Here is a 230,686-nt window from a genome sequence, read left to right on the forward strand (position 1 = left end):
TGCCAATACGGACATTAGCTATCTTACGGGAATCCTGGAGAATCTGGTCGCCAACGCGCTTAAGTTCTCTCCCGCTGGTAAAACCGTATGGGTCATTGTTCAAACCAAAGAGTCAGCCTTGCAAATCATAGTGGCTGATGAAGGACCAGGTATACCCCTAACGGAACAACCCCTGCTGTTTAAACGGTTTGTCAGCCTTAGTCCCAAGCCAACCGCGGATGAATCATCAGCCGGATTAGGTCTATCGATTGCCAAAGACTATGCCGATCAGATTGGGGCTACACTGCAGTATGAGCACCGACCTGAGGCTGGAGCAACCTTTGTCCTTCGTTTGCCATTACAATCACAATTAATTACCCAGGCGAGCTAGTTAGTACTAGTTGTAGCACAGATCGTGTTATTGCCTTAACTGTTCAAGTTTGTCCCAATCGGTGATGACGATCTTACCGGCCTGCAAATCAATCATTCCCTCTTTGTGAAAATCGCTCAGCGTGCGGATTAGCGATTCGGTGGCTGTACCCGACAGCGTTGCCATTTGTTGCCGGGTGAGTTTAACCGTAATAGCCGTATCTGGTTCGGTCTGAAATCGGTGAGCGTATTGCAGTAAGCCACTGGCAATCCGTTTGCGTAACGAATTATAGGCTAGACCAAGCAATTGCCGATCCTGACCAACAATCGTATTGGCCATCAGATTCAGAAATGAATGTGTGATATCGGTCTGGCTATACAGCAGACTCAGGAAGTCTTTTCGGGAAATGTAACTCACCAGAGAATCTTCCAGAGCCGTTGCGGTATCTTCGTAAGAGAGGTTTGCGAGTAGCATCGGATAACCAAACAAATCGCCAGGACCAAAAAGACCCGTCGTTAGTACTTTCCCACTATCATTTTCGCGAAAGACTCGGATTTTTCCTTCCTGAACTAAATAGACCCTAGTTGGCTCATCGCCTGCGGCATAGATGACACGTTTCTTTTTATACCGAACGACTTTGCGATTAGCCCCCAGCAAAGCCAGGGCTTTTGTAGTATCCTCATTGGTTAGCCATTTTTGAAGCGTTTCTGGTTTAGTAAGCGAATCCCGTTGCTCAGCTAAACGCAACCGGGCTTCGATGGCTCCTAATAATTCGGTTTCACCAAAGGGCTTCGCTAGGTAATCATCGGCTCCCAGTTCCATCCCTTTTCGTAGGTCGGTCCGCTTGGCTTTGGCTGTCAGAAAAATAAACGGAATGGACTTTAAATCAGGGTGGCTCTTGATAATTTGTAAGACACCATAGCCATCCAATCCCGTCATCGTAATATCACAAAGGATCAGATCGGGCTTAGAGGTTAGGGCTAGCTGCACTCCTTCTCTACCCGACTGGGCCGTTTGAATTGCATAGCCTGACAATTCGAGTAGATCAGCTGTGTTGCGAAGCAGATGGGGCTCGTCGTCGATGAGTAATAATTTACTTTTCTTCATTAGTGGGTGCCCTGTACGTTTGTGGCCGATAGGAATGAGCCTCCCTGAAGGATTTGGTTCGTTATCTTTTCGAGTAAGGCGTTCGTCTGTCTCGAAGTGAATATGAAAATCAGTGGCGAATGAGGGTTTATTCCCGAATCCGATGGGATAAAGCGCCGGGTAATCGTCCAGTAATTGACTGTCAAAAATAGCCAGGCCTGCCGGAGTATCAAACTGAAGCAGAAAGGCCTGATGATCAATGATGCTGAAAAAAAACGGGCTTCTTCGAGATGAACAGCTAGTAAACGTCCTAATAGCGTATCGGTCATAAGCTTACGTGATAACAAAACCAGACCTGTCGGCAAGTGTAGCGGTAACGATGACTTTAAGTATTGAATCAACTAGATAATACCCATAACCTCCTTAAAAGTATCGCTAATTTAGCTGTTATACAAACCGACTTTTATCAAGCTATTCTTTATGAGACATTTTAGTTTCTGGATAAGCCAAATAGGCGGCCTTGATGCGTTAAGCGAACTGATCTGGCTGTTGAACTGACATAAATCAGCCAAAATACTGACGACAATCAGTAAAAAAGCCTACTCGTAAACAGAATTGAAGACAAGTCTACGCCCGACCTTTGTCTAGGTAACCAATTCAGACAACGATTGCTTCACTGGCAGCGAAATTGATTGATAAAGCTACTCATCTATCCACACTTATTTCTCTTCGTTTTAGTGGCCTGTAAATTGAGACCAAATAACCTAAAGATTCAACCCATTGTCAGGCTAACAACGTATGCCGGTTTTAGAACGCTGCCCCGAGCAGCCAAGAGGCATGTCCCTTTGCGAAAGCCATAGAAGCCACGGCTGCCCAAAGGGGTAAATTGATCAGTAAGAAGTAGGATTGGTAGCAAGAGCCGCCTGCCATGTAGTGGAATACCCCGTTTTGCAACGTTAAATACAGAATCATACCTACTATATGATGGACTTTCTTAGCCAGCCGCCCTATTTGATGAAGCAGATTGTCATGGCCTCGCCAAACGGCGTGTTGATTCTTCAGCCTGTCTTTAAGATCGACGTAGGAAAACTAGACCTAGTATTGACTGACGTGAATGCCATAGCCTGTCAGGAACTGAGTTGTCCCCGCAAGCAGGTCTTGGGCCAACCTTTTCACCGCTATTTTCCTTTGCTGGCTACTCAGAAAACAATCGAGCGCTACTGGCAGGTCATTAGCACAGGGAAGCCAATTCAGTTTTTACTGAATGAGCTAGACCCCCTTTCGCTGGTAGCCACTGCCGTTTCGGTATCGGTATCGGTCATTCCCCTGTTTCCTACCCTACTCGTTATGTACCAACTGAACAGGTCTTGACAGTTAATACGCCCTTCCTGATTAACATGAAACGAACCAATCAAATTATTCTCGTTGATGATGAACCTACTTTTATCGAATTAATAAAGGAAATAATCAAGACCACTAATCCGGCCTGTAGGCTGAAAATAGTACTGAGTGGGTCTGAATTACTGACCTATTTAGAAATCAGTTCACGCCCTAATCTTATCTTGCTCGATATTCAGATGCCGGGTTTGAGTGGATTTGATGTACTGAAAATCCTAAAGGCGGTTGATCGATATAAATCTATTCCGGTAGTAATGTTAAGCGTGTCTGAGCAGAAACAGGATATTGTCAAATCGTATGATCTGGGAGCCAATGGGTATATCGTTAAGCCCGGACAGTATACGGACCTATCCTTGACGATGAATCTGTTAAACCAGTATTGGTTTGATATTGCCAGTACCCCCGATTCGTCCTGGCCTATGCCGGACGATACTTACTAAGCCACTCAGACACGAATTTTCGTGTACACTAACGCCTTGAGTGTTAATAGTCAGAAATGTTGAGGCTAACCTTAACACCCGTCACGATCTAGTTTTTTAACCGCTCTCCGTTGATGTGTCTTCCTATTTGTACCCTCTGTAACGATGAACTTAAGCAATCTCTCCGCATCCGACGTACTGCAGAGCGTTCTGACAGCTACGCACCATAAGGTACTTCTCCTGCAGCCGATCTACCAGTCGAATGGCTCCTTATTGGATTTAAGGCTGACTATGCTTAACGCGCTGGCTGAGCAGGAACTAGGTCAACCCGCGTCGCAATTCATAGGGCAGTCCATCATGCCACTCTTTCCCCATTTGACGGTCCCTGATTCATTAGTTTGCTACGAGCGGGTCCTGCGCACCGGAAAAGCGGATCGCTTGGAGTATCATTTTGAGCAGGCTGATAAGGAAACCTCTTCTTTGTATGAGGTGTCAATGGTATGCCTGGGAGGAGGGCTGTTACTGTCTTATACCGATAAGACAAAAGCAAAGACAGAAACCCAGACAGCCCGTTTGCTAAACGTGCTTCAAGAGTCGTTCGATAAGAGCGAGAATGGTATCACCATTTATGAACCGGTATTTGATCAGAAAAGGCGAATCAGCGATTTTCGGTTTCTGATGATTAACCAGATCGGTCAGCGGATTAGTGGGTATACAAAGGATGAATTGATCAACAAAACGCTTTGGGAAATCTACCCCGCAACGCGCATCAATGGTCTGTTTGACCGGTACGTGAGCGTATACCAAACGGGGGAGCCTTTCACGGGCGAGCATTACTATCCTGAATACGATACCTGGCGAAAGGTCAATATTACCAGAGTGACGCTTGGCATACTGGTTTCGTATAGTGATATCACCCCTCAGAAAAACCTCCAGCAAACCGTCCGCCAGCAAGCCCTGCAGTGGCAGCATAGTCTGGAGGGGGTACCCGTCGGGGTGGCTGTATTAACGGCCATTCGAACGCGTACCGATTCAGGCCGACGAATTACAGACTTTCGTCTGGGGCTCTTAAATCAGCTGCTTATTACCCTGGTTGGCCCTTCAATTGCCGGCCTTATCGGCCAGGGGATACGGGCGGCCTTTACCGACCCGTTAGCCACTGAACTGCTGGAACGCGCCATTGCTTGCGTGGAAAATACTGAAAGTCAGACCTTTGGATTGCCCTATTCTAATCAGGGCCGGGCTGAATGGTACCAGGTGTCGATGGCCCCGCAGGGCGATCAACTCACGCTGGCCGTGACCAACATCACTGAAGCCAAACATATACAACTCGCATACCAGCAACAGGCTGAACTCCTGCGATCTACTCTGGATAGTTCGCAAAACGCCATTATGGCCCTGGATGCTCTGCGAAATCCAGCCGGACAGATCATCGACTTTCGCTACATTCTCCAGAATGAAACCAACCGTGGGCGAACAGGCTTTTCCGACGAGCAGCTACTACAGAAAACGTTACTGAGCAATTTGCCGGGCATGCTGGCGAACGGACTTTTTGAAGAGTATAGTAAGGTGGTCGATTCAGGTGAAAATTTTCAGCGGGATTTAGCCTGTGATACGGGTAGTGCCATCCGGTTTGCCAACCTGTCGGCGGTGAAGCGGGGGGATGGGTTTGTCCTCACCATCTTAGATAAAACGGCCGAAGAAGAAGCCCGAAAGCAACTACAGCAACAAATCGAGATCCTGCAGGCCATCAGCGACACGGTGCCACTAGGGTTAGTCCTTTGGGAGGCCGTTCGGGATGCCTCACCCGAGCGGAATCTAATTGATTTTTGCTACCGGCTAAGCAATCCGCTAAATACCTATATAACGGGTCACCAGCCCGAAATGCTGATTGGCCAGCAGTTACTAACCCTATTCCCCCGTTTTCGGGGCGGGCACCTGGAAACTGCCCTACGGGAGACCGTCGAAACCGGTCGTCGGCAGGGCATGATTTTTACCGACTATCTCGACCACCGACCCGGTTGGTTCGAGGCCCAATTCACGCGCGTGGGCGATGCCGTGCTGATGACTTTTGTCGATGTAACCGAATCTCACCAGGTTCAGATTGTCCAAAAGCAGCAGGCCGACCTGTTCGAAACGATTCTGAATGCGCAACCATCAGGCATTGTGCTCTTTGACCCGATACGGGCTGAATCAACCGATGGCCAAGCGGGCCAAATCGTTGATTTTACATACCTCCTTGTCAATGACACGGAATTGAAATCAACCGGCCTTACCGCCGATAAACTGCTAGGTTCAACCTTGTTATCAACTTTCCCCAACGTTGCTGATCATGACTTATTTCCCTACATGATTGAGGTTATAGAGACAGGCCGAACGAAAGAATGGTTGATGAAGTATGAAGAAGATACGATCAGCCGTTGGTTTCAGTCGTCCCTTATCCGCCAGGGTAATCAGGTACTCTGGACGTTTTTAGAGGTGACCGAACTACAGAACCAAAGACTGGGGCTGGAAGTGGCGAATCGTAACCTGCGAAGAAGCAACGAAAATTTGCAAAAATTTGCCTTTGTGGCCAGCCATGATCTTCAGGAGCCCTTGCGGAAAATACAATCCTTTGGTGATTTGCTGGTGACCAATTACGCTACGGTTCTCGACTCCGATGGTCTGGACATGATTCATCGGATGCGGAAAGGGGCTGATCGGATGTCACTGCTGATCAAAGATCTGCTCACCTACTCACGGCTGTCGACGCTACGGGCCCCTTACCATCGACTCTCCATGACGGCCCTTGTCGAGCGGGTACTTGGTTATTTAGAACCGTCTATTCAACAAGCGGGCGCCCTGATTGAACTGGGTGACCTGCCAGCCGTGAACGGCGATAGCAAGCAACTGGAACTGTTACTGGAAAATCTGCTCAGCAACGCCCTTAAATTCCACCGTCCAGCTGCCGTTCCTGTCATTCGAATCAATGGTCAACGGGTTCCCTATTCTGCTATACCTTTTGGCGTCATCGCTCCCGAAGAAACCAGCCGTTTCTACGCGGAGATTACGGTGAGCGATAACGGGATTGGTTTTGATGAGAAATACCTGGACCGGATTTTTCAGGTTTTTCAGCGGCTACATGGGAAGGATAAATTCACTGGGGCGGGCGTGGGCCTGGCGATCTGTTTAAAAATAGCCCAGAATCACGACGGTGGCCTGACGGCTACTAGCCAACCGGGTTTAGGGGCCACCTTTCGGGTTTATCTGCCCGTAAAATGATTCGTTCTCACGCACTAAATTAACAAGCTCTATTGACGATGGAACCTACACCCCAAAGCCTGAGTCCAGCCTTTTCAGCACCCAATCTGCTCGACTGGCTGGATAAACAAACCCCTGATCAACTAGACGAGGCCCCCTATGTTATTGTTCGCATGAACCGCGATGGCCTGGTGGTAGCCTATTCCAAAACAGAATCGCACATCACGGGTATCACGCCCGAGTACGCCCACGGCAAATACTACTTCACCCAAATCGCCCCTTGCGCCAACAACCGAATGGTGGCGGGCAAGTATGCTAAGCCCGTACTTGATGAGGAACTAGACTACATCCTGACGTATGTATGTGAACCCACGAAGGTCCGACTCCGGCTACTCAAATCCCCCCAGAGTCACTACCAGTATTTTCTGGTTCATGTAAAGCATTTTTGAGGATGAACCACACCATTCCAGCGCATTTGCAACGGGCCTGGATGCTGTTGCATCAGTCACCCGTAGGCATGGCCGAGACCGATGGGCAGGGGGAAATTCGCCAGCTAAACCCAAAAGCGGTTCAGTTGATGATGCCCATGGTGGCCCACCTAGGGCTCGCCGGGGATAATTTACTGGATACACTAATCGGCTTTCTGCCCTCCCTTCAGCGAATTATTACTGCTTTTGAGCCTAACTCGGGTACTATTCTGGCGCAGGAACCTTACCGTATCCGGTTTCGGGTCGATTCGCAGAGGATTGAGCGGCAATTTAGTCTGACCATCGAGAAAATGACACCGGATTGCCTGCTAATCTTTTTTGAGGATGTAACAGATTTGCTTCTTAAAGCCAAAGCCAGTCGGTTATAGGCTGGATGCCCGCCCCTGTGCCGTAGATTAGTTTGAACAGAAAAGCGGAAGTACGTACCAAATAGATAAGTAATTAGCTACTCTTTACACCTTTTTGCATGAAACCTGGTGAGCGGTTAAACAGTAATTTCAGGCAGGCCAGCCTGCTACTGATTGAGGACAACCCCGATCAGAGCCTGCTGCTGCAAAAACTCCTGCAGGCCACCCTTCCCGAGATCAGGCTCACCCAGGTGGCATCAGCCGATCAGGCGATAGCCCTGCTTGGCGAGTGGCAGGGTCAGGAATGGGAACTCCCCAAACTAATCTTATTGGATCTTTACCTACCCGATCGGCCGGCCGGCTGGCAGGTATTGAGAGCGATCAAAGCCATGGCCGAGCCGATCAATCAGATTCCCGTTGTCATGCTGAGTAGCTCCAGCATTAATCAGGATATCTGCATGGCGTACCAGTTGGGGGCCTCAGCCTATCTGGTCAAACCGCTTGATCAGTCGGATTGGCTACAGTTGGTCCAGCAAATTCGGACTTACTGGTGGGAGACCGCTCGTTTACCGCCCTTAATGTATGGCTTTTAACCGGTAAACGGACGGGTAACCTGCCAGCCTATCTGAGTGCAACACCAACTCCATTTACCACAACCTGAAATCGTCCCGGTAGCCCTATAAGGGTTGTCTGATGAACAGCCGGGTCAACACTAAAAAAGCCAGTTAACGACCCCAGACTGGGATTGAATAGAAATTTTACGCGTCTTTGTGCTGCCTCTAGCCGACTTTGGCTGAATAGCACACCATCACAGAAACCATTCAATCGACAAAATCTATGGCTTTACGCATACTTGTAGTGGATGATGAGGAGACAGATCGTCACCTGATCTATGGAGCGTTACAAAGTGCTATGCCCGACAGCCTAATTGAGGAAATGAGTAGTGGTCCACAGTTGATTGCCTGGGTCGATAAGGAACGAAGCCGAATGTTAAGCGATCCTGCCGGGCCGGATACGCTCGTAACCATTGTTTTGCTGGATATGCATATGCCCATTTTGACGGGCCTTCAAACCATCCACGTGTTGGGAGATCGGCGGGATCTGGGGTATATGCCGATCGTGATGCTGACGGCTTCCCTAGATAGCCATCTCAAGCAGCAAGCTTATGAACAAGGTGTTCACTTAGTTCTGGGTAAACCCGCTGGACCTTATGGATTTTACCGGGTTGTCGAAGCGGTCAAGCAGTGCTATCGGGATACGCTGCACATGCGCAATCAGCTTGAATGGGGCTAGCTGTGCTTTGGAAAATACGTCGCGGTCGAGAGCGGGGCGTTAATCTGGGACAAGGCAACTCGTTGTTGACAGCTTAACGCAAGCAGAGAAAAATTTATTCTCTTAATAGGAACGTGTTGCCTTTTATTAGCGGTGGGAATAGGGATATAGTCATTACACGTATTAACACGCGATGAGCTTGTCTATGGACGGAACACAGTTTGCTCACACCATACAGAGGTTAATTCAGCATCATCAAATCCGACAGATTTGTATCTATCGGCTTGATCCATTAAAACTGTATGACCAGCAGCGAGAGTGGTCATTTGGGCATGAGTTCATACAAGTCGGGCCGTATTCCTACAATCTAAATCGAGTTCGTACCTACCGGATCGCAGAAAATCGCTTGTTCCTTTACTTCTAGGATTAGCTTTTAGAGGGGGACACAACAGTCGTATCATTGAACTACCCCACCCGACAAGCAGCACGGCAGAGATTCTGAAGTACGCGCTTGAATCGCTGAAGGCCATCTTCGCGTTTGGCTACAATTATCAGAAGGGGGGAATCATCCTGTCGGATCTGGTACCCGCCGACTATCGACAGAAAGGCATCTTCGTAGAGGGCCCAGACGAGCGGTTAATCAAACTAGCCGGAGTGATTGACAAACTCAATGCTCAGTTCGGGCAGGATAAGTTACGATTGGCCTCGCAGATGTATAATCCGGACTGGCCCATGAAGCAGCAGTACCTTTCGCCCCGCTACACGACCCAGTGGAAAGACATTCTGGTTGCCCATTGATTGTCTGCTTGGGTGAGGGAGACGAAGTATTGACCGTCTTGAAGGACATACTTCTTTGGAATTTTATCTCTTCCTCATTAAAACATTTCTGTACTGCATCTAGTGGACTTTTGTACACCAAAATGTACACCAACAAAAAAGCACTTACAATTTTTACATCGTAAGTGCTTGATTTTCACTGGTGGGAGTTGAGGGGTTCGAACCCCCGACCCTCTGCTTGTAAGGCAGATGCTCTGAACCAGCTGAGCTAAACTCCCTTTTTTTCTTTTTCCTTTACGATTGTTGTCGTTTGGGAGTGCAAATATACGAGGCTAAATGGCCTTTATGCAAGCCTGAGGGTAAAAATAATTTAAATAATTTGTAACCTCTTGATTCATAAGGTCGTTTTCTACTCAAAATTCAGATATAAGGTAATCGAGTGTGTCGTGAGCCTGTTGATACCAATACCAGCGGCATTATTGGTTGGCCGATACAGGTTGACCAGCCCGTGGGAGAACCGAAGTTCGGGGGCAAATTTGAAATACTCAAAAAACTGTTCGAACCCAATGCCGTATTCAACCGCGAAATCCATAGTGCCCGTGCTTAGCTTGCTTACGCCCTGAGCCTCTTTCCGGCGTACGTTACTTTCAATACTAAACGCCCCGCCTGCCAGCAAATACATCCGGCTGTTGTTGCGTCGTTCCGATTTGTACTTTACCAAAAGAGGAAGGTCAATCCAGGTCGATTCACGGGTTTCGGTTTTTGAGGTGCCGCCCGGATAATCGTATTGGACCTCGCGGCTAAGGAGCGAGACGGATGGCGTCAGCCGTAAATCAAAATGCTTGCTCAGGTACGTGTTGACCACAAAACCAACCCGAAAGGCCGGTTTATTAGGCGAGTAAATTCGGTAAGCCGAGTCGGCGGTCAGGAATTCCGGGCTGTACTTCACGCTGAAGCGCGTAATGGGTGCGGCAAAGAAAAAGCCGTAGTGAATCGTCTTGTCTTCGTACCGTTCAAGATGCTTGCGGACGTACTTGTAGTTGGACTGGGCCTCCGTACTGACAGAAGCAAGGCTGATCAAAAGCATAACAAACCCGATCTGCACCGAAAAACGGGCAAAACGATTTGTCGAAGTTTGGTCCGGCCTTGATGGGTCCGGCCAGGATTGTCCTGAACGGATTAGGCCAGCTTGTGGCCGATGTAAATTGACGCAACGCCGAAGGTGAGCGGTATCCATTTGGTATTTTTGAATCCGGCCGCTTCGTAGATGCGCAGAAAGTCGGGACCGTCGGGGAACGCCTGCACCGATTCGGGCAGGTACGTATAAGCCGATGTGTCTTTGCTTACTACGCGCCCAATGAGCGGCAGGATGGCACGGGAGTAAAAACTATATAGCTGCTTAAACGGAAATTGACGCGGATTCGAGAACTCCAGCACTACGCACACACCGCCGGGGCGGGTAACGCGGTGCATATCAGTTAAGCCTTTCAGCAGTGTTTCGAAGTTACGTACACCAAATGCAACGATGACAGCGTCGAAATCATTGTCTGGCAGGGGCAATCCTTCTGAATCACCCTGGCGCATTTCGATGATCTGATCGACGCCCCGCTTTTTCATCTTCTCGCGTCCAACAGACAGCATACCTTCCGAAATATCCATGCCAACGATCTTCTCAGGCTTGAGAACCAGAGCTTCGAGCGCAAAATCGCCGGTTCCGGTAGCAATATCAAGGATGCGTTTGGGCGATTGAGCGGCTGCTTTACGCAGTTCACGAATAGCCCGCTTGCGCCATAAAATGTCGATGCCACCACTCAGGACGTGATTGAGCAGGTCATATTTCGGCGAAATACTATCGAACATCTCCGCGACCTGTTCGCGTTTGGAGGTGTCTTTATCTTTATAGGGAACGACGGACATAAGTGAATGAGTGAATGATAGAGTGAGTGAATGATTGAATATTACTTGCGTCAGCTATTCAATCATTCGCTCACTCTATCATTCTAAATTGAGAGTACAAAGGTAGTGCCATAACAGTGCGTTTCTACCGAAAGTTTGATATTGAACCGGGCAATGTGTAGTTTCGAAGCAATGTCTTTTTTCGCTACAACCTGATTCACTATGCTCTCTCTAATTCTGTCAACCCTGCTTGCGTTGAGTCCTTTAACGACCCACTCGCCCGGCGATGACGGTAAATTGACTAAAAAGGCCCGTAAGATTCACCTGCATGTCGTAACGCTCGACACCCATGCCGATGCACCGATCATGCTGCAGAAGCCCGGCTTCGATGTAGGCGCTTCGCACGATACCAAACGGGATGGGTCGCAGATCGACTTTCCGCGTATGAAGAAAGGGAGCATGGACGCTATGTTTTTTGCGGTGTACACCTCACAGGGGCCACGCACCGACGAAGGTCATGCCGAAGCCAAACGTAACGCCCTGAACCAGTTCGATCTGATTCATCAGGCACTGAAAAAATACCCGAATCTGGCCGAACTCGCTACGACACCTGCCGATGCGTACCGGATCAAGAAAGCAGGAAAACGGGCTGTATTTATCGGTATGGAAAACGGGTATCCGGTCGGTAAGGATTTGTCGATGCTGAAAACATATTACGACCTGGGGTGCCGATACATGACGCTTACCCACTTCGCCAACAACCTCATTGGCGACTCCTCAACGGACCCCGATGGTCCGATTTATGGCGGTTTAAGTGATTTCGGGAAGCAAGTCGTACCGGAAATGAATCGGCTGGGTATCCTGATCGACGTGTCGCACGTGGCCGATAATACGTTCTACGATGCGCTGGCGCTCTCGAAAGCACCCGTTATTGCGTCGCACTCCAACTGCCGGGCCATCTGCGATTTCCCGCGTAACATGACCGACGATATGATTCGGGCCATTGCCGCCAAGGGGGGCGTGGTGCAGGTGAATTTTGTGAGCGATTACCTCAAAAAACCATCTGCCGAGCACCGGGCTGCCAAAACCAAGATACGGATGGCGCAGGTAGGAAAGGTGTCAACGCCCGAAATGGACGCGCTTATGGCGGCAAAAAGTGATTCAGTCGCTAAGACATACGCGTCGGAGCGGGCCAGCTTGTCGGACATTGTCGATCACATTGATCACATCGTTAAAATTGCCGGTATCGACCACGTGGGTATTGGGTCTGATTTCGATGGGGGCGGGGGCGTCAATGGTCTCGAAGATGTCAGTGAAATCGAAAACCTGACCGTTGAACTTGTCCGCCGGAACTATTCAGAAGCTGATATCGCCAAAATTTGGGGCGGCAATCTGCTCCGGGTATTGGCTCAGGCTAAGGTAGTGAAGTAGTGAAGTAGTGGAGTGGTGGAGTGGTGCGCCTGGCGCGGGCATTCGCCCGTGCCTGTTTATATCGCAAGCCGGTCCGGCGTCCCGGTTCGCTTGCGTCAGTGAATACTGACTTAATTAAAGACACGGGCGAATGCCCGCGCCAGAAGCCAGAGTACGTAACTAACCAATTTTTCCATGACACCCGAAGCCGTTTTTAGTCTCGCGAGTACGCTTGTCTTGCCGCAATGGTTGCTCATGATTTTTGCACCCCGCTGGGCAGTTACGAAATGGTTGATGCAGTCTTACCTGATTCCGGTATGCCTGGCGGTCATCTACATCATTTATCTGTTCAGCGGTGGCCCGGTCGACTTTGGTGCGTTTGGCACATTAGCGGGCGTGAAAGGCTTGTTTTCGAAAGGGGGCGATGGGGTTATGCTGGCGGGTTGGGTGCATTATCTGGCCTTCGATCTGGTGGCGGGAACGGCTGTTGTGCGCGATGCGCAGGAGAAAGCGATTCCGCATTGGCTCGTTGTTGTTCCGTTGTTTTTCTGTTTCATGCTGGGTCCGGTGGGTCTGCTATTGTATTGGCTGATTCGTACAGTACGGACTCGAACAGTTTAGTTAATTCACGTTTTGTCAGGCATTCAGGCAAATCCACCAATTCTTATGAACGATCTGTTAACCTCTTTACAGTCACGAAATGCCACGCTTTACCAGTTAGGCTGGTTATGTGTGGCGGCTATGCTCATCTGTGCGGTGCTGGCTCTCAGCACCTCAACGCAGGTGCTGGGCATCAACGCCTACATAAAACCCATTAAGTTTTTGGCGTCTACGGTTATTCTGTGCTGGACAATGGCCTGGTATATGGCTGAACTTCCCCAAAAGGGCAGCGTACGAGCCTACTCCTGGATGGTTGTCGGCATCTTTATTTTTGAACTGGGCATTGTTATCTGGCAGGCCAGTCGGGGTAAACTATCGCATTTTAATATCTCGACCCCAACAGACGGTATTTTGTTTGGCCTGATGGGTATAGCCATTACGGTGTTTACCGGGTGGACAGCCTATATTGGTTTCCTGTTTTTCCGACTCGATACAACGACGATTAGCCCGACCTACCTATGGGGTATTCGTTTGGGCATTCTGCTATTTGTTATTTTTGCTTTCCAGGGATTTATGATGGCCTCCCGGCTGTCGCATACAGTGGGTGCGCCTGATGGCGGCCCTGGGTTGGCTGTTACTAACTGGAGTACCCGCTATGGTGATTTGCGAGTTGCCCATTTCTTTGGGATGCACGCCTTGCAGTTGATACCGCTGTTTGGCTACTACATCGCCCGCCAACCGCGCCATGTTATTATCCTGTCGGCAGTCTATTTTGTACTTGTTACTGCACTGCTCATGCAGGCGTTAGCCGGTAAACCCCTGCTCGCTAATCTGGATAACTGATGGTAAAAAAAGGGTAGGTTATTCTTTGATTGTGTAAAGACTGATAACAGGTCTGTTTCAACGTCATAACGTCTACTCATTCTTACCTGATGAACCGTACTGATTTCCTTAAAACGTCTGTTCTTGCTGGCGCTTCGTTGATTACCGATCCCGCTGAGGTGCGGGCGTTTATTACCCGGAAAGCTCCTCAGAAATACCGCACGGCTGTTGTTGGCGCGGGCTGGTGGGGCGGCAATATTCTACGAGCCGCTGTGCAGGCGGGCGAATCGAAAATTGTTGCGCTTTGCGATGTCGACACACGCCAGCTCAAAAGGACCGGCGAGGAACTCAGTAAGCTAACGTCCGATCAGCCAAAGTTATACCGGGACTACCGCGAGATGATCGCGACCGAGAAACCCGAAATTGTCATTGTCGCCACGCCCGACCATTGGCACCCACTCATCGCCATTGCGGCCATGCAGGCCGGGGCACACGTATATGTCGAAAAGCCCATCAGCCATACCATCAACGAAGGGAAAGCGATGGTTAAAACCGCCCGGCAAACGGGACGTATCTGCCAGGTTGGGATGCACCGGCGCGTATCGCCCCACAATGTGTCGGGCAGAGAGTTTATCCGGTCGGGTAAAGTTGGGAAAATTGGTATGGCGCGGGCGTTTGTGCATTATGCCGGTGGCGCGGGTCAGCCGACACCCGATAGCGAAGCACCGCCAGAAATGGACTGGAATATGTGGTGTGGACCGGCTCCACTCCGGGCGTTCAATCCAGCCATGCACCCCCGAGGCTGGCGTAATTTTCTGAATTACGCCAATGGTACCCTTGGTGACTGGGGTGTTCACTGGATGGATCAAATTCTGTGGATAACGGAGCAAAATCATCCGCGCAAGGTGTACACAACTGGCGGGCGTGCCATCAAGCAGGACAGTACCGACGCGCCCGACCATCAGGTGTCTACCTTCGAATTTGATAATGACTTCACGGCCGTGTGGGAACACCGAACCTTTGGCGGGAACATGGCCGAAAAAACGCATCCCCAACAGGCCGTTGGTGTCTATTTCTATGGAACCGAAGGCACGTTTCACCAGGGCTGGCTCGACGGCTGGACATTCTATCCGTCGGACCCGAAAAAGCCAACCATTCACCAGGACGCCCAACTCGACAAACCCGATGATCAGAATATCGCGCTTCTCTGGGCTAATTTTCTGGATAGTATCAAAACCAAAAAGCTACCCGTTTGCGACATCGAAATCGGCCATCGCTCCACTAATATGGCGTTGCTGGGCATGTTATCGTTGAAACTGGGCCGAAGCGTGGAGTGGGATGGCAGCCAGATTCCCAACGACCCCGAAGCCAATAAGCTCCTAAGTCGTGCCTATCGGGGCGAGTGGCAATATCCAGTGTAAAAACCAAAAAACCTCCATAACATTTCGCTATGGAGGTTTTTTGTGGGCCAGCCTGGGCTCGAACCAGGGACTTACTGATTATGAGTCAGGCACTCTAACCAACTGAGTTACAAGCCCGTTGCTGATTGATTGCTCAGGTTCAGCGATGCAAATTTACGAATTTTTTGACAGGATTGCAGGATTCGCACGATTATAGACCGAAATTCCTGTCAATCCTGCAATCCTGTCCGGTATCTTTGCTGAATGTCAGCGTCTAACAAGAAGAAAATTCTTAATGACCCCGTATACGGGTTTATTACGATTCCGACCGAGTTACTTTTCGATTTGGTTGAGCATCCCTACTTTCAGCGACTTCGGCGGATTAAGCAGTTAGGCTTGTCGGAGTACGTGTATCCGGGTGCCTTGCATACCCGCTTTCATCATGCACTGGGGGCCATGCACCTGATGGGACAGGCCATGAGTACGCTGCAAAGTAAAGGCCATGCCATTAGCAGTGACGAATGCGAAGCAGCTCAGATCGCCATTCTGCTTCATGATATTGGGCACGGGCCGTTTTCGCACGTGCTGGAATGTTGCCTGCTGGACAGTGTGCCGCATGAGCAGATTTCGCTGTTGCTCATGCACGAACTCAACCGGCAATTCAACGGCGCCTTATCGCTGGCTATTCAGATGTTTGAGGGAACCTACGAGCGCACGTTCTTCCATCAACTCATTTCCAGTCAGCTGGATATGGATCGTATGGATTACCTCAATCGCGACGGGTATTATACTGGTGTTGCCGAAGGGGCCATTGGTGCCGAACGGATCATTAAAATGCTCGATCTGGTGGGCGATCAACTGGTGGTCGAAGCCAAAGGGATTTTGAGCGTCGAGAATTTCCTGAACGCACGTCGATTAATGTACTGGCAGGTTTATCTGCATAAAACGTCCATTTGCGCCGAGTCGATGCTTATTCAGACGTTACGCCGGGCGCGGTTTCTTATACGACAGGCAGGAGCCGAGCCGGTTTTTGCGTCGGCTTCATTTCGCTTGTTTTTGCATGATAGTGTGTCGTTAACCGATTTTCAGACAAACCGGGCTTACCTCACTGCCTTTACAATGCTGGACGACTTCGATGTGTGGGCTTGTATTAAGGAGTGGGCGCTGCACCCCGATTTTGTTCTGTCGTCACTTAGCCAGATGTTGCTCGACCGAAAACTGTTTAAAATCATGTTATCGACAGAGCCGTTTGCGGGAGAATTCCTGACCGAACTCGAAAGTCAACTTCATCGAACGGGCCTGCCAGACGATATGCTGTCTTATTTCTTGGTAGAAGGGCAGGCAACCAACGCGGCCTATTTACCCTCTGAAGACCGCATCCGAATCAAGCTTAAAAGTGGCAAAGTGATCGACATTGCCGACGCATCGGATTTATCGAATATACAGGTGCTGACCAACATTGTGCGCCGGTATTATGTGTGTTGGGCAAAGGAGTTGAGCGGTGTTCGTCAGTCGGTAAATCCATACCTGAATAAGTCGACTGAGCTTACTGACTTATAAGCGTAGAGAGCGGATGGGTTCCCGAACTATTTCCTGGCGGTTTTATCCGAAAAATGCAATTTGTTAGTTACCTTAGCGGCCCAATCGCTCACAAAAATCGAGTGTTTTGCGACGGTATTTATACGCATATGGAGTTTACAGTCAAGCAGATTGCCACACTGCTGGGGGGCGAAGTTGCCGGGAATGATGCTCTGGCAATCACCGGATTAGCCAAGATAGAAGAAGGGAAGCCAGGCGATATTTCGTTCCTGTCGAATCTCAAATATGAACCGTTTCTGTATACCACTCAGGCATCGGCGGTGATTGTTGACCAATCTTTCGAGCCTAAAAAGCCGGTTTTGGCTGCCTTGATCTTTGTGGAAAATTCCTACTCAGCCTTTACCCGGCTACTGGAGGAATATTACAAGCAGTTAAGTTTATCGCGAATTGGTGTCGAACAGCCATCGTATGTTGGCGAAGGCAGCCAATTTGGTGACCAAATTTACCGGGGCGCCTTTTCGTACGTTGGGAAAAACTGCCAGATCGGGCAAAACGTCAAAATTTATCCCCACGCCTACATTGGTAACAATGTTCGCATTGGTAACAACACAATCATCCATCCGGGTGCCCGTGTGCTGGACAACTGTATTATTGGGCAGCATTGTGTTGTTCACCCCAATGCTGTTGTTGGCAGCGAAGGCTTTGGATTCGCACCACAGCCCGATGGTACGTATAAAACCATTCCTCAACTCGGCAACGTTATTCTGGAAGACTTCGTGAATGTGGGCTCTGGTACCACCATTGACTGCGCCACGATGGGTTCAACCATTATTCGCAAAGGAGCTAAGCTGGACAACCTGATTCAGATTGGGCATAATGTCGATATTGGTAGAAATACCGTCATTGCTGCTCAAACCGGCGTGGCAGGCTCAACCAAACTAGGCGAAAATTGTGTCATTGCGGGGCAGGTTGGTTTTGCCGGTCACCTGACGATTGCTAATGGTACTAAAGTCGGAGCGCAATCGGGAGTGGGTAAAAACGTTGACGAAGAAGGTATATCGCTTAATGGCTCCCATGCATTTCTGATGCGTGATAATATGCGCTCACAGGCTATTTTTCGAAAATTGCCAGCCCTGGAGCAACGCATAACAAAACTGGAAAAGAAACACGAAAAATAGTTTACGGGTACTGGTTTATGGTTCTTCAATTTATAGTTTACGGTTGGTCGACACGAACAGAAACGCTGTGTTAGCCAACCGTAAACCATAAATCATAAACCGTAAAACCATAACCTGAAGCTGAAAACGAATGAATACCAAACAACAGACGATTCAGAAATCCGTATCGGTATCGGGTGTGGGCTTACACACGGGTGTCTCGGCAACGATGACCTTCCTGCCTGCGCCAACGAATCACGGGTATAAATTCCAGCGTATCGACTTGCCGGGAAATCCTATCGTGGATGCCGATGTCGATAACGTTGTAGACCTCTCGCGGGGTACAACAATCGAGCAAAGTGGTGCCCGAATTCACACCGTTGAGCATACACTGGCCGCCCTGGTTGGTTTGCAGATAGACAACGTCCTGATTCAGCTAGACGGCCCGGAGCCTCCTATTATGGACGGATCATCGATTCAGTTTATCAACGCCCTGCGCGAAGCAGGTATTGAAGAACAGAATGCTACCCGAAATTATTTTGAGGTAACTGAATCTGTCCATTACCGCAATCCCGAAAAAGATATTGAACTGGCGGCTCTGCCTCTGAACGACTACCGGCTCACGGTGATGGTCGATTATAACTCACGGGTTATCAGCAGCCAGCATGCTTACCTGAACGACATCAGCCAGTTTCCTGAGCAGATTGCCAATTGCCGGACGTTTGTTTTCCTTCACGAACTGGAAGCATTGTATAAGCAGAACCTTATAAAAGGGGGTGACCTGACCAATGCCATTGTGATTGTTGATCGCGAGGTGAAAGACGGCGAACTGGATTACCTGGCCGATTTGCTGAAGAAGCCAAAGGTAAGTGTGAACAAACAGGAGGGGATTCTGAATAATATTCAGCTGCATTACCCCAACGAGATGGCTCGCCACAAATTGCTGGATATGGTGGGTGATCTGGCCCTGATTGGCCGACCTATCAAAGCGCAGATTCTGGCAGCCCGCCCTGGCCACGCAGCCAATGTCGCCTTTGCTAAAAAAATCAAGAAACTGATTCAGAAAAACGCGGCTAACCAGGTGCCGCAATATGATCCGACACAACCGCCCGTGTTGGACATCAACCGGGTTTCGCAGCTGTTGCCTCACCGCTACCCGTTCCAGATGATCGACAAAATCATCGCCCTGGACGAAAACAGTGTGGTAGGTATCAAGAACGTGACCATGAACGAGCCGTATTTTCCAGGGCACTTTCCCGGAAATCCGGTAATGCCCGGTGTTATGCAGCTTGAAGCAATGGCACAAACGGGTGGTATTCTGGTGCTTAGCACAGTGCCTGACCCAGAAAACTACTGGCCGTTTTTAGTTGGTATTGAGAACTGTCGGTTCCGGCGTAACGTCTTGCCGGGCGACACTGTCATATTTCGGTGTGAGTTTACCTCGCCAATGAAGCGCGGAATTGTGAAAATGCAGGGCCGGGGCTATGTGGCCAACCTGCTGGTGTGCGAAGCTGATATGATCGCCAGTCTGGTTAAAAAGAAATGATAAATGATAAATGATGACTGATAAACAATGAATCACGACGAGTGCTATTCATTGTTCCGTCTGGAAAGACAACTCATTCATCATCAAGCGGGCAGTTCCGCCATCATTCATCATTTATCATTCATCATTAAAAAACATGATTCAACCCTTAGCTTATATTCACCCAGAAGCGAAAATAGCGCAGAATGTGGTGATTGAACCCTTTGCCATTATCCATAAAGACGTTGAAATTGCTGAAGGAACATGGATTGGTTCGCACGCAGTGATCAACGAGGGCGCCCGTATTGGCCGGAACTGTAAAATTTATCCGGGAGCTGTTATTTCGTCGACTCCGCAGGATTTGAAGTTCAACAACGAATATACCCGGACCTATATTGGTGATAATACAACCATTCGCGAGTACGCTACCATTAGCCGGGGAACGGAAGAGCATTGGAAAACGGAGATTGGCTCCGATTGTCTGGTGATGGCGTATGCACACGTAGCCCACGATTGCCGAATTGGCAACCATTGCCTGATTATTAATAATGTGCAAATGGGCGGCCACGTTCATATGGGCGATTGGGCCATCATTGGTGGTTCCAGTTCAGTTCACCAGTGGGTGAAAATTGGTGCTCATGCCATGATTTCGGGTGGCTCACTGGTTCGTAAGGATGTACCGCCATTTACGAAAGCTGCCCGCGAACCGCTTTCCTATACAGGCATAAATTCCATTGGCCTTCGTCGGCGGGGTTTTGAAAATGATAAGATCAACCAGATTCAGGAAATCTATCGCTACATCTACATGCGCGGACTGAATAATGCTGATGCCCTGACACAGATTGAACTTGAATTGCCTCCATCCGATGAACGCGACGAAATCGTAAACTTCATCCGTACATCAGAACGGGGTATCATGAAAGGCCCGTCAACCAGCAGCGCAGAGCGGGAATAAATTTTGTGGTAGTCTGATGGATGGCGCAAGGCTCCAGCCTTGTGCCTGTTATTCTCCGGCCTCTGGCCGGTCTTTAAAATCTCACTGTTTGAAATCGGCCAGAGGCCGGAGGATAACAGGCACAAGGCTGGAGCCTTGCGCCATCAGCGCCATCAGGCTATCACAAGATGCTGACAATCACTACCGAGAACATCGGCAAAAAATACCGAAGGGAGTGGATTTTTCGGCGTGTAAACCTGACGCTTGCTGCTGGTGCGAGTTACACGTTTGTAGGTCCTAATGGCAGCGGAAAATCTACATTACTACAACTGTTAGCCGGGAATTTACCCGCTACAGAGGGAACACTAACCTATTCAATGGTTGACAAACTCATTGATTCCGATGACTGGTTTCGGCAGGTGAGTATTGCCGCCCCTTATCTTGAGTTGGTGGAAGAGTTGACGCTTGACGAACTGCTGACGTTTCATCAGACCTTTAAACCCTTCCGAAACGGTCTTACATCCGAATCTGTAGCCGACCGCCTGTTACTGACACACGCTCGGAATAAAGAAATCAAGTACTTTTCGTCGGGCATGAAGCAGCGCGTAAAACTCGGGCTGGCTTTTTTCTCCAATTCCCCAATCGTCATTCTGGACGAGCCTACGTCAAACCTCGACCAGCAGGGCGCTGCCTGGTATCATGAGCAGGTGCGCCAACTTGGTGCTGACCAACTCCTGTTGATCGGCTCCAACCAACCCGAGGAATATGATTTCTGCCCCAATGTGATTGATGTGATGCAGTGGAAATGAGGTGATAATTGGATTAGCTACTTATACCTGATTTACCCCTCAGCCCGAAGCACATCCAGCGGTGGTCTGACCAGTACTTCACGACTGTTGAAAACGCCGATCAGGACAGTCATGGCCGTTACCGAAAAAGAGATGATGAGCAATGGCAATAGGTTGGGCTGATAGGGCACTTCGAAAACAAACCGCGCTAACGCCCAGGTGCCCACTACGGAAAGCAGAATACCCGAAAGAGCAGCCAGGAGACCCAGTAACCCATATTCGAGTGCAGTAATACGTAGAATCTGAGCGCGGCTCGCCCCGAGGGTGCGGAGAAGGACGCTTTCGCGGAGCCGCTGGTATTTGCTGATAACCACCGAACTGGCCAATACCAGCAAACCTGTCAGAATACTAAACAAGGCCATAAACTGGATAACGAACGAGATCTGGCCCAGAATATCGTCTACCGTTTTCAAAATCAGGCCCAGATCAATGGCTGAAACGTTCGGGAAATTGCTGACTAAGGCCCGTTGTAGCGTGGCCGATGCCTGATTGTTGGGCACACGGGTCATGAGCACATGAAACTGGGGTGCCTGCTCCAAAACTCCGGATGGAAAAACAACCAGAAAATTGGTTTGTACCCGATTCCATTCAACTTCACGGGTGCCGCCAACAATGGTTTGAATAGGCGCACCCTGCACATTGAAATCGAGCGTGTCGCCAAGTTTGATGTGCATTCGATCCAGAAAGTCTTTCTCAATGGATACATAAATAGCGCCGTTCTCCTGATAAGGCGCTTTGCCCGATGTTAACTTCTCCGACGAAATCAGCGTGTCGCGGTAGGTAACCCGGTATTCGCGGGTGAAAGCCCATTTGGGTGTTTTCGCCGTCGTATCTTTCGTGTCTTTACGGAGAGATTCGGTGGTTCCATTGATGTCTGACAGGCGCATCGTTACAACCGGCACTTCCTGTACAATGGGTAAACGTTGCTTTTTAACGAGCGACCGGATACCTGCAATTTGCTCATTCTGAATGTCGAAAAGCACCATGTTTGGCTGATTGCCACTGGATGATAATTCGACCCGACCGAGCAAAAGTCCTTGTGTTAAGTAAAGAGTAGCGATAAGAAAAGCCCCCAGGCCAATGGATGTGACGAGGATAAGCGTCTGGTTATTGGGCCGGTATAAGTTTGCCAGACTCTGTCGCCAGATATAACTCCACGATGCTGGAAAAAATCGGCGTACCAGCCAGATCAGCCCAAGGCCAAGGGCCGTTAAAATGCCGAAGGCCAGTGCAAGCCCACCTGTAAAGCCAAGGGCCAGCATGAAGTTGTGCGTTTGCAGATAGGCAAAGCCAACAATAAACCCAATGACCAGAAAATACACCAGCCACCGCAATGGGTCGCGGTTGCTCAAATCGTCTTCATAGGAACTACGCAGCGTACGCAGGGGCGACACATTCCGAATCGCCAGCAGGGGAAGCAACGCAAACAGGACCGAAATAAGTAAACCTGTGCCAATACCGCCAAGAATGGCCGATCCGGATAAAGTTGTTTCGACCGTAATAGGCAGGAAATTGCCAAAAACGCGGGGTAGCACCAATTGCACCACCGAGCCTATCAACGCACCAATAATGGCACCCATGAGGCCCATCAAAGCGGTCTGAATAAGATAAATCAAGAACGCCTGCCGCCCGCTGGCACCAAGTGTTCGCAAAATCGCTACCGACGTAACCTTTTCTTTCACATACAGTTGGACCGCACTGGCAACACCAACACAACCCAGCAGCAAGGCAACAAAAGCAACCAAGCTAAGGTATTTGGTCAGGTCGGCAAAGGAGCGACCGGTTTGCTTTTTTCGTGCGGTAACCGTGTCGTAATTAAGCCCGGCTTTTTCCAATTTAGGCCCGACCTGCTTAATGATCTTTTCGATATCTGTACCATCCGCGAATCGGAAATAGTACTTATAATTTACTCTGCTGCCACGCTGTATTAAGCCCTCCGCCACAAACGGCAGAAAGACGGTTGGAGCTACAGTGCTCGTCACAGCCGACTGTCCCGGGGTTTTTAATACGCGGCCAATAATTTTATAGGAAACACCTCCAACTTGTATAGAATCGCCTACCTGCGCCCCAAACTGAATCATAAGCGCATCATCAACCAGCGCATAGGGCTGCTTTACAGCGTTGTGAAACTGAGATAGCCAACGCTTTTGGGCTGATTGTGGAACAATCTGCCATTGGCCATAGTAAGGATAGTCGTTGCCCCCCCCAGAATCGCCGTAACTTAAATGCTTGATCTGAGCAAGCCTTACACCCCGACTTTTCGGAAATGCAACCATCGAAGCAAACGAGATTTCACGGGTATATTCGTAAGGACTACTAATTAGTATATTTTTATCAGTATACTTATTGGTATACCTGCGGGATATATCAGGGGCAACTCTCTTTAGAAGCGGATAAAAAAGCTTCTCTTTATTGGGTTCGTTAGACGACAGTACCAAATCGGCACCGAGTAGCTCGCGGGCCTGATCGTCGATACTCCGGGAGAGGTTGTCGCCAAAGGAGTTGATGGCTACCAGCGCGGCAATGCCCAGCACAATGGCCGACATAAATAACAGTAATCGTTGTCGGCTTCGGCGGCTATCGCGCCAGGCCATTCGGAAAAGCCAGGAGGTGTTCATTGAATTTTGACTGAGTGAATGATAAAATGGGTGAATGATTATACAGATTATTCCCCCATTCGATCACTCGCCGAGACGCCAGCCCGGTCATTCACTAATTGTTCTACAACCGTTCCGCCCTTGATACGGATAACGCGCTGGGTGCGGGAGGCCAGTTCCATATCGTGCGTAACGAGAACGAGGGTTGTTCCGGCTTCGCGGTTGAGCTCGAAGAGTAAGTCTACTACGGTGGCACTGGTATCGGCGTCGAGGTTCCCCGTGGGCTCATCGGCAAAAAGGAGCTTGGGCCGATTGGCAAAAGCTCGTGCCAGCGAAACCCGTTGCTGCTCACCACCCGAGAGCTGAGTAGGGTAGTGGTGCCCGCGTTTGCCTAAACCAACGCGTTCCAGCAGGGCCTGTGCCGCTTTTTCGGCTCCTTTCTCGCCCCGCAGTTCGAGCGGAACCATCACGTTTTCCAGGGCGGTAAGGGTAGGCAGGAGCTGAAAGTTCTGGAAAATAAAGCCGACGTATTGATTTCGTATCGCTGCCCGCTGGTCTTCGTTGAGTGTATCCAGCCGAACATCATTGAGGTAAACGCTGCCCGACGAAGCCCGATCCAAACCGGCACACAAGCCCAGCAGCGTAGTTTTGCCGCTACCCGATGGGCCAACGATGGAGAACGTATCGCCCGGTTCGAGGGTAAAGTTGACGCCGTGCAAAACCGTCAGGTCCTGACCCCCGCTCGAATAGGTTTTCGTTAGATTTTCAACGTGAAGAATACTCATGGAACAAAAAAGGGTTGTTGCGACTTTCTTAAACGCAAAGACGCAAGGATAACGCAATAGGCACAAAGTAATCTTAGCGTACTTTGCGTTTAATTAACTGATGTACTCTTTATGAAGTTCTGCCTGAATCGCAAAACACCTTATTCTGTGATAAGCGGGTTGTTGCTGGTCTTAACGGTCTGGGGCTGTGGCTCATCCGATACCAAAACGAACACCACAACGACACCCGCCGAACAAGCGGCCTCAAAACCTGACAGTCCGGCTAAAAAGCAAACGATTCTATTTTACGGCAATAGCCTGACCGCCGGTTATGGCGTTGAGCCATCGCAGGCGTTTTCGGCCCTGATCGGCAAAAAGGTTGACTCTTTGGGCTTAAACTATAGGGTTGTAAACGCCGGGTTAAGTGGCGAAACGACTGCTGGGGGCAAGAGCCGTATTGGTTGGGTGCTGCGCCAGCCTGTTGCCATTTTCGTGCTGGAATTGGGCGGCAACGACGGTTTGCGGGGACTCCCGCTTGCCGACACCCGGAAAAACCTGCAAGCGATTATGGATACCGTTCGGCAAAAAAGCCCGCAGGCAACAATTGTGCTGGCCGGGATGCAGATTCCACCCAATATGGGCACGTCCTACACGAAAGAGTTTCGAGGTATGTTCAAGGAGTTAGCCGACAAAAATAAAGCCGTTCTTATTCCGTTCCTGCTCGAAAACGTGGGGGGGATTCCCAAACTGAACCAGCCCGATGGCATTCACCCAACCCCCGCCGGGCATAAAATTGTTGCCAACACAGTCTGGAAGGTAATTCGGCCTTTGCTGAAATAAGGGTCTAAACACGGAGTCACGGAGGACACAAAAAAAAGCCCCAACACGTGTCGGGGCTTTTTTTTGTAGTGCCGACCGGGACGGTCGGGTGTGTTCCTGCACTTATCACCCGACCGGGACAGTCGGTACTACAATTAAAACGGATAGCCGACGGCTATGTTGAAGACCAGGTTTTGCTTGCGCCAATCGCTGCTTCCGAAAGCAATCTGGTTAATGACCCACTCACTGCCATTGGTTTTATAAGGTTTTCGCAATGGTGTTGCCAGATCGAAACGCACTAGAAAATAAGACAAGTCGATGCGAATACCGACACCTGCGCCAATGGCAATCTGTTTGTAAAAGTCTGAGCTGAATTTAGCCTGAGCCTCTGCGCCAAAAATGTCATTGTCGGAGTACGTCCAGATGTTTCCCGCATCGACAAAAACCGCTCCTTCGATGTATTTCGTGAATTTCGCCCGGATTTCTGTATTGGCTTCCAGCTTGATGTCACCACCGCCATCCTGGAACAGCAAGGCGTTTCGAATAGTATCGCGCGTGAATAGACCTGGCCCGATGGCCCGTGGCCGGAAGGCGCGTATGCTGTTGCTACCCCCTACAAAATACTGTTTTGTTAAGGGCAACTGGAGCCCTTTGGAATTGCCATAGGTGATACCCAAACCGCCAAATAACCGGTTGGCCCAGGTTATTTTTGGCGTTAGTTTTGTGTATAGACGGGCGTCGGCATCAAGCCGTAGATATTGAGCGAATGGAACTTTAAAAATGATCTTGTCGCCATTGTCATCCCGTTTTTTAGCAAACAGATTAATTATATTTCCCGCAATTTCTGCGTTCGTCGCTAAGCGAAATGTGGTTGCAGAAGCAGACCGGAGCGATGTGTTGTAATTGAATGAATATAAGGAGCTTAAGATTAACTGCTTTGCGTTTTTAACCGTTAGTAATTGACGGAAAATGAACGGATTGTTACTTGCCGAGTCAATAAAAGCCGTGCTAATGTTAGAAGGTAGAACGTATGTAATATTAAATGGTTGAAAAACATGTTCTACCTGCTGGTTTTGCCGCCATGCATAGCCAAATGTTGTCTGGAATGAATTGAGGTCGTATAGCCCCCCCCGAATTATTTTTTGATAACTGAGAGTGGCATTTGTTTTGGGTAATGCCTGACGGCGCTCGTCATATTTGAATCGAATTGGACTCACAAGGCGGGGGAAGCTCAATAGAGCATCGGCACCAAAGCGGTAGTTCGTAATGCTCTGCTGACCCCCACCTATCTGAAATTCAATCCCGACGTTGGTATTGATCGTTAATAATTCGGCACGTCTGAGCGCATTGCGATCTCTCCAACTAAGCACCACCTGCGAACCATTAAAGTTGTTCGAGCGTGAGGTACCGTCAAGTTCAGCCCGCACCGATTTCGTTGGGTAAGGAGTCAGGTAATAATGTACATCAAGTGCCGCCGAGTCGCCTTGTTGGTAGGGCTCGAATCTGTTGCGGACAAACTTGAACGCCCCAACGTTAATAAACCGCGAAAGAGTTAAGTCCTGTGTCCGGCTATTATAGCGCTTTCCGGGCTGTACCGTTACTATATCGCGGAAAAGTTTGGGGTTAAATCGTTTTGTTGAGTCGACAATCGTATACCGTTCTTCGCTTTTATAGGCTTTACTTAAGTTTGTGTCGGCCTGTGCAGTTGACAGACTGTAGTTTGGGTAAAGAAACACATTTCGAATGCCATAAGGTAAACCGGCCGCTTCGGGCATATCGGGCTTAATGGCAAAATAGAGGGTTGTGCGATGTCGGGCGGTATCGTTATCGGCCAGAATAGCCAGATAGTCTGGCAGAAAGTAGTAGAACCCCCGTTGTTTAATGGCCTGACTGACACGCTCTCGTTCGAGCTTAAGGTTATCGAAGCGGTAGGGGTCGCCTTTTTTTATGATCGTTCGCCGGGCTGCAAACCGAAGAGCCGATTTCATAGACTGCCGAATGTTGGTAGTGTCGATAAATACGATGGTATCTATGGAAAAACGCTGTTTAACCCCTACCGTATAAACCCCTCTCGCTTTGTAGCCGATTTCTTTCAGTACGCCCGTTACGTTGGAGCCAAAATAGCCTTCGTTTTGTAAGGTAGCTTTCCAGACGGGTGTATTCGATGAAATGGCTTTGGCACTGGCCAGTACCGGCTCTTCGCCAAACTTGCGCCGGAACCACGCCCGGAAGCCATTTTTGCGTGGCTCGCCGAACAGGTAATACAAACCAACTTTATAGGGAAAGCCAAATAATTGCTTGTTGGGTCTTGGCCGGGCCAATGCCCCTAATTGCTCTTTCAGGTTATCCTGCTCGTCTTTAGATACGGCCGAATCGGCATTCATAACAATGTCGGTCCCGGCATAAAGTCGCTCATTGGCGGGCAGATGCTTGGCAATATTACAGGCGTTAAGAGAGAGAATAAACAGGAACAGGAGTAACTGTATTGCCGGACGTAGTGGCCCGGCAATGCGTTGCTTTAACCCGTTTGGGGCACGCTGGATAGCTATAAAATGGTACAGACGAACAATCATAGTTAATTCAGGGAGGGGCCTGGCGACCGACGAAGGATGTCGGACAGCGTGTTATAATCTAGCGTAATGACAAAACCAACGCCCGTTTCAACAATATACCCATCCAATACAGCCTGGTAATCATTACGGCGGTAAGCCCGGAGTACATAGCGCCCATCGCGGCTGAGGCTGTAGTTCAGCGATACGTTATCGAATACCTCATTCGGGTTTCGGGTAGCACTTTGAGCCGCATTTTCGAGTACAAAATTACGCCCGACAGCTACTGTAAGCCGTCCCGATAGAAAACTTTTCGACAGGCCAACGTTCAGATCTGTGCGGGCGCCGTTTGTTGTGCCGCCAGTATTGCCGCTACCCGTTTGTGATAATAAGTTGAAATCGACGTCGAAGCCTTTCAGAATACCCGATGCCAGTTTGCCCAACTGTTCGGATATAAGCTTGCTTACACTATTTCGGGCAACCCCTTCTGCCTGCGTATCCAAGCCGCCGTTGTTCGACGACGAGAAAAAGTCCGATGTGTTTTCAGGTAAGAACCGATTCAAAATCAACAAAGCAAACACCTGCTTGTTCACCTGCGACTGGTCTTGCCGGAGCGTTTTTAGCTTGTTCTCAATATTTGTCGCAAACTCGCTGGAGGCCGAAGCGCCCCCGTCATCAGCTTCTGGCATGCGAATGTCGAAGTCCAATTTTGGCGCGGCCAGGTTGTTGCCAATCGTGAGCGCCACATTGAATGGCAATTTACGATTGAGTGCAGCGGCATCAACCGTGGTCGATTCATTTCCAATCAGGTCAGCCGGTGAAGTCGATACTTGGTAGATAGCGGTAATGTTGATATCCGCTTTGAGGGGGTCTCCGGAAAACTGAATATAGCCGCCTTTCTGAATCTTGAACTGACGTTTCAGTACCTGATAGGTGAGCGAGTATTCGCCTTCGGTCACATCATAGCGGCCTAATACGGTTACCTCACCGGAGGCATTTACACCCACATTTAGCTGGGCATTACCCCGTGCCCGCAGGTAGTCGCCGTTGAGTTCATCCACCACAATGGTCAATTCCGATTTCTCATCGGCCTCCAGATCGAGCGAAATGTTGGCGTTGCTGAGTTGATCGAAGGCCAGTCGGGGAGCCAGACTATCCCGTTTAGGACGGTATAAGTATTTTGTTAATGCCAGCGAATCGCCGTGATTGATAAACGTAACAATCTTACTCGACTCATTAACGTCCAATTGCTGGTCGGGCAATACGACCGATACCTTACTGCCATCGTCGAGTTTTATATTTCCGTTGACCGACGGGCTGGTGCCCGCCCCTTTTATACGCAGGTCGGCAGTGATGGCGGCCTGTCCGTAAGCATAATCATTGTCTTTTCGTGCTGCGTTCAGTACCTGAAAATGGTCGGCCCGAAGGCGAAGGTTATAAGCCACATCAGGCAGGTTTTTCAACACAACGGTGCCATCGGTTGTTAACGTGCGGTTTTGGTCATCGCGTAGTTTAAAGCCATTCAGGCTGATGGTTTGGCCGGAGAAAGCCAGTTTCTCCTGGTCGATGTGATACGTAGCATTAAGTTGCTTTATGTTAAAGGCAACTGAATCAAACGCGACGCTACCATCTATTTTTGGATTGTCGGCAGCTCCTTGTACAGTAAATCCACCCGTAAGGTTACCCTTCGCCTGCCGTAATTCGCCGAAGCTGAATGCTTCAATGGTGCGGGCGTCCAGCCGATTTAGTTTAATGGCCAGATCGAGAGCCTGTTTGGCATCTTCCGGATTGTAGAAACCCGTAACTGTTGCGTCGTTATAAGGACCGGCGAGGGCTGTGTTAACGCTAATGCGGCCTTCACTTGTGTTGTTAAATCGGGCGGTGAGGTTGCCTATAGGTTTGTCCATCACCTTCAGACTATCGACATAAACAGATCCAATAAAGGCTAGTTTGCTATCGGTTCCCATATAGTCGCGCACAATCACAGTGCCATTAAGCTGACCACTGGCGAGCGTAGTATCCTGATTGGCCAGACGGGCCAGATTGCCCAGTTCGATAGCGCGGGCTGTTACCCGAATGGGCGCATTTCCGTATTGTTCGGTACTGCTAATTTCCAGTGATTGCTGCTCTGCCTTAATATGCAGTCGATTGATAAGCACGCCATCTTTCCCGTACTGGGCAAAACCTGCGGTATCTGTTTGCCAGCGTTGATAGTTGGTCAGCAATCCGTTGGGCGCAAACTGGAATCGGTAGCTGGAATCGACAATACTCAACGTTCCCGAAACGCCGTGTAAATCCTGGTTGATCGAATCTTTGTTGACAACGGCAAACCGGAACTTGTTATTAGCCGCTATACCGTTCAGGTCTGTTTGGCGGATAGTCATGCCATTATACAATACCCCGTCGATGCGGCCATCGACTTTCAACTGGTTGTTCGCTCCCCGAATAGCCATTGTACTCCCCTGTAGCGTCGTTGTATCATACACAACGACACCCGTACGCAATGTAGCCGACAAGGTAGTGTCGCGGGTGTTGTCCAGATAGGCATTAAAACGCACAGTATCCAGCCGTGTCAGCGAGGGGACGAATGCCTGAAAAAGTGGATTCTGATAGGCTTTTAAATTCAGTGTAAAAGCGTGCGGGGGCGGAATTCGCTTGTAAGTAAACGATGGTAGGGCGATATACTGGCTGATCTCGCCCGCAATGATGTCATATAATTGAGCATACTCAAACTGTCCGTTCAGAGCCAGGTTTGCTCCCGGCAGTCGGGCAACTACTTTTTTGTTTGCCCCATCTGCCGACAGTTTGGCGTAGAGCGAGTCGATAGGGTAGTTTTTGCCACTCAGACTCAATACCGCATCACTTGCCGAAACGGTGCCAATGGGCTTGGCCGGATCGGTAGAGGTCATATCGAGATTGATTTTCCCCTTCAGCGAAAGCGGGTCTTTGTATAGTTTGAGTTGCTGGAGGTTAAGTTCGTTGATTACGGTTTGCCCCGTAACACTGGGGAAATCTCCTTTCAGACCGGCTTTGATGTCGAGGGCCAGATTGGCGTTCGGGTCTTTCAATGACCCTAACAGGTCAAGATTGCCATTGGCCAATTTACCTTCAGCATCGAGATTCTGATACCGATAACCGTTTAAATCGGCTGATTGTATGGCCAGATCAAATCGGGTGGTCAGCGTATTTACATCAATGCCTCGTCCGTCAACTGTGGCGCGTCCGGTTACTTTTCCAACCGTTCCGGTTTGTTTTAACCATTTACCCGCGTCAAAATCAGTCAGGTTCAGAGTGCCTTTATAGGTCTGGTTTTTGCCCGCGACAAAGCCCGCGAGTTTGCCGTCAAATGCTGCCGCACCCCAGGCTGTATTCAATTTGGCGTCCAGAATAAGGTCGTTTAACTGGCCTTTAAGTCTTCCGGTCAATTTGATTGCTGGCGGCAGCGCTATCGACGAAGGTATCGAGCCTTTGGGAGCCAGCTTATTAATATCGGCCAGGGTTGTGCTGGCGTCCTGTATAGTTATGTCAGTACCAATATGATCGGGGTCAGTCACGTTTGTCAGGCGACCGCTGGCGCGTATGCGAGTGCCCGACAACATATCGAATTCCAAACGCGGTATGTTTAGTGAAGCCAGAGTCCCCACTGCCTGTGCATTGGCTTTGAAGACCCCCCCGCTATTTCCGGCGAAAGGTGGCGTGTCGGCCAGAAATGGAGCCAGTTGCAACACATCTTCAACGGATAATTTACTCTGACGAAGATTCACCCGAACGCCCACACGCCTGGCAAAACGCGGGTTGCTCAACTGCCCCAATGAATCGTAACGCAGCACAAGCTGATCGCGCAGTACGCTTGTCGGGGTTTGAACGTAGAGTTTGTTGATAGTAGTGGTGGTGTCGGTATACAAGAGATTACCTTCCAGTTTCTGAAGAACGAACCCACTGGTTGCCCGGAACCGACCGTTACGCAGTTGACCACTGATTTTCTGACCCCGTTTGCCTAAGTCCTGATACACCAGAAACCGCCCGTCGATACCCAGATTCTGTAAATCGAGGTGGCCATAATCCAGCCCTTTTTTCTGACGCGGAGCTGTTTCGTCGTCGTATCGAATGCGGTTGTTTGCAAAGCGGACATTGGTCAGTTTAGCCTGCCAGCCGGGCGTAACTGCCGAAGCGGCTGTTGGCGGAGTCGTCGTTGTTTTCTTTGTCGGTTTGGTAAGTATAGCGGCTACATCGGCGTTACTCAAGTCGAGTGATTTGATCCCGATCTTTTCGCCTTCCAGGTAAAGGTAATCCGATTCCATCGCCAGCCGCTCGGCGGTTCCCTTCGTTTTGAAGTCGGCGGTTTCAACGCGTATGTCCCATTTGGCGCGATTTATCTGCCATTTTCCCAGTGCCAGGTCGAGTGTATCGCCGGGTTTGTCGGGGGCGCTGGGGGGCGTTGGCAAGCCTTCGTATAATCGGGTATACACATCGAGGCCGTTTACCGCTACAGTCGACAGATGGTATTTTGACTTATCGACGTCCGTTTCGCTAAAACCGGCCCGAAGGCTATCCATATAGGCATTGACATCGGCCCCGGTAACGTCGTCTTTGTACTTGATCCGCACATCCCGAAGGGCAATACCCGTCAGGTTAATGGCTAGTGGGGTCGATACGGTATCGGAAGGTTCGGGACGGTCCGACGCATCGGCGGTGCCGGTATCGAAGGCATCGAGAATGTATTGAAAATTAAAGGTCGTATCGGGCAGGGTTCGGCTGATGTTCAGGCGAATATGCTCCAGTTCTATCTGGTTCAGCGACACACGGTTATTAAGCAGTCCCCACATGTCGAGGTCTACCCTCATGCGGCCACCGTTGATCAACGTGTCGCCTTTGGGTGTTTTAAAATAGACATCGTTGAGTTCAATCCAGTCGGGAATGGAGTAACTGATTCGCCCAATGCGAAAGGGAGATTGCAGTTTTTGAGATAAATATGAGTTTACCTGGTTCGTTACCAGTTGCTGGCCCCAGGGTGTCGTGGCAATAACGACCACAAACCCTACCAGTAACAGAACAATGGCAAGTATACCAAGAAGAATACGAACAAACAGTTTCGACACAAGGCGTTAGGTTTTGACAGGAAACTAACCCATCTAGGATTGTATCATCAGAATCATAGTCAAGTTTAATAACTCGTCAAGGTTATAATATGTTACTGATTAACATCAAAGCTACTAAATGTCCTTAAAAAACTCCTATTTATTAGGTTGAACTGTAGCCAGAGTTCCCAGCCTCATTTTTTGGTGTAAGCGATGTATTTATACACTATACGCTGCCAAGTGGTCAATTGTTGCTTTGACCCGTTTTCATCCAATTAACCAGTGGTCCAATCCAGTAACCTTTTGTCCAGTCCGGGGTTCTTTCTTGAACAAGTTGTTGCACACCCGGCCTGCAGGGGGTAATTTTGGCTTTCACTTTTGTTCAACTATGAGCGATCTTTTTACGGCTGAGTCAATTATCAGCATGCTTACCCTGACATTTCTGGAAATTGTTCTGGGTATCGATAATATTATTTTCATCTCCATTGCGGCCAATAAGCTCGCTCGAAACGACCAACCTAAAGCACGGAACATCGGTTTAATTCTGGCTATGGGATTCCGGTTGGTTTTGCTGATGGGTATTTCGTTTGTTATTTCGCTTAGCAAGCCCTTTACGCATATTGATGCTGGCTGGTTTAGAGCGGCCTTTACGGGTCAAAGTCTGATTCTGTTTGGTGGCGGCCTGTTTCTGCTTTATAAAGCCACCTCCGAAATTCACCATAAATTAGAGGGTGGTGGCGATGAGGAAATAGAAGGTGGTAGCACCAAAGGGAAAGCGACAATTTCGAGTGTGGTCACGCAAATTGCCATTACGAATATTGTGTTCTCTATCGACTCTATTTTAACGGCTATCGGCCTGACACAGAACGTGACCATTATGATGATCGCCGTTGTGCTGTCTATCCTGATCATGATGTTTTTTGCCGGTCCTGTCGGTTCATTTGTCAATGAACACCCAACTATTCAGATGCTGGGCCTGGCGTTCCTGATCATGATCGGGTTCATGCTGGTGGCAGAGGGAGCTCATCTATCGGAGGTCGTTTTCTTCGATCAGGAAGTCGGCACCGTGCCAAAGGGGTATTTGTACTTCGCTATTGCCTTCTCTCTTTTAGTCGAATTTCTGAATATTCGCCTTCGTAAGAAACAGGCACCGATTAAGTTGCGAAACTACGAAGGCCAGCCTGAACGCGATGGTATGATTTGATTTTAGTAATTGGTGGAGTGAGTGGAGTTCGTGGTGTAGGATAGCCCTCTTCAACTACTTCACCTACTTCACCCACTCCACCCACTTCACCATTTTGTCTCTCACCGATCAACTCACTGACATTCTTAAAAGCCTTGGCGGTTTCGGACCGGAAATCTGGCTGTCAGCGTCTTTTTGCCTATTGCTGGTGGCCGAACTGGTTTTTGTTCGAGTCGTGGCGTTGCCGAACGTACGTCGGTATCTGGCGGGGTTGAGCGTTCTTATTCTGGTAATTGCAGGCGTTTGGGCGGTACTAGTACCCGTGCGGGGTTTCCTGTTCATGCACCTGTTGTTTGTGGATAAGCAGGCTATTTTCACACAGGCTATTATTGCCATTGGGGCTATAGTGGTCGTTTTGTATGAATTTTTGTCCGTTCAACAAGATGCTTCTCAACAACCTCAGGGGAGTCAACTGCCCGCTTTTGTCAAACGGTCGAGTCTGCCTTTTGAATGGTATTCCCTGCTGATTGCCATGACATTGGGCCTTTTCCTGATGACCTTATCGGTCAATATGCTCAGTATTTATCTGAGTATCGAACTGGTTTCTATTTGCTCCTATTTACTCACCGCCCTTACTGCCGACCGCAAGGCCTCGGAAGGTGGCATCAAATACCTGCTTTTTGGGGCGATAAGCTCGGCGATCATGCTGTATGGAATGTCGTTGCTGTATGGCATGACGGGTACGCTCGATCTTACTGCCGATGCCTTTGGTACTGAACTGGCGCAGCAGAATGGGGCGGTGGTGGCCGTGGCTATGCTGCTGACAATGGCTGGTTTACTGTTCAAACTCGCGGGTGTGCCGTTTCATGTCTGGACACCCGATGCCTATGAAGCGGCCCCGGTGCCGGTAGCCGCATTTTTTTCTGTAGCGCCCAAAGCCGCTGCCGTACTGGTGCTGATGCGGGTCATCACGGCCTTGCCCGCCGAAGCAGCCGCAGGTGGCACGACAGCGATGGTGTTGCAAACGCCACTGGCGGTACTCGCGCTGGCCGGTATTTTGATTGGTAACCTGTCGGCACTTCGGCAAACGGATGCTAAACGGTTGCTGGCCTACTCCACCATTGCCCATGCCGGTTTCCTGCTGGTGGGCGTAGTGGCATTGAGTGACGCCGGTTTTGAGGCTGTTTTGTTTTATATGGGTACCTATCTGTTTATATCCCTGGCGGCTTTTTTCCTGGTCGATCTACTGGCACGCAGCAATGGAAATACACAAGACGAGCCCTTAACGATTCGTAATTTTGCTGGTTTAGGACTAAAGCAGCCGTTGTTGTCGATAGCCCTCACTGTTGTGATGCTGGCCCTGACGGGTTTGCCGCCTACCGCTGGCTTTACGGCTAAACTCTTATCATTTTCAGCGTTGTACGAAGCCTATCAGCATACGGGCGACGGTTGGCTGCTGGCTTTGTTCGCACTGGGTTTACTGAATGCACTTGTATCGCTGGTCTATTATCTTAAAATTCCTTTCCTCCTTTTCTTCCGGCCAGAACCTGTTCACACACAGCAATCAACCCCGGTTGTTTTACCCAAAACAATGGTCTGGCTGGCGGTAAGTCTGGTTATTCCGGTTGTTCTTTTATTTCTAAAACCTGACCTGTTGCTTCAATTTATTGGGGAGTAACGCTTGTTACGTTCACTCAAAGGAGCGGCAGCGTTTCGGAAAAGGCAGCTATGTTTTGTTTCTTTGCAGCTAAAATAAGCTTTTCTGTGCCTATGAATCTGGCTCACGACCTGATGGTCCTGGATATGTCTCTCGACGAATTGTTCGATCAGTTCGATAAACTCCGTGTACTGATTATTGGCGACGTAATGCTCGACTCCTACGTTTGGGGGCGTGTTGAGCGGATTTCGCCCGAAGCACCCGTGCCCGTTGTTACGGTTGATCGGCGTGAATTACGCTTAGGTGGCGCTGGTAATGTGTTGCTGAATGTGCAAGCTCTAGGAGCCGAAGCCATCATTTGCTCGGTTATCGGTACCGACGGGCCGGGCGATCAACTCGAACAGGAACTCTGCAATCGGGGTCTGAATTGCAATGGCCTTATCCGAAGCAAAGCGCGTATTACGACTATTAAGGAACGGATCATTGCGGGTTCGCAACAAGTCGTTCGTGTCGATACCGAAACAGATAAATACATCACCGCCGACGAACGGGCGCAGTTGGTTGCCAAAGCGAAAGAGCTTATACCGACCTGCCATGTCGTTATTTTTGAAGATTATGATAAAGGTGTTTTAAGTAAAGAAGCAATCGCCGAAATAACTGATTTTGCTAATGAGCAGCAGATACCAACGGTAGTCGATCCCAAAAAGCGCAACTTCCTGTCGTATCAAAATACAACCCTCTTCAAACCAAATCTGAAAGAACTGCGAGAAGGCTTAAAAGTAGATTTTGACGTTGATAAGCCTGAGGAATTACAAGCTGCCGTTGATCAGCTAAAGGAAACCCTAAACCTGAAAGGTGCCCTAATTACACTATCGGAGCGGGGCGCGTTTATCGACTACAACAACGAAAAACTGAAATTGCCCGCCCACATTCGCAAAATTGCTGATGTATCGGGCGCGGGCGATACCGTTATTAGTATTGCCGCCTGTTGTGTGGCCCTGAAACAATCGCCCGGTATTATTGCCGGACTATCCAACCTCGGCGGGGGCCTGGTTTGCGAATCGGTTGGGGTTGTGCCCATCGACAAGGCGCAGTTAAAGCAGGAAGCTAAAGAAAGTTTGTAAAAAAGTAGCGCGGACGTCCCGTCCGCACAGCTTAATGTGATGCCGGGCCGGATAGCCGACCCCGTCCGGAGCATCACATTAAGCTGTGCGGACGGGACGTCCGCGTTACACTACCTACATTTCCTTCACTGCATCGACAAAGCACCGGGCTTTGTCGGGGTCAGTATCGGGGTAGATGCCGTGGCCGAGGTTGGCAATGTAATGTTGATGACCGAAGTCGCTGAACATTTGTTTTACCTCCGCCCGAATCTGGGCAAAATCAGCGTATAACACACAAGGGTCCAGGTTGCCCTGTAAGACCCGGTCGGGAATTAACTCGCGCGATTCTTTGGGGCTCATGTTCCAGTCCAGTCCCACTACGTCGCAACTCAGTTGGCCAATTTCGTGCCGGGCGAAGAAGGCGCCTTTTGCGAAAACCGTTACGGGTACATCCGTGATGACGTCACAAATTTGCTTGATGTAGGGTAAGGAGAATGTCCGGTACTGCTCCGGTGAGAGGATACCCGCCCACGAGTCGAAAATCTGCACCAGATCAACACCCGCCCGTATCTGCGCCTGTAAATAGGCAATGGTGCTATCCGTTATTTGCTGTAGCAGTGCGTGAGCAAAATTTGGATCGGTGTACAGCAATTTTTTGGCAACCGAAAAGGTTTTCGAGCCTTTGCCTTCTGTCATGTAACAGAAAATGGTGAACGGAGCACCCGCGAAACCAATGAGCGGCACCCGGTTGTTGAGTTCTTTCTTTGTCAGTTTGATGGCATCCAGCACATAGCCCAGATCGCTTTCGGCGTCGGCAATGCGCAGACGGCTCATATCAGCCTGATTTCGTACCGTTGAGGGGAAAACGGGTCCCCGACTTTCGATCATTTCATACGGAAGGCCCATCGCTTCGGGCACCACCAGAATATCGGAGAAAATAATGGCGGCATCCACATCGAACGCATCGACGGGTTGAATCGTCACTTCGGCGGCTAATTCAGGGGTTTTTGCCAGCGTAATAAAACTTCCGGCCCGCTCCCGAACGGCTCTGTATTGAGGCAGCACACGTCCCGCCTGACGCATCATCCAGACCGGTACTCGCTCGGTCAATTCGCCCCGTGCGGTGCGGAGTAACAAGTCATTTTGTAAAGTCATGGTGCAAATATCCGAACAAACAGGGTCTTTATTGCTCACTATTAATGAATGTTGCTCTTTTCGCAAGAATTTTCTAGATTTCACAATATTTCAAAATTTTGGAAATATTGTGAAATAATATGGGGAAAGTAGAACCTGTGCCTGCTTATAAATCGTATAGAGAGTTCATTCGACAGTTTATCGAAAAAGGCATGATGGATATACACAACAACTTGTATCAGCGTGGGCTCATTCGAAAAATTAATAAAGATTACGCTTACTGGAGTGAGGTAAAATATAAAGTGCCAACCGAATTTAAACATGTGTTAACGCCTGTTGACCTTTGGTCTATTGTAAAAGAAGATCGTTTACACGACCGACGGTATTTTGAGATAGGTAATCAAGGGTTTTATTTCACCAGGGCCGACTCACTGGAGCAACAGCTTCATGAATTTGACTTGCATCTGGCAGGGGCGCCAGGTGAACAGGCTACTGCTACAAATGAGGGCGATAAATATCAGTATCTGATTGGCTCCATAATGGAAGAATCTATCGCGTCGAGCCAGATTGAAGGCGCTGTAACATCACGGTTGGTGGCTAAAGAAATGCTTCGGAAGAATCGTCCACCCAGAAACACGTCGGAGCGTATGATCGTCAATAATTATTCGACAATACAGCACATTGTTCAAATTAAAAAAGAGCCATTGACTAAAGCAGGTTTACTAAAGTTACACCAGCTAATTACAAACGACACGCTGGATAGGCCCGATGAAGCCGGTCTCCTGCGGTCTAACGACGATATTTATGTAATTGACGCCGTCAATGGGGATGTCATTCACACTCCCCCTTCGCACTCAACTCTGCCAACATTTGTGAGTGATCTGTGTCGATTTTTCAACGATGAGACGCCTGATTTTTTTGTACACCCCATAGTTAAAGCTAGTATTATTCATTTTCTGATTGGCTACTTTCATCCATTCACCGATGGAAATGGGCGTACTGCGCGCGCCTTATTTTATTGGTACTTACTGCGTAAAGGGTATTGGTTAACCGAATATTTGTCAATATCCAGAATAATAATGAAGTCAAGAGGACAATATTACAAGGCTTTTCAGCACACCGAAGCCGATGAAAATGACTTGACCTACTTTGTTCTCTATCAGGTTAAAACCCTTAGTCAAGCGTATGATGGACTAAAGAAATATATTGACCGGAAGAATCAGGAAAAACGCCAGTTACTAGACCTGCAACGCACTGAAAAATTATCGCCCCGTCAGGCGCAAATAACGGAGTGGCTATGGCGAAGCCCCAGCGGCACGTTGTCTATAAAGGAGGTTGAAACGAGAATGGGCGTTTCAAACCAAACCGCCCGAAATGATATTCGAGCCCTTGTTAAAGCGGGTTTTCTGGAGGAATTGCCAATTAATGGCAAAGAGAGACATTATATTCAGGGCGAACGTATGGTTCGTAAACCGTAGTTTTGTGCTTTATACCTTTTCTTATGCCTTCTCTCTTTATTGATACCGAACGTCTGCGCGATCTCAACAGTGGTTTGGGGCAGGTTTGCCTTCACCTCGGCCATGAACTGGTTCGGCAACGCCCCAGCGATTGGATCCTTACTTTTCTGGTGCCAAAAGGGAAAACGGGCGTTTTTGGCGATTCTGTAGCCTATATCGAAGCATCATGGCAACGCAAGCTGTTGATTCCCGGCCAATATGACGTCTGGCATTGCCTGCATCAGGATTCTGTTTATCTGCCTAACCCCCTAGTGAATAAGTCGGCGAAGTTGATGCTGACAATTTACGACCTGAATTTTTTGGAACGGGCCGATTATTCAGCCGCCAAAAAGGAGCGCAAACTGGCCCGGCTACAGCGTAAAATCAATAAGGCGTCGTTGCTGACGGCGGGTTCGGGGTTTACGGCTTCGGTAGTAAAATCGCATTTGCACATACCAGATACTACGCCGTTTGATGTGGTATACACCGGTGTGGCCGTCGATCCGAAGAATACACCTTCGGCGTTACCCGCCACGTCGCCACTTCACGACTTCACTCAATCTCCTTTTCTTCTGTTCGTTGGCGTTATTCACCCAAAGAAGAACGTTCACACGTTGCTGCCCCTGCTGGAAGCCTTTCCCGATTATCGGCTCGTACTGGCCGGTCCCGACCGCCATCCATACGCCCAGCACATCCGCGAACAAGCCGAAAAACTTGGTGTCGCCGACCGTTTATTAGTACCCGGCTCGGTCGATGAAGCTACTAAATTGTGGCTCTATGCTCGTTGTGAAGCGTTTTTGTTCCCGTCTCTTACCGAAGGCTTCGGCCTGCCCGTAGCCGAAGCCATGACGTTTGGCAAGCCGGTGTTCATCTCTAACCTCACAAGCCTGCCCGAAGTTGGGGGTAAGGAAGCGTATTATTTCGAGAATTTCGAGCCTGAAACTATGGCTAAGGTTCTTCACGATGGCCTTCACGATTTTGGGCAAAATTCCTTGCGCCAGGAGCGGCTACGCAAACGAGCCGCCAGCTTTAGCTGGCCAAGCGTGGCGGGTGAGTACTGGAAGTTGTATGAAGGGTTGGCTAAAAAATAGTAGTTTTATCGGTTTGGGAAAACTTCATAAAGCGATTCATACATGATGTTGCCGGTGCGCATATACAAACCAACGGCTACCAGATACAGCGAAATTAACAGGGGTTGAAGTGGATATGGAAGGAGAGATAGTATTCCGAAAAAGCCCATTGCGCCTGTTCCGTAAAGGATAGGAAGTAAGACGGAGTGGCGCGTTATCAGATACAGGGCTTCAGTAGGAACGTTGTGCACTCCATACGTAAACACAGTTTTTAGATAAGGCAATACTAGCCCTGCAAGCAGGACTACAAACCCTATGAGGGCGCCTGTTGCAAAACCAATGTAGAAATCGTTATCTAATTCTAGTTCATGTGTTGAATTGGGAGAGTAACCGACAAAAGATAGGTAAATTAAAACAGTACATACTGGTAGAGTCTGCCGATACAATAATGGCTTTTGAAGTTGGGTCACAACTGTCTGCCGCCAGCGTTCGTCATAATGCCGGAAGGTGACGCGGTTGTATTGGCGTTCCATTTTCTGCAAACCTTTACTGCCCCCAAAAGCTTTTTGTGTGGCTGTTAAGGCTGTTTCAAACGTCATGCCTTCCGTCATGCGTTCGAGAAGGGCCGTAGTGTAATGGTCTGTCAGTTCGAGAATAAGCTCTTCATTAGTGAGCAAATTAGTGTCGCGCAGGTGATAATCAAGGGTGGCTTTTTGTGCAGGAGTTAGCATGGGAAAAGGGTGGTTAGGTGTGTTTTTGTCATTCTGGCCTTTGTCATCCCGAGGAACGAGGGATCTTCGGTAGGAACTGAAAAATTGTCTATTACCGAAGATCCCTCCTTTGTCGGGCCGGGTGGCCGGAGCCATGACAAAAAGATGCTCGAAAAAACTAAAAAATTCCATTTACTCGCTTGCCGCAAGTCGTTTCAGGATTGGATTTTGTTGGAAGGTGAGCTCCGCAACGATGACAAAACTCAGCAGGCTTACCGTGAAACACACCGCCGAAAAAAAGACAAAAAAGCGCTCATGCGTATGCTCACTGAATAACGTAGGCAGTACAGACAAAAATAGTGGGACGTTAAAGCCGATGCCCAGTAGCACATTGCTTACCCATTCCAGTCCGGCCGTGCGCCGACGATAAATCCAATACGGCCTGTTATCCCACTCATGGATATAGTTTGTTTTGCTGGACGGAAACCTGAAAAAAGGACGGCCAACAATAATGTATAAGGTAATTGTCAGAATGACCAGCCCACAAAAGGTGGCCTGCCAAAAATTGGAAAGTAAGTAGTATAGTATGCCGGTAAGACTGAATAGACCAATCAGCCGGGGCAACGCGGTGTAGTCTTTCAATTTGTGAAGAACAGTTTGCCAAAACGCCAGATTGCTAGCGTTGGTATAGTGCTTCTCAAGGCTCAGCAAGCCCGGCTGGTTACCAAATCCCGCATCTGCTGTAGCCAACGCTGTATCGAACGTTGTTCCCTGTGCTAGTTGATCCTCAATCGCTAGTGAATAATGGTCCGTCAGTTCGAGAATGAGTTCCTCGTTAGAGAGCAAATTTGTTTCGCGTAAGTGTTGCTTAATGGCGGTAAGTTGGGCGGGAGTAAGCATGGGGAGGTTGATTAAGTAGCTTTGGGAAGACGATTGTTCCGTTCTTTTAGTAAAATTTGTCTCGTAGCCAGCGCGATGGCTGCATAATAAACGAGGCATAACGTCTCCAATAAGGTTTCCAGCAACAGGACCGCTGAGTTTGGGAAGCTGGAGCCGTATTTTGCAAAACCATACTTATTCAGAAGCAACAAGGACATACCAAGCAAGTATGTAGTAATGTAAACCGGCGAGCTGGGTTGCCCAACTGCCTGATTAACCTCATTCCGATTCCAGTAAAAGAAGTACAGGCTTTGGGCAACATTAACGAGAACGGAGACCGTAACGAGCACAAAGCCAAAACTCAATCCAGTTCTTACTATATCCTCTTCGCCGGTATAGACATTTACGGCATACAAGCTAACGAACAGACAGACGGTAAAGGGCCATTTTGCCCCATGCATGAACGAACGGACAAACTTCCACTCCAGTTGACCGATTTTTCGATGGTTGTGAACCTGAAAATCCTCTTCCATCTTCAGCAGGCCCTTACGCCCACCAAAGCCAGCTTGAATCTCCCTTAGAGCTACATCAAAGGCCATTCCCTGCGAAAGACGCTCTTCAATTCCCTCGGTGTAATGGTCTTTCAGTTCATCAATCAACTCTTCATTGAGCAGCCAGTTTTCCTTGCGCAGATGCTGGTCAATGGCGGTGAGTTGGGTGGGTGTGAGCATAGTGGTTAAGCTAGTTTCAAGCTGAAATTCTCCTTGAAAAGTTGAATGAAACTGACTGCATAGAGTAACGTGAGGAGGCATAAGATAAGGCCAACTGTCGAATGAACCTGAAACAGCCAAATTTTGCTCTTCTCTTCAAATAATGAATTAAGGACGTTTATGCCAAAAACATAAAACAGATTAAAAATGATGCTTCCTGATTCACGTAGATAGGTCCAAACAATTTTTCGGCCATTTGTTTGTTGGTCTAGGTGCTTCCAATGACCATAGAACAACACAGCTAATGGAGACAGACCACAAACGTAGAAAACCGTAAACATGCCGTTAGCGGTAATAAATGGTGCTGTAAAGTACATCAATACAGCAACCAGTGCTGTTGTCACAAAGGCAGGCCAGCGGAAATAGCTTTTCAGGATTTCCAGATGCCGCACTCGTACCTGTTTTTTGATACTTTTTTCATAGTCAGTCTGAATTTGCTGTAGCCCGTCGCCACTGCCTAGCTCGGCCCAAGCCCATTTGCTGGCCTCATCGAACGGCATATCGGCGGTCATTTTTCGTTCGGTCAAGCTGGCGTAGTGGTCGAGCAGTTCGGTCATTACTTCGTCGTATTCAATGTTGACCAGACCAGATAAATCTTGCCGGAGAAAGTTAAGTTCGGTAGGGGTGAGCATGGTTTTAACTGGCTAAAACGGTACTACGACGGGGCTGAATCCAAACAAAATCAATAATAATCGTACCGATGAACAGATAAGCAAAAATGATCACTGTCTGGTGAAGAATTGAATAGGTCATTATTGACTTGAAGGTAGAGTGTCCCCACAAAAAATTAAGGATGTTTAGCAAATTGACAGCCAGAATATATCGGTAGAACACAGCCATGAATTCCTTCATTGACTCCCTTTTCCCAGCTACATATAAGAAACCGTTACGAATACCAAGGGTAATGATTGGTATAGTCGAAACAAGGAAAAAAGAAATATGAGCCCATTCTAACCAGTTACCAACCAATTCCTTGCCGGCACACCAATAGGCAACTCCCATTAATAGTAGGGTCACACTCAACCGGGGCGGCCTAAAATAACTGCCAATTAGCTGTCTTAGCTGCCTGGCTATAATGGGTGTACGGCTCCTATTCTTCTCCTCTTCCAGGGCCAGTAATCCTGACCGCCCACCAAACCCTCTTTGTATCTCCCGCATGGCTACCTCAAAGGCCATTCCCTGCGCCAGCCGCTCCTCAAGGCCATTAATATAATGGTCTTTTAATTCGGCAATCAAATCCTCATTAAGCAGCCAGTTTTCCTTGCGCAGGTGCTGGTCAATGGCGGTAAGTTGGGTGGCGGATAAGCTCATTAGAATGAATGGCTAAGTGGTTTGTCAGTCGACTTGCTGTAGCTTACAATCAGATTTACCTGAGCAAAACATAGGAAAGCGATGAAGCATGACATCACAAAATATATACCTTGCTCGACAGAATTCATTGCCGTGTTTTTGGGTGTCATCATGCCTAGGTAAACGAACAGGTTCGGATAAACGAACATCATGGCTGTGCTCAGCGATTTGGAAAGTAGGGTAAACCCATCCAGTGACCAGGCCAATTGACGCTCCCTCCGAAAAAATTGCCAGAGATGCTTTCCCGTTAACGTGAGCATAACTAAAAAGGGAATGGCAGCAACCACCATAAGGCTGTAAGCTACGGTCATCATGTTCGGAGCCAGATCAATAAGGGTGTAAAGCAACCATACGACCGCCAGGGTTTGCAATACGTTTGGCCACTGAACACATACGGAGAAGTAATGGCGAAGGCGTTGACGGTACTGTCGATTCATCGCCTGACTCTGGGTTGTCTGGATATATTTCAAGCCAACAGGACCGCCAAACTGTCGACTAACGTCCAATAGTGCGTTCTCAAAAGTTATTTTATTCGTGATCTGTGCATCGACTGCGTTAGCGAAGTGGTCCAGTAACTCGTGGTGAACTTCCTCGTAAATAATGCCAGACTTTTTTAAATGCTGACTAATGGCAGTAAGTTGGGTGGGGGTAAGCATGGTTATAAGCTCGGTTTGAGTTTGAGCACCAGATTCAAATTCTCCAGAAAAGCGGCCAGTTCGGCGATGCGCCCGGTGGCTTCGGTGTGGCCGGTTTTCGTGAGGGAGTAGTATTTGCGGGCGCGACCGTCAACCACCTGGGTTTCGGTGGTGAGCAGGCCGTCGGCTTCGAGCTTGTGCAGGGCAGGGTAGAGGGCGCCCTCTGTAATGGACATCTCGCCCGCCGTCAGCTCTTTTACTTTTTGCGTAATCTCATAGCCATACATTTTCTCGCGATCTTCCAGCAATCGCAGAATCATTATGGATAGGCTACCTTTCAATAAGGAGGAAGTATTGGGCGTATTCATGCCCAAACGTACAAAAGAAAAATATATACCTACAAATCTTAGGTATATATTTTTTTTAACTATTAAAAAGGTGTTTCGCCGGGCGTTCACTAACGCGTTAAGCCTGTGCTTTATGCAGGATACTACCAATCAGGCTACCGGCAAATGTCAGACCCACAGAGCCGTACAGACTAAATAATTCTACTTCCCGATGGGTGCTGAGTGGGTCTGGCCCAACCACAATATAGTACGTGAACAGGAGTGTCAGAACCTGTAAAATAGCGAGTGCCCAGCCTTTTCGAGGCTCAAGAAAACCGATGCCAACTGCCGACGAAGTAGCCCACAAATAAGGCCAGTGAATGACAGTACTCTTCTTGATAATGTACATCAACACCATACTGGCTAGTATTGTCAGGCCAGCATTTAGAAACAGTTGCCTGTTGAAAAAAACGTTTTGCTTCGTCGCAGGAACTTGTGGCCTGTTTTTTATAGCCAGATCAATCTGCGCTGCTTTCGCCAGATCCTGTTCGGCCTGATCGGATTGGTGGAGTTTCTGACGCACTAAGCCACGCCAGTGGTAAGGTTCGGCCGCGTCGCCGTGGGTGTGAAAAATCGCTTTGTCGAAATCCTGAAAAGCTCGTTCATACGCCTGCTTCTGGTAGTTAATCTGCCCGCTCTCCAGATGAAGCTCGGCGATACTGTCATCATAGCTTTTGCCCTGATTCAGATCGACCAGCGCAGCCTCTTGATCGCCCAAATCCCGGTAAATTCGGGCGCGGTATAGATAGGCCACCGCCGATCCGGGCCGTGTGCTGATTGCCTTGTTGAAGTAGGTAATCGACTTGGCAAGCTGTCCCGTTTCGTACAGGTCAATACCCTCTCGTAGCTGCTCGGCTTCTTTCTGGGCGGCCGTCCGTTGATCGGCGTAGTAGCGTAGGTAAATCAGATAGCCAACAAAGGCAGACACTAAAAGAAATTCGAGCATGATGGATATTGGCCAACTTTCGGTTCGGACGCGTTCGTTTACTGTAAACGTTTATTCCCTACTGAACTAACATTTGTAAAGCCATAAGAATCCCTGAACAGCGCTATTTTATGTACCACAAGCCTGTCAGGGCCATAACTTTTTTGTCGATATCCGACTCCAGACCAGAAATCAGCTCGATCCCGAAATCGGGCGGTTCGTCGATGCGAAAATCCCGGTTAACTTTGCAGCATCAATGAAAACATACCTTCGATTACTCTCGTTTGCCAAACCGCTGGGCCGCTTCCTGACGCCATTCGTATTCACGTCATTGCTGGCCAGCGTTTTTGGTGTGTTGAATTTTGCGTTGCTCATTCCACTCCTCAGCACCTTGTTCAATCAGGTAGATACCGGCCAAATGAAGCAACTGTTGAGCCAGCCTGTGCCCACGTTTGCCTCCTTCTTTACGTCGCCTACCAAAGTCTTCAATTATTATTTTGCCCAGGTGTTTCAGCAATATGGCGAAGTTGGAACACTTAAGTTCGTCTGCTCGATAATCATTCTGTCGGTACTGCTTAACAACTTATTTAAATATTTATCCGTCAGGCAGTTGGAGTCGTTCAAGGCACGGATGGTAGCGAAACTTCGGGAAAGGGTTTTTGCGAAAACGCTGCAACTTCACCTCGGTTTCTTCTCGAATGAACGCAAGGGAAACCTCATTTCCCGCACCACTACCGACGTTCAGGAAGTCGAAAATTCCATTGCCAACACGCTTTCAGCGGCATCGAAAGAAGTGTTTCTTTTGATTGGTTACATCGTGGCACTGCTCAGTATTTCGGTTAAGCTGACGCTGTTCGCTATTATCGTAATCCCCATCTCGGGTGTTTTTATTGCTACGCTGGTTCGTCGGATGAAACGCGACGCGCAGGAAGGCCAGCAACGGCTGAGTGGTTTGGTGAGCCTGTTAGATGAAACTTTTGGCGGCATGCGCGTGGTGAAAGGTTTCGTGGCTGAAGGCTTTATTCTGGACAAATTCAGACGCGAAAACGACGGTTATCGAAACGCTATTCGCTCGCTGGCTAATCGGCGGGAACTGGCGTCTCCGTTCTCGGAAGTTATGGGTGTAGCTGTTGTCGCGGGCATTTTATATTATGGCGGGTCGCTGGTGTTAAGCGGCCAGTCGGATTTGACGGCTTCCGAATTCATTGCGTACATCGCTATTTTTTCGCAGGTGACGCGTCCGGCCAAGGACATTTCGAATGCGTTTAGCGGGTCGCAGCGAGGACTGGCTTCGGGTGAGCGGGTACTTGAACTCATTGACACACCGCCAACTATTCAGGACAAACCCAATGCCGTGGTGCTAAGTGAATTTCGGGATAAAATCTCGGTGCAGCAGGTATCCTTCTCTTATCAGGTCGATACGCCCGTGCTGCGCGAGATCAACTTCGATCTGCAAAAAGGGAAAACCATTGCGCTCGTTGGCTCGTCGGGTGGCGGCAAATCGACCATCGCCGACCTGATTCCGCGCTTTTATGACCCTACGGCAGGTCGTATTCTCATTGATGGCATCGACATGCGCGAGTGTACAATGGCCTCCCTACGGACACTGATGGGCATTGTAACTCAAGAGAGTATTCTGTTCAACGACACCATTTCTAATAACATTGCATTCGGCACCCCGGCAACAGAAGCTCAAATAATGGAAGCGGCCCGGATTGCCAACGCGCACGATTTTATTGTAGCACAGCCCGACGGTTATCAGACTATCATTGGCGACCGGGGCGGTAAACTGTCGGGCGGGCAACGGCAGCGCATCAGTATTGCCCGCGCCATTCTGAAAAATCCACCCATTCTGATCCTGGATGAAGCGACCTCGGCCCTCGATACCGAGTCGGAAAAGCTGGTGCAGGAAGCTTTAACGCGCCTGATGGCAAACCGCACAACGCTCGTGATTGCGCACCGGCTCAGCACGATTCAACACGCCGACGAGATTCTGGTCGTGAACCAGGGGCGCATTGTGGAGCGTGGTCGTCACGATGAACTGCTCACGCTCGACGAAGGTTTTTACCGGAAATTAAGCACAATGCAGAGCGTTTGATCCTGTAGTACCGATCGTCCCGGTCGGTACTACTATTTTCTACTCACCCTAATCGTCCAGTCCGGCCCGCTGAATACCTTGTATTTTTCCGAGAAGTTGCCCTGATTGATCGCAATCGAGAAGTTCAACAAACTATTGACATAGGCCGCATCGTCGCCAACAGGGACTTCGCCAAACGTGTTGACGAAACGAACACGCTTATCAAACAGCACTTTATCATTCTGGACAATCTGTATATGCAGCGTTTCGCCCGGTTTCGTGCCAATCTGATCGAGCATGGCTTTCGGGATATTACTCCAAACGTTGCCATATTGGATATCGAGCACAGGAATATTCCCTTTCACGGCATCCTTTTCTAACTTCGCTTTTTGATAGGGTAAACGAACGACTTCGTTGGGCAGCCTGGGGCCTACCTGCGCAAACGTGATCGTGCGTGAAGCCAGTCGGGCGGCCGTGTAAGCATACACATCCCGGCCGTGAAAGGTATAGGACGCCCCTGAGTTTTTGCGTCGGTTAAGTACTTCGTCAATTTGCCGTATTTCCAGAATGCCCAGGTGTTCGGCCAGTAACGTGAGGGTGCCGTTATCGGGTGTTACAACGTAGTGTCCGGATTTTGTGAGCATCACAACTGAATGCCGTTCGGTGCCCACACCGGGATCGCAAACAGAAACAAAAACGGTTCCTTTTGGGTAATAGGGAACCGTTTGGTAAAGTCGGTACGAAGCCTCCCAGATATTATATGCTGGAATCTCATGGGTGAGGTCCATCAATGTAAGCGTCGGCGAAACCCCCAAGGCAACCCCTTTCATAGCCGACACGGCCCCGTCTTTCAAGCCGAAATCGGACTGGAACACCACAATACCGTTTTGCCCCTTTACCTGGGATGCGCCAAACAAAATCAGCCATAAACTATAGCCGTAAATAAATTTCATGTAGTTGGTTTTCAGGTGGATATCAGGTGATTTTTCTACTTTACAAACTAGTTGACCAACGATTTGTGCTGAATAAATAGAGGATTAAGCTTACCCCAAGTATACTAGCCATGTCGGCGAGTGTAAAGACAAGTTGAATCCAGTTGGCATCAATAGGAGCGAGCGTCAGGAAATAGCCCAGGAAATAAATTGTCCAGCAGGCGGCAAGGATCAGGGCTGAGAACCGGAAAGCTGAGCGGGTTACCCCGCCCAATTCTTTCCAGAGACGATTGACCGTAACGACAAGAAATCCGAAGATAATTAGTGCAACGAAGGCCCATACTGCGAATGGACCAGCCTGAATTTCATTGTCGAACGTGAGTTGCTGATGACCAATATAACAGGCAAAGACCATTAGCGAGCTACCTGCCAGTAGCTTCATAAATGGGCGTTTGTATTGGCCGGGTTGAATCTGGAGGAGGGGAAGTAGCTGGAATGCCAGCAAGGGCGTTATGATAAACAGAGCCATATAGCGGTATTGACTTATGGCATTGTACGACTCACGAATGAGGGTTTGGCGGTCATTTCCATCAGGTACAGTGACTAAATCAGCCAGCACATCGTGATAATGGACCTGGATCAAATAGTAGGTAAGTCCGGCTACAGCGGCAATGACAGGAGTTACGAGGAATACCGGGCGATCCTGCTCTGAAGAGACAGGTTTTCTTGCCGCCAGCGAAAAGACGAACAGCCCTATGAAGACAAACATGGCTACGACCAGGAAGAAGTACGTAACCATCGGTAAAAGGCCAACGACACCGGCCGTTGGAACAAACGAATCAGCTATTTCCATGAATGCAATAACGTTAATCACATCAAAACTAACGCTACTGCATTCATGGTGCAATTTTAGTCGTTATTTAGGGGTAGCAGGCGTTGCCTTAAGGGCAGACATTTGCTGTTTAGACTTGTCGACCAGTTGCTGGGCGAAGTTTTTCAGCGTGCTGTTTTTGCCATACTGCAAATAAAGGGTAGCCATGTCGATAGCATCCTGGCGTTGGTCGAGCAGGAGCGTTGAGAAATTTTTATCTATATCACTCGTCAACTTATCGCTTGCACCGGTCTGTTGCAATTTCAGGCTCATAGCTTCGACATTACGGCTTTGCTGCTGTACGAATGCCTGATTAGGGCGCGTTGGCTTGATCTCAGTAAGCGTACCATTCAGCATAGCAACATCTGCATCTGAAGCCGCCAGCATGGTTTTCGCCATTTGTTTTAGCGCCGTATCCTTCCCGTTCTGAATTTCCTGCTTTAGTAAATCCTGTGCTCCCTGCGTGTGAATTTTTGCCTGGAAAGCATAGTCAAAGTCAGGATCGCCGGTTGCCTGTAATTTTTTCATTTTGGCAATCATTTGCTGTAGCGGTTGCAGCAGTGTTGTTTTGGCTGGATCGCTGGCTGGTTGGGCACTCGCCGTAGCGGCTCCCGTTGTCGCTTGTGCACAGGCTATCATACTGCCACTTGACAGAAGGGCTGCCAGCGCCCAGACGGTAAGGTTGGATTGTAGCGTTTTCATTTGGTACAGGTATTTTGCTGTTAAACTAATCCTATTCTTTACTAAAGACAAAAATCAAGCCAGAAGGTTTAATGAGTCAGGGGTCGTTATCAGCACATTAATAAATTTATTTCCTTCGTACTGAGCATAAAAAAAGGGCAGATGACTGCCCTTTTTAAAACAAATTAATTAGCGTGGTCTTACTCTGCAAGACTTTGCGAAAGAAGTGATGAAATGACTCTAGTAGTGGAAGTATCCTTAAATATTTGACTAAGTATACTTAGGAACTCTTGCTGGTTTTCAATTTTTATCTCTGATAGACCTCCTTGTACTTCATTCCAAGTAACTACCAGAGGGTAAAAAAGTACTTCATGTGAAACCGTAAAAATCCTATAACGGTAATTATTTAAAGCAGGGGCAACAACAAAAAATTGATGTATTATTTGCCCATTACCCTGAACAGTTTCTACGTCTGCCGAAAGTACATTATTAGTTTTAGCCATTAAATAACCCGCTTGTTCCTTCAGGATAGCTCTGGGACTTTTTGTGACTTCGACGGGGAAATCAGGCCAAAGATTTTTCGTTTCCATATTCCTTAGAATTTCAATGTAAAAAACAACGGCAAATGGTCGGAGTACGTTTTCTGATTCGGTAGATTCCGTTTTGTTACCAGTGAAGATACACCATCAGTCTTTATAATTTCTAAACTATTCTTCACAAAATTAGTCACTAGGCTAGGTCGTATCAATACTTGGTCAAATAGGTTCCACTCATAACACACGTGTTCAGCGTGTTTGTAATAGTAGGTGCCTGAAACATCTTTATTCAAATCACCAAACAAGCTCCAGGTTGGATTGTAAAAGTATGGGTACTCCCTTGTTTGTACAATCCTAGATACATTACTAGCTACTTCACTTGACATAGTGCCGTGAAACCCATTGGCTTTAATCATACCGATCTCAAATGGATTCATATTAAAATCGCCTACTACAATATGGCGGTTAATCCGAAATCTATTTTCTATCTTAAGAAGTTGGTCAGCTACCAAGGATGCGGCTTCGTTCTGACTTTCTGTTGTAAAACTCCCTTTATCTACTAAATGGAGTCCGGTGAGCAAGAAGTCTTCGCCTGTTGGCAAATGTACATGTCTGGTAGTAAGACGAGAGGTCTCTTCGAGTGGTGTAATCGAGTCATAATGAAATTTACTCACAACGGTAATCTTTCTACACTGAGATAGAGGATTATTCTGAAAGTAGTATGGCCCCTTTGTATTCAACGCCTGAACAAGTTGAGTAGAACTAACTGGATTTTCAGCCAGTATCAGAATATCAACATCCTTATTATGTGCAATATTGATAATCTGAGCAGTCAGATCTTTCTTTTGAACATTCCAGAATAAGATGTTGAGTGTGGACATGTAAAAATGAAAAAGCCCGATCTACATTTTGCAGATCAGGCTCAAAAATAAATAAATTTTGGTTACATCCGAACGATCTCAGCACCGATGGCATTCAACCGGGTGTCGATGTTCTGGTAGCCCCTGTCAATCTGTTCGATGTTATCGATAATGCTCGTTCCCTGTGCCGACATGGCCGCAATGAGCAACGCAACCCCCGCCCGAATATCCGGTGATGACATGCGGATGCCTTTCAATGAAACTTGCCGGTTCAGCCCAACCACCGTTGCGCGGTGCGGGTCGCACAGGATAATCTGAGCCCCCATGTCGATGAGTTTATCGACAAAAAACAGCCGACTCTCAAACATCTTCTGGTGAATCAGCAGGGTGCCCTGCGCCTGAATGGCTGTAACGAGCACAATACTCAACAAATCGGGGGTGAAGCCGGGCCAGGGAGAATCGGCCACAGTCATCATACCGCCGTCCAGAAAACTTTCGATCTGGTAACGCTCCTGTGCAGGAATGAAAATATCATCGCCCCGAAACTCCATCTGGATACCCAGCCGTTTGAACTGATCGGGAATAATTCCCAATTCCGGAATCCGGCAGTTTTTGATCGTGATCTCCGACTGTGTCATGGCGGCAAGGCCAATGAACGAGCCAATCTCAATCATGTCGGGGAGCATGGTATGTTCGGTACCTTTTAACTCCGATACCCCTTCGATGGTCAGTAGATTAGAGCCTACGCCCGTAATTTTGGCCCCCATAGAGTTGAGCATCTTGCTCAATTGCTGTAAATAGGGCTCACAGGCGGCATTGTAAATCTGGGTTGTACCCTCGGCCATAACAGCCGCCATCAGAACGTTGGCTGTACCTGTTACAGAAGCTTCGTCGAGCAGCATATAGGTGCCGCGCAGGTTGCTGGCATCAACCTGATAGTAACCGCCGTCGTTGGGGTCATAATTGAATTGGGCGCCGAGTTTTTCGAAACCCAAAAAGTGGGTATCTAACCGACGACGGCCAATTTTATCGCCACCGGGCCGGGGAATACGCCCCTTTTTGAAACGGGCGAGCATGGGCCCAAGCAGCATAACCGACCCGCGAAGGGCTGCCGCTTTGCGCTTGTATGTATCCGTTTCGAGGTAATCAAGATTAACATCACTGGCCTGAAACCGGTATGAGCTCTCGCCGGTTTTGGTCACCCACACGCCTAAATCACCAAGCAGATCGATGAGCTGGTTCACATCCCGGATACCCGGAATATTATGAATTGTAACGGGTTCTTTGGTTAGTAATACGGCGCAGAGAATTTGAAGGGCTTCGTTTTTAGCGCCTTGCGGATTCAGTTCGCCTTTTAGTTTGCGCCCGCCTGTAATTTGAAAAGATGCCATTTAGGAAATAATAAATAATGAAAAAATGGAGGTTGGTGAATGACGTGTGTTGTACAAGACATGCTTCACGCTCATTAACCAACCTCCATAAAAAAATCTACCGGCGTCTGCGTGGCGGTCCGTCATTACGTGGCCCATCGTTGCGTGGTCCGTCATTACGCGGTCCGTCGTTACGTGGTCCGTCATTACGGTCGTTGCGGTTCCGGTTGCCAAAATTGCGTTGTGAGCCGTCGTTTCTATCGTTGCGGTTATTCGTGCGGCCCTGTCCACCTGATCCGCCATCATTACGATTGCGGTTATTGACATTGCGTGGTCCGTCGTTACGATTATTGGGGCGGCCCTGCTGACCTATTCCACCTTCGGTCCGGTTACGGTCGTTGCGGTAATTATTGCCGCTAATGCGTTGCGGCTGATCGCCGGTGCGCTCGCGGGGCGTTGCTTCAACGAGACCTTCCTCCCGAATTAATTTGATATCATCGGCGAGTTTACCCTTCGAGAGTTCGATCAGGCTCTGATAAATGGTTTCATCTTCAACAGATTCTTTATTCCATACCTGATAAAAGGAGCGCATCAGGCGCGTCAGGTAAGAAACAAAGGCACGCCGTTCGTCGGGCTCTTCCAGGGCAATAGCTTTTGCGATCAACAAATCTACATTTCGGCCAAAATGCTTGAAGCGTAGATTATGGGTATTATATGGAACCCGCTGTGGCTTTTTGCCCAGTGCTTCCTCCGATGGCGGTGGATAAGGGCTGTCAACATCCAGCGTAAAATTGGACATGATATAGAGGTCGTCCCACAATTTATTATAGTAGTCCTGACCATCCTTCATGTTCGGATGGATTTGCCGCATCAACTCAATCAGGATATGTGCATACCGAGTTCGGGTTGAGCGATCTTCGATGTTGACCATGTTGTCAACTAACTTTTGGATACTACTGCCGTATTCTTTCAAGGGCTTGCCCGATAGGTTATAAAGAAACAAAAGTACGAAGGAATGGGCCAAGGGGCAAGGGGTAATGAGCGTAGGGTTCCGGGCAGGTAATATGGGCACCGCGAGGGGAGAAATACTATCTTTGTGGCCCGATATGTTCTCATTAATACGCTATGTCTATTGCCATCCGCCCATTGCTGACCACCTACCGCGCTGAATTTTCCGATACGCTTCGGCTCAGTATCCCTATTATTATTGCTCAGTTAGGCGTCGTATTGATGGGTGTTACCGACAACCTGTTCGTTGGACGCTTGCTGGGTGCGTTGCCATTGGGTGCCGCCGGACTGGCCAATTCTCTTTCGTTTCTGATGTCGAGCATTGGTGTTGGTGGCCTCTCGGTTGTAGCCGCTCTGGTTTCCAAAGCAAATAGTCAGGATGAGCCAGCGGCTGTAAACCGCCTTTTTCGGGCTGGCCTGCGCGTGGCGCTTCTGCTGAGCGTACTTGTTGGGGGGCTGTCGGTGCTATTGGCCTACAATTTCGACCTGTTTGGGCAAACGCCCGAAGTGACACGACTAGCGCGCAATTTCATGTTGATTCTCAGTGCTTCGCTACTGCCCTTGCTGGTCTTTGTGGCAACGCGACAATTGTGTGATGGCCTTCGTTATCCACGGGTCGCGATGGCCATTACGCTTTCCGCATTGGCCGTAAATGCACTGTTCAATTACCTGCTCATTAAAGGATTTGGTCCAATTCCAGCTTTAGGGCTAATGGGGTCGGCTATGGCTACGTTGTTGTCGCGGTTGTTTATGGCGGGGGCCATGCTGGCTTATGTGTATCGAACGTCGCATTTTCGACCCTATTTGAAAAAAGAGTTTAACGCACTACCAACCGCCAGTGAAGCCTGGATTATACTTCGGCTCGGAATTCCTGGCGGACTGACGTTTTTCTTCGAAGTAGCTACCTTTTCATTAGCAGTCGTTATCGTTGGCTGGCTTGGCGAAGCACAGTTGGCAGCTCACCAGATTGCGATTAATATGGCGTCTGTCACCTACATGATGGCAACGGGGATTTCATCGGCAGCGGCCATTCGAGTTAGTGCGGCTGTGGGTCAGTTCAGCCGCGACGGTGTCTGGCGGGCAGGGGTAGCGGCCTTTCTGTTATCCATAAGTTTTATGAGCATAACCGCTGTTGTATTTCTTACGGCAAATGACTGGCTGGTATCGCTCTACATTCGCGACAGCCCGGAGGTGATGACTATTGCTGCCTCATTGGTCATTATGGCGGGGTTTTTTCAACTGTCAGATGGCGTACAGGTGGTAGCATTGGGTGGTTTGCGTGGTTTGTCGGACGTAAATATACCGACGCTGATTACCCTGTTTTCCTATTGGGTAGTTGCCTTGCCGTTGAGTTACGTCCTGGCCTTTCCGTTTGGTATGGATGCCGTTGGCGTTTGGGTCGGCCTACTGGCGGGTCTGAGTATTGCCGCTGTACTGTTGACCTGGCGGTTTTTCCGGAGGGCAACGTTATTCTTTGAGACTGGCGTCCCGGTACTATCAGCAAACCAAGTCGCGAAATAATGGATAAGCTAAGTCCCTCAGCGCATTGATGCCAGCATCTCATCGCGGGTTGGTCGGGTAGCGGTTAGGTCATACGCAATGCCCTCCCGGTCGAGGTAGTCCATGAAGGCGGTATAGGCGTCTTTTTCAACAGAGAACACAAGCCAGTTTTCGAACGGTTCGTTAAAAATTTCTACTTCGGTTAAAGTAGCTGCCTTTTGAAGGTACTGGAGTTGAGTTCTTTCGAGCGTTCGTTGCTTAATGAGAAAATACCACACGTAGAAACGGATAAATTAATAAATATAAGATGACTACTAACAGGAAACGAGCATCGGTCTGATGCTCGTTTCCTGTTTACTCTGGATGCTACGTTCAGCTTATTTATTGACAGCCAGATGCGCGGCCATGATATAATCGGCTAAAACCAGCCCTGCTTCATTCAGATACAGGTCTTTTTTCTTCTTGGGCGTTGCACCGGCAACTGTTGTTCCGCTTGATGGTGTTCCAGTGGCTGGCGCTCCTGTTTCATCTACCGGGGCTGATACCTGCGATACTTTATTGGCTGCTGCGCGTTTGCGTTCAGCTTCATCACGTTCTTTCCGGCGTTTCGATTCCTGCAATGAGACAACTGTGTTTGCTTTCGCCTTTTTGAAATCGGCTAAGTCCTGCGACAATTGTTTCAATTCCGGGTCTGACTTAAGCCGCTGGTCAAAACGATCTCGCAGGCGAGTCAGGATCTTGTCGTCCAAACCACGTGATAGGTCGTAGCGGGTCGAGTTGATCTGATCCCAGGGCAACGCGCTTGGCTGGGAGCTTTCACCATATTCTTCTGCTGAAAACGCCGACGGTAACTGCACATCCGGCGTTACACCTTTGTGCTGTGTGCTGCTGCCATTGATGCGGTAGAACTTCTGGATGGTCATTTTTACCTGACCTACTTTCTCTGGTTCTTTTGGCAACCACTGGTTCAGATCGATCAATGTCTGCACCGTTCCTTTGCCAAACGTTTGACCGCCTACAATGATACCACGCTTGTAATCCTGAATGGCAGCCGCAAAAATTTCTGAAGCGGAGGCACTGAATCGGTTAACCAGTACGGCCAATGGACCGTCGTATGCCACCATACCACCATCTTTATCAGAATAGACTTCCGTCTCGCCGGTTGATTCTTTTACCTGAACGACCGGGCCTTTTGGAATGAATATACCGGTCAAGTCAATAGCTTCGGTCAGCGATCCACCACCGTTATCGCGAAGGTCAATAACAATGCCATCCACTTTCTCTTCTTTTAGTTCTTCAACGAACTTCTTTACATCACTTGTTGTGCTGCTGAAACCTTCTTCACGTTTACGAGCGCCTTCAAAATCACGGTAGAACATAGGCACGTTAATGACCCCGATCTTGAATGGCTTGCCATTGTCTGTTACTTCAATGACTTCTTTCTTGGCCCGTTGTTCTTCGAGTTTGATTTTTTCCCGCACCAACCGGATTTCTTTTGGTGGAGCCCCTGCCAGTGCATTCGGCGATATGATCTGCAGACGAACAACGGTACCTTTAGGCCCTTTGATCAGCTTGACAACCTCATCGACTTGCCAGTTCATGGTATTAACCATCGGGCCGTTATCGCCCTGAGCTACCCCCGCAATTTTGTCTTCCTTATTGAGTAATTTGCTTTTGAAGGCTGGTCCACCGGGCAGCACATCGGTAATACGGATATAATCACCGTCTTCGCGCAGCATGGCACCAATGCCTTCCAGTGACTGACTCATTTCCTGATTGAAACGGTCGGCATTCGTAGGCGATAAATAGTTAGTGTGCGGGTCAAGCGCTTCGGCAAACGAGTTCATATACATTTGAAACACGTCGGCACTTTTATAGCGATTGATTGCTTTGTCAAGATTGGTATACCGTTGAGTCATCAGGGCCACCACAGCGCTGTCTTTCCGATTGCCCAGCCGTAACTCCAGCTCCTGATTTTTCAGGATTTTTGCCCATAAATCGTTCTGCTCTTCTACCGTTTTCGGCCAGGCCGCTTTCTCCCGATCTGTGTTGAAACTTTCATCGGCAGTGAACGTGAACGGCTTCTTGATTTGCTCTTTTATGAACTCACTGCGTTCCTGATACCGCTTGCGGAACACATTGTAGAGATCATAAGCGGCTGTTAGATCGCCGTTAATAAGGGCATCATCAATCTGGTACCGATATTTCTCAAACGAAGCCACATCCGACGCCAGCAAATAAGCTTTGTTACCATCTACTTCCTTCAGGTAATTGTCCCATACTACCGATGACAGTGAGTCATTTAACGGCACCTTACGGTAGTGGTACTGCGTTAAAAGCTTAGCGACGAGTGCTTCGACTTTCTCCTGAGAAATAGACGGCTTCAGGTCAACGCCTACCGACACGGAAGTTGGGGAAGACAACGTGCTCCCCTGACTTTTACTAATTGACATGCCGTTCGAATCGACATTAGGTGCGCCATTCGATGGCGAATCCGGCTGAAAACTGAGCATCAGCACGGGCACTAGGGTTACCAGATACTTTTTCATCTACATTACCCAGGGTTAATTGAGAATGAGTGAATGAGACAATGAATGAATAATTGTGGTTGCCCTATTTTATTCGCTCATTCTCTCATTCACAATTCACTTATTGTTTTACAATATCAAGCAACTCCACGTCGAAGACTAATGTTGAGCCGGGTTTGATATCGGCGCCAGCTCCACGGTCTCCGTAAGCTAAATCAGCCGGGATATAAAGCTTCCATTTCGATCCTATAGGCATCAATTGGAGGGCTTCAGTCCAGCCTTTAATCACTTCATTCACACCGAATTCGGCGGGTTGACCACGCTCTACTGAACTGTCAAATACCTTACCATCCAGCGTTTTGCCGGTGTAATGTACCTTAACCCGGTCGGTAGCTGCCGGTTTAGCGCCAGTACCCTCTTTCTCAATGGAATATTGCAGACCGCTCTTGGTAGTAACCACACCTGACTTGGCTTTGTTCTCAGTTAAAAATGCATCACCAATCTTTTTGTTTTCGGCCGAGGCCTTAATGCCCTCCGCATTGCGAACAGCCATCTGCTTTTGCATATAGCTATTCATTACCTGCCCGGCCTGGGTTTGTGTTAACTGCGTTGCCTGACCACTTAACGCATCGTTAAGGCCGCGCATCAACAAGGCGTTGTTCAGATCAGATATGCCTTGCTGTTTCAGATTCTGGGCCATAAATAACCCAATGCTATAACTAACAGAGTCTTGTGTGGAGGTTATCGCCATTCCTGCCGAAGCTGGTTTAGCGGCTGAGGCTGACTTGGCTGGAACAGCCTTTTTTACCGGTGCTTTTTTTACTTGGGCAGTCGCGCTACCGGCGACAAAAACGGCTGACGCAATACCGGTCAGCATCCATTGGTTGAACTTCATGCGAAAAAACGAAACGGGGGTGTAATATGAAGGAAATGAAATACACTACTAAAACGTGAATGAGTAGGATAAAAGTTTAATAAGAGGTGAGTTTGATAAAAAACAGCAAAAAACAGACCGTTTTTCGGGGACTGATTCTTTGTACGGTTAGATGAATAAAAGTAGTTTAAAAGTTGGCGTATATCAATTTTAACGGCTTAAACTACGGTTAATTTGGATGAACGGTTTATGGACTTCGGTTAGTGGTCGAAAGAGAGAGACCGGATTATCGGAAAAGTCTAACATTCAGCCGTTATTTCTCCGTTTCATCGCAGTTTTATCGAATTTTAATCATACCTTTGCGGCCGAAAAACCAACATTAAATTTTCATTATACACATATGGAATCCGTAAGACCCGACGAGATATCAGCCATCCTTCGCCAACAACTGGCCGGAACACAAACCGAGGCTGAACTCGAAGAAGTCGGTACGGTGCTGCAAATCGGCGACGGCGTAGCGCGTATCTACGGCCTCTCGAAAGTGCAGGCCGGCGAGTTGCTGTCTTTTGACAATGGTCTTCAGGCAATGGCCCTGAACCTCGAAGAAGATAACGTTGGAGCTGTTTTGCTCGGCGATTACTCAGAAATCAAAGAAGGTGATACCGTAAAACGTACCGATCAAATTGCCTACGTAAACGTTGGCGATGGCATTCTGGGACGTGTGGTAAACACCCTCGGCTTACCGATTGATGGTCTGGGTCCTATTCAGGGTGAATTGTACCAAATGCCGCTGGAGCGTAAAGCACCGGGCGTAATTTTCCGCCAACCCGTTACCGAACCACTACAGACAGGTATCAAGGCTATCGACGCCATGATCCCCATTGGCCGGGGCCAGCGTGAATTGATTATCGGTGACCGTCAGACAGGTAAAACTGCGGTGGCTATCGACACCATCATTAACCAGAAAGAATTTTACGACAAAGGAGAACCGGTGTTCTGTATTTACGTAGCCTGCGGTCAGAAAGCATCGACCGTGAAGCAAGTAGAGCAAACACTGCGTAGGGCCGGTGCTATGGACTACACGGTAGTCGTTGCCGCCAACGCATCGGACCCATCACCTATGCAGTTCTTTGCACCGTTTACGGGTGCCGCCATTGGTGAGTTCTTCCGCGATACAGGTCGTCCGGCACTGGTTGTTTATGACGATTTGTCGAAACAGGCTGTTGCTTACCGTGAAGTGTCTCTGCTGTTGCGTCGTCCACCAGGACGTGAAGCGTATCCGGGAGACGTGTTCTACCTGCACAGCCGTTTATTAGAGCGGGCAGCCAAAATCAACCAGAATGACGATATCGCCAAGACGATGAACGACCTTCCCCCAAGCCTGAAAGACCGGGTTAAAGGTGGTGGTTCGCTAACGGCTCTGCCAATTATCGAAACCCAGGCGGGTGACGTATCGGCTTACATCCCAACAAACGTAATTTCGATTACGGATGGTCAGATCTTCCTGGAATCGAACTTGTTTAACTCGGGTATCCGTCCGGCCATCAACGTAGGTATTTCGGTATCGCGGGTGGGTGGTAACGCTCAGATCAAGTCGATGAAGAAAGTGGCTGGTACATTGAAACTGGATCAGGCTCAGTTCCGCGAGCTGGAAGCCTTTGCCAAGTTCGGTTCTGACCTCGATGCATCGACTAAACTGACTATCGAACGCGGTCGTCGGAATCAGGAGATGCTGAAACAACCTCAGTATTCGCCGGTGCCGGTTGAACAGCAAGTGGCTATTATCTATGCGTCGGTAAATGGGTTGCTCGACAAAGTGCCTGTTAACAAAGTGAAAACGTTTGAAAGCGAATTCGCTATGATTCTGAGCGCCCAGTATCCAACCGTGTTGAACGATCTTCGTGCCGGTAAACTGACCGACGAAAGCACGGCAGCATTGAAGAAAGTAGCGGCTGACCTGTCTGCAAATTATTAAAATGGTTTTCGGTTTTCGGCTTATGGTAAGCTGACGCAGGATTTGCTGGTGCGTCGACCCACTGTAAACCGAAAACCACAAACCGAAAACTACACATGGCATCTCTAAAAGAAGTACGCGCTCGGATTACGTCGATTAATTCGACTCAGCAGATCACTAAAGCCATGAAAATGGTGGCGGCTGCCAAGTTGCGCCGGGCGCAGGATAATATTACACAACTGCGGCCTTACGCTCAGAAATTGAGCCAGATGCTCGGTACTGTTTCGGCCGGTGCAGAAAGTGCGTCGGAGAATCCCTACAGACAGGCTCGCCCGGTTGAGCGTGTCCTGTTGATTGTGGTTACCTCAGACCGCGGCTTGTGTGGTGCTTTTAACACAAACGTGGTGAAAGGCGCCCTGAGCGTAATGGATGAGAAATATTCGGCGCAGGCTCGCTCGGGTAACGTTGAGATTATGGCCATTGGCAAAAAGGGCGCTGAAGCGTTCCAGCGCCGGGGCTTTAAGGTCAACACCTCACACGTGGATGCGTTTACCAAGTTGAGTTTTGCTTCAGTTCGAACGGCTGCAGAAGAAGCGATGGATGGCTTTGCCAACGGTCGCTACGATATAGTCGAAGTAATCTACAACGAGTTTAAGAATGCCGCCATGCAGATTGTACGGACGGAGCAAATGCTGCCAATCGTTTCGGCAGATACCGCCGGTTCGTCGAAGGCAGGTGTTACAACAGCCTCTGTTAATTACATATTCGAACCATCGGAGATTGAGATTATTACGGAATTAATTCCTAAAACGATTAAGATTCAGTTATACAAAGCCGTTCTGGACTCGAACGCATCGGAGCACGGTGCACGGATGACGGCGATGGATAAAGCGACTGAAAACGCGGGCGAACTTCTGAAAGAACTTCGTTTGGTGTACAACCGGACGCGTCAGGCGGCCATTACGACCGAGATTCTCGAAATCGTGGGTGGTGCCGAAGCACTGGCCAGCGCCTAAATCGACAGACTCTTAATCCGTTATAAAAAAAGCCACTGCCCAGCCGGGTAGTGGCTTTTTTTATAACGGATTAAGAGTCTGTTAAAAATCCTTAACGGCCAAAATGGTGCTGATTAGTAAGGCATTGCGCCCCTATATTTACGCCTGTTCTACGATGGAAATCCGAACGAATGAAGCTCGTTTTTAGTTATTAAGTTGGGATATACGAACGGCTTTTTTTTAACGTTTACTAATCGGTTCGATACCAACTAACGATTCAAAAAAATGAAAATCAACCGCATAATCACCAGTTTGTTAGTCGCCGGCACGCTGGCGTCCTGCGCTCCGGCCATTACGGTCAAATACGACTACGATCCTAAAGTGAACGTTCGGCAGTTTGCCACTTATCGTATCGAGGCCGACCGCCAACGTAATGCTGACCCCATTGTGGGTAGTAACCTGAACCAGCGTCGTATTTCCGATGCGCTCGATCAATCGCTGAAAGCACGCGGCTACAAACCCGTAACCCAGGGCGAAGCTGATTTGGTGATCCGGTTCTTTATGGACTCTAAAGACAAACAGCAAATTCAATCCAACGGCATGTACTCACCTTATTCAATGTGGGGATATGGTGGTATGAACAACGGCGTTTACTCCCGGCAGTATGAAGAGAACCGGGTTGTTATTAACGTACTCGATGCTCGCACAAACGATATTATCTGGCAGGGTTGGGCTACGGGCCAATTGAACACCCGAAATAAAGAGCGTGACCGGGATCAGGCCTTCCGCGAAACGGTTACCAGCATCATGAAAAACTTCCCGGAAAGTGCCGGGCAGGATTACGGTGCCGCTCGCTAAGTAGTTAAAGCATATAGTGCCAAACCTGCTAATCAACGGTTAGCAGGTTTTTTTATGGGCATTGGTTTTTTTAATTTGCGCCTTTTACACCTTACTATGCGTGCTGTAAGTCGAGGAGTAGTGTTTTCTCTCATAGCAATAGTATTTGTACTACTAATTGGCATTATGGCTTTGCTTAGTGTTGCCAATCACCGACACCAGCAGTTGAAAGATACAACAATTGATCTCCAGCGGAACCTCAGTCAGCAGGAAAGGAAAATACGGGATCTTCAGCAACGACTTGAAAACTGTGATACAATGCAGGCAGCACCCCCCGCCGATTCAGGTTGGTGTACGTCGGCGACAATAGAATCAACGAGCGTTGCAAAGAAAGCCGTTCGCCCTCGGTTACCTCTTCAATAATGCGATAGGCTACCTATCTAGGGTTTTCCCTAAATTTAGTTGAAATCGGGTTTTCACTATTCTATGTGTAGTGAACTTAGTCCTACTTTTGCTAAACAAAATTCTATTTATTTCTATCGTACAATTAAATAGGTAATCGATTAAATTTTATGAGTACGATTTTAGTATGTCAGCAAGAAAATTTAGTAATAAAGAGTGCTTGTGCGTACTGTACGAAATGATGAACTTATATGATACGGGTGCTGATTGCGGATGATCATAATGTATTTGTTGAGGGTATCGATTCGCTTATTTCGGGGGCACTGGATATCAAAGTAACCGAGCGCTGTTATACCGTTGGTTCGGTCGTTGATCGGTTAAGTCAGATATCAGTTGATGTGGTTTTGCTGGATATTTCATTTCCGCAAATCGAAGATGGATTGAACCTGTGTGAACATATTACCCGTACCTATCCGAAAACAAAAGTTGTTGCCCTAACCATGCACGACGATGCCAGCCTGATAAAACGGGTGGTGAAAAAAGGCGCAAAAGGGTACTTACTGAAAAATACAACCAAAACCGAGCTATTACAGGCTATTAAGACGGTACATAACGAGAAACAATATTTCAATGAAACGATTACGCACATCCTGCTAAACGAAGGCCCAAAGACCCGTAAATCGGCCGCTGGCGTAGGGGTGAAACCGAACCTTACCCCCCGTGAATCGGAGGTGCTTATGCTCATGGCGCAGGGCTTGACAACCCAGCAAATGGCCACCCAACTGTTTGTGAGTGCTAAAGCGGTTGAGTTTCATCGGAGCAGCTTGCTCATGAAGTTTGGTGTGCCCAACACGGCCTTGCTGATTAAGACCGCAATGGAGATGCAATACATTGATTGATGGTTGATTGTTATTCTGGCACAATGTCGTCGTATTTTAAATTCTTCCGGCTTCCCAAAAAATGGGTATTGGTTAGTCTCTTCCTTGGGGCGAGTGGCTGGTATGGGGAAGGGTGGGCATTGTCGGAACCGGCGTCTATAGATAGCCTGAAAAAACAAATCGGTCAGTTGGTGCTGGACAAAAAATACGGACAGGCGGCTAAATCATACGAATCGTTAGGCTGGCTTTACCATCAGCACTATGGCTACAATAAATACACGATGGATGCCTATTTCAACGGGCTGAAATATTATAGTTTGACGGGCGATTCGGCGGGCTATTATAACGAGCATATTGTCATTGGCGATTATTACACGCATGATTACTTCATGCAGCCATACGCCGAAAAGTACCTTACTAAAGCGCGTCAGTATTTTGAGCGGACTAAAAATATACCAAAAGTGATTGAGTGCCGCCTGGGTCTGGCAGACATAGCTCAACAGAAAAACCCTATCCCTAAGGGACTATTGACTGAGTTACGTGAAACGGAGCAGATGAGTGTACGGTATAAACAGGCTTATTCGCAGGCTTTTGCCCTGAATTTGCTGGCTAATACGTACTCTCGTATCAAACAGCCTGATTCGGCTCAATACTTCGCCATCCGAAGTCTGGCAATTGCTGAGCGTCTGAACGTTAAGTGGTTAATTTCGCTGAATCACTTTTATCTGGGCATCGTCGAACAGTTCAGGAACCATTCGAAAGAAGCACTGGCCGCTTATGATAAAAGTTATCAGTTAGCTGAACTGGAAAATAACCTGTCGATGCTGCGGGAATTATCGAAGCACAAAGCAGATAGTTATTCGCGGGTGGGGGACTACAAAAACGCTTACTCGGCTTCGTTGAAAGCGCAGGATTTTATAACGCAGTTCTACACGTCCGAACAGACAAAAAGCATTCGATTGCAGGAGCTGGATAGCCAGATCAAGACACTGGCCGTTGAGAAGCAACTGGTTGAAGAGCAAAGCCATAACCAACACGTATTAAATTCAATGTTGGCCATTGGGTTGCTTATCAGCGTATTGGGTGTGGGCGCGTTGATCTTTTTACGTCGTCAGCAAAAGTTGATTGCGCATCAGGAAACGGTTATTGCCCGGCAGCAAATTCGGCAGTTGGAGCTTAAATCGTTGCGGGCCATGATTGAAGGACAGGAAGGAGAACGTAGTCGTATTGCCCGCGATCTGCACGATGGACTGGGTATTCAACTGTCGCGAATAAAGTTGTTTGTCGAAGCACATCAGGAACAGTTACCCTTATCCGTAAAAGAACCATTGAACCAGTTTTTAGATGAAGCCTGTACCGAAACCCGGCTGATTTCCAACAATTTGCGCCCGTATGCGCTCTCGACTTTTGGACTGATGCCCGCCCTTGAAGATCTGGTGCAAAAGCTAAATCTGGTTAACCAGACGAAGCTGATTCTGGAACACTACGGAGAAGTGCCTGCACTGGACGACGAATCGTCGGTTATGCTTTACCGGGTTGTTCAGGAGTTACTCAACAATGCCCTTAAACATGCTAATGCTCAGACGGTTACTGTGCAGCTTATGGCTAGTGACGAAACAACCCTTATTAGTGTCGATGACGATGGGCGCGGAGCTGATTTCGACAACATGATGTCTAGGGGAAATGGTATCGCCAATATCAAGTCACGCATTGCCTACCTCGGCGGGCAGGTTATGTGGCAAAGCGAAATCGGGAAAGGAACGTCCGTTATGATTTCACTGCCCATAAAAAAACAAACACCAACCATACCGGCTATCGCATAGAATTTCCGGCAGTTGATTAACCGGTTAGGTGTGGTACAATTTTAATTCCCTACTTGCTCTATATCCTTAGTTCACAATTATCTACCTTATGAATAAACATATGCTTTCAGGCATGTTCGTCCTGAGTAGCTGGCTGGCTGTCCACGCTCAGGATCGAACAATTTCCAGACTTGCCCAGGCTCAACAACCTGCTGTTCTGGCTACAACAAAAGGTGCCGGAACAGGCGTCGATAAACAATCGGATGTTAAGGCTCTGATTAAAGGAGTCGTATCCGACGAAAAAGGCGGTACGCTTCCGGGTGCAACAGTATCCGTAAAAGGTACGCAACTCGGAACGACAACGGATGTCAACGGGGCTTTCTCGATCAATATGCCTGCCGGGTCGAAAGTGCTGGTTATCTCGTTTATCGGGATGAAAACGCAGGAAGTTGAGGTGGGCACGCGCACAACGCTCAACATCACCATGCAGTCGGGCGATCAGTCGCTGGACGAAGTCGTCGTTATTGGCTACGGTACGGCCAAACGGTCGGACGTAACATCGTCGATTACCACCGTGAAAGCCGCCGATTTGAAAGACATTCCTGCGGCTGGTATCGATCAGCTGTTGCAGGGGAAAGCTGCCGGTGTAACCGTAACCAGCAATGGTGGTCAGCCGGGTGGTGGTGTTTCGGTGAAGGTTCGTGGGGTAACGTCCATCAATAGCAACGACCCTTTGTTTGTGATCGACGGCGTACCGTTTATTGGCGGTAATACATCGAACAGCACGGGTTATGCCGGTCTGGGCGGTGGCGATGGCCAAACCGGAAACAGCGTAATGGCCATGCTGAACCCCAACGATATTGAGTCGATCGACGTCCTGAAAGATGCTTCAGCGCAGGCTATCTACGGTTCGCAGGCGGCCAACGGGGTAATCATGGTAACCACCAAAAAAGGCAAACAGGGCGAAGGGAAAATCAATTACGAAATGTATACGGGCGTTTCGGAAGTGGCTCGCCGGCTGAATCTGATGAAGCTGCCTGATTTTGCCCGCTACCAGAATGAGGTACTACCCATCATTGGTAACCCGGTTGCCGATGAGTTTAAAAACCCTGATCTGCTCGGGCCAGGTACCGATTGGCAGGAGGCTATGTTCCAGCGCGGTGCGATCAACAACCACCAGTTGAGTTTTTCGGGTGGCCGCGATAAAACGACCTATTACCTGTCGCTGAACTACTTCGACAATAAGGGGATTCTGCTGGGTTCTGATTTCAAGCGGTATTCGTCGCGCTTCAGCCTCGATACACAGCTAAAAAGCTGGGTCAAAGTAGGTATTAGTGCCAACGTATCGCGCAGTATCCAGAATGTGTCCCTGGCCGATGCCGCCGAAGGAACGATCTGGAATGGCGCATCGACCAGCCCATTGGTTCCCGTAAAAAATATTGATGGTTCGTGGGGCGGTGGCCAAACGGTAGGTGGGGTACAATACAACAACGCCAACCTGGTCGGTAATAGCCAGTACCGGGGCAATACCAAAACGTCAAATAACATCTTTGGTAGCCTGTATGCCGAGTTTCAGTTGCTGAAAGGCTTGTCGCTTCGCAACGAATTATCGTATTCGTTAGGTCAGGACAACAACATCGCCTTTCAAAAAGCCGGTAACGTGGGCGGTACGTCGTTCCGCAGTAAACTGATCGACTCGCGGTCGGACAGTTATTACTACTCGATTACCAACTACCTGAATTACAATCTGTACTTCAAGAAACACGGCATTCAGGCTACGTTGGGCCATCAGGCGCAGAAATCCTACTACCAGTCGATTTCGGGTACTAAAGTTGATTTGCAGGCAAACATCTTTGACCTCAACACCGGTAGCGCCGACCAGACAACCTGGGGCCTGAGTGGGGGTAAAGGCCAGTGGGCTATGGAGTCGTACTTCGCCCGCGCCAATTATACATACGATGATCGTTTCTCGCTTTCGGCCAGTTTCCGGGCCGATGGTTCCTCGAACTTCGGGCCTAACAATCGCTGGGGTTACTTCCCCGGTGTATCGGCTGGCTGGACATTGTCAAACGAGAAATTCATGAAAGGGGATATCTCGAAAGTGCTGAGCTATGCTAAACTTCGTCTGGGCTACGGTATTGTTGGTAACCAGAACTTCCCCGGCGGGGCACCAAACCCTGCCTATGTGGGCGCTGTTCAGTTCTTCTCCGGCCCGGTGGGTTTCGGTTCGTCGAATATGATCAATGGTATTCCGAACCCGAATCTGAAATGGGAGTCGGTTAGAACGGCCAATGCGGGTGTCGACCTTGGCTTCTTTAACGGCCGCATCGACGCTACGATTGATGTGTACAAGAAAGTAACATCGGACATGATCATCTTCCTGACCGGTCCAAACCTGATTGGGGTAGGCGACCAGTGGGATGATCTGAAAGCGCCACTGGGTAATGCGGGACAGATGACGAATACCGGCATTGATATTGGCATTACATCGACCAACATCAAAAAGGGTAATTTCAGATGGAAGACCAATGTTGTGTTCACACAATTTACCAACAGCTATGACCGGGCCGCCAGTGCAGCTTCGGCACTGGATGGTAAGGTGTATTACAACAACTACCTCATCACGCACACTACTCCCGGACGCCCGGTTGGCTCGTTCTGGGGTCTGGTAACGGATGGATTGTTCCGTACGCAGGCTGATCTGGACGCCAGTCTGCCGCAGTTTGGCTACAAAGTGAACCAGACCGAAACCTGGCTTGGGGATATTCGCTACAAAGACATTAACGGCGATGGTAAAATTGACGCGCAGGATCTGACCTTCATCGGAAGTCCACTGCCGAAATTCACCTGGGGCTTCACGAATTCACTCAACTATGGCGACTTCGATTTCTCGCTGTTTTTGCAGGGTAGTCAGGGTGCCAAAGCCTATAACTTCCTCCGCTGGCAGTTAGAGGGCCTGAACAATGCCTACACCAACCAGCTGAATACGGTAACGGACCGCTACACCGAAGCTAATCAAAATGGTGCGTTACCCCGGTTCACGAACACCAACAAGAACAACACGGCTATGTCGGATCGGTACATTGAAGATGCATCATACATGCGCATTCAAAATATCACGCTGGGTTACCGGCTTCCCAAGACGCTGTTGAACCGGGTAAAAATAAGCAACCTGCGGGTGTACGGGTCGATTCAAAACCTGAAAACCTTTACGAATTATTCGGGCTACGACCCTGAGATCGGTGCGTTCAACAACAGCATCAAGCTCATGAACGTCGATACCGGTCACTACCCGAACCCACGTACGTTTACAGTAGGCGCTAATCTGCAATTCTAAATGTAAAGAGCGAAAGAGTGAAAGAGCGGGCTGACGCACAATGCTTTACCACTCAAAGCCTCTTTCACGATAGACAGTTTCACTCTTTCGCTCATTCACTCCGCTTCGGCGGTCCGATTTCTCTCTTTAAAAATGAAAATCAAGCCACTATATGCCCTGGTTCTGTCGGCGATGTTGTCTTCGTGCTCGAAAGACTACATTGACCGGCCCTCCCTATCAGGCACCACAACCGGTAACTATTACAACAATGCGGACGAAGTACGGGCCGCGACAAGTACGCTCTACAGCGGTTTGCCCTGGCGCAATTACGAAAGCCGGGCACAGGATGCTATCGGCGATGTGATGTCGGGCAACATGTTCACCTATACCGATGTCGAGTACCTGAATTTCACGGTATCATCGGCCTCGGAGCGGATTGGGGCTTCATGGGGTGCCTTTTATAAGATCATTGGCTATGCCAACGTAATGATCAAGACTTTCGAAGAGAAGAAAGCTGCCGGTGGTGGTGCCGCTTATCTGGACCCCGCCATTGCCGAATGTCATTTCATTCGGGGTATGCTGTATTTCTATATTGGGCGTACCTGGGGAGCGGCTCCGATCATTACCGATCCGGGTGCAACGGCTCTGTCGGGTAACTTCAACATTCCCCGCTACATTCAGAAGGATGTGTTGCGCTTTGCTCTGGAAGAGATAAAACTGGCCGAAGCGGGTCTGCCCGAATCGGATGTGCCGGGCCGGGTAACGAAATACGCGGCTAAAGGGCTGATGGCGAAATTGTATCTCTACTCCAAAGACTATGCAAACGCGAAAGCCAAGGCCGACGAAGTGATTAATTCCGGAAAGTATAGTCTGGTGGCCGATTACAGTGGGATGTTCACCAAAATGAGCATGAATAACAACGCCGAAAGCTTGTTTTCTATCCAGCATCAACTGGCACAGGACCCCTGGGGAACGGGAAATATTAAAAACCCCGACCGTGGAGCCGGTGCCCTGCGTACTGCCGAAGCCGATGCCTGGGAAATGTACGTTCCGTCGCTGGATTTGCTGAAAGAATATGAATTTGGTGATCTGCGCCGGAAATGGTCGGTAATGGAGCAAGGCTGGACCAACCCGAACTGGAAACCCCAGCGTGCCAATGCGCCGAAGTACAATGCGTTCATGGCTAACGGATTCAAGTACGACACCCTGCAGCCAGCCGAAGATGGCGGAAGCCAGGGCCCAACCCGGGCGAATATCGTTAAATACTTTGCCGGACCGGGCAAAAGCTTCGGGGGTGATGCCGTTTTGGGCCAGAACTCGGGAAACAATGTCGTGTTGCTGCGCTATGCTGATATTCTGCTGATCTACGCCGAGGCTACATTGGCCGGGGGTGCTTCGACCAGTGATGCCAAAGCACTCGACGCCCTGAACAAAGTACGGAGCCGGGCGGGGCTGTCGCCGAAAACGGCATTCACACAGGATGATATTCTGCATGAGCGTCGGGTGGAGTTTGCCTTTGAAGGCGATTACTGGTACGACATTCAACGCCAGGGATATGCCAAGGCGAAAGCGATGATCGAGAAGCAGAACCGGGGAACGGTAACGGGAGCAACGTACATCACCAACTTCTCGGAAGACAAAATGTACCTGCCAATTCCCTCCGGCGAGATCGTTCAGGACCCTGAGCTTGGCAAAGATCCGGTCCCTTACTACAACTAAAACTGACTGGATTATGGTATTCACCAAATACCATAATCCACAAAACATACGCAAATGAACTTTACTAGATTAAATCGAATAACGGGCTTTTTGTTGCTGAGTGGCTTAACCAGTCTTGTCCTGACTTCCTGCGAAAAAGATACGGATGGCAGTCCGCAGGTGGCGCCCGGAAATCCTGTCGCCACAGCAATGGCTCCCGACTCGGCGGCCGGTGGCTCCATTGTTACCCTGACCGGTTCCGGCCTTGGCGACATTCGTACCATTGTCTTCGAAAAGCAAAGCGTACCTGCGGGCTTCCAGCCAACATTAAATACCGATAATGCCCTGATTTTTCGAGTTCCTACCGAGGCTTTGGGTGGTAACCAGAAAGTCACCTTCACTAATAGCGCTGGTCGGTCGGTTTCGGTAGACTTCAAAGTGCTGGCCTTTGCAACAGTCTCTGATGTGTCGAATTATGATTTTTCGAAAGGGGCTGAAATTACGCTTACGGGCAATAATCTGGATGATGTGTCTGCCGTTGCGTTTGCCGATTCGGTGAAAGGTATTTCGGATGCTGCCACGATTGTATCGAAATCGCAGAAGCAGCTGGTTGTTAAAATGCCTGCCTCCACACTCAGCCGGGGCACATTGGCCATTACGAATGGAACGGGGCGCGTTCGTACCAAACAGGAGTTCGTGAACCTCGATATGGCGTATAAAGTCTTCTCGGACGCATATGGGACCGGTTTTCAGGATGCTTCCTGGGGTGATCCTGCCGCCGTTTCAACGAAAGAGTTTATGACAGGCACAACGTCTATTGGCAAGAGCTTCCAGAAAGGAAACTGGCATTTGATTGGTTTCGCTAACTGGTCAGCTTCGGCTATACCTTATTCGGCTGATTACACCTACGTGACGGGCTGGATCAAAGGGGCATCCGCTGATTATTCGCTCTACCTGACAACTGATGCCAGTAAAGCTGGTTTCGGAGGCTTTGACGAAAAGAACAAAATCAACGTGAGAGCGGGCGTCTGGAATTACTTCAAGCTCAAATTGTCGGACATTGACTTCTGGGCACCCGGCAAAACCCTGACTCAGGTAGGCTTCCGAATTCAGGGGCCCGACAAACAGGACGAGACGTTCTACTTTGATGATGTTCTGCTGGTTAAGTAAAAAGTAGAATGTCAGGAACACTGTAGCGCGGCAGGAAAGCCGCGAAGCCGTAGGCTAACATTGGCTTGCTCTACAACTTAGCCTACGGCTTCGCGGCTTTCCTGCCGCGCTACGGCGTTCCACCTATTATTCCTATTCCTAAACCTTATCCTTTTCAACTATGCTTTCTGATTTACTCACAACAATCAATCAGGCGACTGATCGCCTAAAGGGAGCAATCCCTTTTTTTTTGGCCGGATGGCTGAGTTTTATGCTGCCTGCAATCGTGCAGGCCGACCCAATTCGGGTAGAAGCGGAAGCCAGTCAGGGCGTTACGCTTAATGGGGTGCAGATAACGAATGAGCGAACGGGGTTTTCCGGAACCGGTTATGCCTGGGGTTTTGATGACGACAGCAACGGGGGCGATAACATTGTCTTTACCGTTCCCGCAACCGCCGGAGCTTATGAACTGACGATCGGATTTTATTCGCCTTATGGCGACAAAAAGACCCGGCTCACCGTCAATGGCGTTACCAGCGAGCAGGACCTGAAAGGTACGGGCGAAAATTTCAGTACCCTTACAGTCGGTATGTTTCAACTGGTCGAGGGGCAGAACACGATCACTATTGCGAAAGACTGGGGGTATTACGGCATCGACTACATTGTACTCACCCCCGCATCTGTTAAACCGCCTACGATTGTCCCGCTGGTAAATGGTCGGGCTGAAGTTGAGTTGGGTGATTTGACCGGAGTAGATATTGCAACAACCAATCCGGGCTATTCGGGGGCAGGTTATGTAACAGGCTTCGATAACGCGACCGATAAAGTAAGTATTACGGTCAATGCACCCGTTGGTCTGTATGAACTGACCATTGGCTATGCATCTCCTTATGACGATAAGGGCGTCGATTTTCAGGTTAATGACGAGCGGGGGAGTGGCACACTGAAGAAAACGGCTTCTGGATTCAGTACCATCGGCCTCGGGAAGTTTCTGCTGAACGAAGGACTAAACACCATCACAATTTACCGGGGATGGGGGTATTATGATGTTGACTACATTCAGCTAACACCAACCACGGCCCCCTTACCGGCCAAACCACCCAAAATACTTGCCGATGCGCAGGCTACCTTATCGACTAAAGGCTTGTTTTCCTATATCGTTGATCAATACGGGAGCAAAGTGATCTCGGGTCAGCAGGATGACGTGGAGTATATACTGGAAAAAACGGGTAAAGAGCCCGCCATTGGTTCGTTCGATCTAATCGACTATTCGCCCAGCCGTGTCCAGTTCGGAACAACACCCCAGCGGAGTAGCGAGGATATCATCAAATGGGCAAAAAAAGGCGAAGGCCGGGGTATCGTGAGCCTGATGTGGCACTGGAATGCCCCAACCGACCTAATTAACCAAGCCCCTGATAAACTCTGGTGGCGCGGTTTTTATACCGATGCCACAACGTTCGACATTGCCGCCGTGCTGGCTGATAAAAAAGGGGAGCGCTACCAGCTCATCCTGCGCGACATTGATGCCATTGCCCTGCAATTGAAGAAATTCCAGGCCGCCGATGTGCCTGTGCTCTGGCGCCCACTGCATGAAGCGGCTGGCGGCTGGTTCTGGTGGGGTGCCAAAGGGTCAGGTCCACTCAAAGAACTCTGGCATATTTTATACGACCGGCTCACCAACTATCACCAGCTGCACAACCTGATTTGGGTATACACCGCTACGGATACGTTCAATGCCGACTGGTATCCGGGCGATCAGTACGTCGATGTTGTAGGCATGGATATTTATGCTGACCCTACGGCGAATATGAGCGGGAACTGGGCCAGCGCACAAGCGCAGCTAAATGGTAAAAAGCTGGTGACCTTATCGGAAACCGGCAATCTGCCGAACCCGGATAAAATTCGTGGTTTTGGCACATGGTGGTCGTGGTTTTCGGTCTGGACCGGAACCGACTACATCAAAAAACAGCCAATTGATTTGCTGAAAGCTGTCTTTACGGACAAAGACGTTATCACGCGGGACGAACTCCCCAACTGGCGGCCACCCGTAACCCTGAAAGTGCAGTATCAGGATGATGATAAAGGCAACGCCACGAATACCACCATCCGGCCAAATCTACTACTGATCAATGAAGGGTCGGCCCCGATTCCGTACAGTGAACTCAGCGTTCGGTACTGGTTCACCGCCGAAAATTTTGCGGGAATAAGTGCCTGGGTCGATTATTCGCAACTGGGTAGCAACAAGTTGAAAACTAAATATGTAGCACTACCGCAGCCACGCAACGGCGCTACCGGTTATCTCGAATACAGCTTCGACCCATCGGCGGGCAATCTGGCAACGGGAAATTCCGGGGCTATTCAGTCGCGGTTTGTTACCAGTGATTATTCGAACCTGAACGAAAAGGACGACTATTCGTATCGGACCACAAACGGCTACGTGCTCAATGACCACATTACGCTATACCGTACAGCTCCGGGTGGCGTACCACAGCTCATCTGGGGCGTTGAACCCGATGTTATTCCGTCTGTTGTGAAGCTAAAAGCGTATACCCAGAACAGGAACAGTGCCACCAGCAACAGCACCATTAATACATACCTGACCATAGTCAACGAGGGTAACGTGCCCGTTGCCTACAGCGATCTATCGGTACGGTACTGGTTTACGTCGGAAGGGGCACAACCCTTGACTTTCATACTCGATTACGCTAAGGTTGGCAATGGCAATGTGACAGGTCAGTTTGTGCGGAATGTTGGCAGGAGCAAGGCGGATAGTTACCTGGAATTAAACATAAAACCCGCTCTGGGCAGCCTGTACCCGTCAAGTACCACCGGACCTATTCAATATCGGATTGCCAAGGCAGACTGGTCTACATTTAACGAAAGCAATGACTATTCGTATAAGCCCACGGCCGCTATGGACACCAATAGTCACGTCACGGTCTATTACAAAGACCCAAACGGCGTAACGCAGCTAGTATATGGAACAGAACCAGCCGCTATCTCTGGAGGACGCTCTGGCGTTGCCGAAAAAACGTCGTTACAGGTAACGATTTTAGGGAATCCTGTGGCAGGTGATAAAGCCGATGTAGAAGTACGTGGTGCCGTAGGCGAATCCCTGAAATTCATTGTGAGCGATGCAAAAGGGACGCAGCTGCTTACCAAAGAAGTTGGGCAGGCGGCTGAGGTAGAGACGCATTCACTTCAACTGGGGAAAGCGACCGGCGTGTATTTTGTAAGGGTTAGTACACCCGACGAAGCCGTTACAATTAAAGTTGTCAAGCCCTGAAGCTACTGTAATTTAAGTTTTGTGGTATTTACCCCCAACCCCCTAAAGGGGGCTTTGCCTGCCTATTCGCGACCTAAGCCCCCTTTAGGGGGTTGGGGGTAAATGCCACAAAACTTAAATTATAGTGTACTGAGTATTGAGAGTTAATGAGTGTATTGGTGCGATTTCGGCGGGCCGGTGGCCGGATCCATGACAAAATTAAAAGCAGATAACTTATTGATCAGTAGTCATTTATTCCTCAGCTAGCTTACTTCAAATACTTCTCAATCGTCTGGCGAATTAGCTGACGACTCGACGCCGAATTATACGTCGTCTTCTGTGTTGTTGCCGCCAGTTCGTCCAGCTCTCGTCCCAACACCTGGCCTTTTACCTGACCTTTAATAGCTATGGCGTCACGGCTGGCTAACACGTCTCCCCAAACGGCTCGCACGTCGGCCCAGTACGTCCGGTTTTTTGCCCACCAGTCCTTAGCGGCTTTACACTTGGCATCGTCTGTGCGTTGGTACGTATTCAATCCTTTTTCAGACGCTAACAACTGATCCCCTGCTTCGGAGCGAATGAGTTTATCATTGTCCTGATCATGAACATACCCGTCTGGCCGAATTTCGTGGTGATTCGTTCGGCGCATGACGTTATAGTCGGTGCGTTTGGTGTATTCACGTCGGGGTAGGGGCGCATCGACGGTACTTTCCCAGTAGGTGCGGCCATCGACATGCACCCAGGTCGCCGATCCCTGATAACGTGGGCTATCGTCAACTTCAAAGACTTTCTGTGCCCACTGCCCTTTTGCCTGGTCTGGTGTAAGCTTTATGCGTTTCCACGACGCACTTTGGTCGAACTTGAGCAAACTCGTATTCTGAAATTCCCAATCTTCGCGCCAGTGCTTTACCACCATTGAATCGCCCACGACCAGCAGATGTTGAATGACAAGCTTGGTCGGTCGATTTGCCGGGCCGGATTCTTCATCAACGAATACCAGTTCGGTGCCTTTGGCCGTGTACCTATCCTTAAATATATACGACTTTTCGGGTGCGAATGTCTCGGCATATACGAAGTTAACGTCGTGGCATCCGCACTGTCCTTTTATGGCGGCAATGTCTTCAGGCTTTGGTGCCGTTTGCGCGTATATGGGACAGGTCAATATGAATAAAGCTGATACAAATAGGGATAGCCGCATAGGGATACGTGGTGAAGACTGATGAATTGATGGGCAAATTTATGTTTATTTAGAATCTTTACAAATAAATACCTGAATTGTTTGGACAAATTCTAAATAGTGACTACGTTTGTGCCATGATTCGCTAGCAAAAGGGTTATTCCTTTGGCTTAACGGGATTGTATCGAACGTTGTTATGCCCCTCTTTTTACTGCTCACCTTAGCACTTGCACAACCGACACCTCAGGACACGCTGAAAGTACGTCCAATTGATGAGGTTGTTGTGACCGCTACGCGTAATGAACGGTCAATGGGTGCGTTGCCGCTACCCGTAACGGTAATTAGCGGGAAGCAGATTCAGCAAATGGGCAGCCTGCGACTTAACGATGTACTGCGCGAACAGACGGGCCTGGCCGTGGTTTCGGATCATGGCCAGGGTATTCAGATACAGGGTTTTGGCCCTGACTACACGCTGATTCTGGTTGATGGTGAACCTATTGTAGGCCGAACAGCCGGAACGCTCGACTTAACGCGGCTGGCAGTTGGCAATATCAAACAAATAGAAGTTGTAAAAGGGCCTTCGTCAAGTTTATATGGGTCTGAAGCCTTAGCAGGCGTTGTCAATATCATTACCCAGACACCCGGAGAAATAGCTAGCCAGGCAAAAGGCAGCTTATCTGCCCGCTATGGGGCAAACAAAACCAGTGATCTATCAGCCGATGTAAGCAAGCAGTGGACTGTTGGCCGAAGCGGGAAAGTAGGTATTTATCTGTTTGGTGACCGGTATCAGTCGGCGGGTTATTCGCTCACCGAAGGTAGTCAGGCTGTCGCACCTTTTACCAATTACACTAGCAGCGGACGGCTGACATACACCTTTTCGCCGAAATTGAAACTAGCTGTCTCCGGTCGATATTTTGCTGAAAATCAGGTCAATAGTTTTGTCGTTAGCCCCGATATTCAGGTGTCTGGTCCTGGAACCGTACGAGATTATACCCTGAATCCTGTGTTAACGCATCAGTTATCTCCGGGCTGGAAACTAACGTATCGCTACTATCGAACGGGGTATTTTACTGAAACCGACCTTCGTTACGCAACAACCAGAGAAGCATACGATGCCAGTTTCTTCCGGCAAACGTTTAACCGTCCTGAAGTAGTTGTCGAACGGATCATTAATCCGAAAAATATCCTGACTACCGGGGTGGGTTTCATTGCCGAAACAGTTGAGGCAACCCGCTATACCGAACGGAAACAGTTCAATACAACCTATGGATTTGCTCAATATGAGTGGATGCCCACGCTTCGATGGACAGTAATTGCCGGTGGACGTTACGATGCCCATAGCCAGTATGCCAGTCAGTTTAGTCCCAAAGTATCCGCCCGTTATGCCCTTAGCCCAGGCATAGCCCTGAGAGGCAGCCTGGGCGTTGGCTTCAAGGCACCTGATTTTCGACAGTTATACCTGAATTTCGATAATGCCGTTGCAGGATACAGTGTTTTTGGAACGCAGGAGGCCGCAGTGGGAATTGCCCGGCTAGCACAGCAGGGACAACTGGCAGAAATTGTCCTAGACCCATCTCGTCTGGCTACGATTCGGGCCGAGCGATCTGTAGCGTATAATATTGGGGCACAGCTTAAATCGCCAACGCTTCCGCTAATGGCTAGCCTGAACCTGTTTCGAAACGACATTCACGATCTGATCGAAACACAGGTGATTGCTCGTAAAACGAATGGGCAGAATGTGTTCAGCTACAACAATTTAAGTCAGGTGTATACCCAGGGAGCTGAGCTGGAGAGTAGCTGGCGGTGGACTGTCGGAACGGGCTATCTGACGGTAAGCGGGGGGTATCAATACCTGATCGCAAAGGATAAAGCCGTCAAACAGGGAATTAAAGAAGGGACAGTTTACCGGCGTAATCCTGAAACCCTGGCGAGCGAGCGCGTAACGTCGGGCGAATACGGCGGGTTGTTCAATCGCTCCCGGCACATGGCCAACCTGAAGCTTTTTTACGAACAGCCTAAACATGGCCTTTCAGCTTCATTACGGGCTGTTTATCGGGGTCGCTATGGCTTCGCCGATCGTGACGGCAACCTGATTCTTGATTCCGAGGCTGAGTATGTTCGGGGCTATATGCTCTATAATCTGTCGGCGGCAAAGACCTGGAAATCAATTACGCTGCAAGCGGGTGTTGATAACCTGACGGGCTATACTGACCCGGCTTATATCCCCAATCTGGCCGGACGCTTGTGGTATACCACTCTGCGCTGGGCCTGGAAATCCTGATCTCTATAACCAACATAAACCTGAAACGCTCAATGTTTATGAACTGTCAGTGTCACCTGTTATCCGATTCCGCTCATGGGCGGATAACCCTTTACGATGGCATAGTGCCCACCGATATGAAAGCCGAAGTCGCATCGGCACACGGTGAATACACTATATCGCTGGAGTTTAATAATATCACCCAATGGCTGTGCTATGAAGATTTTCTGGCACTGGAGTGGAATGTGCGAAGTATTGATACCTCGGCCTACTTCGATGCGCACCCCTATGAGGAGCGCATTCATTTGAGCACTCCGTCGCGTTTTCTACGATTCAGCTTTCGACTGCACGAGTTGCTGGAATTGCGGAAAATGCTAAGTCGGGCGGTGGCACGGCTGCACTGGTTCGAAGTCTTACGGAACACCCAGAATTAGCGCTGATACCCTATGGATGTCCTCGTTTTTCGAACCAATATCAACACCGACGAACGGCTTCATCGGGCCGCCTGCCGGTTATGCAAACTGCGGGCCATATGCCGTTGGAGCATTGATCTTGAGGATGTTGACTGTGTATTACGAATCGAAGCGGAGGCACTAACCGAAGCGGATGTGATTCGGCTGTTGACAAGAGCCGGATTACAATGCGATGTGTTGAATTAACTACCAATCCTATAATAAAGTAAAATGAAGATGCATATCAACCAATTAATCGTGGCGGTTTGCCTGAGCAGCGCCTTATTCTCCTGTAAAAAAGAAGACAATCCTATCGTTGTTCAACCGCTAACGGCAACCACTGTTAAAGATGTACCCGCCGATCCAACCAGTATGACATCCACTACCGGTCAGCAACCGGTTGCGGCAACGGGTAAATTCACGCTCTTCAGCTTCAAGGATAATAAGCAGATTGCCAACGCTGATTCGGCTACAAACAAGTGGGATATTGGGTTTCGGGGTACTACCATTATTGTCAATGGCGGACCGATTCGAACCGGACAAGGGGGGGCTTATGTGCAAACCGGCACGTTTGAGGAAACGACATCTGTGCCTTCATCCGCAACGTTCGCGCAGGACCAAAGTGCTACTCAGTTAGCTATTACAACGGGCTCCGGCAAAGGCTGGTACAATTATGACCAAACGACCAATCTCATCTCGTCCATACCTGGAAAAGTATTTATTATTCGCACAGGCGATGGTAAGTATGCCAAAATGGATATTCTTAGCTATTATCAAGGAGCACCGGCCACTCCCGCGGCTACGAGTGTAGCTCGTTATTATACCTTTCGCTATGTCTACCAGCCCGACGGTAGCCAGTCGCTGAAATGAAAAACCAGATGATAGTTTTAACACAAGAAGACACCCTTTAAGGGTGTCTTTTTGCATTTCAGGGCAAAGGAATTATCTATTCGAATGGGTTGCCGTCGTAGGTAACGCTGGCGAGTTTTTTGTCCAGGTAATAAATTTGGTCAGCTGGAATTTGATCGATCAATTCCAAACAGCGACGGGCAATGTATTCTTCTTCCATTTGCTCTTTCACGTACCATTTCAGCAGCTCCTCGGTGGCATAATCGCCTTCACGGCGGCAAATGCCAATGATTCGGTTGATCGAGTCCGTTACGGTAATTTCCTGATCCAGAGCGCCTTCAAATACTGACCGTAACGAATCGAACTCCTGACTCACCGCCGGAATCTCGGGCGAATAAGCTGTGCCACCCTGATCGCATAGGTAGTGAAAAAACTTCATGGCATGTTTGCGCTCTTCTTCCGACTGATTGTAGAAGAAACCTGCACAGTGGTCCAGACCATTGCGGTCGCACCAGCCTGCCATCGCCAGGTATTTTGACGACGAGATCATTTCCATTTGTATTTGCTGGTTCAGGGCCAGTTCAACGCTTTCCTTTACAGAACTGCGCAATCTTACTAAGTCTTTCATATGAAGTAACCGTGTTGTTCGCGGTGAGAGTTTTCTGTAGTAAAACAACATAAAAAAACCGACTGTTGTTAAGCAGTCGGTTTAGAGATAATCTATTTCTATTTATTCTGCCATTGAACAGCCACATTCGCGAAGCATACTGTTCAGTTCGAGCATGAGTTTCGCGCCATTGAGCAGCTCACGCAGGTGTACAATCTCACAAAGCGTTAGTACATAACAACGTTCAGAGCGGGGCGGTGTCAGGATTTCGAGATCATCGGCAGCGGCTGTACTTAACGCCATGTGCTTCACATCGACCGTTTCGACCATACGCCGAAACTGGGCAAAATCACGGGCTGACAAAGGTGTATGTGTGTTCCAGAATTCCAGAATTAGCCGATTGCTTGCATCACATTGATAGACAACTCCTCTATCGGTCCGAAATACTTCCTTATAGGTTGCTGGTACGTTGCTGCTCACCATTTATTTAAATGAATGAACAAAGATACAATGCAGCCTGTAATTTAGATAGCGTCTAAACAATAATTTAATGCGCTATGTACGCGCCAGTTGAGTGTATACCGTAAACTTTATTTAGGAAGTGGCATATCCATCAAATCTTCGTCTGTCAATTTGATGGTCGCGGCCTGAACATTTTCTTCCAGGTGCTTTACCGACGATGTTCCGGCAATGGGTAACATAACGGGCGATGCCGCCAGCAACCATGCCAGTGCGATTTGATAATCCGTTGCGTTGTGACGTTTTGCTACTTTTTTAATCGCATTATCTGCCGCAACATTTCCGGCATTGAGCGGAAACCAGGGGATAAAAGCGATGTTATTTTGTTCGCAGTATGTCAAGACGTCATTCCAGCGTTGTTCGCCAAAGTTGTACATGTTCTGTACCGACACGACGTCAAAGTATTTTTTTGCTTCTTCGATCTGGTCAATGCTCACTTCCGACAAGCCAATATGCTTAATCTTACCCTGTTGTTGCGCTTCTTTCAGGAAACCAAGAAACTCTTCGGAGGGTACTTTTGGATCGAACCGGTGCAATTGATACAAGTCGATCTGGTCGAGTTTAAGGCGTTTAAGGCTGCCATTCAGGGCTTCTTCGAGGTGTTTACGGCTGCCATCGACCGGCCATTGGTTCGGGCCTGTGCGTAACAGGCCACCTTTTGTGCCAATAATGAGCCCATCCGGGTAAGGATACAGGGCTTCGGCAATAAGTTCTTCCGAAACGTAGGGGCCATAACTGTCGGCGGTGTCGATAAAGTTGATGCCGAGTTCAACGGTGCGTTTCAGTACGCGAATACACTCGTCATGATCTTTAGGCGGTCCCCAGATGCCGTCGCCGGTAATTCGCATGGCACCGTAGGCTAATCGGTTAACGGTCAGATCACCACCGATGGTGATCGTGCCAGCTTGTACTGCAGGTTGTTGGTCTGTTGCTTGCATAAGTATTTCTGATTGTTGACTAGGCGTACAAGGCTTCATGCCGGGTGTACAGGTCATAAACAAACAGAAATACGTTTTGTATAAGTTGCACGATCAAGTTTTTATGATTTATCGTTTCTCAATCCCGTCCAGCACGCGCCGGATAACAAACAAGAATAGGGTCAGCGATCAAAAAAACGGTCTGCCATATTTCGTGAGCTGTGCTGAATAGTAATGACATCTATTTGCTCATTACTGACAATTTTGTAAACGATACGATAATCGTTATGAACCAATTCTCTGAGATAGGCGAGTGAAAATTCTGGTACTTTACGACCCATTTCTGGAAAAGATTTCAACTGTTCGATTTTCGCAATAAGCGTATCAATCAGATGATCGGCGTAGGCAGGTGAATAGGTAGAGCGGTAATCATTAATTGCATCCAAGTCTTCAACAGCCCGATTTGTAAAGGTGATTTGAATCATTTACGCAACCGTTGTTTTACCTCTTCCAATGGCACAGTTTCGCCCCGTTCCGATTGTAATAAACCTTCCTGTACATTTTGAATGAATAACAGGCGTTCAATGAATGCTTCGACAGGAAACTCCTCCGGCATTTTCTCTAATGACTCCTGTATGGCTGCCTTTGTCATGATCAAGTTGTTTTACCAAATATACGAATATACCGTAATCTACCGTTTCTCAATCCCGTCCAGCACGCGCCGGATGACATTAGCCCGCTGCATAAAATCGAGTGAGTTGGTCACATCCTGATCATCGATGATTTGCTTGAAGTGCAGAAGAAACTCAATATAGTCGGCCAATGCCTGCGACACATTTTGCCGGTTCTGGTCGAAGATGGGAGCCCACATGGCTGGCGAGCTTTTGGCCAGTCGCACGGTTGAGCTAAAGCCGGTACTGGCCATGTCGAAGATGGCCTGTTCGTCTTTCTCCTTTTCCAGTACCGTTAATCCAAGGGCAAATGCGCTCACGTGGCTCAGGTGTGATACATAGGCCAGGTGCAGGTCGTGCTCCTGCGGGGTCATGTAAAACAACTTCATGCCCACATCCCGAAAAAGGCTCTCAGTGAGTGTCAGGCTGTCTGGATTGCTCTTTTCGCGGTCGCAGATGATGAGGTTCTTACCGACCAGCAACTCTTTGAATGCGGCCCCCGGCCCCGAGTTCTCAGTGCCTGCCATTGGGTGAACGGCCACAAATTGCGCTCGTTTCGGATGGGCATCGGCCATAGCACAAATAAGGCCTTTTGTAGAGCCCAGATCAATAACCGTTGCGCCCGCTGGCAGGTGATCGAGCACGGTGGGCAGTAAGTCGATGATGATATTGACGGGTGTCGCCATAACGACAAGCGTACTTTGGGCTATTGCGTCCGCCAAGGGTAATACGTCATCAACAATGCCTTTGGCCAGCGCCAGTTGCCCGTTTACCGCTGAACTATCGACGCCAATAAAGCGCATTTTGGGGTATTTCTCGCGGACCGCAAGGGCAAACGAACCACCTAATAAGCCTATTCCTACAATGGAGACAGTCATGGACCGGGATTTTAACAAGATTTTAAAGATTTACATAATTGAAGCAGATTGGAATCCTGAACCTCATTACATACCTTAATTTCACTACACAATTGAATAGTAAAAGAAGAGCTATAAGACCTGGACATATTGGATTCTATATAGCTGAAGACTTGTACTTGTTGTTGAATAATCGTTTGAACTCAAGGCTGGACGTTCCAAAATTTATGAGTAATCCAGTGGGTAGATTATACGCTTCCAGATAATTTTTACCCTGTGCTAAATTAGCGTTGTCTAAACCAGCAACAGCTTTCAACTCGACAGATAAACATTCCTCTATCAAAAAATCAACTCGTCTCGTACCCACCTGGACGCTCTTAAAGAATACAGACATCTCATATTCCCGCGCAAAAATAATGTTATTCAGCTCCAACTCCACAGCCAACGCTCGTTGGTAAATAACTTACTGAAAGCCGTTGCCAAGCGATCTATGCACTTCCATCGCACAACCTATAACTCGACGAGTAAGATCATCAATCCCTACTATTGAAGTACTCATTACTTTCGTTGGTAAAACAGTGACAATTATTTTTTTCAATAATCAGACTAATTTTTACGATGCAAGTAACTTAGTGACACCTATAAAGGAATACCTAGGCAAAAGATGATTCCTATGTTTGATCACTTAATCTTGAAAACCATTACTTTATTACGAGAACGGTAGATAATCCTGAAAATCTTTTAAATCTTGATAAAATCCCGGTTCAGACGCCCCACTGCCTCCTCGATCCGCTCCTTTGGCATACACAACGACACACGCACATACCGGTTGCCTTTGGGCCCGAAAATAAAGCCGGGGGCGATGAAAACGTGTTTCGTCAGAAGTAAGTCATTCACCAGGTCTTCGGCTGAAGCTACCGAATCAGGCAGTTTTGCCCAAATGAACAGCCCTTCCTGATCAGTGGAATAGGTACAACCCAAGGTATCCAGAAAGGCATGAATAGCATCCAGACGACCCTGATAAACGGCATTACGTTCCCGATGCCACTCATCCGAATTGGTAAGGGCTTCTGTAGCGGCATCCATCAAGGGTTTAAACTGCCCCGAATCGACATTGCTTTTGATGGTCAATACGGCATCTACGTAGGCTTTCGCACCCGCCATCCAGCCAATGCGCCATCCCGCCATATTGTGCGATTTGCTCAGGGAATTCAACTCGATAGCCACCTCCTTCGCACCATCCACTGACAACAGACTGATAGGTGGTTTTTTGTTCAGAATCAGGCTGTAGGGATTGTCATGGCACAGCAGAACTTTGTGGTCGTGGGCAAAACGCACCGCCCGCTCTAACAAGGCATGGGTAGCGGGAGCACCCGTTGGCATGTGCGGGTAGTTCATCCAAAGAATTTTGACTGGATTCGATGGGTTGGCTTTGGCTACTAAATCGTCCAGAATAGCCCAGTCGGGTTGCCAGCCGCCATGTTCCAGCAAAGGATACTCACGAACACTGGCTCCAACCATTGCGCTTACCGCCCGGTAGGCCGGGTAGCCAAGTTCAGGTACCAGTACGCCATCGCCATCGTTCAAAAACGTTAGAGAGATGTGCGTGATGCCCTCTTTTGAGCCAATAAGCGGCAGAATTTCGGTATCGGCGTTGAGGGTGACACCGTAGGTATGGCTGTAGAATCTGGCAATGGCCTGCCGTAATCCCGGCGTGCCTTTATAGGGCTGATAGCCATGCGACGTTGGTTGCTGTACCGACTTGATGAGGGCGTCGACCGTGTTGGCCGATGGCATCAGGTCGGGGTTGCCAATGCCGAGATTGATAATATCATGACCAGCCGCCTGCAAACGACGGACTTCGGCCAGTTTTACTGAGAAATAATATTCCTGCGTTTGATCGGCGCGGTGGGCGAGGGGGATAATCACAACCGGGATTTTATCGAGATGTAAACGATTTTTAAGATTAATGACAATAGCAGTTGATGCGCTTTGGGACAACAAAGATAGGGTTGTTATTAATCTTGTTAATTCTTTAAAAATGAAATGAGCCCGTAATTCGGGCGTATTAAAACAGTGTTGGAGAAATACAGGATATGTAATTACCCGCTTTCCTTTCGTCGGTAATCTTGTCTAATCCTTTAAATCTTTTGAATCCCGGTTCAGAAAGTATTTCAGCAACGGGGCCAGATGAAGTGATTGCATCATGTCGCCGGTATTGATAATTTCCAAGGCCCGTTCGGGCGATACGATATGAACCGTAATTTCTTCTGTTGATTCAAGATGCTGTCTCTGCTTCAACTCAACACCCGTCGCTAAGTAGGAATACGTCAGATTGGCGTGTGTACCCGGGTTAGCCGAGAGTGTCATCAGCAATTCCCACTGGCCTCCACCAAAGCCAGTTTCCTCCAGTAGTTCGCGCTGGGCAGCTAAAAGCGGTTTTTCATTTGGGTCAATGACACCTGCACAAAGCTCATAATGAACACCCGCTATCGCATGGCGGTATTGCCGGATGAGCACTAACTGGCCATCTGTCGTTACAGCAACGACGTTGATCCAGTCGGGATACTCAAGAACGAAGTAATCTGGGATTGATCCCCCGTTCTCCATATGGATTGCATCCTTTCGAACTGTAAACCACGGTAAATTGTGGATGTATTCAGATCGCTCGACCTGCCAGGGTCGTGGGTCATTGTCATGAATCATGCCGCAAAGGTAGGCAGTATTTTACCCTTTTTCAGGCAATTCATATTAACCACCCTGTCAGATTCGTTGTAGAAAGAACTTTTGCCTTTTGTGAATTCTGTTCGGACAACCAAAATCCTGATGAAGAATATTATTACCGGTTGCGTTGCTGCTTTATGTCTTTGCCTTTCGTCCTGTCATCGCCCCGTTGCCTATTTTCAACCGACACCCCACCCGGCAGCAACCCGACAACCGATTGAGCAGCCTGTAGCGCAGGTAAAAGCATCTCTTTCAGACTCAGCGCCAGCCGACACTCTATTGTCTACTGTAGAGAAAACAGCGATCCCTGCTGTTGCCAGCCTAAGTAGCCAGCCAGCGCAAACGACAAACAGTAAGATCGAACGCCGAATGCATCGAATGCAGTCGTTACTCTCAGGACCGTCCACGCAAACAAACGATCAGCAACCGGGGCCAAAACCAAAGAAAAAACTTAAATTGGGTAACCAGATCCGGCAGGGGCTGGGCATGCCTTTACGGCCAGAATTGAACTGGTGGCAGCGTATTAGCTGGAAGCTGAAAGCGTCGGTGCTGGTCATTCTGGTGGCTGTGCTGTTTGCCATTTTACACATCACCATACTGGCCATTATCTTTGGTATCCTGGGCGCTTTCCTGCTAATCACCGGCCTGAAACGATCGTTTAAAGTGCGACGGCCCTGGTTTTGATTTTTAAGTAACCAAGCAAAATATTTTAACCACAGAGATTTTACTTATCCATTGAGGTTACTTAGGATTTTATTTGCGAACGGGCTTTTGTCATCCCGACGAAGGAGGGATCTTCGGAGAAGGCAGAGTTTTTCATTTCCCGAGGATCCCTCCTTCGTCGGGATGACAAAAGCCCGTTCGCAAATAAAATCCTAAGTAACCTCATTATCAGACTATTGAACTTCTGTGCTCTCCGTGCTGCAACGGCGGACCGTCTCTGTGGTTAATAAATTTGCTTAGATACTAACAGTACTGAGCTGATTACGGCAATACGCGAACGGCGTCATAAATCAACTGGATATATCGCTCCCGGTCAATGTCATAAACGAAATCCACATTGGGCGTTTTCTTGAGCACGTCGAAAAAATCAACGACAGTTGTTCCTGTGGTTAATGTGCCGTTCACTTCAACATCGACAAAGCAGGGCTTTGACGTAAACATAGATGGATCAATTAACCAGGCAATTGAACAGGGGTCATGAAGGGCTGCTCCACCGTTCAGTTCAGGGCGTTCGCGCCGGTAATAAATGGAGAAGAAATCCATCAATTCGGCCACTACTTTCCCCGACCTATTACCAATTGCCCTGAATCGCTCAATGTCTTCCTGAAAGACCAACGCCTTGTGGGTAACATCAAGTCCACACATGGTGATGGGAACGCCCGATTTGAAAACGACAGCGGCTGCTTCGGGATCAACGTATATGTTGAATTCGGCGGTAGGGGTCATGTTTCCCCGAAAAGCACCCCCGCCCATGAGTGAGATACGCTCAATTTTAGATTTTAAATGCGGATAAGCCAGCAGAAATGTAGCAATGTTGGTCAATGGTCCCGTTGGCACAATGGTTATCTTTTCCGGACTTTCGGTTAAAATCCGAGCCATCGCTTCTATGGCCGATAGAGACTCATGATATACGTTTGGCTCTGGCAGTATCGGGCCGTCCATCCCCATCTCACCGTGTACGTAATCGGCAATGATCAATTCGCGGAAGAGCGGTTTGTCGCAACCTTTATAAACGGGAACATCGGTGCCGATCAGCTCAAGGATTTTTCTCGCATTTTTCAGCGTTTTCTCCTGCGTTTGATTTCCCGCCGAAGTCGTAATGGCCTTGATGTCAAACAAGTTACTGCCAAAAGCGAGCAACAGCATAACGGCATCGTCGTGGCCTGGATCACAGTCAATTATCAGAGGTACTTTTTTCATGATTGTGTAAAATTCGTATGGATAACAGGAATGCCAGTCAGTAGGTTTGTTTCTCTAACTATGTCTTTACTTATGTGTCAGTGAGTATATTTAACTACCTTTTAACGCTTGTTAAGCGTCTTTAAACGCAACTTTGCGGTTTATGATACATAGTTATTTGTGTATCGATGCCTTGGTTTCGAATGACCCTGCAAAAGATAATAATACCTCTGGCGCTATTGTGTATGGTTGTAACAGCCTCTGCACAGACCACACTAACCTTGCGGCAAACACTCCGGCAGGTTCGTGAGAATAGCCCCGCCCTTCGCGTTGAGCGGTTGAATATCAACGCGGCCCAGGCCGACCAGACGACAGCGAACCTACGGGCGAACCCCGTTCTGAATAATCAGACGCTGTTTCAGTTAAAGCAAGCGCCGGGCGCGTTGTCGCCAGCACCGGGTGCTGAAGGGGTGGGAGTATTAAATCGTCAGCGACGCCAGTTCTGGCTACAGGCCACTAAAGAATTTGATATTCATGGTAAGCGTACCTATCGGAATCGCTTTGCCGAGGCCAATACAAATCTGGCTGTTCGGAGTGTTGCCGAAACGGAACGGGGGTTGCTCTTCGATGCGGCCAATCGATACCTCGATGCCTGGTATGCCCGCGTTCAGCTTGCCTTGCTGCAACGGGCTAAAGCCAATGTCGACACGCTGGTTCAACTAAATAGGGTGCGGCTTAAGGATTTGGTAATCACCAGTACCGATCTTACCCGGACGCAATTAATTTCCGATCAATACGACATTCAAACCCGAACAGCGCAACAGGATCTCCGAAATCGACTCAATGATTTGCGGTTGGTGATTGGGGCGGCCGACACCATCAATGTGGCGTTGAACGATTCTATTATCAATCCGGCCTTTGCAAACCCGCTGAGTTTATATCCCGTTATGAATGCCAGTGCGGATAGTTTGTTAGGATTGGCAGCAACGACCCGGACAGACGTACGTGTTGCAGAAGCCAATATAGAATCTGCCCGGCGCAACGTAGACTTGCAGCAAGTGTTGGCTAAGCCCCGTAATGAAGCCGGCCTGATTTGGAATCCCCAGAATTCTGTTCCTTATGCGGGTGTATTTTTAACAATTGAATTGCCCGTATACACCCGTAATCAGGGCGAAATACAAAAATCCCGAGTGTTGCAGGAGCAGGCTGGACAGGCAGCTGCGTTGGTACAGGCTCAGATACGGGCAGAAGTCACAAATGCGTATCAATCGTTTGCGACCAGTCGAGAGAATATTGAGCGATATATTGGCATTCGTCGCGACGCCGACAAGGTGCTCGCATCTGTCCGATATGCCTACCTGCGGGGAGCCACTACGCTGATCGACCTGCTTCAAGCGCAAACGTCGTGGTTCGACACGCAAACCGCCTATTACCAGGCACTCTATACCCATCGTCAAAACTATGTCCGTCTGTTGTATGTGACCGGGCAGATTAATGCGTATTAAAAATGAGATTTTCCCTGCTTATAGTACTGACCTTGTTGATGGCTGCCTGTAAAGAGAAGCCAAAGCCAGTTGTTACATCAATACCCCGCCCAACGATCAGTGCCGATGGGGGGCGTATTACGTTTCCGGATTCGGTAATGATGCGGGCCTTTACCACGCAACAAGCGCACTCGGGCGACATTCATACCGATTTTGCTGCTCCTGGTCACGTTGCCGCTATGGTATTGCGCTCTGTCGAAAACCCGGCCGAGAGGCTGGTATTGTTTGATGATTCGGGTCTCTCCGACAATTACACGGCCATTCTGCAACACCGGATTAACATTCAAACCGAGCGGGGTAATCTGGAGCGAGTTAAGGATTTACAGGCACATGGCGCGGCATCGGGCAAAGAAGTGATTGAAGCCCAAACGCAGTTAGCCAATGAAGAAGCCGCTATTATTTCGGATGAAGCCACGCTCAAACTGGCGGGTTTCGACCCCGAAGCCTTACGCACAGCGCGGCCCAACACAATTTTAGTCGTGTGCGAAATACCCGAAAATCAGTTTGGCAGTATTCGCAAAGGCATTGCCTGTACACTCAATTTTACTGCGTTCCCAAACGAACGGTTTGCTGGCCGGATTGACAATGTGAATGATTACGTGGATAACACCACCCGACAGATCAAGCTGCGTATTTCGGTAGCTAACCCCGATGGTCGTCTAAAGGCAGGGATGTTCGCCACCGCCGAATTTGGTATAAAGGAAGAAGGTAAGTTTATAACTGTTTCCCGCGATGCTATCGTGACGGTGCAGGGCCGCGATTATGTCTTTATTCAAACGGCACCGCAGGTTATTGAACGTCGGGCAGTGCAGCTTGGCCAGCAACGCGCCGACAGAGTGGTTGTACAAAACGGATTGGCACAAAACGACCGGGTTGTTACCGCCAATGTCCTTCAATTGAAAGGGTTGAGTTTTGGGTATTGATGTCTGGGCCAAGCTCCCGCTTGGCCCTTAACAATGAGCCGACAAGGGCCGAGCGGGAGCTTGGCCCAGACGAAACAAATGATTCAGAAACTAATTTTATTCTCCCTAAAAAATCGCTGGGTCGTTGTTGGCCTTGCTGTAGCGATTATGGGGTTGGGCCTATGGTGTTTCAAACTGTTGAAGATTGAAGCCTACCCCGATATTGCCGATACCAACGTAATTGTAATTGCCAAATACGATGGCCGCGCTGCCGAAGAGGTTGAACAACAGGTTACGATCCCAATTGAACGTGTGCTCAATAACGTGCCACACGTAACAGACCGCCGGTCAAGAACCATTTTTGGACTATCGGTGGTGCAGTTGAATTTTGACGAAACAGTTACGGATTATTTTGCCCGTCAGCAGATAATTGAACGACTGAGTAGTGCCCAGTTGCCCGATGGTGTTTCTCCCGAACTGGCACCGCTTACGACGGCTGTGGGCGAAATTTACCGATATGTGATCGAGGCTCCGGCGAGCATGTCGCCCATGCAACTGCGCGATTTGCAGGATTGGGTTATTATTCCGCAACTGCTTCAGGTACCCGGTCTGGCCGATGTAACAACCTTTGGCGGACCTATCAAACAGTTTCAGGTTATACCCGATCCCGCCAAGCTGCGGAAGTTCAGCCTGACGTTGCAGGATGTTATTGACGCTGTTCAGAAGAATAACCAGAACACGGGCGGTAATGTCATTTCCAGAGGTGGACAAGGCTTTGCTGTGCGGGGGTTGGGGGCACTTAAATCGCCCGACGATGTGCAGAACATCGTGCTAAAGGCCACTGAAGGCGTGCCCGTTCTGGTACGCGATGTGGCCAGCGTCGAAATTAACCCGCCCTCCCCGTCGGGTATTCTGGGGTATCGGATTCCGGACGAAAAATTAGACGTCATTGGGGCTACCGAAGGGATTGTTCTACTGCGCCGGGGCGAAAATCCGAGCGAGGTGCTGGAGTTACTCAAAGAGAAAATTGCCGATCTTGAAGCCCGCGAACTGCCTAAAGGCGTTCACCTGCGCGTGCTGTATGACCGGGGGTTTCTAATCGACCACTCGCTTGAAACAGTGGCCCATACGCTCATCGAAGGTATTTCGATTGTCGCCATTTTGCTTGTGTTATTTCTGGGTAGCCTGCGGGCGGCTCTGGTGGTTACCGTCACGATTCCGTTTTCGCTGCTGTTTGCCTTTATCCTGATGAAACTGGTTGGTATTCCGGCTAACCTGCTCTCGTTGGGCGCCATCGACTTCGGAATTATTGTTGATGGAGCCAGCGTAATGGCCGAGCACCTGATAAGGCGATACCGATCCTCCGGCCCCGCCGACCGAAATCAGGGTATCGTAAACGTAACGGCCCACTCGGCGGGTGAGGTGGCGCGGGAGATATTCTTCTCCGTAACCATCATCATTCTGGCCTATATGCCCATTTTGCTGATGCAGCGCGTTGAAGGGAAGTTGTTTAGCCCAATGGCGCTGACGTTGTCATTTGCCGTGATTGGTTCGTTGATCTGCGCCCTAACGGTTATTCCGGTTCTTATTTCATTTGCTTTTCGCAAGGTGTTGGCCCCCGATGGTAAACCCTTGAAAGAGCATAAGAACTTCCTTTTGTCGCCCCTGGAGCGGGGTTATCAGTGGCTATTAACATCGACTTTGTTCCGGGCACCGGGCCTGGTTGTTGGTGTAGGAATGACCATTGTGCTGATCATGATCGGTTTTGGCGCTAAGCTCGGTACTGAATTTCTGCCCGAACTCGATGAGGGATCTATTTTCATGCGGGCGTTTATGCCATCGGGTATTACCATTCAGGAAAATGCGAAAATTGCGCCAAGGATTCGCGAAATTATCAGTAGTTATAAACCGGTTAGTTTTGTTATCACACAGACGGGTCGTAATGATGACGGAACCGACCCATTCCCAACCGACCGTACCGAAATTCTGGTTGGGTTGAAAGATTATAGTACCTGGTCAGATACGATTTCGAAGAAAGAAATTGTGCGCTCCATGCAAAGCAAGTTGCAGGAAGCTTTTCCGGGTGCATTCTTCTCGTCAGGCCAACCCATTATTGATCAGGTAATGGAAATTGTGACCGGTAGTGCCGCCGATCTGGCTATTTCTATCGTTGGCAACGACCTGACGCTGATGCGTGCCAAAGCTGACAGCGTTGCCGCATTGGTGAAGGGTATGAATGGGGCCGTGTCGGTGAATATCGAGCAGGAAGGTCCACAGGATCAGTTAGCTATTAAGATAAACCGGCCGGCAGCAGCGCGGTATGGTATCAACGTTGCCGAGATTGAAAGCATGATTGAAGCGGCTATTGGTGGTAAAGCAATCGGATCGATTTATGACGAAGCCAAACGCTATGACATCGTGGTGCGTTTCACGCCTGAAAGCCGGGGAAGTATCGATGCCATTCGGTTGTTGCAGGTGCCGTCGGCAACGGGTGCGCTGATTCCGATGAGCGAACTGGCCGATATTCGCTATGTGCAGGGACAGACGAACATCTATCGGATCAACGGCAAACGGATGGTTACGGTCAGAACTAACATTCGTGGGCGCGATCAGGGCGGATTTGTGAAAGAAATAAGCCAGAAGGTTCATCAGCATGTCAAAATTCCTGAAGGGTACAGTGTCATCTACGGCGGTCAGTACGAGAATCTCGAACGCGCGGGTGGTCAGTTGATGATCTCGATTCCGCTCACGATTGTCGTTGTGTTCCTGTTTTTGTTCATGCTATACGGCAACGTTCGCGATACCTTGTTGACGCTCACCTGTCTGCTGTTTGCGTTGGCGGGGGGGATTGGCGCGTTGTTGTTGCGGGGCTATAATTTTAACGTATCAGCCGGGGTGGGCTTCGTGTCGATCTTTGGTATATCGGTTATGGCGGGTGTATTACTTGTCTCGGCGCTCAATCGCAATCTCGCTAATAATCCGAAGTCGCTAAAGGAAATCACCATTGAAACGGCGCAGGAACAATTTCGGGCTATTATGGCAATTATGGTGGTGGCTATTATTGGTCTCGTACCCGCTGCAATTTCGAGCGGTATCGGCTCCGATGTTCAGCGACCACTCGCCACAGTAATCATCGGCGGCCTGACAACAACGTTATTCTTCGCCCCCCTCATCATTCCGCCGTTATTTTACCTCGTTAACCGCAAGCGTCCCCGACCAACGCCGGTAGATTCCACCGGACATCACATCGCAGAACCGATAGAAGAGGGCACAGAGATATAGAAATGTCCTGTACCAAACAGCTTCTAGCTGTTTGAGAGTAGCTGTTTGTCGTACTCTCTCAAACAGCTAGAAGCTGTTTGGTACAACATCAATCAACCTCCAGCATAATTTTACCAATGTGTTCGCTGCTTTCCATCAGGTCTTGCGCCCTGGCTGCTTCCGATAAGGGGAAACTGCGGTAAACAACAGGCTTTAGCTGACCGGTAGCTAGCAGAGGCCAGACCTGTTGCTCAACTTCGGCAGTCAGGGCTGCTTTGAAATTGGCATCGCGGGGTTTTAGCATACTGCCGCTGATGGTAATGCGCTTTTGCATTAGTGTAGGGATATGAATCTGGCTATCGGCACCCTGCATGGCGTTGATAAACATCAATCGACCATCAGTAGCGAGTAGGCGCAGGTTTTTAGGCGTGTACTCACCACCAACCATATCCAGAATGACGTTGATCCCTACACTACTCAATACCTGCTCGAAGTCCTCTTTTTTGTAATTGATACAGTTGATGGCACCCAGTTGTTCGCAGAAGGCGCATTTGTCGTCGCTTCCCGCTGTGGCGTACGCATTGGCACCGAAGGCTTTTGCCAACTGAATAGCCGTTACACCGATCCCGCTGCTACCGCCATGTATCAGAAAGTTCTCTCCTTTTGACAGATGTCCCCACTGAAAAACCGTTGACCATACGGTCAGGATTGTTTCGGGCAGGGAAGCCGCTTCGAGGAAGGTAAGATTGGGAGGTACGAGCAGGCAATGGCGTTCATCGACTGCTACGTATTCGGCATAGCCGCCCCCACTGATCAACGCACAAACGTTATCGCCAACGGTCCATCGACTGGTATCAGGGCCACATTCCTCAATACTTCCCGCCACCTCAAGACCGGGAATCTGACCTGTTGGGTCCATTCCGTAGCCGCCCGTTCGCTGGTGAATATCACTTCGATTGACACCCGCAGCTCGTATGCGAATCAGGACCTGTCCGGAAGCTGGTTTTGGTGTGGGTTGTTCCTGTAGCGTAAGAACAGCACTATCGCCGGGCCGGGTTATAATCATTGCTTTCATGAAGCTATAACCTTGAATAGTCGCTTTTGTCAGAAAAAAGTCAAACTACCGTTGCCGAAAAGTGGTAGTGTACATGAGCATAAACAGAACCAGCATGACTCAATCTAACCAAACTACTACCGATGTTACGGCTGCCGTGCGTGAGCAGCTGATTGCTTTACTTACGGGCAGCAACGCGCACCAGTCATTTGACGATGCGGTTAAGGAGTTGCCTTCCGAATTGCGTGGAGTAAAACCCGACAAACTGCCATACAGCATATGGCAACTGGTTGACCACATCCGAATTGCCCAATGGGATATTCTTGAATTTTCGCGGGACTCAACCCATAAATCGCCACCCTGGCCGTCGGGATACTGGGCAGAGGAAGTAGCGCCGACAAATGATACCGACTGGCAACAGGCACTGGAACAGATTCGGCAGGATCGGGATGCTTTTGTCGCCCTGCTGCACGATCCTGAACGCGATTTATACGCGCCTTTCGATCACGGTGATGGACAGAATCTACTTCGTGAAGCCCTGCTGATTGCCGATCATGCAGCCTACCATGTTGGCGAAATTATTATCATCCGGCGGTTGTTGGATGCTTGGAAGTGAGTGAAGAGTTTAGAATGAAGAGTGAAGAATAAGTTGCCACTGCACACTCTATTCTTCACTCTTCATTCTAAACTCTTCACTTTAGCATCAGACAAACTTTTCCAACTGCTTCACCAGCACGTTGAAATCTTTTGGGTAGGGAGCTACAAACGTTTGCTCGTCGCCATTCAGCAATGTAAACGTGAGCGAGTACGCGTGGAGCGCAACGCGGTTGATCAGGGGAAGTTCTTCTGTGCCTTCCTTTAAATTGAATTTACGCTTCACATCCGACAAAAAGACCGCCTTTCCGCCATAGGTCGCGTCGTTAACAATGGGGGCTTTCAGGCACATTAAATGCACACGAATCTGGTGCATCCGGCCCGTAACGGGCATGCATTCCACCAGCGTTGTTGTCCGATAAGCCTGTAGCGTATTGAAAATCGTTTCGGCTACTTTCCCGTGTTCGCGGTCAATCCGAACGGCGGTGCCGTCTTTGAGGGGCGATATAGGCAAATACACCGAGATGTCTTCAAAGTTGTGCACTCCGTTCGTTACGGCATGATAGCGTTTCGTTACCTCACGGTGTTCAAACTGCATAGCCAGGTGCCGGTAAGCCTCCGGGTTTTTGGCAATAGCCAGAATTCCCGACGTTTCCTTATCCAGCCGATGGCCAAGTTGCGCGTCGGCATGATACGCTTTGGCAAGGCGCAGAATGCTTTGCCCACCCCGATCCATCGTGCGTTCGTCGAGCGAGGCTACGCGGGGCGGTTTATTGATCAGTATATAGTCCTCATTCTCGAAAACGATGAGGTCTTTGAAATCTAGTTTCACAGTTAGTCAGTTAATAAGTGAGGTAAGTTAAATAAGTCAGTAAGTGGCTGGTCATATACTGACTTATTTAACTTACCTCACTTATCAACTAACTTACCAACTACAATCAAACACAAAAAGCCTCCTCCCGATCGGAAGAGGCTCAGAGGTGGATTATCTTGCTAAAGACTATACCGTCAGCGTACCGCGCTCGTAAGCCTTTTGAAGGGTTGCTTCCAGACCATTTTTGTTGATGGTCTTAATGGCTGATGTAGCCACTCTTAATGTTATCCATTCGCCGGTTGATTCGACGAAGAACCGCTTTTTCTGCAGGTTCGGGAAAAATTTACGCTTGGTTTTATTGTTAGCGTGAGAAACGTTGTTTCCCGTGCGTGTGCGCTTTCCTGTGATTTGACAAACTCTGGCCATTACCGTACTCGTTTTCCGTTTGAGGGCGCAAAATTGGCTAAATTATTCATAATCTGCAAGTCATTGCTCCTTTTTTTTGAATCCGTAGGGGCAATGACGACATCCGCTCTTGCAGCAATAACCTCGTTTGAGGTGGTAAACAGCCGTAAAAACCACAAAACCCTCGGGTGTGTAGTAGAAATCATTATCGGCCAAACCGGGGATTTTTTTCTTATCTGGCTTCACGTAACTGTTTTTTGGGCGTCTGTTGAAGAAGCCGTATTTTTGAAAACCAACCCTCTGTTCAATCAGATAGTTGCAAAAATTTCGATTGGCTTGCCAACAAACACAGTATAAACGCTTCTCACTATGACACTCGAACAAACAACGCCCGTCTCATCTGCCGATCAGGCCATGCAACTGGAATGGAAGTATGGTGCGCACAACTATCACCCTATACCGGCGGTGCTGACGCGGGGTGAAGGTATCTTCGTTTGGGACGTAGATGATAAACGTTATTTTGACTTTCTGTCGGCTTATAGTGCTGTTAGTCAGGGTCACTGCCATCCGCGCATTATAAATGCCATGATTCAGCAAGCCCAGCGCTTAACGCTGACATCGCGGGCTTTTTACAACGACAAAACAGGGGTATGCGAAAAATACCTCTGCGAGTATTTCGGTTTCGATAAAGCCTTGATCATGAACTCTGGTGCCGAAGGGGGCGAAACTGCGTTGAAACTGACTCGGAAATGGGCGTATAAAGTCAAAGGTATTCCACAGGATCAGGCTAAAGTGGTGTTTGCTGCCGGTAATTTCTGGGGCCGGACACTGGCCGCCATTTCGTCGTCTACCGACGCAAGCAGCACAAACGATTTCGGTCCGCTGTTGCCGGGTTATATTATCATTCCTTACGACGACCTCACGGCCCTTGAAAATACCTTCAAAAGCGACCCTAATATTGCGGGTTTTATGGTAGAACCCATCCAGGGTGAAGCAGGTGTGGTGGTGCCGCACGAAGGCTATCTGCGCGGTGTTCGTGATCTGTGTACAAAATACAATGTGCTGTTCATTGCCGATGAAGTCCAGACGGGTATTGGACGTACGGGCAAACGTGTTGCCTGCGATCATGAGGGTGTAAAACCCGATTTGCTCGTTTTGGGTAAGGCGCTGTCGGGTGGCACAATGCCGGTGTCGGCGGTTATGACATCAGATGAAGTCATGCTAACGATCAAACCCGGCGAACACGGGTCAACTTATGGCGGAAACCCATTGGCCTGCGTGGTTACTATGGAAGCCCTACAGGTAATTGAGGATGAGAAGCTAACGGAGAATGCTCATGCTATGGGCGAAATTTTTCGTGCCCGCATGACAGCCCTGAGCCAGAAAACCGAACTTGTGAAATCAGTGCGGGGTAAGGGATTGCTCAACGCCATCGTCATTACGGAGCGTCCTGACCTCGGCGAAGAAACGGCTTGGGAAATATGCCTTAAACTAAAAGACAATGGCCTGTTGACCAAACCTACTCACGGCGACAAGATTCGCTTTGCGCCCCCGCTTGTCATCAACGAAGAGCAAATGCACGAAGCCTGCGATATTATTGAGAAGACGATACTGGCGTTTTAAAACAAACCTGTTGAGCACTGTCAGACAACCGTTAAACTGATTTACACGGGCGAACAAGTAACAAATTTCCAGACATAATGGGCACCATAGGTACTGACACAATCGGGATTATAGGAGCGGGTAATATAGCTCAGGGATTTGCCCGGCACGTGGCTAAAGCTGGCTATCCGGTTATTATCAGTAACAGCCGCGGCCCCACATCCCTGACCGATCTGGTCTCATCACTTGGAGAAGGCGTGCAGGCAGGTACGGTGGAGCAGGCGGCACAAGCCTCTATTGTTCTACTAGCGCTGCCCTGGACGCATTTATCGGAAGGGCTCGCTAATTTGCCCGCCTGGGACAGCCGTATCGTTATTGACGCCACAAACTTTATCGTCTTCCCTGAATTTACTCCGGCAGACCTTGGCGACAAAACATCAAGCGAAGTTGTTTCTGAACTTGTACCTGGCGCGCGCATCGTGAAGGCGTTCAATACACTCGATGCGGCCATATTAGCCTCTGACCCACAGATGGCTGGTGGGAAACGAGTACTCTTTTTTTCGGGAGACGATAAAGCAGCGAAAGAAATGGTCGGTCAATTAATCAAAGCCATTGGCTTTGCTGGTATTGATCTCGGCAGTCTTGTTACAGGTGGAAAGCTACAACAGTTTGGTGGGCCGTTGCCATCGCATAATCTGGTTGAACTATCGAAATAAATCGTGGAGTGGTGAAGTAAGTGGAGTAGACGTTCGGTTGTTCAATGACCTGTTCCGTCCACTCCACTTACTCCACTAATTTAACTACTCCACTACTGTACCGGTTGCCCGTTCCTGAACGTGGCTACGATCTTGTCGCCATCAGCGAAATAATACGTCCCTTTCCCGTTCGGAACGTTGTTCTGGAACCAGCCCGCATACTTGTCGCCGTTTCGGTAATAGTACACGCCGTAATCGGAGCGGAGATTGTCGCGGAAATTACCCTTGAATTTCAGTTTGCCATCGGCGTAATATTCTACTCCTTCGCCGTGTTTGTCGCCCTCTTCAAATTCACCGGCATAGCGCTCATGGGTTGGGTACACAAAAACACCCGTTCCGTCTTCACAATCGCCCGATACACAGCCAACTCGTGTAGAACTGCCCATTGCCGAATTGCCCGTTCGCAAAGCGGGGGCTTTGGCAGGCGTTACGACAGGGCGCGTTGAGGCTACTGCATTCGGTGCTGTGTTGAGAGGTTTGGGCGCCATTGCCGTTGGCGTTTTAATGGTGGTCCGGCTTTTCGGATACATAGCTTCCGCTTCCAGCCACCCTTTCCGAATGGCGTCGATACGAGCCGGTTTGGCGGGGTGCGTTGACGTTGCATGTTCATCGCCTAAGGCTCTCACCGCAACCGTTGCATCGTCCAGCGATGCGCCCAACTGGTGCAGCACAAAGCCCGAAAACTTGTCGGCCTCAATTTCTTTGATTGGTTGCCCACCCCGACCGTCGATCGTGTGGCCCTGCAAATGGTGCCCAATCTCGTGTGCCATGATACTTATCGCCGACCAGTCGGTTTCGGTTTCTTCTTCAATTTGTGCCATGAATGCGCCATCGTACACAATGAATCGCTGGCCTTTCAGCACCGTAGCGAAACAGTTGTCTGTATTGGAACATTCAATGACGTTGAAGTTGCGCATCAGGCCAATGGGCTTTAGAATACGATCGACAACTTTCTCGGCATGGCCATTGGATGTCGTGGTGGGAGAGCAGATAACCTGCGGACCAACCTTGCCGCCCGTATAACTACAAATAAACGCACCAGAGGCAAACGGAAGTGTAGTCGTCTGGGCAGACAGAGGACCGATAAGGGCCGTACTTAACAAAAAAACAGGCAGGGATAAAGCCGCTCTCACAGGCATAACCGGGTGGGGTTAATCGTTCAACATGGCAGAATAACGAAGAAGATGGGGCTACTATTTTAGGTCGTTGATTGGAAAGTTTTCTCTCCGGCAATGTTGACCCTGTTGGCCGCTAATTAAGTTAATGTGAAAACTCATGGCCAAAAACGAGGGTTATGTCTATTTGCCGAACTTGCCAGTAAATCGAAGAAATTATGAAGTATAGAACGCTTGGTACCACAAACGTGAAACTGTCAGCCATTGGTCTTGGCTGCATGGGTATGAACCATGCTTATGGTGAACCCAACGATAAAGAATCCATTGCCACACTGGAAAAAGCCCTTGAAATCGGTATCAACTTCTGGGATACGGCTGATGCCTATGCAAATGGTAAAAACGAAGAACTGGTCTCAACGGTACTGGTGCCTAACCGGAATAAGCTATTTATAGCTACCAAGTTCGGTTTTCGGGCTGGTGCCGATGGAAAACTTTCGGAGTTCGACGGTTCGCCGGCATATCTGAAAACAGCCGTTGAACGAAGCCTTAAGCGGTTGAAAACAGATGTGATCGATCTTTATTATGCCCACCGGATTGATCCGAATGTGCCCGTTGAAGATATGGTAGGCGCTATGGCCGATTTAGTGAAAGAAGGCAAAGTTCGTTTTCTGGGCTTGTCGGAAGCGTCGCCAAATTCGATCCGCAGGGCAAACGCCGTGCATCCTATCAGCGCGTTGCAGAGCGAATATTCCCTGCTGACGCGCGATGTTGAAACCGAAATTTTACCACTTTGTAAAGAGCTGGGTATTTCCTTTGTTCCCTTTAGTCCACTTGCGCGTGGACTGGTAACGAACGCCCTGAATGTAAGTGAGTTGCCTGATTCTGATTTCCGGAAAACACTGCCCCGTTACCAAAAGGAGCACGAAGAGAACAATAAAAGTCTGGCGCAGGGATTTGCCGATATGGCCGAAGCGAAAGGGTGTACACCTGCTCAGCTAGCTTTAGCGTGGGTGCTGGCACAGGGCGAAAACGTTATTCCGATTCCCGGTACCAAGCAACGGAAATACTTGCTCGATAATGCCGGAGCGGTTGATATTCAACTGAATACGCAGGACCTGGCAACCATCGAAACCGTGCTGGCAACCTTTCCAAATACCGGCGACCGTTACAATGAATCAAACTATAAGTTTGTGGACAGAAATTAAGCGAGTGGTAGCTATATTGCTGATTATAAGCCTATAAGGTCTCAAAGGCCTTATAGGCTTATTTGCTTGACTACTTATATTTCAGCCATTACTTAAAGCGCTGAACAGCCACTTTGCCTTTGGCTCCTACGGTATAACAAGTGCCTTTGGCGCAGGCCAGCGAGTGAAATCCGTCGGTATCAAGTCGTTGCCAGGTCTGGCCCTGATCGGCGGACAAGCTCGTACCTGAGGGACCAACGGTAAGTAATCGGTCGCCGGGGAGCAGGGCAATAGCTTCTTTCAGGCCGGGAGGATCGGTTTGCGCCATGAGTTCCCAGGTTTGTCCACCGTCGCGGGTAATGGCTGCATTTTGGCCGGGCTGCTGTTCCTGCTTGTAATTTCCACCGACAACCACACCAATTTTATCGCTGAAAAAACGCATCCCGAAAAGGCCCGTTGCTTCACCTGCCGGCAGGGGTGTGTTGCTTACTGTCCAGCTTCGTCCACGGTCTTTGGACCGATACACGCGTCCGGATACACCACCGCCAGAGGCAATCCAGACGTTACGTTTCCCCTGCACAACAAGGCAGGTGCCGCTGGCCGCAAAAGCCGCTTCATTCGGTTCCATGAGGGGTAGGCTGGCAGGAGGCACAGGTTGCCATGTTTTGCCGCCATCGTCGGTAGTCAGGATAAACCACTTTTTGTCTATGGGGTCGCTGAAGACAATGCCGTGCTGGTCATCCCAGAAGTCGATACCATCGAAAAAGACGCCCGTTTGCTGCGTCTGGTACAGTAGCGTCCAGTTTTGACCGCCGTCTGTTGTTTTATAGAGTCGTGCCTGTCCCTTTTCGGCAGGTCCGGCGCTCATGAGGTAGGCTGTTTGGGCGTCAATAGCCTGTACATCGCGAAAATCGCAGGTTTGGGCATCGGGAACAGTGCCTGTTTTCCAGGATTTTCCTCCATCTACAGTGCGTAGAAACGTGCCTTTTGTACCGCCAATCCAGGCGATATCAGGTCCGGCTACGCTAACCGCTCGGAAACTGGCATCGGTATCAACGGTTTGGGGTTGCCACTGCGAAAGGGCAGGTAAGCTGAGCGTTAAGCTACAGGCTAAATAGAGAATGAGGTGTTTCATTGCAAATCAATTGGCTGCAAAATGGAGATTTTTCTGGTGAAAGCCAGCCAACTAATCTGAATATGGGTTTACGGCCTGGCGTTTGGGGCCGCTGGAGTCGTCTGCTGGGTTGTCGCTTTAAGGCGAATAAGCTCCTGCTCTTGGCTACTGGCTTTGAAATAATAGTAGAGACCAAGAATCAGAAACACTTTCGACAAGATGAAAATGGCGATGAACGCGGTACGCCAGTTTTTGTGAACACGGATATGTGTGTTATCTACTTCTACATTAATGTAGGATTGCTCTGTTGAGTGGGTATTCGTCGATTTTGGGTCAGGGCGCGTATAGCTGGTCTCTTCCCATTTCTCGATTTGCGTTTCGCTGATACGCAGCGACAGTTTTTCCCGAATACCGGGTGGGGGAGGCACGGCATTTCGGAGGAAGTAGCCTTCCATATCCGTTTCGAGTTCGGTCAACTCAGCTTGTACGTCGGCATCCGTCGTCAAAAGTCGTTCTACTTCTTCCTTCTCTTCTTCTGTTGTCAGGCCTAACAGATACGCTTCGAGGATGCCACTTTTTAAATACGTATGAGTCTTCAAGGGCGGGTACAGTTAAGACGAACGGAGATCCTTAAAATAAACGTAAATAGATTTCATCACATTCGTCCGGGACAAATGTAGCTTTTCTGCAATTGCGTCGGGTGTATAGCCCTGGCAAAACGATAAATCGAAAACGACTTTTTCCACTGTATCGTTCATGTCTACAACAGGTCTTAGCCTTTTGGTGTCGTCATTGTTAGGTACTGGTCGGGCGGCAAGGGCTTTCGTTCTGGCTAGTCGAATGATTTCACCAGCGGCATGCGAAGGATCGTCAACGCATGCCTTTAACTCAGGCGACGAAAACAAATTGATCAATACGGCCTGAGCGATTTGGGTTTGTGGAATAATCCGTAGAATTACCCCATATGCCATCGACCCATAGCGGTCATATAACGTTAAATGATCTGCGTGTCTTATAACTTCCTGAGAAGTAGACTTTTTCTCGACCTGTTTCATTACGCCCCTCACCCACATTCAGTAAGAGGCAATGGCTCCTTACCACAGGTAGTGTTTTTATAAGATTAGTAATATATGATTGAAAATTTATATAAACATGATCAATTTTGTGTAAAAAACAAAAGAAACGTAAACATAACTTAACCAATGCGCTGAATTTCTGTGATGAATGGCTGTGTTGGCCAAAAGGGTGACTAGTTAGTTGGCTAGCGGTATTGGTTCCGAATACTATTGGTCAGTAACTGATATATTTCGGCCAGTTTGGGCTGGTTGCTTAAATAGGCCAGGTGGGTTTCAATGGTTGTCAGGTCGCCCCGGCGTGCGGGCCCTGTCTGAACATCTGCCGGGTTGGAAGCGGCAAGCCCTTTTCGAAAGGTTTCGGTAATGAGCGGCCGAAGTAAATCGAAATCAAGCCCATCCTGCATAGTGAGCTCGCTTGCCAATGTGAGCAGGTGATTGGTGAAGTTACTGGCAAAAACAGCGGCAACGTGTAGTGTTCGGCGTTCCTCGCTGGTAATGATATAAACGATGTCGCTGATCTCCTGCCCCAGTTGAACCAACGTATCTTCTGTGGTACTGTCGGTAGCTTCGATGCAAAGCGGAATCTCGTCGAATTGCATAAACGATTGCCCTTTTGTAAACGTCTGGAGTGGGTAAAAAACGCCGGTTCGAACGGGTACATCGCTATAAATAGCCAGCCAATGCGCCAGCGATTGAAGTGGGCGTGCGCCGGATGTATGTACGACAATGGCGTTTTCGGGTAATACCAGTTGCGAGCAAACGCTTTCGAGCGCATCGTCGGGAATAGCCAGAACAAATAAGTGCGACGGGCTATCGGCAAAGTTCAGCTCCGAGTGTGTATGAGCGTCGTACAAATTACTCACCAACTGACGGGCGTGTTTAAGCTGGTGGCTATACACTTCGTTGATGTGATGACCAGCGTTTTCGAGAGCCGGAGCGAGGTGCCAAGCGAGGTTGCCAGCACCGATAAACGAAATTTCCATGCTCAAGTATAGGCTATTTTACCCGAATCTGAATCCAAACCGCTGCATTGTTCGCCTGCGAATGGCCGGTTAACCACCTCAATAGCGTGTTGCATTGCCTAACTAGGTAGGCCAATTGCTAACTATTTGACTGTTTAACCAGTTACTCATTGGCTCACTCTACTAGTCAAGTAGCGTAATGGGCACAAATAAAGTCTCGCCTTCGTCAATATGGAAATTTTGGTCCTACTGTTATACGCTGTAGCCTTACTGTTGCTGTTCGTATATAACTGCGGTCAATTAAGTCTGATAATCATTTATTTGCGTTCAGAAAAAAAACGACGGGCTTTGGCTCAGTCTACGAATACAATCCCGCCGGATGAGCTTCCCAGCGTGACGATTCAACTACCCGTTTACAATGAGCTGTACGTAGTTGAACGGCTCATTGATGCCGTGGTGAAATTGCAATACCCAATCGACAAGCTCGATATTCAGGTTCTGGATGATTCGACAGATGAAACGGTCGCTATTATTGCCCGAAAAATAGCCGATTACAAACGCCTGGGATTCGATATTGAACACATTCGCCGTCCTGAGCGAAAGGGCTTTAAAGCGGGGGCACTAGCCTATGGCCTTACGATAGCGAAAGGCGAGTTGATGGCTATTTTCGATGCCGACTTTGTGCCTGATCCTGAGTTTCTGCTCAAGACCATTCCGCACTTTTCCGACCCGAAAGTCGCTATCGTACAAACCCGCTGGGAACACCTGAATGAAGATTTTTCGCTGATCACGCAATTGCAGGCTTTTGGCCTCAATGCCCACTTTACAGTGGAGCAAAGCGGTCGGTATGCGGCTGGTTTGCTGGCAAATTTTAATGGGACGGGGGGCGTCTGGCGTAAGGCTGCTATTGTTGATGCGGGTGGCTGGCAAAGCGATACCCTCACAGAAGATCTGGACTTGAGTTACCGGGCGCAACTGCGGGGCTGGAAGTTCGTTTACCGCGAAGATGTTGGCTCCCCCGCTGAACTGCCTGTGGCAATGAATGCGCTCAAGTCGCAGCAATATCGCTGGATGAAGGGCGCTGCTGAATGCGCCCGGAAACTGTTCGTGAACGTGCTCAAATCGCCGAGGGTGTCGTTAACGATGAAACTGCACGCCTTCTTTCATCTCTTCAGTAGTGCCACTTTCATTCTGGTGCTCATTCTGGGCGTTATGAGTGTGCCCCTGATCTACATTCGAAACCAGCATCCTGAGTGGGAGTGGGTCTTTGTGGTCATTAACCTGTTTCAGTTTAACCTGTTGATTCTAATTACCTTCTATGGTATTCCCGTCTGGTTTTTGAAAGGAGCCAACAAAGCCCGGCTGGCCTGGTATTTTCCGATGTACTCATCCCTTATGATGGGCTTATCGCTGCATAATACCATTGCCGTTATTGAAGGCTATATGGGGCGGAAAACGCCCTTCGTGCGTACCCCAAAGTTTAATGTTATGACAGCCGCCGATAGTTGGGCGGCTAATAAATACATCAGCCGCCGAATAAGCTGGCTCACTGTTGCCGAAGGGTTTCTGGCTTTGTATTTTTTGGGAGGTCTTGTTCTGGCCGTTTATATTCAGGACTTCCGTATGTTCTTCCTTCACATTATGCTCATGGTTGGCTTCGGTATGGTCACCATCTACTCGCTCGTTCAGGCAGTAAATCGTTCAGCACCAGTGCGTGCCTGAATCGTTGGCATTCCTTATCAGCCATCTCTAAAATTCATGTTTGGGCCAGACTAGCCAGAATCTGGCTTGGTAATTGTACGGGTTAAAACGTAGTATGCACGTTACCAGAATAGAAAAAAGTAGAAAGGTCGATGCTGTTGTTCGTATGCCATTTGCTTAATGCTTACTTTTGTTATCGACTCGTGCAAAAACGAAACAAACTACTGTTTTAAAAAATCTATCAGTCACTTAGACGATTGGCCCATTTTTGGCCGTTTGATAGGAGAACGTACCATACGATACTAATTCTGAACACGAAAGTACCCTCAATGGTGAACCCCTACTTTGTTCACAGTCCTGTTGTTAGCCATTTTATTCCCACCGTCAGCCGACTTCTGTTTATTCCAAATGGGTGGCTAGTATTGGGTTGCTGGCTACTATTGGGTCTGGGTGTCAGTCTGGGACAAGACCAACAACCCCCTAAGGCACCTGCCCGGCGGGGCACTACCAGCCGACGACAACAAGCTGTTACGGATTCGGCGCGTGCCGATGCGCGTCGACGTGCTATCATGCGTGCCGACTCGGCAAAACAGGCTATTCAGGATCGAAATGATAGTATTCGGGCCTTGCGCAGTGCCGGCCGGCGACCAACCGTTAACTGGCCCGACCGCCGGGCTACGCGGTTTTCGGAACGATCATCAAAATCACCGTTTATTCTTCGTGACCCTAAAGGCGTCGCTACCGATTTTCGGCTTGGTCCCGATGGGGATATTGCCGTTACGGAGCGGGTACGCTCGGGCGTGTCGTTGTCGGGTGCGCCCATGAGCAATACCGCTACCGGTACATCGCCTGTGTCGGGCACCGGGGTGGCGGGTGCAGCGCCATCTACCCAGCCGGGGGGAGCCATCCAGCCCGGAGCCATTTTGCCGCCTTCTCAATTTGGTTTGCCGTATCGGCCTGCCGAAACGATTCCATTTTCGACCTATAATCAACTTCAGAATCAGCGGGTAGAGCAAAATATCTGGCGGGAATACAGTGCGAAACGCGATGGACAAAGTGCATTGAGCGGTCGCGGATTAACGCCTAAACTCGAATTGCCACCGGTGATCGACCGGCTTTTTGGCGGTAGTCAGGTAGATTTCAAGCCCAATGGATTCGTTATGCTCGATATTGGGTATCGCTATCAGTTGGTAGATAACCCTGCCCTTCCGCTGTTGCAACGCCGGAACGGAGGTATCATATTCGATCAGCAAATCAACATTAACTTCAACGGGAAGATTGGTGAAAAACTGGGTATACTGGCCAATTTTGACACCAAAGCCAGCTTTAACTTTGAGAATGCCCTTAAGCTGAATTATAAGCCGGGAGGGGGCTTGCCTGCCTTAGGATCAGGACAGGGTTTGCCGGGTATGCCTAATTTGCCGAGCGTCCCTAATTTACCCGGAGTGCCCAATTTACCCGGCATGCCGGGTATGCCAGATGTCAACGGCTCAATTCCTAAATTTACCCCTCAGAACGAAAATATATTGCAGGGGCTTGAAGTCGGGAATATTAGCTGGGCCGTAAACAGCCAGTTGATTCCGGGCGTACAAAACCTGTTCGGTATTAAAACCCAGCTACGGTTTGGCCGACTGAATGCAACTGTGGTGGCATCGCAGCAGCGATCGCGTAAAAACGAGATTGTCTTGAGGGGCGGTACGTCTAACCGGCCGTTTGAAATCCGTGCCGATCAGTATGACGAAAATCGACACTTTTTCCTGTCGCAGTTTTTTCGGGCCAATTACGAAGCATCGCTGAAAACATTGCCGCAGGTAACCTCGGGGGTAAATATTACCCGTGTAGAGGTGTATGTAACGAACCGCACTAACACCACCGAGTCGCTGCGGAACATTGCCGGTTTTCAGGATTTAGGAGAAGGCAACCCCTACAGTCAGACTAATCCGATTCTATCGCCCTTTTCGCGAAACAACCGTACCCCAACAGATAATGCGGCCAATGGTCTGTTCGGCAGACTAACCGGAAGTGCTGCCAATAATGGATTCCGGCAGGTAGATCAAACGAATGATGTGTTGACGGGCAGCAGCTATCAACTGGCCAAAGGGACAGATTACGACCTGTTGCGCGGAGCTAAACGCCTGACCGACCGTGAGTATAAACTTCAGCCCGAACTGGGCTATATCTCGCTGGTAACGGCCCTTCGGAATGACGAAATTCTGGCGGTTGCCTACGAATATACCTACCAGGGTCGGCGCTACAAAGTCGGGGAGTTGACAGAAGATTATCAGTCGCGCCAGAATAACGAGGTGCTGGTCCTGAAACTGCTTAAATCGGCCACACTGCGCAATAATCTTCAGTTGCCTATGTGGAACCTGATGATGAAAAACATCTATTCCCTTCCAACGGCGCAGATTACCCGGCAGGGATTTCAGTTACGGGTTATCTACAAAGACGATCTAACTGGCATCGACAACCCGAACTTACAGGAGGGAGCCATACAAAATATTCCGCTGGTGCAGGTGTTTGGTATGGATAGGCTCAACCAGCAGTTAGATGCCCAGCCCGATGGTAATTTTGATTTCGTGGAGGGGCTGACCATCGACAGTCGGTATGGAAAAATTATCTTTCCGACGCTGGAGCCGTTCGGTTCGTATCTGGCCTCGAAGCTGGGCAACGATGCCGCCTTGAGGTCCAAGTATGTTTTCGATCAATTGTACCGGACAACCCTAACCGATGCCCAGCAAATTGCCGACAAAAATAAGTTCTTCCTGAAAGGTGCCTATCAATCGGGAAACGGTGCCGAAGTGCAATTGCCATTGGGGGTCAGTGATCAATCCATTACCGTAACGGCCGGTGGTGTGCCGCTGGTTACCGGACAGGATTATGTTTTTGAATCCCAAACGGGTCGGTTGCGCATTATTAATGAAAGCGTGACCAATTCTGGCCGCGAGATCCGAATCAGTTACGAACAGCCAGATTTATTTCAGAATCAGATTCGAACCCTTGTGGGTACCCGTCTGGATTATACCGTAAACCGGGATGCAAGCATTGGTCTGACGGCCATGCACATGAAAGAGACCCCGGCAGGTTTCCTAACACGTGTGGCCCTTGGCAACGAGCCGGTCAACAATACGATTCTGGGCCTTAACGCCAATATTCGCAAAGATGCGCCCGGTTTAACCCGCCTGCTCGATGCGCTGCCGGGTGTGCAGACCAAAGCCCTGTCGACGGTGCAGATCAATGCCGAGGTCGCCCAGCTTTTTCCGGGAACTAACCAAAAAGCCCGTAATGAAAGCTATCTGGACGATTTTGAGGCCGCCCGCACCATATTCGATCTTACCCGCCAACCAACGCGCTGGCGGCTGGGAGCCACCCCTCAGCGCCAGCAGGCACCTATATTCCAGCAGGGTTCATTTGCCGATCCACTGCCGTTTGCCTACAACCGCGCCCGAATGTCGGTCTATACCGTTGACCCTAGTATTTTTAGCTCCGCAGGGTCGCTGGGTGTAGCCTCAAATATTGATCTGGACGACGTAAATGCCCACGTGTATGAACGTCCGTTTTTGCCGCAGGATTTGTTTCCGGGACGCTCGGCCAGGGTCGTACAGCTACCCGAAAGTATTCTGGACGTATCGTATTTTCCGTCCGAGCGGGGAATGTATAACTACAATACCAACCTGGATGCCAACGGTAACCTGCCTAATCCAAGACAAAACTTCGGGGCTGTAACACGGGCTATTTCTTCGGATATTGATTTCGATAATGCCAACATCGAAAACGTGACCTTCTGGCTCATGGACCCCTTTGTAACGGGAGCCGCCGGGGTAGTGCGTGGCAGCAACGTCGATACTAAAAATAAGAACAACACCACCGGCGGTAAGCTTTTCTTCAACCTCGGCGATATTTCGGAAGATGTCATTAAAGATGGTCGGTATGAGTTCGAGAATGGTTTTCCGGCCAGCGCCGATACGGCCAGTAACCGGATTGGGGGCGTTCAGACAACAAGCTGGGGGAAAGCGCCAACACAGCAGTTTGTTACAAACGCCTTCCAGAGTGGTGTTCGTGATCGGCAGGATATCGGGCTGGATGGGCTGAGTAGTCAGCCGACTATTCCGGATGGCGTTACCTCAGAACAGGACTTTTTTAGAAATTACCTGAACACCATCAGGACGCGGGTAACTGATCCCACCGCGCTGGCCGAAATTCAACAAGATCCTTCCGGCGACGATTTTAAATTCTATTTGGGCGACGAAGCCGACCAGCAAAAATACATTGTAGCGCGGTACAAACGGTTTATGGGTATGGAAAACAACTCGCCCGAAAACACCAGCACCAACCAGTATCTAACACCAGCATCCTCCACACTGCCTGATATTGAAGACCTCAATATCGACAACACCATCAACGACAACGAGGCCTATTACGAGTATGAAGTAGACCTGCGGCCCGGTAAGTTGGCCGTGGGACAAAAATACATTGTCGATAAAGTAACCGTCCCCTCCAAAAATGCACCCGGTGGCGTTGTTACCTGGTATCAGTTCCGGATTCCAATTCGGGAGCCGTCGGGGAAAGTGGGCAGCATTAACGGCTTTAAATCCATGCGCTTTATGCGTATGTACATGACCGATTTTGCCGAGCCTGTTGTGCTTCGTTTTGCCGAATTGCAAATGGAAGCCAACCAGTACCGCAAATACACCGGCGACCTGACCCAGCGCGGTTTGCAGGAAGTCCCTGAACCATACGATGCCAACTTTACGGTCTCGACTGTTAACGTCGAAGAAAACAGCAGCACACAAACAAGTGCGGTTGGTGGAGATAAATATACATACACGGTGCCGCCGAATTATGTTCGCGACCGCGATTATACCCAGCCGAATGTAGTTGAGCTTAATGAGCAGTCGATGCGCCTGAGCGTCACGAACCTGCGCGATGGCGACTCGCGCGGTGCCTTTCGCAACACAAATTTCAATTTGCTGTTTCGGGAGCGGATCAAAATGTTCGTACACATGCACAATCCAGATCGGGAGAGCCTGCCGGGTGTATCGACCTTTGTGCGGCTCGGCACCGATTATACCGAAAACTATTACGAGATCGAGATTCCTAACCTCATTAGTACCCAGCCTGGTAACCAGACATCCGAGACCGTCTGGCCTTCTTCCAATGAACTGGATCTGGCTCTGGAAGAACTTATTAACCTGAAAGCGAATCGAAACCGTCAGTTCACCCGTCGAACGTCGTTGCCCTACACGGAGCAGTCGACAACAGGCCGTTATTTACTCACGGTGGTGGGAAACCCGGATTTGAGTTCGGTGCAGTCGGTCATGATCGGGGTTCGTAATCCAAAAATTTCCGGCGACGGCGAACGGCCCAGAACGTTCACGGTGTGGGTCGATGAGTTCCGGGCCTATGGCTACGATCAGCACGCGGGTATGGCGGCCATTGGTTCGGTAAATATGAAGCTGGCCGATATCGGTACCCTCACCGCGTCGGGCCGAATCACGACCTTTGGCTTTGGTGGCGTGCAGACGCGCATTGGCGAACGGGCACTCGAAACCACTACCGAAATGGGCTTTTCGTCGGCTCTGTCGATTGATAAATTTCTGCCTGCCAGTTGGGGTCTTCGCATACCGCTTTACGTTAACTATGACCATCGGAATGTTGACCCGCACTTCGATCCGCTCGACCCTGATACACCGCTGGAAACGTCCCTCTCGACAAAATCCGAGGCCGACCGGGCCAGTTACCGCCAATTAGTACAGGACAATACAACCCGACGAGGGTACAATTTCTCGAATGTGAGAAAGGTGAAAACCGATCCAAATGCGAAAGCACACTTCTGGGATATTGAAAATTTTGCCTTTACCTATGCGTTCAACGACGCTAAGCGAACCAACATTCTCACGCAGGAATACCTCCAGCAACAGCATAAGGGCGGTATTGCGTATACGTTCAGCAGTCAGGCGAAGCCCTTTGAGCCTTTCCGCAATGTGGCTTCCTTTGAGGCTCCCTACTTGCGCTGGCTCAAGGATTTTAACATAACCTTGCTTCCTACGCTGGTGTCTATTCGGTCGGACATGGACCGGAGTTTTATAAAAACACAACTTCGCTCATCCGATTTGACGACCAACGGGATTGTGCCTCAATTCGAGAAGTACTTTTTGTTTAATCGGTACTACGACCTCACTTGGAACCTGACACGTAGTTTGGTTCTGACCTACCATGCGCAGGCGAATGCCATAATTGATGAACCCGCCGGTGATATCAACACCCAGGCCAAGCGCGACTCGATCATCAACAGCATTAAGCATTTAGGTCGGATGAAAAACTTTGTGCAGGACATCCGGGCTACATACCGTCTGCCGTTGGACAAGATTCCGTTGCTCGACTGGATTGCCGCCGATGCCATCTATGGCGTAGGTTACCAGTTTCAGGCCAACTCCTATGGCGTTGTCGATTCGCTGGGTGTGCCGTTTGGCAACGTTCTGCGCAACAATCGTGAGCAGGGTATTACGGGGCGGGTGGATTTAATTCGGTTATATAACAAGATCCGGTATCTGCGCTTTGCCAATACGCCGTCGCCCGTTCGGAAAAACTTTGCCCGCAACCCCGGCGATTTTGAAGATATCGAGCGGAGTGAAAGTAAAATACTCAAGAACTTTACGCGGGCTTTGCTAACCGTACGCGGCATTAATTTCTCGTATACCCGGCAAGAGTCTACCATTCTGCCCGGTTTTCTGCCAACGCCCAAACTGTTCGGGTTAAGCGCTGATAATGCGCCGGGACTTGGATTTGTATTGGGTAATCAGGATCATAACATTATCTACAAAGCTGCCGATAAAGGCTGGCTTTCGCCAAGCACGGTATTGAATACGGCTTTCCAGCAAAACATTACCAAAAAGTTTACGGCAAGTACAACGCTGGAGCCGTTCAAAGACTTCCGAATGCAGATCAACTGGCGTCTCGATCGTACCGATGCTTATCAGGAATACTACCGGCCCGCTACCCAGGGAGGACCCTTCGAGACGCAGACCCCCGTGCGTAGTGGTCAATTCAGTATGTCTTTCTGGTCATTCAGGACGGCATTTGAGGGGCTTAGAAAAGATAACTCATCGCCTATTTTCGATCGGTTTGAAGCCTATCGGGACACGTTTATTAAACGATTGACAGCCGCCAGTCCGGAAGGGAAAGGACAATACAACAAAACATCGCAGGATGTCCTGATTCCGGCTTTTTTCGCTGCCTATAGCGGGCAGCCTGTCGAGAAAGCGCAGCTATCTCCTTTTTATAGTTTCCCGTTGCCAAACTGGACCGTTGCTTACAATGGCTTGTCGGGCCTGGAGTTCATAAAGAAGAAGTTTAGTGCCTTCACAATTAATCACAGCTATTCGTCAACCTATAGCGTGGGTAACTTTACATCGAACCTGGACTATGGGGCTGCTTATGTGAATCTGGCGGTACAGAACTTTGCACCGGGTACGATTCGTGATCAGACCGGCCAGTTGCTGCCATTATTTGCAAACCAGCTAAATCAATATGTTCCGATTGTGGCGATGAGTACCATCACGATGTCGGAAAAGTTCCAGCCGTTGATTGGTGTACAACTACAAACCAAGAGCCGCATAAACGGTCGGGTAGAGTATAGCCAAAGCCGGGATGTTGCCCTGAGTTTATCCAACTCGCAGGTAGCGGAATTCAGCACAAAAGATCTGATGGTTTCGCTGGGCTTTACCAAGCAAAACGTACGGATTCCATTCCGGATCAATGGGGCCTACAAACGTCTGAAAAACGACCTGAACTTCACCTGCAACTTAACCCTTCGCGATGCCCGCGATGTGCAGCGGAAGCTGGATGCCGAGTTTACTATTCTCAGTCGGTCTGTGTTGAATTTTCAGTTGAATCCGCAGCTTAGCTACATTGTTAACCGTCGGCTTAACTTTAACGTGTACTTTACGCGCTCGTTCAACGATCCATTTGTTTCCACGGTTTTCCCCCAGGCCACGACCTCGGGCGGTGTGCGCGTAAAGTTCAATCTGGCTGAGTAGAGAATTGCCAACAATACCCTTCGTTTGCCAGTTGCTTTACTACAACTAACCAAACTACAATGAACTACAAATCACTCGGCAATACAGGTGTATTGGTATCCGAAATTTGCCTTGGTACCATGACTTTCGGCGGTAACGGCTATTGGAAAGCAATGGGCGAACTCCAGCAAAATGCCGTTAATGATATCGTTAAAACAGCTATCGACAATGGCATAAATTTTATTGATACCGCCAATGTCTATTCATTTGGCGAATCTGAACGCTTGCTTGGTCAGGCACTAAAATCGCTGGGCCTGTCGCGCGATGAACTTGTCATTGCAACCAAAGTACGCGGACGTATGAGCGAAGGTAAAAACCAGGTTGGCTTGGGCCGTCTGCAAATCATGCAGCAACTGGAAGGAAGCCTCAAACGCCTTCAGGTCGACCATGTGGATCTGTATCAAATTCACGGATTTGACCCAATAACACCCCTCGAAGAAACCATGCGCGGGCTGGAAGATGTAGTTCGAAGTGGTAAGGTGCGCTACATTGGTTGCTCAAATCTGGCGGCCTGGCAGGTCATGAAGGCCAATGGCATTGCCGACAAATACGGTTGGACGAAGTTTATTTCGACCCAGAACTATTATTCCATTGCCGGGCGCGACCTCGAAAATGAGCTGGTTCCTATGGTACAGGATCAGCAGATGGGCATCTTGCCCTGGAGCCCGCTGGCGGGTGGTTTCCTGTCGGGTAAGTACACCCGTGATAATAAACCCGAAGGCGACTCGCGCCGACTGGCCTTCGACTTTCCTCCGGTAAATCAGGAACATGCCTACGATATTATCGACACAATGCAAACCATTGCCGAGGCTCACCATGTTTCTGTCGCCCGTATTGCCTTAGCGTGGGTGCTGGCAAAGCCCGGCGTGACGAGTGTAATTATTGGCGCAAAAAATACTGACCAGCTTCTGGACAATATCAAGGCCGTTGACGTAAGCCTGACAACCGAGCAACTTCAACAACTTGACGAGGTTAGCGCCACACCGAAACCCTACCCGCAATGGATGATCCAGCGGCAGAGTGGCGACCGGATGGGCGCCTATAATTTTTCACCTAACCAGTCAGCGGTAGCAGCAAAGTAATCTGGTAGCAGGTAATGTGGCCCGGATATGAACGTCTACGCCACATTACTTGCAAATCCGGCCCCAGCTACCGTATTTTGTGGCCATAAATTAATTCCCCTACAATGAATTTTCCAGCAGAACTAAGCTATACGGAGGATCACGAATGGATTCGGATCGAAGCTGACGGTACCGCCGTGATTGGTATTACTGAATTCGCACAACACGAATTGGGCGATATTATCTTCATCGATGTGGCAACCGTTGGTCAATCGCTTGCCAAAGGTGACGTTTTTGGTGCCGTTGAGGCTGTCAAAACCGTATCAGACTTGTTTTTGCCGATAGAAGGTGAAATTCTGGAACTAAATCCTGCCATCGAAAAATCACCTGAGTTGCTCAACAGCGACCCCTATGGTGAAGGCTGGATTATCCGTCTGAAACCCGCCGATGCATCGCAGCAGGATGGCTTATTAACCGCTGATACATACCAGGAGTTAGTAGGTGCCTGATTACACGTACTTTACATCTGAAGGCTCCGTAAGGGGCCTTTTTTTTAAACAATCATTTTACTTTGGCCCCTTCACTTGAGAAAAGAGTAGGGGACTTACTCATGCAACTCCTAATTCGTTCTGCCCACATTGTTGATGCCGCTTCATCGTTCGATGGGCAGGTGCGTGATATTCTGGTCGAAAATGGCCTGATCCGTCAAATTGGTGAACATCTCTCCGTCGACGCTGCTGTTCGGGTAATAGAAGCCGATAATCTGCATGTTTCCTCTGGTTGGGTCGACATGCGCGTGTCGACACAAGACCCCGGCTATGAGCATAAGGAAGATTTGACGACTGTTTGCCAGGCTGCAACAGCTGGTGGTTTTACAGACATTGCCGTGTTGCCGAACACACAGCCGGTTGTTGATGCCAAAGGGACATTGGGTTATGTTCGGCGCATGGCCGAAGGGCAGCCTGTGAGTGTCCACGTTATTGCGGCCGTAACCAAAAAAGCGATTGGTGAGGATTTTACGGAAATGCTCGACCTGCATCACGGTGGCGCTGTTGCCTTCTCGGATGGAAGCCACCCGCTCCAAAATCCCGATTTACTGCTCAAAACATTACAGTACCTGCAACCCATCAATGGGTTGCTGATGAACCGCCCCGAAGAAATGTTGCTGACCCAATTCGGGCAAATGCACGAGGGTGTTCAAAGCACCCTGCTGGGTCTGAAAGGAATTCCCGCTTTGGCTGAGGAATTGATGGTTGAGCGCGACTTGCGGCTACTGGAGTACGTAACGCGGGTGGAAACCCGCGATTCAATAGAAAATTCAGCAATTACCGAGGTGCCACCTGCTCTTCACTTCTCCACAATCTCCACGGCTCGTTCGGTTGAGCTAATCCGGCAGGCAAAAGCACAGGGAATGCCAATAAGCTGCGACGTAGCGGCTCACCAGCTTGTTTTCGACGATTCGGCACTGGCTGATTTCGACACCAACCTAAAAGTAAATCCGCCTTTTCGGTCAACAGACGATGTAGCTGCTTTGTGGGCGGGTCTGGCCGATGGCACTATCGACGCTATCGTATCCGATCATACACCACAGGACGCCGAAAGCAAAAACCTGGAATTCGATCAGGCCGAATTTGGTATCATTGGCCTCGAAACGGTCTTTGGTAGTACAATAACGCATAACCAGAACCTGACGCTGGCGCAACTTATTGATAAACTCACTGTTCGCCCCCGCCATATTCTGCGCTTGCCAGTAGTAACTATTGCCGAGGGGCAACCCGCCAGCCTGACGTTGTTCGACCCAACTGCTGTTTGGACGTATAATCGGACACTCTCTAAATCCAAAAATTCGCCTTTTCTGGGTAAAACCCTTACGGGTCAAGTTGTTGGCACGGTACACCACGGCCAATTCAATGCTAAATCATGAAAAGTATCATCAACTATTTTAGCCATCCCCTGTTAAAAATCCCGCTTCTGGCCGGACTAACGACGGGTGTTCTTTGCTTTCTGTATTTTCTTGGTCTATACGCCATCGGCGTACCGGCACTTGGGAATATCAGGGTACTCGATTTCGGTATTCACATTATCGTTATGGTCGGAACGGTCTGGTATTACAGAAAATATATTGGCCACGGGCATCTGCATTTATGGGAAGGGTTAACTATTGGGTATGTGCTCAATACGATGGCGGCTTTACTGACAGGATGGCTTGTTTATCTATTTGTTTCATATGTTGACCCCGGTGTTTTTGCCGAATACGTCACAAACTCTAAAAAACTCCTGTTGGAGGGAAAGGCACAAATTACCGATCAGTTTGGTCCCGAAACTTTTGCCCAGCAATGGTCTAAAGTAGTAAACATGGAACCTGGTGTGCTACTCCCCGACGAGCTGACAAAGAAAACGGCTCTGGCTGTGCTTCCGGTTCTCATCATTTCGCTTATCTTCCGCAAGCAGGACTATAGTATCATGCAAGATCCAAACAAACTATGAATGAACAACCCTCTACCGCTCGCACTTCCTTGAAGTGGGGTGCTATTCTCGGCCTGGTGCTAATGCTCATTACGCTGGTCATGTATTTGACCGACCAGACATCGAATCCATTGTTTACCGGCCTGACACTCGGCGCAATGGTGGCTTTTCTAATCCTATCGATGCGTGATTATCGGTCGCTAAACGGCGGCTACATGAGCTATGGTGAAGGCCTGGGTCTGGGTGCCCTGCTCTCCACCATTGCCGGACTTCTGTCGTCGGCGTTTATTACATTTTATAATGTGGTCATTGACCCCACCGTTCAGCAGCGTGCAATGGATAAAGCGCGCGAAAAGTTAGAGGAACAAGGAGTTATGTCCGATGAGCAAATTGATCAGGCGATGGAAATGTCGGCGAAATTTCAGTCGCCGGGCTTCACATTTATCGCCGGGATATTTGGTACCCTGTTCATTGGCTTTCTATTATCATTAATTGTAGCCGCTTTCATACGCCGGAACAAAGCCAATCCGTTTGAGTAAATAGTGTTTCGGTAACCGTAAACCATTCCACCCAGTGCTGGCTATTTTTCGTAAAGAAATCAACCAATTTTTTTCGTCGCTCATTGCCTATATCATTATGGGCGTGTTTCTAACGACGATAGGGCTGTTGCTCTGGGTCTTTCCTGACACAAGTCTACTGGAAAATGGATATGCCGATATGGGGACTTTTTTCAACCTAACGCCCTATGTAATGTTGTTTTTGGTGCCTGCCATCACGATGCGCTCCATTGCCGACGAAATACGGTTGGGCACGCTGGAATGGTTGTTGACAAAACCCGTAAGCAGTTGGGGAGTGGTTGGGGGGAAATTTTTGGCGAGTTGGTTATTGGTCATATTAACACTCCTGCCAACCCTGCTTTATTACGTTAGTCTTTATCAGCTTGGTTCGCCCGTTGGCAACATAGACTCGGCTGGCGTATTTGGTTCGTATATTGGCTTGCTGTTAGTAGCGGGTGTCTTTGTCGCTATTGGTTTGTGGGCCTCGTCACTCAATGATAATCAGGTGGTTGCCTTTGTGTTAGGCGTGTTTATATGTTTTCTGCTTTATGTTGGTCTTAGTGCATTGGCAGGATTGTCAATACCAGGGGGTCTGTCTTATTACCTATCGTTATTTGCCTTGGATGAGCAGTACCGGGCACTTGGCCGGGGTATAATCGACTCTCGAAATGTAATTTATTTACTCAGTCTTATCGTTCTTTTTCTTTTCCTCACAGCCAATAGGCTGAAAGCAACCAAATGAAAATTACTCCAACTTTAGTACGCTGGCTGGCTATTGCCTGGACGGTCATTATGCTGATTGGCTGTCTGACGCCCCATTCTGATTTACCGGATGATTTGTTGACGTTAAACGATAAAGGGCAGCACGTTTCCATATTTGCTCTTTTTGCTTTGCTTTGGCGGCTAGCCGGTTATAAGTCGGGCACAGTGATCATTATGGGGGTGCTTTTTGGCGCACTTATCGAAGTCCTTCAATATATTTTACCCATCAACCGCAGCGCCGACTGGCTCGACCTCGCTGCCGACGCTATTGGTGTAGCGATAGGTGTATTATTAGCTTTGGTCCCTGGAATCCGTAGAGTAGTTGATTAGTTATTAGTGAATTGGTTAAATAGTGAAGTGGTTAAATAGTGGAGTTGCTGATAGTCGACCAACCACTCCACCATTTAACCACTTCACTAATAACTAATGAACAACTTACCGCGAAGCTGTTGGTCGCTGAATGTTGTTACAGCGCGTAGTAATGATCTTATAGGCCGGGGAGTAGCCCAGTTCACCAGCCCGGCTCAAATCAATACAGGCTGCCGACTCATCGCCTGAATCGTATCGAATAATGCCACGCAGGTAGTAAGCTTCGGCATGCCGTGGATTCAATTTGATTGTGCTGTTACAATCAATCAACGAGCCTTTCTGATCGCCCAGTGATGAACGAACCATGCCCCGAATGAAATAGGCTTCCGGGTTGGTTGGGTTTAACTCAACAGCCCGGTTAAGATCCTGCAAAGCTACCCGATTGTCGCCGGTTGAGTTCTTGAGTACACCCCGTACCAGATAAGCGTCAGCACGATCGTCCGACAATTCGGTTGATTTGTACCGGTCCTGAACAATTGAGCCTAGTAATTGCAATGTGCTGGATGTAATGAAATCACTGTAATAGGCTTTGGTTGTTGTGGGTGTACCGCCAATCTCAATGGCTTTGTCGAGATCGGCAACCGCCTGTTTGGAATTACCCAACCGGCTCTTACAAAAGCCCCGGCTAAACAATGCTTTTGTATGTGTCGGGTTAAGGGCTACGGTTTTGTCGAAGTCAACCAGCGCATTTTCAAACTCGCCCAGGCGGGACTTTACTAGCCCACGGCGGTAGTAAAGCTCGGCATCATCTTTGGTCAATTCAATGGCCCGGTTGAAATCGACAATTGCTGCTTTATAGTCTTCCAGTTTAAACCTGGCGTAACCACGACCTGCAATCGCCTGTGTTTTGTTTGGTGCTTTTTCGAGACATAGACCATAATCAGCCAAAGCTCCTTTGTAATCACTCAGTTGCATTTTGCAGTTACCTTTAGCTGTCAAAATATTCGGGTCTGTTGGCGCAATGGCGGCCGCTTTATTAAAATCGGAGAGTGCGGTGGTCGCATAGTTCATTTGTAGACGACAAAGTCCGCGTTGGTAATATAATAGAGCATCGTTGGGATTTAGCTCGATTGCCCGGTTAAAATCCTGCATGGCACCCCGGAAGTCTTCCTGACGGGTTCGATTCAATCCACGGTATAAATAAGCATTAGCATCTGCGGGGTTAAGTTCAATGGCCAGGTCAAGGTCCAGATTCGCACCCTGAATATCGTTAAGGCTAATTTTCGCTAAGGCCCGGTTATAATAGCTTGGGGCGTTTTCGGGATTTAAAATAATAGCCGTTGTAAAAGCCTGTAAGGCTCCTGGAAAATCTTTGGTTGAACTTTTTTGGATGCCTTCATTGAAGTAATCAGCGGCTGTTTGCTGAGCTATTGACAAATGGGTTAACAAACAAAACGTACTAAGGAAAAGAGGTAAAAGCAATTTTTTCATGCTACTTATTTTAGGCTAGTTATGAGGTGAGACAACTACGGTAAAAGTATATTTATTATTCTGTAAGTGTATGGGCTTAGTCGCGCAAATGGCGATTTAACGAGTAATTATTTAATTTTTTGTTGCATATAAAGAAATGAAAGTTACTGTAATGTTTATTAGTAAAACAAATTCCTTAGCTACTTTAGTTAATAGTTACTTGGGAGTGTTCTTTAAAAGAATGGTAGGCCCATTCGTAGCATAGGCTTAATTAAATTCTAACAGCCAAGTGGCAGGGGGTTCGCAAAAAAATCGCCAATTTGACCGCTCAAATCATTGATTGTTATGCATATTGGATTTATTGGTTTAGGAAAGATGGGGTTCAACCTCGTCGGTAACCTGGTAAAACATGGCCATACTGTTGTTGGCTACGATATTAACGAAGCACTAGTTGAGGCCATTAAAGGCGAGGGAGCACAGGGTGCAACTACCCTACAAGACCTGTATAATGCCTTACCTGAAAAACGGGTTCTATGGCTGATGATTCCGGCTGGGCCACTGGTTGATAACGTTATCGAGCAACTATTAGCGGTTATGCAAGCTGGCGACGTCGTTATCGACGGGGGTAATTCTCATTATAAAGACTCTCTCAGGCGTCATGAATACCTCAAAGAGAAAGGTATTGGTTTTTTGGATTGTGGTACCAGCGGAGGAATCAGCGGTGCCCTGAATGGGGCCTGTACGATGGTTGGGGGCGATGCCGATGTAATTGAACCGCTTCATGGTGTGTTCCGCAATATATCAGTTGAAGACGGATATCTCTATACCGGGCCAGCAGGTAGTGGTCACTTTACCAAAATGGTGCATAACGGCATTGAATATGGCATGATGCAGTCCATTGCCGAAGGGTTTGAAGTACTGGAGAAAAGTCAGTTTCCATTCGACTTCGAAGCGGTTGCGAAAATGTGGGGTCATGGCTCCGTTATTCGTGGCTGGCTAATGGAACTAACCGAAAATGCGTTCAGTAAAGACCCGAAACTAGATGCGATTAAAGGGCGTATGTTCTCTTCTGGTGAAGGCCGGTGGACACTCGAAACGGCCCTCGATCTGGGCGTGCCAACTCCCGTTATTGCGCTGTCGCTGCTAACCCGTTATCGCTCCCTGCAAGACGATACATTCACGGGCAAAGTAGTAGCCGCGCTGCGGAATGAGTTTGGCGGCCATGCCGTTGAAAAAAAATAATTTTATTCTAACGAAAAATAATTCAATTCAAATCCTTTATTTTCGTTACTTCCATAGACAGGTTCAGGCAGTTTCGATTGTCGTCCAGAGCGAGATTTAAACTGCCTGAATTTCTTTTCATCTAAAATTCTATAACCACCGTACGCATACATGAAGGTACTGAGCACCCTCCAGGACCCCACCTTTACGGGGCGTGATTATAACGGGCTTGACCGTTTTTTCCTTCACTACATTAAAGATGAGCGTGATTTACCCTTCATTTATCTCACATTAAGAATCAGCTTTACCCTTATTCCGCTCAGCATTTTGCTGTTCATGCCGTTTCTAACGGGCTGGGCCTGGGGGGCGGTAGCCGTTCTACATTTCTGCTTCAGTAATTTTGGTGTCAAGGGGCCATTCGGGCTTATGCTTCACTGTACAAGCCATCGGCCGTTTTTCAAGCCTGAGTACAACTGGATGAATTATTATTTACCCTGGGTGCTGGCGCCTTTTTTTGGTCATACACCCGAAACGTACTTTAGTCACCATATCGGGATGCACCATCCCGAAAATAATCTGGATGATGATGATAGTAGTACGATGACGTTTCAGCGAGATAGTTATCGCAGTTTTCTGGCCTATTTTGGTCGGTTCTTTGTTGTGGGTGTTCGGAATTTGCTGACCTACCTGCGTCGGAAAAATCGCTCCAAACTAGCTACTCGTGCTATGACAGGCGAGCTGGTCTTTGGAGCAGTTTGTATCGCTCTCTGTTTTGTAAGCTGGCCTGCAACCGTGTTGGTTTTCTTGTTCCCCCTTTTCATCTATCGCTTTATTGCCATGCTTGGCAACTGGACACAGCATTCGTTTGTCGACAGTGAAGATCCTGGTAATGCTTATAAAAACAGTATTACCTGTGTTAATGTGAAGTATAATAAAAAGTGCTGGAACGATGGTTACCACATTAGTCACCACGTTCGACCTGCTATGCACTGGACAGAACATCCAACATTTTTTCTGAAAACGATTGATAAATATGCTCAAAACCAGGCTATCGTGTTTGACGGTCTGGACTTCGGGCAGGTTTTCTTCCTGTTAATGCGTAAGAAGTATGATGTGCTGGCTCAGCACATGATCAATATAAACGGCACTTTTGCCAATGATAGCGAGGCTATTGCGCTCCTGCGTCGTCGTACTCAGCGTATTCCGGTAAAGCCAGAAAAGCCTGTGATATCGAAGGTGTCTGTTGCAGTAGCCTAAGATTACGTACACACTAAAGCCGCCCCGGAAATAGAAACGTTTCTATTTCCGGGGCGGCTTTAGTGTGTACAAATGGTCAGAATTAACTATTATCGCCATCAATGCGCTTTTCAATAATACGCTGGATGTCAACTGGAACGTTTGATAAGAAATCAAAACCGGTAAGATTTTCCAGATCATCAACGCTTGTTAAGTAAGCGCGCCAGGGTTTATCTGAAGCGGATTGGTTGTTCGGGATGTTTACGGCTATGATTCGGGTGTTTTCTGTAACTTGAAAGGTATTATCGCTACCCGTTGGAATCACCACCAGAATTTTCCAAAGTGTAGCCGGAACGGTCAATTTCCCATTGGCCAGTGACGTTGCGTAGCCATTCTGTCCAGTACCTCCCGTTCCACTCGCTCCCGCCAAAATGTAAACATCATTGCCGTTACTCATTAACTGTCGTGCGTACTCTTCCAAATATTTCCAGACCTCGCGGTTGTGACGTGGCGCTTGTGGCACGATGTTGGTTAGGAGAAACGTAGCGGCATTATCGGCCGGTGTTGCGTCCCGGTCGTCGGAAGGGCAAAGGTGCCCCCGGTCGAAGCCCGTATTGGTATAATCGGAGGGGCGGGCGGCATACCAACCCGAAGGAAGGGAAGCGTCGGGACGGAAATCGTTGGTGCGTTTGCTGTCCCCTTTCCAGTCAGCACTCAGATGCCAGCTTACCCAGTTGGCAATACCCCGGCTGCGACTATAGGAAACTGTATATTGAGGGCGGGTGATGAGGTAATTTTCTGGGTTGCTGGTCGACGCCTGGCTCGGATTGCCAAGGGCGAGGTTGTCTGTCCGACTAAGTAAAGAGGTCTGGCTACCGCTGGTTGGTGATGACGGCCGCACCGAAAGACAGCCATTGAGCAACATGCCCAGACCAATTGCGAAAACAATACTTTTGAGTTGATTGCGACCTTGCATTGATTTTACTGACATTGTTGCGGAACTTTGGCAAACCATAAATGTAAGGATTCTGTAGTCAGCTTGTCATTGAAACTGAGTATAGAACCACGTTAACCTAAAATAGACGAGTTATCTGCTGTTATGGCCAAGAAAAAACAATCTTCAGGTATTGAGAATCCCCGTCCGGTCCCGGAAAGGCCTGCCGGTTCTAAACCTGCTTTACCTACCGCAACTGGAAATAGTCGCCCGGCTACGAACCGTCCGGCCGAATCACAACGACCTCCGGTACGTCCCGTGGCACCCAAGCCCACGAGTGTATCGACTGAAGCGGACTTGCCGATTAGCAAACGGCCCGTCGAATGGTGGCCACCTGTTGTTTTGGCACTACTCGGTTTTGTTTTGTATGTCAATACGTTTGGTCACCAATATGCTCTGGATGACATTGCGGCTGTTGGCCAAAATCTGTTTGTGAAAAAAGGCATCGCTGGTATTCCCGACCTGCTCCGCACCGAATTCTGGCATTTTAGTAATATCTCGCTGGGCTATTATCGGCCTTTGTCACTTATTACGTTTGCGCTGGAGCAGGAGTATTTTAAAGATAACCCGAACATCAGCCACATGATCAACGCCGGTCTCTATGCGTTAACAGGGCTGGTGATAGGCATACTGCTTCAAAAATGGCTGACCAACCAGACCATTACCGCGTTTTTAATTGGCCTGGTTTTCATGGCGCACCCCCTTCATACTGAAATCGTTGCTAACATTAAAGGCCGTGACGAAATCCTGAGCTTCCTGTTTATTGCGCTGATGCTGTTGTCGTATTGGCGGTATCTGGAAACCAAACACTGGGGCTGGACTATAGGGGCCTGCGTATGGCTTTACCTGGCGTTTCTGTCCAAAGAATCATCCATTGTTAGCCTTGGTTTGATTCCGGCCATGCAGTATTGGTTTGCCCGCCGGAATGTGTGGCAGTCCATGATTAGTCTATGGCCATTTTTAATCGTGGCAGCCCTGTTTTTCTATCAGAAGCAAAAGATGATTGGAACCCTGAGTGGCACGCCACCCATCGACTGGGCTAACTATCCGTATGCGATTGAGAAGACGCAAAAGTCGACCATGTTCAAGTTTCTGGAATATTATATCCGGTTGCTGATTTTGCCTCACCCATTGGTTTACGATTACTCGTACAACGTAATACCGTCGGGAGGCAAAGGCGATTGGCTGACCTGGGCTGGCTTCTTCACCTTGCTGGGCTTACTCTGGCTGGGCTGGAAAGGCTTTGTGAAGCGCACTCTTTGGGGCTTTGGTATATTCTGGTTCTTCGTCACGATGGCACCCGGCCTGGGCTTTATCTGGATTCGGGGCGGTATTTTCGCCGAACGTTTTTCGTATGCCGCCGTTATGGGCTTTGGCTTTGTGCTGATCTGGGCACTCCAGAAGTTTCTGGTACGCAAACCTGTTGAGTCGGGTGAGACAACTACCAAATCCGCTTTGGTTCGGTATGCCCCCTTGCTTGGGTTAATGGCTGTGGTAATTGGCTTGTATTCGTTCAAAACGGTGGAGCGCAACCGCGACTGGGAAAACAATTTTGTGCTCTTTAATTCGGCTTTGCCCTATGCACCCAATAGCTGCCAGGTACAGCGGCATGTAGCCAACGAGTGGATTGAGAAGGGTGTAAAAGACCGCGCTAAAGCCGATTCAATTGCTACTGCCACGAACGCCATCAAGCCAAAACCATCGCCTGAGCAAATCAAAAAAGCGCAGGCGCTGATTGATACCAGTATCGCACAAGCCAATAAACACGGCCGTTGGGCAATCGACCACCTACAGGAGTCAACCCGAATCTATCCTAACTTTGGCGAAGCCTACTTCTCGATGGCCTATGTGTTCCAGAAAATCACGCCGAACGTCGACTCTGCCAAGTATTATTACAAGCAGACGATCAGGGCTGCTAATGCCTATGCACCAGCTTATAATAACCTTGGCGTAATTTATCAGGGTGAAGGACTAGCGCAAAACAACCGCCAGAAACTGGAACTGGCTTCGTATTACTATAACCGTTCGATGGTTGTAAATCCTGCCTACGTAGACGGTCAGAACAACCGCGCTAACCTGATGAAAGCAACGGGTATAGATACGAAATTTCTGCCTGACTCAATCATTAATAAGTATTGATCCCATCCAAACCTATAAGGTCTTTGAGACCTTATAGGTTTATATAAAAAGCCTGTTTCTGATTCAGAAACGGGCTTTATTAGTACTGGCTGATACATCAGAAAACCTAGGGAAGCTGGTCAATATTTATCGTTGGCGGCTGATGTTGAGCTGGTCTTGTAAAATCCGTTTTGAGGGGCGTATAGGCGTCGAAGAAGCCGCAGTTGCGCAGGAAAAAGCATTTATTCTTACTAAGCCCACCGGCAAAATCCATTCGGTACGACTTTCGGGCCGTATTGTCACCCGTGAACTGCGCTTTAGTAATCTCCTGCCAATTTCCCTCTTTGCTTCTGACCCACTGATTCGAGAATTCTACCTCACGTGATACATTTCCCGTTTCGGGGGTGAAGTTTTCCAGAAAGGAATAGAGTGAGGTTAAATAGGTTGTCGTTTTGGGTCGCTTAAAGCTGGCGATCAACTGCCAGCCAGCACCGTCGGGAGGCATAAAATAAGCCGTATAGGTCGTATAGTCGCCCACATCGGGGTGGCCATGTATCAGAAATTTATAAGTCCGGCCAGCCACCCAGTTGTAGCGCAGGTAGCTTTGGCCACCGGAGCCTTCGTTACCGAACTCATTTGTGACCACGTTGGCGCCCTTGCGGTTCAGGCGAATTTTCTGGTCAGATGGAATCTGACTGGGAGTATCGGTCTGAAACGGACTCCAGACCGAAAACAGGATTCGACGTTCGGTAGGCGAATTGACCTGCATCCCGAAATAACCTTCCCCAAAGCCGGTCGCCATATAATACGACCCAGCAACATCATTACCTTTCGGTACTGTCACTTCGTTATAAAACCATTCGGCATCAAAACCGTCGGGGATTGGGTAATTCAAGTGAACAGACGGCCCACGCCTGCCCCAATGGAAAAAGTCGCCATCGTTGTTCCGAACAAAGGCTGTGTGCTCGTCTACGGTCGTACCACTGATGCCAAAATCAGTTATATCGGCATAGGTAGTACCTGTTTTGCTGACACCCTGTAAAACCAGTTTTACATAGCCCGCTTTAGGAATAGACCACTGGCCTAATGAGCAGTCCGTAAACCTGCTGCCCTGAACATCTATTTCTTTGGATTTTCCCAACACTGTAATGCGTATACGGCTCCTGCCTGTTGGTACACGCAGGTTGACGGACAGAAGCAGGGTACCTGTTCGGGCAAACCGCACGTAAGTCTCAACGGTACTGGTCGGGCTGGCCCAGTTTGTCAACCCGTCTTCCGAAATAAGGTCGGGGGAGTCGGCCAGGTTTTTTGCCCAGCTATTGCCCCCGAGGGGTACGCGTATTACGTTAGGTTCATGAACGGCAGACGTACCAGCAGGCATACCGAACAGTTGGGAAACTGTCAGGAATAAATAGAAGAAAAATAGCCGGTTGATCACAGGTATAGACAGACAAGGTGAAACTAAGGGTAAATACGTCTCCAACAAACTCTACTTATCTGGTTTGGAGAATTAGGAAATATTAACGCAAAATTCTTTACTTGTCTGGTTTCCAGTCGCTTATCTACTTATGCCACGAAAGTCCGTTTCTGATTCGGGGACGGGTTTTCCTTATACAAGTGGATTTTGAATTCTACCGTCTGAACTGTCTAATACACCAGCGAACAACCGCACCCAGAAAAAATAGGGTTATAGTAAGAATAACGCACTGCCAAACAAGCAGGCCAATGTCTGGCGTCAGCAAATCCATATTAATACTGTTTTAACGTTCAATATTTTCTGAGCCGCAATGGAAATCACCGTGCCGGAATGGACTAAATTCATGCATCAGGACAAGCTATAAATTCCGTAAGAGTAAGGCACTGTACCGATGGAAATTTCTTCGTTTGAAGAACGTCAAAATGTCGATCATTAGTAACTATGTAATCAGCGCCCGCCGATACTGCGCAATCCACAAATTTGTTGTCATCATAATCTGCGGTGATAAGTCCCCAACGATAACATATCTCTGTTTTAGCCGTATTTGGCTGCTTATCAACTAGCTCCAGCAGGTTATCTGCAATGAACCGAGTCATGCGTTTTTCAAAAATTTCGGCATATTCTTCCGTAATCTCGTTGCTGACAGCTAGCTCAAATTGTTGAGAACGGTAAGAATCGAATACCCGCCGATAAGGTGAAATTTTTGGAATTATGGCCAGAAAACAATTTGTATCAATAACAACGCGCATTAGTCATGGCGATAAGGAGTGCGACCATGACCCTCTAACCAACCTTCTACCGTGTTGCTGTCCCAGCCTTTTTCCTCAAACAAAGCGTCGATACCTTGATCTACTTTTCGGGCAAAGTAATCAGCCAGTAATTGCTTGATCTCTAAAACTTGTTCATCAGGGATTGGTCGGGAAAAAGTCTTGAGTAACTCAAGTTGCAATGAAGTCAGCATAGCTTGCTGTGGTTTTGTGATTAATCAAATATACAGAATTGATATATTTATTCGTACTGAATCAGGCTATTGGCTGTGTTCAATCCTGCATCAACTCGGTCAATATTTTCTGAGCCGCAATAGAAATCACCGTGCCGGGGCCGAAGATGCCTTTGACGCCCGCATCGTATAAAAACTGGTAGTCGCCTGCCGGAATAACGCCCCCGGCAATAACCATAATATCGTCGCGGCCAATCTTTTTGAGTTCGCTAATGAGTTGCGGAACCAGCGTTTTGTGACCCGCTGCCAGACTCGATACACCCACGATATGTACGTCGTTTTCGGCAGCCTGTCGAGCCACTTCTTCCGGGGTTTGGAACAGTGGTCCCATATCCACATCGAAACCCAGATCGGCAAAACTGGTGGCAATGACCTTGGCGCCCCGGTCGTGCCCATCCTGTCCCATTTTAGCGACCAGAATCCGGGGGCGTCGCCCGTCGAGTTCGGCAAACTGATTGCTCATCTCGCGGGCAATGCGGAAGTTCTCATCATCCGATACTTCGGCAGAGTAGATACCCGATATAGCTCGAATGGTGGCCTTATGGCGGCCAAATGCTTTTTCCATAGCGTCGGAGATTTCACCGAGGGTGGCGCGGCAGCGAGCCGCTTCAACGGCTAGCGCCAGTAGGTTTTTGTCTGGGGAGGGGGTAGTAGCTGCACCGGTTATTGCTGCCAGAGCCTGCTCCACTTTTGCTTCATTCCTTGTTTCTTTTACCTCTTTCAACCGGTTTAACTGGCTCTCACGAACGGCCTGGTTGTCAATGTCCAGAAGTTCGATAACGGTTTCCATGACGGGTTTGTAGCGGTTTACGCCCACAATAACATCTTTGCCGGAATCAATACGGGCCTGTTTTCGGGCAGCGGCCTCTTCAATCCGCAGTTTAGGCAGGCCAGTTTCAATGGCTTTGGCCATACCGCCCAATTGCTCTACTTCCTCCATCAGGGCCCAGGCTTTTTCGACCAGTTCTTTTGTTAGGAATTCGACATAGTAAGAGCCGCCCCAGGGGTCAACGGCGCGGGTAATGTCGGTCTCTTGTTGTAAGTACAACTGAGTATTCCGGGCAATTCGGGCCGAAAAGTCAGTTGGTAAGGCAATAGCTTCGTCCAGCGAATTGGTGTGCAGACTTTGGGTGCCGCCCAGCACAGCCGCCAGTCCCTCAATGGTTGTACGGGCAACGTTGTTGAACGGGTCCTGCTCGGTCAGGCTATAGCCAGAGGTCTGGCAATGGGTACGTAAAGCCAGCGATTTGGCATTTTTGGGTTCAAACTGTTTCACAATCTTTGCCCACAGCAGCCGCCCTGCGCGGAGTTTGGCGATTTCCATAAAGTGGTTCATGCCAATACCCCAGAAGAACGACAGACGAGGGGCAAAGGCGTCGATACCCATGCCCGAGCGCAAACCCGTTCGGATATATTCGAGCCCATCGGCCAGCGTATAGGCCAGTTCCAGATGGGCCGGGGCACCTGCTTCATGCATATGATAGCCGCTGATACTAATCGAGTTGAACTTGGGCATAAGCTGCGCTGTGTACGAAAAAATATCGCCCACAATACGCATGGATGGTTCAGGTGGGTAGATGTACGTATTCCGCACCATGAACTCTTTCAAAATGTCGTTCTGAATCGTGCCTGATAATTTTTCGGGTGGCACACCCTGTTCTTCGGCAGCAACGATGAAAAAGGCCATAATCGGCAACACCGCGCCGTTCATGGTCATTGACACCGACATCTGGTCGAGGGGAATCTGGTCGAACAGAATTTTCATATCCTCGACCGAATCAATAGCGACACCGGCCTTGCCAACATCACCCACAACGCGCGGATGGTCGGAATCATAGCCCCGGTGTGTAGCCAGATCGAAGGCAACGGATAAACCTTTCTGCCCACCGGCCAGATTTCGGCGGTAGAATGCGTTCGATTCCTCGGCGGTCGAGAAACCCGCATATTGCCGGATAGTCCACGGCTGACGAACGTACATACTGGCATACGGACCCCGCAAAAATGGGGGCACACCGGCCGCGTAATTCAGGTGATCCGTATTGGCTACATCAGCAACCGTAAAACGAGGTTTCAGCTTGATGCCTTCGGCGGTTGGGAAAAGGGTGTTACCTTGAGTTTGGAGCAGGCTTGCCTGTTCTTCGTTCGCAGTTGAGTTCGTTTCGGGAGTTACGTAGGTGGGTCTCATGCGTGTAGTTGGTCGAACGGATTTATTCAAAGACTGCGGCCAGACGTCGGTCAGGCAACAAACCAGTTTGATCAGTTAATGGGTTGTAGGTTTGCGTAGATGGCTCGTCGAAGCGGAACTTCGTTACGCCCACCAGCACCTTTCCGTTACGTACAGCATCGACTTTGGCCTGATAAGCTCGCTCAATTTCGGTTTGAACAAATCTACTGGCTACTGCTTTGGCAAAACCACCCTGATTCTCAACGGTCAAAAACAACGTCCAGGCCGCTTCGACCAGCGAATAAGTCAGGTTTTCAATGTAATACGAGCCTGCCGATGGATCGGCAACTTTGTCTAAATAACTTTCTTCTTTCAACAGAACCGATACGTTTCGGGCAATACGGGCCGAAAAACCTTTATCCGACATATCATTATCTCCTGTTGCGGGTGTACCCAGAACACTATCATACGGATGAACCGTTAGCGCATCGCAACCACCAATAACAGCCGCCATAGCTTCGGTAGTGGCCCGGAGCAAGTTCGTGTTCGGTGTCGCTTTTGCGTCGTAAAAGGTTGACGTTTGGCAGTGGATAAAGAAGGCTAACGAACTTGACTGATAGGCAGCTACCAACCGACTCAGTAACACGCGAAGTGCCCGGAGTTTGGCAATCTCCATAAAATAACTCGTTCCAACAGACACCGATAGTATCGTTTTTGGAACGAGCTGCTCAATGGTCAGGCCACTATCGGTAAGCTGGTCGTAGGTATCAGCCAGTGACGCCAGTGTGAAGGCCAGCTCCTGCGTAGCCGTTGCCCCCGCGTTATGAAACACATGACTGCTCACGCAAATCGTACGAAACTGGGGAGAATCGACCGTTAGTCGGGTGGCTTCGGCGGTTGATTTGCCTGCCACCATCAGCAGTCCTCCTTTTAGCTTGTAAGGTGCTATAGTTTTCAGAGTCTGAATGAAATCCGTGGCGGTGTCGTCTGATAGCCGGAAAAAAACGGGATTTTCGCTCAGTTTTATGTTGTTGAGCAATCGGGAAAGTTTTTCGCCATGTCGCCCGGTTTGAGTCGACAGCGATAGAACAAGGGCATCTGCCCCACGCGTGAGGACATCGCGCAGGCTACTATTATCTGATTTTTCGTCAGATACAATCCATTCCGGTGCGTTAAGCCAGCCCGGGCTATGCTTCTGAACGGCCTGAATCGTTTCTAGTGAACGCGTGGTAACCGGGCCTTCTGTGAGATCATTAGCCGTGTAGTAGGGTTCCAGGGTGAAACCTTCTTCGGTATGCCAGCGAAGACTTTCGTACTCATCTTCGCCAGCCTGAGCAGGTTTATACTCCTTCTGGACCTGCATCAACCACGCAGATTTATCGGTTTCCGGAAACAGTGGTAAAAAAAAAGACGCCATCAGATCATTTAAGGACAAGTTGCTGGTAAAAGTAGTCTTTTTCTTTATTCAAGGAGAGACCACGCTTATAACTATCTAATCAGCACCTCAATTGCATTATTCAAAGGGATTACATAATGGAGTTGACGTTCTCTTCGAATCGCGTAATTTTAGCTTAACATTGACTGAGCTGGCTTAATTCACGGAAAAAACGTGACTATCGCTGTACGGTTCGGTCAGATATTTGGCTACATTTGTCTCCCTTTTTTGACGACCCAACGTAACTCAGGACTAAACCCGTGAATATAACTCCTCAGACAGGCATGCAGCGTGAAATAACGACGGTGTGGAATCGCTGTCTGAGTGTTATCCGGGAAATTGTACCCGAGCAAAGTTTCAATACCTGGTTCGAACCCATCGTTCCGCTCAAACTCAATGGAAATGTTCTCACCATTCAGGTGCCGAGCGAATTTTTTTACGAATGGCTGGAAGAAAACTTTGTACATGCCCTGCGTAAAGCCCTCGATACGGCCATTGGTCGCAATGGGCAACTGGAATATTCGATTATCGTTGATAAAGGAAACGAGCAAAATCGGCCGCTAACGGTCAATGTGCCAACCACCAAATCGACGCACACGTCGAAGCCGGACAATGTCAACCCCGACATTCTGAAGAGTCCGTTTCAACTGAAAGACCTCGATTCGCTTACGCTCGATTCTTACCTCAATCCAAGTTATACGTTTGATAACTACGTGGAGGGCGATTGTAATCGACTGGCGCGTTCGGCGGGGTACGCCGTTGCTGAGCGACCCGGTGTTACGTCGTTCAACCCCCTTATGATTTACGGCGGGGTCGGACTGGGAAAAACCCACCTGGTGCAGGCTATTGGCAACTTCATCAAGAATAATAACCAGGGTAAGTTTGTCCTCTATGTGACGTCAGAGAAGTTTACGAACCAGTTTCTAAACGCCGTTCGATCTGATGGTATCCGGGACTTTACATCATTCTACATGCAGGTAGATGTACTGGTAATCGACGATGTGCAGTTTCTGCAAAAAAAGGAGAAGACCCAGGAAATTTTCTTCCACATCTTCAACCACCTTCACCAGTCGGGCAAGCAGATCATTATGACGTCCGACCGGGCACCAAGGGCATTGGATGGGCTGGAGGATCGCCTGTTGTCGCGATTCAAATGGGGACTGTCGGCCGATCTGCAGACGCCCGACCTCGAAACGCGTATCGCTATCATTCAAAAGAAACTTCAGGCCGAAGGAATTTATATAGAGGATGCTGTCATCGAATACTTGGCCCATAGCGTAAATACAAACGTTCGGGAACTGGAAGGTGTCATTGTGTCGCTGATGGCGCAGGCGTCATTGAATCGCCGGGAAATTGACCTTGAACTGGCCAAGCAGACCCTGCGCAACATTGTAGTCGACTCCGAGCGGGAAGTAACCATTGATACGGTACAGGAAGCGGTCGCCAGCTATTTCAACGTAACCATCGCCGACCTGAAAGCCAAAAGCCGTAAACGCGAACTGGTACACCCCCGGCAGGTGGCTATGTATCTGGCCAAAGAAAAAACGGATTTATCGCTAAAATCTATTGGCTATCATTTTGGTGGGCGTGACCATAGTACCGTTATTCACGCTGTGCAAACTGTTAGCGATCTGGTCGCCAAACACGCCGAAACGCGCGATATTGTCGAGAAGCTGAAAGCCATGTTTAAGTAAAGCCCTGTTGCCAAAGGGACTGATCTTGTGGAGTTTTCAAGTTTCCCTTGACTTAATGTTGCTAGGCGTATCCGACCGCATCCTGCTGTCGAGCCGTTAGACTAAATTAAGCCAGTTAACTCTTGTGAGTCTTTTTTAGCCTTGCGGCTCGACAGCAGGGATGCGGTCAGATACAATAGTCAAAACCTACAAGATTAGTCCCCAAAGGAGAGAAACCGGGTAATGCTTAATTCCAGGTGGAAAATCTAACCGTTTTATCGCGCCATCACATCAACAACGCTGCCTGGGATACCTGCGTTGCCAACTCCCGGCAGCGCATTTTATACGGTTACTCCTGGTATTTGGATACTGTTTTGCCAGCGCCATCCTGGAAATGGGTTGGCCTTGTTTTAACAGATGAAGCAGGCCGGTATATGGCCGTTATGCCAATTCCTCTCCGTCGAAAACGCATTGTAGGAATTAACTATAGCTGGGTTGTTCATCAGCCGTTTTTTTGTCAGTTTCTCGGTGTTTTCAGCCCCGGCGAAACAATTGACTTCACCCCCTTCCTGCGGCTGATCCAACAAAAATTTCGATACGGGTCAACGTTCTGCTTGCGGCAACAGCCTGACGAATCACGCTCATTCAGCTCAGTACGAATGGCTTCGACCCAATGCCTGGATTTGTCGGTAGGATACAACACGATTTATGAAAACTATACCCGCGATCGGAAGCAAAATCTGAAACGAGCCGTGTCTGCTAACTGGACCGTTGCTGATTCTACAGATCCTGTGCCATTATCGGTGCTGTTTCAGGAAAATCACGAGGCTGGTATTGAGGGAGGTGTTGCCGTTTGGGCTTACAATAGTCTCCAGAATTTAATAAGAGAATTGATTGCCCGAAACTTGATCACGTTACGTTATGCCTGCCGGAATGGGCGTATTGAAGCGGGGGCCTTGTTTGTGCAGGAGGGAAACCGGATTATTTATCTCTTCAATTCGGCATCCGAAGTGGGTCGGCGGGGCAATGCCCGAACATTATTGATTGATCAGGTTATTCGGGAGCATGCCGGTAGCCCGCTTCTTTTCGACTTCGAAAGCCCTGAGAAACCCTCCATTCGTGAATTCTACCAAAGTTTCGGGGCAAGTGAAGAGCCGTTTTACGAAGTTCGCTGGAATCGGTTGAATTTTCTGGAGCGAACGCTTAGACAGCTACTATCATAAGCATTAAAGGCACCTGAATCAGAGAATGTTTTTTGTCATTCCGACGCCAGGACCGGGCCGCCGGGATGACAAAAAAACTATGCTTCTTGATTAATTATGATGTATTTGTTTTTACAGGCAACTGTAATTCACTTTAATAATACTTCAATGGCTGTTTCAAGCCGCCATCGCGTTTGAGGTCCATCTCCATAGAGCCTACAAAGAAGTCGACTTCTACTTTAACCGGGACTTTGTTGGCATCATCGGAGACGAAAATGCGGATCGATTCTTCTTCTTTAATAAGCTTGTTTTGTGGCAAAACCGGATTCAGTTTAATGACGTTAATCTTTCCATGCTTTGTTTTGACAACGTCTCTACCCCGATATCGAACCTTCATGTTGTAGATCGTATCGTCGTAAAATGCCGGTACCTCAATCACCTGACCGCTGCTCAGTTTGCTGAAATCAATCGTGCGCAGAAAGTAATAACCGCTGATAAGGTCATGCACGTTATCGGGTACTTTGAAAACATCTTTCTCCGTGCGTTCTTCGGCTTTTACCGTATTGGCTTCGTGGTTGAACGTAATGTTTTCTTCCTTCCGATAGCTGTTTTCCTGAAGGTTCGTGTAAAATTTCTGCGGCAGAATAGCCGAGGTATCAATGTATGACCGCCATGTGTCGCGGATGCGCGTGACAAGGTCAAACGCACCCAGTGTGCGGGCGTCTACATTGACACGATAGCAGGGCCGCTCGTTCACTTTGTAAAGCGATGGGCTCACATCCACTACGGCTTCGGCCGCATTGATGAATCCATAGTGTACCCGGTATTCGAGGTGTTCGCCAGGACCGAAACTCGTGTTTGATACACGTCTGTACGCATTCAGAGCAACAAAACCTGTGCTGAGAATAGATAGAACACCAAGGCTGATTAATAATTTCTTCATACGAACAACTACCCGCCTGCCGGGCTTCGTTTAAAACGATGGATAGGTTTGTTTTAGGTAGGTTAAATACCGTTTAAAATCCCCTCCAAACTTACTGTCAAATTCCTGCCGAAAATGATTTTGCTGTTTTCGATAGGTAAGGTAACCAATGAAATACGCATTATTCGGTAGGTTTAGTTTTCCGATTGGCCGCTTATTTACTGAACGTACGCCTTTTGCACTCCGCTGGTCGTTGATCGTGTCCGACGAAACGACGATTTCCCTGATGGTTTCCCACTTCAACGAATCTTTGACTGTTGTTGACAAGGTTGGTTTAAATGTTCGATACAAACTATCGAGCATTCGGGTACCCCGTAAAATGTGTTCATCGTAGTGTTCATAAAACACTTTTGTCGCTAAATAGTCCCGGTACGGTACAGAATCTTTGCCGTGTTTCTGAGCAAGAAAGCGTAACGCACCGTATTCGCCAACAAAATCGGCCAGGTTTTCATTGTATTCAAGATTATTCTTCACAAATAATGTGCCGTGAGTCAGCTCATGAATAATCAATTCGGCCAGGCTTCCTTCGGGTCTATCCAGAAAACTGGACAAGATCGGATCATTTAAAAATCCTAACGTCGACCAGGCCGATACTTCGCCAATACGCGTATCCAATCCTTCCCGTTGCAACTCCGCTTTTGTTGAATCGGCGCGGTCTTTTTCGAAAAAACCTTTATACGAAAACGTACCTATTATCGGGAAATGCCATTGCTTTGCAACGAGTTGATACGGTTGGGCTGCTGTAACTACCCACAGAATGGGCTTTCCTTCCTGATCATAAAATGACTCGTAACTTCCCGACTTATCCAAACCGAGCGAATCTATAGCAAAACGCTTGATTTCCTGGATAAGTTCTACTTTTTTCTTTACCGAATCGGGGTAAGCTTCACTGTTTAATACCTCGGTTACGGGCTTCGTATTCCACAAAATGCGTAACTGCCCTTTCGCCTGCATCCACCCGTAACTGACCAATTCCCATTGCCAGACAACCAGGCAGAGCAGAATCCCGATACACACAAGAGCAATTTTTTTGATCATAGGTTGGAATTATTCAATACAAAAGTATAAAAAATGGCACTATGATATATGAAAAAACCTATAAGGTCTTTTGAGGCCTTATAGGTTTGAAAACTTGGGCAACCCAGAATAAGCAGGTACGCTAAACTACTATTTAGTCCAAAGCCTGATACACGCCTATTCTGAATTTTTTGACGAAATCACTATAGTAGGCGTAGGGCTGTACGTTTGTGAAAATGAGCAGAATAAGCTCTTCTTTCGGGTCGATCGTAAATTCGGAACAGTACATGCCTCCCCAGGTATACGAGCCCGGTGATGCCTGATCGCCATAGTGAGAGCCTTCGGTAATAAGTTGGAAACCAAGGCCAAACTTATCTTTTCGATCCCAGACTTCGGCTGTTCCAATCTGGTTGCGAAGCATCATATCGACGGTCTTTCTCGCCAGAATTCGTTTGTTATTGAATATGCCGCCATTGAGGAACATCTGGCAGAGTTTGGCATAATCTTCGACTGTACTCACCAAACCGGCTCCACCAAGAAACAGCGTTTTAGCGCCCGAGGTGGCAAAGTTTCGGTAGGCTTCGTTTGTATGTAGCGTCAGGGGTTTGTCCATGCTCGACTTACTGTATAACTCAACCAGTCGATTAGCTTTGCTATCGGGCAGATAAAAATAAGTATCGGTCATGCCGAGGGGTTCAAGTACCCGTTCGCGCATGGCAACATCGAAGGATTTGCCCGATAACACTTCAATGAGCCGTCCCAAAATGTCGATGTTCAGGCCATAGGTGAAACCCGCGCCGGTGGAGTCACTGCCGGGGTCGCGCAGGAGCGGGCGTTTCGCCAGTTTATTAATTACATTTTCGAGTTTGTCGGGAGCGGTTGAATTAAAAAACGGTACATTAAACTCGGGACGCTGGTCGAGTGGGTGTTCGTATGGGATGCCCGCATTATGGCTTAATAACTGCCGAATCGTAATTTCGCTTTTGGCCGGACGAGTATCGTAACTACCACCAACGGGGTCTTTTTTATCGTACTTAACCAGCACGGTTGGGTTTTTAAAAGCCGGGATGTATTTCGATATAGGGTCGTCTAGCAAAAACTTTTCTTCTTCATAAAGGGTCATCAACGTGGCCGTGGTGATGGCTTTCGACTGCGACGCGATGCGATAAATATCATCGCGTTTCAACGGGGTTTTCTTCGCCAGGTTGCTATACCCAAACGCTTTGTAATGCACGATTTTGCCTTTGTGTGCAACGAAAGTTACAGCATTGGGGGCAATATCCTGATCAATTAGTCCCTGTAGCCAGGTGTCTAATCGTTTCAGCCGTTCGGCCGAAAAGCCACCTTCAGCGGGAGTTTTGGCAACGGTGAATGCTTGCGGGTGCGGTTGAGCAAATAGGGACGAAGCAACAAATAGAAAGGGTAGGAGTAAGCGCATGAGGTTTTTACAGTTTGTCAAGTTTATTTGTACCTATGGGCTTCAGCCCGTGTATGCTTTGAATTGAAACACGGGCTGAAGCTTATGGGTACAAATAATAAGTCATACGCATTTTACTTCTGCCAGTCCCACAAAACAACTACCCAGGTTTCGCCAATAACTGAATCGTGGAATTCGTGAATAGGCTCAAAACCAACACGGGCATGAGCGCGTAGGGAACGGGTATTGTTGGCCGAAATGTCCGTTATCAAAAGTTGGAAGCGGTCGCTATATACTTCACGATGATGTTGGTACATCCGGTCGAACACCTTTTGCCCCCGATACCCCTCGGCTACGCACACCTGTCCCATCACATAGTAGGCATAGGTGCTCAACGGCTTGCCGCTATAACTGAGCGAGTCAATTAACGCAAAAAGCGGAAGCAGTTCGGGTATGTCGGTCCCAAATTCGGGCAACATGGTGAGGGCATAGCCGACCACCCGGTCGCCGTCTTTGGCAATGACGCTGGGCGCGGCCAGATTCATACGACTCAGCACAGCCGGGTCATGTTCAACCGTCACGAAGCCCTGATCGAGCTGTACATCAAGCGGAACATTTTTACGAAGATTATCTTGTTGCAAGGCCAAAATCCCCTGCACGTCGGCTTCAGATTGAACGGTGGTAATAATCATGTAATAAGAAACTGTAAACGAAAATCAGCGTAGGAGATTATTAATTTTGACTGATACATCATCAGCAATGGCTAGCGCATCCGATACATCGCCTTCATCTAAAAAAATGGTGTCGTTTGGATATCGGATTTCAACTGCGTAGTCTTGAAGACGAGCTAATTGGTTATAATCATCTATTGTGAATAGATTGGGTTGATCAATTAGGTCAAGTAGATAAATCAGATCGTGCGACCGTCGAAAGTCTATAGACAGGTGAATTAGATAGGCTTTAAGTAATTTCTCAACAGCCTGCTGACAATGAAAGGCAACCGTATCTTTATAATCGGGGAGGTGATTAAAAACCAGATGTGCCGTTGTTAAATCGTGTTCGGCTTTTGTTAGCCAGCTTGCAATGGCAATTTCTTTATCGCTCATATACTATTCTGGCCGATTGAAGAGCGTTTGTTAAGAAAGAATACGGCTGTTGACTGCTTTGCTCTACCTCTTCCGGTGTAGCCACTACAATATCCATTGGCGTTTTTAAGCCATATAAAAACCGACGAACCTCCCGCCCGCGTTGATGACGTAGCAAACTCGTGTCTTTTACAATAAGCAAGTCCAGATCACTATCGTCTGTTGCCTGGCCAGTCGCATAAGAGCCAAACAGCATAATTTTGTCTGGCTGGTAAGATGCAACGATTTTAGCAACGATGTGTTTAATGTTTTCAGGACTAATCATGATCTATTCGTGTGTGTGTACGACTAAAATTACTGAATTTTACAAGATTGCCAAACCTGCCTTTTTACTATAAATACATGTGAATTGTGAAAATGCAGGTTTAGCTAATTACTTTTTTAACACATTTTGCCAGAAATGCCGAGTCTATTTCAGCCCCAATACCCGGTGCGTCGGGGAGTTCGATCTGATAACTGTTGTACGTTATACCGCCATAAACCGGGTCTTCGGCATGTTCGAAAAAAGCGTCCAGGTCATAGAAACGAACATTTTGGCGGGCCGATGCAAAATGCGCGTTGGCCGTCAACGCCAATCTCGACTCCGACATACAGCCAATCATACAGGGAATTCCGGCGGCTTCGCCAATGGCGTTGATCTTGAGGGCTTCGAAAATTCCCCCGCTTTTAGAGAGCTTTATGTTGAAGTAATCGACCGCTTCTTCGCGTACCAGCCGAATGGCATCGTGCGCGTCGAACAGGCTCTCATCCGCCATAATAGGGACGGTTGTTTTCTGTCGAATCTGCCGTAATCCGGCAATGTCGTGTCGTTTGACAGGTTGTTCGCAATACTGCACATTCCAGTCGCCAATAGCGCGTAATACGCCCGTAGCCGTCACCACATCCCAGCCCTGGTTGGCATCGGTGCGGATGGGTGTCTTATCACCAATGGCTTTGCGGATGGCAGCTACTCGGGCAATGTCGTCGTTTAGATTCGTGCCAAGTTTCACCTTTATCGCTTCTGCACCTTTTTCCTGAATACGTAAAGCATCTTCAACCATGCGCTCGGGCGTGTTGATATAAATCGTCTCATCCGTCACGAGCGTCTTTTTTACACCGCCCAAAAACTGATAAAGGGGCATTCCGGCGGCTTTGGCGGCAATATCATACAGGGCCATGTCGAAGGCCGAGCGCGTAGTTGGGTGCGCGGGCAAGTACCGGGTCAATGTATTGACACAGCCCTCAATATCGAGCGGATCGCGGCCGATCAGGAGCCTCGCCATGTCGTCGGCAGCGGCCAGGCCCGAGGCTTGTGTTTCGCCGGCAATCATCCACAAATGAGAGCCTTCGCCCCAACCCGTGATGCTTTCGTCGGTTTTAATTTCGACCAGTATATTCCGGGCGTTCTCGATGGTGCCGAGCGATATAGCGATGGGCGCTTTGAGCGGAATGTCGTAGCGGTAAAGGGAGATTTGGGTGATTTTCATTGGGGTTTAAACGCAAAGGGCGCAAAGGATAGCGCAAAGAACGCAAAGGTTAAAGGTGGTTTCGTTGCGACCTTTGCGTTAACCTTTGCGCCTTTGCGTTTAAAAAATCATTTAGGGAATTGACTCTTGTCCAACCCCGGAATAAGCCGGAGGGCGTTTTTATAGTATACTTTTTTCAGCACTTCATCGGGTAGCCCCATGCCATACATCCGCCAGAAGGCATGGTATTTTTTGTGGTAAGGGAAGTATTCGTCGTCGGTTTCGAGGACACGGAAGTAGGTCGCGTATTCTGACGGAACCCAACTATCTTTTCCGAATAGGATACGATCCTGGTATTTTTCGAAAAACTTCCGGCTCGCTCGTGGCTGACGGCCCAACTCAGCGATAACAGCCCCAATCTCAACGTTCATGTTCGGGAACACGGTCATCAGGCTGTCGAGCTTGTTCAGGTCGTTGGGATACCAGCCCATATGAGCGGCAATAAATGTTGTTTTTGGATGCTTACGAAACACGTTGTGCTGTTCGGCAATGAGTTTTTCCCAGGGGACGGGGTCGTTGGCAGCACGCTTCCGACCACCATGTAGCTTAAGTTCGAGCCAGCGTTCGTTATACCGATCCATTGGGTCCCAAAACGGCTTTGGGTCGGCGGTGTGAATCAGAACGGGTACGCCCAGTTCACCACATTTTGCCCAGATTGGGTCCAGTCGTGGGTCGTCGACCGCAACACGGTGTCCTGATTCGTCTTTGTTATTAAGGCCCAGGTTCTTGAAAATTTTCAGCCCGTGAGCGCCTTTTTTTACATCGGCTTCCAGTAGCGCAACGGATTCTTCCGTCCAGCCTTTGCGGCCAATATCGTCGAAGTTGAGATTCGTGAACAGCACCAGTCGCTTTGCATTGGACTTATTTGCGTTGGCCAATGCATTGTCGAAAAACTGCGTACCCTGCGCCACGCTTCCCCAACCCCGGCCGCTGAGGTTGATCATAATGCCCATATTAAGGCTGTCCATCTGGGCCAGAAGCGGCTTTAGGTTCGCCTTATCCATATCCCACTGGTGGTTATGCACGTCAATAAATGGGTATTTTGAGTGCGTCAGCTTATGTTCCGGTACTTTCAGCGTCGAAACGGGGTCATATTCTTCGAAGCCAAGAGGCATATCGGGCTGACTCGGTTTCGACTGGCCACAGGCAACTAAGCCAGCCAGTAGGAGGGCAGGAAGGTAAATGAGTGTCTTCATAGACAGGTTGTATTGATAAACTAATCTTTAAAGATAAGCGCCACACAATGAGCCGCAATACCTTCACCACGGCCTACAAATCCAATATGTTCGGATGTAGTGGCTTTGATCGAAATATCGTCTTCGGGAATGGCCATTACTTCGGCCAGACAAGTTTTCATGGCGGGAATATGTGGGTTGAGTTTCGGCTCCTGCAAGACCACGGTCACGTCGACATTCGAGATTTCGTACCCGGCTTCCCGCACCATACGCAGCACTTCGGCCAGCAGTAATTTACTGTCGATACCCTTCCAGCGCGGATCTTTATCCGAAAAATGGTAACCAATGTTTCGCATGTTGGCGGCTCCCAGCAGGGCATCGCAAAGCACATGGCACACCACATCGGCATCGGAATGGCCAACTGGCCCGAATGTACTAGGAATCTGAATGCCGCCTAACCAGAATGCCCGCCCTTCTTCCAGGCGATGAACATCATAGCCTTGTCCTACTCGTATTTTCATGAGGTGAATCCGTTTTCACGGAGGTAAGCGTCAACTTGAAGAAGAAATTCTGAAGCTATGTCAACGGCATCAATAGCATCCAGTTCCGACACATCTTCATCAATCTCATAGTCGCTGTTTTGACATTTTCGTTCATACTACTTTCCCTTCACGGCGAACGTCTTGGTAGAGAAATAAATCTGATTGCAGGTATTTTTTCAATGAAGTCGGCTTGACGGAAATCAATGTAGTATGCTTTTCTGATAGGTCATATACAGCATCAATCATATACCTGATCTCATTCGCTGACTTTACTTCCGTGTCGTTCAATATGACCATGTAGTCAATATCTGATTCTGCACGAAAATCACCACGGGCGTATGAGCCATACAGGACAACCTGCGCCAGCCGTTCGCCGTATAGCTCCGTGAGGGCCTGTTTCACCTCCTGCGATAAAGCTTGAAGCTGATCGGGCGAGAGGGCTTTGGGTTGATAGGTTGTTTCCATAATACAGGCTGGTTTAACGCCATCAGGCCTCGGTCTTACGGTAATATAGGGTCGAGCAATTGTCTTTTCGTAACACTTGCCGGGCCATTGTCTGTATCGAATCGGGCGTGACGGCCTGGATTAACCCCGCTTCCTGATTGACGAAATCGGGGTTACCCGCATTGGCCGCGTAGGCAAGGTTCATCGCCCGGTTCAATAATTCTACTTCCGAGAAGGCGAGTGTGGCTTCTGCCTGGTTTTTTACTTTCGCCAGCTCTTCCTCCGGTACGGCCTGATCAATAAACTCCTGCACAACCGATTCCACGGCGGCATCGGCTTCTTCCAGCGAAACGCCTTCGTTCAAATTACCCTGAATAACCAGCAGACCGGGGTCTATAGAGGCAGTAATATAGCCATGTACACTGCTGAACAGCGGGTTTGTGCGTAATAATTGCTGATACAGTCGAGACGATTTGCTCCGGCCAAGAATATCGCCCAGCAGATCGGCGGTGTAAAAATTGGCGTCAAAACGGCCCGGCATATGATACGCTTTGTACAATCCATTTAGCGGTACTTTGGCCGATGTTTCCAACTTCCGGGCTTCGGTCTGCTTCGGCTCGGTTGGTAGTTGACGAACATAGGGAATCCCCGCCTGAATAGGCGCAAACCATTTGGCGCATAATTGCTTAACCTGCTCGACGGTCACGTTGCCCGCCACCACCAGAATCGCATTGTTAGGTAGATAATATTTGAAGAAAAACGATTTCACATCGTCCAGCGTGGCGTTTTCGATATGACTGATATCCTTGCCAATCGTTGCCCAGCGATACGGGTGCTGCTGGTAGGCCAGCGGACGAAGTTTTAACCAGACATCGCCATACGGCTGATTCAGATAGCGCTGCTTAAATTCTTCAATGACGACTTTCTGCTGCACGTCCAGCACCTGCGGGTCGAACGAAAGGCTCAACATTCGGTCCGATTCGAGCCAGAAAGCCGTTTCCAGGTTAGCCGCCGGGAGGGTAATGTAATAATTTGTAATGTCGGGGCTGGTGAAGGCATTATTTTCGCCCCCAACTTTCTGCAACGGTTCGTCGTAGCTTGCGATGTTTTGCGACCCACCAAACATTAAGTGTTCAAATAAGTGGGCAAAGCCTGTTTTTGTGGGATCTTCGTCGCGCGAACCGACATTGTAAAGAATATTTACGGCGGCCATTGGCGTCGATTCGTCTTCGTGGACGAATACCTGTAGACCGTTATCTAAGACAAACTGTTCGTAATGAATCATGAATTATATGTTGCGTAGAGCTCTCGTTCGATAATACGCCCTGAACAAAAGTACAGTTCCGGCTGTATAGAATCAAACGACAACATTTTAGTGCCAAATACATTGCTAGTAAAAAAGTGGTTTCTTTTCGTCTGCCTGCTAGGTTTGTCCTTCTCGGGGCGGGCGCAGGTATTGACCGATCCAGTAGCGCAACAGACGATTCTGAAAACGCTCGACGATATTTATAATCTTGAGTTTGCCAACGCTGAGGTGCAGATTCGTCAACTCCAGACCCAGTTTCCGCAGCATCCCATTGGCCCAATTTTACGGGCTACTGAGCTGGAACTTCAATACCTGCCTTTGCACGAAAATAAAGCCGCCACGGCACAGTTTATTCAGAGTGTTGAGCAGGGCCTTTCGCTGGCAAAAAAGATGCTCGATAAGGATGCCGATGACCCGGAAGCCGTATTTTTTGCCTTAACAGCGCATAGTTATCTGGCCTCTCTTTACAATAATAAAAGTGAGTCGCTGAAAGCTGTAGGAGAGTCGAAAAAAGCGTATAATTATCTCCGGGAGGGGATGGTTCTGATAGGCAAAAACCCTGATTTTTATTTCACGACCGGCTTATACAATTACTACATTGAGCGCTACCCAATGGATCACTCGATTGTGAAGCCTTTCATGCTTTTTTTTGAAGATGGCGACATGGCGCTGGGTTTGAAGCAAATGGACATAGCGGCAAAAAAAGGAATTTTTATGCGTCCGGCTGCCAACTATTACCTGGCGCATATCTTACTTAAGCACGAAATGAGTCCCGGCCGGGCCGTTGTTTATGCAAAATACCTGGCTGATAAATACCCCCGAAATCCGCTATTCGGTATGATCAACGCCGAAGCACTTCTGCTGGCGGGTCGCTATGCCGAAGCCCGGCCATACGTGCAACGCCTAAAACAAATGCCTAATAAACTGGTGCCAATGGCGGTCAATACATTTACGGGAATGCTGGCTGAATATGCCGACAAAGATGATAAAGAAGCCGCCGAAGCCTACGAACTAGCCCTGCGGCAACCCTTCAACGACCCCTATACAAAAGAATATCACGCCTTTGCCTATGCGGGGCTAGCGCGTATTGCTGCCCGCGCCAACGACCGCAACCGGGCTCGTATGAACTACAAAAAGGCCCTGGCCGTAGGTCAGTATAAAGCATTGATTCGCGAAGCGAAAGCGTATAAATAGACCAACCGGGATTTTATCAAGATTTAAAGAATTAGCCAAGATTACAGGCCTCCTGCGGTAATCTTGGCTAATTCTTTAAATCTTGATAAAATCCCGGTCATTTAATAGTCTACTTCCAGATTCAGCACTTTCCGTAACTCATGCAGGGCAGGGTTTTTCTCGGCGAGGTAATTGAATTTATCCAGAGAGCTATAAATCATCTTCTTCACTTCCTGCAAGGTGACCTGATGCTCTAACTGAATCTGACTATTCTGAAGTTCGGTGCGTAGATAGCCCAGTAAATCGGGTTTGACCTCGGTTAAGTAGCCGACTTGGAGCGTGTTGTCGAGCGTAATTTGAATGACTGTATCGTTAAGAATCAGATCACGGTTTAATACCAACTGCTCTGTTGCCGAGTCGTTTTGCTGTTGCCTGATTTTAGAAAATGCACGCCAAACATCCATCAACTCATCAAACGTAAACGCTTTGTCGGGACGCACTGGTCCGGTAGAAATTACCTCGGTATCGGCATCCGTTGTTGATGCAACCGGGACTGCAGTCAACGAAACGGTTGAACGCAGGCGACTGCTGGCCGGGCGTGGTGGTGGCCCACTATGTGGTCTGGTCGATGCCTCTGGTTTCGCAACTGTAGCTGGTTGAGATATAGCGGGGGCTACAGTCGCTACCGCAACACCAGGGTCTTTATCCGGCGTAATAGCTACGCTGGTTGGGGCAACTGAATGACCATTTTGATAATCCGCTCCATTTGTGACTTTGCTGTTTGTCGCCGTACCATTGGTGGTGTGGTATCCATTGACAGGCTCGCTTGTGATGGGGTGGCTTTCGCTTAACTGGCTACCGTTAGTTGAGGGCTGCGAGGGGCCTGGCGCTGGTTTGCCGTTTTTTTTTTCGTCTACCGATGGCTCGGCAGTAAAACGTTCGGGAGTAGGGGTGCCGTTTTGGTGTGCTGCCAACTCAGGTAATGTATCCCAGTTGAGGAGGTTACGCAGGTTGGCCAATTTCATCAGCCAGAGTTCAGTATGCAACCGTTGGTCTTTGGCTTGTTTATAATTCATGTCGCACTGACCGCCCAGGCTAAGCGCCGACAACAGAAACGACATAGGGGCCCGCATGGCCTGATCGAGGTATTGCCGCCGGACATTCTCCGTCACTTGCAGCAACTGCACCGTAGCAGCATCCTTGCAAACCATCAAATCGCGGAAGTGGCGGCAAAGACCAACCACAAACTGGTGGCCGTCGAAACCCTTGCGCAGAATTTCATCGACCGTCAGCAGGCTCTGCGGTAAATTGCCCGCCAGCAACAGGTCGGTTAGTTTGAAGTAGTAATCGTAGTCGAGAATGTGCAGGTTTTCCAGCACTTCTTTATACCGAATAATCCGGTCGGCTGCGAAGGTCACGTTCAGGTCGAACATTGACAGCGCATCACGAAGGCCGCCATCTGCTTTTTGGGCTATCAGATCAAGCGCTTCAGTTTCGGCAGTGATACCCTCTTTTTCGGCAATACCCGCCAAGTGACTGGCGATGTGTTGCGGCTGAATTCGGTTGAAATCGAAAATCTGGCAACGCGATAAAATCGTTGGCAGAATTTTGTGTTTTTCGGTCGTTGCCAGAATGAAAATGGCGTAGGCCGGAGGCTCTTCCAGCGTTTTTAGAAACGCGTTGAAAGCTTGTGTCGAGAGCATATGCACCTCGTCAATAATATAAATCTTGTATTTAGCTCCCGATTGTGGAGGGGTTCGTACCTGGTCAATTAAGCTACGGATGTCTTCAACCGAGTTATTTGAGGCTGCATCCAGTTCATGGATATTAAAAGAGGCATTTCGATTGAAACTAACGCACGACTCGCAGGCATCGCAGGCTTCCCCTTCGGCAGTTAAGTTTTGGCAATTGATCGTTTTCGCCAGAATCCGGGCGCAGGTCGTTTTGCCAACCCCACGCGGCCCGCAAAACAGAAAGGCCGACGCTAAATGATTGGTTTTAATCGCATTCTTAAGCGTAGTGGTGATGTGCTCTTGCCCAACAACCGTGTCGAACGTTGCCGGGCGGTACTTGCGGGCCGAGACCACGAAATTTTCCATAGTCAAAGATAACAGGGGGGCGGGTGAAAGGCAAATGTGGTTTTGGTGAAGTAAGTGAATCAAATCTCCTTTCCACAATGCGGGCACACTCTCCGCTGGGGTGTTTTTCGGTCCCGAATGTGCTCATTGAATCCTGATACCAAAATACCTGTTGGCAGGGCAAACAGGCCAATACCTAAAATGGCCGTAATGCCGCCCAGTAACTTGCCAAGGGGCGTTATGGGGTGAATATCTCCGTAGCCCACCGTTGTCATAGCGGTAACGCCCCACCACATAGCGGCCGGAATGCTTGAAAATTTGTCGGGTTGGACAGGGTGCTCAACGTAATACATAACACTCGACACGATGATCAGCATAAAAACGACGAGCATGGTACTTAGAATCAACTCCTCTTTTTTGTCGTTCACTACCGTCTGGATCATGCGAAAAGCATGAGAATAGCGCGAGATGCGAAACAGCCTGAAAATTCGGAATAGCCGCAAAATCCGGACAATAGCCAGATCGGTGGCGAAGAGCGTAAAGTAAAACGGGAAAATGGCCAGAAAGTCAATCAGGGCACTTGTGGAGACTATATAGCGTAGCCGACCCCAAAACCAGTGGTGATATTTTTCATTCTCGACACAGGCCCAGATACGCAGAACGTATTCAATCGTGAAAAATACGACCGAAAATAATTCGAAATCGGTAAAAATCTGCGCAAATCGTCGATTGTACTCCGGTACTGTATGAAGTACAATCGCAATGGCATTCAGCGTAATAATGGTGATCAGCAATAGATTGAACACCAGGCTTACACCCCGTCGTTTTCCGGCTGAGGTTTCAAAAATACTGTACAGAGTTTTGCGAAGGTGTAGCATGATAAGAACGGTCGGTGGTTCTGCAAGCTACTAATCAAACGCTGAACTTTTATTCCGTTCACACAAAGACGTATGTCAACGAAAACTTCATATTGATTTGGTATCGCGAAGTGTATAATGCCTAACAGTGAAGAAAATCGTGACGGTAGCCACAGCCGCCAATCCACCCGCAAAAAGTCCAATCGTTGGTGCCGAAACATACGTTAGCGCATGACCGGCAATAAATGAACCGACAATGTCGGAGAGGTTCACAAATGCCATGTAGGTAGTGAACTGCGAACCTTCCACACCTTTTCGGCAGATGGCCATCAGCACGGGCATGGCAGCCACGCTAATGCCAGGATCCATAAAGTATAACGCAACCAGACCTGTTTGGGCAACTTCGCGCTGAATCCAAGTGGCCGACATGATATTGAAACTGAGCAGATAAACGGCTACAATAGCCAGAACAATGACAAGCAGCCGACGGGGACTAATGCGGTCGGCTATATACCCGCCCATCAGGGCAACCCCTGTCGCGACGAGCATCCCATAGGTGCCCGTCAAAATCGAAACGGATGTATCGGCCCAGCCTAGTTTCTGAATCAGGTGGTAATTATAAGCCCGCATAAATAAACTGATGCTTACATAGGCCGCCACTACAGAGCCAAATAGAAGTACACTTCGCCTGGCGAACAACCCCTTGAAAAGCTCGCTGAACAACCAACGGAAACTATGATCGGGTGTCGTGCCTTGCCGGGCTATTTGTGTTGATGGGGATTCAACTGATTGACGTTTGAACGAAGGCAGGAGCCGTTCGCCGGGGCGCTCCCGTATGAAAAATGTCAGTACTGTAAAGGCTAACAGGCAGAGAGATTGGAAGAGGGCTGCGTTGAAAAAGCCGTATGTATGCAGAAGTTGAGAAAACACGGCCGCCCCAACACCCGTACCAATCAGGAATCCTGCCCGCATAAACGCGTTTACCCGTCCACGCTCAGCTTCTGGTATCACCGAAATGGCCATAGCATCTACACTGGCATCCTGAACAGCGGCAAAAATACTATGTCCAAAAAAAAACCACGCCAGTGTTGATACATTGGTTGTTGGGTTTCGGACGAATAAGAGCCCCAGCGATGCTAGAAAGGCCAGACACTGGGCGCTAATAACCCAGGGTTTTCGGCGACCCATCGATGAATTCTGGTAGCGGTCAATCAGTGGTCCCCATATAAATTGAAAGGCCCAGGGTAAGCCCACAACAGCCGCAAACGATCCAATGGTCGACGGGCTGACCCCTTCGGCGGTAAGGTAGTTGGCGAGGGCTGTCAGGGAAAAACCTGCCGGAACCCCCTGCATTATATATAGATAGAAAAACACTACGTACCGTAGCCAGCGGCTTCGGCTCAGCGTGAGCGGATAGTTGGAGGTAGGAAGGGCCGTTAACACAAATCAGGCTTAGCTTATAGACCAACAGGGTTAGCTGTCGGCAACCAGACATGTAGGACATAACGATTAATAAATATGTTTTGATAGATCACGAACTATCCTGTAAAAAAACCGTTTATTTATTGCAAGACCCGGATAATCTCTCTAACATTGTCCGCGGTTTCATCGCAAGACCAATGGCAAAGCTCGTATATCTACCGACTTTCTTCCATACTACGCCATTTCGGTTTAGGTCCGAAAGGACTATATCATTTTGTTTGCCTATGTGGTAAACTATTCTCGCCTGTTTCCTCGTTTTATTCATCTAACAAATCAGCTCGGATTACGCTGTCTCCGTTTTGCGGCTTTACCACCGCCCAATAAACGACAATGATCACACCAGAAATAGTTAACGATTTATACATCGTTCAAGTCGCAAATGAAAATCATTTGCGGTTAGCCGAAACCATCTGCCATGAAATGGAAGAAAGCGCGAAAGCCCGGGGAACCGGCATTGCCAAGCGATCGCCTATTTATGTCATGGAGAAAATGCTCGAAGGGAAAGCCATTGTGGCTATGACTCTAACGGGCGAATGGGTTGGCTTTTGCTATATTGAAACCTGGGAACACGGCAAGTTCGTGGCCAATTCCGGGTTGATTGTACACCCCGACTATCGCAAAAGCGGTATTGCTACAAGAATCAAAGCCAAGGCATTTGAACTCTCGCGGGCGATGTTTCCAACGGCCAAAATTATTGGTATTACAACCAGTCTGGCCGTGATGAAAATCAATTCTGACCTGGGATACCAACCAGTCACATTGAGCGAGTTACCCGCCGACGAGGCATTCTGGAAAGGGTGCCAAACCTGCGCTAACTTCGATATTCTGACCCGAACCAATCGAAAGCACTGCCTATGTACAGGCATGCAATACGATCCGGAAGATCATAAAAAAGAAGAGAAAGACGAGAACTGGAATTTCCTGAAGGAGTCGAAACTATATGAGCGCTGGATGCGAATCAAGAATCGTATTCTGATGCGTATCAATCCCACAGATCGCTCGCGTCGCAATAATCGTGAATTGGAGACGGTCTGAGACGTAACATTTAGATAATATTGGAAAAGCGAATAGCCCGGGAGTCACTTCCGGGCTATTCGCTTTTTACGCTATTGAGCCAAAATGATTGAGCCTGAAGGGAAATCTATTGCATTATTTTCTGTAAATTATTACTAATAATAACGAAAATTAACAATTAGGTAATATTGGGAAATTATATTATATTTTGTAATATACCTGTAAAAGGTAGTGGGACAGAATATTTTTTTGTTTACTGATGCTAATTATGTATATTATTTTTAAGTAAGTAGAAGATTGTAAATGCCTATAAAATGATAACATTGCTTTTGTTTGTAGTTTGTTAATATTTGCGTAACATTGGATTAACATTAAGATAACATTGGGCGCTTTCTAAGCCCGATGAAGGATAATTTGATATATCGTTTCACTATTTAATCACGTTGAAGTCATGAAAAAGAATTTAGCTCTTCTCATGCTGGTAGGCTTCCTGGCAACGCAAGCCTACGCTGCGCCTATTACGACAACTAAATCGAAAGCGCCTAAAGCAACGCTGGAGCAGCAGTTATCAAAATATGTTACCTATCCCGAGGCCCTTAAGCCAACTCAACAGGCGGGCGTTGTTGTGATCCAATTCCGGGTAAACTCGTCCAGCGAAGTTTGTAAGCTGGAAGTATTTAGCCAGAACGAACAATTAAATAGTGCGTTAATTCGGCAATTGACCGGCAAAAAAATAAATGGGTATGGTAGTGAAACCAGCGAAGTACACACGGTTCGCTTACGTTTCCAGCCAGAATAAAGGTATTTTAATACACACAAAGCCAGCAGTAGTCAGGAAAAACCATGTACCTGACAATTGCTGGTTTTTTTGTGCCCTAACTTTTTCGGCTTACGACTGGTTAGCGATAAATAAACCATTTAATCCATATGTCTGAACCGCTCTCGCTGGTCTGGCTCCGGCGCGATTTGCGTCTGCACGACAATGCTGCCTTGTATCATGCTTTCAAAAGTGGCCGCCCTGTTCTTCCTGTTTTTATTTTTGATCGCCTAATTCTTGATGCCCTGGATGACCGAAACGACCGTCGGGTCGAGTTTCTGGTTCAGGAGATTAATCGCCTTCAGGATGAGTTGGCTAAACTGGGTTCGACTATTATTGTGCGTTATGGCAAGCCAGTCGATGTGTGGAAAGAACTGATCAGCCAGTATACCATTGGCGACGTATTCGCCAATCACGATTACGAGGTATATGCCAAAGAGCGCGATAAAACTATTGGTGATTTGCTGGCTGAGCACGCCATTGGGTTTCATACCAGTAAAGACCAGGTCCTTTTCGAGCGGGATGAAGTACTCACCGGCAAAAAAACGCCTTATACCGTTTTTACCCCCTATAGCCGTAACTGGCGCGAAAAACTGACAGACTTTTACCTGAAAGCATACCCTACCGAAACCTACTTTAAGCAATTTTGGAAAACTAAATCCCTGCCTGTTCCTACGCTGGATGAAATGGGTTTCGAGCCGGTAGGAGAGTCGTTCCCGCCCCGAGCCACGCCCGATAGCCTGATTGATTCGTATAAGAAAACCCGTGATTTTCCGGCTTTGCCGCATAGTACGAGTCAACTGAGTATTCACCTGCGATTTGGTACCGTTAGTGTTCGCGATCTGGCTAGACAGGCGAAACAGGTAGAGGATAAAACGTTCCTGACTGAACTCTGCTGGCGTGACTTTTACTTTCAGGTACTCGACCATTTTCCGCACGTTGAGAAACAATCCTTCCGGCGGGAGTATGATCAGATCGAGTGGCGTAACAATGAGGCTGAGTTTGAGAAGTGGTGCCGGGGCGAAACAGGTTACCCTATCGTGGATGCCGGGATGCGCCAGTTAAATACCATCGGCTGGATGCATAATCGTGTTCGGATGATTACGGCCAGTTTTTTGTGCAAACACCTGCTCATCGACTGGCGGTGGGGCGAAGCTTATTTTGGCAAAAAACTTCGTGATTATGACCTGTCGGCCAACAATGGCGGCTGGCAGTGGGCAGCGGGGTCAGGTACCGATGCCGCTCCGTATTTCCGGGTTTTTAACCCTACACTACAAGCCAAAAGGTTCGATGCCAAAGACGTATATATTCGAGAGTGGGTGCCTGAATTAGACACTCCAAACTACCCCAAACCTATTGTAGAGCATACAATGGCCCGGCAACGGGCTATTGACACCTACCGCAAAGCACTGAAAAAGGTTAAATAGACGAGGCAATCTGGCGCGGGCATTCGCCCGTGCCTGTTCATGAGGCAAGCATTCGCTTGCGTCAGTGAATACTGACTTCATGAACAGGCACGGGTAAATACCCGCGCCAGACAATGTTCGTATGCACACCTTTTTGTAGATTACAGCTCTTTTTGTAGATTATTCCACTACCCGGCGTTATGAGGTTACAGCTACCGCTGCTTTTCTGCATTGCTCTATTCTGTCTTTGTTCGTCGGTAGTGGCTCAACAGCGACTTCGCCTGAGTGTCGTTGTGCGCGATGGCGTTACAAAAAAACCAATTCCCGGGGCCAGCCTGTTTATTGCCGAAACGAAGGCCGGGGCGCAGGCAGATAGTTTAGGCGTCATTTCTATTAACCACCCGCCGGGTGTGCTGACAATGTATGTGTCGGCCGTTGGCTACTTCCGAGGACGGGAAACCGTTGTCCTTGATTTCAATAAACGAGTCGAGTACCTGCTACAGCCGCGTTCCACCGATCTGGAGGAAGTCGATGTACGGGCTACCCGCAAAGACAAAAACATCAAAGACGTGCAGATGGGGCAGATTCAGATCAGTATGCCCGAACTGAAACGGATGCCCGTGGTATTGGGTGAGCCCGATATCCTGAAAGCCCTCACACTCCAGGCGGGTGTTACTACGGCTGGCGAAGGCGCGGGCGGGTTTAATGTTCGGGGTGGACGATCCGATCAGAACCTGGTGCTGGTTGACGGCGCCCCTCTATTTAATACGTCGCACCTGTTGGGCTTTTACACGAATATTAACCCCGACATGGTGCAGGATGTGAGCCTCAATAAAGGAGCATTTTCGGCTCAATATGGCGGACGCGTATCGTCGTTGCTGTTAATGAGTACCCGAAACGGTAATAAAGACGGTTGGCGTGTATCGGGTGGGGTAAGTCCGGTGAGCGTGAGGGTAGCGGTTGATGGGCCAATCACAAAAAAATTAACCCTGCTGGCCGGTGGGCGTATCGCCTTTCCGAATTACCTGTTGCAGTTATTTCCAACAGCAAGCGTAAAAAACAGCCGGGCTTTCTTTTTCGACGGAAATCTGAAACTGACCTATACACCTGACGAACGAAATACGATTTCGTTGTCGGCCTACCGTAGTCAGGATAATTTCCAGTTTCCGGGCGATACCCTTTATGGCTGGCATTCGAGTGTGTTAACAGGCCGCTGGAGTTACCTTATCCGTCCAAACATGCAGGTCAATCTGGCTGCTCTTTATAGTGGCTATTACCTGAATGTAGATGGCGTAGCGCCTAACCTGGCTTTCCGGTTTACGTCGCACGTTGAGCAACGGGAAGGCAAGGCAGATCTGTTTTACACGATCAACAAGAAGTATAAAATTCAGGTCGGTACAAATGCGATTCTGTACGGTAGCCAAACGGGGGCCATTCAACCTACGAGCGATCAGTCGAGTATAAATCCGAAGCAAATCAATCCGGAGAAAGGCCGGGAATTGGGAGCCTATATCAATACCGAGTGGGAGTTAACACCAAATATTACGTTAATGGCTGGCCTGCGTTATTCGGCTTTTGCGTTACTGGGGCCGCAAACGGTTTATGGATACGCCGAAAATGTACCAGTCTCACCCGAAACCGTTACTGATTCAGTGCGCTACCAATCCGGGCAAGTTGCCCAGACCTATGGAGGTTTTGAGCCCCGACTGGCCTTGCGCGTTCAACTGGCTAGGAATACGTCGATCAAAGCCAGTGCGGGTCGAACACGCCAATACCTGAACCTGATTTCAAACACAACGGCCATTACGCCACTCGATTTCTGGAAATTAAGCGACCGCTATCTGCCGCCCCAAATTGCAGATCAGGTATCGCTGGGGCTATTTCAGAACTTCCGCGATAATGCGATTGAAGTTAGTGTGGAAGGTTATTACAAACGACTTCAGCATCAGATAGAATACCGGTATGGTGCTAACCTGATCCTGAATCCTAAACTCGAAACCGCGCTCTTGCAGGCTGCCGGGAAGGCCTATGGGGTTGAGTTTGGACTCGCTAAAAATAATGGTCGACTGACGGGACAGCTTAATTATACCTATGCCCGCTCGTTGATTGCCGTACAAACGCAGTTCGATGCACTCCGCATCAATGGGGGCGACTATTACCCGTCTTACATTGACCGCCCGCATACGTTCAATGTGCAGGCCCGTTGGTCTATGTCGCACAACTGGTCGTTTTCGAGCAACTTTGTCTATTACACCGGTGTTCCCGCGACCTACCCGGATGGGCAATATACTTACAACGGCGAGCCGGTGCAGGATTACTCGCGCCGTAATGCCGACCGTATTCCCGACTATCATCGGCTGGATGTAGCCTTCTCGAAAGATACCCGATTCAACAAAGCACAAAAGCGTTACGGAATCTGGACGTTGGGACTCTACAATGTGTATGCGCACAAGAACCCGTACTCTATTTATTTTACCCGCTTCAACCAGCGGACAGAATCGTATCGGCTGTCGGTATTTGGTACAGTAATTCCTTCCATTGCCTACAATTTCTATTTTTAGCCATGCGTCAACTTAGTAGTTATATTCTCATTTTGATCGCCTTAGCTGCCTGTATTGATCAGGTTCAATTGCCTGTTCGTACTGAAGCCCCAAGGTTGGTTGTAGAAGGACAGATCACCAACGAAGCCCCGCCATATACGGTTCGGCTTACATACACCGGTAAGTACGGGGGTGAAAGTGGGCAAAATATCAATGATCAATACGTGAAAGAAGCGCAGGTTAGTGTGGCCGATGATCAGGGGCGCTCAACGCGTTTTGCGTCGATGGGAACAGGGATATATCAAACCACAGATTTAAACTTTCGTGGTCAGGTAGGACGTGCCTATAGTTTATCTGTTGTCTTGGCCGATGGTAACCGCTACGTTACTAAATCAGAACGGATGCCTGCTGTGCCGGTGGTTGACAGTATTTCGGTGAAAGCCGTTAAAACGGGCAACCTGAGTATTCCTTACGCTCTTTCTTATGGCGTTAATACACGTGACCCCGCCAATGAGCAGAATTATTACCGCTGGACAGCCTTTGGCTACACGGTTCGTTTGTCAGTTGGCGTGCCGTGTAGCTTGGGAAATCCCAGTAAGTGCAATTACACCTGCTGGACGTCGGCGTCGAATACTGTTGTCAATATATACAGTGACGAAGCGATTAATGGCAATACGATTCGGGATCGATTTGCCTTGCAGATGCCTATCTATGCCATAGCCCCGCAACTGGTAGAAATACAGCAGTATGCGATTACTCAACCGAATTACCAATTCTGGAAACTCTATCAGCAACAAAACGCCCGAACCGGGAGTATTTTCGATCCACTACCCGCACCCGTCACGGGAAATCTGGTCAATACAAATGACCCAACCGATATAGCACGGGGCTACTTTGCCGTAACATCTATCACCCGGAAGCGTTTGCGTCAGCAGACTGTCCCTAATGTTGGTTTTTATCCGGCTATAACTAGTTTTATTAGCAGCCAGCTTATTCCAGATGGCGACTGCCGGGCAACATACGGTTGGAATGTGCCTGTGCTGGAGCCAGATGGCTGGCAGTAATTATAATTTCCACTGCACAACCCAGCCGGGCTTTAGCACCTTTGGGCGAGCAATGCCCGCCAGTCCGGTAGCAGGGTTTATAGCAAGGAGTGTTAGTGGAATGGTCGTGTTTGTTTCGGACAGAACGGCTTTCGTTACGCGCAGAAACAGATTGCCGCGTGCGTCTATATCATCGACTACGGCATATAGAATATCGCCCTTTTTGAGTTCGTTTTCGTCGATCTGCACATTTTCTGTAAGGGCAAACGCCCAGCTTTGCCCTACTTTGGGTTGGCCGGCCCGCACCAGTCGGGCTGTTACATCGCCTACGAAAACAGTCGCGGATGTCGGGTTATTTTTGAGGAGTTCCGTCAGTAGACTATCCATCACGACAGCTTCAATACGCCCCTTCTGTCTGGTTTGATTGACGGCATCCGTTGAACTGGTCAGCGTTTCAACCGGTACACCCACCAGTTCAGGTTCCTGGTCCTGAAGCCAGCCCATGCGCCGGGCCTGTTCACGCTCTTGCTGATAGGCATCGCCCGAGGAAGCCAGCATGATACCTACCGAGCCCAAGCCATATGAAGGGTTGGTAAACAACTCTTTCATGGCCAGAATCCGGTAGAGGTAATAACCGGTTTCGGGATTCATGGTCATGGCATAATAGTCGCGGTGGCCCGATTTTGTGATTTTGCGCTGCACCATACCCACTCCTCCGTTATAGGCCGCAGCAACGAGTGTCCAGGAGCCTAGCTTGCTATAAAGGAACTTAAGGTATTTGCAACCTGCTTCTGTCGATTTCAAGAGGTCAGCGCGCTCGTCGTTGCCCGGCGCAATGGAAAGCCCCATATCCTGCGCCGTTTCGTCCATAAACTGCCAATAGCCAACAGCGCCGGCAGAGGATACAGCGTTGGATTGCCAGGCGCTTTCGATGAGCGGAAGGTATTTGAAATCGTTGGGAATGTTATGCTTATGGAGAATCGGCTCGATCACAGCGAAAAAAGGAGCCGAGCGGGCTTTAAGCCCATTCAGGTGCTTCACGTAACCCGAACTACTCGCCAGTGCAAAAGCCAGTTTGGCCGAAACATCGCCTTGCTCTGTCGGTACGATTTCACCACAAAAATGAAGACGACTTGGCCCCACAGCCGATTGTTGCTGAACCTGAACCGAACGAACGGGCTTCCCTTTAAGTACTGGCTGTTTTTTTCGTTGAGCAAAAACAGCCGATGGAATGATTAAGCCAATAAAAATCAGGAAGATAAGCTGTCGAATCGATGGCGTCAAAGCAAGTGGATAATGGTTCGGCCTATAAAACGATGTCAGGTCTGGGTTTAGTTCAGTAGCAACAGGAACGTATTTCAGGTAAAGCTTCGGCTAAGGTCAAGCTACATTTATAAGGCCTTCCAGGTTAGAATCCAGCCCGACTTTATTTGGGACAAATCCGACAGTTTAATACCTAAACGACCTGTAGAGGCATCTACAGCCGAGAGTGCGAGGGTATATGTCTGTTTTTCGCTGGCCGAGTATAGTTTTTCGGATCGTAAATACACCTTATTGGTTTTCGGGTCGATATCTTCCACAACAGCATACAATATGTCGCCCTCTTCTACCTCCCGACCACCAGCCATTCCGTCACGGGTCAGGTGGAATACCCAAATCTGCCCACGCTCTAAACCTGAGGGTTCTGTTAGCCGGGCTTTAATACCCCCCCGGAACACATCGGCGGCATTTGGTAACGGGATGTCCAATGTTTGTCCTTTGCCAGCATGTAACCCATCTTTAATGGGCGCATTGATCGCTTCTCTGGTAGCCTCATTCAAGATACCTTCAGGAATAAGTACCTCATCGGTATCGTCGGCAGAGAGGTCGCTGAGGGGTTCGTTTAAACTGGCCATCATTTTATCTGAAATGAGGCTTTTATACGAACGGTAGTTAGCAAATAGCTCTTTGAATGCCAGGATCCGATATAAGTATTTACCTGTCTCTGCATTTAGCCGCAGGTAATAATAATCACGTTGCTGCTGCCGCCTGATGTTACTCAAAAGCGCACCGATGCCATTGTTGTAAGCTGCGGCTGCCAGGGTCCAGGAGCCTAGCCGATTGTACAAATAGCGCAGATAGCGACAAGCCGCATTCGTCGATTTGATTAAATGCTGTCGTTCGTCAATGCCATGACCTACCGATAAGCCTAGTTCACGGGCTGTTGCCGGCATAAACTGCCAGTAACCAGCGGCTCCTTTGGGCGATATAGCAAGGCCTTGCAAAGCACTCTCTACAAGAGGCAGGTATTTAAAATCCAGTGGTATACCGTGTTGGGCCAGAATGGGTTCAATAATTGGGAAAAAGACAGCCGCCCGATGCCGAATACGCAACAGGGCCTGATTTTGGGCGGTATTCCGTATGAGAGCCGAAACCAGCCGACGAGCAACGACTTCTTCATGCACGGGTACTGATTCACCACAAAAATAAACAGGTGGGAGGGCCGTTCTTAGCCTTGGATCAAACCCTAAAACGGCTGTTACATTGATATCAGAATACAGCGTTGGCGTATCTAGTGGTTTGTTGGAAGAAAATGCACTGCCCATAACAAACACAGCCACTACCGGTAGCGAGGCCCAAAAATTTGTTAGAAGGGAAAGTACACGTTTAATCATTTACTCTTTTTTTAGACTATATATTAAATAGATGGTAACTCTATTTAACAGGGCTATTAGTTGATTATAGTTATTTGACTATTCCGGGGCAAAAGCTATGCCATTTTGATAGTAAACGAGATGTATTTTTGCTTATAATATTAATTATGTATATATTTATTATTAACAAATATACTATTATATAAACAAAAAAGCCACCTATAAGGCGGCTTTTTTGTTTAATCGTTAATCAGAATATCTTACAACCAGTCCCAAAAATGCAGTGGCCGCAATCCTTCTCCTTTTTTCCACTGTAGAAAACGTGGCCGACGGAACCGAAGGACCATCAGGCCCATCATTAATTTCTTTATAGGTAAGTGCTGACCTTGCTGTTCCAAATCGGAGAGGGGGGCGTTTGGTGTACCCGAAGCCGCATCGGCGATGAGTTGCTCCGCATCCGACAAGGTTCTGGTCAATGCCGTGTTTGGGCGAGGGCCCCAGCTGAGTGTGGAGTTATCTTCGTCAACCAGTTCAATTGTTGGGGCATCTTTAATTTTCTTTGGCAGGGCCAGCGGTTTATGCCAGCTCGGTAATGGCTTCATGAGTTCTGCCATTGTAGAGCTACGCAGCATAATCGCATACTGACGCGGGTTGCTCAGTAACTCTTTAAATGCCAGAATTCGGAACAGGTAGTGGCTCGTTTCACGGTGTAACTGAAGCCGATAATAGTTTGACTGCCCCTGTTGTTCCATTTTATTCCGGATATGCGTGATGCCTCCATTGTAAGCTGCTGCTACCAGTGTCCAGGAACCTAACTGCCGATACAGTTGGTGAAGATGCCTGCAAACAGCAACGGTCGCTTTCTGAAGATTGTAACGCTCATCGACACCACCATCCACTTTTAAACCCAACTCACGTGCCGTGCCGGGCATTAATTGCCAATACCCTGACGCGCCTTTATAGGATACACTGCTGTTGTCAAGGGCACTTTCGGCCAGTGGCATAAAGCGAAAATCGCGGGGAATTTTATACTTGCGAAGAATGGGGTCGATGATGGGGAAGAAGGTCGAAGCCCGTGTTCGGAGGTCGAGCAGAAACTCCTGCTGGGCTCCATAGGATCGGAGTGTTTGAAGCCACCGACGTGATACATGAGACTCATTTACGGGAACTTCCTCTCCGCAGAAATAGATCGGAAATAGGCGGTTAGTCGAGTCAGCGACTAAGAGTTGTGGGTTGTTCAGTCCATTCGACGACAACGTTGACCGGCTCGTGTCGGCCCCCAAAGCGGGGAGCGTGAGGGCCGATGTAGCGACACTCGACATAGCGAGGGCCGGTTTTATAGCGGCCATGAGCAGTGAAAAACTTACCTCTTTTATCAAAATTATATTAGTTGCTGTGATACATACAGACAATAAAACCCGTACAAAAGTAGCGGGTTTGTCCAATTACAGAATACGAATATAATTGATTTTCGGTTACATACAAAATTCTTTCCTAAGAATTATCCAACGGTTAGTCTGAAAACAGGATTTTATTTTCATAAGAGTCCGGCAACGAGGGTTAATTTGCCGTAATCGTATCGCCCCTCCAAATGGTCGAAAACAGCCTTTAACCGGCCTTCTTCAATGCCTACAGCGGCAATTGCTTTTTCGATTTCATGCCGGTCGATTGGGTCAATTAAAGATACCAGATCAATATCGTAACCCGCCTTTGCTAACTGAACCAGATGGCTGGCAACCGAGCCGGTTGTCAATTGTCGCTGGGCAGCAATCTCTTCTATTGTCAGGCCAGAATTATACAAATCGAAGGTTATCAGCTGCGTGGAACCTTTGGGTTTTTCGCCCGCCTGAACCCGTCCCCGTACATGACCAACTATCTCTTCCAGGAAGCGCTTGCCAAACAGTTGCAGCTTCCGTTCGCCAACACCACTAACATTGCGCAGGGCGTCGGGCGTGGTAGGCCGCTGACGGGCCATGTCTTCGAGCGTCGTATCCGTAAAAATAACGTAAGCGGGCACGTTTTGTTCATCTGCCAGTTCTTTACGCAGCACACGTAACCGCTCGAACAGATCGTCGCGTTGGGTTTCGGGTTTGGTGCGTGTTTTTTCGGCCACCGGTTTCGGCGCATCGTCGGGACGAACGAGGTCAATTTTTCGGCCACCATACAGTATTTGGTCGGCTAGCATACCCCGACGCAGGGCGTAATGTTGATCGTAGGCGATTTCAATGACGCCAACGTTAATAAGCTGGTGAATGTAGTTGCGCCAGTCTTCAAACCGGAGGTCCCGACCTGCACCATAGGTTTTTACCTGATCATACCCGCCTTGCAGGACTTGTTGACTCCGCGAACCTCGTAAAATGTCGATAAGCAGGTTGATCGGTACCCGCTCGCCGGTGCGGATAATGGCCGACAGCGCTTTTTGAGCAAGAATTGTACCGTCAAACGTAACGCGAGGGTCGCGGCAAACATCGCAGTTACCGCAGGGTTCCGGTAACTCTTCCGAAAAATAAGAGAGCAAAATCTGTCGGCGGCATGTATGCGCATCGGCATACTGCTGCATTCGTTCGAGTTTGGCTAACTGTAAACCCAGATTTGCCGGGCTATTCTCGGCCAGCATCTCTTTATAGGTAGCCACATCGGCAAAGCTGTAAAACAGCACGGTTTGAGCCGCTGCCCCATCACGCCCGGCCCGCCCAATTTCCTGATAAAAGCTCTCGATATTCTTGGGCATATTGTAATGAATGACCCAACGAACATTCGACTTGTCGATGCCCATGCCAAAAGCAATCGTGGCGCACATAATCCGAACATCGTCGCGCAGGAAGGCTTCCTGTGTTTTGGAGCGGTCGGCGGGGTCCATTTTGGCATGGTAAAAAGCCGCATTGAACCCTTTCTCCTGCAACTTGGCCGCGAGCGATTCGGTTGATTTTCGGCTCAGGCAGTAAATAATGCCCGAGGTGTCGGGCTTCTGTTGCAGCAACCGGATAATTTGCTGAATACGGTTCTGGCCAGGCAACACCTGTAGGCTAAGATTTTTCCGGTTAAACGAATCAACGAATATCGCCGGATCACGCATACCAAGCCGGGTAGCAATATCGTGCCGGGTAAGTTTGTCGGCGGTAGCGGTAAGGGCAATGGTTGGCACAGTCGGAAACTGCTCTTTCAGAACATGCAACTGGGTATATTCTGGCCGGAAGTCGTGTCCCCACGACGAAATGCAGTGCGCTTCATCAATGGCAAACAGCGACAGGTTAGTCAGGCTCAGGAATTGAAAAAATGATTCGGATAACAGTTTTTCGGGCGAAACGTATAAAAGCTTGAGTTTGCCGCTGATACAGTCGTTTTCAATGGCCCGTTGTTCGCGGCTGGTTTGGGTGCTGTTGTAAAATGCGGCTTCAATACCGTTCATATGCAACGCCCCAACCTGATCTTTCATGAGGGCAATCAGGGGCGAAACTACGACTGTCAAACCCGGAAGCATAAGGGCCGGAATTTGAAAACAAACCGACTTGCCGCCGCCCGTAGGCATGAGCACTACGGTATCCCGCCCACTCATAATCGACTGGATGATGGCTTCCTGCATGGGCCGGAAGCGGTCATAGCCGTAGTAACGTTTAAGATAATCGGTCGGTTGCTGAAGTTGGGGTGTCGAAGCGGTCATTGATTTGATGCAGTACAGGAAATTAGTAGACTTAATAAGGATAAACGTTTATGCTGTAAGTCTATTGGTCCTGAATAACAGTTAACTAACTTTATATCAAATTTAAGGAAAATTTAAGTCGTTTTCACGGACAGATTCGTGATTTTATCCTCATCTTTCCGTCTCAAATGCGAAAATCAGTAGTTCATTTATAAACCCCAATCTAATCATCATGAAAAAGAAACTATTAGTGCTTTGTCTTTCTTTAAGTATGCTTGTTGCCTATAATGGCGTGTCTCAGGATACAAAAGGATCGAAAGAAAAAGCCAAAAAAGAAATGAACGAGGCCGATGCATCGGCTAAAGCAGCCGCCAAAGCCGAAAAGAAAGCCGCCAAGGATGCCGCCAAAGAAGGGAAGAAGGAGGTTAAGGCTGCTGGTGATGATGTTGCAAAAGCGCAGGCTAAAGCCGAAAAGAAAGCGGCAAAAGATGCGAAAGCTGAAGCTGGTACAACGACTGATGCCGCTAAAATGGCTACGAACGACCGTATGGCTGCTGCCAGGGCCGCAAAAGCGGCTAAGAAAGCCGCTGCCGATGGAGCGACTGCGGCTCCGGCACCCGCTGCAAAGGCGGATAATTCGGGCCTGAAAGATGACAAAATGGCCAAGTCGACCAAAGGGTCAATGGGCAAGATGAAGGAAGCCAAGGAGGAGAAAGCAACTCCTGCCGATTATAAAGCCCCGGTCGATCCGTCGCAAAAAGGTCCGAACGGCGAGAAAGTAATGACCGGCCCGCGTGGTGGTAAATACTACATCAATAAAAACGGCAACAAGACGTATTTGAGTAGTGTGAAGTAATTAATATCACGTTCAACGCAACACGGGGTGGAGTCAGCTTTATGAAGCTGATTCCACCCCGTGTTGCGTTGGGGAAATCAGTAAGTTGATTGATATGATTTTTCGAGTGGCATGCTTCCATCAATTACTCTGTCTTTGATGAGTTGCTGGACAATCTGGCGCGGTGGAATCTCATTATCCCCTGCTGTGGTAACAATGGCTCTCCAGAAGGGTTTGCCAGTAGACAGGTTTATCATTTCCATAAAGAGTTCGTTGTTGGATGTTATATATCGGCCATAGCCAGTTGTGTAATTACGATTGAAATCTATCGTTAATACAACCTCGCTCTGACACGTCTGCCGTTTTTTTTCGATAGCTTCCTCTAAACTATCGAATGAAATGGGGCTATTCGATACCGCGCATACCTGATAACCTGTTGGAAACGCTGTCTGGAACGAGGGCAGATACGTTTCTTTTACTGCCGGCAACTTTGATACAACCAAAATGCGACGAAATTCCGGCTTGGCATCGGTCTTTACGTTAGTTTGCATTGAGGCCGTTATACAACCCGTCAGGGCTGCTATTAAGCAAATAACGCTGCCCAAATAAGCCACCTTATTCATTTTCGTTTAGCTTGGTATTGATTAAAATAACAACATCCTTTCGTTTCTATTGGTAAACTAAAGGCAAAAACTCACATGAACAGCAAAAAGTTAGTATGTTCAGGTTCAAATCTGATCACATGCGTCAACTACTTCATCTACTTTCTGTTCTCTTTCCCGTTTTCTGTTACGCGCAATCAAGTCAAACGATACAAACGGTTGGTTTACAGCAACCTGTCGAAATCATTCGGGATCGTTGGGGCGTCAATCATATTTACGCCAAAAACGAACATGATCTGTTCTTCGCCCAAGGGTATTCGGCTGCGCAGGATCGACTGTTTCAACTCGAAATCTGGCGTCGGCAGGCAACCGGGACCGTAGCTGAATTGCTTGGCCCGCAGGAGGTGAAGCGTGATATTGGTACCCGATTGTTTCGCTTCAAACCGAACGCGACCCCGGCAGAAATCAACAAAGAACTGCTCCATTATCACCCGCACGGACCGCAGATTGTTGGCGCATTTGTCGCCGGAATCAACGCTTACATTACCAGCATCCTGAAAACGCCCGAAAAATTACCGTTCGAGTTTCGGGTGCTCGATACGAAACCGGGCTTGTGGACACCCGAAGTTGTGATCAGTCGCCATCAGGGCCTGATGTACAACGTCCGCGAAGAGTTGAATTATGGACGGTTGGTAAAACTGATTGGTGCTGACAAACTCCGTGAACTGCAATGGTTTCACCCCAAAACGAAAGCAACCGAACCCGACCTGACCCTTCACGTGAACGGCGACGAGCTTTTTCAGCCCATTCTGGAATTATATGAAGCATTTCGTTTACCACTAAAATTTGGGGGGCAGGCTGTTAAAGCCGATGAAGACGAAGCGAGCGTAAACCGGAGCTTCGACGCCGACAAGCAATACATTGGCTCCAATAACTGGGTAATTTCGGGGGCTAAATCAGCCAGTGGTTACCCCATGCTTGCCAATGACCCTCACCGGTCGCAGTCAACACCTTCATTACGTTACTGGGTACACCTGAATGCGCCTAATTGGAACGTAGTTGGGGCAGGAGAGCCAACACTACCGGGGGTTTCCATTGGCCACAACGACTATGGTGCCTGGGGACTCACCATTTTTGAAACGGATAACGAAGATTTATACGTTTACGAAACCAATCCGGCCAATCCAAATCAGTATCGGTACAAAGGCAACGGAGCGGCCTATCATTGGGAAACCATGAAAATCCGAACCGAAACCATTCCGGTAAAAGGCTGGAAACCAGTAACCGCCACGCTTAAATATACCCGTCATGGACCCGTAGTCTTCGAAGATGCACAACATCATAAAGCTTACGCCATTCGGACGGGTGGGCTGGAAATAGGGTCCGCGCCCTATTTGGCCAGTCTGCGAATGAATCAGGCACGAAACTGGGCCGAGTTTCGGCAGGCATGTTTATACAGCCGGGTGCCCGGCGAGAATATGATCTGGTCAGATCGGACGGGTACAATTGGCTGGCAGGCCGTGGGCTTGTCGCCCATCCGAAAAAACTTTACGGGTCTGGTGCCGGTACCCGGCGATGGGCGGTTTGAGTGGAGTGGGTTTCTGCCCATCGACAAGTTGCCGAGCAAACTCAATCCACCCGAAGGCTATGTGGCAACGGCCAATAACAACCTGACAGCAATAAGTTACCCCTATCGCAATGCCGTTGGCTGGACGTGGGCCAGCCCGTCACGGGCGCATCGCATTGAAGAAGTTCTGAATGACGGGACACGGAAGACATTGGTTGATTTCATGGCCTTGCAGTCCGATTATCTGTCTATTCCCGCCCGGACGCTGGTGCCCTTACTGCAAAATCTGGCTTCGCCCAAAGATCGAACTGAGCAGGCGTTGAGTTACCTCCGTAGGTGGGATTACAAACTGATAAACACATCGGTGGCGGCTTCAATTTATGTAGCCTGGGAGGGACAGTTAAAGCAGGCGGTTTATCAGGAAATGGTGCCCAAAACGGCCCAGCCTTATTTTAAAAGCCTACCAACAAAACGCGTTTATGATGCCTTATTGATTCCAACGCCTGCCCGCGATAGTTTACTATTGGTCTGCCTGGATCAGGCCGTGGCAGAACTTACCACCCGCCTTGGCTCCGATATGGATGAATGGCTTTATGGACAGCGTAAAAACAAACATATTACCCTGACACATCCGCTGAGTAATCTGGTCGACAAGGCTATGCGCAAAAAAATAAACCTCGGACCGGTGGCGCGGGGTGGCTATGCCGAAACCGTCAACGCAACGACCAATGACCTGAATCAAACGGCTGGCGCATCGTTCCGCATTTTGGTCGATACCGAAGACTGGGACAAGACGCTGGGTATCAATACGCCCGGCCAGTCGGGTGATCCGGAAAGTTCGCATTACGGCGATTTGTTTCCCATCTGGGCTGAGAATAGTTATTTCCCCGTCTTCTTCACAAAAGACAAAATCAAGACTGTTGCTGAAGGGACGACCGTGTTGACGCCGTTGAAGTAGCGTGGACGTCCCGTCCGCGTAGCCGAAGGCTAAAAAATTGCCGTTTCAACTTAGCCTTCGGCTACGCGGACGGGACGTCCACGCTACTTAAGCGCTACATTTCGTACTTTTGCGGGTAATGGATACTCAGTCAATCGTACAAGCCGATATTATACGCGCAATTGCCGAACTCTATCCGGGCAATTCCGGTGAGGTGCAACTTTCGCCAACCAAAAAAGAATTTGAAGGGCAATATACCTTCGTCACCTTTCCATACACAAAAGTTCTTCGTCAGGCACCCGCCCAGATTGGTCAGGCCATTGGCAACTGGCTGCTCGAAAACAGCACTGTCGTCAGCCGATTTAATGTTGTGCAGGGTTTCTTGAACATCAGTATTGCCGATGCTGCCTGGGTTGAGGTATTAAACACAATTGCAACGGATACCGCCTTTGGCACCTTACCCGCAAACGGTAAATCGGTGATGGTTGAGTTCTCATCGCCCAATACCAACAAACCGCTCCACCTCGGGCATTTGCGCAACAATTTTCTGGGCGATTCAGTCAGCCGGATTCTGGCGGCTAATGGCTACGATGTGGTAAAAACCTGTATCGTCAATGATCGGGGAGTTCATATCTGTAAGTCGATGCTGGCTTACCGTATGTTCGGCGACGGTGAAACGCCGGAGTCGTCGGGTATGAAAGGTGACCACCTGATCGGTAAATATTATGTGCTGTTCGACAAAGCCTATAAAGCGCAGGTTGCTGGGATGGTGGAGCAGGGAGTCGTCAAAGAAGAAGCCGAAAAGACGGCCCCACTAATGCTGGAAGTTCAGCAGATGCTGCGGCTGTGGGAACAGGGCGACCCCGAAACAATTGCCCTCTGGAAGCAGCTGAACAACTGGGTTTATGCCGGTTTCGACGCTACGTATAAAAGTATTGGGGTTAGTTTCGATAAGACGTATTATGAATCGAATACCTATTTGTTAGGGAAGGAGATTATTGAAGAAGGGCTCGAAAAAGGCGTTTTCTTCCGTAAAGATGATGGGTCTGTCTGGATTGATTTGACCGAAGATGGCCTGGATCAGAAGCTGGTGCTTCGTTCCGATGGCACGTCGGTGTACATGACCCAGGATCTCGGTACCACCGATTTGAAGTTTCAGGATTTCCATAGCGACCGCCAGATATGGGTAGTTGGCAACGAGCAGGATTACCATTTTAATGCCCTGTTCGCCATTCTACGCCGGTTGGGTAAGGAGTACGCCAACGAGTTGTATCACCTGTCGTATGGCATGGTCGATCTGCCAACGGGTAAAATGAAGTCGCGGGAAGGCACGGTTGTCGATGCCGACGATCTGATTCAGGAAACGACGGATGCCGCGTCTACAGCCGCCGATGAAGCTGCTAAGGGCAAGCTCGATGATTTTAGTGATGTCGAGAAAAAAGCACTCTTCCAGATGCTTGGCCTGGGAGCGTTGAAATATTACCTGATGAAAGTTGATCCGCAGAAACGAATGCAGTTCAACCCCGCCGAATCGGTGGATTTGCATGGGAATACGGGGCCGTATATTCAATACGTACATGCTCGGATTCAATCTATTTTACGGAAAGCCGCCGAACTGAACTTCGTAGCCGAAGGTGCTGTCACGACTACGCAACTGGACGAAGTTGAGCAACAGTTAGTATTCTTGTTGAGTCAATATACACAGCGTGTGAGTGAAGCTGGTACGGCCTTTGCACCATCTTATATTGCGCAGTATGCCTATGAACTGGCAAAGACGTTTAACCAATTTTACGACAAGCTTTCTATACTCAAAGAGACCGATAGTGTTAAACTCCATGCGCGGCTTATTTTATCGAAAGCGGTTGGTGAAACTATTCGCAAGGCAATGGGTTTATTGGGCATAGACGTGCCTGAAAAAATGTAGGTAGTTGCTTCTAATTCAGTGTCTTTATAGTATCTTTCTAAATTCTACCAAAACGTTAGACTAACCATGAAAAAGAATCTAGTTTTTACCTTAATCGGTGTCGTGGCGATCGCGACCCTAACCAGTTTTATGTCCTTCTCAACACTCGTTAAAGGTATTTTTAGCAACAAAAAAGAAGCGATTGCCGCCCCTGCCAATGCAACGGCTCCGTCAAAAAGCTTGTATGACTTTACCGTAAATTCACTGGATGGCAAACCGGTAGCCCTGAAAGCGTACAAAGGCAAAAAAGTTGTTATCCTGAACGTTGCTTCGAAGTGCGGATTCACGCCACAGTATGCCGACTGGGAGAAATTTTACAAAGAGCATGGCGACAAAGTCGTTGTACTTGGTTTTCCGGCCAACAACTTTGGTAGCCAGGAGCCCGGCAGCAGCGAAGAAATTGCTACCTTCTGCCAGAAGAACTACGGCGTTACGTTCCCAATGTTCGAGAAAGTATCTGTATTGGGCGACGATCAGGCTCCCCTCTACAAATGGCTAACCGACAAGTCGATGAATGGCTGGAATGAAAAAGTGCCAACCTGGAACTTCTGCAAATACGTCATTAACGAAAAAGGCGAACTAACGAACTTCTTTGCGTCGAAAGTGAAGCCAACAGACGAAGAATTTAAGAAAGCTGTAGGTATTTAATAGTGAAAGAGCGAAAGAATGAAAGAGCGAAAAACCGTCCGTGGCTTTTCGCTCTTTCATTCTTTCGCTCTTTCACTCTTTTAAAATGATGAAAAGTTGGATTGCGGCAGCACGGCCGCGCACGTTACCGCTATCATTAGCGAGTATTATTTTAGGGAGCTTTCTGGCCGTTGCCAACCAGCATTTTAACTGGCAAATTGCGGCTTTGGCTGTTTTGACGACTATTTTCCTGCAAATCCTGTCCAACTTTGCCAACGATTACGGCGATGCCATTTCGGGGAAAGATACCGAACTTCGGGTAGGGCCGCGCCGGGCAGTAGCTACCGGTGATATCACCAAAGAAGCCATGCTAAAGGGTATTATCCTGATGGCGGTGCTTTCGTTGATTTGCGGGGTTGGCCTTCTGATGGTCGCGTTTTATACTGTAGAGCCGAAAATCTTCTGGTTTTTCTTCATGCTTGGGCTCCTCAGCATTGCGGCTGCCATTGGCTATACAAATGGAAAGCGGCCTTACGGGTATGCAGGTTTCGGCGATATTGCCGTGCTTATTTTCTTTGGCTGGGTAGGGGTGCTGGGTACGTATTTTTTATATACGCTATCGTTCAGCCCGCTGTTATTACTGCCCGCCACGAGCGTTGGTCTGTTTGCAACGGGCGTATTGAATATCAATAACATCCGCGACATTGAGACCGATACCATGACCGGCAAACGATCTATTCCGGCTCGGCTTGGCCTACCACTTGCCATTCGTTACCATTGGGGATTACTCATTGCGGGCATGGCCTGTGCCATTGCTTACTCCTTCCTAACCGACTCTTCCGTAACGGGCTACCTATACGTACTTACCTTTCCGTTATTTATCCTGAACGGTCGTGCAGTTGCCAACCACAAGCGCCCTGTTGAGTTGAACGCCCGCCTTGGGCAACTCGCACTCACAACACTTTTGTTCGTGATTCTTTTTGGAGTAGGGCAGATTTTGTAAATGGTATAGGTTTCAAAAACCTACACCATTTGACTACTGCCGCACTATCTTTCGCGTTAGTTTATTCTGATCAGCCTGAATGGTCAACAGGTATGTTCCTGTAGCATGTGGCATTTCTATCGTTTCGGAGAGGGTGTTGACCTGGCCAAACTGTTTTTGGTATACTGAACGTCCCTGTAAATCCTGCAAGCGCAAACTAACCTCTTTTTTCTGGGTAGTGGTCAGTTCAATATACACCGTTTCGTGAGTTGGGTTCGGGTAAATTCTCAGTTGCCCACCAGCAAATTCTTCTTCAGCTGTGGGCAGGAGAACAGTTATCGATGCCTGCCCCGATACACTACCTGGCCCACAGCTATTCTCGACGCTTGATAAGGAGTAAACCGTAGATACGGCTGGTTGAAGCGTTAGTACCCCTGGGTTGTCATTACCCGAAAAAGCCGTACCATCAGACAACGTTCCCCGCCAGGGACCACTGCCAGTGAAGCTTACGGAGAGCGAAACCGGTTGCCCCTGCAATACCGTTGTCGAGCCTGTTAACGTTGCTGTGGGCAAGGGATTAATGGTAAAACTATCACTAGCAACAAGCTGAGCATACGAGATGCCGCGTGGCCGCACCTGTAAGCGATACCCGGAGCCGGGCGATAATGAGGCTGGAATGGTCGTTTTTAGTGAATTTAATGAGCCGGAGCCAACAAGCTGTTCAATGGCGAAACTGCCGGTAGCGTCGGACAGTAGCACATCATATTGCCAGTTGCCAGCTTTGGTCGTATTCTCGGCAGTTGCTGCTACCGCAACCGATGCTCCCGGGCAAACGGCTGTCAAACTGGTTAGTGAGGTAGTCAGTTTTGGGCGTTCCTGTACCGAAACGGTAAACTGGTCGGTCAGGCACTGGCGGGCATCTGTTACCGTTACTGGAATTGTTCCAGACTGATTGGCGGCATAGCGTATCGTTCGGCTCGTTTGGCCACCCGCCCATTGGTAATCGCCTACCCACGAAGCCGCGATTTGAAGCGTATCGGCATACTCAGCCGTGAGCGAAGTCGTTTTGTTCACGTTCTTCATGATGGTGAATTTGTCCAGCACAGAGCCATCGGACATGACCAATTGGGCATCCAGGCGGTTGTCGTTCACATCCAGCAACATCGAACCGCCCAGCGTTGTGTTATTATACACCGTAGCCGGGTGCGGAAATCCGTCGGATTGCCCACCTAACTGCCCACCTGAGCCATTTACAACATAGACCGTACCCTGGCCTTTCGTCAGGATTGGGCATGAGTTTGGTGACCCATCATAGCGGGCTGTTGTATTTTCGGCTACATTGGTGGCCCTGTCAAACGTATTGGCTAAACCCCGAAGTCCTTTAATTCGGTATGTTCGTTCGTAGCCGTGACTATGCCCGCTCATAACTAAATCGACGCCGTATCGCTCCAGAATAGGGGTTAGATTTTCCCGTATAAGCTTCATCGACAGCTCCGTATCTGAGTTATGACCGCCTTTGCTGTAGGGTGGGTGGTGGAAAATGACGAGCGTCCAGGGTAATTTATTAGCGGCCAGATCGCTCTTTAGCCATTGCACCTGCGTAGAGGTTGTGTCATACAGTCGATACTGTCCATCGGGTCTTCCTTGTGAGTCGAGCGATATTAGATGAACATTGCCGTAATTGGCTGAATAATAGGACTTTGAATTTGATGGAACACCTCCTGATTGACCTTGTTCAGGAAACGAAAACAGCTTATAATAGGCAATGTTGACATTGGTTTCGCTATCGGCATAGTCATGGTTGCCGGGTGTAATGAAAACGGGTGTGTTGCGCAGGGTCTTTGCATAAACCGGGAATACGTATTGTTGATATTCCTCTTCCAGACCAAACGAATAGGCATTATCGCCGAGCCATAGCCAGAGATCGGCGGGGCGGTTTGCGGTGGCTTTAAGATAGGCCTGATAAACGTTTCGCTGGTTATCTAAACCGCAACCAAAATCACCCAGCACCCAGAAGCGCAAATGCCGTTTATCGCCGGCAGATATGGCTGTTTTGAGGTAATAATCAGGCCCGCTTATCAACTGGGTTTCGTCGTAGCCGATGGCGTATGCGTACTGGGTTGCAGGTTGCAGCCCGGTTAGGGTCAGACTGTGTTCGAGTGTTGGCTGCGATTCGCGGAGATTGTCTGTTAGCTGACTTGCCGATGGGCCAAACCAGACTCTGCCGGTGGTTAGTACATCTGTGCGCCAGCGTATGATAATAGACGTTGGTGTAACGACCTGTAAATAAGGGCCCCGTACAAGTTTAGGCGATTGTGCTTTGGTTGACCGTCCAACAAGAAAAAGAAAAATTATGGGTAGGTAAAGGAAAAACTTCATCCGGTGACTATTGAGTTCACCGTAAAATTACGTTTGTCGATAAGAACATCCTACCTCAAAATATATCTATCTAAAAGCTGGCGGATTTCCTATTTGTTATTGAGTAATGCCTGATTCATCTTAAGCAGGTATCGTACTGGCCAATCGCTTTTGTTATAAGATTCCAACTGCGTTTTTTTAAATAGAAGTTGACGTTCAATTCGCCGTCGTTCTTCCGGAGAAAGATTTTTCAGATTGTCCGGTAACTCATGCAGCACCTTTTGTAACTGAATACAAGCGGTAGCGGGTAAGGTGAAATGAATTGCCAGCCGTTCAACGTCTGAGAGTTTCCAGAGGTCTGGCTTTGTCCGGCGATTCCGAATAGCGTTACCACTTAATCCAACGGCAATGCCCAATTGCTCATCATTGAGCGAACACTCACGAAGCCGCCACATTACAGCCTGGTAATTGTTGACAAATGAGTGTAATGTAGTGCGTAAATAGTCGATCAAAATGGTATGTAGCTTAGTAGTAAAGAGCTGTACTGCACTGTTGCTGAGTAAACTTGTTCCTGCTAAATAGTTTTGATATTTTATTTACAAAATTCGTGCCGTTGTATATTAATATGTACTAATTATATATACTGAAGGGACATAATTAGTAAAACTTTTGATAAACGATTTTATAAAATAAAAGCCACCCGATAGTAGGGGTGGCTTTTATTTTATAAAATAACTTTGTTGCTACTTAAGCACGCGCTACGCTAAGGCGTAACTGAAATTCGTCCATGTCAATCTCTGCTATGGCCGCAGACCCATTGAGATCATTAACCAGGTCTAGCGAAATAGCCTGAACTTCCTGCCGAATGTACTCACTATTGCGTTCGATGGCTTTGGCTAATAAAACGTCCAGTTCGGTGTTCTGATTGACCTCCAGTACTATCCGAATTTTATCCGTTACCGAGAAATCGCGGTCTTTGCGCAGGTTTTGAATTCGGTTCACAAAATCACGGGCAATTCCTTCTCCGCGTAGTTCGTCAGTAAGGGTTACATCCAGCGCAACGGTTATGCCGCTCTCAGTCGCTACGAGCCATCCCGGAATATCTTCCGTTAAAATCTCAACATCAGTCAGTTGCAATTCGAATTGGCCCAATTGTAAACTATTTGCCTGTTCCAGCTCTTTCAACTGGTCTGGCGTCATGGATGTGATAACGGCGGCTACATCCTTCATCTGTTTGCCAAATTTCGGGCCGAGGGCTTTGAAATTTGGTTTCACTTTCTTCTTTAGTATTCCGCTGGCGTCGTCTACAAATTCAACTGCTTTCACGTTTACCTCCGACATAATGATCGGGCTTACGTGCTCAATCTGACGGCGGGTGTCGGCGTTCAATACGGGAACAAGTACACGGCTCAACGGCTGACGAACTTTCAGCTTGTGCCCTTTACGCAGCGAGTGAACGAGCGACGAAACCCGTTGGGCCAGGTCCATTGATAGCTCCAACTCTGTGTCGATCAAGCTGGTATCACCCACCGGAAAATCGGTCAGGTGAACCGATGTAGCTCCTTCATTTAGATTTCGATAGAGCCAATCCGCGTAGAACGGTGCAATAGGCGACATTAACTGCGATACCGTGTTCAGACATTCGTGCAGGGTTTCGTAGGCTGCCCGTTTGTCGGTGGTTAATGCTCCGGCCCAGAAGCGCCGGCGTGATAACCGAACATACCAGTTAGAGAGTTGGTCATTTACGAAATCCTGAACAGCCCGACCCGCTTTGGTTGGGTTATACGTGTCAAACTGATTTTCTACGTCAAGAATCAGCGATTGCAGTTTGGACAAAATCCAGCGGTCGAGTTCGGAGCGTTCAGCAACGGGAACGGTGCGCCCGGCAAACGTAAACTGATCCAGATTGGCATACAGGGCAAAAAAGTTATACGTATTCGACAACGTGCCAAACAGCTTCCGTTGCACCTCGCCAATGCCATCGGTATTGAATTTCAGGTTATCCCAGGGCTCTGCGTTGGTAATCATATACCAACGTGTGGCATCAGGACCGTATTTTTCCAGTGTCTCGAATGGGTTGACGGCGTTACCAAGCCGCTTCGACATTTTGTTGCCGTTTTTGTCCAGCACCAGCCCCGTCGAAACCACATTTTTGAACGCTACCGAATCGAACAGCATGACCGAGATAGCGTGAAGCGTAAAGAACCAACCCCGTGTTTGGTCAACACCTTCGGAGATAAAATCGGCAGGAAACGCCTTTTGGAAAACGTCCTGATTCTCGAATGGATAGTGCCACTGTGCATAGGGCATCGCCCCCGAATCGAACCAAACATCGATCAGGTCAGACTCGCGTTGCATGATCTGCCCACTTTCTGAAACGAAATAAATTTCGTCAGAATAAGGGCGATGCAAATCGTATGTGCCGTCTGCATGGGTATCCAGGAATGATTTATTTTTGTCAATGTATGTCTGGTAGTCAGATTTGCCTTCCTGAACCCATTCATTCATTTGCTCATTCGCTAATTCACTTTTCTTTACTAATTCAGCTACCGAGCCAATACAAACCTCTTCGCCAGACTCGCTGCGCCAGATCGGTAGGGGCGTTCCCCAGAAACGGCTACGGCTTAGGTTCCAGTCTACGAGGTTTTCGAGCCAGTTGCCAAAGCGTCCGGTGCCTGTACTTTCGGGTTGCCAGTTGATAGTTTTGTTCAGTTCAACGAGCCGATCTTTTTTTGCCGTGGTGCGGATAAACCAGCTATCCAGCGGGTAGTATAAAATCGGTTTGTCGGTGCGCCAGCAGTGTGGGTAGGGGTGTTCGTATTTCTCGACCCGGAAGGCTTTGTTTTCTTCCTTCAACTGAATGGCAATGAGCACGTCGGTCGGCTTGAAATCCGGGTCTTCGCGCTCTTCATCCGAGTAATATTCTTCCTTTACATACCGTCCGGCATAGTCGGTGATTTCGGCAACAAACTGGCCGTGTTTATCCACAATGGGCACATCTTTACCCGTCTCATCTTTCACCATGATGGGTGGAATTCCAGCCGCCTGCGCTACGCGGAAGTCATCGGCCCCGAAAGTTGGTGATGTATGAACGATACCTGTACCGTCTTCGGTCGTGACGAAATCGCCCAGAATAATCCGGAAAGCGGGCGTGGCCGGTTGCACATAGGGCATCAATTGTTCGTACTCGATACCTTCCAGATGGGCTCCCTTAAATTCTGAGACCAGTGCCCAGGGAATTACTTTATCATTCGGCAGGTAAGCATCGAAGGCCAGACTGTTTATAGAGTCGACCTGTGCTTTTTCGCTTAACCAGCGCCCTACCAGGTTTTTGGCCATCACCACATGCACCGGAATGTGCGTGTAGGGGTTGAACGTTTTTACCATCACATAGTCGATGTTCGCACCAACGGTGAGCGCCGAGTTGGCGGGCAGCGTCCAGGGGGTAGTTGTCCAGGCCAGGATGTAAATGTCGGCATCGGCCGAGTCAAAAAAGAGGAAACCCGCCTTGCCGCTGGGCTTCACCTTAAACTGTGCGACAATGGTTGTATCCCGAACATCTTTGTAAGTGCCGGGCATGTTTAGCTCGTGCGAGCTTAGACCCGTACCGGCTTTGGGCGAATAGGGTTGGATGGTGTAGCCCTTGTAGAGCATCTTTTTACCATCCACTTCCTGATCATATAGCTTCTTGAGCAGGTTCCAGACCGACTCGATGTACTCGTTTTTGTAGGTGATATAAGGATTGTCGAGGTCTACCCAGTAGCCCATTTTCTCGGTCAGGCTGTTCCACTGGTCGGTGAAGCGCATGACCGTTTCGCGGCACTTTTTGTTGTAGTCTTCAACGCTGATACCCCCTTCCGACTCTGGTTTGCCGATATCATCTTTGGTGATACCCAGCTCCTTTTCGACCTGTAGCTCAATGGGCAGGCCGTGCGTATCCCAGCCGCCTTTCCGTTCAACCTGAAAGCCTTTTAGTGTTTTATAGCGGCAGAAGATGTCTTTTATCGACCGGGCCATTACGTGGTGAATACCCGGCGTCCCATTCGCCGAAGGCGGGCCCTCATAGAATGTAAAGCTGGGTTTCCCTTCGCGAATGGAAACCGACTGTTCGAAAACCTGATTTTCTGTCCAATACTTTAAAACCTCGTCTGCGATCGTCGCATAGTTGAGGGACTCATATTGCTGGTACTTCACGTCTGAGAGGATAATACGCCCGAATCAGCTTTGTACCTCTACAAAGCCGCTCGCGCGGTTAAAAAATAAGTGCAAAGATAGGGAAATAGACGGCACAGGCTGTCTTGTATCATTACGCTCTATTCAGGGGCAACAAAAAAGCGAACCGCTGTGGTTCGCTTTGGCACAAGGGTGAACCAGCGCAAACCTTATGGAGCCTGAGTGCGATTAATTTCGTCTATAATAATGTCTACTTCGGCAAGGGGCAATTCTGCCGCCGAGGCAATAGCAGCGGCAGTCAGATTCAAATTCAGCATAGCCTTAATGAACTTGATCTTGTTCTGTCGACGCTCCTGCTGTATCAATTCTTCGGCGACTGTCATGGTAGAAGATTCGGTTTTTGACGAAATACGGTTAAAGATACCAAATAGTTCAATTTTGGTCAAGTCGGCGGTGTAGGACAAATAAAGAAAACCTGTATTCACGAAACGTTGCCCGGCTGGTGTTTCGACTAATCGCCGGACAACGTCGGCAAAGGCATCCAGTAGGCGTGTCAGTTCGCGCTTACGGCGGCTATTTTGTAGAAGAATGGCTGTCAGTCGGGCGTAATCTGACTGTAATATAGGCAATCGTTCGTCGGAGAGTGTCGACAGGTCAATTAACAGATAGTCGAACGCCGGCAAAGATTTGTTGCCATCAAATTGCCAGAATGACAAACTCGACCCGCCGATTTACTTTGCGTTCTTCGTCGGTGCCTTTGGTCAGGATCGGGCGCGTATCGCCATAGCCCACGGTCTGAATTCGGTCGGTTTCGATCCCCTTCTGTACAAGATAGCGTTCGCAGGCAAGTACCCGGTCGCGAGAGAGTTGCAGGTTTTTGTCGTGGTCGCCAATAATGTCGGTGTGACCTTCGAGTCGGATACTCATGTTTGGGTTGTCATGCATCATGGCGACCAGCTTATCCAGTTCTGCAAACGACGCAGAGAGCAAATCGGACTTCGACATTTCGAAATAGATATTCTTCAGCGTCACTTTATCGCCCACCGCAAGGGGTGTCAGCGCAATGTCGCGGGTGAGTTTTTGGCCACCAGAAACTTTGCTTAAATCCAGCACACCGCTAGTGGATTGATACCCTCGTGCTGATGCGATGTACGTGTATACCTGCCCTTTATTGAGGCTCATCCGGTAGGCACCCGTTGAGGCAAAGCTCTGCACCGAATCAATGGCTTGTTTGCTGGAGGATAATTGATAATCTATGGTTGCAGTAACAGGCCGTTTATTTTTGGCATCACTCACAATACCCGATACATTGACGGCAGTCAGCACAGGGGCAGGCGTCGGCTTGGGTTTAGGTGTTTCCATTTCACCACCCGATTCACCCGATGGGGCTGGCGGCAGTGGGGTCTGTTTTTTGGGTAATTTTGGAACGGGCGTTGGCGAGACAGGCGGAGTGTAAACTACCTGGTCAGCAGGGTTATTGACGTATAAGTTGTAGATATTCCAGCAAACGATCTGGTCATAGTCGTTGCATTCGAAAAGGTCGAAGTTTTCCAATCCTTTGTCCAGTCGTTCGAAATAAAGCGTGAATGTTACTTTATCACCAGGGTACGTGGTCATTCCTTCCATAATTCGCTGCCCGTTTGCATTAACCCTTGGCTTTGACAATTTCAACGGGATACCATCAGCCTTTATAAAATTGAACTTCCTGGCTCCATTGGCCGCTACCAATTGCCCAGCCGGGTCAAATTCAATGTATTCCTGACCAGTCGGTTGGCCGTTTCTGTCTCGCCCTGGCTGATTGGTATTGGTAAACGTCAGATTCAGAATTGTATAATCCCTCATCAACCGGATGCTGTTTACCGTTACACCGGGGTCGGCGGGGCGCCCGTTACCCGGTTGATTACCGGCATTAGGATACGTGCCGTCGGGAGATTGCTGCCCACCGGAGGGATATTGTTGCCCACCGCCAGAGGGATACGAACCAAACGTACAGGACGAAACTAGTCCGGCCAGAAGTATAAACAGAAGGTAGTGTTGCCGCATGAGTTACGGTAAATAAGTGATTGTTAGATAGTCGTAAAGGACGGCCTATTTAGCGAATATATGGTGCTTTAATTCACATTAACTGTGCAGCCCACTAAGAGCATAAGACGGCCGGACAAGGGAACCGTTACACCCTCATAGAACCAGCGTAGGGGAATATGCCTATGAAACAGATGAACAGGTAGTAAAAATCAATACGCTCATTCTTACTGTATAATACGACTAGACCTTGAACCCTGGCTGCTTATGTTATCCGATAAAAAATCAGTTGTCTCTCGACGGAAGTTTCTCGATTTGACAGCAAAAGGAACCCTGGCTACTACGGCAATTATCAGTGGGTTTCCAACGATCGTACCTGCTTCGGTATTTGGAAAGAATGCGCCCAGTAACCGGATCAATGTGGCGGCTATTGGTACGGGCCGTATTTCGCGCGGGCACGACATGCCGGGCGTTTGGCAGTACGATAATGCACTGATCATGGCTGTTTGTGACTTGGACAGCAATCGGGCCGAAGCTGCTAAACAGCTCGTTAACGGTGTTTATGCCAAGAAGACCGGCAAGGATTATGACGGCGTTCGGGTATATACCGACTACCGCGAATTGCTGTTGAATAAGGATATTGACGCCGTACTGGTAAGTACTCCCGACCATTGGCACGCGCCCATTGTCATTGATGCTGTGCGGGCCAAAAAAGATGTATACATGCAAAAACCGGCCTCGCTCACCATTGCCGAAGGGCGCATGATGGCCGATGCTGTGAAGAAGTCGGGGCAGATTGTGCAGGTGGGTAGCCAGCAACGCTCGTCGGAACAGTTTCGTTATGCCGCAGAACTGGTGCGCAATGGCCGAATTGGCAAACTGAAAACGGTATATGTCGGTCTCCCCGGCGACCCGTCGGGCAATGAAGAACCGCAAATGCCTGTTCCGAAAAACCTGAACTACGATATGTGGCTGGGCACTACGCCCGAAGTGTATTATACCGAAAAACGGGTGCATCCGCAGGCCGACTTTGATCGTCCGGGCTGGCTTCGCTGTGAGCAGTTTGGCGCGGGCATGATTACCGGCTGGGGCGCACACCACATTGACTCGGCGCACTGGGCTATGAATACCGAGTATACCGGCCCGGTTGAAATCTGGGGTAAAGCCGATTTTCCAAAGCACGGCCTATGGGATGTACACGGCATTTTCCGCACCGAAGCGATGTATGAAAACGGTGTACACATGATCGTGACGAACGAAATTGCGAACGGTGTGCGGTTTGAAGGGACGGAGGGCTGGATTTTCGTATCACGGGGAGATGCCGCTGTCACCGCCAGCGACCCGATTGCTAAACAGAATGCGGCTAAAAAACTCGATGCCAGCGACCCTAAAATCCTGACATCGGTAATCGGGCCAAACGAAACTCATTTGACCGTCAGCAAGGAGCATCACGGCAATTGGCTGGAAAGTATTGTGAGCCGCAAAGAGCCGATTGCGCCGACCGAAGTGGGACACCGTTCCTGTTCAGCCTGTCTGCTGCATCATGCAGCCATGAAACTGAACCGCAAACTTTATTGGGACCCGAAGAAGGAGCAATTCAAAAACGATCCCGAAGCAAACAAGCTCCTGTCGCGCCCGCAACGCGCACCATATGCGATTAAAATGATGGCCTCGGCTAAATAAAAAATACATTAAACACGGAGACACAGAGGTCACAAAGTTGTAATCTTATATTTCTAGTCTCCGTGTCTAAAAAGCCTGTTTCAATGAAGTTAGTACCTGCCGTTAGTTGCCTGTTTATGGCTACCCTGTTTGCTGCCTGCCAGTCATCCGAAAAAAGCGAAACAAGTAAGGCTGATTTTCGTCTGATTACTCTTGACCCCGGCCATTTTCATTCCGCCTTAGTGCAGAAAACCATGTATGAAGGGGTCGATTCGACGGTGCATGTATACGCGCCCGATGGCCCCGATGTACAATTGCACCTCGACAAAATTGAGGGGTATAACACCCGCGCCGATAACCCTACGCACTGGAAAGAGTCCGTCTACAAAGGCGCTGACTTTCTGGATAAAATGCTTGCTGAAAAAAGTGGAAACGTGGTTGTGATGGCGGGGAATAACCGACTGAAAACCGATTATATTCAGAAAACCATTGGGGCTGGCTTCAACGTACTGGCCGATAAACCGATGGTCATCAGTGCGTCGAATTTCGATCAGCTGAAAGAATCGTTTGCCACTGCCGAGAAAAACAAAGTGTTGCTCTACGATATCATGACAGAGCGGTACGAAATCTCAACCATGCTGCAACGGGCATTTTCGCGCCAGCCCGAAGTGTTCGGTACGCTGGAAAAAGGTACTCCCGACAAGCCCGCCGTTACCAAAGAAAGCGTTCATCACTTTTACAAGAACGTGTCGGGGAGTATCCTGACTCGTCCGGCCTGGTTTATGGATGTGGCCCAGCAGGGCGAAGGTATCGTGGACGTAACCACGCACTTGGTGGATCTGGTCCAATGGGAGTGCTTCCCCGATCAGACGATTGACTACCAGAAAGACATCAGCCTGACTTCGGCCCGACGCTGGACTACGGACATGAGCCTGAATCAGTTCAAAGCCATCACCAAGCAGAATGCCTTTCCGGATTATCTCAAAAAAGATGTCGTGAAAGACAGCATTTTGCGCGTGTACAGCAATGGCGAAATCAACTACCGGCTTCGGGGTGTTCATGCAAAAGTGTCCGTGACCTGGGCCTATAAAGCTCCCGAAGGCGCGGGCGATACGCACTACTCAATCATGCGCGGCACGAAGGCCAACCTGATCATTCGGCAGGGGGCCGAGCAGAACTACAAACCCACACTCTACATCGAGCCGATTGCCGGAAGTAAGGACACAGACATTGCGCTGAAAGCCGTGTTACCCAAAATTCAGCAGGAATTTCCCGGTGTGGATGTTAAGAAAATCACTTCGGGTTGGGAGGTTATTATCCCCGAAAAATACAAGGAAGGCCACGAAGCGCATTTTGGCCGGGTAGCGCAGAAATACATCGACTACCTGAAAGCGGGTAAAATGCCCGCCTGGGAAGTTCCCAACATGATTGCCAAATATTACACAACCACGCAGGCACTGGAATTAGCGAAAGGCGAAAGAGCGAAATAGTGAAATAGCGGGTCATCCGTTACTCTGTTGCCTATTCAGGCGACGCTCTTTCGCTCTTTCATTCTTTCGCTAATTCACCCTATCACTCTTTCACATTTATGAACTCACCGCAAGGCGCAAATCGGCGCAACTTTATTAAGGAAACCCTTGCTACAGCCGCTGGTCTGGTTGTGCTGCCCTCACTTCCTATTGAAACCATTGGCGCTCCTGCTATTCTGCGGACTGGCGCATTGGGGAGCGATACCATGCCTGTAGCCGCATCGCGGATTCGCTTTTCGGTTATCGGGATTAACCACGGTCACATTTATTCGCAGGTCGAAGCCGTAATCCGGGGTGGGGGCGAACTCGTTTCGTTCTTCGCCAAAGAGGCTGATTTAGCCGCAGCTTTTGCCAAGCGATACCCGCAGGCAAAGCAGGCTAAAATGGATAACGAAATTCTGGACGATAAATCCGTTCAGCTTGTTCTTACGTCCGGCATCCCCGAAGATCGGGCACCGCTGGGTATCCGCGTGATGAAGGCCGGGAAGGATTTTATGTCCGACAAACCCGGTATTACGACCCTTGAGCAACTGGCCGAAGTCCGTAAGGTACAGAAAGAGACGAAGCGTATTTACTCGATCATGTACAGCGAACGGCTCGAAAATCGGGCAACGGTTAAGGCGGGCGAACTGGTTAAATCGGGGGCTATTGGCAATGTCATTCAAACCATCGGGCTGGGACCGCACCGCATGACGCCCAAATCGCGCCCGGACTGGTTCTTCGATAAAAAGCAGTTTGGCGGTATCATATGCGATATTGGCTCCCATCAGTTCGATCAGTTTCTGTTCTTTACCGGCTCCAAAAAAGCCGATGTGGTAGCCTCGCAGGTGGGCAATGTTCACTTCCCGCAATACCCGAAGTTTGAAGATTTCGGCGATGTCATGCTCCGGGGTGATGGCGGTATGGGCTACATTCGGGTCGACTGGTTCACCCCCGACGGACTCAAAAGCTGGGGCGATGGTCGCCTGACCATCCTTGGAACGGAGGGTTTTATTGAACTACGCAAAAACGTCGACCCCGCCGGGCGCGAAGGCGGCAATCACCTGATCATCACCGATAATAAAGAATCCCGCTACATCGACTGTAGCAAAGAGCCGCTGCCCTACGGCGAGCAACTGGTAAACGATGTAATCAACCGCACCGAAACGGCCATGTCGCAGGAGCATTGCTTTATGGCTACGGAGCTGGCACTGCGGGCGCAGAAGCAGGCGCAGGTGGTGAATTTTAAGAAGTAGGTTTTACTACCGGCACCGGCCGCCCGGCCCCAACTGAAGCGGTGGACCGCCCCCTCCTAAAACAGGAGGGGGCTTTTTAACGGAGTATCTTTTGCCCTTGTCTAGATCTGTGCGTACACGGAATTGAGGAAGAGTTCTTGAGTGTTAGTGTCTGTAAGAGTTGCGGGTAACCGTTTATGCTGCCGCGACAATAACTGTCATATAGTAATTTATGCAATGTAAAACGCTTAGCAATAATAATTTTTCATTAGTAAAGTTGTCAAAGTTTTGAGTTGTTTCGATAGTATAGTCAAAATTAAGTTTGCTCCACTTAAAATCAGTTTCAGCTACCATTAACTCTTCATTGTTATCATCAAGTAACACAAACTTATTGCTCAAAAGCCCTTTTAGTTTTAATAAAAAGTGTTTTTCTTCATTATCGAAGTATGTCTTGATAACTATCCCCTTCCAACCCATTTTAAATTCCAATAAGATTGCTTCTCCTTCTTTTAATTCAATAGTTGACTCCCAAAACCCTCTAGGCTCAAGCTGATATTCCTTGCCATTAGTCATCAGAATTTTAGCGGCAAAAGAATACCATTTTTGATAAATTAATTCGCCTATTTTCTCATTGTCAAATGTCAAGGTGAAATTGTGAGAATTTGTCGAATTTGATCTGTAATGTCCCATTATATTATTGATTTATTTTGTCATTTTAAGGTTCGTTCTTTGCCTGACCTCTAACGGTTTGGAGCTTAGCGATAGTGAAACTCGTTTGCCTCAAACGCCTACTAACATAAATTACAAATAATCAATTATTTACTGCCGTGAGGGCGGTAACCACCTGATCATCATCGACAATAAAGGGTCCGCTACATTGACTATGGCAAAGAGCCGCTGCCCTACGGCGAGCAACTGGTAAACAATGTAATTAATCGTACCGAAACCGTCATGCCCCAAGAGCACTGTTTCATAGCTACGAAGCTGGCACTTAAAGCGCAGAAACAGGTACAGATGGTTAATTTAAAAAAATGATCTGGTAGATTTGGGCGAGATTCAGACTGGCGTGGGTTTGAACCCACGCCTTTTAGTATGGCCAGCATTTGCTGGCATGTTAGCTGGATCATAAGCGCCAGTGAAAACTGGCTGTACTAAAGGCACGGGTTCAGACCCGCGCCAGTCCCTCAAACTAGTGGCTGCTACGATCTTACTTATTGACGACGAAGCCCGGTTGCGTCAACTCCTTGCCCGGATTCTGCAACTCGAAGGCTATACCATACTGGAAGCCGAAAACGCCCGCGCGGGCCTGAAAGTCCTCGAACGCGAAGAGGTGCAGTTGGTTATCAGCGACGTAAAACTGCCTGATAAAAACGGAATTGACCTCTCCGCACAAATCAAAGAACTCTATCCGGCTACCGAAATTATCGTATTAACGGCCTACGGAACTATTTCAGACGGGGTGACTGCCATCAAAAACGGCGCGTTCGATTACATCACTAAAGGCGATGATAACGACCGGATTATTCCGCTGGTGAGTCGGGCGGTGGAGAAAGCCAACTTACAGTTCAGGATTAAGCAGCTTGAGCAGCAGGTAAGTAAACGGTATGGTTTCGAGCGGATTATTGGCCGGTCGAAACCCATCCATCAAGCCATTGACCTGGCTCGTAAAGTCGCCGTGACCGACACTACCGTGTTGCTGACGGGCGAGACAGGCACCGGCAAAGAAGTTTTTGCGCAGGCTATTCATCAGGCTAGCCCACGCCGAACAGGACCGTTTGTGGCGATCAACTGTGGCGCATTAGGGAAAGATATTCTGGAAAGTGAACTGTTCGGTCACCGCAGTGGGGCGTTCACCGGGGCCAATCGCGATCAGAAAGGGCTCTTCGCCGAAGCCAATAAAGGCACTATTTTTCTGGATGAGATTGGCGAAATGCCACTCGATTTACAAGCAAAACTATTGCGCGTTCTCGAAACGCACGAGTTCCTGCGGGTAGGGGATACAAAGCCCACCAAAACCGATGTTCGGGTCATTGCCGCCACCAACCGGGGGTTGGAGGAGGAAGCTAATGCCGGTCGGTTTCGGCTGGATTTGTATTACCGATTATCGGTGTTCAGTATCGAATTACCACCCCTCCGCGACCGACGTGACGACATTTCTGATTTGGCGAATCAATTTGCCCAGCAGGAAGCGGCCAAAGTTGGGAAACGTGATGTTCGGCTCAGTCCTGTTTTTTTGCTCAAACTACAGAACCACAGGTGGAAAGGCAACATCCGGGAGTTGAAAAATGTCATTGAGCGGGCGGTGATCCTCGCCGACGCACCCAGTAACGGCCCTATTGAACTTACCCCCGATCTATTACCCTACGACATGCAGGAAGGACTATTGCCGAATGACCCTACTGCACTTGATCTAGCCACCGTTGAGCAACAGCACATTCGGCGGGTGCTGCGCCAGACCAACGGCAACAAAACAGAAACCGCCCGGCTGCTGGGTATCGGCTTGACAACACTCTACCGGAAACTTCAGGAAGCGGGGATTGGAGAGTGAGCTGGTGGAATTGTGTACTGAGTGAAGTAGTAAGAGTATTCGTGATGTCGGGTTCTCAAACTCCCACCATTTCACTCACTTCACCATTTCCTCAAAAACCATTGCTACATCCTCATCCGTTGTGCGCCAGTTGACGAAAGCGGCTCGTATACCCGCGCGGCCCCGGTAAACGGTAGGCGTCATAAACACCAGACCCGTATTGTTTAGAGTGGTCAGAAAGGTTTTGACCTGCTCCGGCTCGGCATCTCTTAACGAAAAACAGACCGTATTAAGCCGGACAGGGGCTAGTAGTTCGAAAACGTCGCTGTTAGCCAGTTTCTCACCGAAGGACTGAGCCAGCCGGATGTTGGTTTCTACAATGGCCTGATAGCCCGCTTTGCCATACGCCATCAGGCTAAACCACGCGGGTAACGCCCGCAATCGTCGTGAGCTTTCGGGCACCAGCGTCTGGTAATTTACGTGCGTCAGCAAATCGCCCAGATAGGGACTGTTGAGGGGTTGTAGGGTTTCGACGTGTAGTTGCCGATGTTTTGCCTGCATGAAGAAAATGGCACTGTCGTAAGGAACGTTCAGCCATTTGTGGCAGTCGATGGTGATGCTGTCGGCTTGTTCCCAACCGACCACCAGATGCTGGTAGGCTGGTGAGCAAGCGGCAAATCCACCAAATGCACCATCGACGTGCCACCAGAATTTATATGTTTCTTTTAGCTTACCAATGGCCACCATATCGTCAAAATCAACCGTATTCACGGTTCCGGCGCTCGAAATCAGAATAGCCGGTTGGCCGTTGAGGTTTTTTAGTTTATCGGCTAAATCGCTGACATCCATAGCTTCCCGATTGCCGTCGAGGTACTTGATCCGGGTAACATTGTTTCGGCCAATACCCAGCATCGCCAGCGACTTGACCGCCGATGCATGGGGCTCTGCCGATAAGACCGTGATACCCGGCACCATACCATCGTTGGCAATGTCGGCGCCGAGTTGCTGACCTGCCCACTGCCGGGCAACGGTCAGGCAGGTGAAATTCGACATGGTAGCTCCGCTCACAAAACCGCCCAGATAGGTATCGGGCAGGTTGAACAGTTGCCGCAGGAGTTGAATGGTTTCCAGTTCAATAGTTGCCGAAATATCACCCTGTCCCGCCGTGGCAAAGGAGCATTGATCGAAAACGGTGGCCAGCCAATCGCCCACAATAGAGGCCGGTGTAGTGCCGCCAATAACAAATCCCCAATAGCGTGGCCCTGACGAGGCTACAATGAGTTGCCGCAACCGTTCATTAAATGCATCGACCGCGCTAAGCGCACCAATTCCCTGCGTCGGTAATTGATTGTCGGTTAGGTCGATAGTAGAACCGTTACTTGTCTTCAGGGTATTGAGCGCGTTCAGGTACGCTAAACTTTCGGTCTTTGCCCGTTCGAGAAGTGCAGCCAGATCAGCCAAATCCTGTTGTAGTGGAGAGGTCATATTGTCGAACAGGTTTTCGTATGGAGAAATGGTGTGTAAAATAAGCTAAAAACGGGAGACAGACACAGTTAAAACGGCAATTGACACGCCACAGGATAAAGGATAGGTATGGGTCAACCTGATGGCTTACCAAAATGAAAAACTGACCCTACCAAAATGGTAGGGTCAGTTTTTTTGAATTGCTTGGTAAAGTCCTCTTTTTCTTTATAAGTGATTGAAAATGAGAAAATTGATCATCACTGTTATTTGATTTCTTTTTTCTGGACAGTTTCTTGGCATACCCCATTCGACTGTTTATTACAAACGCTAAATCAATATGGGTACTCTCTTGCTTCTCGTCGCGTCAGCAATCGTCTGCTTCGCTTTTTTCTACAAAGCCATCGAATGGTTCGAACGAATTTAAAGAGCGAAATCGGACCGCCGAAGCGGAGTGAATGAGCGAAAGAATGAAAAACTGGCTCATCCACTCTTTCACTCTTTCACTCTTTAAGAAATGCTCACAAAGAAATGCTCACAGGCTTATTCATCATCGCACTACTGGTCTTCGCGTACATGCTCTATGTACTTATCAAACCAGAGAATTTTTAACCTGAACATCCCGCTCAAAGGGTGTTTCTGTTGAGTGGATGGCAGGCGATAAACGCCATATCTTGGAGATATGGCGTTTATCGCCTGCCATCCACTCAACAGAAACACCAGCCAAAGTGGTACAACACACATACAAAAATGTCAACTGAATTAATGGGTGTTTTGGTCATGTATGGATTAACCGTCCTGCTGGCCATTCCGATGGGCAAGTACATTGCCAACGTCTTTAAACCAGAATCTGCCAACGGACCCTTCGAGCGGTTCATTTATCGCCTTGGGGGGATTGACCCCACCCGCGAAATGAGCTGGAAAGAAAACCTCGTAGCCCTGCTAACGATCAACGTGGTCTGGCTGGCGGTTGCTTTTACGCTACTGGTTTTACAGGGAATCCTGCCGCTTAACCCCGACGGAAATCCGTCCATGACACCCGATCTGGCGTTCAATACGGCCATCAGTTTTATGGTCAACTGCGATTTACAGCACTATTCCGGCGAATCGGGTCTGACCTATCTAACGCAGCTGTTCGTCATCAACTTTCTGATGTTTACGTCGGCAGCAACGGGTATTGCCGCTTTACTGCTGATTGTTCGGTCGTTTCTACCAAAAGTGGTCGATACGGTGGGAAACTTCTATGTCTTCTTTGTAAAGGCCATTACGCGGATTTTATTGCCGGTTGCGTTTATCGTGGCTGTTCTGCTGGTCTTTAACGGAACACCCGCCAGTTTCGAAGGGAAAGACAGCATCATTTCCATGCAGGGCGATACAATGGCGGTTTCGCGCGGACCGGCGGCTGGTATGATTGCGATCAAACACGTAGGCACGAATGGGGGCGGCTGGTTTGGGGTCAACTCAGCGCACCCCCTCGAAAACCCCAACTATTTTACCAACATGGTCGAGATGGTGGCGCAGGTGTTGCTGCCTATTGCCATGCTGTTTGCGCTGGGATTCCTGATCAACCGTCGGCGGTTTACGTGGGTAGTATATGGCGTCATGACACTCGGTATGCTCTGTCTGCTAATTCCCACCATCGTGACCGAAGTACACGGCAACCCGGCCATTGCTCAGATGGGTATTAGCCAGCCAACCGGCGCGATGGAAGGGAAAGAGGTTCGGTTTGGCCCGATGGCATCGGCCTACTGGAGCATCGTAACAACGATCATTTCGACCGGCTCGGTAAACTCCATGCACGATTCGTCGATGGCGCTGTCGGGCACGATGGAATTGCTGGGCATGATGACCAACGCCTTCTATGGTGGTTGTGGCGTCGGCTTCCTGAACTATTACTATTACCTCATCATTGCCGTCTTCATTTCGGGTTTGATGGTGGGGCGGACACCGGAGTTTTTCGGTCGGAAAGTCGAAGCGCGGGAAATCAAGATTGCGTCTATCGTGGCGTTGCTGAGTACGCTGCTGGTAAAAGGAGGTACAGCCCTTGCCGTGTGGTTCTTTGTCAAATACCCCGATGCATCGACCTGGACGGTGAAACCATCGGCCTGGCTCAATAACCCCGGCAGCCATGGTTTCTCGGAGATACTTTATGAATTCACATCGGCGAACGCCAACAACGGATCGGGCTTTGAAGGACTGGGCGACAATAACTTTTTCTGGAATTATACCACGGGCATTGTTCTGATTCTGGGACGCTTTATCCCGATAATTGGTCCCGTTGCGATTGCCGGGTTGCTGGCCCGGAAGAAGTACGTACCGGAATCGGCGGGTACACTGCCGACAGATACGGGCACGTTCGGGCTGATGACCTTCGCAGTGATTCTCATCATTACCGCCCTGTCGTTCTTCCCGGCCCTGGCACTTGGCCCACTGGCCGAATACTTTAGTCTGAAGTAAGCGGATGAGCTAACTGGCTGGCGATGAAGGCGAGGACTTTTTCCAGCGTCATGGGCTCTGCGGGCTGGACATTTTCTTCCGAACCAATGTGCTGATGATGGGGTGAAGTTTCGAGGATAGGAACAGGGTGGGCATTGTCCCAGCGATGAATAAACTGATGCGTAGCGCTCTGCCAGTGATAGGAATAGTCGATCCAGCCGGTAGCAATGATGTAATTTTCTCGGACATGTAAAACGGACTGGTCTGACAGGGTAAGTTGACCCCGCACCTGCGTAATCTCTGGACGATTTACTGGTTCAAATGAAGATGATAAGACAATTATATGGCGAAATGAATAAAGATCATACGTCATTTTGTTAGCCAGGTCAATCGTTTTTCAACGCCCCGCAATACGGTAAGTTCAGCTCGCCAGTCCATACTGTCATCTTCACGCTCGAAGAGCCCAAACTGAGTTAACTCATTAAAACGGCTGTAAAATTCTTCATAACTCATGCCATATTTTTTTTCAAAAACAGCAATGGCTTCTACGCTTATTTTGAGTTCGTGCAGAAGCTCCTCGCGTGCTTTTTTAATGGCATAGTCAGTGCTGGAGGCATAGCCCATCTCATGAAAGATGTTCTCAACGGAGGCTTCTTCAACTGTCATAACGAATTACATTTTTATCAAAGATACAAAAATGGCAAAGCAAAATTCATCCCCGTCATTGTTCCAGCGTGAGCTTGTTGGTACAGCCATACGGGAATCGTTTGTCAAACTTAACCCGACCATTCTGATCAAGAATCCGGTCATGTTCACCGTCGAAATCGGCACCGTCGTGATGGTGCAGGTAACAGCATACATCGCCGTTACGGGCGATACGACGCAAGGCTCATTAGGCTATAACATTGCCATTACGCTGATCCTGTTACTCACGATTCTGTTCGCCAACTTCGCCGAGGCTATTGCCGAAGCACGGGGAAAAGCACAGGCTGAATCACTCCGTAAGACGCGGCAGGAAACACCGGCTAAAGTCATTCGTCCGGTCGGCAATATGTATACGAATGAGCGGTCGGAGAGCCGCACCACCGACGTTTCGGTGCAGATTATCTCCTCCGCACAACTTGTAAAAGGCGATGTGTTTCTCTGCGAAACAGGCGATATCATTCCCTCCGACGGTGAGATCATCGAAGGGCTGGCCACCATCGACGAATCGGCCATTACGGGCGAATCGGCCCCGGTTATTCGGGAAGCGGGTGGTGATAAATCGTCGGTCACGGGTGGAACAAAAGTGCTGTCTGACCACATCAAAGTGCGGGTGACAACCCAGCCGGGGGAGTCATTTCTGGACAAAATGATTGCGCTGGTGGAAGGGGCTACCCGGCAGAAAACACCAAACGAAATTGCCCTGACGATTCTGCTGGCGGGCTTTACCCTGATCTTCATTATCGTTTGCGTCGCGCTGAAACCCTTCGCCGACTATGCGAATACCCCCATTACCATTGCAGCCCTGATCTCACTGTTTGTGTGTCTGATTCCAACGACCATCGGCGGACTGCTGTCAGCCATTGGCATTGCGGGTATGGACCGGGCTTTGCGCGCCAACGTGATCGCCAAATCGGGTAGGGCGGTGGAAACGGCCGGCGATATTGACACGCTGCTGCTGGACAAAACCGGAACGATCACTATTGGTAACCGGAAGGCAACGAACTTCTATCCGGCTCCGGGCATCTCTGAAGAAGATATGATTCGGGCGTCAGCCCTGAGTTCACTCGCCGACGAAACGCCAGAGGGGAAATCCATCGTTGAACTGGCCGGGCCGAAAGTAACTTCGCGGTTATCGACCGAAGGATCAACGATGATCAAGTTCACGGCTGAAACGCGCTCTTCGGGGATTGATATGCCCGGCGGCATCAATGGGTCGCAGATACGCATTCGGAAAGGAGCGACGGATTCCATTCGGAACATCGTCACGAAAGCGGGCAATCTATTTCCAGTAGAAACGGAAAATCAGGCGAAAAAAATTGCGGGTAACGGTGGTACGCCCCTGGTTGTGATTGAAAACGAGCAGGTACGGGGTGTTGTCGAATTGCAGGATATTATCAAGCCCGGTATCTCGGAACGTTTCGACCGACTTCGGAAAATGGGTGTCAAAACCGTGATGGTTACCGGCGATAATCCCCTGACTGCCAAGTTTATCGCCGAAAAAGCCGGGGTGGATGATTACATCGCTGAAGCCAAGCCGGAAGATAAGATGAACTACATCCGACACGAGCAAAACGGCGGTAAACTGGTAGCCATGATGGGCGATGGGACCAACGACGCCCCCGCACTGGCCCAGGCCGATGTAGGTGTTGCCATGAACTCCGGTACACAGGCCGCCAAAGAAGCGGGCAACATGGTCGACCTCGACAATGACCCGACCAAGCTGATCGAAGTGGTTGAAATTGGCAAACAGTTGCTCATCACACGCGGCACGCTAACGACCTTTTCGATTGCCAACGACGTCGCCAAATATTTCGCTATCGTGCCAGCATTGTTCGTCGTGTCGATTCCTGCCTTGCAGGCTATTAACATTATGAAACTACACAGTTCGGAATCGGCGATTCTGTCGGCGGTGATTTTCAACGCCATCATCATCCCAATGCTGATCCCGCTGGCCCTGCGTGGGGTTGAATACAAGCCCATTGGCGCGTCGGCACTGCTCCGTCGGAACCTGTTTATTTACGGTTTGGGTGGTGTTGTAGCTCCTTTTATTGGTATCAAATTGATTGATCTGGTGGTGGGGTTATTTGTGTAGCGCCGGGCGTCCCGCCCGGTAAGGACTGACCTTAATAGCAACGTCGAAGCCATCCATACTTGAATTAATTGGATGGGATAAAAAACAAACTTTTATCATAAACAGCCGGGCGGGACGCCCGGTACTACAATGAAAAATCACATCTCACCAGCCATTCGGCTTACGCTTGTTCTGCTGGTTGTTCTCTCCATTATTTATCCGCTCGTTATCGCCGGTGTTGCCAGGTTAGCGCCGGGAGAAGGGAAAGGCGAAACAGTTAATGTTAACGGTAAAGTCGTTGGCTATGCGCTGGTCGGTCAGAAGTTTACCGAAGATCGGTATTTTGACAGTCGCCCGTCGGCGGTAGAGTACAATGCTGCGGGATCGGCCGGGTCGAACAAAGGGCCTTCCAATCCTGATTATCTGAAAGTGGTTCAGGCGCGTATCGACACGTTTATGGTGCATAATCCGGGCGTGAAAAAAGCCGATATTCCGGCTGAACTGGTTACGGCATCCGGCTCGGGATTAGACCCTGATTTGTCGCCCGCAGCGGCTAAAATTCAGGTGGCGCGTATTGCCAGCGTTCGGGGTATCAGCGCCGAAATGCTGAATCAACTTGTAGACGAACACACAAAAGGCCCGTTGGTGGGCTTATTTGGCCCATCGACGGTGAACGTTCTGAAGTTGAACGTGGCACTGGACGAATTGAAATGAATTATTGTACCCAACAGCTGGAAACTCTTGGGTACGATATAATTTGAGTACAACAAAACAACCATGAAAAGTAAAGCGTACATTTTTATAACTACAGCCTGTTCGGTGCTGTCTATACCGGTACTGGCACAAACGGTTATGGATTCTACCAGCACTACATCACAGGCGGCACCTCAATCGGGACTGACGTTCTCGGGTTACGTCGAAGCTTATTACACCCACGATTTCACGGCACCGAAAACGAGTCAGGAACGGCCGGGATTTTTATACAACCACAAGCGAAACCGGGAAGTAAATGTAAACCTGGCTTTTGTGAAAGGAGCATATGTCAGCGAGCGCGTCCGGGCGAATCTGGCTATACAGGTGGGGACTTATGGGCAGTATAATTATGCCGCCGAACAGCCCTTGCTAAGAAACGTGTATGAGGCCAACGTGGGCGTGAAATTGAGTAAAACGAAAGACCTGTGGCTTGATGCCGGAATTTTCTCGTCGCACATCGGCTTCGAAAGCGCGATTTCGAAAGATTGCTGGACGTTGACACGGAGCATACTGGCCGAAAATTCACCCTATTATTTATCGGGAGCCAAGCTTACATATAATACGCCTAATGGAAAATGGACATTGCTGGGTTCGGTACTGAACGGCTGGCAGCGGATTGCCAAACTGCCGGGTTATTCCGGGCCGTCAATCAGTACACAGATTCAATATAAGCCGAGTGCCAATCTTGTCCTGAACTGGAGCACATTCATTGGCAGCGACCGCCCCGATTCGTTAAAGCAGGCCCGTTTCTTCAATAATTTCTACGCGATCATTAACCCAAATGGAAAATTCAGTACGATTCTGGGCTTTGATATTGGGTCGGATCGGAAGCCGGTTGGTGCCGATGGTCGTCGGGTAGGTTCAGGAAGTTATATGTGGTATTCGCCGGTGGCCATTGTGCGGTATTCGGTGAGTGATGCCGTGAAACTGGCTGGTCGGGTTGAGTATTATGACGATAAAAGCGGAGTTATCATTGCTACGGGCACACCTGATGGATTTAAAACATGGGGGTACTCGCTCAATTTCGATTACTTTATTCTGCCCAACGCGGTCTTTAGAATCGAAGGAAAAGTATATGATAGCCGGGATGCTATCTTCGAATCAAAGACCAATCCAAGTAAAACAAACACCTCACTGACGACGAGTTTGGCGGTAAGTTTTTAAATATTCTAACACAGAGATTTTGGGACACAGAGATTCACTGAGACGCACGGAGATACACAGAGATTTAATAAAAAACTTTTCTGTGTATCTCCGTGCGTCTCAGTGAATCTCTGTGGCAAAAAAAAACACCATGAACCCGAACGACCAGAACGCCGAGCATTTTCTGAACCTTCTCCGCCAGTCCCGGCGGGGGAAGTTCAAGGTTTATATTGGGATGAGTGCAGGCGTGGGTAAATCATACCGGATGTTGCAGGAAGCGCATGCGTTGCTACGGGCTGGAATCGACGTAAAAATCGGATTCATCGAAACGCACAACCGAGCCGAAACACAGTCACTTATTGCGGGACTTCCCATCATTCCACGCCGTACGTTGTTTTATAAAGGGCGCGAACTGGATGAACTGGACTTACAGGCCGTCGTCAACCTGCATCCCGAACTGGTCATTGTTGATGAACTGGCGCATACCAACATTCCCGGCTCGAAAAACGAGAAACGCTGGCAGGATGTCGTCGAGATCCTGGAAGCTGGTATCAATGTCATTAGCGCCGTGAACATTCAGCATATCGAAAGCCTGTACTCGTCGGTTCGCGGCATTACGGGCATCGACGTGACCGAGCGGGTACCCGACCGGATTTTGCAAATGGCCGATGAGGTGGTAAACATCGACCTGACCGCCGACGAACTGATTACCCGGCTCAAAGACGGAAAAATTTATGATCGGGCGAAGGTGCAAACCGCGCTGAGTAATTTCTTTCAGCCCGAAAAGATTCTGCAGCTGCGCGAACTGGCGCTACGTGAGGTAGCCACGGCCGTTGAGCGCAAGATTGAAACGTCGGTACCATCCAATTTGAAGGCCAAGCCGGAGCGGTTTATGGCGGCTATCAGTTCCAATCATGAGATTGCCCGGCACGTTATTCGCAAAACCGCCCGGCTGGCGGCTTATTATAACTCGCGCTGGTTTGTGCTGTATGTGCAAACACCCTCCGAAAGCTCTGACCGTATTAAACTCGATCTGCAACGCCATTTAATTAACAATCTCAAACTGGCAACCGAACTTGGCGCAGAGGTTATTCAGGTGAAAGACCGTAACATTGTTAACAGCATCATGGCCGAAGTTGAGAAACGAAACGTGACAACGGTCTGCATTGGAAAGCCGCACCTTACACTCATTCAAATCATCTTGAGAACCAATGCCTTCAATCAGCTTCTCACCAAACTGTCGGGGTCCAATACCGACCTGATTATACTATCCTAATGGAAAACAGATCATTATGATTTTTATGAGCAAAAATGATTGTTCGTAAGCGGCTCTAAAAAGATCATTCCTGATCATAAAAATCATAATGATCCGTGTTCCCTTCAATGCCTACCACAGATGACTATCAAAAGCAAAATAGCAGCCGCTCTGGCCTTTATGTTCGCCATTGTTATAACCCTGGGCGGTTTGGGAGCATATTATCTGAATGAGCTATCCAACGATTCGCAGGCGATTTTGAAAGACAATTACATCTCGCTCGAATATGCCAGCAATATGCAAAAGGCATTGGCGATGATTACCAATCCAGTTGAGAAAGACCCGGAAGGTATACCCGAGTTTGATCGGAACCTGAAAAAACAGGAGGCTAATGTAACTGAAGTGGGCGAGAAGGAAGCCACCGTAAAACTGCGCCAGGAGTTTAGTCGATTACGAAGTGGCGCCAATGACCCGCTCGTCATTGCGCATGTCCAGCAGCAGCTCTTTACGCTCGATGACCTTAACCGACAAGCAATTGTCCGTAAGAACGAGGTGGCCAAGCAAACGGCTAAAGATGCTCTCTCATGGTTGGCTGTTGTTGGTACAGTGTGTTTTTTAGTCCTGTTTTCGTTCATAATCAACTTTCCAGGTTATGTAGCCAATCCCGTTCGCGAGCTAACGCGGGGTATCAAACAGGTCGCCAAACGAAATTTTGAAGAGCGATTGCATATTGATTCCAGCGATGAGTTCGGCGATTTAGCCCGATCCTTTAACTCAATGGCGCAAAAGCTGGACGAATATGAACACTCAAATCTGGCGCGGGTGCTGTTCGAAAAGCGCCGTATCGACACACTCATTCGGATTATGAGCGAAGGCATTGTGGGCATGGATGAGAACAAGCGCATTTTGTTTGCCAACCCGGTGGCCTGCCGGTTGCTGGGTGTTCAGGAGTCGCAATTGTTGGGGCAGTATGCGCCAGATGTAGCCGCGTCGAATGACCTGATGCGTACACTTATTCAGGATGTTATGACTGGAAACGCGACAGAGTCCGAACGAAATGGTTTCCTGAAAATATATGATCAGGGTGTGGATGAACCCGGTAAAGAAAGTTATTTCAACCGGCGGACGCATACCGTTGAGGTGACCCGAACCGGCGAAGAGCAACCTCAACTGGCGGGTTATGTGATGGTTCTGGAAAACATAACGCCCTACAAAGAGCTTGATCTGGCCAAAACCAACTTCATCGCTACCATATCGCACGAGCTTAAAACCCCGCTATCAAGCAGCAAAATGAGCCTTAAGTTATTGGAAGACAGTCGAGTAGGGGAGTTAAATGACGAACAAAAAGCGCTTCTTGCCAATGTTGGCGACGACATAAACCGGCTGCTTAATCTAACCGGCGAATTGCTCAACATGGCCCAGGTTGAATCGGGGCAGATTCAACTGAATATTCAACCCGTTGCTCCGGCCGACATTGTCAATTACGCTACGAATGCCCTTCGGGTAGCTGCCGAAAATAAACACATTTCACTGGCGGTAAAGGCTCCCGAAACGTTGACTGTTGTGCTTGCCGACCCCGACAAGGCATCCTGGGTACTGGTCAACTTTCTTTCCAATGCCATCCGGCACAGTCCTGCCGATGGTGTTATTGAGATAGAGGCCCGGCAAGTTGATGCATTCGTTGAATTTCGGGTGCGCGATCATGGCTCGGGTATCCGGCCCGAACACCAGAACAGGGTATTTGATCGCTATTTTAAAGCGCCCGGTATAACTGGAAATGGTAATGGATCTACACTTGGAGGAACAGGCCTTGGCCTGGCGATTTCGAGCGAATTTATTCAGAGTATGAATGGTCAAATTGGTCTGGATACGACCGTTACGGATGGAGCCGCTTTCTTTTTTCGACTGCCCATCGACCAGGAGTTGGTGAATACGCGTAGATAAGTTGGGGTAGGTGCTTATATGTTTTACCACCGATATTACCACCCCCAACCCCCTCCTAAAACAGGAGGGGGCTATGCAAAAGGGTATTTCAGTCTCGTCTCCAACTATATAAAACTATATAAAGAAGGGACTAGGACAAGAATAACCCGTTACAAAGCCCCCTCCTGTTTTAGGAGGGGGTTGGGGGTGGTCGGGCCGGTAAATGGCTGGTTATTAAAACTTACTTTATAGCAGAAGATGAATCGAATCAGTACAGTCGCCTTTGTTTGTTTATTCCTGAGTTTGATCATCCCGACTCATAGCCACAGCCAATCGGTTAACTGGAAAAAAGTGAAGGTGCTGGTTTTTACCAAAAATGGCAAAGGCTACGTTCACGATAATATTCCCAATGCCGTTCTGTGCATTCAAAAGCTTGGTAAGGAAAATGGGTTCTCCGTCGATGTGTCCGACCAGCCAGTTGTCTTTTCTGAAGATAATCTGAAAAAGTACACCCTTCTTGTTTTTCCCAGTACTAACAACGACGTGTTCGATACTGATGCCCAGCGGCTGGCTTTCCGGCGGTATATTGAAGCGGGAGGTGGATTTGTTGGTATCCATTCGGTAATGGGTACGGAGCGAAACTGGACCTGGTTCAAGCGCATGATCGGTGGTACATTTGCCTGGCACCCTAAATTTCAGAAATTTACGGTTGAGGTGATCGACACCAAAAACACGTCGATGCAGGGCTTGCCCAAGGTCTGGCAAAAGGAAGATGAGTTTTACTTTACGAAGGATATGTCGCCCGGACCGACGGTGATTATGGCCAATGATTTGACCACGCTCAACGACGAGCCCGAGAAAGTGAAACAGTTCGAAGGTTCCTATACAAAGCTGTACCCATCGGCCTGGTATTATAATTTCGATGGCGGCTATACCTGGTGTACAACCCTCGGCCATGCCAAAACAGATTACGAAAGCGACGCTACGTTTATCAAACACATCTTTCAGGGCATCCGTTACGTAGCCGGGCAGGTCACGAAAATCGACTATAACAAAGCCTACGCCGATTCAAGGGATACACCCATCCGGTGAGTTCATGGCCGTAAGTACGCAAATGGATAATGAACTGAGCGGGTGGCCATTCTACACTGTACATTTATTTAGGTACCTACTGTAACAAATCGTTTGTTTTTCGTACTAATGGATCAAAAACCAGACTGTACCATGCAAACACGTATAAATACACTGAAGTGGGCTTCCTGTCAATATGCTCACCAACCCCTCGACCAGCTAACGGATGAGCAACTACTTGTTCGGCGGACCAAAAATCGGCAGGCGCTCGGTGTTGTCGCTATGTTCATGGCATTAATGGTTGTGATGGCCTTTGTACTGGACGGGTATCTGGTAGCAGCCTGCACATCGGTTATGATTCCTGCCCTCGACGATTACGAGAAGAAACGAAAAGCCATCAAGAGAGAATCGCGCAAACGAAACCTACGTTGACGCTACAGGACGAGTTTATCGAACAGATACAAAAACACCAGGCGTTACTCAACAAACTGGTGTTTCTGTATGCTGATCAGACCGAAGACCGGCACGACCTGCATCAGGAGATTTTACTACAGGCCTGGCGGTCGTATCCTACTTTTCGGGGAGAGGCCAAATTCTCGACCTGGCTCTACCGGGTTGGCTTAAATGTGTCTTTGACCAAACTCAATGATAAAAAACAGCAACTGTCTGCTGAACTGGAGGATACTATTCAGAGTCCGCCAGCTTCGTTTGAGTCCGATGATCACCTTCGGCACATACTCCAGCAGTTTAACACACTGGATAGAACCCTGCTTGTGATGAGTATGGACGGTTATACAAACGACGAAATCGCGGAGACACTAGGCATCAGATCAGGCAATGTACGCACGAAACTGCATCGACTCCGCCAAAAAATAGAGACACTATGGGTCTGACTGATCGCTGGGAAAATATGAATTGGCAAATGTCGGAGTTTTCGTATGCGAAAGCCGATTTGCTGACCGAACTTAAAAAACAATCGAAAAGCGATATTGCCAAACTGCTGAATGTCTATAAGCGGCAGTTTGCAGGGATGTTAGTGTTGACAGTTGTCACGCCCCTGTTTGCCTTGTTAAAACCGAACGACTTGGAATACGTAGTATCAATTGGCATTGTCTGGTCATACTGCCTGATCCTGAGTGTGTTCTTGACTATCAAATTCATTCGCTTTAAACTGCCGGACCTCTCACTCCGAACATCCAATGCCATTCGAGCATCGCTCGTATTTGTGCGTGAAGTCAACTCATTTCAAGGTGATTTTATCGCTCTTTATGCGCCTATTTTGTTTTTAGGTAGCCTGCTGGCTATACTTACCTACGGTGGGAAACGGTTGTCAATCATTTTTTCAGATCCCTTTTCAATAATGGTTATCGTTGTCTCAACCCTGTTGATTATCTGGGCAGCTAAGATCATGAAACGGTTTCTGATTAGTGGCCGCTGTATAACAATGATTGCGAAACTGGAGGAATATCTGCAACTACTGGAACAACCCTGATCTCGAAAAATTTAAGCTATACTCTCCTGGAGCCGCTGGTGAGTGTTGGTTAGTTAGACTATTTGAAAATTGTTGGTAACCATTGATTATCAAGGTAGTGATTACTAGTTAGTCAAACATAACTTACTAATCGACAGGTAAATAAACAGATGCCGGGATTAGTTTTATGCCTTTGGTCGCTTACTGCTTATAGAAATAGAAATTTACCTAGAAGTTACGCTCGCACATGAACAATTACATCCGGTCCGGATTTATGGTGGCAATCTTCCTGACTGTATCCGGGAAGCTATTTAGCCAATCGACTACTATGCCAGAGGTTGCTACAGAAACCATTATTGCGCCGAACGCCACACTTCAGAAAATTTCCAGCCAGTTTAAATTTACCGAAGGCCCGGCCGCCGATAAAACCGGAGCCGTTTACTTTACAGACCAGCCTAACGATAAAATCTGGAAGTATGATGTTGATGGCAAGCTGTCACTTTATATGGACAAAACGGGCCGCTCCAACGGCATGTATTTCGACAAAAAAGGAAATCTGATTACCTGCGCCGACGAAAAAAACGAGATATGGTCTATTAGCCCGGATAAAAAAATTACCGTTCTGTTTACCGATTTTCAAGGGCACAAGGTAAATGGTCCCAATGATTTGTGGATTTCTCCTAAGGGTGATATCTACTTCACCGACCCGTATTACCAGCGCGATTACTGGGAGCGGAAAGCTCCGGAAATCGACGGACAGAAGGTCTATTTTCTGGCTAAAGGTAAAAAAGAGGCAGTCATCGTTGATGCCGACTTAAAGCAACCCAACGGTATTGTTGGCACGCCCGATGGGAAGCACCTGTTTGTTGCCGACATTCGGGATAACAAGACGTACAAATACGACATACAGGCCGACGGCAGCCTGAAAAACCGCCAGCTTTACGTGAGCCAGGGCTCTGATGGTATGACGCTTGATGACAAGGGCAACCTCTACCTGACAGGTAAGGGTGTTACAGTATACGGCCCGGATCGGGTAAAAATTGAGACGATTCCGGTGCCTGCCGGTTGGGTTGGCAATATCTGTTTTGGTGGAAAAGACCGTAGTATGCTGTTTATTACGGCATCGGATTCGGTCTTTACGCTTCAAACGAAAGTAAAAGGGGCGAAATAAAGGTAAGTTTCTGACGCGCTGGCGCGGACATTCGCCCGTGCCTTTGTATGAGCGCGAGTATAGACTCGCTGTATTATCGGGATCGCCGGATGCCCGCTCGCTTACACAAATGAGCGTCACTGTAACTCTATCACTCCACAAACGGTTGTTCATGCGTATCCAACCGTTACGCTGTTGAAAAAAGTCGCGCCTATTTTTCTGCTCCTGAAACAAGCTTTCACCAGTTTGCAGGCTAATGACCCTGTCCGGATGGCCGGAGCAACGGCATTCTTTTCATTCTTTGCCCTGCCGCCCATTGTTATTATTCTGAGCAACGTACTCAGTCTATTGTTCAATGACCACTATCAGCGCGTGAGCGGTCAATTGTTCGATGAACTGGCTGATCTGTTCGGACCTAAAAGTGCGAATCAGCTGGAAGATATTTCACATCGCCTTCAACTTCCCAAGCCAGGCATTGCCCTCACAATACTCAGTTTTGTTTTGTTGTTTGTGGCCTCAACTACCTTATTTGCCATTCTCAAAAACTCGCTCAACCAACTCTGGAATGTTAAGAAAAAGGCAGGAGGAAATTTTCTGGCCATCGTAACCGACAAGCTGATTGCTCTGGCTATTATTCTGGGTTCCGGCTTGCTATTCAGTTCGTTCTTAGCGTTTGAGCAGTTGATGGTTCAGGTAAGTAATCGTCTGTCTATCGGTTCGTTGACGTATTATCGGGGTATTGCTGGCCTTGGACATTTGCTAGTGTCCATCTTGATTCGCACCGTCTGGTTTGCTATTCTGTTTAAGTTTTTGCCTGATGTTCGAACCGCCTGGCGAGCGGTTTGGCTGGGGGCTTTTTTTACAAGCTGTCTGTTCAAGCTAGGTGAGGGTGTACTGAATTATCTCCTGATTAACAGTCAGGTAGGGTCGCTTTATGGCAAGGCAGGGGCTATTATCCTGCTGTTGTTATTTGTCTTTTACGCTTCACTGATGTTTTATTATGGCGCAGCCTTCACCCGGCAATTCAGTGAATGGACGCACTTAGCCGCAGAGCCTAATGAAGGGGCCATAGCCTACACGATCACCGAAATTGACCCCCTGGAAACTAAAGAGGGAGAGTAGGCCGGGGCTAGTGTTGTCAATTATCTGCCTTGTCTGTTTATTTGCCACCTTAATCTATAGAAGATTATACAGTTGCGCTTTTTTTCGAGTATTTTGGGCCGATATTACTGACTTTATCTGAATGGCGGGCAACGACAAAAGCGCTGATGAGGAGCTAAACGCCCTGAAAGAAGAGCTTCAGCGAGTTAAACAGCAAACGAGTTCCGTTCTGGAAGCCGTTGGTATTGGCCTATGGACGCTGTTACCCCATCAAAACGTTATTCGTTGGGACGAACAGTGTCAGAGAATTTATAACTGGCCGCAGGCGTCTGTTCCGATAGGGGAGTTTATGGGGCGTATTCATCCTCATGACTTGCCCCGGTTGCTCTCGCTGATGAGTAACCCGCTTAGCAACGAAACGAATAAACCCACAACGATAGAATACCGAATTACGAGCCCGGTTGATGACATCATGCGCTGGATACGGATCACAGGCCGGGTTACCATGCAGTCGTCGGGAATAATAAATTATTTTACGGGTACTGCACAGGATATTTCCGACGAAAAACGAAACGAAGCAGCCCTGAAACGGATCGAGCAACGGTTTCAGATGGCCTTCACAAGCGCATCTGTCGGTGTCGTTATTCTGGATACACAGAGTAATATTCAACTTTTCAATAAAGCTTTCGCCGATTTAGTCGGGTACTCACAAGCTGAATTGCTCGATAAACACTTTAAGGCCATCAGCCATCCCGACGATGTAGAGGAGAATATGGCGCTGGTGCAGCAACTGATGCGTGGAGAGTCGAGTTCCTATGTGCTCAACAAGCGGTATGTACATAAAAATGGCAACGTCGTTTGGGCACAGGTCAGTTCGGCCCTGATTCGGGATGAAGAGGGGAAGCCAGACAGTTTTATCAATATCGTTCAGGATGTTACAACCGAGCTACAGGCACAGGCTGAACAAAAAAAGTTACTTTCCTTGTTGAGAGTCGGAGAGAAAAGCCTGCGGGAAGCTATCGATCTGGCTGAGTTGGGAACATTTGAAATCAACCTCGCCGAAGAAACAATCGTGCTGTCTGAGCGGGCTAAAGGCTGGCTTGGTTTTGACCGGGATGACGTGCCCGGCCTGAACCAGGTACTCGATACAATTCGGGATCGGAATAGTTTGGAGTCTGCTCTGCGGCATACCCTGAACAGTGGTCTGGATACAGCCATGGATATTGAATACTGGGCTGTAAATCGGCAGACCGGGCAGGAGCGGCTATACCACGCACAGGGGCAGGTCGTTCGCTATCAGCCGGGCGAGTCTGCTCTTTTGCTGCGGGGCGTTTTTAAAGATATCACCGCTCAGCGGCAGTATGCGCAGGATCTCGAACAGCAGGTTCAGGGACGCACACAGGCACTTGAACGGGCAAATATCCTCGTTAGTAAACAGGCCGATCAACTTCGATTTGTGACCAATAGCGCACTCACAGCTATTGCGCTGTACTCTATTGTACGCCATCAAACCACTGGCGAAGTGGTTGATTTGCGGTATGAACTCATCAATCAGATGGCGCTGCGTATGACCGGGAAGCAGGCTGCCGAATTAATTGGTCATACAATGCTGGAGGTATTTCCGGGTATGCCGTCTACACCTATCTGGAGCCGCTATCTGGAACTGGCTCAAACCGGGATTCCCCTTCGTTATTACAACCATTACACGCAGGACGGGTACGATATCTGGTATCAGGTGCAGGGCGTTCGTCAGGGAGAGTTACTTGTTTTATCGTTCCTTGACATTACCGAACTCAAAAAGACGCAGCTTCAGCTCGAATCCCTCAACAAAGATCTACGGGAAGCCAATGATAACTTACAGCAGTTTGCGTTCGTAGCCTCGCACGATTTGCAAGAGCCTTTGCGGAAGATTCAGTCATTTGGCACCATCTTGCAGGAGCAGTATGCTGACCATCTGGGCGATGGTGCCGACCTGATTCGGCGGATGCAACTGGCTGCCGAACGAATGTCAGTCCTGATTAAAGACCTACTCACGTTTTCGCGCATTACCGCTAATCAGCTGCAAGCTAAAGACGTTCCGTTATCCCGCGTGGTTAGCCGCGTAATCGACGATCTGGAGGTTGTTATTGAGGAAGCCCACGCTACGCTGCAAATTGAGCCACTGCCCGCTATAAAAGGCGATGAGTCTCAATTGCGGCAACTGTTTCAGAATTTACTATCCAATGCCCTGAAATTTCGACAGCCAGACCGACCCTTAACGATTCGTATACGTACCCAGCCAGTAGCCGGAACGAGCCTGCCTGCTACGAGTAAACCCACGCGACAGGCGGCTATGTATCACCAGATAAGCCTCGAAGACAATGGTATCGGCTTCGATGAAATGTACCTGGATCGGATTTTTCAGGTCTTTCAACGGCTGCATACCAAGAGCCAGTATGCCGGTACGGGCATTGGGCTGGCCATTGTTCAGAAAGTAGTTGCCAACCATGGAGGAGCCATTACCGCCAGTAGCCAACCCGGTCAGGGGGCTACGTTCGTTGTTTACCTGCCAGTGAGTTGAGTTTCGTATCGAACAGCGTCCTGCTGTTCGATACAAATGAGCATTCCTGCAAAAAACGACCTCCCTGTTTTTTTATTGGACGCTAGTGCCGTAGTTTTGATACCCATCGCACCCAACCGTTTACTTATAGTCTTTATGTTAGCCAAAACATTCGGCGCAGCCGTATATGGTGTTAATGCCAGCCTCATTACCATTGAAGTCGTTGTTGCTCAGGGTTTACACTTTCATTTGGTTGGCTTGCCCGATAGTGCCGTTAAAGAAAGTGAACAGCGTGTGGAGGCTTCGTTAAAATTTTTCGGGTATCGAATGCCTCGTCAGAAGGTAGTGGTTAATCTGGCCCCCGCCGACATTCGGAAAGAGGGGTCGGCGTATGACCTGCCCATCGGACTCTGCGTCTTGCAGGCTTCGGAGCAAATTACCGTTACCCGTAATCTCGAAGACTACGTGATCATGGGCGAATTGGCCCTCGATGGCACGCTGCGGCCTATAAAAGGCGTATTGCCCATTGCGATCGAAGCCAGAAAACGCGGTTATAAAGGCTTTGTGCTGCCCGTCGAAAATGCACAGGAAGCATCCATTGTCAATCAGTTGGACGTTATTGGTGTGGCGACCATTCAGGAAGCCATCGATTTTTTTGAAGGCAAAAAAGACATCGTTCCCCTGGAGACCGATACGCGTGACTTGTTCATGAGTCAGATCAACGCCTACGATGCTGATTTCTCGCACGTGCAGGGGCAGGAGAATATTAAACGGGCTATGGAAATTGCGGCTGCCGGAGGGCATAACGTGATCATGATTGGCCCGCCGGGTGCGGGAAAAACCATGCTAGCCAAGCGTTTGCCCAGTATTTTGCCCCCGCTTACGCTACAGGAAGCCCTGGAAACAACAAAGATTCATTCGGTGGCAGGCAAGCTTGGCGCACGCGCTACCCTGATTGCCACCCGACCTTACAGGTCACCCCATCACACAATTTCCGACGCGGCTCTGGTAGGTGGGGGTAGCTTTCCGCAACCGGGCGAAATCTCTCTGGCGCATAACGGCGTGTTGTTTCTGGACGAACTGCCCGAGTTCAAACGCTCGGCGCTGGAGGTCATGCGGCAACCGCTCGAAGACCGAAAAGTGAGCATCTCACGGGCAAAATGGGCCGTTGAGTTTCCCGCCAGCTTTATGCTCATCGCCAGTATGAATCCATGCCCCTGCGGCTACTACAACCATCCCGAAAAAGAGTGTGTTTGCGGTCCGGGCGTAGTGCAACGCTATCTGGCCAAAATAAGCGGACCCTTACTCGACCGAATCGACCTGCACGTGGAGGTAACGCCCGTCTCGTTCGATCAGATGACGGCAAATCGGCCATCCGAACCCAGCGAGGTTATTCGCGAGCGGGTCATTCGGGCAAGAGAAATTCAAACCGCTCGATTTACCGACCATCCGGGCGTTTATTCCAACGCCATGATGCCCTCGCAACTGGTCAAGGAAATCTGCGTTATCAGCGATGCAGGGCGGGCCTTGCTCAAAACAGCGATGGAACGACTGGGTTTGTCGGCCCGGGCTTACGACCGGATACTGAAAGTGTCGCGCACGATTGCCGACCTGTCGGGCAGCGACGAAATCAAGATCGAACACCTGGCCGAAGCCATTCAATACCGGAGTCTGGACCGGGAGAGCTGGGCGGGTTGACAGGCGAACTTAAACTATACTGGATTACTTCTTTCCATGGAAGGAGGTCAACGTACTCACAGGCACTTTGCCCTGGTTCAACGCTCGACGTAATTTATGTCCGCTAAAACGTGCCGAATCCATCGGTGGCCGAACCACTTTCGAAGGTGAGTTTTTGACACTGCTGATTATTCTGTTCAACATCAGCATGATCCTTATTGATCTTTTTGTTGTTTCTACAGCATAATTTGTCTCGTACAGGACTCAGCTACTTAACATAGCTGAGAGAATAATTAATTGCTTAGAAACGTCAGGTGAACGAACAGCAGCTTTGGGCCGCTTTCCAATCGGGAAATGAAGAGGCTTATACACAACTATATCAACTGCACATCCGGGCCATGTACCGCTATGGTATGAGCCTGGTGGCTGCGTCAGAAGCATTTGTGCTGGACTGCGTACATGACGTTTTTACGGAATTATGGGCGAAACGAAACCGGCTGGCAATTCCCGATAACATCCGCCACTATCTGCTTAAATCGCTTAAAAATCGAATTATGCATCTGCTCGAACGGAAAGAGCGGTTTACTAAATCGTTAGACGAAACGGATTATGACGCCCTCTGGACCGAACCTGACGAATTGGAAATACTCGAAGAGCTTGAGATGGCCACTACTCGCCAGCAACGACTTCAGCGGCTCATTGCCCAACTTCCGCCCCGCCAGCAAGAAGCCCTGAAACTGCGTTTCGTTGAAAACATGAATTATAACCAGATAGGCGAAGTACTAGATGTTAACCAGCAATCAGCCAAAAACCTGGTTTTTCGAGCTGTTGAAAAGCTTCGTGGCTGGATTATTCTCCCCTTTTTAACTTTTTCCATCTTTTTTTAGGATTTAGTGAGTACGTTTTTAGTAATGTGTCATCTACTGACAAATGCAGTAGCCAGTGGAGCACGATTACGAGAACTTTTTAACTGCCGATTTTTTAACGGACGATGTCTTCGTCACACATCAGCTTGAGCCTACGCCCCAATCAACTCAGTTCTGGGATGGCTGGCTGGCGAAACACCCGCAACAACAGAACGAGTACCAGCAGGCTACCGATGTAGTAGCTGCCATTCGGCTGGGCCTGACTGCATATGCGCAAACGGAAATACCGGAAGAGACGGTTCGGCAACTGCTGATGAGGATACAACTGACGAACGCTCAGGTTCGGCTAGTTGACAGTGCCCCTCGCTCGTGGGGCTGGATGCGGTGGGCGGCTGCGGCTACTATTTTTCTGACGCTGGGCATCGGTATATGGTGGCAAACCACGCAGCATACATCGCTTTACGAACAGCAGCTGGCAACGCTGCCGGATACGTTTTCCGAAAAAATAAATGCTACCCGGCAAACTCAAACCATTCGCCTGCCCGATCAATCGGTCGTTTCGCTGGCACCTGAGAGTCGGATTAGCTATTCAACCATTTTCGGTCAGCAAAATCGGATTGTTTATTTGTCCGGTGAAGCGACGTTTAGTGTAACCAGAAATAGTGGAAAGCCTTTTCTGGTACATGCCAACGAAGTGGTTACGAAAGTGGTGGGAACGAGATTTACTGTGCGGGCATTTGCCCGGGAAAACCGGGTTCAGGTTCAGGTTCAATCTGGTCAGGTATCGGTCTACCGTGATGAACCGATGACCACATCTGTCAGGCAAAAAGGGGTCATGCTGCTGCCCAACCAGCAGGTTGTATTTAACCGCGAAACTGACCAGTTTGATAAAATGCTGGTCGATGGCCCCAATATTATCTCTGGCCCAAGCCGTCAAAAGAAATCCCCTTCATTTGTGTATAACGATACGCCTATTCCTCAGGTATTGCAGGAGTTGAAAGAGGCCTATGGAATTGATATTCGCTACGACAAAGAAGCGCTGGCCAATTGCCAGTTGAACTCGTCAATGGCTACCGAATCGTTTATGCAAAAACTGACCATCATTTGTGCCACCGTAGGAGCAACGTACGAGATCATTGATGGGCAGGTTATTATCAATGGAGGAAATTGTCAGCCATAATCCTTATTCCTCGAATGGCTATTCTCCTTATAAGTTAACTCCTCTAATTTATCCGCGTATGAAGTAATCCTGCTTGTTTTTACTCCGACTGGAGAGGGCCATTGACCCAATATTATCCCTTTTGTTCTATGGATTTAGGTACATAAAAAGGGGGCTTTTACCCAATTCGTTTACTCGACCAAATTAATTAACAAAATGAAAATTGTAAATTCTTACCTACTGAGGTTGATGCAACTGACTGGCCTGCATCTCCTCATAGCCGTGCTTTTCATGAGCGTTTCATGGGCCCGCGATGTTACAGCCCAGGAGTTGCTCAACCGGCGAATAAGTCTAACTATACAGGATCAGAATATTAAGACCGTATTGCACAGCATCGAAAAAGCGGCCAATGTTAAATTTTCTTATAGCCCGCAAATTGTTCGCTCCAGACAGCTCGTCTCGATGAGGGTGCAGAATAGTACGTTAAAAGAGGTGTTGGAGAAGCTGCTCATTCCATTAAAAGTAGATTTTAGTATCTCTGGTGAGCAAATTATTCTGGCCCGTACCGTCGAATCGCCTGTCAATATTCAGGTTGGCGAAGCCATCGACGGCAATGAAGCGCCTGCGGAGCGGACAGTAACTGGCGTTGTTTCGGACGAAAAAGGAGAAGGCTTGCCAGGGGTCAGTGTTGTGATCAAAGGGTCATCACGCGGGTCGGTGACTGATGCGTCAGGAACCTATCGCTTGGTCATTCCCGATGGGCCGCAAATACTGGTTTTCAGTTTTGTGGGGTACACATCGCAGGAGGTGGCAGTGAGCAATCAAACGACGCTGTCAATTCAGTTGAAACCCGATGTAAAATCCATCAATGAGGTGGTCGTTGTAGGCTACGGTTCACTCAGCCGTAAGGAAGTAACCAGCGCTGTCACTCACTTGTCGTCATCGGATTTACTTCGGGTCGGCAGTAATAGCCCGTTGATGGCAATCCAGGGAAAAGTAGCGGGTTTATCCGTGACCAATACTGCCGCAGGTGACCCAAATTCAACGCCCAGTATTCAGCTCCGTGGGGTTTCGTCGAGAAGCGCCGGACTGGGACCTTTATTTGTCATCAATGGGATACCAGGGGGCAATCTGGATAACATCAATCAGAATGAAATAGAATCCATTGATGTCCTGAAGGGCGGGGCAGCTTCTGCTATTTACGGCACACGGGGCAGTAACGGGGTTATTGTTATCACGACAAAGAAAGGAACGTCGGAGTCCCGCATATTCTACGACGGCTACAGCTCTTTTGATTTTATTGCCAATAAGCTGTCGGTACTGTCCAAAGACGAATTTTTAGCAAACAAACGTGGGGTCGATCTGGGCAGTAATACCGACTGGATGAAAGCGGTGAGCCGCAATCCGGCTTTCTCGCAGAAGCATACGCTGCAATTTTCGGGCGGAAATGGGCAAACCAATTATTTTACCTCGGTGGATTACCGAAATGCTACGGGTATCGACTTACGATCCAGCAAGCAGGAATATGGTGGTCGGGTAAACATTAACCATACTTCAGCCAATAATTTGTATGCCATCACCTTCAGCGCGGCTCCCCGTTACACGAAGACAAATCTGGCCGATTACAGTGGCTTCAATTATGCATTGACGCTCAATCCAACGCAGTCGGTTTATGACAATTCGGATCGGTATGCGTACATAACCAGTGGTTTTTTTGCCAACAACCCGGTAGAACGGGCCAAAAATGTTTTATCGGGACAGGAAGTAAAATACCTGGATCTCAATGGCTCATTTAAACTGAATATACTTCAGAACCTGTCCACACAGGTCAACCTGGGGGAGGTAAGTTCTTCTTTCCGGAATGAGGATTTCACCCCATCTACCTTATCAACGGTAGTCAATGGCTCGAAACGAAGCACCGCATCCCAGAGACTGGACGAGAATGACCAGAAAAGCTTTGAGTGGATAGGCAACTATGCGCTGGAAGTTCAGAAGCACTCGTTGAAGCTGCTGGCAGGGTATTCATACCAGTACTTTACATCATCTGGTTTTAATGCGGGTAACGAAAATTTCCCCTCCGATGTATTGACGTACAATAACCTGGGTGCGGGACTCTGGAACTTACAGCAAGGCATTAATAATGTAGGCTCCTACCGTAATAACTCTAAACTGGCGGCTTTTTTCGGGCGGGTGAATTACGACTATGACCAAAAGTATTACCTGTCGGCCAGTTTACGTCGGGAGGGCTCATCGAAGTTTGGCTACGCGAACAAATGGGGTAATTTTCCGGCGGCTTCGGTGGGCTGGCGCATCACCCAGGAAAAATTTGCGCAGGGCCTTCCCTGGCTAAACGAACTGAAACTGCGTGCCGATTATGGAGTAACAGGCAACCAGGACTTCGGGAATTACCTTTCGCTGGATACGTATGGCGGCTATGGGTACTATCTGTATAACAATACATCGTATCAGGTCTGGGGACCCAGTCAGAACACTAACTACGATCTGCGCTGGGAAAAAGCCATCAACTTCAACGTAGGTGTTGACTTTGATCTTTTCAAGAACAGCCGGTTAACAGGTAGCCTGAACTACTATGTGCGCACCAACAAAGATTTGCTGGGTAATTATTCGGTGTCTAACCCACCCAACGTGCAAGGGACAACCTTTGCCAACGTGGGCACCATGCAGAATTCCGGGCTAGAAATTCAGTTGAATGCGGGGGTAATTAACAACAAGGATTTCAGTTATAATCTAACTTTCGCCGGAGCCACGAACAATAACAAGTTCGTGTCATTCTCCAGTGAAGCTTACCAGGGGCAAACCTATATTGATGTAGTGGGTATGCCCGCTCCGGGTAGCCCCGGTAACGCGCAACGTTTGCAGGAAAATACGCGAATCGGCAGTTTTTATATGCTCAAGTCGGCTGGCGTCGATGAAACCGGCGCCTTACTGGTCTACAACAAGAGTGGAGATGTTATCCAGGCCAACAAAGCGACCAACGACGATAAACAGTTTGTAGGGAATGGCCTGCCCAAATTCACGGCAGGTCTGACTAATAATTTCAAGTACCGCAAGTGGGATTTAAGCGTATTCCTGCGGGGCACGTTTGGCTATAAGGTTTTTAACACCTATGCCTTTTACCTGGGCACCCCGGCCACTCAGCAGAATGTCAATACGCTTACCTCTGCATACGACGGAGGTAAGTATTCAAAGCTGACCAGTGCTTCTACGTATTCCTCCCTGTCGAATTACTTTCTGGAGCCGGGTAGCTTCGTTAAAATAGATAATGTGACCCTGAGTTATACGCAGCCGTTTACGAGCAAATTTCTTCGCTCGGCGCGTATCTATGCGACAACCCGAAACCTGGCAACCTTCACCAAGTTCACCGGGGGTGATCCGGATTTAATTCAGGTGAATGGGCTGTATCCAGGTGTAAACACGAATAGTGATAATAACGGGACACTGAATTATTTCCCATCAACTACCCAACTCTTGCTGGGCCTTCAGGTCACCTTCTAATTACTCAACTTATGAAACGATATCATTTTTTTAATTCCATACGCACTATATCTGTCTCTTTATTGCTCGTTATGGCTGCTGGCTGTACGAATTTAGATGAGGTGCTTTCTGACCGGATTACGTCCGGAAACTTTCTCCAGACCAAGGATGATGTCATTCGGGATTTTCTTCGGCCGTTCGAACACAGCTACTGGACCATTCAGGGAGGAGCGACCTTTATGCTTCAGGAAGATAGCTCGGATGAGCTGATGACCCCAAACCGGCAGGGCGACTGGTTTGATGGCGGGCAGTTTCAGCGTGTTCATAACCACACCTGGACGCCAAACGACGGATATACCAATGATGCCTGGAATGCGCTGTACGGCGGTGTTACGCTGGCAACCAACACGCTGGAGGATTTGCAGGGCATAACGGACCCCACTAGATTTGACATGACACAGGCAGAACTGGATGACATGATTGCCGAAGTCCGGACCCTGCGCGCCTGGCTCAACCTGCGGCTGCTGGATTTTTACCGCAACATTGTCCTGGTAACGAAAGTGAAAGGCGAAACGCAGGGTGGCCCTCAGGCATCTCCTCAGGAAGCATTTAGTTTTATTGAACAGGAACTGAAAGAATCACTGCCCAAATTGCCAACCCGGCAAAGTTTGGGGGCCAACGCCATTGGGCGCTGGACACAGGGCGGAGCGGCAGCCCTGCTGGTACGGTTATACCTGAACGCGAAGGTGTATACCGGAACCGACCATTTCGCGGATTGCGCCACGGTATGTACCGATATGCTGGCCGGTAAATATGGACAGTACGCACTGGAAACCCGCTGGGACGCGCCTTTCGATTACACCAATCCGACCTCGGCCGAAACGGTCTTCGGCTTTCCCGGTAGTTTTGGCCTTACTCACTGGCAGTATGATGGGGGTATGTATTTCTGGATGCTGCCGGTCAATGCGCCGTTTTATTTCGGGTTTACTGATTTTGGTACGGCCAACCCGAAATATGCCCTCCAGCCGGGGCGGGACGTCGATAGCACAGAGTATAGCTTTGCATTGGGAAAACCCTATCTGAAGTTTCGTAAATATCCGGATGATGTTCGCCTGAAGACATACAAAAATCTGGGCAATAGTAAACGGGAGGGTATGTTTTTACAGGGCTATCTGCCTTACATTAACGCAAGCGGAAAAACCGATACGGTGCGATCGACGAAAGGGCCTTATCCATTATTTTTCCGCGATCAGGTGGGGATGTTCCTGGCGGCTAAGCCCGGTACCAAGATTGCCGATAAAACCTCGAATATGAACAATGCCGATCAGAATTCTGGTCTTACACCGGTCAAGTATCCCTATTACCCCAGCGATGATCTAAATAAAATCTCGTCGGCATATGCTGAAATTCGATTTGCTGAGATTTATTACTCACTGGCCGAGTGCAAATATCGGGCGGGCGATAAAGCAGGAGCAGCTGTATTGCTGAATACCGTTCGGGCCAGAAATTATCCGGCGGGTTCACCAAGTCTGTATAAGCCTGATGGCAGCCAATTAACCGATCAGGAAATGCTTGACGAATGGGGGCGGGAATTCCTGGTGGAATCTCGTCGGCGTACTGACCTGATTCGCTGGGGTGTATTTAATTCAGGAACCTGGTGGGATAAGCAGCCGGATGCTGATAATCACACCGCTATTTTTCCCATCGGTCAAAATGTACTTAACGTCTCTCCGCAGCTAAAGCAAAACCCTGGTTATTAAATTGCTGTATTGTTTCTTTTTAAATGCCTCTTACTAACTGATGTTACGCCAACTCCATTGTTGGCTTTTGGCTAAGTTGATTTTTCAGGCTGTTTAATTCGGCAAAAGCCGCTTGCATGGCTTTGAGATATAACCGCCCTTTCAAGGCAAAGTGATTGGTGGCAGATCTCAGCCGCAAACGCTCTAACTTGACGTAGGCGCAGATACTGGCAAACAGATGGTTAGCTTGAGTACGGTGGGTGCGCGTAGGAGATTTCTCCAGCGACGCATTCTGTTTGAGTGATTTGTGGTACTCCTCGATGCCCCACCGTTTTTGGTAAGTTGTCAGGAGTCTAGCTAGCTAGCAACTCCTGACAACTTACCAAAAACGGTGGGGCATCGAGGAGTACCACAAATCACTCAAACAGAATGCGTCGCTGGAGAAATCTCCTACGCGCACCCACCGTACTCAAGCTAACCATCTGTTTGCCAGTATCTGCGCCTACGTCAAGTTAGAGCGTTTGCGGCTGAGATCTGCCACCAATCACTTTGCCTTGAAAGGGCGGTTATATCTCAAAGCCATGCAAGCGGCTTTTGCCGAATTAAACAGCCTGAAAAATCAACTTAGCCAAAAGCCAACAATGGAGTTGGCGTAACATCAGTAACTAAGAATATGTTATGAAAATTAACTTAGAAAGTGCTCAATGTGAATTGAGTAGAGATTGTTAGCGAAATTCAATTACTCCAAGCCAATGACTTGTGGACTATTTCATCCGCTTCCACTACACTAAGTGATGATACCTCCATCAGCACCCTGATAGTGTCCATTTGAGTAAAGCCCATCCGTTTGAGTTCTGCAATGCACACCTCAGTACTCCCGTTTTGCTGGTACACTTTCTTAAATAAAGCTATTGCTTCTTCCATTGAGTATGTAGGGAATACCGTATGCTACTGATTGAGTTGGACAGATATTAAAATCACCGTAAGAGACCCTCGTATTGCACATTTCCGTACCTCACTTTCTTGTAAGGGTACCAGCGTAACTTGACTGAATAATGCGTTAGTATCTTAAATTTCCCAAACCAATCAGGTCACCATCTATGCCTCCTCTCTACTCAAAAAAAACTGGTTATGTAAGTGCCAGATTTCTCTCTTTGCTCATCTATTTAGTGTTCGCTACACCACCAGCAGCTGTAATAGGTCAATTGATTAACAAGCCGGCCTATCAGTGTGCTACAGCAAATCTATCGCCAGCCTTACGAAGCGTCCTTGAAGCCGAAGCGGTGCAGGCGCTACGCTTAAAAAAAGCTTCCGGAGCCGCATTTACTGCAATTACCTATGTACCAATCAGACCACACATTCTACGCAAAACCGACGGTACTGGTGGCTACACGATGGCCAGTCTCAATAATGTGATGGCACTAACCAACAAATACTACCTTCAGAATGGAAATGGTATTCAGTTCTATTTCTCGGGGACAACACCAGATTATATAAACAACGATGCGCAATACAACAGTTTCAGTGACGAAACAGCTGTAGCACAGGGGCGTGATGCGACAAATGCTATGAATCAGTATTATGTCAATTCTTTTGCCTCAGGCGCGGGTGGTTATGCCTACTATCCAGCCAATGTCTTATACTCTACCCGCTCCTTTATCCTGAATGAATCCGGGGATGAAGACGATATGGGAAATCGGTTAATACCTCATGAACTAGGCCATAATTTCAACCTCGTCCATACATTTGGGCAAGTGCCCGGTAATGGGAGCTTGGGATCGGGCACGACATTAGAATTAGTAACTCGGGGTACGGGTGCAAATTGCACGACAGAAGGCGACTATCTCTGCGACACGCCTGCTGATCCGTACAACATATCGGGGGCCAATCTGGCTTTTGTAAACGGTTGCCCCCAATATGATCCAGCCAGCACAGCACGTGATGCAAATGGGTTGCCGTATACACCCTCTGTAACAAACATCATGTCGTACTATTTCCCCTGCACACATGATTTTACTGCGGGGCAGTACGACAGGATGCAGGCTGGTCTGGCATTACGCCAAAGCCATACAGCCTATACACTCAATGCGCCGGAAACCATCATGACGGCACCCTCGAATTTGGTAGCCAGCATACTTAACGGCGGTATTGTAATTACCTGGCAGGATAATGCCAGTAATGAAATGGGGTACTTCATTGAACGCTCTACCTCCCCAACAACGGGTTTTATGCCCATAGGCGGTGTCGCCCCGAACATCACTACGTTTACCGACAGATCGTTTGCCTCCCGAACTACATATTACTATCGTATCAAGGGGTCAAATACAACATCGGGCAGCAATAGTTCAACGGTAAGCATACTGACTCCAGATTGTTTCCTTACTTTTTTGAATGATGGCTGTTCCTATGCGATCAATATAACTGGGGTAACTGTTAATAACACAACCTTAAGCCAGAACTCAGGCTGTTCACCCACGAGTAGTGGTTATTATACGTCGTTTACAGCCGTAAGTGGTACCGTAACCGCGGGACAATCGGCAACCTTTACTGCTACTAAAGGGACGTTCAATAACATGGGCGGCACTGTTTGGATTGACCTGAACAATAATGGTGTTTTTGAAACCAGCGAACGTTTATATCAAATGCCTGACATCAATAAGGCAAGTACGTTCTCGGGTAGTCTGGCTATTCCGTCCAGTATTACAGCTACTACTGTAGCAATGCGCGTTGTCGCAGCTTACTTAACTGTTCCTGCCGACCCTTGTGGGAGCTATGGATATGGCGAAACCGAGGACTACGTTCTAATTGTCAGGCCCGCCTGTGTGGCACCCATTGCCAGCCTGAGCGGCACTACCACCACGCTCACCGCCGGGCAGGTCACCACTCTAACGGCCAGTCTGACGGGTGCGGCTCCCTTTTCGCTAACGGTGAACGCCAGCAGTGGTTCGCCCCTGAGCTTTACGGGTATTGCGGCCTCGCCATTTAGTTTCACCGTGGCTCCCGTGGTGAGCACCACCTACACGCTGGGGCGGGTTTCTATTGGATGCAGTAGTGGAACGGTTAGCGGCACGGCCATCGTGACGGTCAATCCCTGTACAGCAATGTACACGCTAAAAGAAGGTGACTGGAATGACCCCACGGTCTGGTCCTGTAACCACATCCCTACTCAAACGGAGCTGGTTCAGATAGGCCATACCATAACTATTCCATCCAGTTATTTAGCCAGAGCGTTAAACGTCGGGTATACTGACGGTGGGAAAGTCGTGATAAATTCTACTGCTGCGTTGCGACTGGGACCGTAGTTGTTTCTCTTCAAAAATGGAGCTTTTAGCGCCCTGATAAAGTGGTATAATGTAACAGGGCTTACTTATAAGAACGAATTCACCAAACAAAGACTAAAAGGGGAACACAGATTGAACAGATTTCTGCGGATAAAACCCAGCACCGTCAGTTTTATCCGTAAAATTCGTTCAGTCCGTGTTCCATTTCTTTTTATAAGAAAACCCTATATAATGTAATTAACTGTATTACTAAATTGGCGCTTTGCGAATAGAAGTATAACCCGTCGTCAATACAAAAGAGCAAGAAGGAAAGTTAGTTATATACCTATAAATGAACCCTGTTAATACCTGTTTTCGGATAGGAAATTGGCAGGGTTTTTTGTGAACTATAGGGAGAAATAAAGGTTTAGTTGGATAATTATTTGTCAGCCTCTGCAAAGGCGTACTAAGAGCGCTAAAATCCTTAACTGGACCAAACAAAAGCGTCTATTAGTTGATTACACTTATAGACAATGTAGTATCTGTTCATTCTTTATTTTCCAATTCAACTATTATGACAACTCATACGACTCGACCCGGCATGACATATTCCCGGAATTCTGACCTGTCAGAAACGGACGTATCGATGTGGGGGCATAATCCTAAAAACGTAGCGTTCATTGGCGACTATCTTCCTCGCCAATGCGGAATTGCTACCTTCACTTCCGACCTCTACCTGTCGTACAATTCCTTCATTTCCAATTCGAGAGCGCTGGTCGTATCTGTCAATGATACGCCCGACGGATATGATTACCCTGCCGAGGTGCGCTATGATTTCTACCAGCATGATCATAATGCGTATCGGAAAGCAGCCGAATTCTTGAATTCAAAGGATGTCGACGTTGTTTGCCTACAGCACGAATACGGTATCTATGGAGGTCCGGCAGGTAACTACATACTTACGTTATTGCGCAACCTCACGATGCCTATCGTGACGACCTTTCACACGATTCTGAAAGACCCCAACGAAGATCAGTTGCTGGTGCTGAAAAGCATTGCTGACCTGTCCTCTCGGGTGGTGTGTATGTCAGAAAAAGGCCGGGATTTTTTGATTAACATCTATGAAATACCTGCCGAAAAAATAGACCTTATTCCGCACGGTATTCCCGATATGCCTTTTGTCGACCCACATTTTTTCAAGGACAAATTTGGCATGGAAGGAAAACAAACGTTGCTGACGTTTGGCCTTCTTTCTCCCAATAAAGGCATCGAAAATGTGATTCGGGCGTTACCCCGTATTGTTGAGCAATACCCGAATGTGGTATATATGGTGCTGGGAGCTACTCACCCAAATTTATTGAAACACGAGGGTGAAGCGTATCGCGACAGTCTTAAAAAATTAGCCCGTGATTGTGGCGTTCGTGACAATGTCCGATTCTATAATCAATTCGTGGAGCTGGATGGGTTGCTCGAATACCTGGGTGCGGCCGATATTTATGTTACGCCCTATTTAAACCCGGCTCAGATAACCTCGGGTACCTTATCCTATGCCTTTGGTTGTGGCAAAGCCGTAGTGTCTACGCCGTACTGGCACGCCGAAGAGTTATTAGCCGATGGCCGGGGTGTGCTAGTGCCTTTCGGTGATTCGGAAGCCATTGCTACCGAAATTATCGATCTGCTCAGCGACGAATCGAAGCGACATCAGATGCGTAAGAAAGCCTATTTGATGGGGCGTGAAATGATTTGGGAGCGGGCTATCAATGCCTATGCCAACTCATTTGCCCACGCCCGTCAGGAGCGCATGAACACGTTTAACAATCAGGCTATTTATGCCGTAGGAGCGCATAGCAGTCTGGCATTTAAACTGCCTGTTCTTCGGCTCGATCATCTGTTTCGCCTGACCGATTCGACCGGCATTATCCAGCACGCCCGCCATCATTTGCCTTTTTACGATGAAGGCTACTGCACTGATGATAACGCCCGTGCATTAATCCTGGCTCTCACGATTCAGAACACGGGGTTGGGCGATCAAAAGCTGGCTAAAGCCGCCGATAATTATTGCGCCTTTATCAACCACGCCTATACCGAAGACCACCGTCGTTTCCGTAACTTCATGAGTTACGACCGCCGGTGGCTCGAAGAATTCGGCTCCGATGATAGCACAGGCCGCACCATCTGGGCATTGGGCACCTGTATTGGCCGCTCGTCTGACCGCAATACCGTTACATGGGCCATGAGCCTGTTCGAAAAAGTGTTGCCTACGGTAGCATCGATGTCATCTCCCCGTTCCTGGGCGTTTTCCTTGCTGGGTATATACGAGTACCAGAAGAAGTTTAACGACGATCGGCTGGCGAAAACAATCGAACGGCAGTTGCTTGATAAGCTGGTATTCCGCTATACCGAGACCGCCACTGAGGATTGGCCCTGGTTCGAGAATACACTGTCATACGATAATGCCGTGCTGGCTCACGTGTTGATTCGTTCTGGAGACAAGCAACTGGTTGATATGGGGTTGAATTCTTTGCGTTGGCTCATCGATTTACAAACTGCTTCTCATGGGCATTTTCAGCCTATTGGGTCTAATGGTTTCTACACAAAAGGGCAGCCACGTGCCTATTTTGACCAGCAGCCGCTCGAAGCTCAGAGTACCTTGTCGGCGTGTCTGGCGGCTTTCGAAGTTACAGGAGAGGCAGACTGGCATCGAACAGCTATTCGTATTTTTAAATGGTTTACTGGTTATAATGACCTGGGATTACCCCTCTACGACCAGCAAACGGGCGGGTGCCGGGATGGATTGCATATTGATCGGGTGAACCAGAATCAGGGGGCTGAGTCGTCATTGTCCTATTTGCTGGCATTAGCTGAATTATATACCACCCAAAAGCAACAGCCTGACGCCAAGTCTGTTAACGTGGCTATGCCCGCCATGATGAATGGGTAATGTTAAATAAGGATAATAAGTTAGTGAGTGATCAAGTTGTAAAAGAGTAAGTGACGTGTGAAACAGTGTTTACCATCTATACACTCCTGACTTATTACCTTCCATTTGATCATTTACTAACGTATTAATCCTGATGAGTATAAAAGCCATTCGCACTGGCATCGTTCTTCGGCCAGACCCAACCCGCGTGTTGTTTCGCGCTTTCGATTTAGGCAGCACCACACGAACCCTTAAAATTGTAGCTCGCGTGGGGAGCATGACCGACGAAGAGGCCGAGCAAAAACTCGATGAAGTTATCCGGGAGTTTGGAGGCCGCCATTACAAACTCGAACGTTTCCTGTTAAATCGATTTGAGCAGATAAAGCCCCATTTGTTGACCGATGAACCGCTCACCGAAGATCGGAAGCTGTTGTTGGGTGCGTATTTCACTATGGAATACTCGCTCGAATCGGCGGCTTTGTTCAATCCGTCGATGATCTGGCACCCCGATCAGACCAATGTGCCGCCCGGCTACAAACGTTTCATTTTGAGTTTGCGGGCAACAGGGGAGGGGCACATTTCGTCTATCTCTTTTCGGATGGGATATATTGACGAAAGCGGAAAAATCGTTCTCCGGCAACCGTCGCGTTATGTGACATCGCCCGAAATTGTACCCAATCACCGGTTCAATCGTGCGATGTTTGAGCGCAAACTGTATGAACTTCGTTTGGAAAACAGCATTCAGGAAAAAATGATGGTTGGGCTTGGCGACGAGTTCAGCCTGTCGGAACTGGAAGCGCAGATCAAACGCGTATCAGCACAGTTTCGGTACAATGCCGAGTATGAAACCATTGCGAGCGGATTGCTGGCGCTGGCGAAATCAAACTACGAAATTCACTTTGAAGACGACCAGAGTTTAGATGAACGATGCATTTTTCCGACATCGCCCAATGAAACGAACGGGATTGAAGATGCCCGTTTTGTGCAGTTTACCGACGACGATGGGACAATCACGTTTTATGCTACTTATACCGCCTATAACGGTCGCGTAACGTTCCCGCAACTGCTGGAAACGAAAGACTTTACCCATTTTAGTGTAAGCACACTGAACGGGGCCGAAGTATCCAACAAAGGCATGGCTCTGTTCCCGCGCAAGATTGGCGGAAAATACGCCATGATCTCCCGTCAGGATGGTGAGAATATCTACCTGATGTATTCCGACGATCTGTATTTCTGGCAAACAAAGGAATTGATTCTTAAGCCTACCTACAATTGGGAATATGTGCAATTGGGCAACTGCGGGTCACCTATCGAAACTGAAGCCGGGTGGCTGGTGCTGAGTCACGGCGTTGGGCCAATGCGGAAATACGCCATTGGCGCCTTTCTTCTAGACCTCAACGATCCATCTAAAGTGATAGGCCGAACCAGCGAACCCATTTTAAGCCCTGACGAGAACGAACGCGAAGGCTACGTGCCCAATGTAGTTTATAGTTGCGGAGGACTTATTAATAATGGCGAACTGATTATTCCATACGCTATGGCCGACTACGCCAGCAGTTTCGCCACCGTGAACGTCGCCGAACTTCTAACTGAACTAACAGGGCAAAGTAAAACAGAGTCGGTAACGGCGGAAGTTGCGAATTGATTCTACTTGCACAGGTTGATTTTTTGAAGTCCTAGTTCATCCCTATAAAAAAAGCCCCGTTACGATATATGTAACGGGGCTTTTTGGTAAAAGAATAACTCTTATTTCGTCAGTGAAACGACCAGAATTTGTGTGTGGTAGTTTGCGCTGATGATCACATTACTCGGTACAGTTGTTATACTGATTGGTACCGCATAAGGGCCACCGGTTGCAGGAATTTGCGTACCTACGAAATTGACATTGACCGTAGCGATCCGCTGCCCTGCGGCAACCGTTACCATCGGATTGCTTAGCTGGTAGGCAGCCGCTGGCAGAATTGTATAGGCTGTTTTATTGGCCGTATTATAGGCCGTCAGCGCAGTCTGGTCAATGGCCACAGTTACCGGAACATCCTGCGTTGGTGGAGTTGGCGACGCAATGTTGATGTCGACGGGTGCTACGAGCGATGTACTGGTAGCGCCAACAGTCACTGTTTTAAGGATACTACGGTTGGCTACATATGGAATCTCTGCCACGTAACCAACTCCAGCGAAGTCGACAAAGTGTTCGTCGTCTTTAAGACACGAAATAAGACCAACTGCCAAACTCGCGGCCACGATAATACTACATAATTTGTTCATGGTTGTTTGCTTGTTTTGGGTAGGCATTACTTCTCCCAGAAGATTTTGGTCGTAAACTGATTGATCGTTCCCTGAGCGCCTACGTTAGCGGCATTGTTGCTGTATTCTGACGTAGGATAAAGCAACCGGATTGGAATTTGCTTCACGCTTGTGCTGGGATCCTGCGAAATGGGAACGCCGGTTGGCAAGCCTAAACGCCGGTAGTCAGACCATGCCTCGAAGGGAGCCGTTCCGTTTTCAGAAGCCCATTTCTGGGTGATGATGGCTTCAATCTTATTGGTCGATGCATCCCAGTTTACGTTGTTCACGCCAGCCTGAGAATAATAGGTCGTTGCTTCGGCAGCCGTACGGCCCACATTAACGAACGATTCGGCAATAGCCGACTGATACAAGGTTTTTGGATCGCCTGTAATCCAGCCTCGCTGTGCGGCTTCAGCCTGCATAAAGAGACTTTCGTGCGACTGCAGGATAGGGGAGTTTTGTGAAACGCTCTTCAAAATACCTGCACCAACATCAGATACCTGGCTATTGACCAATACATCCGTTGTGCCGAATAACGTACCATTAAAGTTTGTTGTCGTACCTACAACGGGTCTGTAATAAGCAGCTAAACGCGGGTCGTTTGAATTCTTGTAAAACGTGATTCCATACAAATTGCCCTTATACTGGTTGTTGAGCGTCGTTGGATTGCCATTAATGGCATAGAACGCACCGTATAAAGGGTTCTGCATATTCTGGGAGTTGGTATATCCCGGATTCACGCTCGCGTTTTCTCCTGCTCCCAGAAACCCATAGCCCGAAGCTTTAATACTAGCTAGTTGCGTTTGTATAAACGTGGCCCGATCGGCCTTTTCAGACTGACGTAGCAACATGCGTAACTTGAGGGTGTTGCCAAACTTGAGCCACTTGTTGATATCGCCCTGAAACATAATGTCGTTAGGGCCCGGGTTCAGCGTACCATCTCCTTTAGCCAGAAGCGCCATACCTGCATCAATCTGCTTGAAGAGATCCTCGTAAATATCCTGCGCTTTGTCGTAGGTAGGTAAAATGTTGGCTGTACCCTGCAAGGCTGACGTATAGGGTACATCGCCGTAGGTGTCTACCAGAAGCTGAAAATGCAGGGCTTTCATAATTTTAGCCATCCCCTGCAAAAGCGGTTGACCCAGAGTTGCCGCCTGATTATCTACGTAATTGTAGTTTTTCAGGTTGAGGTAAGCACTTGTCCAGATGCTGTTATTAAACCCCTGAGTAAACTGGTAATTTTTATCTGATGTGGCAATGGAATAGTTACCGCTCCAGTTCCAGTATCCCATCCAAAGATTCAGAAAATAGAAGCTGCCGGCTGCGCCACTGGGTGTGTTTCCTGTCAAATACCAGCCGGTTGTGGCCAGCGCATCGGGCAGTACCAGTTGTGGCGTTGCCGCCGTTACCTGGTTTGGGTTATTATTCACGTTGAGGTAATCTTTGCAACCCGTCATTACCATCAACATACCGGCAAGTAAGCCAGTTGTCAGTCGTTTTATATAAATCATTGTTGTTTGCTGAATTAAGTGCTAAAAACCAAAGCTGAGCCGGAATCCATACAGCCGTGTTGGGGGCGTCTGGTATTCGGTGGTTGTACCAACCGCATTACTGGTATCATTGGCGTTCGTGCCGCCCGAGAATTCAGGGTCCGTAAATACGTTGGTTTTAGGACGGAGCATAATCAGGTTCCGACCTGTTAACGCAACGTTCAACGATTTGATGAACTTCGTGTAACCAATGATTTTCGTTGGAATGTTATAGCTCAGTACAACTTCACGTAGCTTCCAGAAGTCGGCGCTTGTAACATAGCTCGACGCTGCATTGTGGTAGCCGGAATTAGTCCAGAACACCAGATTGCCGTCTTTGGTCGTCACGTTCGTGTTGGGTGTAACGGTAGCCGTTGTAATACCGTCTGGATTGTTGGTTACGAGTACTGAGTTCGGGAATACAAAATTCTGCCGACCTGCATAAACCGACCGGACACCAGCTCCTGTAAATTCAAGTGCATTGCCAAGTGCATTGTAGATAACCGCACCACCACGGTATTCTACAACAGCTGCTAAAGTCAAGCCTTTGAATTTAAACGTATTCGTAAAGCCGAAGCGATATTTTGGCTGCGTCGTGCCGGCATACTTCAGGTTTGGATCCAGAATTGGATAGCCCGTTGCGTCAACTACAGGCCGGCCTGTGTACTGCCCGGTTGGATCGTAGTTCGGTGCTTTTGCATCGGAAGACTGAATCCGCTGAATATCACTGACAAACAAGGCCGGATACGCATATGATTTAGCCGCGTACACGTTTGAGGCACCACCCGTTAAGGTTGGCCGATAAGGGTCTGATCCGTAGGGAATATTGATCCGTGGCAAGTCCTGATACAGATCAGTTACCTTGCTTTCCAGATACGTGAAGTTGGCGTTAATATCCCACGTAAAACCACCTGTGTTCACCAATGGGCGAATTGACCGCAAATCCAGTTCAAAGCCCTGATTTTGCATCGTACCCGTGTTGATCAACGCGGTAGAATACCCGGTTGCCTGCGATATCCCGATAGGTACGGTCTGATTCGTAGTCAGTGTGTTGTAATAAACAGCTTCGAGGTTGAACCGGTCAAATAAGCCAACTTCCAAACCAACTTCCCGGCTGTTTGTAAACTCCGGCTTCAGGTTTGGGTCATTTTGCTGGTTGCTCTGCTCAAAACCAGCCTGACTGCCGAATGGGAAGCCTGTTCCTGGGTTGAACACGTTCTGCAACTGATAAGGCGCTACGTTTACCTGACCAACCTTCGATAGGCTACCACGGATTTTTGCGTAACTAAGGATCGAGTTGCCTTTCAGGCCGGGAATTATTTCGCTTAGTACAACCGATGCATCTACAGCCGGATAAAAGAACGAGCGATTGCTGGGAGCCAGCAACGACGTCCAGTCATTACGTCCCGATGCGTGGATGAACACAGCTTCTTTATAGCCCAGCGTAAAATCGCCAAAGGCACCCAGCAAACGGTTCTGGCTATTGTATTCGGCCAGTGTGGCATTGCCTAGCCGGTTAGCGACGTTATAAGTGCCCGGAACAACAAGGGCTCCGGCATAATCGTAGGTACTACGTGCGTACTCCTGGCGGGTTTGCTGACCAAGGATAAGCCGGGTTGTAAAATCACCGAATTTAGGATTCACCGTAACGAGCAGGTCGCCCGTAAAGCGCGTTCTTAACTGGGTCGCATCCTGTACGGTGGCGTTCGTGTGGCCGCCAGCCGATGAGGCAATGTTGCCCGCTTCCCAGGGGTCGCCAGTTGCATAGTCGGAGAAAGTAACGTCGGCAATGTGCGCTTTCAGCTGTGAGTTGTAAAACTGGCCACCAACCCGATATAATACGCTTAACCAATTCGTGAATTTATACGATACATCGGCTGAACCCTGAAGCGTATATATGTTGGTAACTTTGCGCGAGTTATCACCCGTTATTTGCCAGTAGGGGTTCGGATAATAAGCGTTGTAATAGCCATTTACATCGCCATAGGGAGACGTAATATCGTTCAGCGGATAGCTGTTCAGCGGGGCCTGTGGCTGCTGATTCAACACGTTCCAGTATACGGGCCGGTTCTGGTTGAAATCTCCATTTTCGGTATTCGAATTTTGATACGAAAATTGCATGCCTGCATTGGTCGTGAACTTGTCGATCGACCGGCCGCCCTTGATGCTAAGGTTGGTCCGTTGGTATTTGTCGTTCGGCACAACGCCTTTCTGGTCTACTCGCTGTAAGCTTAGCCCAAAATAGTTCAGGTTATCGCCAACTCGATACGAAATGTCGTGTTGCTGCGTGACGCCGGTATTGAAAAAGGCCTTGCGGGGATCTTTGGATGGGGCCGAGTACGGTATTTTCAGGGTATCGATTCGAGTGTTTCCATTCGAATCCCGAATCTGAACGCCATAGCCAAGTGGTTGAAGAGAGCCATCAAACGGAGTACCAAATTGCTGGTTCTCATAAGGTACATACGTACGGGCATAATTGCGGTCGTAAAATGGCACGCCTTCACCACCATTTGCTCCAAACTGAGTTTGCAGACCGGGCATGTATGAGATACTCTCGAACTGCGTATTGTTTGTGTAGGTAATCTGAGGCTTGTTGTTTTTAGTGCCACGTAACGTGGTAATAATCAGGGCGCCATTCGAGGCATCGGAGCCATAAAGAGCAGCTGCGCTTGGGCCTTTCAGAACGGTTGTCTGATCAATATCATTCGGGTTGATTGACGACAGAAAACTAATGTCAGAAATAACGCCATCCACAATCAGCAAAGCCTGGTTATTTCCCAGAAACGAACGGTTACCACGCAGCGTAAGACGGGCCCCGGCTCCTACACCATTGTTGGTCGTACTAACCTGAAGACCCGATACCTTTCCTGTTAGTCCATTCGCTACGTTGATCGGCGCAGCCTGTGTTATCTGGGAGTTACTTATACGAGCAATCGACGTCCCGATTTCGCGCTCCGTACGCTGAATACCAAAGCCAGTTACAACTACCTCATTCAGTGTAGATGCATCGGCTGCCAGTACTACATTCACCGAGTTTCGATTACCAACAACAACATCCTGCGGTTTAAAACCGACAAATGAGAATGTCAGCGTTGTGTTTGATCCGGTATTAATTTGGTAGTTCCCGTTTACATCGGTTGTTGTTCCACGCGTTGTACCCTTAACAACGACACTTACACCGGGTAGACCTGACCCATCGTCTGATGAAGTCACACGACCCGTTACAGCCGCATCCTGCGCCAGCAATGGCAGGCAAAAAAGGAGCGAGAGTAACCAGCTTCCAATTAGAACTTTTCTCATAAAAGTTGATGAAAAATTGTTTAAAGAGTTGAGTTAAGAAAATTGAAATTAAGCATTATTAACAGAGCATGTTTGGTAATATGCTGGTAATATAGTGTCATTATATCGAGAAAAAAATCAAATGATGGAAGGGAATAATGTACAAATATGTAGTTTTCGAAGTTGTATATTTAGGTGATTATACTCAGAAGAGGTTCTTTGAATTATTTGCCAAAATTCATTCCTTTACGTAACTAATTCTAGAAATATCCATTTAACCGATATATTATATCAAATGTTTATAAAACGCAACCCACATGTGCTAGTGGTGACCGGGATGTTTTATCCGTCTTTTTACCTGTAAAACCCGGGTAGAAAGTGTAAAACTGAATATCGAAGAAAATGTGTAAAATCGAATAGTATCTTTTGGAGAAATAGTTAGATAAATAGGTGCATTGTTAAAATACTATTAATAGAATTAAATACATTTAATAGGGGGATAATCCATAGTAAGTATTGAAATACAGTCCTATATGAAAATAATATTTTAGATATGATGAATTGTGTAACTTTTTCTGACAGTAGTAAACTATTTTTTAAAATATTTTCTTTAATCTTTTTTTAATAGCTTTGGGATGTTTTTATACTTGAGTACCACTTCTTAACTTATAACTACAACTTATGCGCAAATTTTTACTGGCACAATTTATATTGTGTTTATTCGCTTTTCCACTGCTTGCCCAGAACCGGGCCATCACTGGAAAAATCACTTCATCAGAAGACGGCTCTGTGTTACCTGGGGTTACCGTATTAATCAAGGGTACAAACCAGGGGACTACGACAAATGCGGAAGGTGCCTTCCAGATCAATGCCGCTAAGGGTGCTACGCTCCAAATCAGTTTTATTGGCTTTGCTACCCAAAGCGTAACGCTCGACAATCAGACAACCGTTAATCTGGCCCTGAAACCCGATGCATCGCAACTTCAGGAAATTGTTGTGACGGCGCAGGGTATTCGGAAAAATCAGCGGGAAATTGGATACGCTATATCTAAGGTTAATACCGAAGACGTAACCGTTGGTCGTTCGCCACAGTTGGCGCAGGCCCTGGCTGGTAAAGTAACCGGTCTGGCTGTTTATAACGTAAACAACAGCGTTGATCCTGCCGTGAAAATCGTCTTGCGCGGGTATCGTTCCTTAACGGGTAACAACGAAGCGCTGGTCGTGCTCGATGGTATGCAGACAACATCGACTATCCTGTCGACAATCAATCCAAATGACATTGAGAGTGTTTCCATCCTGAAGGGTGGCCAGGCCGCTACGCTTTATGGGTCATCGGGTATCAATGGTGCCCTTATTATTACAACCAAAAAGGGCGCAAAAGGCAAGCTGAAAGTAAATTATTCAAACAGTACGAACTTCGAGCAAATTAGTTTTATGCCTCAGACTCAGGACAAATACGGTTCTGGCTCACACTATGCTACGGCTTTCGGTACAGCAGGCTATAAAACGGATTATCTGGCTCGTATGGCCGACAACTGGCGTTCGTATGAAAACCAGCAGTATGGTGATGCTTTTGATGGCTCTTTGCGGATTCAGGGACGGACAGCGGAAGACGGCAGTCAACTGCTTATTCCCTATTCAGCCGTTCCAAATGGTCGCCGGAAAGCTTTTAACACGGGTGTTTCGGTAAACAATCAGGTTAATTTCCAGGGTGGCGACGAAACCAGTTCGTTCTATATGTCGATTGAAAATCAATCCGTAAATGGGATTGTGCCTGGCGACAAAAGTAACCGGACA

At 48.7% G+C, this 230,686-nt stretch carries 185 protein-coding genes, 2 tRNA genes and 3 pseudogenes (2 of these 190 cut by a window edge); 102 read left to right on the forward strand and 88 right to left on the reverse strand.

Translation table 11 applies throughout. The features are described 5' to 3' along the window. Positions 1-370: the final stretch of a PAS domain-containing sensor histidine kinase gene (locus CWM47_RS24115; RefSeq protein ID WP_100990727.1), read on the forward strand. The gene continues 812 nt to the left of window position 1, outside the view; only the last 370 of its 1,182 coding nucleotides appear in the window; its start codon lies beyond the left edge, outside the window; the stop codon is at positions 368-370. Positions 371-397: 27 nt separating this feature from the next. Here the strand turns inward: CWM47_RS24115 and CWM47_RS24120 are convergent, their stop codons facing one another. Beyond that, positions 398-1,456, reverse strand: a complete 1,059-nt coding sequence (locus CWM47_RS24120) for a response regulator (RefSeq protein ID WP_100990728.1) — start codon at positions 1,454-1,456, stop codon at positions 398-400. Next, positions 1,456-1,764 (reverse strand): hypothetical protein, encoded by a 309-nt coding sequence (locus CWM47_RS24125; RefSeq protein ID WP_100990729.1) that lies wholly within the window; start codon positions 1,762-1,764, stop codon positions 1,456-1,458. Before CWM47_RS24125 ends, CWM47_RS24120 begins: the two co-directional genes overlap by 1 nt. A 652-nt stretch (positions 1,765-2,416) precedes the next feature. On the opposite strand from CWM47_RS24125, the gene CWM47_RS24130 reads away from it, so the two are divergent. The 9 genes and pseudogenes from CWM47_RS24130 (at position 2,417) to CWM47_RS39375 (ending at position 9,397) form a co-directional block, all read left to right on the forward strand. Beyond that, positions 2,417-2,806 carry a PAS domain-containing protein gene (locus CWM47_RS24130; protein ID WP_100990730.1) on the forward strand — a complete coding sequence of 130 codons (390 nt, stop codon included), beginning with the start codon at positions 2,417-2,419 and terminating at the stop codon, positions 2,804-2,806. Between the two features lie 26 nt (positions 2,807-2,832). Further along, on the forward strand, positions 2,833-3,273 hold the full coding sequence (locus CWM47_RS24135) for a response regulator (protein ID WP_100990731.1): 441 nt from the start codon (positions 2,833-2,835) through the stop codon (positions 3,271-3,273). Between the two features lie 144 nt (positions 3,274-3,417). Continuing rightward, the gene (locus tag CWM47_RS24140) at positions 3,418-6,513 is read left to right on the forward strand and encodes a PAS domain-containing sensor histidine kinase (protein WP_100990732.1); all 3,096 of its coding nucleotides are present in this window, start codon (positions 3,418-3,420) and stop codon (positions 6,511-6,513) included. Between the two features lie 38 nt (positions 6,514-6,551). After that, entirely contained in the window at positions 6,552-6,941 is a 390-nt protein-coding gene (locus tag CWM47_RS24145) for a photoactive yellow protein (RefSeq protein WP_100990733.1), read from the forward strand. Between the two features lie 2 nt (positions 6,942-6,943). Next, positions 6,944-7,348, forward strand: a complete 405-nt coding sequence (locus CWM47_RS24150) for a hypothetical protein (protein WP_100990735.1) — start codon at positions 6,944-6,946, stop codon at positions 7,346-7,348. 98 nt (positions 7,349-7,446) lie between these two features. After that, positions 7,447-7,920, forward strand: a complete 474-nt coding sequence (locus tag CWM47_RS24155; protein WP_100990737.1) for a response regulator — start codon at positions 7,447-7,449, stop codon at positions 7,918-7,920. A 244-nt stretch (positions 7,921-8,164) separates the two neighbouring features. After that, positions 8,165-8,620: a response regulator gene (locus CWM47_RS24160; protein ID WP_100990739.1), complete on the forward strand. Its 456-nt coding sequence runs from the start codon at positions 8,165-8,167 to the stop codon at positions 8,618-8,620. Between the two features lie 435 nt (positions 8,621-9,055). Continuing rightward, positions 9,056-9,193, forward strand: a pseudogene (locus CWM47_RS39835) (DinB/UmuC family translesion DNA polymerase); the annotation flags it as partial. A gap of 60 nt (positions 9,194-9,253) precedes the next feature. Further along, positions 9,254-9,397 carry a DUF4113 domain-containing protein gene (locus tag CWM47_RS39375; RefSeq protein WP_240625417.1) on the forward strand — a complete coding sequence of 48 codons (144 nt, stop codon included), beginning with the start codon at positions 9,254-9,256 and terminating at the stop codon, positions 9,395-9,397. Positions 9,398-9,576: 179 nt separating this feature from the next. On the opposite strand, the gene CWM47_RS24175 is transcribed toward CWM47_RS39375, so the two are convergent. From CWM47_RS24175 to ubiE, 3 genes are all read right to left on the reverse strand, one after another. Beyond that, positions 9,577-9,654: transfer RNA gene (locus CWM47_RS24175), tRNA-Val, on the reverse strand. Positions 9,655-9,785: 131 nt separating this feature from the next. Beyond that, positions 9,786-10,463 (reverse strand): type IX secretion/gliding motility protein PorT/SprT, encoded by a 678-nt coding sequence (gene porT, locus CWM47_RS24180; RefSeq protein WP_100994021.1) that lies wholly within the window; start codon positions 10,461-10,463, stop codon positions 9,786-9,788. Between the two features lie 92 nt (positions 10,464-10,555). Beyond that, complete coding sequence (gene ubiE / locus CWM47_RS24185) at positions 10,556-11,293, reverse strand: bifunctional demethylmenaquinone methyltransferase/2-methoxy-6-polyprenyl-1,4-benzoquinol methylase UbiE (RefSeq protein ID WP_100990745.1); 738 nt, start codon at positions 11,291-11,293, stop codon at positions 10,556-10,558. 201 nt (positions 11,294-11,494) lie between these two features. Here ubiE and CWM47_RS24190 point away from each other — a divergent pair, with 201 nt between their 5' ends. The 4 genes from CWM47_RS24190 to CWM47_RS24205 all read left to right on the forward strand — a co-directional run bounded on the left by CWM47_RS24190 (position 11,495) and on the right by CWM47_RS24205 (position 15,525). Continuing rightward, positions 11,495-12,703, forward strand: coding sequence for a dipeptidase (locus tag CWM47_RS24190; RefSeq protein ID WP_100990747.1), 1,209 nt, complete (start codon positions 11,495-11,497; stop codon positions 12,701-12,703). A 174-nt stretch (positions 12,704-12,877) separates the two neighbouring features. Beyond that, the gene (locus CWM47_RS24195; RefSeq protein ID WP_100990749.1) at positions 12,878-13,303 is read left to right on the forward strand and encodes an ABA4-like family protein; all 426 of its coding nucleotides are present in this window, start codon (positions 12,878-12,880) and stop codon (positions 13,301-13,303) included. A 45-nt stretch (positions 13,304-13,348) separates the two neighbouring features. Beyond that, entirely contained in the window at positions 13,349-14,125 is a 777-nt protein-coding gene (locus tag CWM47_RS24200) for a hypothetical protein (RefSeq protein ID WP_100990751.1), read from the forward strand. An 89-nt stretch (positions 14,126-14,214) separates the two neighbouring features. Then, the gene (locus CWM47_RS24205) at positions 14,215-15,525 is read left to right on the forward strand and encodes a Gfo/Idh/MocA family protein (RefSeq protein WP_100990753.1); all 1,311 of its coding nucleotides are present in this window, start codon (positions 14,215-14,217) and stop codon (positions 15,523-15,525) included. Between the two features lie 43 nt (positions 15,526-15,568). On the opposite strand, the gene CWM47_RS24210 is transcribed toward CWM47_RS24205, so the two are convergent. Next, positions 15,569-15,642, reverse strand: a tRNA-Ile gene (locus CWM47_RS24210). 126 nt (positions 15,643-15,768) lie between these two features. Between CWM47_RS24210 and CWM47_RS24215 the strand changes: the two genes are divergently transcribed. The 5 genes from CWM47_RS24215 to CWM47_RS24235 all read left to right on the forward strand — a co-directional run bounded on the left by CWM47_RS24215 (position 15,769) and on the right by CWM47_RS24235 (position 21,468). Further along, positions 15,769-17,064, forward strand: coding sequence for an HD domain-containing protein (locus CWM47_RS24215; RefSeq protein ID WP_100990755.1), 1,296 nt, complete (start codon positions 15,769-15,771; stop codon positions 17,062-17,064). Positions 17,065-17,192: 128 nt separating this feature from the next. Continuing rightward, a complete protein-coding gene (lpxD, locus tag CWM47_RS24220) occupies positions 17,193-18,221 on the forward strand; it encodes a UDP-3-O-(3-hydroxymyristoyl)glucosamine N-acyltransferase (protein ID WP_100990757.1) in 1,029 nt (342 codons plus the stop codon). A gap of 130 nt (positions 18,222-18,351) precedes the next feature. Continuing rightward, positions 18,352-19,746 carry a bifunctional UDP-3-O-[3-hydroxymyristoyl] N-acetylglucosamine deacetylase/3-hydroxyacyl-ACP dehydratase gene (locus CWM47_RS24225; RefSeq protein ID WP_100990759.1) on the forward strand — a complete coding sequence of 465 codons (1,395 nt, stop codon included), beginning with the start codon at positions 18,352-18,354 and terminating at the stop codon, positions 19,744-19,746. Between the two features lie 136 nt (positions 19,747-19,882). Next, the gene (gene lpxA / locus CWM47_RS24230) at positions 19,883-20,680 is read left to right on the forward strand and encodes an acyl-ACP--UDP-N-acetylglucosamine O-acyltransferase (RefSeq protein ID WP_100990761.1); all 798 of its coding nucleotides are present in this window, start codon (positions 19,883-19,885) and stop codon (positions 20,678-20,680) included. 167 nt (positions 20,681-20,847) lie between these two features. Next, positions 20,848-21,468, forward strand: a complete 621-nt coding sequence (locus CWM47_RS24235) for an ABC transporter ATP-binding protein (RefSeq protein WP_100990763.1) — start codon at positions 20,848-20,850, stop codon at positions 21,466-21,468. Between the two features lie 32 nt (positions 21,469-21,500). Here the strand turns inward: CWM47_RS24235 and CWM47_RS24240 are convergent, their stop codons facing one another. Both CWM47_RS24240 and CWM47_RS24245 read right to left on the reverse strand, forming a co-directional pair. Then, positions 21,501-24,101 (reverse strand): ABC transporter permease, encoded by a 2,601-nt coding sequence (locus CWM47_RS24240; RefSeq protein WP_100994022.1) that lies wholly within the window; start codon positions 24,099-24,101, stop codon positions 21,501-21,503. Between the two features lie 71 nt (positions 24,102-24,172). After that, a complete protein-coding gene (locus CWM47_RS24245) occupies positions 24,173-24,889 on the reverse strand; it encodes an ABC transporter ATP-binding protein (protein ID WP_100990765.1) in 717 nt (238 codons plus the stop codon). 111 nt (positions 24,890-25,000) lie between these two features. Between CWM47_RS24245 and CWM47_RS24250 the strand changes: the two genes are divergently transcribed. After that, positions 25,001-25,708 (forward strand): arylesterase, encoded by a 708-nt coding sequence (locus CWM47_RS24250; RefSeq protein ID WP_100990767.1) that lies wholly within the window; start codon positions 25,001-25,003, stop codon positions 25,706-25,708. Positions 25,709-25,842: 134 nt separating this feature from the next. Here the strand turns inward: CWM47_RS24250 and tamL are convergent, their stop codons facing one another. Both tamL and CWM47_RS24260 read right to left on the reverse strand, forming a co-directional pair. Continuing rightward, positions 25,843-28,260 carry a translocation and assembly module lipoprotein TamL gene (tamL, locus tag CWM47_RS24255; RefSeq protein WP_100990769.1) on the reverse strand — a complete coding sequence of 806 codons (2,418 nt, stop codon included), beginning with the start codon at positions 28,258-28,260 and terminating at the stop codon, positions 25,843-25,845. Positions 28,261-28,262: 2 nt separating this feature from the next. Continuing rightward, positions 28,263-33,335, reverse strand: coding sequence for a translocation/assembly module TamB domain-containing protein (locus CWM47_RS24260; RefSeq protein WP_100990771.1), 5,073 nt, complete (start codon positions 33,333-33,335; stop codon positions 28,263-28,265). Between the two features lie 367 nt (positions 33,336-33,702). On the opposite strand from CWM47_RS24260, the gene CWM47_RS24265 reads away from it, so the two are divergent. The 3 genes from CWM47_RS24265 (at position 33,703) to CWM47_RS24275 (ending at position 37,278) form a co-directional block, all read left to right on the forward strand. Then, entirely contained in the window at positions 33,703-34,518 is an 816-nt protein-coding gene (locus CWM47_RS24265) for a TerC family protein (RefSeq protein ID WP_100990773.1), read from the forward strand. Between the two features lie 94 nt (positions 34,519-34,612). Continuing rightward, positions 34,613-36,175, forward strand: a complete 1,563-nt coding sequence (locus CWM47_RS24270) for an NADH-quinone oxidoreductase subunit N (RefSeq protein WP_100990775.1) — start codon at positions 34,613-34,615, stop codon at positions 36,173-36,175. Positions 36,176-36,288: 113 nt separating this feature from the next. Then, on the forward strand, positions 36,289-37,278 hold the full coding sequence (locus CWM47_RS24275) for a bifunctional heptose 7-phosphate kinase/heptose 1-phosphate adenyltransferase (RefSeq protein WP_100994023.1): 990 nt from the start codon (positions 36,289-36,291) through the stop codon (positions 37,276-37,278). 114 nt (positions 37,279-37,392) lie between these two features. Here CWM47_RS24275 and hemE read toward each other — a convergent pair whose 3' ends face one another. Beyond that, complete coding sequence (hemE, locus tag CWM47_RS24280) at positions 37,393-38,412, reverse strand: uroporphyrinogen decarboxylase (RefSeq protein ID WP_100990777.1); 1,020 nt, start codon at positions 38,410-38,412, stop codon at positions 37,393-37,395. Between the two features lie 119 nt (positions 38,413-38,531). On the opposite strand from hemE, the gene CWM47_RS24285 reads away from it, so the two are divergent. Together CWM47_RS24285 and CWM47_RS24290 are read left to right on the forward strand one after the other, a co-directional pair. Next, entirely contained in the window at positions 38,532-39,869 is a 1,338-nt protein-coding gene (locus CWM47_RS24285) for a Fic family protein (RefSeq protein WP_240625420.1), read from the forward strand. Positions 39,870-39,892: 23 nt separating this feature from the next. Next, complete coding sequence (locus tag CWM47_RS24290) at positions 39,893-40,978, forward strand: glycosyltransferase family 4 protein (protein ID WP_100990779.1); 1,086 nt, start codon at positions 39,893-39,895, stop codon at positions 40,976-40,978. A gap of 5 nt (positions 40,979-40,983) precedes the next feature. On the opposite strand, the gene CWM47_RS24295 is transcribed toward CWM47_RS24290, so the two are convergent. The 8 genes from CWM47_RS24295 to CWM47_RS24330 form a co-directional block, all read right to left on the reverse strand. Beyond that, positions 40,984-41,688, reverse strand: a complete 705-nt coding sequence (locus CWM47_RS24295) for a hypothetical protein (RefSeq protein ID WP_100994025.1) — start codon at positions 41,686-41,688, stop codon at positions 40,984-40,986. A 171-nt stretch (positions 41,689-41,859) separates the two neighbouring features. Beyond that, complete coding sequence (locus CWM47_RS24300; RefSeq protein WP_100990781.1) at positions 41,860-42,567, reverse strand: hypothetical protein; 708 nt, start codon at positions 42,565-42,567, stop codon at positions 41,860-41,862. 11 nt (positions 42,568-42,578) lie between these two features. Beyond that, on the reverse strand, positions 42,579-43,277 hold the full coding sequence (locus tag CWM47_RS24305; protein ID WP_100990783.1) for a hypothetical protein: 699 nt from the start codon (positions 43,275-43,277) through the stop codon (positions 42,579-42,581). 5 nt (positions 43,278-43,282) lie between these two features. Beyond that, a complete protein-coding gene (locus CWM47_RS24310) occupies positions 43,283-43,948 on the reverse strand; it encodes a hypothetical protein (protein ID WP_100990785.1) in 666 nt (221 codons plus the stop codon). A 4-nt stretch (positions 43,949-43,952) separates the two neighbouring features. Beyond that, positions 43,953-44,627: a hypothetical protein gene (locus tag CWM47_RS24315; RefSeq protein ID WP_100990787.1), complete on the reverse strand. Its 675-nt coding sequence runs from the start codon at positions 44,625-44,627 to the stop codon at positions 43,953-43,955. Next, positions 44,627-45,322, reverse strand: coding sequence for a hypothetical protein (locus CWM47_RS24320; RefSeq protein WP_100990788.1), 696 nt, complete (start codon positions 45,320-45,322; stop codon positions 44,627-44,629). The genes CWM47_RS24315 and CWM47_RS24320 overlap by 1 nt, the downstream gene beginning before the upstream one ends. A gap of 2 nt (positions 45,323-45,324) precedes the next feature. Further along, a complete protein-coding gene (locus CWM47_RS24325; RefSeq protein WP_100994026.1) occupies positions 45,325-45,669 on the reverse strand; it encodes a PadR family transcriptional regulator in 345 nt (114 codons plus the stop codon). 97 nt (positions 45,670-45,766) lie between these two features. Further along, positions 45,767-46,633 carry a tetratricopeptide repeat protein gene (locus tag CWM47_RS24330; RefSeq protein WP_100990790.1) on the reverse strand — a complete coding sequence of 289 codons (867 nt, stop codon included), beginning with the start codon at positions 46,631-46,633 and terminating at the stop codon, positions 45,767-45,769. 235 nt (positions 46,634-46,868) lie between these two features. Between CWM47_RS24330 and CWM47_RS24335 the strand changes: the two genes are divergently transcribed. Continuing rightward, positions 46,869-48,710: an ABC transporter ATP-binding protein gene (locus CWM47_RS24335; RefSeq protein ID WP_100990792.1), complete on the forward strand. Its 1,842-nt coding sequence runs from the start codon at positions 46,869-46,871 to the stop codon at positions 48,708-48,710. A 32-nt stretch (positions 48,711-48,742) separates the two neighbouring features. On the opposite strand, the gene CWM47_RS24340 is transcribed toward CWM47_RS24335, so the two are convergent. The 7 genes from CWM47_RS24340 to CWM47_RS24370 form a co-directional block, all read right to left on the reverse strand. Continuing rightward, positions 48,743-49,642: an SAM hydrolase/SAM-dependent halogenase family protein gene (locus CWM47_RS24340; protein WP_100990794.1), complete on the reverse strand. Its 900-nt coding sequence runs from the start codon at positions 49,640-49,642 to the stop codon at positions 48,743-48,745. Positions 49,643-49,682: 40 nt separating this feature from the next. Continuing rightward, positions 49,683-50,474 carry a bacteriorhodopsin gene (locus tag CWM47_RS24345; protein ID WP_100990796.1) on the reverse strand — a complete coding sequence of 264 codons (792 nt, stop codon included), beginning with the start codon at positions 50,472-50,474 and terminating at the stop codon, positions 49,683-49,685. A 63-nt stretch (positions 50,475-50,537) separates the two neighbouring features. Beyond that, complete coding sequence (locus CWM47_RS24350) at positions 50,538-51,194, reverse strand: DUF305 domain-containing protein (protein ID WP_100990798.1); 657 nt, start codon at positions 51,192-51,194, stop codon at positions 50,538-50,540. 179 nt (positions 51,195-51,373) lie between these two features. Then, positions 51,374-51,763, reverse strand: a complete 390-nt coding sequence (locus CWM47_RS24355) for a hypothetical protein (protein ID WP_100990800.1) — start codon at positions 51,761-51,763, stop codon at positions 51,374-51,376. Between the two features lie 5 nt (positions 51,764-51,768). Beyond that, a complete protein-coding gene (locus CWM47_RS38955; RefSeq protein ID WP_157816060.1) occupies positions 51,769-52,590 on the reverse strand; it encodes an endonuclease/exonuclease/phosphatase family protein in 822 nt (273 codons plus the stop codon). 62 nt (positions 52,591-52,652) lie between these two features. Then, positions 52,653-53,960, reverse strand: a complete 1,308-nt coding sequence (gene murA, locus CWM47_RS24365; protein WP_100990802.1) for a UDP-N-acetylglucosamine 1-carboxyvinyltransferase — start codon at positions 53,958-53,960, stop codon at positions 52,653-52,655. A gap of 97 nt (positions 53,961-54,057) precedes the next feature. After that, on the reverse strand, positions 54,058-54,912 hold the full coding sequence (locus CWM47_RS24370) for a DUF4290 domain-containing protein (protein WP_240625976.1): 855 nt from the start codon (positions 54,910-54,912) through the stop codon (positions 54,058-54,060). Positions 54,913-55,064: 152 nt separating this feature from the next. On the opposite strand from CWM47_RS24370, the gene CWM47_RS24375 reads away from it, so the two are divergent. Continuing rightward, the gene (locus CWM47_RS24375) at positions 55,065-56,468 is read left to right on the forward strand and encodes an MATE family efflux transporter (protein ID WP_100990806.1); all 1,404 of its coding nucleotides are present in this window, start codon (positions 55,065-55,067) and stop codon (positions 56,466-56,468) included. A gap of 17 nt (positions 56,469-56,485) precedes the next feature. Here CWM47_RS24375 and CWM47_RS24380 read toward each other — a convergent pair whose 3' ends face one another. From CWM47_RS24380 to CWM47_RS24390, 3 genes are all read right to left on the reverse strand, one after another. After that, positions 56,486-56,725 carry a hypothetical protein gene (locus CWM47_RS24380; protein WP_100990808.1) on the reverse strand — a complete coding sequence of 80 codons (240 nt, stop codon included), beginning with the start codon at positions 56,723-56,725 and terminating at the stop codon, positions 56,486-56,488. A gap of 99 nt (positions 56,726-56,824) precedes the next feature. Next, a complete protein-coding gene (locus tag CWM47_RS24385) occupies positions 56,825-58,996 on the reverse strand; it encodes a carboxy terminal-processing peptidase (protein ID WP_100990809.1) in 2,172 nt (723 codons plus the stop codon). Positions 58,997-59,096: 100 nt separating this feature from the next. Next, on the reverse strand, positions 59,097-59,870 hold the full coding sequence (locus CWM47_RS24390) for an FKBP-type peptidyl-prolyl cis-trans isomerase (protein ID WP_262511977.1): 774 nt from the start codon (positions 59,868-59,870) through the stop codon (positions 59,097-59,099). A gap of 379 nt (positions 59,871-60,249) precedes the next feature. Between CWM47_RS24390 and atpA the strand changes: the two genes are divergently transcribed. From atpA to CWM47_RS39380, 10 genes are all read left to right on the forward strand, one after another. Continuing rightward, positions 60,250-61,824 (forward strand): F0F1 ATP synthase subunit alpha, encoded by a 1,575-nt coding sequence (atpA, locus tag CWM47_RS24395; RefSeq protein ID WP_100994028.1) that lies wholly within the window; start codon positions 60,250-60,252, stop codon positions 61,822-61,824. Between the two features lie 95 nt (positions 61,825-61,919). Then, positions 61,920-62,819: an ATP synthase F1 subunit gamma gene (gene atpG, locus CWM47_RS24400; RefSeq protein WP_100990811.1), complete on the forward strand. Its 900-nt coding sequence runs from the start codon at positions 61,920-61,922 to the stop codon at positions 62,817-62,819. 264 nt (positions 62,820-63,083) lie between these two features. Further along, positions 63,084-63,656: a DUF4136 domain-containing protein gene (locus CWM47_RS24405; RefSeq protein ID WP_100990812.1), complete on the forward strand. Its 573-nt coding sequence runs from the start codon at positions 63,084-63,086 to the stop codon at positions 63,654-63,656. 165 nt (positions 63,657-63,821) lie between these two features. Continuing rightward, positions 63,822-64,058, forward strand: coding sequence for a hypothetical protein (locus CWM47_RS24410; RefSeq protein WP_206170540.1), 237 nt, complete (start codon positions 63,822-63,824; stop codon positions 64,056-64,058). A gap of 230 nt (positions 64,059-64,288) precedes the next feature. Further along, on the forward strand, positions 64,289-64,936 hold the full coding sequence (locus CWM47_RS24415; RefSeq protein ID WP_100990813.1) for a response regulator transcription factor: 648 nt from the start codon (positions 64,289-64,291) through the stop codon (positions 64,934-64,936). Between the two features lie 23 nt (positions 64,937-64,959). Next, on the forward strand, positions 64,960-66,738 hold the full coding sequence (locus CWM47_RS24420; protein ID WP_100994029.1) for a sensor histidine kinase: 1,779 nt from the start codon (positions 64,960-64,962) through the stop codon (positions 66,736-66,738). Between the two features lie 88 nt (positions 66,739-66,826). Beyond that, on the forward strand, positions 66,827-70,054 hold the full coding sequence (locus CWM47_RS24425) for a SusC/RagA family TonB-linked outer membrane protein (RefSeq protein ID WP_100990814.1): 3,228 nt from the start codon (positions 66,827-66,829) through the stop codon (positions 70,052-70,054). A gap of 132 nt (positions 70,055-70,186) precedes the next feature. Next, positions 70,187-71,752 (forward strand): RagB/SusD family nutrient uptake outer membrane protein, encoded by a 1,566-nt coding sequence (locus CWM47_RS24430; protein WP_100990815.1) that lies wholly within the window; start codon positions 70,187-70,189, stop codon positions 71,750-71,752. A 54-nt stretch (positions 71,753-71,806) separates the two neighbouring features. Beyond that, the gene (locus CWM47_RS24435; protein WP_100990816.1) at positions 71,807-72,901 is read left to right on the forward strand and encodes a cell shape determination protein CcmA; all 1,095 of its coding nucleotides are present in this window, start codon (positions 71,807-71,809) and stop codon (positions 72,899-72,901) included. A 160-nt stretch (positions 72,902-73,061) separates the two neighbouring features. Beyond that, positions 73,062-76,166, forward strand: a complete 3,105-nt coding sequence (locus CWM47_RS39380) for a glycosyl hydrolase (RefSeq protein ID WP_240625421.1) — start codon at positions 73,062-73,064, stop codon at positions 76,164-76,166. Between the two features lie 247 nt (positions 76,167-76,413). Here CWM47_RS39380 and CWM47_RS24455 read toward each other — a convergent pair whose 3' ends face one another. Then, positions 76,414-77,343 (reverse strand): DUF6607 family protein, encoded by a 930-nt coding sequence (locus tag CWM47_RS24455; protein ID WP_100990817.1) that lies wholly within the window; start codon positions 77,341-77,343, stop codon positions 76,414-76,416. A 175-nt stretch (positions 77,344-77,518) separates the two neighbouring features. Here CWM47_RS24455 and CWM47_RS24460 point away from each other — a divergent pair, with 175 nt between their 5' ends. Genes CWM47_RS24460 through CWM47_RS24475 form a run of 4 tightly spaced genes read left to right on the forward strand, consistent with a single transcriptional unit; the run spans position 77,519 to position 80,904 of the window. After that, entirely contained in the window at positions 77,519-79,603 is a 2,085-nt protein-coding gene (locus CWM47_RS24460; protein WP_100990818.1) for a TonB-dependent receptor plug domain-containing protein, read from the forward strand. 38 nt (positions 79,604-79,641) lie between these two features. Continuing rightward, positions 79,642-80,016 carry a hypothetical protein gene (locus CWM47_RS24465; protein WP_157816061.1) on the forward strand — a complete coding sequence of 125 codons (375 nt, stop codon included), beginning with the start codon at positions 79,642-79,644 and terminating at the stop codon, positions 80,014-80,016. A 12-nt stretch (positions 80,017-80,028) separates the two neighbouring features. Next, positions 80,029-80,241 carry a hypothetical protein gene (locus CWM47_RS24470; protein WP_100990822.1) on the forward strand — a complete coding sequence of 71 codons (213 nt, stop codon included), beginning with the start codon at positions 80,029-80,031 and terminating at the stop codon, positions 80,239-80,241. 30 nt (positions 80,242-80,271) lie between these two features. Next, positions 80,272-80,904, forward strand: coding sequence for an HmuY family protein (locus tag CWM47_RS24475; RefSeq protein WP_240625427.1), 633 nt, complete (start codon positions 80,272-80,274; stop codon positions 80,902-80,904). Positions 80,905-80,980: 76 nt separating this feature from the next. Here the strand turns inward: CWM47_RS24475 and CWM47_RS24480 are convergent, their stop codons facing one another. The 9 genes from CWM47_RS24480 to CWM47_RS24515 form a co-directional block, all read right to left on the reverse strand. Continuing rightward, the gene (locus CWM47_RS24480) at positions 80,981-81,511 is read right to left on the reverse strand and encodes a ferritin (RefSeq protein WP_100994031.1); all 531 of its coding nucleotides are present in this window, start codon (positions 81,509-81,511) and stop codon (positions 80,981-80,983) included. A 102-nt stretch (positions 81,512-81,613) separates the two neighbouring features. Continuing rightward, positions 81,614-81,973: a hypothetical protein gene (locus tag CWM47_RS24485; protein WP_240625428.1), complete on the reverse strand. Its 360-nt coding sequence runs from the start codon at positions 81,971-81,973 to the stop codon at positions 81,614-81,616. A 107-nt stretch (positions 81,974-82,080) separates the two neighbouring features. Further along, on the reverse strand, positions 82,081-82,947 hold the full coding sequence (locus CWM47_RS24490; RefSeq protein ID WP_100990826.1) for an aldo/keto reductase: 867 nt from the start codon (positions 82,945-82,947) through the stop codon (positions 82,081-82,083). Between the two features lie 161 nt (positions 82,948-83,108). Beyond that, entirely contained in the window at positions 83,109-83,411 is a 303-nt protein-coding gene (locus CWM47_RS24495) for a type II toxin-antitoxin system RelE/ParE family toxin (protein ID WP_100990828.1), read from the reverse strand. Further along, positions 83,408-83,578, reverse strand: coding sequence for a hypothetical protein (locus tag CWM47_RS38810; RefSeq protein ID WP_170069445.1), 171 nt, complete (start codon positions 83,576-83,578; stop codon positions 83,408-83,410). The genes CWM47_RS24495 and CWM47_RS38810 overlap by 4 nt, the downstream gene beginning before the upstream one ends. 39 nt (positions 83,579-83,617) lie before the next feature. Beyond that, on the reverse strand, positions 83,618-84,475 hold the full coding sequence (locus CWM47_RS24500) for a prephenate dehydrogenase (RefSeq protein WP_100990830.1): 858 nt from the start codon (positions 84,473-84,475) through the stop codon (positions 83,618-83,620). 136 nt (positions 84,476-84,611) lie between these two features. Continuing rightward, complete coding sequence (locus CWM47_RS24505) at positions 84,612-84,914, reverse strand: GxxExxY protein (protein WP_240625978.1); 303 nt, start codon at positions 84,912-84,914, stop codon at positions 84,612-84,614. A 281-nt stretch (positions 84,915-85,195) separates the two neighbouring features. After that, positions 85,196-86,383 carry a pyridoxal phosphate-dependent aminotransferase gene (locus CWM47_RS24510; protein ID WP_100994033.1) on the reverse strand — a complete coding sequence of 396 codons (1,188 nt, stop codon included), beginning with the start codon at positions 86,381-86,383 and terminating at the stop codon, positions 85,196-85,198. 204 nt (positions 86,384-86,587) lie between these two features. Continuing rightward, positions 86,588-87,160, reverse strand: coding sequence for an NUDIX hydrolase (locus CWM47_RS24515; protein WP_100990831.1), 573 nt, complete (start codon positions 87,158-87,160; stop codon positions 86,588-86,590). A gap of 120 nt (positions 87,161-87,280) precedes the next feature. Between CWM47_RS24515 and CWM47_RS24520 the strand changes: the two genes are divergently transcribed. Next, complete coding sequence (locus tag CWM47_RS24520; protein WP_100994034.1) at positions 87,281-87,862, forward strand: hypothetical protein; 582 nt, start codon at positions 87,281-87,283, stop codon at positions 87,860-87,862. Between the two features lie 300 nt (positions 87,863-88,162). Here the strand turns inward: CWM47_RS24520 and CWM47_RS24525 are convergent, their stop codons facing one another. After that, positions 88,163-89,101 (reverse strand): nucleoside hydrolase, encoded by a 939-nt coding sequence (locus tag CWM47_RS24525; RefSeq protein WP_100990833.1) that lies wholly within the window; start codon positions 89,099-89,101, stop codon positions 88,163-88,165. A gap of 224 nt (positions 89,102-89,325) precedes the next feature. Here CWM47_RS24525 and CWM47_RS24530 point away from each other — a divergent pair, with 224 nt between their 5' ends. From CWM47_RS24530 to CWM47_RS24540, 3 genes are all read left to right on the forward strand, one after another. Next, positions 89,326-90,585, forward strand: coding sequence for a TolC family protein (locus tag CWM47_RS24530; RefSeq protein ID WP_240625432.1), 1,260 nt, complete (start codon positions 89,326-89,328; stop codon positions 90,583-90,585). A gap of 2 nt (positions 90,586-90,587) precedes the next feature. Further along, positions 90,588-91,547 (forward strand): efflux RND transporter periplasmic adaptor subunit, encoded by a 960-nt coding sequence (locus tag CWM47_RS24535; protein WP_100990836.1) that lies wholly within the window; start codon positions 90,588-90,590, stop codon positions 91,545-91,547. Positions 91,548-91,625: 78 nt separating this feature from the next. Beyond that, on the forward strand, positions 91,626-94,808 hold the full coding sequence (locus CWM47_RS24540) for an efflux RND transporter permease subunit (RefSeq protein WP_100994035.1): 3,183 nt from the start codon (positions 91,626-91,628) through the stop codon (positions 94,806-94,808). A gap of 88 nt (positions 94,809-94,896) precedes the next feature. Here the strand turns inward: CWM47_RS24540 and CWM47_RS24545 are convergent, their stop codons facing one another. After that, on the reverse strand, positions 94,897-95,862 hold the full coding sequence (locus CWM47_RS24545) for an NAD(P)H-quinone oxidoreductase (RefSeq protein WP_100990838.1): 966 nt from the start codon (positions 95,860-95,862) through the stop codon (positions 94,897-94,899). 94 nt (positions 95,863-95,956) lie between these two features. Here CWM47_RS24545 and CWM47_RS24550 point away from each other — a divergent pair, with 94 nt between their 5' ends. Next, positions 95,957-96,457 carry a DinB family protein gene (locus tag CWM47_RS24550; RefSeq protein ID WP_100990840.1) on the forward strand — a complete coding sequence of 167 codons (501 nt, stop codon included), beginning with the start codon at positions 95,957-95,959 and terminating at the stop codon, positions 96,455-96,457. Between the two features lie 87 nt (positions 96,458-96,544). On the opposite strand, the gene CWM47_RS24555 is transcribed toward CWM47_RS24550, so the two are convergent. The 3 genes from CWM47_RS24555 to CWM47_RS40065 form a co-directional block, all read right to left on the reverse strand. Further along, on the reverse strand, positions 96,545-97,267 hold the full coding sequence (locus tag CWM47_RS24555; RefSeq protein ID WP_100990842.1) for an RluA family pseudouridine synthase: 723 nt from the start codon (positions 97,265-97,267) through the stop codon (positions 96,545-96,547). A gap of 168 nt (positions 97,268-97,435) precedes the next feature. Further along, a complete protein-coding gene (gene rpmB, locus CWM47_RS24560; protein WP_046375705.1) occupies positions 97,436-97,675 on the reverse strand; it encodes a 50S ribosomal protein L28 in 240 nt (79 codons plus the stop codon). A 60-nt stretch (positions 97,676-97,735) separates the two neighbouring features. Continuing rightward, positions 97,736-97,900 (reverse strand): DUF5522 domain-containing protein, encoded by a 165-nt coding sequence (locus tag CWM47_RS40065; protein WP_170069446.1) that lies wholly within the window; start codon positions 97,898-97,900, stop codon positions 97,736-97,738. A 123-nt stretch (positions 97,901-98,023) separates the two neighbouring features. On the opposite strand from CWM47_RS40065, the gene rocD reads away from it, so the two are divergent. Together rocD and CWM47_RS24570 are read left to right on the forward strand one after the other, a co-directional pair. Next, on the forward strand, positions 98,024-99,277 hold the full coding sequence (gene rocD, locus CWM47_RS24565) for an ornithine--oxo-acid transaminase (RefSeq protein ID WP_100990844.1): 1,254 nt from the start codon (positions 98,024-98,026) through the stop codon (positions 99,275-99,277). 77 nt (positions 99,278-99,354) lie between these two features. Beyond that, the gene (locus CWM47_RS24570; protein ID WP_100990846.1) at positions 99,355-99,972 is read left to right on the forward strand and encodes an NADPH-dependent F420 reductase; all 618 of its coding nucleotides are present in this window, start codon (positions 99,355-99,357) and stop codon (positions 99,970-99,972) included. A 92-nt stretch (positions 99,973-100,064) separates the two neighbouring features. On the opposite strand, the gene CWM47_RS24575 is transcribed toward CWM47_RS24570, so the two are convergent. Beyond that, on the reverse strand, positions 100,065-101,150 hold the full coding sequence (locus CWM47_RS24575; protein WP_100990848.1) for a M48 family metalloprotease: 1,086 nt from the start codon (positions 101,148-101,150) through the stop codon (positions 100,065-100,067). Positions 101,151-101,344: 194 nt separating this feature from the next. Here CWM47_RS24575 and CWM47_RS24580 point away from each other — a divergent pair, with 194 nt between their 5' ends. Then, entirely contained in the window at positions 101,345-102,331 is a 987-nt protein-coding gene (locus CWM47_RS24580; RefSeq protein ID WP_100990850.1) for an aldo/keto reductase, read from the forward strand. 88 nt (positions 102,332-102,419) lie between these two features. Here the strand turns inward: CWM47_RS24580 and CWM47_RS24585 are convergent, their stop codons facing one another. The 4 genes from CWM47_RS24585 to CWM47_RS24600 all read right to left on the reverse strand — a co-directional run bounded on the left by CWM47_RS24585 (position 102,420) and on the right by CWM47_RS24600 (position 105,483). Continuing rightward, the gene (locus CWM47_RS24585; RefSeq protein ID WP_100990852.1) at positions 102,420-103,445 is read right to left on the reverse strand and encodes a WD40/YVTN/BNR-like repeat-containing protein; all 1,026 of its coding nucleotides are present in this window, start codon (positions 103,443-103,445) and stop codon (positions 102,420-102,422) included. A gap of 68 nt (positions 103,446-103,513) precedes the next feature. Continuing rightward, on the reverse strand, positions 103,514-104,023 hold the full coding sequence (locus tag CWM47_RS24590) for a hypothetical protein (protein ID WP_100990854.1): 510 nt from the start codon (positions 104,021-104,023) through the stop codon (positions 103,514-103,516). Between the two features lie 12 nt (positions 104,024-104,035). Beyond that, positions 104,036-104,395, reverse strand: a complete 360-nt coding sequence (locus tag CWM47_RS24595; protein WP_240625434.1) for a hypothetical protein — start codon at positions 104,393-104,395, stop codon at positions 104,036-104,038. A 290-nt stretch (positions 104,396-104,685) separates the two neighbouring features. Continuing rightward, the gene (locus CWM47_RS24600) at positions 104,686-105,483 is read right to left on the reverse strand and encodes a Rossmann-like and DUF2520 domain-containing protein (RefSeq protein ID WP_100990858.1); all 798 of its coding nucleotides are present in this window, start codon (positions 105,481-105,483) and stop codon (positions 104,686-104,688) included. Positions 105,484-105,693: 210 nt separating this feature from the next. On the opposite strand from CWM47_RS24600, the gene CWM47_RS24605 reads away from it, so the two are divergent. The 9 genes from CWM47_RS24605 (at position 105,694) to CWM47_RS24645 (ending at position 120,417) form a co-directional block, all read left to right on the forward strand. Then, a complete protein-coding gene (locus tag CWM47_RS24605) occupies positions 105,694-107,184 on the forward strand; it encodes a cellulose synthase family protein (protein WP_100990860.1) in 1,491 nt (496 codons plus the stop codon). Between the two features lie 308 nt (positions 107,185-107,492). After that, positions 107,493-115,202: a T9SS outer membrane translocon Sov/SprA gene (gene sov, locus CWM47_RS24610; protein WP_100990862.1), complete on the forward strand. Its 7,710-nt coding sequence runs from the start codon at positions 107,493-107,495 to the stop codon at positions 115,200-115,202. Positions 115,203-115,261: 59 nt separating this feature from the next. Continuing rightward, entirely contained in the window at positions 115,262-116,323 is a 1,062-nt protein-coding gene (locus CWM47_RS24615) for an aldo/keto reductase (RefSeq protein ID WP_100990864.1), read from the forward strand. Positions 116,324-116,427: 104 nt separating this feature from the next. Continuing rightward, entirely contained in the window at positions 116,428-116,811 is a 384-nt protein-coding gene (gene gcvH, locus CWM47_RS24620) for a glycine cleavage system protein GcvH (protein WP_100990866.1), read from the forward strand. Positions 116,812-116,912: 101 nt separating this feature from the next. Continuing rightward, on the forward strand, positions 116,913-118,226 hold the full coding sequence (locus tag CWM47_RS24625) for a dihydroorotase (protein WP_100990868.1): 1,314 nt from the start codon (positions 116,913-116,915) through the stop codon (positions 118,224-118,226). Then, on the forward strand, positions 118,223-118,789 hold the full coding sequence (locus CWM47_RS24630) for a DUF4199 domain-containing protein (RefSeq protein WP_100990870.1): 567 nt from the start codon (positions 118,223-118,225) through the stop codon (positions 118,787-118,789). The genes CWM47_RS24625 and CWM47_RS24630 overlap by 4 nt, the downstream gene beginning before the upstream one ends. Further along, positions 118,786-119,307 (forward strand): DUF4199 domain-containing protein, encoded by a 522-nt coding sequence (locus CWM47_RS24635; RefSeq protein ID WP_100990872.1) that lies wholly within the window; start codon positions 118,786-118,788, stop codon positions 119,305-119,307. Before CWM47_RS24630 ends, CWM47_RS24635 begins: the two co-directional genes overlap by 4 nt. A 34-nt stretch (positions 119,308-119,341) precedes the next feature. After that, positions 119,342-120,067, forward strand: coding sequence for a gliding motility-associated ABC transporter permease subunit GldF (gene gldF, locus CWM47_RS24640; RefSeq protein ID WP_100990874.1), 726 nt, complete (start codon positions 119,342-119,344; stop codon positions 120,065-120,067). Further along, entirely contained in the window at positions 120,064-120,417 is a 354-nt protein-coding gene (locus tag CWM47_RS24645; protein WP_100990876.1) for a VanZ family protein, read from the forward strand. Before gldF ends, CWM47_RS24645 begins: the two co-directional genes overlap by 4 nt. A gap of 105 nt (positions 120,418-120,522) precedes the next feature. Here the strand turns inward: CWM47_RS24645 and CWM47_RS24650 are convergent, their stop codons facing one another. Further along, complete coding sequence (locus CWM47_RS24650; protein ID WP_100990878.1) at positions 120,523-121,887, reverse strand: tetratricopeptide repeat protein; 1,365 nt, start codon at positions 121,885-121,887, stop codon at positions 120,523-120,525. A 324-nt stretch (positions 121,888-122,211) separates the two neighbouring features. Here CWM47_RS24650 and gnd point away from each other — a divergent pair, with 324 nt between their 5' ends. Together gnd and CWM47_RS24660 are read left to right on the forward strand one after the other, a co-directional pair. Further along, on the forward strand, positions 122,212-123,108 hold the full coding sequence (gnd, locus tag CWM47_RS24655) for a phosphogluconate dehydrogenase (NAD(+)-dependent, decarboxylating) (protein WP_100990880.1): 897 nt from the start codon (positions 122,212-122,214) through the stop codon (positions 123,106-123,108). Positions 123,109-123,258: 150 nt separating this feature from the next. After that, a complete protein-coding gene (locus tag CWM47_RS24660; RefSeq protein WP_100990882.1) occupies positions 123,259-124,344 on the forward strand; it encodes a fatty acid desaturase family protein in 1,086 nt (361 codons plus the stop codon). Between the two features lie 82 nt (positions 124,345-124,426). On the opposite strand, the gene CWM47_RS24665 is transcribed toward CWM47_RS24660, so the two are convergent. After that, complete coding sequence (locus tag CWM47_RS24665; RefSeq protein WP_240625436.1) at positions 124,427-125,299, reverse strand: DNA/RNA non-specific endonuclease; 873 nt, start codon at positions 125,297-125,299, stop codon at positions 124,427-124,429. 123 nt (positions 125,300-125,422) lie between these two features. Here CWM47_RS24665 and CWM47_RS24670 point away from each other — a divergent pair, with 123 nt between their 5' ends. After that, complete coding sequence (locus CWM47_RS24670; RefSeq protein WP_100990885.1) at positions 125,423-127,456, forward strand: hypothetical protein; 2,034 nt, start codon at positions 125,423-125,425, stop codon at positions 127,454-127,456. A 106-nt stretch (positions 127,457-127,562) separates the two neighbouring features. Here the strand turns inward: CWM47_RS24670 and CWM47_RS24675 are convergent, their stop codons facing one another. The 5 genes from CWM47_RS24675 to CWM47_RS24695 all read right to left on the reverse strand — a co-directional run bounded on the left by CWM47_RS24675 (position 127,563) and on the right by CWM47_RS24695 (position 133,439). Next, positions 127,563-128,873 (reverse strand): DUF3472 domain-containing protein, encoded by a 1,311-nt coding sequence (locus CWM47_RS24675; RefSeq protein WP_240625438.1) that lies wholly within the window; start codon positions 128,871-128,873, stop codon positions 127,563-127,565. A gap of 380 nt (positions 128,874-129,253) precedes the next feature. Then, positions 129,254-129,661 carry a putative toxin-antitoxin system toxin component, PIN family gene (locus CWM47_RS24680; RefSeq protein ID WP_100990887.1) on the reverse strand — a complete coding sequence of 136 codons (408 nt, stop codon included), beginning with the start codon at positions 129,659-129,661 and terminating at the stop codon, positions 129,254-129,256. Next, positions 129,661-129,873, reverse strand: a complete 213-nt coding sequence (locus tag CWM47_RS24685) for a hypothetical protein (protein WP_100990889.1) — start codon at positions 129,871-129,873, stop codon at positions 129,661-129,663. The genes CWM47_RS24680 and CWM47_RS24685 overlap by 1 nt, the downstream gene beginning before the upstream one ends. Before the next feature lie 79 nt (positions 129,874-129,952). Next, a complete protein-coding gene (gene scpA, locus CWM47_RS24690; protein ID WP_100990891.1) occupies positions 129,953-132,097 on the reverse strand; it encodes a methylmalonyl-CoA mutase in 2,145 nt (714 codons plus the stop codon). Positions 132,098-132,119: 22 nt separating this feature from the next. Continuing rightward, complete coding sequence (locus CWM47_RS24695; RefSeq protein WP_240625440.1) at positions 132,120-133,439, reverse strand: methylmalonyl-CoA mutase family protein; 1,320 nt, start codon at positions 133,437-133,439, stop codon at positions 132,120-132,122. A 356-nt stretch (positions 133,440-133,795) separates the two neighbouring features. Between CWM47_RS24695 and dnaA the strand changes: the two genes are divergently transcribed. Next, a complete protein-coding gene (dnaA, locus tag CWM47_RS24700) occupies positions 133,796-135,205 on the forward strand; it encodes a chromosomal replication initiator protein DnaA (protein WP_100990895.1) in 1,410 nt (469 codons plus the stop codon). A 236-nt stretch (positions 135,206-135,441) separates the two neighbouring features. Next, positions 135,442-136,407: a GNAT family N-acetyltransferase gene (locus CWM47_RS24705; protein ID WP_240625442.1), complete on the forward strand. Its 966-nt coding sequence runs from the start codon at positions 135,442-135,444 to the stop codon at positions 136,405-136,407. A 133-nt stretch (positions 136,408-136,540) separates the two neighbouring features. On the opposite strand, the gene CWM47_RS24710 is transcribed toward CWM47_RS24705, so the two are convergent. The 11 genes from CWM47_RS24710 to CWM47_RS24760 form a co-directional block, all read right to left on the reverse strand. After that, entirely contained in the window at positions 136,541-137,329 is a 789-nt protein-coding gene (locus tag CWM47_RS24710; RefSeq protein ID WP_100990897.1) for a DUF3108 domain-containing protein, read from the reverse strand. A gap of 30 nt (positions 137,330-137,359) precedes the next feature. Continuing rightward, the gene (locus tag CWM47_RS24715; RefSeq protein WP_100990899.1) at positions 137,360-138,406 is read right to left on the reverse strand and encodes an aminopeptidase; all 1,047 of its coding nucleotides are present in this window, start codon (positions 138,404-138,406) and stop codon (positions 137,360-137,362) included. Positions 138,407-138,539: 133 nt separating this feature from the next. Then, the gene (locus CWM47_RS24720) at positions 138,540-139,823 is read right to left on the reverse strand and encodes a serine hydrolase domain-containing protein (RefSeq protein WP_100990901.1); all 1,284 of its coding nucleotides are present in this window, start codon (positions 139,821-139,823) and stop codon (positions 138,540-138,542) included. 113 nt (positions 139,824-139,936) lie between these two features. Further along, a complete protein-coding gene (locus CWM47_RS24725) occupies positions 139,937-140,494 on the reverse strand; it encodes a GNAT family N-acetyltransferase (protein WP_100990903.1) in 558 nt (185 codons plus the stop codon). 24 nt (positions 140,495-140,518) lie between these two features. Then, entirely contained in the window at positions 140,519-140,908 is a 390-nt protein-coding gene (locus CWM47_RS24730; RefSeq protein WP_100990905.1) for a HEPN domain-containing protein, read from the reverse strand. Next, positions 140,898-141,212 carry a nucleotidyltransferase domain-containing protein gene (locus CWM47_RS24735; RefSeq protein ID WP_100990907.1) on the reverse strand — a complete coding sequence of 105 codons (315 nt, stop codon included), beginning with the start codon at positions 141,210-141,212 and terminating at the stop codon, positions 140,898-140,900. Before CWM47_RS24735 ends, CWM47_RS24730 begins: the two co-directional genes overlap by 11 nt. Positions 141,213-141,312: 100 nt before the next feature. Continuing rightward, positions 141,313-142,413, reverse strand: a complete 1,101-nt coding sequence (locus CWM47_RS24740; protein WP_100990909.1) for a mandelate racemase/muconate lactonizing enzyme family protein — start codon at positions 142,411-142,413, stop codon at positions 141,313-141,315. A 107-nt stretch (positions 142,414-142,520) separates the two neighbouring features. After that, a complete protein-coding gene (locus CWM47_RS24745; protein WP_100990911.1) occupies positions 142,521-143,648 on the reverse strand; it encodes an amidohydrolase family protein in 1,128 nt (375 codons plus the stop codon). Between the two features lie 20 nt (positions 143,649-143,668). Continuing rightward, positions 143,669-144,148, reverse strand: a complete 480-nt coding sequence (gene ispF, locus CWM47_RS24750) for a 2-C-methyl-D-erythritol 2,4-cyclodiphosphate synthase (RefSeq protein WP_100990913.1) — start codon at positions 144,146-144,148, stop codon at positions 143,669-143,671. A gap of 132 nt (positions 144,149-144,280) precedes the next feature. After that, complete coding sequence (locus tag CWM47_RS24755; protein ID WP_100990915.1) at positions 144,281-144,634, reverse strand: nucleotidyltransferase domain-containing protein; 354 nt, start codon at positions 144,632-144,634, stop codon at positions 144,281-144,283. Between the two features lie 22 nt (positions 144,635-144,656). Further along, complete coding sequence (locus tag CWM47_RS24760) at positions 144,657-145,898, reverse strand: M16 family metallopeptidase (RefSeq protein WP_100990917.1); 1,242 nt, start codon at positions 145,896-145,898, stop codon at positions 144,657-144,659. A gap of 90 nt (positions 145,899-145,988) precedes the next feature. Between CWM47_RS24760 and CWM47_RS24765 the strand changes: the two genes are divergently transcribed. Beyond that, positions 145,989-147,113 (forward strand): tetratricopeptide repeat protein, encoded by a 1,125-nt coding sequence (locus tag CWM47_RS24765; protein ID WP_240625444.1) that lies wholly within the window; start codon positions 145,989-145,991, stop codon positions 147,111-147,113. A 101-nt stretch (positions 147,114-147,214) separates the two neighbouring features. Here CWM47_RS24765 and CWM47_RS24770 read toward each other — a convergent pair whose 3' ends face one another. The 3 genes from CWM47_RS24770 to CWM47_RS24780 all read right to left on the reverse strand — a co-directional run bounded on the left by CWM47_RS24770 (position 147,215) and on the right by CWM47_RS24780 (position 151,470). Continuing rightward, on the reverse strand, positions 147,215-149,191 hold the full coding sequence (locus CWM47_RS24770; protein ID WP_100990919.1) for a DNA polymerase III subunit gamma/tau: 1,977 nt from the start codon (positions 149,189-149,191) through the stop codon (positions 147,215-147,217). A 59-nt stretch (positions 149,192-149,250) separates the two neighbouring features. Continuing rightward, positions 149,251-150,048 carry an ion transporter gene (locus tag CWM47_RS24775; protein ID WP_100990921.1) on the reverse strand — a complete coding sequence of 266 codons (798 nt, stop codon included), beginning with the start codon at positions 150,046-150,048 and terminating at the stop codon, positions 149,251-149,253. Between the two features lie 87 nt (positions 150,049-150,135). Further along, positions 150,136-151,470 (reverse strand): MFS transporter, encoded by a 1,335-nt coding sequence (locus CWM47_RS24780; RefSeq protein ID WP_100990923.1) that lies wholly within the window; start codon positions 151,468-151,470, stop codon positions 150,136-150,138. Positions 151,471-151,839: 369 nt separating this feature from the next. Here CWM47_RS24780 and CWM47_RS24785 point away from each other — a divergent pair, with 369 nt between their 5' ends. From CWM47_RS24785 to CWM47_RS24805, 5 genes are all read left to right on the forward strand, one after another. Then, complete coding sequence (locus CWM47_RS24785) at positions 151,840-152,544, forward strand: GNAT family N-acetyltransferase (RefSeq protein WP_100990925.1); 705 nt, start codon at positions 151,840-151,842, stop codon at positions 152,542-152,544. 430 nt (positions 152,545-152,974) lie between these two features. Next, entirely contained in the window at positions 152,975-153,322 is a 348-nt protein-coding gene (locus CWM47_RS24790) for a hypothetical protein (protein ID WP_100990927.1), read from the forward strand. Positions 153,323-153,450: 128 nt separating this feature from the next. Further along, positions 153,451-154,767: a cryptochrome/photolyase family protein gene (locus tag CWM47_RS24795; RefSeq protein WP_100990929.1), complete on the forward strand. Its 1,317-nt coding sequence runs from the start codon at positions 153,451-153,453 to the stop codon at positions 154,765-154,767. Between the two features lie 179 nt (positions 154,768-154,946). Then, the gene (locus CWM47_RS24800) at positions 154,947-157,307 is read left to right on the forward strand and encodes a TonB-dependent receptor (protein WP_240625446.1); all 2,361 of its coding nucleotides are present in this window, start codon (positions 154,947-154,949) and stop codon (positions 157,305-157,307) included. 2 nt (positions 157,308-157,309) lie between these two features. Next, on the forward strand, positions 157,310-158,350 hold the full coding sequence (locus CWM47_RS24805; protein WP_100990933.1) for a DUF4249 domain-containing protein: 1,041 nt from the start codon (positions 157,310-157,312) through the stop codon (positions 158,348-158,350). Here CWM47_RS24805 and CWM47_RS24810 read toward each other — a convergent pair whose 3' ends face one another. The 4 genes from CWM47_RS24810 to recQ form a co-directional block, all read right to left on the reverse strand. Continuing rightward, complete coding sequence (locus CWM47_RS24810) at positions 158,351-159,613, reverse strand: lytic transglycosylase domain-containing protein (RefSeq protein WP_240625451.1); 1,263 nt, start codon at positions 159,611-159,613, stop codon at positions 158,351-158,353. It lies immediately after the preceding gene. A gap of 107 nt (positions 159,614-159,720) precedes the next feature. Continuing rightward, on the reverse strand, positions 159,721-160,983 hold the full coding sequence (locus tag CWM47_RS24815; protein WP_240625455.1) for a lytic transglycosylase domain-containing protein: 1,263 nt from the start codon (positions 160,981-160,983) through the stop codon (positions 159,721-159,723). A 239-nt stretch (positions 160,984-161,222) separates the two neighbouring features. Then, positions 161,223-162,311 (reverse strand): lytic transglycosylase domain-containing protein, encoded by a 1,089-nt coding sequence (locus tag CWM47_RS24820; RefSeq protein WP_100990935.1) that lies wholly within the window; start codon positions 162,309-162,311, stop codon positions 161,223-161,225. A 188-nt stretch (positions 162,312-162,499) separates the two neighbouring features. After that, a complete protein-coding gene (recQ, locus tag CWM47_RS24825; RefSeq protein WP_100990937.1) occupies positions 162,500-164,623 on the reverse strand; it encodes a DNA helicase RecQ in 2,124 nt (707 codons plus the stop codon). A 211-nt stretch (positions 164,624-164,834) separates the two neighbouring features. Here recQ and CWM47_RS24830 point away from each other — a divergent pair, with 211 nt between their 5' ends. Beyond that, the gene (locus tag CWM47_RS24830) at positions 164,835-165,458 is read left to right on the forward strand and encodes a hypothetical protein (RefSeq protein WP_100990939.1); all 624 of its coding nucleotides are present in this window, start codon (positions 164,835-164,837) and stop codon (positions 165,456-165,458) included. Between the two features lie 77 nt (positions 165,459-165,535). Here the strand turns inward: CWM47_RS24830 and CWM47_RS24835 are convergent, their stop codons facing one another. After that, positions 165,536-165,988, reverse strand: a complete 453-nt coding sequence (locus tag CWM47_RS24835; RefSeq protein ID WP_240625457.1) for a hypothetical protein — start codon at positions 165,986-165,988, stop codon at positions 165,536-165,538. A gap of 191 nt (positions 165,989-166,179) precedes the next feature. Between CWM47_RS24835 and CWM47_RS24840 the strand changes: the two genes are divergently transcribed. The 4 genes from CWM47_RS24840 (at position 166,180) to CWM47_RS24855 (ending at position 172,136) form a co-directional block, all read left to right on the forward strand. Then, a complete protein-coding gene (locus tag CWM47_RS24840) occupies positions 166,180-168,564 on the forward strand; it encodes a penicillin acylase family protein (protein ID WP_100994041.1) in 2,385 nt (794 codons plus the stop codon). A gap of 118 nt (positions 168,565-168,682) precedes the next feature. Beyond that, the gene (gene argS / locus CWM47_RS24845; protein ID WP_100990943.1) at positions 168,683-170,467 is read left to right on the forward strand and encodes an arginine--tRNA ligase; all 1,785 of its coding nucleotides are present in this window, start codon (positions 168,683-168,685) and stop codon (positions 170,465-170,467) included. 66 nt (positions 170,468-170,533) lie between these two features. Continuing rightward, entirely contained in the window at positions 170,534-171,154 is a 621-nt protein-coding gene (locus CWM47_RS24850) for a glutathione peroxidase (protein ID WP_100990945.1), read from the forward strand. Between the two features lie 88 nt (positions 171,155-171,242). Continuing rightward, the gene (locus tag CWM47_RS24855; protein WP_100990947.1) at positions 171,243-172,136 is read left to right on the forward strand and encodes a 1,4-dihydroxy-2-naphthoate polyprenyltransferase; all 894 of its coding nucleotides are present in this window, start codon (positions 171,243-171,245) and stop codon (positions 172,134-172,136) included. Between the two features lie 33 nt (positions 172,137-172,169). Here CWM47_RS24855 and CWM47_RS24860 read toward each other — a convergent pair whose 3' ends face one another. The 5 genes from CWM47_RS24860 to CWM47_RS24880 form a co-directional block, all read right to left on the reverse strand. Further along, positions 172,170-174,494 (reverse strand): metallophosphoesterase, encoded by a 2,325-nt coding sequence (locus CWM47_RS24860; RefSeq protein ID WP_100990949.1) that lies wholly within the window; start codon positions 174,492-174,494, stop codon positions 172,170-172,172. An 89-nt stretch (positions 174,495-174,583) separates the two neighbouring features. Beyond that, positions 174,584-174,985, reverse strand: coding sequence for a hypothetical protein (locus CWM47_RS24865; RefSeq protein WP_240625459.1), 402 nt, complete (start codon positions 174,983-174,985; stop codon positions 174,584-174,586). 235 nt (positions 174,986-175,220) lie between these two features. After that, on the reverse strand, positions 175,221-178,667 hold the full coding sequence (gene ileS, locus CWM47_RS24870) for an isoleucine--tRNA ligase (RefSeq protein WP_100990953.1): 3,447 nt from the start codon (positions 178,665-178,667) through the stop codon (positions 175,221-175,223). A 188-nt stretch (positions 178,668-178,855) separates the two neighbouring features. Next, the gene (locus tag CWM47_RS24875) at positions 178,856-179,329 is read right to left on the reverse strand and encodes an RpnC/YadD family protein (RefSeq protein ID WP_170069447.1); all 474 of its coding nucleotides are present in this window, start codon (positions 179,327-179,329) and stop codon (positions 178,856-178,858) included. Between the two features lie 13 nt (positions 179,330-179,342). Continuing rightward, positions 179,343-180,689, reverse strand: a complete 1,347-nt coding sequence (locus CWM47_RS24880) for an OmpA family protein (protein ID WP_100990957.1) — start codon at positions 180,687-180,689, stop codon at positions 179,343-179,345. Between the two features lie 246 nt (positions 180,690-180,935). Here CWM47_RS24880 and CWM47_RS24885 point away from each other — a divergent pair, with 246 nt between their 5' ends. The 3 genes from CWM47_RS24885 (at position 180,936) to CWM47_RS24895 (ending at position 185,094) form a co-directional block, all read left to right on the forward strand. Next, positions 180,936-182,351: a Gfo/Idh/MocA family protein gene (locus tag CWM47_RS24885; protein ID WP_100990960.1), complete on the forward strand. Its 1,416-nt coding sequence runs from the start codon at positions 180,936-180,938 to the stop codon at positions 182,349-182,351. 83 nt (positions 182,352-182,434) lie between these two features. Then, complete coding sequence (locus CWM47_RS24890; protein ID WP_100990962.1) at positions 182,435-183,820, forward strand: putative oxidoreductase C-terminal domain-containing protein; 1,386 nt, start codon at positions 182,435-182,437, stop codon at positions 183,818-183,820. 98 nt (positions 183,821-183,918) lie between these two features. After that, positions 183,919-185,094, forward strand: coding sequence for a Gfo/Idh/MocA family protein (locus CWM47_RS24895; RefSeq protein ID WP_100990964.1), 1,176 nt, complete (start codon positions 183,919-183,921; stop codon positions 185,092-185,094). Positions 185,095-185,268: 174 nt separating this feature from the next. Here the strand turns inward: CWM47_RS24895 and CWM47_RS24900 are convergent, their stop codons facing one another. Then, on the reverse strand, positions 185,269-185,718 hold the full coding sequence (locus CWM47_RS24900) for a hypothetical protein (RefSeq protein WP_240625461.1): 450 nt from the start codon (positions 185,716-185,718) through the stop codon (positions 185,269-185,271). Positions 185,719-186,265: 547 nt separating this feature from the next. Between CWM47_RS24900 and CWM47_RS24910 the strand changes: the two genes are divergently transcribed. Further along, the gene (locus CWM47_RS24910; RefSeq protein WP_100994042.1) at positions 186,266-187,621 is read left to right on the forward strand and encodes a sigma-54-dependent transcriptional regulator; all 1,356 of its coding nucleotides are present in this window, start codon (positions 186,266-186,268) and stop codon (positions 187,619-187,621) included. Positions 187,622-187,696: 75 nt separating this feature from the next. Here the strand turns inward: CWM47_RS24910 and CWM47_RS24915 are convergent, their stop codons facing one another. Beyond that, positions 187,697-189,085, reverse strand: a complete 1,389-nt coding sequence (locus tag CWM47_RS24915) for a pyridoxal phosphate-dependent decarboxylase family protein (protein ID WP_100990968.1) — start codon at positions 189,083-189,085, stop codon at positions 187,697-187,699. Positions 189,086-189,592: 507 nt separating this feature from the next. Here CWM47_RS24915 and CWM47_RS24920 point away from each other — a divergent pair. Together CWM47_RS24920 and kdpA are read left to right on the forward strand one after the other, a co-directional pair. Beyond that, positions 189,593-189,673: a potassium-transporting ATPase subunit F gene (locus CWM47_RS24920; RefSeq protein ID WP_100990970.1), complete on the forward strand. Its 81-nt coding sequence runs from the start codon at positions 189,593-189,595 to the stop codon at positions 189,671-189,673. Between the two features lie 138 nt (positions 189,674-189,811). Continuing rightward, positions 189,812-191,518, forward strand: coding sequence for a potassium-transporting ATPase subunit KdpA (kdpA, locus tag CWM47_RS24925; RefSeq protein ID WP_100990972.1), 1,707 nt, complete (start codon positions 189,812-189,814; stop codon positions 191,516-191,518). On the opposite strand, the gene CWM47_RS24930 is transcribed toward kdpA, so the two are convergent. Beyond that, positions 191,505-191,870 (reverse strand): toxin-antitoxin system TumE family protein, encoded by a 366-nt coding sequence (locus CWM47_RS24930; protein ID WP_100990974.1) that lies wholly within the window; start codon positions 191,868-191,870, stop codon positions 191,505-191,507. The two genes, kdpA and CWM47_RS24930, sit on opposite strands and share 14 nt — an antisense overlap. Beyond that, positions 191,867-192,163 carry a hypothetical protein gene (locus tag CWM47_RS24935; protein WP_100990976.1) on the reverse strand — a complete coding sequence of 99 codons (297 nt, stop codon included), beginning with the start codon at positions 192,161-192,163 and terminating at the stop codon, positions 191,867-191,869. The genes CWM47_RS24930 and CWM47_RS24935 overlap by 4 nt, the downstream gene beginning before the upstream one ends. Positions 192,164-192,194: 31 nt before the next feature. On the opposite strand from CWM47_RS24935, the gene kdpB reads away from it, so the two are divergent. From kdpB to CWM47_RS25020, 17 genes are all read left to right on the forward strand, one after another. Continuing rightward, positions 192,195-194,294, forward strand: a complete 2,100-nt coding sequence (kdpB, locus tag CWM47_RS24940; protein ID WP_100990978.1) for a potassium-transporting ATPase subunit KdpB — start codon at positions 192,195-192,197, stop codon at positions 194,292-194,294. Between the two features lie 129 nt (positions 194,295-194,423). Then, positions 194,424-194,987 (forward strand): K(+)-transporting ATPase subunit C, encoded by a 564-nt coding sequence (locus CWM47_RS24945; RefSeq protein WP_100990980.1) that lies wholly within the window; start codon positions 194,424-194,426, stop codon positions 194,985-194,987. 63 nt (positions 194,988-195,050) lie between these two features. Next, positions 195,051-196,190, forward strand: a complete 1,140-nt coding sequence (locus CWM47_RS24950) for a porin (protein WP_100990982.1) — start codon at positions 195,051-195,053, stop codon at positions 196,188-196,190. 130 nt (positions 196,191-196,320) lie between these two features. Further along, positions 196,321-197,445 carry a sensor protein KdpD gene (locus CWM47_RS24955; protein WP_100990984.1) on the forward strand — a complete coding sequence of 375 codons (1,125 nt, stop codon included), beginning with the start codon at positions 196,321-196,323 and terminating at the stop codon, positions 197,443-197,445. A 120-nt stretch (positions 197,446-197,565) separates the two neighbouring features. Further along, positions 197,566-199,368, forward strand: a complete 1,803-nt coding sequence (locus tag CWM47_RS24960) for a sensor histidine kinase (RefSeq protein WP_100990986.1) — start codon at positions 197,566-197,568, stop codon at positions 199,366-199,368. Positions 199,369-199,605: 237 nt separating this feature from the next. Further along, positions 199,606-200,439, forward strand: coding sequence for a ThuA domain-containing protein (locus CWM47_RS24965; protein ID WP_100990988.1), 834 nt, complete (start codon positions 199,606-199,608; stop codon positions 200,437-200,439). A 132-nt stretch (positions 200,440-200,571) separates the two neighbouring features. After that, a complete protein-coding gene (locus CWM47_RS24970; RefSeq protein WP_100994043.1) occupies positions 200,572-200,850 on the forward strand; it encodes a hypothetical protein in 279 nt (92 codons plus the stop codon). Continuing rightward, the gene (locus CWM47_RS24975) at positions 200,847-201,311 is read left to right on the forward strand and encodes an RNA polymerase sigma factor (RefSeq protein WP_100990990.1); all 465 of its coding nucleotides are present in this window, start codon (positions 200,847-200,849) and stop codon (positions 201,309-201,311) included. The genes CWM47_RS24970 and CWM47_RS24975 overlap by 4 nt, the downstream gene beginning before the upstream one ends. Continuing rightward, positions 201,302-201,910, forward strand: coding sequence for a hypothetical protein (locus CWM47_RS24980; RefSeq protein WP_100990992.1), 609 nt, complete (start codon positions 201,302-201,304; stop codon positions 201,908-201,910). Before CWM47_RS24975 ends, CWM47_RS24980 begins: the two co-directional genes overlap by 10 nt. Before the next feature lie 226 nt (positions 201,911-202,136). Next, the gene (locus CWM47_RS24985) at positions 202,137-203,060 is read left to right on the forward strand and encodes an SMP-30/gluconolactonase/LRE family protein (RefSeq protein ID WP_100990994.1); all 924 of its coding nucleotides are present in this window, start codon (positions 202,137-202,139) and stop codon (positions 203,058-203,060) included. A gap of 174 nt (positions 203,061-203,234) precedes the next feature. After that, positions 203,235-204,161 carry a YihY/virulence factor BrkB family protein gene (locus CWM47_RS24990; RefSeq protein ID WP_100990996.1) on the forward strand — a complete coding sequence of 309 codons (927 nt, stop codon included), beginning with the start codon at positions 203,235-203,237 and terminating at the stop codon, positions 204,159-204,161. Between the two features lie 121 nt (positions 204,162-204,282). Next, positions 204,283-206,700: a PAS domain-containing sensor histidine kinase gene (locus CWM47_RS24995; protein ID WP_100990998.1), complete on the forward strand. Its 2,418-nt coding sequence runs from the start codon at positions 204,283-204,285 to the stop codon at positions 206,698-206,700. A gap of 135 nt (positions 206,701-206,835) precedes the next feature. Continuing rightward, positions 206,836-208,377, forward strand: coding sequence for a YifB family Mg chelatase-like AAA ATPase (locus CWM47_RS25000; RefSeq protein WP_100991000.1), 1,542 nt, complete (start codon positions 206,836-206,838; stop codon positions 208,375-208,377). Positions 208,378-208,670: 293 nt separating this feature from the next. After that, the gene (locus CWM47_RS25005; protein ID WP_100991002.1) at positions 208,671-209,243 is read left to right on the forward strand and encodes an RNA polymerase sigma factor; all 573 of its coding nucleotides are present in this window, start codon (positions 208,671-208,673) and stop codon (positions 209,241-209,243) included. 55 nt (positions 209,244-209,298) lie between these two features. Then, positions 209,299-210,402, forward strand: a complete 1,104-nt coding sequence (locus CWM47_RS25010; protein ID WP_100991004.1) for a FecR family protein — start codon at positions 209,299-209,301, stop codon at positions 210,400-210,402. 270 nt (positions 210,403-210,672) lie between these two features. Next, a complete protein-coding gene (locus tag CWM47_RS25015) occupies positions 210,673-213,897 on the forward strand; it encodes a SusC/RagA family TonB-linked outer membrane protein (RefSeq protein ID WP_240625463.1) in 3,225 nt (1,074 codons plus the stop codon). 11 nt (positions 213,898-213,908) lie between these two features. Continuing rightward, complete coding sequence (locus CWM47_RS25020; RefSeq protein WP_100991008.1) at positions 213,909-215,636, forward strand: RagB/SusD family nutrient uptake outer membrane protein; 1,728 nt, start codon at positions 213,909-213,911, stop codon at positions 215,634-215,636. Positions 215,637-215,679: 43 nt separating this feature from the next. Here the strand turns inward: CWM47_RS25020 and CWM47_RS38320 are convergent. Further along, a pseudogene (locus tag CWM47_RS38320) lies at positions 215,680-215,967 on the reverse strand (transposase); the annotation flags it as partial. Between the two features lie 16 nt (positions 215,968-215,983). On the opposite strand from CWM47_RS38320, the pseudogene CWM47_RS38325 reads away from it, so the two are divergent. The 4 genes and pseudogenes from CWM47_RS38325 to CWM47_RS25040 all read left to right on the forward strand — a co-directional run. Further along, a pseudogene (locus tag CWM47_RS38325) lies at positions 215,984-216,271 on the forward strand (transposase); the annotation flags it as partial. Between the two features lie 444 nt (positions 216,272-216,715). Next, positions 216,716-218,917, forward strand: coding sequence for a GEVED domain-containing protein (locus CWM47_RS25030; protein ID WP_100991012.1), 2,202 nt, complete (start codon positions 216,716-216,718; stop codon positions 218,915-218,917). A gap of 532 nt (positions 218,918-219,449) precedes the next feature. Then, entirely contained in the window at positions 219,450-221,816 is a 2,367-nt protein-coding gene (locus CWM47_RS25035) for a glycosyltransferase family 4 protein (RefSeq protein ID WP_100991013.1), read from the forward strand. A 133-nt stretch (positions 221,817-221,949) separates the two neighbouring features. Next, positions 221,950-223,440 (forward strand): glycoside hydrolase family 130 protein, encoded by a 1,491-nt coding sequence (locus CWM47_RS25040; RefSeq protein WP_100991015.1) that lies wholly within the window; start codon positions 221,950-221,952, stop codon positions 223,438-223,440. Positions 223,441-223,541: 101 nt separating this feature from the next. Here CWM47_RS25040 and CWM47_RS25045 read toward each other — a convergent pair whose 3' ends face one another. Genes CWM47_RS25045 through CWM47_RS25055 form a run of 3 tightly spaced genes read right to left on the reverse strand, consistent with a single transcriptional unit; the run spans position 223,542 to position 228,910 of the window. After that, positions 223,542-224,060: a DUF1735 domain-containing protein gene (locus tag CWM47_RS25045; protein ID WP_157816063.1), complete on the reverse strand. Its 519-nt coding sequence runs from the start codon at positions 224,058-224,060 to the stop codon at positions 223,542-223,544. Positions 224,061-224,086: 26 nt separating this feature from the next. Next, the gene (locus CWM47_RS25050) at positions 224,087-225,592 is read right to left on the reverse strand and encodes a SusD/RagB family nutrient-binding outer membrane lipoprotein (RefSeq protein ID WP_240625465.1); all 1,506 of its coding nucleotides are present in this window, start codon (positions 225,590-225,592) and stop codon (positions 224,087-224,089) included. 21 nt (positions 225,593-225,613) lie between these two features. After that, positions 225,614-228,910 (reverse strand): SusC/RagA family TonB-linked outer membrane protein, encoded by a 3,297-nt coding sequence (locus CWM47_RS25055; protein ID WP_100991019.1) that lies wholly within the window; start codon positions 228,908-228,910, stop codon positions 225,614-225,616. Positions 228,911-229,570: 660 nt separating this feature from the next. On the opposite strand from CWM47_RS25055, the gene CWM47_RS25060 reads away from it, so the two are divergent. Next, on the forward strand, positions 229,571-230,686 hold the start of the coding sequence (locus CWM47_RS25060; RefSeq protein ID WP_100991021.1) for a SusC/RagA family TonB-linked outer membrane protein. 2,115 nt of this gene lie beyond the right edge of the window; 1,116 of the gene's 3,231 nt are visible here — the first part of the coding sequence; the start codon lies at positions 229,571-229,573; its stop codon lies beyond the right edge, outside the window.

It is taken from the genome of Spirosoma pollinicola, from assembly GCF_002831565.1.
GTDB classification, from domain to species: Bacteria; Bacteroidota; Bacteroidia; order Cytophagales; family Spirosomataceae; genus Spirosoma; species Spirosoma pollinicola.

Bases quoted from the DNA above. Each gene is read 5' to 3' on its own strand.
- CWM47_RS24520 (WP_100994034.1), top strand. From the start codon at position 87,281: ATGAAGAATATTATTACCGGTTGCGTTGCTGCTTTATGTCTTTGCCTT.
- CWM47_RS24300 (WP_100990781.1), bottom strand. From the start codon at position 42,567: ATGCTTACTCCCGCCCAACTTACCGCCATTAAGCAACACTTACGCGAA.
- rpmB (WP_046375705.1), bottom strand. From the start codon at position 97,675: ATGGCCAGAGTTTGTCAAATCACAGGAAAGCGCACACGCACGGGAAAC.
- CWM47_RS24745 (WP_100990911.1), bottom strand. From the start codon at position 143,648: ATGAAGACACTCATTTACCTTCCTGCCCTCCTACTGGCTGGCTTAGTT.
- CWM47_RS24385 (WP_100990809.1), bottom strand. From the start codon at position 58,996: ATGAAAAAGTATCTGGTAACCCTAGTGCCCGTGCTGATGCTCAGTTTT.
- CWM47_RS25030 (WP_100991012.1), top strand. From the start codon at position 216,716: ATGCCTCCTCTCTACTCAAAAAAAACTGGTTATGTAAGTGCCAGATTT.
- CWM47_RS39380 (WP_240625421.1), top strand. From the start codon at position 73,062: ATGCTTTCTGATTTACTCACAACAATCAATCAGGCGACTGATCGCCTA.
- CWM47_RS24545 (WP_100990838.1), bottom strand. From the start codon at position 95,862: ATGAAAGCAATGATTATAACCCGGCCCGGCGATAGTGCTGTTCTTACG.
- CWM47_RS24390 (WP_262511977.1), bottom strand. From the start codon at position 59,870: ATGAAGTTCAACCAATGGATGCTGACCGGTATTGCGTCAGCCGTTTTT.
- CWM47_RS24715 (WP_100990899.1), bottom strand. From the start codon at position 138,406: ATGATCAAAAAAATTGCTCTTGTGTGTATCGGGATTCTGCTCTGCCTG.
- kdpB (WP_100990978.1), top strand. From the start codon at position 192,195: ATGGCAAAGCAAAATTCATCCCCGTCATTGTTCCAGCGTGAGCTTGTT.
- CWM47_RS24605 (WP_100990860.1), top strand. From the start codon at position 105,694: ATGGAAATTTTGGTCCTACTGTTATACGCTGTAGCCTTACTGTTGCTG.
- CWM47_RS24885 (WP_100990960.1), top strand. From the start codon at position 180,936: ATGTTATCCGATAAAAAATCAGTTGTCTCTCGACGGAAGTTTCTCGAT.
- CWM47_RS24695 (WP_240625440.1), bottom strand. From the start codon at position 133,439: ATGCAGGTCCAGAAGGAGTATAAACCTGCTCAGGCTGGCGAAGATGAG.
- CWM47_RS24795 (WP_100990929.1), top strand. From the start codon at position 153,451: ATGTCTGAACCGCTCTCGCTGGTCTGGCTCCGGCGCGATTTGCGTCTG.
- CWM47_RS24720 (WP_100990901.1), bottom strand. From the start codon at position 139,823: ATGCGCTTACTCCTACCCTTTCTATTTGTTGCTTCGTCCCTATTTGCT.
- CWM47_RS24535 (WP_100990836.1), top strand. From the start codon at position 90,588: ATGAGATTTTCCCTGCTTATAGTACTGACCTTGTTGATGGCTGCCTGT.
- CWM47_RS25050 (WP_240625465.1), bottom strand. From the start codon at position 225,592: ATGATTTATATAAAACGACTGACAACTGGCTTACTTGCCGGTATGTTG.
- CWM47_RS24820 (WP_100990935.1), bottom strand. From the start codon at position 162,311: ATGGCCGCTATAAAACCGGCCCTCGCTATGTCGAGTGTCGCTACATCG.
- CWM47_RS24275 (WP_100994023.1), top strand. From the start codon at position 36,289: ATGGTCCTGGATATGTCTCTCGACGAATTGTTCGATCAGTTCGATAAA.
- CWM47_RS24600 (WP_100990858.1), bottom strand. From the start codon at position 105,483: ATGGAAATTTCGTTTATCGGTGCTGGCAACCTCGCTTGGCACCTCGCT.
- CWM47_RS24895 (WP_100990964.1), top strand. From the start codon at position 183,919: ATGAACTCACCGCAAGGCGCAAATCGGCGCAACTTTATTAAGGAAACC.
- CWM47_RS24840 (WP_100994041.1), top strand. From the start codon at position 166,180: ATGCGTCAACTACTTCATCTACTTTCTGTTCTCTTTCCCGTTTTCTGT.
- CWM47_RS24835 (WP_240625457.1), bottom strand. From the start codon at position 165,988: ATGCAAACTAACGTAAAGACCGATGCCAAGCCGGAATTTCGTCGCATT.
- CWM47_RS24815 (WP_240625455.1), bottom strand. From the start codon at position 160,983: ATGATTAAACGTGTACTTTCCCTTCTAACAAATTTTTGGGCCTCGCTA.
- CWM47_RS24880 (WP_100990957.1), bottom strand. From the start codon at position 180,689: ATGCGGCAACACTACCTTCTGTTTATACTTCTGGCCGGACTAGTTTCG.
- atpG (WP_100990811.1), top strand. From the start codon at position 61,920: ATGGCATCTCTAAAAGAAGTACGCGCTCGGATTACGTCGATTAATTCG.
- CWM47_RS24800 (WP_240625446.1), top strand. From the start codon at position 154,947: ATGAGGTTACAGCTACCGCTGCTTTTCTGCATTGCTCTATTCTGTCTT.
- CWM47_RS24340 (WP_100990794.1), bottom strand. From the start codon at position 49,642: ATGAAATTTATTTACGGCTATAGTTTATGGCTGATTTTGTTTGGCGCA.
- CWM47_RS24515 (WP_100990831.1), bottom strand. From the start codon at position 87,160: ATGATTCATGACAATGACCCACGACCCTGGCAGGTCGAGCGATCTGAA.
- CWM47_RS25035 (WP_100991013.1), top strand. From the start codon at position 219,450: ATGACAACTCATACGACTCGACCCGGCATGACATATTCCCGGAATTCT.
- ubiE (WP_100990745.1), bottom strand. From the start codon at position 11,293: ATGTCCGTCGTTCCCTATAAAGATAAAGACACCTCCAAACGCGAACAG.
- CWM47_RS24410 (WP_206170540.1), top strand. From the start codon at position 63,822: ATGGCTTTGCTTAGTGTTGCCAATCACCGACACCAGCAGTTGAAAGAT.
- kdpA (WP_100990972.1), top strand. From the start codon at position 189,812: ATGTCAACTGAATTAATGGGTGTTTTGGTCATGTATGGATTAACCGTC.
- CWM47_RS24480 (WP_100994031.1), bottom strand. From the start codon at position 81,511: ATGAAAGACTTAGTAAGATTGCGCAGTTCTGTAAAGGAAAGCGTTGAA.
- gnd (WP_100990880.1), top strand. From the start codon at position 122,212: ATGCATATTGGATTTATTGGTTTAGGAAAGATGGGGTTCAACCTCGTC.
- CWM47_RS24485 (WP_240625428.1), bottom strand. From the start codon at position 81,973: ATGGTGAGCAGCAACGTACCAGCAACCTATAAGGAAGTATTTCGGACC.
- CWM47_RS24935 (WP_100990976.1), bottom strand. From the start codon at position 192,163: ATGACAGTTGAAGAAGCCTCCGTTGAGAACATCTTTCATGAGATGGGC.
- CWM47_RS24725 (WP_100990903.1), bottom strand. From the start codon at position 140,494: ATGATTATTACCACCGTTCAATCTGAAGCCGACGTGCAGGGGATTTTG.
- lpxD (WP_100990757.1), top strand. From the start codon at position 17,193: ATGGAGTTTACAGTCAAGCAGATTGCCACACTGCTGGGGGGCGAAGTT.
- CWM47_RS24310 (WP_100990785.1), bottom strand. From the start codon at position 43,948: ATGCTCACCCCTACCGAACTTAACTTTCTCCGGCAAGATTTATCTGGT.
- CWM47_RS24495 (WP_100990828.1), bottom strand. From the start codon at position 83,411: ATGATTCAAATCACCTTTACAAATCGGGCTGTTGAAGACTTGGATGCA.
- CWM47_RS24890 (WP_100990962.1), top strand. From the start codon at position 182,435: ATGAAGTTAGTACCTGCCGTTAGTTGCCTGTTTATGGCTACCCTGTTT.
- CWM47_RS24320 (WP_100990788.1), bottom strand. From the start codon at position 45,322: ATGCTTACCCCCACCCAACTTACTGCCATTAGTCAGCATTTAAAAAAG.
- CWM47_RS24290 (WP_100990779.1), top strand. From the start codon at position 39,893: ATGCCTTCTCTCTTTATTGATACCGAACGTCTGCGCGATCTCAACAGT.
- CWM47_RS24335 (WP_100990792.1), top strand. From the start codon at position 46,869: ATGAAAACATACCTTCGATTACTCTCGTTTGCCAAACCGCTGGGCCGC.
- CWM47_RS24475 (WP_240625427.1), top strand. From the start codon at position 80,272: ATGCATATCAACCAATTAATCGTGGCGGTTTGCCTGAGCAGCGCCTTA.
- CWM47_RS24730 (WP_100990905.1), bottom strand. From the start codon at position 140,908: ATGAGCGATAAAGAAATTGCCATTGCAAGCTGGCTAACAAAAGCCGAA.
- CWM47_RS24285 (WP_240625420.1), top strand. From the start codon at position 38,532: ATGGGGAAAGTAGAACCTGTGCCTGCTTATAAATCGTATAGAGAGTTC.
- CWM47_RS24530 (WP_240625432.1), top strand. From the start codon at position 89,326: ATGGTTGTAACAGCCTCTGCACAGACCACACTAACCTTGCGGCAAACA.
- CWM47_RS24985 (WP_100990994.1), top strand. From the start codon at position 202,137: ATGAACAATTACATCCGGTCCGGATTTATGGTGGCAATCTTCCTGACT.
- CWM47_RS24755 (WP_100990915.1), bottom strand. From the start codon at position 144,634: ATGGAAACAACCTATCAACCCAAAGCCCTCTCGCCCGATCAGCTTCAA.
- CWM47_RS24760 (WP_100990917.1), bottom strand. From the start codon at position 145,898: ATGATTCATTACGAACAGTTTGTCTTAGATAACGGTCTACAGGTATTC.
- CWM47_RS24950 (WP_100990982.1), top strand. From the start codon at position 195,051: ATGAAAAGTAAAGCGTACATTTTTATAACTACAGCCTGTTCGGTGCTG.
- CWM47_RS24265 (WP_100990773.1), top strand. From the start codon at position 33,703: ATGAGCGATCTTTTTACGGCTGAGTCAATTATCAGCATGCTTACCCTG.
- CWM47_RS24305 (WP_100990783.1), bottom strand. From the start codon at position 43,277: ATGCTCACACCCACCCAACTCACCGCCATTGACCAGCATCTGCGCAAG.
- CWM47_RS24500 (WP_100990830.1), bottom strand. From the start codon at position 84,475: ATGACTGTCTCCATTGTAGGAATAGGCTTATTAGGTGGTTCGTTTGCC.
- CWM47_RS25055 (WP_100991019.1), bottom strand. From the start codon at position 228,910: ATGAGAAAAGTTCTAATTGGAAGCTGGTTACTCTCGCTCCTTTTTTGC.
- CWM47_RS24945 (WP_100990980.1), top strand. From the start codon at position 194,424: ATGAAAAATCACATCTCACCAGCCATTCGGCTTACGCTTGTTCTGCTG.
- CWM47_RS24685 (WP_100990889.1), bottom strand. From the start codon at position 129,873: ATGCTGACTTCATTGCAACTTGAGTTACTCAAGACTTTTTCCCGACCA.
- CWM47_RS24920 (WP_100990970.1), top strand. From the start codon at position 189,593: ATGCTCACAGGCTTATTCATCATCGCACTACTGGTCTTCGCGTACATG.
- CWM47_RS24490 (WP_100990826.1), bottom strand. From the start codon at position 82,947: ATGCAAGCAACAGACCAACAACCTGCAGTACAAGCTGGCACGATCACC.
- CWM47_RS24195 (WP_100990749.1), top strand. From the start codon at position 12,878: ATGACACCCGAAGCCGTTTTTAGTCTCGCGAGTACGCTTGTCTTGCCG.
- scpA (WP_100990891.1), bottom strand. From the start codon at position 132,097: ATGAGACCCACCTACGTAACTCCCGAAACGAACTCAACTGCGAACGAA.
- CWM47_RS24710 (WP_100990897.1), bottom strand. From the start codon at position 137,329: ATGAAGAAATTATTAATCAGCCTTGGTGTTCTATCTATTCTCAGCACA.
- CWM47_RS24525 (WP_100990833.1), bottom strand. From the start codon at position 89,101: ATGAAAAAAGTACCTCTGATAATTGACTGTGATCCAGGCCACGACGAT.
- CWM47_RS24970 (WP_100994043.1), top strand. From the start codon at position 200,572: ATGCAAACACGTATAAATACACTGAAGTGGGCTTCCTGTCAATATGCT.
- CWM47_RS24205 (WP_100990753.1), top strand. From the start codon at position 14,215: ATGAACCGTACTGATTTCCTTAAAACGTCTGTTCTTGCTGGCGCTTCG.
- CWM47_RS25020 (WP_100991008.1), top strand. From the start codon at position 213,909: ATGAAACGATATCATTTTTTTAATTCCATACGCACTATATCTGTCTCT.
- CWM47_RS24470 (WP_100990822.1), top strand. From the start codon at position 80,029: ATGGATGTCCTCGTTTTTCGAACCAATATCAACACCGACGAACGGCTT.
- murA (WP_100990802.1), bottom strand. From the start codon at position 53,960: ATGGCATCTTTTCAAATTACAGGCGGGCGCAAACTAAAAGGCGAACTG.
- CWM47_RS24980 (WP_100990992.1), top strand. From the start codon at position 201,302: ATGGGTCTGACTGATCGCTGGGAAAATATGAATTGGCAAATGTCGGAG.
- CWM47_RS24995 (WP_100990998.1), top strand. From the start codon at position 204,283: ATGGCGGGCAACGACAAAAGCGCTGATGAGGAGCTAAACGCCCTGAAA.
- CWM47_RS24860 (WP_100990949.1), bottom strand. From the start codon at position 174,494: ATGAAGTTTTTCCTTTACCTACCCATAATTTTTCTTTTTCTTGTTGGA.
- ispF (WP_100990913.1), bottom strand. From the start codon at position 144,148: ATGAAAATACGAGTAGGACAAGGCTATGATGTTCATCGCCTGGAAGAA.
- CWM47_RS24330 (WP_100990790.1), bottom strand. From the start codon at position 46,633: ATGCTCGAATTTCTTTTAGTGTCTGCCTTTGTTGGCTATCTGATTTAC.
- lpxA (WP_100990761.1), top strand. From the start codon at position 19,883: ATGATTCAACCCTTAGCTTATATTCACCCAGAAGCGAAAATAGCGCAG.
- argS (WP_100990943.1), top strand. From the start codon at position 168,683: ATGGATACTCAGTCAATCGTACAAGCCGATATTATACGCGCAATTGCC.
- CWM47_RS24125 (WP_100990729.1), bottom strand. From the start codon at position 1,764: ATGACCGATACGCTATTAGGACGTTTACTAGCTGTTCATCTCGAAGAA.
- CWM47_RS24575 (WP_100990848.1), bottom strand. From the start codon at position 101,150: ATGCCTGTGAGAGCGGCTTTATCCCTGCCTGTTTTTTTGTTAAGTACG.
- gcvH (WP_100990866.1), top strand. From the start codon at position 116,428: ATGAATTTTCCAGCAGAACTAAGCTATACGGAGGATCACGAATGGATT.
- CWM47_RS24930 (WP_100990974.1), bottom strand. From the start codon at position 191,870: ATGACGTATGATCTTTATTCATTTCGCCATATAATTGTCTTATCATCT.
- rocD (WP_100990844.1), top strand. From the start codon at position 98,024: ATGACACTCGAACAAACAACGCCCGTCTCATCTGCCGATCAGGCCATG.
- CWM47_RS24235 (WP_100990763.1), top strand. From the start codon at position 20,848: ATGCTGACAATCACTACCGAGAACATCGGCAAAAAATACCGAAGGGAG.
- CWM47_RS24350 (WP_100990798.1), bottom strand. From the start codon at position 51,194: ATGAAAACGCTACAATCCAACCTTACCGTCTGGGCGCTGGCAGCCCTT.
- CWM47_RS24965 (WP_100990988.1), top strand. From the start codon at position 199,606: ATGAATCGAATCAGTACAGTCGCCTTTGTTTGTTTATTCCTGAGTTTG.
- CWM47_RS24200 (WP_100990751.1), top strand. From the start codon at position 13,349: ATGAACGATCTGTTAACCTCTTTACAGTCACGAAATGCCACGCTTTAC.
- CWM47_RS24240 (WP_100994022.1), bottom strand. From the start codon at position 24,101: ATGGCCTGGCGCGATAGCCGCCGAAGCCGACAACGATTACTGTTATTT.
- CWM47_RS24615 (WP_100990864.1), top strand. From the start codon at position 115,262: ATGAACTACAAATCACTCGGCAATACAGGTGTATTGGTATCCGAAATT.
- CWM47_RS24135 (WP_100990731.1), top strand. From the start codon at position 2,833: ATGAAACGAACCAATCAAATTATTCTCGTTGATGATGAACCTACTTTT.
- recQ (WP_100990937.1), bottom strand. From the start codon at position 164,623: ATGACCGCTTCGACACCCCAACTTCAGCAACCGACCGATTATCTTAAA.
- sov (WP_100990862.1), top strand. From the start codon at position 107,493: ATGGTGAACCCCTACTTTGTTCACAGTCCTGTTGTTAGCCATTTTATT.
- CWM47_RS24465 (WP_157816061.1), top strand. From the start codon at position 79,642: ATGAACTGTCAGTGTCACCTGTTATCCGATTCCGCTCATGGGCGGATA.
- tamL (WP_100990769.1), bottom strand. From the start codon at position 28,260: ATGATTGTTCGTCTGTACCATTTTATAGCTATCCAGCGTGCCCCAAAC.
- CWM47_RS24120 (WP_100990728.1), bottom strand. From the start codon at position 1,456: ATGAAGAAAAGTAAATTATTACTCATCGACGACGAGCCCCATCTGCTT.
- CWM47_RS24160 (WP_100990739.1), top strand. From the start codon at position 8,165: ATGGCTTTACGCATACTTGTAGTGGATGATGAGGAGACAGATCGTCAC.
- CWM47_RS24580 (WP_100990850.1), top strand. From the start codon at position 101,345: ATGAAGTATAGAACGCTTGGTACCACAAACGTGAAACTGTCAGCCATT.
- CWM47_RS24790 (WP_100990927.1), top strand. From the start codon at position 152,975: ATGAAAAAGAATTTAGCTCTTCTCATGCTGGTAGGCTTCCTGGCAACG.
- dnaA (WP_100990895.1), top strand. From the start codon at position 133,796: ATGCAGCGTGAAATAACGACGGTGTGGAATCGCTGTCTGAGTGTTATC.
- CWM47_RS24295 (WP_100994025.1), bottom strand. From the start codon at position 41,688: ATGCTAACTCCTGCACAAAAAGCCACCCTTGATTATCACCTGCGCGAC.
- CWM47_RS24460 (WP_100990818.1), top strand. From the start codon at position 77,519: ATGCCCCTCTTTTTACTGCTCACCTTAGCACTTGCACAACCGACACCT.
- CWM47_RS24540 (WP_100994035.1), top strand. From the start codon at position 91,626: ATGATTCAGAAACTAATTTTATTCTCCCTAAAAAATCGCTGGGTCGTT.
- CWM47_RS24315 (WP_100990787.1), bottom strand. From the start codon at position 44,627: ATGAGCTTATCCGCCACCCAACTTACCGCCATTGACCAGCACCTGCGC.
- CWM47_RS24245 (WP_100990765.1), bottom strand. From the start codon at position 24,889: ATGAGTATTCTTCACGTTGAAAATCTAACGAAAACCTATTCGAGCGGG.
- CWM47_RS24130 (WP_100990730.1), top strand. From the start codon at position 2,417: ATGATGGACTTTCTTAGCCAGCCGCCCTATTTGATGAAGCAGATTGTC.
- CWM47_RS24665 (WP_240625436.1), bottom strand. From the start codon at position 125,299: ATGCAAGGTCGCAATCAACTCAAAAGTATTGTTTTCGCAATTGGTCTG.
- CWM47_RS24645 (WP_100990876.1), top strand. From the start codon at position 120,064: ATGAAAATTACTCCAACTTTAGTACGCTGGCTGGCTATTGCCTGGACG.
- CWM47_RS38810 (WP_170069445.1), bottom strand. From the start codon at position 83,578: ATGACAAAGGCAGCCATACAGGAGTCATTAGAGAAAATGCCGGAGGAG.
- CWM47_RS24960 (WP_100990986.1), top strand. From the start codon at position 197,566: ATGACTATCAAAAGCAAAATAGCAGCCGCTCTGGCCTTTATGTTCGCC.
- CWM47_RS24830 (WP_100990939.1), top strand. From the start codon at position 164,835: ATGAAAAAGAAACTATTAGTGCTTTGTCTTTCTTTAAGTATGCTTGTT.
- CWM47_RS25040 (WP_100991015.1), top strand. From the start codon at position 221,950: ATGAGTATAAAAGCCATTCGCACTGGCATCGTTCTTCGGCCAGACCCA.
- CWM47_RS24635 (WP_100990872.1), top strand. From the start codon at position 118,786: ATGAATGAACAACCCTCTACCGCTCGCACTTCCTTGAAGTGGGGTGCT.
- CWM47_RS24155 (WP_100990737.1), top strand. From the start codon at position 7,447: ATGAAACCTGGTGAGCGGTTAAACAGTAATTTCAGGCAGGCCAGCCTG.
- CWM47_RS24735 (WP_100990907.1), bottom strand. From the start codon at position 141,212: ATGATTAGTCCTGAAAACATTAAACACATCGTTGCTAAAATCGTTGCA.
- CWM47_RS25045 (WP_157816063.1), bottom strand. From the start codon at position 224,060: ATGAACAAATTATGTAGTATTATCGTGGCCGCGAGTTTGGCAGTTGGT.
- CWM47_RS24850 (WP_100990945.1), top strand. From the start codon at position 170,534: ATGAAAAAGAATCTAGTTTTTACCTTAATCGGTGTCGTGGCGATCGCG.
- CWM47_RS24785 (WP_100990925.1), top strand. From the start codon at position 151,840: ATGATCACACCAGAAATAGTTAACGATTTATACATCGTTCAAGTCGCA.
- CWM47_RS24425 (WP_100990814.1), top strand. From the start codon at position 66,827: ATGAATAAACATATGCTTTCAGGCATGTTCGTCCTGAGTAGCTGGCTG.
- hemE (WP_100990777.1), bottom strand. From the start codon at position 38,412: ATGACTTTACAAAATGACTTGTTACTCCGCACCGCACGGGGCGAATTG.
- CWM47_RS24630 (WP_100990870.1), top strand. From the start codon at position 118,223: ATGAAAAGTATCATCAACTATTTTAGCCATCCCCTGTTAAAAATCCCG.
- CWM47_RS24585 (WP_100990852.1), bottom strand. From the start codon at position 103,445: ATGAAACACCTCATTCTCTATTTAGCCTGTAGCTTAACGCTCAGCTTA.
- CWM47_RS24325 (WP_100994026.1), bottom strand. From the start codon at position 45,669: ATGAATACGCCCAATACTTCCTCCTTATTGAAAGGTAGCCTATCCATA.
- CWM47_RS24775 (WP_100990921.1), bottom strand. From the start codon at position 150,048: ATGCTACACCTTCGCAAAACTCTGTACAGTATTTTTGAAACCTCAGCC.
- CWM47_RS24740 (WP_100990909.1), bottom strand. From the start codon at position 142,413: ATGAAAATCACCCAAATCTCCCTTTACCGCTACGACATTCCGCTCAAA.
- CWM47_RS24670 (WP_100990885.1), top strand. From the start codon at position 125,423: ATGGCCAAGAAAAAACAATCTTCAGGTATTGAGAATCCCCGTCCGGTC.
- CWM47_RS24770 (WP_100990919.1), bottom strand. From the start codon at position 149,191: ATGGAAAATTTCGTGGTCTCGGCCCGCAAGTACCGCCCGGCAACGTTC.
- CWM47_RS24345 (WP_100990796.1), bottom strand. From the start codon at position 50,474: ATGGAAATAGCTGATTCGTTTGTTCCAACGGCCGGTGTCGTTGGCCTT.
- CWM47_RS24660 (WP_100990882.1), top strand. From the start codon at position 123,259: ATGAAGGTACTGAGCACCCTCCAGGACCCCACCTTTACGGGGCGTGAT.
- CWM47_RS24955 (WP_100990984.1), top strand. From the start codon at position 196,321: ATGAACCCGAACGACCAGAACGCCGAGCATTTTCTGAACCTTCTCCGC.
- CWM47_RS24435 (WP_100990816.1), top strand. From the start codon at position 71,807: ATGAACTTTACTAGATTAAATCGAATAACGGGCTTTTTGTTGCTGAGT.
- CWM47_RS24250 (WP_100990767.1), top strand. From the start codon at position 25,001: ATGAAGTTCTGCCTGAATCGCAAAACACCTTATTCTGTGATAAGCGGG.
- CWM47_RS24915 (WP_100990968.1), bottom strand. From the start codon at position 189,085: ATGACCTCTCCACTACAACAGGATTTGGCTGATCTGGCTGCACTTCTC.
- CWM47_RS24355 (WP_100990800.1), bottom strand. From the start codon at position 51,763: ATGGAAACGAAAAATCTTTGGCCTGATTTCCCCGTCGAAGTCACAAAA.
- CWM47_RS24145 (WP_100990733.1), top strand. From the start codon at position 6,552: ATGGAACCTACACCCCAAAGCCTGAGTCCAGCCTTTTCAGCACCCAAT.
- CWM47_RS24855 (WP_100990947.1), top strand. From the start codon at position 171,243: ATGAAAAGTTGGATTGCGGCAGCACGGCCGCGCACGTTACCGCTATCA.
- CWM47_RS24190 (WP_100990747.1), top strand. From the start codon at position 11,495: ATGCTCTCTCTAATTCTGTCAACCCTGCTTGCGTTGAGTCCTTTAACG.
- CWM47_RS24150 (WP_100990735.1), top strand. From the start codon at position 6,944: ATGAACCACACCATTCCAGCGCATTTGCAACGGGCCTGGATGCTGTTG.
- CWM47_RS24225 (WP_100990759.1), top strand. From the start codon at position 18,352: ATGAATACCAAACAACAGACGATTCAGAAATCCGTATCGGTATCGGGT.
- CWM47_RS24570 (WP_100990846.1), top strand. From the start codon at position 99,355: ATGGGCACCATAGGTACTGACACAATCGGGATTATAGGAGCGGGTAAT.
- porT (WP_100994021.1), bottom strand. From the start codon at position 10,463: ATGCTTTTGATCAGCCTTGCTTCTGTCAGTACGGAGGCCCAGTCCAAC.
- CWM47_RS24415 (WP_100990813.1), top strand. From the start codon at position 64,289: ATGATACGGGTGCTGATTGCGGATGATCATAATGTATTTGTTGAGGGT.
- CWM47_RS24680 (WP_100990887.1), bottom strand. From the start codon at position 129,661: ATGCGCGTTGTTATTGATACAAATTGTTTTCTGGCCATAATTCCAAAA.
- CWM47_RS24430 (WP_100990815.1), top strand. From the start codon at position 70,187: ATGAAAATCAAGCCACTATATGCCCTGGTTCTGTCGGCGATGTTGTCT.
- CWM47_RS24625 (WP_100990868.1), top strand. From the start codon at position 116,913: ATGCAACTCCTAATTCGTTCTGCCCACATTGTTGATGCCGCTTCATCG.
- CWM47_RS24405 (WP_100990812.1), top strand. From the start codon at position 63,084: ATGAAAATCAACCGCATAATCACCAGTTTGTTAGTCGCCGGCACGCTG.
- CWM47_RS24375 (WP_100990806.1), top strand. From the start codon at position 55,065: ATGTCTATTGCCATCCGCCCATTGCTGACCACCTACCGCGCTGAATTT.
- CWM47_RS24650 (WP_100990878.1), bottom strand. From the start codon at position 121,887: ATGAAAAAATTGCTTTTACCTCTTTTCCTTAGTACGTTTTGTTTGTTA.
- CWM47_RS38955 (WP_157816060.1), bottom strand. From the start codon at position 52,590: ATGTCCACACTCAACATCTTATTCTGGAATGTTCAAAAGAAAGATCTG.
- CWM47_RS24420 (WP_100994029.1), top strand. From the start codon at position 64,960: ATGTCGTCGTATTTTAAATTCTTCCGGCTTCCCAAAAAATGGGTATTG.
- CWM47_RS24140 (WP_100990732.1), top strand. From the start codon at position 3,418: ATGAACTTAAGCAATCTCTCCGCATCCGACGTACTGCAGAGCGTTCTG.
- CWM47_RS24805 (WP_100990933.1), top strand. From the start codon at position 157,310: ATGCGTCAACTTAGTAGTTATATTCTCATTTTGATCGCCTTAGCTGCC.
- CWM47_RS24455 (WP_100990817.1), bottom strand. From the start codon at position 77,343: ATGCGGCTATCCCTATTTGTATCAGCTTTATTCATATTGACCTGTCCC.
- atpA (WP_100994028.1), top strand. From the start codon at position 60,250: ATGGAATCCGTAAGACCCGACGAGATATCAGCCATCCTTCGCCAACAA.
- CWM47_RS24595 (WP_240625434.1), bottom strand. From the start codon at position 104,395: ATGGCATATGGGGTAATTCTACGGATTATTCCACAAACCCAAATCGCT.
- CWM47_RS24550 (WP_100990840.1), top strand. From the start codon at position 95,957: ATGACTCAATCTAACCAAACTACTACCGATGTTACGGCTGCCGTGCGT.
- CWM47_RS25000 (WP_100991000.1), top strand. From the start codon at position 206,836: ATGTTAGCCAAAACATTCGGCGCAGCCGTATATGGTGTTAATGCCAGC.
- CWM47_RS24215 (WP_100990755.1), top strand. From the start codon at position 15,769: ATGTCAGCGTCTAACAAGAAGAAAATTCTTAATGACCCCGTATACGGG.
- CWM47_RS25015 (WP_240625463.1), top strand. From the start codon at position 210,673: ATGAGCGTTTCATGGGCCCGCGATGTTACAGCCCAGGAGTTGCTCAAC.